We start from the raw sequence: 230,686 nt of genomic DNA on the forward strand, positions 1-230,686 counted from the left end.
TGTACATGGGAAAACGGTTCTGCCCGGAGCGGCAATCATCGAAGCGGCCAGAGAAGCGGGAGAGAGGCTGTACGGAAAATCAGTCATAAAACTGAGTCAGGTTGTATGGGCCGTTCCGATAACCGTTGAGAAAGAAAAGACGATAATGATAGATCTGCTGCCGAATCAAAAAGACGGCAGATTTGTGGTGAAAACCGATATGCAACCTGAAGCGGCAGTTCATTGCCAAGGAAACATTATCACATGCGGAGATCAAGATGCCTCTCATACAGAGCGTTTTCAATTGGACAGCTGGTTAACCGGACAGAAAAGATTAATCAGCGGCGCTGAGTGTTACAGGGATTTCCGGCAGAGCGGTTTGGACTATGGAACCAGTTTTCAGGTAATAAAACAGCTGTTTATCCATGAAAATGCTGTTCTTGCACGAATATCACTTCCTGAGAGCATTCATAAAAAATCCGGCACGCTGCTGGAACCGTGTTTATTGGATGGCATTTTTCAATCCACAACAGGGTTTACGTCCGGTCAGGAAGACGATCACACCGCATATTTGCCTTTTGAATTAGGTGAGCTGGAGATTCTTCACGCACCTTCGGCAAACGGCTATGCTTACATTACAGCTGCCGATGAAAGACAACATGATGATGTCAAAAGGTTTCATATACTATTTATGGATGAAAACGGATCTGTAAGTCTTAAAATAAAAAACTTGGCGTTGAAGGCATTAAGGGCTGCACCGCAGACTCAGGATGAGCGGCATTCAGTTAAGTATTACACAGATATGTGGAAGCGGGCCCCTATGCTTCATCAGCCTGAAGCCAGCGGTTTAAACAGCTGCCTTGTGATTTCACTCCGTCGGGATATATCAGAACCGCTGATCCGCCAGGCATATAAAGATATCGGCCTGAACATGATCTTTGTCCGCCATGGCGGCAGTTTTCAAGAAAAAGAAGCTGATTCCTTTGAATTGAACAGCGTCAAACTTGACGGCTATCAGAAATTGCTGGCGATTCTTAAAGAAAGACAAGTGACAATTGACCGCGTCATTTTAATCGGGATGAGCCCTGAAACGGGAATTGAGCATAACATTGATGAAAAGCTGGAAGAGGCTGTTTTGCCGGTTTTCAATGTAACGAAAGCTCTGTTAGCAACAATCCCAAGACATAAAATCCTGATATCACATGTATTTTTCACAAGGGAAAATCAAATCTTACCTTATCAAATGGCAATCAGCGGCTTTTTTAGGTCGCTTCATTTAGAACATCCAATGTTGTCCGGTAAAAATATTGAAATACAAAGCGACGAAATTCAGTTACAGCTGAACACCGGTCTGCCTGAATTAAAAAACCTTGTGAAAGAAACAATCATCAGCGATGATACTTCAGAAATCAGATACAGAGATGGAATCAGGCAGGTAAAGCACTCTGCAGAAATTGAAAGTGCCGAGCCCCCCAAAAAGATGGAAGTAAAAGAAGGGGGAGTTTACCTCATTACAGGAGGAGCAGGCGGTCTGGGACTGATTTTCGCCAGACATCTTGTGCGAAAAGGGAGAATAAAACTTGTCCTTATCGGCAGGTCAGAGCTTTCTGAGGAAGCTGTAAGCAATGTAAAAGAGCTCGAAAAAAACGGATCAGAGGTTTTTTATGTAAGAACCGATATTTCTGATAAGGAAAATGTCAACAACCTGATACAACTCGTCAAAAACAAATTAGGTCCTGTTAAAGGAATTATTCACAGCGCCGGTGTGATAAAAGATTCATTACTCATCAATAAGCGTGAAGAGGATCTCGATTCAGTTTTGGCCAGCAAGGTTTACGGAACAATATGGCTTGACCGGTATACAGACAGAGAACCTCTGGACTTTTTTGTTATGTTTTCATCTATCAGCGCAATAATCGGGAATGCCGGACAAACTGATTATGCTTATGCAAACCGGTTTATGGATTATTTTGCGGAAATGAGAGCGGCGGAAAATAAACCTGGAAAAACAGTCTCGATTAATTGGCCTTTATGGAAAGAAGGCGGTATGCAAATTGATATTCATTCAGAGAAGTTCCTTTATGACCGTTTCGGAATGCTGCCTCTGGGAAAACGGGAAGGCCTTGCAGCATTTGATCAAGCAATGACAGGGTGTGAACATCAAATAATGGTATTTAGCGGTAATGAATTAAAGCTGGAACGAATGATAACGATTGACAGCGGAAAAAGTGATCCGGCAATCGCCGACGAAAATCACGAACCGAAAGAGCTGTCAATAACTGAATCTTTAAAAAGCACTTTGACACGCATCATCACCGGCGTATTAAAAATTGAAGAACGGGAATTTGATTTTGAACTGCCGATAAGTGAATACGGATTTGATTCAATTATGTTTACAATGCTGGGCAACGAATTAAACGAAACTTTAGGAATATCAATGATGCCGTCAGATTTTTTCGGTCTTACTGATTTTAATGAACTTCTTGAGTTTTTAAAGAGTGAGTATTCCGAGGAACTTCATCTCTGCGGTTCTTTTTCTTCAGATGAATCTGCGGCGAAAGACCGGAGAGAAAATCTGATTGAGGGCATCGCAAAGATGATGTCAAGTATTTTGAAGATTGACAGAAAGGAAATAGAAGAAGAGACTTCATTCGGCGAGTACGGATTTGATTCTATTACGTTTACCAGACTCGGAAATGAAATCAATCAACAATATGGTACGGAATTATTGCCGTCCATTTTCTTTGAATGCAATTCACTGGCTGAAGTGACTGATTATGTAATCGAGCAATACGGAGAAATCCTTTTTGCTGAGACAGAATCTTTTTCTGCAGCTGACGAAAAAACATTGTACAGCACGCCTCCGCCGGAATCTTATGAACATTCCCCTGAGCCTGAAAACAAAACCAGGCAAGAGGAAAGACATATGAATGAGCCGGTTGCAATAGTGGGAATAAGCGGCCGTTTCCCCCAAACAGATTCGCTGGAAGACTTTTGGGAAGGAATTGAAAAAGGGCGGGATATGATTACAGACATTCCTGAAGACCGTTGGAACTGGAAAGAGTTTGACGGCGATCCGATCAGGGACGTCAATAGAACAAAAATAAAAAAAGGCGGATTTATCAAAGGCGCGGACAGTTTTGATCCGTTGTTTTTCGGGATTTCTCCCGCCGAAGCAGAATTAATGGATCCCCAGCAAAGAATTTTTATGGAGACTGTATGGAAAACAATAGAAGATGCGGGATATAAGCCGTCTGATTTGGCAGGGACGAAAACCGCGGTGTTTGCAGGGGTCGCCACAACGGATTATGCTGAACGTCTGAATGAAAATGGCGTCTCTGTTCAGGCGCAGACCGCAACCGGTTTAAATCATTGTATATTGGCAAATCGTATTTCTTACCAGCTGAACCTGACGGGTCCGAGCGAACCGATTGACACTGCCTGTTCAAGTTCGTTAGTTGCACTCCATCGTGCGGCTGAGGGGATTCAAAGAGGCGATTTTGAAATGGCGATTGCAGGCGGAGTGCATATTATGACAAGCCCTACTCTGTTTATAGCTTTTGATAAAGCAGGTATGCTTTCCAAAGACGGAAAGTGCAAAACGTTCGATAAAAGCGCTGACGGCTATGTAAGGAGTGAAGGGGCGGCTGCAGTATTGCTTAAGCCGCTCAGCAAAGCACAGGCAGACGGTGATCATATATATGGTTTGATTAAAGGGTCAGCTGTAAATCACGGCGGCCGCGCCAATTCTTTGACAGCTCCGAATCCGAACGCACAGGCGGACTTATTAACCGAAGCTTGGCGGAAGGCGGGGGTCAGCCCTGCCACTGCGGGATATATAGAAGCGCATGGCACAGGGACAAGTCTTGGCGATCCGATTGAAGTGAACAGCATCCTAAAGGCATTTAAAACGTTATATCAAGAATGGGACATTCCTTTTGCGAAACAAAAATGCTGCGGAATCGGGTCTGTGAAAACAAACATCGGCCATCTCGAAACCGCTGCCGGAATAGCCGGCGTGCTGAAAGTGTTACTGGCTTTTAAATATCGCAAACTTCCGGGACTCGCCCATTTTTCAGAACTCAATCCATACATCAAACTGGGAAATACGCCATTTTATATCACAGAAACCGCTCAAAAGTGGAATCCGATAAAAGATGAAGAGAACAACGATCTGCCGAGGAGAGCAGGTGTCAGCTCATTCGGATTCGGCGGTGTGAACGCGCATATTGTATTAGAGGAATATAGGGAACCTCAAAAAGAAGTGCCGGAAAACAACGGTAACACACATATTTTTGTTTTATCTGCGAAAACCAAAGATCAATTACTTGAGTATATCCGGCATATGGTTCAGTACTTGGATCGCGTGATTGCCGGTGACATGACCGTTAATGCCAGTGACATGGAATTTACATTGCAAAACGGCCGGGAAGCAATGAACGAAAGAATTGCCGTATGTGCAGCGAGTCTGACTGAGCTGAGAGATAAATACGTCAGCTTTCTTGATGACAGCAAGGTGCAAAAAGGCGTATTTATAAGCGAAAACACTGAAGAGCGCACAGCTGTTTCTGAATATATGATTCAGGAGGCTCTTCAAAGCGGAAAAGAGGAGCTGCTCGCACAATGGTGGGCCAATGGAGCCGAGTTTGAATGGAAGACAATCGGCAATAAGAAATTGAATAGAGTGCCGCTGCCAACTTATCCGTTTGCAAAAGAGAGTTATTGGTTTACTCCGAAAAAGAACAAAAGCGAGGTTAATAGTAAAAGTCTTCACCCATTAATCAGCGAGAATGTCTCAACATTAAAGAAACAAGCATTTAAAACTGTTATTTCCGGAACTGAATTTTTCGTCACTGATCATCTTGTTTCAGGAGACTATGTGCTGCCAGGAGCCGCTTCGCTTGAAATGGCTCTTGTTTGTGCGGAAATAAGCGGAGAAAGTAAAGTATATAAAATAAAAGATGTGATGTGGAACAGACCTATATTATATAAAGGAAAAACGCTGCACATTTATACCGACTTGGAAATGAAACAAGATAAGTTGAACGTAATGATATGTAAAGAGGGTCCGGATGGCGTGCAGCAAATCTGCACACAAAGTGAAACAGTATTCGGAGACATAAACAGCAATCCTGAGTATGTCGATATTGATCAGTTCATACGCAGCAGTGAGCCGGTCATAAGCCGGGAAGAGTGTTATCACCGCTTCAGCCGTATGGGCCTGACATATCATAGCAGTTTTCAAACATTGAAAGCCGTATATCGCGGTGATATGGAGTTAATGGCAGAATTGGAGCTTCCTGCTCATTTAGCGAACGGGTTTTCACATTTTACACTTCATCCTTCATTAATTGACGGCGGTTTTCAAGCGGCGGCATTTTTGTTAAGAGATAATGAGAAAGAGGGCTTATTTGTTCCATATTCACTTAGAGAGCTTCACATTAAGAGGGCGCTTACTGCCCGATGCCATGTCTCGGTGAAAGAAACCGGTTTTTATACGTATAACATTGATTTTATTAACGAGAGCGGCGAAATAGCCGTGAGCATGAAAGACTTTTCTGTCAGAAAAGTGACCGGGGGAGAATTAACCGCAGGACGTAAAAATGAAGATCAGGAAATTCTCTTCTTATTAGAACGATTGAAAAACGGTGAACTTTCTGCTGACCAAGTTTATCAGCTGCTGGAGGGAAAATAGTGCAGATCAAACAAATACTTTCCTTAATTGAAGAACAGCAAATGTCTCCTGATGCAGGACTGGAGCTAATTCGCACTTACAGAAAAGAACAAATGGAAAAAAAGGCGGAGCCGGAATCACAAGCTCCGTCCCCAACCATTTTTTTTAAGAACGAATGGGTAAGGACAAATAACATTGATAGGCCGAATCAGCAGGCACCGGGAAATATGCTGATTTTTGATCAGGATAACCGTCTTTTTCAGCATGCCGAGATGATGAATGGAGAACATAACCGTGTCATTCTCGTAACGCCCGATTCTGATTATAGAATTGAGCGGAATAGATGCACAATCAATCCTTCTGATGAAAATCATGTCGAAATGCTGCTGTCTGATTTGGCTGAAAACGGATTTACACCTGATGTCGTGCTTTATTTATGGAACGGAGAAATCAGAGAATTCACTGAAGAATCCGTTAACGAAACTCTTCGCAGAGGGATAAACTCGCTCTTTTTATTATCAAAAGCTTTAATGCGAAGAAACGAACCTGTTACGTTATTGCATATTTATTGGACAAGCGGTCTGAATCAGCCGTTTCATGAAGCTGTCGGAGGGTTCATGAAAACGGTAAACATGGAAAGCTCCAAGCTTAAAGCGAAAACCATACAGATTCGCCATGAGCATTCTGAGATAAATCCTCCGGTTTCCAAGGTGTGGGATGCTGCAATCAGTGAAATACAGCACTTTCAATCCGATGAATGTGAGGTTTTAATAGACTCACATACCCGTTATGTGAAAGGGCTGCAGCATATTGATAATCCGGAACACGATAACGGATCTGTAACGTATCAAAAAGGCGGCATATATATCATTACCGGAGGAGCGGGAAAACTCGGGCTGCTGTTTGCGGAACACATCGCTAAAGAAAACCAAGCCGTGATTATACTTACAGGCCGTTCTTTTTTAACAGCTGATCAAAAAGAACGGATCAGTAAGCTTAATGAGAGCGGCTCTATTGTTGAATATCAGCGGACGGACATAACAAATCGAACCGAGACAGAGCGATTCATTTTCGGCGTTAAACAGCGGTACGGCAGCATAAACGGGATCATTCATGCTGCCGGCATCCTTCGTGACTCATTTCTTGTAAATAAAAGTCTCAGTGATTTTACGGACGTACTGAACCCGAAAGTTTACGGGACAATCTGGCTGGATGAGCTGACAAAAGACGAAGATCTTGATTTTTTTGTTCTCTTTTCTTCTTTTTCCGCTTACGGAAATGCCGGCCAAAGTGACTATGCGTACGCAAATCATTTTATGGACAGTTTTGCAGTGCTTCGATCTCAGCTCTCCCGAAACGGAAAAACCCTTTCAATCAATTGGCCGTTATTGAAAGATGGCGGGATGAGTCTCGACAGCAATGGAATCATTCAAATAAAAGAAAAATACGGAATGACTCCGATGCGAACTTCCTCTGTTTTGGAAGCGTTTCTGAAAATGCTGCGGTCTTCATTTACCAGCTTAATGCCTGCAGAAGGAGAGCGGGATAAAATGATAAAAGCGCTTTCGATTCAAAGAAATACAGCTGCAGCAGATCAAGATACACTCACGGCGGAACACGATGAAGAAGAGGAATATGCTGCGAAAGAAAAAGTCAATGACTATTTAATCAAGATCATCAGCGGTGTCTTGAAAATCCAATCTCATAAAATAAATGCGAAAGACTCTTTTGAGAAATTCGGAATCAACTCACTTATGATCATGTCACTTATTTCAAAGCTTGAAGATACTTTCGGGGATCTTCCAAAAACAATCTTTTTTGAATATCAGAACATTGAAGAGCTTTCAAACTTCTTCCTAACATCTTTTAAAGAAAAAGTGCTTAAGGCCGCAGGGGCAGCTCCGGTAACAAGAGTGCAAAAGAAAAGAGAAAATCTGAGTAAAAAACAGCACCGGCAGCAGAAGGTTGCAGCTGCACCGAGCATGGTTCAGCCGGGTGAGGATATTGCCATTATCGGTGTGAGCGGAAGATATCCGAATTCCGATACTCTTGAGGAGTTCTGGGAAAACATTGCCGGAGGGAAAAACTGTATTATTGAAATCCCCGAGGAACGTTGGGATTTCAGATCGACTTACAGTCCCGACAGAATGGAGAAGGGGAAAATCAACAGTAAGTGGGGCGGTTTTATCAGCGGTGTTGATCAATTCGATCCGCTGTTTTTCCATATTTCTCATAAAGAAGCTGAGCTGATGGACCCTCAGGAGCGAATTTTTCTCGAAACCTCCTGGCATACGTTTGAAGATTCAGGATATACAAAAGAGAAGCTTGACGGTATGAAAGCCGGTGTGTTTGTCGGAGCCATGTACGGACAATACCAATTATTCGGCGCAGAAGAAACTGCGCGGGGCAATCCGATCGCGCTCAGTTCCTTCTTTTCATCTATTGCGAACAGGGTTTCATACTTTTTTAATCTCTCCGGCCCGAGCATTGCACTGGATACGATGTGTTCATCATCGCTGACGGCCATTCACTTGGCATGTGAGAGCATTAAAAGAGGGGAAAGTGAAATTGCGCTTGCGGGCGGCGTTAATGTATCCATACACCCCAGCAAATACCTTTGGCTGAGTCAAGGTAATTTTGTTTCCACCGAAGGATTGTGCAGAAGTTTCGGAGAGGGCGGAGACGGCTATGTGCCGGGAGAAGGTTCGGGAGCCGTCCTGTTGAAACCTCTGGAAAAAGCAATTGCCGATCAGGATCATATATACGGAGTGATTAAAGGAACATCTGTAAATCATGGCGGAAAAACCAATGGATTTACGGTTCCGAATCCGAATGCACAAGCTGAGCTGATTGCTGAAAATTTTAAGAAATCGGGCATCAGTCCGCGATCCGTCAGCTACTTGGAAGCACACGGAACGGGTACCTCGCTCGGAGATCCGATTGAGATCGCAGGATTGACAAAAGCGTTTGAGAAATTTACGGATGATAAACAATTTTGTGCTATAGGTTCAGTGAAGTCTAATATCGGACATTTGGAGTCTGCTGCAGGTATAGCAGCTCTTACAAAAGTTCTTTTACAATTTAAGCATCAGAAATTGGCGCCATCCATTCACTCGGAACAGCTGAACCAAAATATCCGATTTGAAAAGACGCCTTTTTACGTTCAGCGGAAAGAAGAAGAGTGGCGGAAAGAATCAGGCGCCTCCAACAGGAGAGCAGCAATCAGTTCGTTCGGAGCGGGAGGAGCAAATGCCCATGTCATTGTGGAAGAATATCAAAACCATGCGGACACACAAACAATAAGCGGGCCGTTTGCCGCAGTTCTCTCTGCCAAAAATGAAGACAGACTGAAAGAATACGCCCGGCGCCTTCTGCAATTCACAGAGCGGGAGACAAAGGCCTCGGCAGCTGATATCGCTTTTACATTGCAGACATGCAGGGAACCGATGGAAGACAGACTTGCTGTTGTAGCTTCCGATTTGCCGGAGCTTAAGGAGAAGCTGAGAACTTTCTGTACCGAAGGAACAATTGGAGAGGGCGTATACAAAGGCAATGTTACGAAAGATTTTGATAAAGTCTTTATCTTTCATGATCAAAAGATGAAAGATAAATTCCTCGAGGCGATGATGGAGACAAAGGACTTGAATCTTCTTGCAAAATTATGGTCTTTCGGGGCTGATATTCAATGGCGAGAGTTATATGAAGAATATACCCCGCAAAAGGTCAAGCTTCCTTTATATCCATTTGCTGAGGAGTCTTACTGGGTGCCTGGAAGCCAAAGTGCAGTATTTCCGGAAACATTGCCGCAGCAGTCTTCACTGCACCCGCTTCTGGATTCGAATGAATCTACTCTGGAACAGCAGTTTTTTAAAACGACATTAAGAGAAAAAGAGATTTGGTTAAAAGACCACATTGTAAAAAACAAGAGCATTCTCCCGGCAGCTGCTTTTCTTGAAATGGCATGCGCAGCGGGAACGCGGTCATATCGAAAGAAAAAGGTCACTCGTTTAAAAAACGTGATATTTGCCAGACCGGCCATGCTTTTGCAAGAGAGCCTGACCATTTACACTCACATTTCCGTAAAAGACGGCAGCATATTATTTAACATGTCACCTGACGAGGATGCTGCTGTAAGGACTGGATTTGTGACGGGGGAATTAGATTATGATCATCATTACAATGATGATGATATAGAGAACATCGACAGACAAGAGATGATAAACAGAAGTGCTTTTGTCCGTGAACAAGATGAATGTTACGAGTATTTTCGGGAAAACGGGTTCCTGTATGGGCGCGCTTTTCAGCCGATTCAACGTTTATGGGGCGGCGGAACGGAAGCGGTTGCACACTTATTGCTGCCAAAAGAAGCCGCATATGCTCTTGAACATTATACATTGCATCCGTCTTTAATTGATGGGGCTCTGCAATCTTTGTTCGGAATTACCGACGGAAGAGAAGAGGCATCTGTTTATGTTCCTTTTTCAATAGGAGAGATTACGATTCGGAAAAAAGTTTCAGCAGAATGCTGGGCTTATGCGCGTAAAACAGGCCAAAAAGGTCAATCCGAGCTTATTTACGATATTCAGCTGCTTAATGAACACGGAGAGAGACTTGCAGGTTTGAAGGATGTAACCATTCGTAAAAAAGAAACGTTTTCCGCGGAGACACAGACTCGTGCAACAGCGGATTCCAATGGAAAGAACGAGAGAGTAAAAGAGCTCCTCAGACAATTAAAAGCGGGCGAACTGACTGCGGAGGAAGCAGATTATGCGCTGGAGCGTATGCAGGATTAGTTTATCATTTTGCGGCAGTGCCATTTGTAAAGGGGATGAAGATTTTTATGAAAGAAGCCCGTCATATTAGAAAAAAAGTACTTTCTGACATAGAAAGCGGCATCATTTCTTTGGAAGAAGGAGTAAAGCGGATACAGCAGCTTGGTTCTCATTCCGCAGGGGGTAACGGACAGGCGATATATTATCAGACGGTCTGGCAGCGGACAGATCTCAGCATTCATGTAAAAGGCGGCCGACGTGAGGGCAGCCTTTTATTATTTGATAAAAATGAAATTGTGAGAAATGAACTTGCTGCATTGCATGATACAAGGATTATTTTGGTTAAGCCGGGGAAAGAGTTTCGAAAAACCGGGGACGGTGTATTTGAAATCGACCCCCGCTCTGAAAGAGATTACATAAACCTGTTAGGATGGCTTATAGAAGAAGAGAAGTCAGATATACGGGAAGCGGTGCATTTGTGGTCAGACATGCCGTTTGAAAAGACAGAGAGAGCGATTCGTGAACAATGCGACAGCGGAGTCTATTCTTTGTTTTTACTGCAACAGGCGCTCTTCAAAAATAACTGCCGCAAACCGATCAAGCTGTTATACGGATATTTTTCGCATCTTTCCGGAGAACAGCCTCTTTACGCGGCGGCAAGCGGATTTTTGCGGACATTGCAGCTGGAAAATCCGTTAATCTCAGCAAAAAGCATTGAAATGGAGCAGTCAATAGCAGCCGTTCACGCAGCTGATATCATACGCAATGAGCTGAGTGATTTCCAGCCTTCAGATGTAGAGATCCGTTATAAAGACATGCAGCGTTATGTTAAACAGCTCAAAACGTATGAACCCGAAAAAAATTCCGGAAGCGGAGATGTGCCGCTGAGAGAAAATGGAGTATATATTATCGCAGGAGGCGCGGGCGGATTAGGATTTACCTTTGCAGAATATTTGGCTTTTCAAACAAAATGCTGCCTTGTTTTAACAGGAAGATCTCCGCTTTCAGATCATATAAGAAAACAGCTGAGACGATTGGAGGATGCCGGTTCTTCAGCTGTTTATGTTCAGGCTGATATTACCAATAAGGAAGAAGCCGATTATGTAGTCAAAAAAGCCAAAACTTTTTATGGAAAAGTAAACGGGGTCATTCAGGGCGCGGGAATCATCCGTGACTCTTTCCTTCTTAACAAGTCACGAGAGGAATTCGATCAGGTAATCAAACCGAAAGTATTGGGTACGATGTGGCTGAATGATGCTGTTGAGAAAGAAAATCCTGACTTTTTCATTTGCTTCTCCTCTACTTCCGCAGTGTTGGGAAATGTCGGGCAATCTGATTACGCGTTCGGAAACAGTTATATGGATCATTTCATGAATATGCGTTCTGCCCAGGATTCTGATACGATTTCTCTCTCTCTGAACTGGCCGCTGTGGAAAGAAGTCGGCATGCAAGTGGATGAGCGCACGGTAGAGACAATGAAAAAGGCGGGTTTTTATCCTTTAGAAAAAGAAGAAGGTAAAGAAGCGTTTGCAGTCGCATTGTCCTCCGGTTTTTCGCAATTTACTGTATTTTACGGAGATGAGCAAATTGACAATCATGTTCATCAATTATATGAACGAAAAGACAATATTCCGGCAGATGAAGGAACAGGGAGAAATATCGAATCATTTGATTCAGAGAAACTGACAGCTGAAACATCTGATTTTATTATAAAAATGATTGCTGCAGAATTCAGGATGCCTGCGGACAAAATAGATGCAGAAGAGGCATTGGAAAAATACGGACTTGATTCCGTTATGATTATCAATATGACGAATGAGCTTGAAAAACATTTCGGCGCGCTCTCAAAAACGCTGTTATTCGAATATCAGACTGCGGCAGAATTGTCACAGTATTTCGTTGAGGAGCACAGGGATACTCTTCTTCATAAACTCCGGTTAGGAGAAAACGGGAGCAGCACCCCATCTCAGAAGAAAAAAGACAATAAACAGACAGCCGAAGTTAACGGGAAACAGAAAATCCAGATGAAAAATCAGGTGCAGCAGCAGGAGAAGTATCATGACAATGATATCGCGATTATCGGTATCAGCGGACGTTACCCGATGGCAAATGATCTTGATACTCTGTGGGAAAACTTATTGAACGGTAAAGACTGTATAACTGAGATACCTAAGGATCGGTGGGATTCGGGGCTGCACTATCAGCCCGCAGCGGGCGATGAAGTAAAAAACCAAAGCAAATGGGGGGGATTTATTGACGATGTGTATCATTTTGATCCGTTGTTCTTTAATATTTCTCCTGCCGAAGCTGAATTAATTGATCCGCAGGAGAGACTGTTTTTAGAGACGGTTTGGCACACCATAGAAGATGCGGGGTATGCAAAGAAAACGCTTGAAAGAAAAAACGTCGGTGTTTTTGCAGGGGTTATGTACGGCCAATATCAGCTGTACAGCGTTGGTCACGAAGCGGCCGTTTCTTCCTCATATGCATCAATCGCCAACCGGGTATCCTACTTCTTTAATTTCAGCGGGCCAAGTATTGCTTTGGACACGATGTGTTCCTCATCATTAACGGCTGTTCATTTTGCCTGTGAAAGTTTAATCAGGAATGAATGTGAAATTGCAATTGCAGGAGGCGTCAATTTATCCATTCATCCTCATAAATATGAACTCCTGACCCAAGGCGGATTTTTATCCAGTGATGGCCGGTGCAGAAGCTTCGGTTCCGGAGGAGACGGCTATGTGCCGGGAGAAGGGACAGGTGCCGTGCTGCTGAAACCTGTAAAAAAGGCTATTGCGGACGGTGATCAGATTTATTCAGTTATTAAGGCAACAGCCATCAACCACGGTGCTAAGACGAATGGATATACCGTGCCGAATCCCAAAGCTCAAAGTGAGGTCATTACGAGAGCCTTAAAAAAAGGATTTATTGATCCAAAAAGCATCAGCTATATAGAAGCTCACGGAACAGGCACCGCGTTAGGAGATCCGATTGAAATCACCGGTCTGACCAGAGCATTTTCAGGTGCCGAACGCGATAAGAAAACATGCGCGATCGGGTCGATTAAATCAAATATCGGACATCTTGAGGCTGCTGCAGGCATAGCGGGCATTACGAAAGTTATTCTTCAAATGAAATATAAAACGATTGTTCCGTCACTGACTCATTCTGCTGAATTGAATGAAAATATACCGTTTCAAAAAACACCTTTTTATGTACCGGACAGTGCCGAAAAATGGGAGTCATCCGTTCCCAGGCGTGCCGGAATCAGTTCTTTCGGGGCAGGAGGAGCTAATGCCCATGTTATTTTAGAAGAATTTGCGGATGAAGCTATCTCTCCTCTCGCGGCTGAAGAACCTGAACAGCTTTTATTTGTTTTTTCTGCAAAAAATGCCGACAGGCTGGAAGAATATGCAAAACGCGCAAAAGAACATATAGCAGCCAGAGATTATCCATTAGAAACACTTAGAAATACAGCATTTACTTTACAAACCGGCAGAGAAGAAATGCCGCACAGATTGGCTGTTATCGCCTCCACAAGAGATGAATTGCTTAAAAGACTGACAGACTATATTGTCGGAAACGCGACGGATCATATTTTTATAAGCGGCAAAGACACAACAGAAGCTCAAAGGATGAACAAAGCTGAAATTGAAGAAGCAGCCGCAAACAGGGATCTTTTGAAGATTGCTGAATACTGGGTTGGCGGTAACGGGGTAGATTGGCCGTCACTTTATAAAGATGTCACTTTGAGACGGGTATCAGCACCCGGATATCCATTTGCCAAAGAGCTGTGCAGAATAGATGCGCAAAATATGGGAAGCCGCCGGATGAACGTTAATAACGATTTGCATCCTTACATTTCATGCAATATATCTGATTTTAAAGCACAGAAGTTTCTTATCAATGTAAGCGATACCGGTTTGTATATAAAAACAAAGTATCAAGACAAGGAAATGTTTCCGTTTCTCAGCCAGATTGAAATGGCGAGAGCTGCCGGAGCGATGGCTTCAGGGAATCCGATTATTAAATTAACAGAGCTCTCCTTTAGAGAACCGATGTTACAAAGCGGAAGCAATGAGCAGATTCAGATTGTATTAACCCAGGATAATCAGGGTGCATCGTATTCTATAGAAAAACAGAGCGACTCATCCATTTATTCCTCAGGGCGGCTCGACTTAGAAGGCGGGGCGTACGAGAACGGAAATATTCATCTTGAGCCGTTTCTGTCTCAGCGCGCAGACCGCATACCGTACGAAGCGTTTTATCAGCGGCTTGCCGAATTCGGATACAGCTGCAATGACAGTCTGAAAGCGGCAGAGCACTGCGTCAGCAGGAACGGACAGGTGCTTTTAAAGATAAAAGCAAAGGCCGGGCCGAAAGGGTGCATAATCAAACCGGAAGTTATTGAGAGCGTATATCAAGCCGTCATATACCTTGCGGGGGAAAATGCCGGAGAGCTCCCGGAAAACATTAAAGAATGTACGATTTTTGATCATGAGACTGAACCCGTTTATGTATATGCAGAACAAACTGGAGAAAGCGATTCGGCTTATGATGTGTATGTATTAGACAATACCGGCGGGATTTTGATGGAACTGAGCGGGCTGGTTTTTGGCGAAAAGCCTAATAAAAATGTACGTTTTTATGAGCATAAGTGGAATCAAAAAAACCCTCTGATTGAAATCAAAGATAGGGAGCCAAAAACAATTCTGGTCTTTGCAAAAGATGAAGCACTGGCTGGAGCTCTGAAAAATCAATCAGACAGCCGTGTCATTCTCGTCACGCCGGATCAGCGGCAGATCGATCAAAATCTGCTGACATTCTATGTAAACCCGGAAGTGACGTCAGATTACATTCGTTTATTCGAAGAATTAGAGAAAAAGGGGTTTTCTCCTGATGTCATCTTGCACACGGGAGAAACATTTTATGCGGGTGACCGCCTTCTCAGCGGCCTGGAATCAATTTTTTATTTATTAAAAGCCCTGAGCGCCCGCAGTGACGCCTCTCTTTATCTTCATTCTTTGCTTCTTGTTCACTCTTTTAAAGAAGGCGTGAATGATCCGTATACGGGCGCTCTTGCAGGCTGTTTAAAAACGGCGAATATGTTGGTGCCATCCGCAGAGAATGTGAAGTCAATCGGTTTTTCAGAACGTATATCAATTGAAAAAATGGCTGAATTTTGTCTTAACGAAATGGTTTCAGGCGTGGAACGGCAGGCTGAAGAAGTTAAATATATCAATGACAAGAGGTATGTTAAGACATTAAAGGAGTATGTGTTCAATCATACAGAGCACTCTCATCAGCTGAAACAGGAAGGGATTTACCTCATAACGGGCGGTTTGGGCGGTCTGGGCCTGATTTTCGCAAAATATTTGGCCTCTCAATATCAAGCAAAATTAGTATTGACGGGAAGGTCACCGTTAACTGCTGATAAACGCCATAACATTGACCGGCTGCAGGCGCTTGGAGGAGATGCGGTATATTATCAAGCTGATGCCGCAGATCAAAAGACGATGGGACGGGTCATAGAAGAAACGAAACGGACTTGGGGCTCCATTCAAGGCGTTATTCATTCAGCTGGTCATGCCGATGATCGGTTATTTACAGAGATGAATCTGGCTGATTTTTCAGATGGCATGACTGCTAAAATTGAAGGCACGGTATGTTTAGATGAATTAACGAAAGCTGAGCCGCTTGATTTCTTTATCGTATTTTCTTCTATTTCTTCGGTCTTCGGAGATTTTGGACAGGTTAACTATGCGTTGGGCAATTATTTTCAAGATCAATATATAAATTGGAGATCCGAACAGAGCCGCCGGCAAGAGAGACAAGGCAAGAGCATTTCGATTAACTGGCCGTTGTGGCGTAAAGGCGGAATGCATTTAAACAAAGAAGCTGAAGAAGCATATCTTTCCGCATCCGGGTTTGATTATTTGGAAACGGAAGAAGGGATAGCGGCTTTTGAGACGATTTTGGCAAGTGACTGTCCGCAAATTTCGGTTGTTACCGGGGATGCCGAAACGACACCAACAAAAAAAGATCTGCCGCATCAAAAAGTAAATACGCTTCCGGTTCGTCAAGAGGAAATTTCTTATACAGCACCGGCTTATACAGACAATGTCCTGGAAGAACTGAAGCAAATGGTATCGGAATTATTGAAAATTAACATTGAACAGCTGGATACGGCAGAGAATTTCGGCAATCTCGGCTTTGATTCTATCAGTTTGAAAACATTAGCTGTCCGACTGAATAAAAAATACAAGCTTAAGCTGACACCTGCCGTTTTCTTTACTTACAGCCATATTAAGTCTCTTTCAGAATTTCTAAACAGTGAACTGCGTACTGTTGCAAAAGGGAATACAGATGCAGAAAAAAACATTTCTGAAAAAAGGAAAGTAGTGCACGCTGGGAAAACCGCCGGGAAAACCGTGAAGCCGCCGCGAAGTTTTCCGTTTGAAAAAAAGACAACAAGACAGGCTGACCATCATCCAGAGAAGCAGCCAGTTGCCATTATCGGGATGAGTTGTGTTTTTCCGGGATCAAAAAATGCAGATGAGTTTTGGATCAATTTAATCAATGAAAAAGATTTGATTCAGGAAATTCCCCCGGATCGCTGGGATTGGAAAAAATACGCCGAAGGCAAAGGAAGCAGCGAAGTACATTCGAAATGGGGCGGCTTTATCACAGATGCCGATAAATTCGATGAGGCGTTTTTCAATATTAATCCGCGGGAAGCAGAACTCATGGATCCTCAGCACAGAATTTATTTGCAGGAAACCTGGAAAGCGATAGAAGATGCGGGTTACAAAGCTTCAAAGCTGTCTGGCAAAAATATCGGGGTGTTTACGGGCATTCAATTTAATGATTACCGCCAGCTGCTGATGAGGCATTCGGACGGGGCGCATGCGTTTGCGGGAACCGGAAACAGCCAGGCGCTCATCAGCAATCGTGTATCCCACTATTTTAATTTCAGAGGTCCGAGTGAGTCCATTGATACAGCCTGCTCAAGCAGTCTTGCAGCAATCCACAGAGCTGTGCGCTCGATTCAAAATGGCGAAAGTGAGCTGGCGGTAGCAGGCGGGGTTTCGCTGCTCTTAGATCCAGTCACGCATATGTATACTGATAAACTCGGTATTTTGTCTAGGGACGGCCGGTGTAAGACGTTTGATAAACTTGCCGACGGTTATGTCCGCGGTGAAGGTGCAGCTGTTCTGTTATTGAAACCATTGCAAGCGGCAATGAATGACAGAGACAATATTTACGGAGTCCTGAGAGGAACCGGAGAAAATCACGGAGGAAGATCTGCTTCATTGACCGCTCCGAACCCGGAAGCTCAGGCTGAACTGTTAACGTCTGTTTACAAAAATGCCGATATTCCTGTTGATACGATATCTTATATTGAAGCACACGGAACCGGGACAGAACTGGGAGATCCGATTGAGATTGAAGGCTTGAAAAAAGCGTTTGGATCTTTTGAGCCGCATCCAGGAAAGAATCATGACCAATATTGCGGCATCGGTTCAGTAAAAACGAATATCGGTCATTTAGAGCCCGCCTCTGGAATGCCGGGGCTGATTAAAGTATTACTATCCATGAAGTATAAAACATTGCCTGCCACACTTCATGTCAAGGAGCTGAACCCTTACATTCAATTAAGCGGAACACCGTTTCATATTGTCAATAAAACGATGAAGTGGGCCAGATTAAAAGATCGAAAAGGAAATGAAATTCCGCGCCGTGCCGGAGTCAGTTCCTTCGGATTCGGCGGGGCAAATGCTCATGTCCTTGTGGAAGAATTTGAATACGGACAAGATAAAGCAGTAACTGCCGAGCGGGAACAAATCATTGTTCTATCGGCCAAAACAAAGGAAAGGCTGATGGTTAAAGCCAAAGAGTTAACAACATTTTTACATGAAGAACGATCAGTTCAATTCAGTCAGCAAGAGGTGCAGGAACGTGATTTACAAGAGGCGGTTCGGGAAGCGGCAGCGGGTATCCTGCGTTTAGATACCGCAGATATAGATGCAAAGACACCTTTTTCGGAATTCGGATTTGATCCGTTGGCTTATTCCGAATTAATCTCTTTTATAAACCAAATGTACGGCACAGAAATATCACTTGACATATTTCAGGAATTAAAGACACTGAGCGAGCTGTGCCGCTATATCAGCAGCATCCGGAATCGATCAGCTGATAAACCGCATAACGGCAATTTTAGAGAAAAGTCCGGATTCGGTCTTGAAGAAATAGCATATACGCTGCAAACCGGAAGGGAACCATTTGAATGCCGCCTTGCGATCACTTGCTCGAATACAGGAGATCTCCTTGAAAAATTAAACGGTTACATCCAGGGGAGCAGGCTGCAAGGTGTTTACGAAGGAAATATAACGGATTTTGATAGTCTGTACGCTCCTTTATTCGGCGGCCCCGAAGGTCATGCATATGTTCAATCACTAATTCAGCAAAACAAGCCGGCCAAACTGGCTCAGTTGTGGACGATCGGTTGTGAAATCAGCTGGGAAGACTTGTATGAGGAGGAACTCAAACCGATTAAACTGTCTCTTCCTCTCTATCCTTTCAGTAAGAACAGACATTGGATTCATTTAAATAAAGATGAAGCGCAGAAGGCTGAGGCTTTCTCGAACACTGAGCTTCACAACTCAAATAAAGATACAGCAGATGGAGAAATCATGTCGCTTCTTGAAAAAGCACAAACAGGTGAGATGAATACGAAAGAGACGTCAGAGCTGATAGAGGAGTTGCTTTTCCATGAATGAAAAAACGATGCAAATTGAGCAAATCGTGAAAAAGGTGAAAGAATGCAGCCTGACGCCTGAAGAAGGGCTGGAATTCATTAAGAGCTTGGGGAAAACCCATCTATATGAAATGGTATGGGATAGACATGAATTTAAAGGTAGTAAAAAATTCCCGCATACGAAAGAGCCAATTTTATTTTTTTGCGAAGACGACAGCATGTATACCGTAATGAAGAGACAGCTTGAAGGTTATGAGGCGCCTTTCATTTACGTGACTTCCGGCGAGCGTTTCGAAGATTGCCGGAACGGTCGTTTTACAATGAACTTTGCAAAAGGTGAGGATTATGATGCGTTATGCGGGGTTCTGCGTTCTCAAAATATAAGACCCCGCCATATTATTCATTTTTTGGCTGCCGGGCTCTTCAAAAATACAGAAGATGCAATGAGAAAGCAGCTCAATAAAAGTCTGTATTCCTTGTTTCAAATGTTTCAGGCCTTCATGGCGAACAAACTTTGTCCGAAAGCTGAGATTTTGTACCTGTATGAAAATACCGAGGGCGAGGTTCAGCCGATTTATAACGCGGTTGAAAGTTTTCTTAAGACCGTACAGGCCGAAAATCCGAATTTCACATGTAAGGCTGCAGAGCTGAAATCAATGTTTGACGAGCCGTTTACAAAGCAGCATGTTGCAGATGTCATCTCTTTTGAATGGAACAATCAATGTAAAACGGACCACTTTACCTGCTATGAGCCGAGGCATTATTATAAAAGGCAGCTTCAAAGAGTAAAAAAAGAAGATGGGGAGAAACATAGTTTCAGTGTAAAAAAGAACGGTGTGTATTTAATTACGGGAGGAGCCGGCGGTCTCGGGTATCTGTTTGCTGAATATCTGGCGAAACAGGCAGAAGTCAAGCTGGTATTAACCGGGCGTTCCCCGGCCTCCAGTGAAACGGCGCAAAAATTGAGCGCTCTTGAAAATCTTGGCGCTGAAGCCTTATATGTCCCGGCAGATATTTCAAAGGAAAAAGAGACGGACGCTTTGATTAAGCACATTAAGCAGACATTCGGAGAATTAAACGGAATTTTGCACAGTGCCGGACTTGTTAAGGATGCATTTATCATAAAAAAAACGAAAGAAAGCATAGAAGAAGTTATAGCGCCTAAAGTATTCGGAACCGTTTGGCTGGATAAAGCAGCTGAAGAAGAGCCTCTTGATTTCTTCGTTATGTTTTCATCCCTTTCGGCCGTTCTGCCTAATGCGGGTCAAAGCGACTACGCCTTCGCTAACGGATGTATGGATGGATTCACTCAGTATCGAAGCATTAAAGGACGTCCCGGGAAAACACTTTCTATTAATTGGCCGTTATGGGATGCGGGCAATATGACAGTCGGGCCGGGAGAGCTGCAAGCTTTAAGACATGCAGGGCTGGAACTTTTATCCGCCCAAGCAGGGCTTGCCGCTTTTCAGGACAGTATGAGCCGCTCTGCTTCTCAGCTGGCTGTTATCAGCGGAGACAAAGATAGAATAAGTGAATTACTCTCAACTGATCATAAAGAAATAGAGACTGTGCCTGAAAACAACAGTAATCTGCCGCAATTAAATGAAAGGGATCTGAAAAAACAAACGGTTCGTCTTTTGACAGAGATTGTCGGTGCGGAAACGGGAAGACCGGCGGACAGTATTTTACCCGAGGATACGTTTGACCGTTACGGAATTGATTCTCTAACGATTTTAGGTCTTAACTCCCGTCTGGAAAAATATTTTGGAAGAGTGTCTAAGACTCTTTTCTTTGAATACAGCAGTGTTGAAGAGCTGTCAGAGTATTTTCTTGAACACTATCATCATGAGTTGAAGAAGGCGTTTTTACCGGCAGCCGAACAGCGAATTGATCATTCGGCGCCGGCGAAACGGGAGAAGCTTTCCGTTTCCCGCATACCATCCGAACCTTCCGAGGAAGATATTGCAATTATCGGTATAGCCGGCCGCTACCCGATGGCGAAGGATGTGGAACAGTTTTGGGAAAATATTTCTTCCGGAAAAGATTGTATAACGGAAATACCGAAAGAGCGCTGGGATTTTCGGAAATATTATCACACAGGTGACAATGCCCGTCATGACAGCAAATGGGGAGGTTTTATAAAAGACGCTGATAAATTCGATCCGCTGTTCTTCTCAATTTCGCCCCATGATGCCGAGTTAATTGATCCTCAGGAACGGTTATTTTTAGAGACAGCGTGGCACACGTTTGAAGATGCGGGTTACACAAAGAAAAAGTTGAAACGGCATAAGACAGGTGTATTTGTCGGTGTCACCTACAGCCACTATCAGTTATTTGCAGCCGGTGCTTCAGATGATGAGGAACGTCAGGCGCTCTTGTCTTCTTATTCGTCTATCGCAAACCGGGTGTCATATTTCTTTGACCTGCACGGACCCAGCCTTGCAATTGATACAATGTGTTCTTCTTCACTTTCTGCTGTTCATTTTGCATGTGAAAGTATAAAAAGGGGAGAATCCACCCTCGCTATTGCCGGAGGAGTGAATTTATCCTTACACCCTGATAAATATACTTTGCTTTCACAAAATCATTTTGTTTCAAGCGATGGGCGCTGCAGAAGCTTTGGAGCGGGAGGAGACGGATATGTGCCGGGAGAAGGAGTCGGGGCCGTTCTTTTGAAATCGCTTTCTGCCGCGAAGGCTGACGGGGACAGGATTTACGGTGTGATTAAGGGAACATCTGTAAATCACGGCGGAAAAACAAACGGATACACTGTGCCAAATCCGGGCGAGCAGGCAAACGTCATCAGTGAAACTCTTGATAAGGCGGGGATTGATGCAGACAGCATAAGTTATATTGAAGCGCATGGCACCGGGACATCTTTGGGAGACCCGATTGAAATTTCAGGATTAACCAAAGCTTTGCACAGCTCGAAAAGCGATTATCGTTGTGCAATTGGTTCGGTTAAGTCAAATATCGGACACCTAGAGGCTGCGGCGGGAATTGCTTCTATTACAAAAGTGCTGATGCAAATGAAGTATAAACAGCTTGCTCCTTCCCTTCATTCCGATCACTTAAATCCTAATATTGATTTTGGGGAAACACCGTTTTACGTGCAGTCTGAACTGACCGATTGGGAGACGCCGCAAAATCAAGCCAGAAGGTCAGGCATCAGTTCTTTCGGCGCTGGAGGATCTAATGCCCACATTATCATCGAAGAGTATAAGAATGAAGAAAAGATGGAAACGGTACAGAGCAACAAGACGCAAATTATTCTGCTTTCTGCCAAAAATGAAGAACGGCTCAGACTCTTGATTGATGCATATATAAATGAACTGGGGCCAAAAACGTCACTAGCTGATGCTGCGTACACCTCGCAGACCGGGAGAAACGCTATGGAAGAGCGGCTCGCTGTTGAGGTTAGCAGCATTGACGACCTTCGCAATAAGCTTACGATGTATTTGCGGTCAGATCATAAGTTAAACGGTTTATATAGGGGAAAGGCCCGCCGAGGCTCTGGTCAAAAGGATGCCCTGTCAGCCGCTCACTTTAATAGTGCAAGAGAAATGGCCATTCACTGGGTGAACGGAGGAGACGTTCGATGGGAAGAGATGTACACTGCGGAATTGCCGAAGCTTATCTCTCTTCCCGCATATCCTTTTGAACGGAACAGATATTGGGTGCCTGCCGCAAAAGCAGCACAGAAACAGAAAAAAACAGGTGTACCGCAAAGTTTGCCACACGCACCGACTGACTTATCATTTGATGTATTTAAAAAATCGTGGAAAAAACAAAAGGCTGCGCCCTCCGCTTTTACGAAAGGACAGGTGATGATCCTGGCTAATAGTGAAAGTGAGCGGCTTGCATTCGAATTGTTTGATTCAGACCCTATGATTGAAGCCGCTGTCATTTGCGCAGATAACTGGGATCATTCGGATGGGGAAGCCAAAAAAACGGCTCTAGCGGTCATAGAAGAAAATCCGGAAATCATCGGCATGATTGACCTGTCAGATTTCCGGAGTGATCAAAACGGGGCACGCACCGGCACAATCGGGAAGCTGACACTGCTGCAGGAAATCATAAAGACACGTAAACAGCTTTTCGTTTTACATGTGACCAGAGGGCTGCAGACATTTCTGAATGACAAGCCGTCGTTAGCCGGAGCCGAAACAGCCGGACTATATAAAATGCTGAGTGCGGAGTATCAAAAGATAAAATCAAAAACAATAGATGTAGACGGGTATGTCGGGACTGCGGCGGAACTGAGACAGATAATCACAGATGAAGCTTGCGCTGACGGGCTGTATAGTGAAATCTGCTACCGGAACGGTGAACGTTATATTCCATACGTCGAGAAATTACATGCAGCGGAAATAAACCGGAAACTATCCGGTCTGCCAGTATGCCGTACGGATCAAACCCTGGTTATTACAGGGGGAACAAGAGGGATCGGAGCAGAACTTGCCAGACATTATGCCGGCAAGGGAGTCAAAAAACTTGTGTTGATGGGAGTAACCGACCTTCCGGAATCTGATAAAATAGCCGGCATGTTAAAAGACACCGATGAAAAGTCACCTCTTTATTCGAAATTACAACTGCTGCATGAGTTGGATCAAATGGGAGTTCAAGTAGAAGTGTATTCCGGGCCGCTCACGGAAAAAGAAACATTACAACGCTTCTTTTCAGAGGTGAGACTGAAGTTCGGCAAAATCGGCGGGGTGATTCATTGCGCTGGTGCAGCCAATCATTCGAATCCGGCTTTTATTCATAAATCTGATCAAGAAATAAGAGAAGTATTTGAGCCAAAGGTACAGGGGATGCAGGTACTTCATGACATTTTTATTGATGACAAACTTGATTTCTTCATTTTGTTTTCATCTGTTGCGAGCGCCTTTCCTTTATTAGGCGCCGGAACAAGTGACTATGCCGCGGCGAACGCTTTTATGGATTACTTTGCGGCGTATCAGCATGCAGCCGGCAGAACATATTATCAATCAATTAACTGGCCGAGCTGGAAGGACATTGGGATGGGCGAGGTGACAAGTCCATCATATCAGGCACTTGGTTTACTTTCACACTCAACAGAATCAGGTATTGCCATGCTGGATGAAATGATGACGATAAACGGATACCCCTGCCTTATACCGGCAAAGACACATCCGGAGAAATTCATGCTGCAGCAGCTGCTTCAGACAAGAATTCAAGCTGCTAAAAATAACCCGGATGCTGAGGAAAAAGTGATTTCTGGTCAGGGAGACAATGAATCCATTATCAGGAAGTTAATGGAGATCTTTTCCGCGGAGCTGAAAATACCTTACGAGAATTTAGATCATGATACGTCTTTTGCGGATTACGGAGTTGATTCAATCTTACTGGTTCAGCTTGTCAAAAAAGCGGAAGATGCATTTCAAATAAAAATTGAACCTTCAGCTTTTCTGGAGTATCCGAGTTTTTCACAACTGGCCGTCTATTTAAACGAATTATTTGCAAGTGAGGGGATCAGTCCTCAAATTGATTCGGAAAACATTGAGGTTCGGAAAAAAGAGCAACATATAAATCAAAATGCTTCCGAAATACGGGACAACGGATCACAAATACAACAAACCAGTCTGAACCAAATCGCTATTATCGGAATGAGCTGTGAGTTTCCGGATGCTCCGGACACAGAAACGTTCTGGACAAATTTGAAGAAAGGACAAAATAGTGTCCGCGAAGTCCCGGCGTCGCGATGGGATATTTCTTCATACTACTCTGACACCTATGAAAAGGGAAAAAGTATCAGTAAGTGGGGCGGATTTCTTCAAGATATTGAGTCTTTCGATCCCGCGTTTTTTAATATGAACAAAAGTGAGGCATCAGAGCTTGATCCGTTAATCAAAAAATGCCTTGAGGTCAGCGTCCAGACATTGAGAGACGGCGGCTATACAAAAGAAGAAGTATCAAACAAAGAAGTCGGCGTCTTCATCGGTTCGCGGACCGGGACGTTTATGTCCAAAATAGGTTCCCCTTCAAAAAATACGATCGTGGGTATAGGACAAAATTTCATAGGCGCGCATATCTCACACTTTTTTAATCTGAAAGGACCGAATCTGGTTGTAGACACGGCTTGTTCTTCTTCATTGGTCAGCGTCCATCTCGCTTGTCAAAGCCTGATGTCAAAAGAGTCAGATATGGCGATTGCGGGCGGAGTTGACATTTTGCTGGATCAAAAGCCTTACGTCATGCTGAGTGAGGCTCGGGCGCTTTCACCTGAAGGAAAATGTCATACATTTGATGAGAAGGCAGATGGCTTTGTACCGGGAGAGGGATGCGGCGCAGTCCTTTTGAAAAGACTTGATGACGCCCTTGCCGAAGGTGACAGAATTTACGCGGTAATTGACTCATCCGCGGTTAATAATGACGGACAGACAATGGGAATGACAACACCTAATCCGAAAGCGCAAAGCGCAGTGATAAAAAAAGCCCTGAAAAAAGGCGGAATTGATGAAGATACTCTCAGTTATGTCGAGACGCATGGCACCGGTACGATGATAGGAGATCCGATTGAATTAAAAGCGCTGACAGAAGTGTTCCGGGAGGTTACGGAAGAAAGGCAATTTTGCGGAGTAGGCAGCGTAAAAACGAATTTCGGACATTTAATGAGCGCAGCGGGGATAGCGAGTATTATAAAGGTTGCCTTATCCATAAAAAATCAGATGCTCCCGCCGACATTACATTGTAAAACGCCAAATCCGCGTTTTAAATTTGATCAATCGCCATTCTTTCCTAACACGTCTTTAAAAGAATGGCGTCCCAGAAAAGGGGTTTTGAGAGCTGGAATCAGTTCTTTTGGATTCGGGGGCACGAACGCACATATGATATTGAGCGACAGCCATCTCACATTAGGATATGGAGAGACAAAAAGACACCCGCTTTCTCCGGTTATATTCAATAAGGAACAATGCTGGATCGACAATGGAGAAACTCCAGAAAAGGAAGAGTCAGAATTGCTGATTCCTTTACTTGATTTCAAAGAATTATAAAGAAAAGAAAAGGAATGAGACAGGTGGCCAGTAATCAAAACTATCAGTTCACATTAACAATTAAACATACAGACTATATTGTCAGGGATCACCGGGTGCATGGCACCCGGATTATACCCGGTGTCACATTTTTAGATATGATATACCGTATGGCGCTGAGCAAAGGTTTGCCTATTGAAGAACTCGAGTGTCAGAATATTTTGTATTTGGAACCTGTAGCAACATCAGATACCTTTGACAGAGAAATCCGCATCCGTTTTCAGGGATTGGAACAGGGATGGGAAATTCATGCGAAGAGCAGAAAGGTAAAAGATGACCGCATCCTGGATGAAAGCTGGGATGAGAATATGAACTGCAGGCTCATGCCGAAAATTCCGGAAAGCATGAGTTCAATCAATATTGATGAAATTAAACATGCCTCCGCCCGTGAAGCTGATATGGAGATATGTTATGACTATTTAAAAAAGGTTGATATAGAGCATTTTGAATTTATGAAGAGTTTGGGGAAGGTTTATGCGTCTGACCATTCTGTACTTGCAGAGTTGACGCTCAGCCAAATTGCCAATCAATATACCGGCTATTTTCAATTGCATCCCACTTTTCTTGATGCGTCTACCATCATATCGATCCTTTATCAGGCATGTCCCGAATATTTTACTCAAGGATCTCCGGCAAGCCGGATGAAAACGTATATTCCCATTCATATTGAATCTTTCCGTATGACGAAGCGCCTGGAAGACAGGTGTTATGTGTACATAGAGAAGCAAGACCAAAATCATGATTCAGGGGATGTCATCCAAGTAAGTTACGGTTTGTACGATGCACACGGGGAGATGATCGCTTATTTTACGCGGCTGTCTGTGAAACATATCCGCTCAAAAGATTTAATTGAAAACCTGAAGCAGACTCGTTTGGAAACTGAAGCGGCTTCTCAGCCAAAAGACAGCCTGATCAGAAAAGATTCAATCATAAATCGAAGCGAAAGCATCGAGACACACCTTAAAGAATTAATATCCGGGGTTTCAAATATAGATCTGCGTGACATAAGGACAGACATTGGTTTTTATGAACAGGGCCTGGATTCAGCTTCTTTGCTTGCCATTGTCAAAGAACTTGAAAACAAAACAGGGGAACAGCTGTATCCTACACTCCTGTTTGAGCAGAAAACGATCCGGGAACTCGCCGCGTATATTAGAGAAAATCAAAAAATGTCCAGTTATTTCTTAACGCGAAATCAACCGGCTGAAAAGCCTGACATGAAAGAAAGTAAGAACGAAAATCTTTCCGCTCTTATAACAGAAGGAGACATTCAGCAGCTGATCGCAGATATCAAAGGGACTGCCCCTGAAACACTCTCTGTGGTAAAAGGTTTTTATGAACAAGGCCTCGATTCCGTAACACTTATGCAAGCCGTAAAGGCATTGGAAGAGAAAACAGGCAGGGAACTGTACCCTACTTTATTGTTTGAGTATCCGACGATTCAAAAACTTGCAAACTATTTTGCAGAGAGCGGCGAAAAGACTTCCGTTGAAAAAGACCGCCCTCTTCATCATGGAGAGAATCATACGGCTCTGACCTATTTAACGCCGCATTGGAGACAAAAGGCTGCCGCTTGGGACCCGAATTGCGGAAATAAAAAGAAAAGAACATGCCTGCTGTTTCAATATGACAGAGAGCTTTTTCATTTTATGCGGGAAAATGCTGAAAATGGATTCGAAAATACACAGATCATTCTCGTTTTATCAGGGAATCGTTTCTCCTATCACGGAGACGGTATTTATGAGATAGATCACAGGGAGGAAGCTCACTTTGACAGGCTTGCAGCTGATCTGAAAAAAAGGGGGCAAATGCCCGACATCGTGGTTTACGGGTGGCCGGAAGGGTCATTTGCCGGCCCGGAAAAAATAAGTGAACAGCTTTCTAAGGGGGCTTACCCGCTATTCTTTTTCAGCCGGGCATTGATGCGCAGCAAGGCGGAAAAAAAGGTTGTATCGCTTTTCCTTTATCCGGCGGATCATAAAAATGATCAGCCGCTTTATGCTTCAGTCCATGGCGCAGGGCAGTCTATTTTGCTTGAGAACCCGAAACTGGCCCTTAAGACAATCGGGATATCAGTTTCAGACAAGTCATCGTTGCCGGAACTTACAGCTGAAATCATCAGAGTCGAATCTACAGAAGCGCATCCGGGAGAAACCGATCTTTATTATGAAGGAAATGTGCGCTGGGTCCGAGCCTTACGGGAAGCGGAACCGTCTCAAAACTCAGGTTTCTCCTTTAAAGAAAACGGAGTATACATGATTACAGGAGGGGCCGGCGGCTTAGGCCTTATATTTGCAGAACATATCGCAGCCCAAACGAAAGCCAATATTATTTTAGCGGGCCGTTCTGAACTTACGGAAGACAAAAAGAACAAAATCAGCCGAATGAAAGCAGGCGGTTCTTCGGTTCAATATATAAGAGGTGACTTTTCAGATAGCCGCGATGCAGAGCGAATCATAAAAACCATTAAAAGGCAATTCGGAGAAATCAACGGTGTGATACACAGTGCCGGTGTGACGCACGACGCTTTATTGATTCAAAAATCAAAAGATGAAATTCAGGAAGTGATCGCTCCGAAAATAAATGGGACGGTCTTATTGGACAGCTTGCTGCAAACCGAACCTTTGGACTTCTTTGTGATGTTTTCATCAAGCAGCTCGATGTACGGGAATATCGGACAGACGGATTACGCATTGGCCAACCGGTTCATTGATCTTTTCGCTGAGTGGCGTGAAGGAATGAGGCGGAAAAAAGAACGCTCCGGCGTCTCAGTAGCCATCGGCTGGCCGCTATGGGAAGACGGCGGCATGAAAGTGGATAAACAAACTGAAAAATGGATGAAACAAAAAATCGGTATGGTTCCTCTTAGTAAAACCAATGGGATCAAAGCTTTTCAAGATTCACTCTCTCTGAACGCATCACAGCTGATCGTGTTTGAAGGTGACAAAGAAAAATTGAAATCTGCACTTCAAGATACCTTCATGGAGGATGAAAACCGTGAGATCCAAATAAATGAAACAGCTGATACAAGGCATGAGGACATTGCCATTATCGGATTAAGCGGAAAGTATCCGATGGCTGAAGACTTACCTGAATTTTGGGAGAATTTAAAGAGCGGAAAAGATTGTATTACAGAAATCCCGCCTGACCGCTGGAATATGGATGATTTCTTCAGCGAAGACAGAGATATGAAAGGGAAGTCTTACAGCAAGTGGGGAGGTTTTATCAGCGGAGCCGATCAATTTGATCCGCTTTTCTTTCATATTTCCCCAAGGGAAGCAGAACTTATGGATCCCCAGGAAAGGCTCTTTTTAGAAACGGCCAAAAATTGTTTTGAAGACTCAGGGTACCCGAGAAACATGCTGGAAAAGATGAAAGTCGGTGTATTTGTCGGTGCCATGTGGGGCCAATATCAACTATTTGAAGGAGAAGAAAATGGAGCGGCTTTCTCGCCGGCATCCGTCTATTCTTCAATAGCCAATCGGGTGTCTTATTATTTTCATTTAAAAGGTCCGAGTTTGGCTCTGGATACAATGTGCTCTTCATCACTGACCTCTATTCATTACGCATGCCAAAGCATACATTGCGGAGAGAGCGATATGGCATTAGCCGGCGGAGTGAATTTGTCAATACATCCGAATAAATATAAGTTCCTCAGTATGGGACAGTTTCTATCAAGTGACGGCAGATGCCGGAGTTTTGGAAAAGACGGAAGCGGTTATGTTCCCGGTGAGGGAGTCGGAGCCGTATTGTTAAAACCATTGAAAAAAGCAATAGAAGATCAAGATCAAATATATGGCGTGATTAAGGGAAGCGCCGTTAACCATGGAGGAAAGGCGAGCGGGTATTCCATACCGAATCCGGATGCGCAGGCGGAGGTCATTTCAGAAGCGCTTCGTAAAGCTGACATTGATCCGAACACCGTCAATTATATTGAAGCGCATGGAACAGGGACGTCATTAGGCGATCCGATTGAAATTCAAGGACTGAAAGATTCCTATCAATTGAACCATCCTTGCGCCATCGGTTCGGTGAAATCAAATATCGGACATTTAGAATCTGCGGCAGGAATCGCTGCGGTAACGAAAGTGCTTCTCCAAATGAAGAATAAGCAGCTTGTTCCTTCTCTGCATTCCGATATTGTTAATCCGTTTATAGATTTTGATCAGGTTCCTTTTCAAGTGCAGCGGAAAGCGGCTGAATGGAATATTCCGCAAAACAGCAATGTTGTTCATCCTTTGAGAGCCGGGGTAAGCGCTTTTGGGGCAGGAGGGACAAACGCGCATCTTATATTGGAAGCGTATGAGCCGCCAAAAGCTTTTGATCATCAAAGCGGCCGAGTGATCTTTGTTTTATCGGCCCAAGACAAACAACGGCTGATAAAATATGCAAAGGTTATGGCTGATTTTCTATCAGAAAATGAATCGAAGGATAACAATCATAAACTGCGTCTTCAGGATATTGCCTATACACTTCAGACGGGACGCGATCATATGGAAGAACGGCTGGCGATAGTGGCAGATTCCGGGCAGGTCATTGCTGAAGAGCTTTCAGCTTATATCAGGGGTGAAAAAAGCAGCTTGAGCCATACCGGTCATACATTCGAATCAGAAGTTCACAATGAAATGCCTCACGTTTGTTCAGATTACGCCGAAGCAGCATCCAAATGGGTAGATGGAAGAAAGATAGATTGGGAGACTTTTGAGGTGAATCGGAATGCTCGCAGGATTTCTATTCCGGGACAACCGCTGATCAAACAGCGGTATTGGATAGCGGAAAAAGGGGACGCACTTGTTTCAGCGGATGTGAGTAAGCCGGGTCACCCTTTCTTGGGGAGTAACACGTCCGATTTTAATCAGTTCAGTTTCACGAAAAAAATCAGCCGTAATCATCCGTTTGCACTAAGTCTGTCTGAAGGAAACGTGTCCTTTTTCCCTTATGCATCTTTGGCTGAAATGGCTATCGTCAATGCAGCGGAGGCATTTGGACAACCAGTTCATACATTGACTGATTTATTGTGGACCGAAAGCATGAACGGAATGACTGATATACGGGAACTGATGATTACGCTGACGCCTGAGCGCGGCTTTGCGCGATTTGAGATATATGCAAACACAAAAAATGAGAATAAAGTACGTCTTGCCAGGGGAAATGCGCATATTGTTAAGCCTGAAAGCGGTATGCTTCCTGAAGCGCTTGATATTGCTGAAGTCAAATCAGAAATGACTGAACATCCGGCTGAAGCGCCTTTTGTCATTGAATCAGCGAAAAACAGTGACGGAATGCTGTCGTTTCATTCATTGCCGGATGAGCTTTATGCAAAAAGAGAGAATTTTACGATCTCTCCTGAAGCGCTTGAGTCCGCGATTCAAGCCAGTGCGTTTTTTGTCAGCGGAGAAACCTTCCCGGAATTGATCGGACTGGGAGCGGCGGATGTCTATCAGCCTCTCGCTCAAAATTTTTATGTCTATACTCAAAAAGAGAACCGGCAGAACAGCCGTGATGTAACGTGTCATATGATATTTACAGATGGAAACGGAAACATTCTGGCAGAGTGCAGAGATGTGAGATTCAGATATGGTGATGAAAAAGACACTGTTCAGACGGACGATGAACTCATTCGTCTCCTGCGTCAATTGGAAACCAATGATATTGATCAGAAGGCTGTATTGAAACAATTAATGGGGGAAGAATGATGAACGGAAAACGTGAACAAATCAGCGATATTCTTGATCTGATTCAAACAGGACAAATGTCGGCTGACGAAGGCTATGCCCGTGTGACATCCATTCAGAATCAAAAATCACGGGCATCGAACCATCCGCTTTTATATTACAAGCCGGAATGGACAGAATCGTTCATTCCGAGTAAGAAGAGCGTACCCTTGACGGGATTGCTCCTGATTTTTGCAGAAAATGAACGGCAAATACAAGAATTGAGCGGTTTGTTTAAGGGCTGTACTCTCTTGTTTGTCATCCGCGGAAAAGAATTTGCTGTTTTACATGATGATACGATTTGTATGAACCACGTGAAAAAACACGATTATCTAAAGCTGTTCCGATACATTCATGATCATTATCAGCTGCCCGAAAAGATTCTTCACTTGTGGTCTGATTCTCAGGCTGACATGAGTAAAGGAGGTATACAGAAACAATTGGAAAACGGATTGTTTTCTCTTCTGTATATTACACAGGCGCTGATTGAACTAAAATGGAAAAAGATAATAAAGCTGACGCATATTTTTCAAACAGAGAATAAAGAACAACTGCCGCTGCATCATGCGCTCGGCGGATTGGTGAAAACCGTTCACCAGGAACACCCCAATTTTCACTATCAGATTATCAATATCACGCAATCAGAGGGTGCGGGAGCCGCTCTTCCAGCAATAGCGGACATATATCAGAGAGAGTGTGACGAAAAACGGGATATCCATTTTGAAGTGCGCTATGAAAACGGCAGACGTTTTACGAAAAGCTATAATAAAGCCGGCTCATTCGATTTAACTCAGCCGCTGAAACATCATGGGAATTATCTGATTACAGGAGGCCTGGGCGGTCTCGGTTATATTCTGGCAAAACATCTGTCGGAAAAATGGAAAGCGAATCTCATATTAACGGGGCGTTCTGATTTAACTGAAGAGCAGGAGAAAAAGATCGAATATTTAAGAAGTTCAGGTTCAACAGTTGAATATATCCGATCTGATGTTTCAAAACAAAGTGATGCTGAATGGATATTTGCTTTTGCAAAAGAGCAGTTCGGCACCTTACATGGAGTATTTCACAGTGCCGGCGTACTCCGTGACTCTTTTATCTTAAGAAAGACAAAAGAAGAAATTGATCAAGTCACAGGTTCGAAAGTTTATGGCACGCTGTGGCTGGCGGAAGAAATTAAAAAAATGAAAGTTGAATTACTTGTCTTGTTTTCATCCACATCGGCAGTCTTCGGCTCATCCGGCCAATGTGACTATGCTTTCGCCAATGCCTTTCTGGATCAGTATGCAGCAGTTATGACCGCGACAGAGTCTGCCGAAAGGGTAGTGTCAGTCAATTGGCCGCTATGGACTTCCGGCGGGATGAATATTGACGATGAAGGAGTATCCTACATGAAACAGGAACTCGGTCTTGACTCGTTAGATGATAGTGACGGAATACAGGCTCTGGAGAACAGCTTGTGTCAATCATCTGAACAGCTGGTTGCCCTGAAAGGCCGTAAAGAAAAGATTGAGGATGTGCTGAAGCGTGCCGGCACAATCAGCTTTCATTCAGAGCAGCAGGAAGATGCCGATTTGCAAAACGATGAATTAAGACAAAATATAATCAGTTATCTGAAAAATATAATGTCAGAGGAATTGAAATTACCGGCCTCACTCATAGATGAAAAACAATATCTGGAGAAATACGGCATTGATTCAGTGATGATCATGCGTCTGACCAAAAAGCTGGAGCAAAGTATCGGCAGATTGTCGAAAACATTATTTTTTGAATATCATTCAATATCGCAGTTAGCCGAATATTTCCTGAGTCATCACAGCGAACGAATGATGAAACTGCTGAAACCGGCCGGCAGATCTGTACTTGTTTCATATCAAAAAAAGCAAAAAAGAAAACCAGTGGAAACAAAAGCGCCGGTACGCTCTGAAGGAGAAGGTTCAAAAGAGCATATTGCGGCCGACCCCCTTTCTGCTGATATAGCGATTATCGGTGTCAGCGGCAGATACCCGGGGGCGGAAAACATCAGGGAGTTCCAGAATGTGCTGATGAATGGACGGGATTGCGTAAGCGAAATTCCTGATGACCGGAAGGAAATGCTGGAGGGAAGCTGCTATAAGTGGGGAGGTTTTCTGAAAAATCCAGACCGGTTTGATCCTTTATTTTTCCGGATATCACCGAAAGAAGCGGCTTTTCTTGATCCTCAGGAACGCCTCTTTTTAGAGACAGTGTACAATACCATAGAGGATGCGGGTTATAAACCTTCAGATCTGACCCGCAAAAAGGTCGGAGTATTTGCAGGCGTCACATATGGAAGCTATCAATTTTTCGGCGTTGAAGAATCACTTAAAGGAAATGAACTGGCCGTCGGGTCTCCATTTTCTGCAATAGCAAACAGAATATCATATTTCTTTAATTTTAAGGGGCCGAGTATGGCGGTTGATACAATGTGTTCATCCTCTCTTAACGCCATTCACTTAGCCTGTGAAAGTATACGAAGAGGAGAAAGCACCCTTGCTGTTGCGGGCGGGGTCAATCTTACGCTTCATCCGAATAAATATACATTATTAAATCAAAGCCGCTTCTTTGCAAGTGATGGCCGATGCCGTACATTCGGCGAGGGCGGTGACGGTTATGTACCGGGAGAAGGAGTGGGATCCGTACTTTTAAAGCCGGCGGCGGAAGCGGTAAGGGACGGAGATCATGTTTATGCGCTGATTAAAGCGACAGCGGTCAATCACGGAGGGAGAACAAACGGTTTTACGGTTCCTAATCCAAATGGTCAGTCTGAACTGATACAGGACGCGCTTCAGAAAGCTTGTATTGACCCTCGTACAATTAGTTATATTGAAGCTCACGGAACGGGAACTTCTCTGGGAGACCCGATTGAGATCACCGGATTAACAAAAGCGTTTCGGGAATTTACGGAGCACACTCAATATTGTTCAATCGGTTCTGTCAAATCAAATATCGGCCATCTTGAGGCCGCAGCGGGAATTGCCGGTTTGACAAAGGTTCTTTTGCAAATGAAACTGAAAAAACTGTTTCCCTCCATACATGCGGAGACGTTGAATCCAAATATTGATTTTAAAGCATCTCCCTTTTATGTACAGCGGTCATTGCAAGACTGGAAGAAACCGAAACTGCAGGAAAACGGAAAAACAGTAACTGTTCCGAGAAGAGCGGGGATCAGCTCATTCGGAGCGGGAGGAACGAATGTTCATATCATTATAGAAGAATATGAAGAAACAAACGTCTCAACAGAACATGTTGAGAACGAACCGCATATTGTCCTGTTATCTGCCAAAGACAATGAACGTCTTCTTGAGTATGCCGAAAACATGAAAGATTTTATTCAACGTTCACTAAGTACTGAAGTAAAGGATAAACAGCCTGATATGAAAGAAAAGGTGTATGAAGTACTCAAACCGTTTGTTTCGGAATTGCTTCATATCCATCCGGAAGAAATTAATATTGCTGATCACCTGAGTGAATTTGGCGTAGGGCCTTTGGAATTAAGCCGGATGGCGGATTTTATTAACGAAATGTTTCATATTGAACTCACGATGTATGAATTAACTGATTGCGCCTCCATTCAAGCGGTTACTGAATACTTATTGAAGGAATATGCCGGAGCGATAAGAAACATGTTCCCGAATGAAGTGATGGAAGCCGGCCAATCGGAAAGCGTTGTTTTACGGGATCTGGCATACACTACACAATCGGGCAGAGAAGCGATGGAGGCCAGAGCGGCGATTACCGGTACCTCTCTTAAAGAAATGAAAGATAAATTATTTGAGTTTTGCCGCGGTGACAAGCAAGTTCCAGGCGTATATGTTAATCAGCAATCAGCAGATGCATTTGCTGAAAAAATGAAGGCGTTAACGGAAGGCAGAGCAGGTGAATTGTTTGTAAAGACCATTATTGAGAACGGTGAAGCGGAAAAGCTGGCTCAATTATGGGTTTGGGGGGCGGATATCGACTGGAAATCCGTTCATCAACATTTACAGCAGCCGGGTAAACGGATCTCAATTCCGACTTATCCGTTTGCAAAAGAACGTTATTGGGTTCCGTCCAGGACTGAGAAGACAGAGATCCCTCAGCATTCTTTTCAACATCATTTGCAAAAAAAATGGAGGGAGAATCCGTTTGTAAATCCATCCGAAACAAAAGAGTACGGACTGACAGTAGCATTTGTAAATCAAGACACAGAATCAATTGCCTGCACCATTTGTTCGGATATAGATCAGGAGAATCTGATTGTCATAAAACATCACTCTTCATTTATAAAACACTCTGATCAAATGTTTGAGTGTTCTTTATTAGATGAAAACCACGCATACGACGTTATCCGTGAGGTCTTCTCGGGCGGTGAGCGGCAGGTCGAAAATATATTTGATTTCTCAGATGTCGGAAACCAGAGTGAAAATCAGAACGGCATCCCATATGGTAAATTCTTATTTATACAAGAAATAATTAAGCGGAGTAAAAAGGAAACACCATTATCCATTTTACAAATCACCAATGGCTTGCAGGTATTTAAAGCGGAAAAACCAAAGCTGACGGGGGCGGAATCAGCGGCTTTTCTGAAAGCCCTTTCTGCGGAATACGGCTTTGTTCATGTGAAAACAATAGATATAGACAGCATGAAAGAAACGCATGAGCTGAAACAAATCTTTGAGAATGAAAGGGCGCAATGTACCGGAGAGAATGAAGTATGCTACCGCAGCGGCGTCAGATATGTTCCGTATTTTGAAGAAGAAAGAATCCATACCGGCGGGCCTGTTTCATTTCCTGCGGATAAAGCCATCGTGATTACCGGCGGAACAGGGGGCATTGGCAGAGCAATAGCTGAAGATTTGGTGAAACGGGGAGTGAAAAAACTTGTGCTGACGGGGACGCGTCCATTACCTTTGCGAAGTGAATGGGATCATTTGCTGAAAGAGGGCAGACAGGACGAAAAGACAGTCAGCAATATCAAACTGTTTCAAAGTTTTGAAGAGAAAGGTGTCAACTATCTGTATTACAGCGGTTCTCTCACAAATGAAGAGAAGCTGCGTTCATTCTTTCACCAAGTAAGCCTTGAATTTAAAGATATAAGCGGTGTCATACACTGTGCCGGACTGCACAGCGGCGGAAATCCGGCCTTTATTCATAAAAGAATGAGTGAATTTAAGACGGTGTACGGGCCGAAAGTCACTGGACTTCAGAATTTGGAGCGGATTTTTAATAATAGGCCGCTGGATTTCTTTATTCTATTTTCATCAATTGCTGCACAGTCACCCAAACTGTCGAAAGGAATGACTGATTACGCGTCTGCAAACGCATATATGGACTATTTCGCGGCTTATCATTTTCAAAAGGGGAGAACGTATTTCACGTCCATCAATTGGCCGAGCTGGAAAGAAGTCGGAATGGGTACTGTGACGAGTCCTTTATATGATGAATTGGGATTGGACTCTCTTTCCACACGGGAAGGACTGGCGATTTTGTATCATGCACTGGAGAGAAAATCGGCCAATATCATTCCTATCGTGAAAAAAGGAACAGTGTTTCATGCAGACAGTCTCCTGAATATCAATAAAACCGGCAAGGCTTCATTTCCAGTGCGAAGACAGGAGACTCCCGACACTTTTGATCATTCAGAAGGGCTTGTCAGTGAACTTTCTGCCGTATTTGCCGAGGAATTGAGCATTCCCCTTGAAAAGCTTAACCCAAATACGGATTTTCAGGAATACGGTGTGGATTCTATACTTCTTGTCAGCATTATACATCGTATAGAAGCAATGATTCAGAAAAAAATTGACCCTACTGTGCTTCTTGAACACAACACGATTCATGGTCTTGCGGAATATATCGGTAAGACGGCGCCGCCGTTGAAAAAACAAATCGAACAGACTGATTCTCAAAGCAGCAATCAGCATGATATGCAGTCTGTGACGAGCCGAAATACAGAACCGCAGACGGCTTCCTCTGCAAAGATAGCTGTTATCGGAATCGGATGTAAGTTCCCTGGAGCGGCTGATAAAGAGGAATTTTGGGACAATCTGAGAAAAGGGAAGAATCATATTAAAGAAGTACCTGATTCCCGGTGGAATATAGAAGAAAATTACTCTCCGGTGCAGCAAAAGGGAAAAAGCATCAGCAAATGGGGAGGATTTATCAATGGAATCGGCAGCTTTGATCCGGAGTATTTCCGCATGGAAGAGGAGAAAGCCATCCAAACGGACCCGCTGATAAGACATTTCTTAGAAACGAGTGTACAGACTGTACGGGATGCCGGTTATGAAGAAACAGAATTATCGGGAAAAAAAGTCGGCGTATTTGTCGGTTCCAGAATGGGCGGCTACGGTCACAAACTGCCGAAAGAAAGCAGCAGCCACATCGTCGGGCTTAGTCAAAACTTTATTGCTTCACATGTGTCGCATTTCTTTAATTTTCACGGTCCAAGCATGGTTTCTGATACCGCTTGTTCTTCTTCATTAGTCAGCATTCATTTAGCCTGCCAAAGCATAAAAAACGGTGATTCAGAGATGGCTCTGGCAGGAGGGGCGGATCTGCTTTTGGATGAAATTCCTTACCTGATGTTAACAGAAGGAGGAGCTCTTTCGCCGGACGGTCAGTGTTTTACTTTTGATGAAAGGGCAAACGGCTTTGTACCCGGAGAGGGTTTTGGCGCTGTTCTGTTAAAACCGCTCGAGAAAGCGAAAGCTGACGGAGATCGGATATACGGTATCATTGAAGCATCAGCTATTAATAATGACGGTGCGACAATGGGAATTACGACCCCGAATCCTAAGCTTCAAGAGCAGGTTATTCAAGATGCATTTGAAAAAGCCGATATCACTCCCGGATCAGTCAGCTACGTCGAAACTCACGGCACAGGCACGATGATTGGAGATCCGATTGAGCTACAGGCTCTGACAAAAGTATTCCGAAGAGACACAAACAAAACGCAATTTTGCGGAGTAGGAAGTGTAAAAACCAATATCGGACACTTATTAAGCGCTGCCGGAGCGGCAAGTTTCATTAAAGTGATTTTATCAATATGGCATAAGGAAATTCCGCCTACATTGAATTGTGAAACGCCAAATCCCCGCTTTGAATTTGAAAAGTCGCCTTTTTATCCGAATACAGAGCTGAGAAGCTGGAAGGATGGAAAACGGAGGGCGGGCATCAGCGCTTTCGGTTTTGGCGGAACAAACGCCCACCTTTTGGTAAGCGGCCTGGATGATTCATATCATTCCGTCAGAACTCCGCTGCCGCCTGCCGAGTTTGTCAGAAAAGAGTACTGGCCGGATTCAAATCGGAAAAAACAAATCAAACAGAATAAAAAACGGCTTCTTGAAATTATTGATGAAACAGAGTAGCACCTGCTCTGTTTCTTTACTTTGTAAAAGAAGAAAGGTTGTCGAGTTGCATGAGGTTCAGCGTATTAGTCAAACATGACGATTATATTGTTTCAGACCATGTCCTTCATCAAGTGCGTACGATACCCGGCGTAACGTATCTGGATTTAATAACACGATTTTTAGCTGAGAAAGGGATATCCCCCCGAAGTCTTGAAATCAAACATGTTTTATTCCGTGAACCTGTTGCGACGTCAGTCCATTTTGATAAAAAAGTCACCTTCCAGTTTACGGAACAAGAAAACGGCTGGCTTGTTGAAACAACAAGCAGGAAATGGGTCGCTGAAAAGGCGGAAGGTGAAGCGTCAGTCAACTTGCAGGCGGAAATCATAAGAAAAAATGCGATAAACGAAAAGACAATTTCAATCGAAGAATTAAAGAAAGGAGCCGTCCGGATTTCGGATGCTGAATCCGCCTATCGTAATTTGCGCAGGGGCGGCCTGATTCATAAAGATTTTATGAAATTGGAAGGTACGGTATATGAAGGTGAAAATTATATTCTGGGAGAGGTAAGTTTAAGCGGACTTTCAAAAGAATATACAGATGACTTTTACATGCATCCCGCATTTTTGGATGGGTCTCTCAGCTTGTTGGGAATCCTTACATCAGACTTGCCGGATGAAGGAACAAATGCGTTTATCCCTATATATATTGAGACATTCCGGGCACTGCATAAAACAACTGGGTCTTGTTTTGTGTATATTGATAAAAACAGTATAACGCAGCCGCCTTCTAAAGACATTTTATATGCGGACATAGAAGTATACAGGCCTGATGGAGAGCTCGCTTTTTATTATGAGCGATTCGGTGTGAAAAGAGTCAGAAATGAAAAATCAATACAAAGGCTGGAGCATTCCCAAAAAGCTAAAGAAGTCGGCAGCGCAACGAACAATAAAGAAATGATCAGAAATAATTTGATCCAAGAGATAGCCGGCATGATTGAAAAACCTGCTGAAACAGTGAAGAATGATATTTCCTTTTACGAGATGGGCTTGGATTCTAAACAATTATTAGACTTATCCAAAAAATTAGAACTGATGTTAGATACAAAGCTGTACCCGACTTTATTATTTGATTACTCCACAATCGGTGAATTGACGGAATATCTGCAGGAGAAATACGGAGCTGACATTACAGACTCTATCTCTGATACAGTTTTGCACCAAGACAGTCAAAAAACATTAACAGATGAGCTGTCATCCATTATTGGAGAGGTTACAAACACACCGCCAAATAAAGCGGACAAACACCAATCTTTTTACGAACTGGGTCTTGACTCAAAACAGCTGCTGCATATATCGAAAATGCTCGAGGAAAGATTAGATACACAATTGTATCCGACATTGCTTTTTGATTATAACAATATTCATGATTTAGCGGCTTATTTAGAAGAAAAATATGATGTGCGTAATACACCGGCTGCAGCTTTTAAAGAAAAAACGCAAACGAAAGAGCCGTCTGAAAAGCCGATGCTTGAATCTTTGTATTTACAAAAAGAATGGATTGAGTCGCCATTAAAGTCCGGAGAAGTGTCTAAGGAAAATACTTTGATTTTCGATTTCGACAGTTCATTGAGTGATGAAATCCGCAACTACACTGGGAGTGAAAATGTTATTTATGCGGAAGCCGCCGCTGAATATGAAATGGTAAATGAAAAGCATTATAAATTTAACCCGGAGCAGTCTGCTCATTACACCAGACTGTTAGATGATATGAAAAAGTCCGGAGCGTTTCCGGCGTCAATCATTCATTACCTGTCAAAAAAAGCTTATACTGAAGCGGCGTTAGACCTGACTCACAGCTTTTATTCAATCCTTTATTTAAGTAAAGCTTTGATCCGTCAAAAAACAAAAGAAAACATCAACATTCTGTACGTACATGACAAGGATCAATATACAAATCCGGTTTACGCCGCGATTGGAGGCTTTTTTAAAACGCTGAATGCGGAGCAGCCGAATATAAAGTGTAAAACGGTTGAGATTTCTTCAAGACAAACCATTGAAAAAGCACCTTTGCTTCTCAATGAATTAAGTGCCGGACATCATCAGGCTGTGAAATATGACGGCGATCAAAAAAGGTGGGTGACAGCATATAGAGACGCTTCGCTGCAAACAAGACAAAAGGCCGCAAAGTTTGCAAAAAACGGGGTGTATCTCATCATCGGAGGGTTAAGCGGCATCGGCTGGATTATTTCAGCGTTTCTTTATGCAAATCACGGAGCCAGCGTTATCATTGCCGGGCGATCGAAAATGACAGCAGACATGGAAGAAAAATTAGACAGCATCCGATATGACGGGGCAAGCATTTCTTATATCCAGGCTGACATGTCAGATAAGCAGCAGGTCATCAAGTTAGCGGAAAAAATTCGTGCTGATTATTCCGAAATCAACGGGGTCATTTACAGTGCAGGCGTGTTAAAAGACTCTCTCATTATGAATAAAACAGACGCGGAAGCTCAAGCGGTGCTGCAATCAAAGGTCAATGGTGTGATTCATTTGGATGAAGCGCTCAGAGATATGCCTTTAGACTTTTTTGTTTTGTTTTCTTCCATCTCCTCAGAAATCGGAAGTCTGGGTCAAGCAGATTATGCCTACGCCAATCGTTTTCTGGAGCATTTTGCCGAGTGGAGGGAATGTATGAGAAAGGCGGGGGGAAGATCAGGAAAAACCATCGCTGTAAATTGGCCTTTCTGGAAAGACGGAGGCATGACAGTTGATCCCGGCATTCAAGATATTATGAAAAGGGAGTACGGACTTCACCCATTAGAAAATACTGCCGGAATCAAAGCTTTTGAACACTCGCTTCTCGGCCAAGGCCACCAGCTGATCGTGTTATACGGAGAAAAAGAAAAAATACAAAACGATTTCAAGCCGTTATCCGCCCGTTCAGCACCGCCTCTGGTAAGAGATTCAGCGATTGCAGCCGATTTTGATGCTTCGTCAATCGTTACGGAAGCTGAAAGTCCTTTCCGGATACTCGGCACGGCTTCCAATCGTCATCTCGACGATTATTTGCATTATTGGAGCAGACTGAAGAAAGGAGCCCTTCAGCACAATCAAAGCGATGCCGCAAAAAAACTCATCGCTTTTTACCAGACAGAAGAAACGGAAACCGTTCATTTTCTGGCAAACACAGAAAATGCCCGGCATATGGAGATATTGATGAGCGGTAAGGGCGAAACAATTTTACTGATTTGCGGTTTTGCTACCACTGCTTACATGTGGAAAGAACAAATGAAAGAGTGGGCAGATCAATTTAATGTAATTGTCATACACACACCGGGTTACGGGCTGAGTGAGGGGAGCGCCGATTTTACACTGAGCGGGCTGGCTCAGACTTTTATCGAAGTGCTGAACGAGATAGGGGTTGCGTGGCCGATCCACATTGCGGCAGCTTCTTGGGGAGGCATGATAGGGCAGAGGATAGCCTATGAATACCCTGAAAAAGTAAAAACACTCATTCTTTCCGGAAGTTACACCGAATACGAAGAAGACCCTGAAAGCAGTGTCGAGGAAAAACTGAAAAATGATTTTATAGCTATAGGAAAATCGCATGAATATGAAAGTTTATACAGTAATCAATTTTTAAATGCTTCTATTGAACGTTTTATGAAGATACATCAACAAGAAGGCTATTCTACGATCGGCTTTTTAAAAGACATTCATACAAGAACGCTTATCCTTACGGGTGAGAAGGAAAGCGTAGTTGATCAGAAAGAAACAAAAAGGCTGCAGAAACTGCTGAGCAATGCAGAATTAAAGAAAATTAAGGGAGCGGGGCATCTTCCGAACCTCACACATCCGGAAGAATTTAATAAAGCGGTGTCAGAATTCATCAAGAAATCGGTAAGTAAAGGATGAAAACGATACATACAGTACAGGGGGAGAAAACAATGAAACAAACAATAAGCAATCCGGCATTTGATATGAAACAAATTAACGCTCTTAACAGCCATTATCAGACAATGATAGACAATGGAGATCTGCAATGTGCGAGTTATATGATGTCAAGAGGAGGTGAGGTTTTTGCAGCTGAGTCGTTAGGGGAATTTACCGGCGGACAAAACGAAAAGCAAACATTTCAGCTTGATACAATCAGAGAAATCGGTTCTTTGACAAAAGTGTTTACCGCTGTAGCCGTCATGCAGCTCGTCGAAAAAGGTTTGCTCGATCTGAAAATGCCGGTCAAGCTCATTTTGCCTGCGTTTGATAAACCGGGTTTCGGAGAAATTAAAATTTTGCACCTTTTGACTCATACGGCGGGATTAAGTTTTGAGCTGGATATTCAAAAGGCTGAAGGCATTGACTTAACGAATGAGGAAGAATGGATAAACTATCTGGTCAGTACGCCTTTGGAGTACGGAGTGGATGAAGCATGGAACTATTCCAGAACCGGTTTTGTTATACTTGGCATCATTATTTCAAAAGTAACAGGCGTATCCTACGAACAGTATGTAACAAAGCATATTATTGAAGCGCTCGGATTAGAAAGAACGTATTTTTATGTGCCTGATGCTTTAAAAGAAGAAGTTTGTGTGATCAATGAACACGAGTGCGTACAGCTGGAAAAAAGTCATCACCCGTATTTTCCGAATAAAGCGACAAGCGGTCTGTACTCTTCGTTGCGGGATATTTGGAAGTTGGCTGAAATGTTTAGAAATAAAGGCAGATTGAAAGATAAGAAGCTGCTTGGAAGAAAAACAGTCGAGGCCATGCTGAGAAATCAAATAAAGCCCGGTCTTCCTTTTTACTTCTTCGGAGCGCCCAGAGAGGAAGGCGGCTTTGGTTTAGGCGTTAATTTGTGGCCGGCCGGTGACCATTATTTCATGACAGAAGGCACCTTCTCACATCTTGGAATGGGTTGGTGCGGCATGTTTTCTGATCCAGCCGAAGATTTTACGTATGTATTTTTCACTCCGATTTCCGAGTTTCATCCTCATGCCGTGCTGACGCCGCTGAATATCGTGTGGGCGGGTATTGAATAATTAGACAAAAGCATCGTCCCGTCTGTTCGGCAGGCGGGACGATTGCTAACTGCCCGTTTTTATCCCGCGGCATCTTTTCAAAGCCCGCCCCTAAGTTAAATAACTTAATTTACTCTTTGTAATTTTTTTTAATTATAGTACAGTAGAGCATTTTTATAATACAGTTTAAAGTCTTTTATAGTACAGTTTGGCGCAATATGATCTTAAGTTTTATAAGCGGTTTCAAAATGAGGTTATAAATAATTGACGGCTTTGTTTAATTACTGTAAACTATGGTTGTTGATCATATTGTACTAATAAAAAATCTTTTTTTATTAGTACAGTTTAAACGTCATTATCTTTGCTTAAGCGCTATGTGAATTTCTGAATGATTAATTTTAGAATTGCAGAGCATGATAAGACTGTTTTTAATACGGATGGCTAACGGTATCCTAACCCTGTTAAATCAAAAGAAGAGGTGGTTTAAAAAATGGCTGCAAAGACAAAAACTTCAATTGTTGATAGCAAAAAACAATTTGATGCTATTCATAAGCAGTTTGAAACGTTCCAAATTTTAAATGCTGAAGGAGAAGTCGTAAATAAAGACGCAATGCCTGATCTTTCAGATGATCAGTTAAAGGAATTAATGAGAAGAATGGTGTATATCCGCATTTTAGACCAGCGTTCAATTTCTCTTTCCCGTCAAGGACGTTTAGGTTTCTATGCACCGACAGCGGGCCAGGAAGCTTCTCAAATTGCATCACACTTCGCGCTTGAACAGGACGACTTTATCCTTCCGGGTTATCGTGACGTTCCTCAGCTGATTTGGCACGGGCTTCCTTTACATCAGGCATTCCTGTTCTCAAGAGGCCATTTTAAAGGTAATCAGATGCCTGAGGGAGTAAATGCTTTATCACCTCAAATTATTATCGGTGCTCAAATTATCCAAACCGCAGGTGTAGCTTTAGGTCTTAAAAAGCGCGGTAAAAAAGCGGTAGCTATTACTTACACTGGTGACGGCGGAGCTTCTCAAGGTGACTTCTATGAAGGAATGAACTTTGCCGGAGCATTTAAAGCGCCAGCGATCTTCGTTGTTCAGAATAACCGCTATGCGATTTCAACTCCTGTAGAAAAGCAATCATCCGCACAGACAATTGCCCAAAAAGCAGTTGCCGTCGGTATTACAGGTGTTCAAGTAGACGGAATGGATGCACTTGCCGTTTACGCTGCAACCGCAGAAGCACGCCAGCGCGCAATTAACGGTGAAGGTCCGACTCTGATCGAAACTCTTACATTCCGTTACGGACCTCATACAATGTCCGGTGACGATCCGACTAAATACCGTACGAAAGAAATAGAAAATGAATGGGAGCAAAAAGACCCGCTCGTACGTTTCCGCAAGTTCTTGGAAAACAAAGGACTATGGTCTGAAGAAGAAGAGAACAAAGTGATTGAACAGGCCAAAGAAGAAATCAAACAAGCTATCAAAAAGGCTGACGGCGAATCAAAACCGAAAGTAACAGAGCTGATTGAGAATATGTTTGAAGAGCCGACGTTCAACTTAAAAGAACAACTTGAAATTTACAAAGCGAAGGAGTCGAAGTAAGCCATGGCGCAAATGACAATGATTCAAGCGATCACTGATGCGTTACGCACAGAACTGAAAAACAATGAAAACGTTCTGCTTTTCGGGGAAGATGTAGGCGTTGCCGGAGGCGTATTCCGTGCAACTGAAGGCCTTCAAAAAGAATTCGGTGAGGACCGCGTATTTGACACGCCGCTTGCTGAATCCGGTATCGGCGGTCTCGCTCTCGGTTTAGGCCTGCAAGATTACCGTCCTGTTATGGAAATCCAATTCTTCGGATTCGTATATGAAGTAATGGATTCAATCTCAGGACAAATGGCTCGTCTCCGCTACCGTTCCGGCGGACGCTGGACTTCTCCGGTGACAATCCGTTCTCCATTCGGCGGAGGGGTTCATACACCTGAACTTCACGCTGACAGTTTGGAAGGCCTTATCGCTCAGCAGCCGGGTATTAAAGTTGTTATCCCTTCCACTCCTTACGATGCAAAAGGACTGCTGATTGCCTCTATCAGAGACAATGATCCGGTTGTTTTCTTAGAGCATATGAAACTTTACCGTTCTTTCCGTCAGGAAGTTCCTGAGGAGGAATACACAATCGAGCTTGGCAAAGCTGATGTGAAACGCGAAGGTACTGACCTTTCTATCATCACATACGGCGCGATGGTTCATGAGTCGCTTAAGGCTGCTGAAGAGCTTGAAAAAGAAGGCGTTTCTGCTGAAGTTATCGACCTTCGCACTGTAAGTCCGCTTGATATTGATACGATTATTGCTTCTGTTGAAAAAACAGGCCGCGCAATTGTCGTGCAAGAAGCTCAAAAACAAGCCGGCATCGCTGCCAACGTTGTAGCTGAAATCAATGACCGCGCGATTCTGAGCCTGGAAGCTCCGGTTCTGCGTGTTGCGGCGCCTGATACAGTATTTCCTTTCTCGCTTGCTGAGAGCGTATGGCTTCCAAACCATAAAGACGTTCTTGAAACTGCGAAAAAAGTTCTTGAATTTTAATCAGGCATCATAAAAGACGGTAAAGAGAGTCCTTTTCTCTATATGAAGGAGTCTGTTTACTAGGTTCAATGCTTGCGAATGCATAACTAAAATTTGCTTAATCAACTAGGAGGTCGAAAACTGTGGCATTTGAATTTAAACTTCCGGATATCGGGGAAGGTATCCACGAAGGCGAAATCGTAAAATGGTTTGTTAAGCCGAACGACGAGGTAGAAGAAGACGATGTTCTGGCTGAAGTGCAAAATGATAAAGCAGTGGTAGAAATTCCTTCACCTGTTAAAGGAAAAGTATTAGAATTAAAAGTTGAAGAGGGAACAGTTGCAACTGTTGGACAAACGATTATTACGTTTGACGCACCTGGTTACGAAGATCTTCAATTTAAAGGAAGCCATGATTCAGGAGATGCGAAAACTGAAGCTCAAGTTCAGTCGTCTGCTGAAGCAGGGCAGGATATCGCTAAAGAAGAGACTCCTAAAGAGCCTGCAAAAGAAACCGGCGCAGGACAGCAGGACCAAGCGGAAGCTGATCCGAACAAACGCGTGATCGCGATGCCTTCCGTACGCAAATATGCCCGTGAAAAAGGCGTGGATATCCGTAAAGTAACAGGTTCAGGCAATAACGGACGTGTTGTAAAAGAAGATATCGACAGCTTTGCAAATGGAGGAGCGGCTCAAGAAGCGGCACCGCAAGAAACAGCTGCACCTCAGGAAACAGCTAAACCTGCAGCGGCTCAGGCTCCTGAAGGCGAATTCCCTGAAACACGTGAAAAAATGAGCGGTATCCGTAAAGCGATCGCGAAAGCAATGGTGAACTCTAAGCATACTGCACCGCACGTAACTCTTATGGATGAAGTTGACGTAACAAATCTTGTTGCTCACCGCAAACAGTTCAAACAAGTTGCTGCTGATCAAGGCATCAAGCTGACTTATCTGCCTTACGTCGTCAAAGCATTAACATCCGCTTTGAAAAAATTCCCTGTTTTAAACACATCTATTGATGATAAAACAGATGAAGTGATCCAAAAACATTACTTCAACATCGGAATTGCAGCGGATACCGAAAAAGGCCTGCTTGTGCCGGTAGTGAAAAATGCCGACCGTAAAGCCGTTTTCGAAATCTCTGATGAAATCAACAGCCTTGCTACAAAAGCGCGTGAAGGCAAGCTTGCACCTGCGGAAATGAAAGGCGCTTCTTGCACGATCACAAATATCGGTTCTGCCGGAGGCCAATGGTTCACACCGGTTATCAACCACCCAGAGGTTGCGATTCTCGGTATCGGCCGTATTGCTGAAAAAGCGATCGTCCGTGACGGTGAAATTGTAGCTGCTCCTGTCTTAGCTCTTTCTCTCAGCTTTGACCACCGTATGATTGACGGAGCAACTGCACAAAATGCGTTAAACCACATCAAGCGTTTACTGAACGATCCACAACTTATTTTAATGGAGGCGTAATGTTATGGTAGTAGGAGATTTCCCTATTGAAACAGATACTCTTGTGATTGGTGCGGGACCTGGCGGCTATGTAGCTGCCATCCGCGCTGCTCAGCTTGGACAAAAAGTAACAGTCGTTGAAAAAGCAACTCTTGGAGGCGTTTGTCTGAACGTCGGCTGTATTCCTTCAAAAGCGCTCATCAATGCAGGCCATCGTTACGAGAATGCAAAACATTCAGATGACATGGGAATCACTGCTGAGAACGTAACGGTTGACTTTACAAAAGTCCAAGAATGGAAAGCTTCTGTTGTAAATAAGCTTACCGGCGGTGTTGCAGGTCTTTTAAAAGGAAATAAAGTGGACGTTATAAAAGGGGAAGCTTATTTCGTAGACAGCAACTCTGTCCGCGTAATGGATGAGAACTCTGCGCAAACATACACATTTAAAAACGCAATCATTGCTACCGGTTCTCGCCCTATCGAATTGCCAAACTTCAAATATAGCGAACGCGTTCTGAACTCTACAGGCGCACTTGCGCTTAAAGAAATTCCGAAAAAGCTCGTTGTTATCGGCGGCGGATATATCGGTACTGAGCTTGGAACAGCGTATGCGAACTTCGGAACTGAATTGGTTATTTTAGAAGGCGGAGATGAAATTCTTCCTGGCTTCGAAAAACAAATGAGTTCTCTCGTTACCCGCAGACTGAAGAAAAAAGGCAACGTTGAAATCCATACAAGCGCTATGGCTAAAGGCGTTGAAGAAAGACCTGACGGCGTAACAGTTACATTCGAAGTAAAAGGCGAAGAAAAAACGGTTGATGCTGATTACGTATTAATCACTGTCGGACGCCGTCCGAACACTGATGAGCTCGGCCTTGAGCAAGTCGGTATCGAAATGACTGACCGCGGTGTCATTAAAACAGACAAGCAGTGCCGCACAAACGTACCGAACATTTACGCAATCGGTGACATCATTGACGGACCTCCATTGGCTCACAAAGCGTCTTACGAAGGTAAAATCGCTGCGGAAGCTATTTCAGGAGAGCCGGCTGAAATCGATTACCTCGGTATTCCGGCGGTTGTATTCTCTGAGCCTGAACTGGCTTCTGTCGGTTACACTGAAGCACAGGCGAAAGAAGAAGGCATTGAAGTCGTTGCAGCTAAGTTCCCGTTTGCAGCAAACGGACGTGCGCTGTCTCTTAACGAAACTGACGGCTTCATGAAGCTGATCACCCGTAAAGAAGACGGTCTTGTAATCGGTGCGCAAATTGCCGGCGCAAGCGCTTCTGACATGATTTCTGAATTGAGCCTGGCGATCGAAGGCGGAATGACTGCTGAAGATATCGCAATGACAATTCACGCTCACCCGACATTGGGCGAAATCACTATGGAAGCTGCCGAAGTAGCAATCGGAAGCCCGATCCATATCGTAAAATAATAATGTAGCAAAGAAACAGCCCCCGTTTGTAAAAGCGGGGGCTGTTTTTATTGTGCAAGCACATGCTGCATAGGTTTGATGATATCCTCTTTTTTCTTTACGGATCCCTCAATCTTCATGACCACATGCCGCTGATTGATCACCATCAGCGCAGGGAACGTGTTGATTTCCTCTTCCCATCCCTTTCTGTTGTCATAAACCTTCATTTGATCGACATGATGGGGATATTTCTTTTCTAAATCAAGGATCGCATCGTAATAAGGCACTTCTTTATCTATATGATTTTCATCGGAAAAAAACAAGATTTGAGTGTGATGAATGCTGTCGATCCGGTTTTTTTTGAATGGACTGACAGTAGAAACCGAACAGCTTGACAGAACGAACAGCATCAAAAAAAAGGGAATCACCGTACGGTAGCGCATCTATCTTACTCCTCTGTTTTATATAATATATTGGTTCATCCATTTATAAGGACTATATCAAGTGTATCACGAGAGGTGAAAAACCTAAGGCTTGTTACTGAATTGTTATATAATTGAAACCGTTTTTAATGAAGAAATAATACGTGTGACAACTTGCGCAGCCGATGTGTAAAAAAGGCACATTGTTTTTCGTGAGAGCGCTGTTTTTTCGTTATACTGGGGGCAAAACCATATCAGGAGGGATTGTCATGTATAAAGCCGCTGCAGCCGTCGTATGTATGTGCTTACTCGCCGGCTGCCAATCAAATGAAAAAATGCAAACAAACAAACCCCATTCTCAAGCCGCGGCCAATCACGCCAAACGGGAAAACCACCATATAAAAGAGGAAAAACAGAAAAAACAGAAGGCGGAGCCCCGTTACTATATCAATCCGAAAAGCTTTTCTGTGGAAAAAATGGATGAACAGAAAGAGAAAAAACCGATCGCATTGGTAACGATCGATGACGCGCCTGATCAGCATGCCGCTGAGATTGCGGACAAACTGCATGATCTCAATGCGTCAGCGATCTTTTTTGTAAACGGACATTTTTTGAAAAAAGATGAAAATAAGAAAGCGCTTAAGCATATTCATGAGTTAGGTTTTATGATCGGAAATCATACAATGACTCATCAAAACTTAAAAGATCTTTCCGAACAAAAACAACGGGAAGAAATCATTGGCGTCAATAAAGCGGTTGAAAAGGTAATAGGAGAGAAACCCGCATTTTTCAGGGCGCCTTTCGGAAGCAATACGGACTACAGTGACAGACTTATAAAAAAAGAAGGTATGGTGAAAATGAACTGGACCTTCGGGTATGATTGGGATCAGAAATATCAATCCAAAAAAGCGCTTACCGATATCACACTGAGCAGTCCTTATCTGCGGGACGGGGCCAACATATTGATGCATGACCGCAAATGGACGGCTGAAGCCATGCCGGACATTGTAAAAGGATTGCGTCATAAAGGATATACCGTGATTGACCCTCGGGCTATAAAAAGACCGTAAAAAATAAATGTGTTATACAATTTATCAGTTGACATATTAAATGTGACATAATAATATAATAACAACAAGTAAAAATTAAGCGTTTTCAAATTCTGAGAAATGGGGAATGACAGATGGGTACAATTGTTTGCCAAGACTGTAACGAAGCGATTCATTACTTTGAGGATGAGAAGGTCACGACGTTATACGGAACATGCTGCGGACAATGCCAGTGTCATCTTGAAGAAGAGTAAAAAGCGTAAAAAGGCCCGAAACAATTTCGTTTCGGGCTTCTTTATATTTATTGGATGGCTTTTTGCTCTTTGATGACTCTGATCATTTCAAGCGTTGCATCTTCGGGACCCTGCACAGGAAGGCCGGCGTCCAAGTTTTTAAAAATGTAGCTGATATTTTCTTCAGTAATAATCTCACCCGGAATAAAGATCGGAATTCCCGGCGGGTACACCATGACAAACTCTGCGATGATCCGTCCCGCGGATTCTTTTAACGGAATGACTTCCGTATTTGCGTAAAACGCGTCTCTTGGCGTCATCGCTAACAGAGGAATTTCAGGAAGCAGAACTTCGGTTTGCTGATGAGCATAGTCATTGGCGGAAGCCTGCTTTGAAATGTCTGTAAGCGCGCTTACAAGACGGTCGGCATCTCCTGCTCTGTCTCCGGGGGTGAAAATACATAAAATATTATACAAATCGGACAGCTCGACTTCGATATTATATGATTCGCGGAGCCATTTTTCAACGTCATGCCCCGTCAGGCCGAGGTTTTTGACCGAAATGATTAATTTAGTCGGATCATAACTGAAGGCAGCTTTAGACCCTGTGATTTCTTCGCCGACACAGCGGATGCCTTCAATTTGATTGAGGCGTTCCCGTGTCTGATCCGCCAGCAGAATCGTATCTTCAAGAAGATCGCGGCCTTCTGTAGCGAGGCGTTTTCTTGCGACATCCAGTGAAGCGAGAAGCAGATAGGATGTTGACGTTGTCGTCAGCATGCTTAAAATCGACTGTACTCTTTCTTTGGAAACAAGGCCTTCTCTCACATTTAAAATGGAACTCTGCGTCAGGGAGCCTCCCAATTTGTGCACGCTTGTGGCTGCCATATCAGCGCCCGCCTGCATGGCGGACAGAGGAAGCTTATCATGAAAATGAATATGCACGCCGTGCGCTTCATCGACAAGCACAGGCACATTGAAAGAATGCGCGAGCTTTACAATGCTGCTCAAGTCAGCTGCCACACCGAAGTACGTCGGATTTATGACAAGCAGGCCTTTTGCATCAGGGTGCTCCGTCAAAGCCCGCTCGGCGGACTCAAGCGTAATGCCGTGAGAAATTCCGAGCTCATCGTCAATTTCCGGGTGTATAAAAATCGGCACCGCTCCGGAAAATACAATGGCCGACATAATGGATTTATGAACGTTTCTCGGGATGATGATTTTATCTCCGGGTCCGCATACGGCCATGACCATCGTCATAATGGCGCCGCTCGTCCCTTGTACGGAAAAGAAGGTATGGTCTGCGCCGAATGCTCGAGCGGCCAGATCCTGGGCTTCTTTAATTATGCCCTTTGGCGCATGTAAATCATCCAGAGGTTCGATATTAATTAAATCTATGCTTAACGCGTTTTCTCCGATAAATTGTCTGAATTCCGGGTCCATTCCCGCGCCTTTTTTATGGCCCGGAATGTGGAATTGGACAGACTGTCTGTCCGCGTGCTTTTTCAGTCCGCTGTACAGGGGTGTTTCATGTTGCGGCAATTGTTTTCCCACCTTTATCATAATACCTACGGATTAGTTTGTATTACATTCAGTTTTATTACCCGTTTTTTAAACGTAAAACAAATGAATTATATTATGAACTTGAAAGAAAGTAAAGAACAATTTATGATCTATGGAAGATGCTTATTTTGAGCATGATTATAAAGGAGTGAAGACATTTGGAATATCAATATCCGATGAATGAGGACTGGACGACAGAGGAGGCCGTGGATGTCATTGCTTTTTTTCAGCAGGTGGAAAACGCCTATGAAAAAGGAGCTGACCGAGACAGACTTCTGAATGCGTACCGCCGCTTTAAAGAAATCGTTCCCGGGAAAGCGGAAGAAAAGAAAATCTGCAGCCAATTTGAAGCTGACAGCACCTATTCCCCGTATCGGACTGTGAAACAGGCGAAACAATCAGATCAAGCGATTATCAAAATGTAGACAAAGCGAGCCGGCAATCGGCCCGCTTTTTATGTTATGAGACTTTCTGAGTCAGTGTGTATAAAAAGGAAAGCTTCCTAAAAGCGTCTTCAATGGTTTGCAGGAATTCATTGTTGTTCATGTTGATCACGTCTTCTTTTTGCAGCTGAATGCCGCACAAAAGCTCTGCTTTTTTCACTGTCTGCAGGCGTTCAAATAATGTTTTCAGCTGCTCCTGATCCATGTCGGACTGCTTGTACGCACCTGGCTTCGTATGATCCGGCGACCATACAAAATGACCGGGAATCTGTTTTGTGATGTCCTCCTGCTTCGCTTCCAGCAATCTGCCGTATTCCTCTTTTATCGGAGATTCATAAATGATGGCAAACCATACAAACATATGGGTGTCCCATAAACCGATCTGAAAGTGAGGGAGTTTCTTATACCCGCGTTTGCTGTTGGCAAAGGCAACCCAGCTGTCAGCCGGCGGGTTGACAGATCTTCTCGCGTGCTTGGCGACATGCGGGAACATTTCATCGCCTGTCAATGCTGACAATGTCGGTGCGAAATGCTCTCCTAACAAGGTCAGCTTCGGACGGACTTGTTCTTTTAACACCTCCATGCGCGGATTTAAACCTTCTATTGTAAATGTATCGAAGTCTTCTTTTGTAAAACGCATCTGAGTCATCTTTTTCCTCCTTATCGTAAGTATTCATATTTTACCACAGCCGCCGCCGGCCGCAAAAACATTGAGAACGTTTGAGCCGAGAGGATTGGGGTAAAAAACGAATAGGTAAACACACAATTTTAAGAATGTTGTTACAGCCGAATATAAGTTTCCATACGATATAAGAAGTATCATTAATAAATTGGAAAAATGGGATGCTTTTTTAACAAATGATCTCTGGAAGGGGCGAAAGACAATGAGGCAAGTGGTGAAGGAAGGATTCAGGGAGGAAAAAAATAACCGTGTAGCTGTCTGGAGACTAGAGGTTGATTATGAATTGGCAACCCTGTATGAGGCCATGCAAAAAGAGAATGAAGATCAAATCGATCTCAGTAAAAGAAAACTGGAACGTCTCAGAAAAGAAAGGATTCGGCTTAACGGATAAAGAATAGTAAAAACGAACCGCAGGAAATGGTTCGTTTTTACGTGAGAAGGCATTTTTTTCATTTTCCTTGCTTTTTCATCGCCTTTATCAGTATGCTATAGAATAAGCTATACATAGAAAAGAGGTACACGGTATGACAAATTGGACGGAAATTGATGATATCGCAAAAAAATGGGTAAAAGAAGCCGGAACGAGAATCAGACAATCCATGCAGGAAAGCTTGACGATTGAAACAAAATCAAATCCGAATGATTTAGTCACAAATATTGATAAAGAGACGGAGCGCTTTTTCATTGACCGTATACAAGGAACTTTTCCCGGACACCGGATTCTCGGAGAAGAAGGGCAGGGGGATAAACTCCGCTCCCTTGACGGAATCGTCTGGATCATTGATCCGATTGACGGAACGATGAATTTTGTCCATCAAAAGCGGCATTTCGCGATCTCCATCGGCATCTTTGAAGACGGAAAAGGCAAAATCGGCTTAATTTATGATGTGATGCAGGACGAACTGTATCACGCATTCAGCGGAAAAGGGGCTTATCTGAACGACACGCCGCTTGCTCCTTTAAAAGAAGCTTCCATTGAAGAAGCCATTATTGCAATCAATGCCACATGGGTGACGGAAAACAGAAGGATTGACCCGAGTATTTTGGCGCCGCTCGTAAAACGGGTCAGAGGAACGCGTTCCTACGGTTCGGCGGCACTTGAGCTGGCCAGTGTTGCGGCCGGCCGCATTGACGCATACATTACGATGAGGCTCGCGCCGTGGGATTACGCTGCCGGCTGCGTGCTGCTGAACGAAGTCGGGGGCATTTACACGACCACAGACGGCGAACCGTTTACGTTTTTAGACAACCACAGCGTGCTTGCGGGCAATCCGGCAATACATAAAATTATCTTTGACGACTATTTACATGCTGACAGGTAGAGATTTTGAAGAAGAAGATCTCGGGTTTCTGGAGCAGCTGGCGACATCACACCCGGTGTGGAAAAACGAAGAGTTCGGAACAAAAAATGCGGCGGAGTTTATGCTTGCATACTCCATGTACAATGGAACATGGCTCGTATGGGAGATTGACGGCGCTCCTGCCGCCGTCAGTTTTCATTTGGAATGGGCGCCTTCAAACGGAAAACCGTGGCTCGGAACCGTGGCCGTCGCTCCGGAAGCAAAAGAGAAAGGAATCGGACGCGCGGTCATTGAAGAGATTGCGGGCCGGCTGAGAGGGGAGCATAAAGCGATGTTTTCAGCCGTTCCCCTGGACAGGCAGGAATGGGTTTTGTTTTTAAGCCAATGCGGCTTTGAACAGCTTAAGCTTGAAAAAGACGATCGTGAAAAGACATATATGATCATGGTGAAGCCATTGTGAAATGTTTCAGATATAAAAAAGAGACCGGATTTCTCCGGTCTCTTTTCTTGTTTACAAGCCGACCGCATTCCAGGCCGCTTCTACGCTTGCAGCGTCTTGAGAGCCGTAAAGGTCCCGCGCTGATTGAATCAAAGCTGCTTTTGCATCTTTAAAGTTTGATGACGGAGTGAGATATACCGTTAGTGCGCGGTAGTAAATCTGCTCCGCTTTTTTCACGCCGATTTTTGTAATCGTGTTGTAAGCGGCTTTGTTCGGAATTCCGCTGTTTGTATGCACGCCGCCGTAGTCGCCGGCATCAGTGTTCGGAAGGTTTTGATAATTTTTGTAATGGTCGGGCTGTCCGTATTTTGTCGGAGTGGATAAACTGCGGAGAGCCGGCTGGCTGACCGTAATATCTTCACCGATATCCCAGTCCTCAGTATCATTGAAGTATCCGAATACATCAGAGAAGGATTCGTTTAAAGCGCCCGGCTGATTTTCATAGTTCAGGTTGGCTGTTTCCTGTGTAACACCGTGTGTCATTTCATGGGCCGTTACGTCCATTGAACCGGAAAGAGGCGAGAAGAATGAGCCGTCACCGTCACCGTAAATCATTTGGTCGCCGATCCAGGCCGCGTTATTGTATTTGCTGCCGTAATGAACGGAAGATACGATTTTGCCGCCTTTATTGTCGTAACTGTTGCGTTTAAACGTCTGATAGAAATAATCGTACACTTTGCCGAGATTGTAATGCGCATCAACGGCAGCGCGCTGAGAAGAAGTTGTGAACTGGTTGGTAGTGCTTGATACGAGCGTGCCCGGCAGGTTATACTGTCGGTTTTGCAGATCGTACGTAATAATTTGCGTTCCGGTAGGTTTAGAAAGATCACGCATTACATATTTGCCGCTTTCAGAAGAAATATTTAATGAGACCGTTTTTCCTTTAAGAGTCGTACCTGTTCCGGTTGCAGCGGCATGCTCCACTTTGTTTTGCTTTTTCAGGACTTTCCCTGTCTCCGCATCAACGGTTACTTCCCAGTTAGCTGGTTCCGGTTCGATGTAGCGGATGGTTACATCATAGGCGAGGCGGTATTTACCGTCTTTTGTGGCCGCTGCTTTCAGCTCGGCTTTGTTTTTGTTTGCAACGTTGCCGTTAGAGACGGCTTCAGGTGATTTGCCGATTGCTTTAAAAGCATGATCCAGCGCTTGATTTGCAGATAATTTTTTGCTGTTTGCCGTTTTGGCAGAAGCATCGTTGTTTAATTCTCCGTTAATCGCATAGACATTGTTGGATTTATCGACGTGAATAATGACTTGCGAGTCTTTCACAGGCACACCGTTAACGACAGGCACATAACGGAAGTGCTTGTAGCCGAGATCATCGGTCGTGTGGTCAATCAGCTTCAGTCTCTCAGAAGGATTGCCTTTGAAGACTTTGCCGTTTTGTTTCAAGTATTGCTTGATTGCTTTGTCACTGACTGAAGGCAATTCAGATTGCACCAAAGAATGCTTCGGCACAAAGTTCGTCAGGTTTTCTTTAAGCTGAGGATTCTCAGCGGCCTGAACACCCGGAAGACTGATGGTTAAACTCATAAAGGAAGCGGCGACAGCAACAGACAATTTCTTACCTAAACCCACAATAAATCCCCCTTTTTGAAAATAATGAAAACTTATATTGTTATAATAAACCAGCATTCTCTCATTCTGCAATATAAAACTAGACTCCGCTGATGAATTGATAGAATCGTCCCGGAAAGGCTTCCGTCGGCCAGCATCGGGGGATAAGCCGAGAGGCACGTGTTGAATCAGACATGAGTCGAATGATGCGATTTATTCTGAAAAAAATGACAAATGAAGTCGGGAAAAATGATAGGGGAAAAATGTTCCGATTTGTAAAACTTTTTTATAGCCGTTTGTCTAAACGGGTGAGGCCTTAATAAACGAAAAGGATTGTTTCAGATGTCAGAGATTTTCAGTCATTTTATTCAGCATTTCGACAGATATTTCAAGAGCTGTCTTACGAAGAGATTGCTGATGTTTTGGACTGGAGTCTTTCGAAGGTGAAGAGCACCCTGTACAGGGCGAGAATGCAGCTGAAACAGCACTTGGCGGAAAAAAGGAAGGACGGACAGATATGACTTGCTGTTTAGTGAGGGATTTACTCCCTTTATATATTGAAGGCGATTGTGAAACAGAAACGGAGCGGTTTATTTCCCGCCATCTTGAATCATGCGGTAAGTGCGGGAGTTTATATCATATGATGAAGGAGCCGCTTGACCTCGGCAGCCCTGAGATGAAGGCGCCAGCCTGTTATGCAGAAGAAGAAAGGCGGTTTAAGGAACGGTATTACGGGAAGCTGCTGATAAAAGCAGCCTGTTTGTTCGGCGCTGTTTTCTTTATCATGCTGATCCTTAAACTGCTGATTTAAAAAAACGCCCGGCTGAATGACCGGGCGTTTTAATCCGTTTACTCAGCCGGATGAAAGGCTGTATAAATGCCTTCAAGCAATTCCTGGGGCAGTGAATTAAAGAATCCGGCACACAGCTTTGCTTCTTTTTTTCCTGCTCCTGCTTTTTCAGCAAGGTTCTGATCAAACGTATACACACCGTCTTCTTCAATCAGCGCAGATTGAAGGATATGAAGACTTTGGGAAAAAGCGGTGAACAGCTGATCAACGATAAGGGCCTCTTTTTCCGTAAAGCCGAGCTCCACCGCTTTTTCTTTATTAAATGTATATTCGCCGTCCGTTTTCTCAATACATTGGGAAAGAACGGTTAAAAATTCGGTTGAACTGTCCCACAGCTTTTGAATGATCTGGGCTTGTTCTTGATCTAATCCCAATTCCACCGCTTTTTCGCTGTCAAAATAATAGACACCGTCTTTTTCGTAAATCGATTGGCTGATGATGTCAATGAGTTTTGCCGCGTCTTCCGGTGTTTTCTCTGCGGAAGCCTGCAGGATATGCGGTTCATTTGCCTGGATCGTTTTTGCGCCGGCAGAATCAAGCGGACTGAATGCAAGCAAGGCGGCTGAGGCGGTTGCGGCGGCAGTTACAGCGGTTTTCTTCAAAAAAGATGTTTTCATTTCGTTCTCTCCTTGTTATGTGTATTTGCTTACAGCCACAAGTATAAAAAGCCAGTGATGGAATTGAAATAGGAAGTTTGGTATTTTCTGCATAACGATGCCGGACTAATTCCGGCTGCCTTTTCTGACGGACTCTGCTGTTGTCACTAGGATGCATGCCGCTGTTTCCGGCTTCCTGACTAGGCGGCGGGGGAGATAAGCCTTACATCCCGCCGGTTTTGAGGATGCAAAAAAGCCTGAATTTTTCATTCAGGCTTCATACAATATTGTGCTTTTCATGTTTACGGAATTTTGCAAAGGGTCATGCTTTTAATCAAGCAGTCCCTGTTCGCGCATTTTTTTCTTTACAGTGAAACCGCTTCCCATCATGGCGATAACGAGAACAATGCTTCCGATGACACCCCATGCGCTTTTCTCAGCGATTGATACGCCGATCAGCATCATGCTGAAGACTGCTGCGAATGCAAATAATAATAAGAGCCAATTCAATTTTTTCATATTTCCATCCCCTTTAACGTCATACTTTCAGTTTACAGAAAAACGTGACGCTTTTAAAGAGGATGTGTGGTATAATATGAAAGTTATCTAATTTTTTTAGGAGATGAAAATGTGAAACTTCGAAACGATCTTCGCAATATCGCGATTATTGCCCACGTTGACCATGGGAAAACGACTTTGGTAGACCAATTGCTTCACCAAGCCGGAACATTCCGTGCCAACGAAAATATTGCCGAACGCGCAATGGATTCAAACGATCTTGAACGTGAACGCGGTATTACAATTCTCGCGAAAAATACTGCGATTAACTATAAAGATACACGCATTAATATTTTGGACACTCCGGGACACGCCGACTTCGGCGGAGAGGTTGAACGGATTATGAAAATGGTTGACGGCGTTCTGTTAGTCGTTGACGCATATGAAGGCTGCATGCCGCAAACCCGTTTCGTTCTGAAGAAAGCCCTTGAGCAGAACTTAAATCCGGTTGTCGTCGTAAACAAAATCGACCGTGATTTCGCCCGCCCGGAAGAAGTCATTGATGAAGTGCTTGATCTGTTCATCGAGCTGGATGCAAACGAAGAACAGCTTGAGTTCCCTGTCGTCTACGCTTCTGCGATTAACGGAACGGCAAGTCTTGATCCGAAAAAGCAGGACGAAAACATGGAATCACTGTATGAAACGATTCTTGAACATGTCCCTGCACCGGTTGATAACGCCGAAGAGCCTCTTCAATTCCAAGTGGCGCTTCTTGATTACAATGACTATGTCGGCCGTATCGGTATCGGACGCGTTTTCCGCGGCACGATGAAAGTCGGCCAGCAGGTTTCATTGATGAAACTTGACGGAACGGTCAAATCATTCCGTGTAACGAAAATCTTCGGTTTCCAAGGATTGAAACGCGTGGAAATTGAAGAAGCGAGAGCGGGAGACCTCGTTGCCGTTTCCGGTATGGAAGACATCAACGTCGGTGAAACGGTTTGTCCGGCTGACCACCATGAGCCGCTGCCGGTTCTGCGTATTGATGAGCCTACGCTTCAAATGACATTTGTCGTAAACAACAGCCCGTTTGCAGGCCGTGAAGGCAAATATGTCACAGCCCGTAAAATTGAAGAGCGTCTGAACGCACAGCTTCAAACAGACGTCAGTCTTCGTGTCGAACCGACGGCATCGCCTGACGCATGGGTTGTTTCAGGACGCGGTGAGCTTCACCTGTCTATTTTAATTGAAAACATGCGCCGCGAAGGCTATGAGCTTCAAGTGTCTAAACCTGAAGTTATCATTAAGGAAATTGACGGCGTAAGCTGCGAGCCTGTTGAGCGCGTGCAGATTGACGTGCCTGAAGAGCATACCGGTTCTGTTATGGAATCAATGGGTGCGAGAAAAGGCGAAATGCTCGATATGATTAATAACGGAAACGGCCAGGTCCGCCTGATCTTTACCGTACCTTCACGCGGGCTCATCGGCTATTCTACTGAGTTTCTGTCACTGACACGCGGTTTCGGTATCCTGAACCACACGTTTGACAGCTATCAGCCGATGCAAAAAGGCCAAGTCGGAGGCCGACGTCAGGGTGTGCTCGTTTCCATGGAAAATGGAAAAGCGACATCTTACGGAATTCAAGGTATTGAAGACCGCGGCGTCATCTTCGTTGAGCCGGGCACAGAAGTATATGAAGGCATGATTGTCGGCGAACATAACCGTGACAATGACCTTGTCGTCAATGTCAGCAAAATGAAACAGCAGACAAACGTCCGTTCCGCAACGAAGGATCAAACGACTACGATTAAGAAAGCGCGCATTATGTCGCTTGAAGAATCACTCGAGTACTTAAACGATGATGAATACTGTGAAGTAACACCGGAATCCATCCGTTTAAGAAAGAAAATCCTGAACAAAAACGAACGTGAAAAAGCGGCGAAAAAGAAAAAAACAGCAGGAATGTCTTAATCACTTGCAGAATTTGAAAAGATAGAACCCGAACGGAAAAGGGGAGGGGATCTTTTTGAATGAAGTAAGTGAACGGCTGTCGTTCTTTGCTGCGCTTTACCAAGTGGATGAGCATCCGCTGACGGGAATGTGGCTGTTATACGGAACGATCGTCGTGCTCTCGGTGATTGTATTTAAACTCGGCTTTGCCAAAAGGCTGCCGGTTTTAAAGGCTGCGGCAGTTTATCTCTTTCTTGTGCTCGGCTGCACCGTGCTGACTTTTTTCGGTGTGTTTCTGCCGGTCGGAGAAGGGCTTGTTGTCGCCGCCTTGATTTTGATCATTTACAAAATCCGTCTGCACCAGTCCAAAAAAAGCCAGTCAGCTAAACCGCAATAAAAAAATGACCTTGCCTTTCGGCGGGTCATTTTTTTATTGGTTTATTTTTTCACTTTATCTTTTTTCGTTTTTTGCCCTGAATGAAAGGGGAAGTGTCCGGTATTCAGCCGCGCCTCTGTTTTGACTTTGATTCGGTCATGGCATTCCTGGCACATATATGTATGAATCGGACGGTTGCGGAGGCGTTTGGCTGTCAGTGTTTCATCATCAATTTGTTCAATTTTGTCGCAAATGGAACATTTAACTCTCATTGATTTTTCACCTCTTTCACTATGACAAGCATTATATCATGGATGACCCGCCTGCCAAAGGGAAAGAAAGCAGCGCCCTTCCTTTGTAGCGGGCGCTGCTTTTTACCGGCGGTTATTCATGTGATGATCCGATTGATCATTCTGCTCTTTATGCAGCTTGTTCTGCTCTCTTTGGTTCAGCTGGTCATCATTCGATTTAGTCGGTGATTCTTTTTCATTGTCGGTCACATCATTCGGAACTTCCGGCATGACACGTCCGACGATGGCGGCGAGTTCGTCTAAAATGCCTGAAACCGGACGTCCGGCCTTAATATCGCTGCCCATGCCTCTCAGGCGGGAGACTGTATCAGGATCAGCGACGACAACGGCATTGGCGCCGTAAGGATCGTTTTTTAACGCTTGGGCAACGGTGTATTTAATGCTTTCCACTTTGCTCCGTTCTAAATTGTCATACACATCGATTCCGACGACTGAGTATCTTCCGAGTACGACCGCGGTGGCATCTGTAATGCCTGGGATTTTTTCAGTCACTTCGACTAGATGCTTTGCAATGTCTGTCCGGCCGGGATTCGCAGCTGTTTCAGGAGCTGTATCACTCACATGAATCGGTTTTGCTCCGCCCTGATCGGTTGATTCGTTTTGGATATTGCTGCGCCCGCGGCCGTCCTGTACAGCGGTGCAGCCGGTCAGAATAAATAAAGCTTGTATGATAATGAAAAGAATTCGCACGTCAGATTCCCTCCTTTAATGCTTTCATTTCTTTTATTGTTGAATTAACCTTCTATCTTTATTCACCAAATCATATATTTTAGCAGGCATCCCCGTTTTTCACGAAAAGAGAAGCACACGCTGGGCTTTGATCCTTATTTTTCAGGAGGCTGAGACTTGAGTAAAATTTATGTGTTAGATACGAATGTACTTTTGCAGGATCCTAACGCCATTTTTTCTTTTGAAGAAAATGAAGTTGTCATCCCCGCCGTCGTGCTGGAAGAGGTCGATTCAAAAAAGCGGTATATTGACGAGGTCGGGAGGAATGCGAGGCACGTATCTAAGCTGATAGACGGGCTCAGGGAGAAAGGAAGGCTGCACGAAAAGGTTCCTCTTGAAAGCGGAGGAACGCTCAGAATTGAACTGAATCACCGGTCATTTCATCAGCTTCAGGAAATTTTTATCGAAAAAACAAATGATAACCGCATTTTGGCGGTGGCAAAAAATTTAAGCCTTGAGGAGGAAACGAAAGAAAACGGCCGCCCCGTCATCCTGGTCAGCAAGGATGTGCTGGTCAGGGTAAAGGCGGATGCCAGCGGGCTTTTGGCGGAGGACTTTTTAAACGACAGAGTCGTTGACCATGATGAAATATATAGCGGGTACAAAGATATATTTATGAATAAAGAGCGGTTTGCCTCGTTTTATAAAAACAAACAAATTTCAGTCAAGGAGCTTCAGCAGCATCAGGTTTATCCGAATCAATTTGTGCTGATGAAAGATGAATTAGGAGGATCTTCGTCTGCGGTCGGCATGGCAGATAAGAAAGGCGAGACCGTAAAAAGACTCGTTTTCGATGATGAGCACGTATGGGGTATCAGGCCGAAGAACGTCCAGCAGACAATGGCGCTTGAACTCCTGCTGAGGGAAGATATCCCGCTTGTCACCCTGATCGGAAAAGCGGGAACGGGAAAAACCTTGCTTGCTCTCGCGGCAGGGCTTCTGCAGACGGAGGATCTCGGTATTTATAAAAAACTGATCGTCGCGCGTCCCATCGTCCCGGTGGGAAAGGATATCGGATATTTGCCGGGCGAAAAAGAGGAAAAGCTCAAGCCGTGGATGCAGCCGATCTTTGATAATCTTGAATTTTTATTCAATGCGAAAAAGCCGGGTGAACTTGAAGCGATTTTGGCAGGAATCGGATCGATTCAGGTGGAGGCGCTGACATACATTCGGGGAAGAAGCATTCCGGACCAATTTATTATTATTGATGAGGCTCAGAATTTGACGAGGCACGAGGTCAAAACGCTTTTGACTCGGGTGGGAGAGGGCAGCAAAATTGTCCTGATGGGCGATCCGGAGCAAATAGATCACCCATACTTAGACAGTTTAAACAACGGACTTGCTTATGTTGTAGAACGGTTTAAAGAACAAACCGTCTCCGGCAGCGTGAAGCTTGTGAAAGGTGAGAGATCCGGCCTTGCACAGCTTGCCGCCGATTTGTTATAAAACTTCGATTTCTGTGACGCCCGTTATTGGTTTTTCAAAGTCTCCGTCCACGTAAAAATGGACCGGGCCGCCGTCTTGAAGGGGTTTCCCCGCATCGCTGAAATGCGCGATTGCGTCCATCGCCTTTTCGAGCGGCACTTCGGTTCTTTCTGATTTTGAAATAAATGCGCACAGGACAGCGCTTTCTTTCGGCTCGGCATTTGCTAAAACAGCGCCGAGCTTCATGGCGAAGCTGCCGTTCATCAGTCTTTCTTTTTCATAACGTTTTTCGCTTTTTAAAGTCGGCGGCGAAATGCGCCCTTCTCTGATCACCCGTTCCGGATCAAGCGTATGCTCCTGGGTTTCTGCAGAGCCGTCCGGATGAACGGGCTGATTTTTTTCAAACGGAAACTTGCGGTCATCGAAAATCCAGACACTCGGATCAATTGTAATCGGGTATGTAACATTGCCTTTTACTTGAATAACGCTCATGGTGAAGCCCCCCTTTACTTAAAGTATAAAAGTTTTCGCATGAATTGTCACTTTGCGTTGCAAATTAGATGTATACAACGGCAGCGAAGTGAGGATGATCGACATGGTATGCCGGCATTACCAAGAGCTGGACGCATTAGTTCAGGAAGCGAAAAAAAGGACCGAAGAAGGCAAAGTGGCAGACTATATTCCGGCTCTGGCTGAATCTGAACAAGACAGCCTTTCGGTCACGATTTATCATGCGGAAAATACATGTCTGACGGCAGGTGACGCCGACCGGACATTTACGCTGCAGAGCATTTCGAAAGTGCTTTCTCTGGCGCTCGTACTGATGGATTACGGAAAGGAAAAGGTGTTCAGCTGCGTGGGTCAGGAGCCGACCGGCGACCCGTTTAATTCCATGATTAAGCTTGAAACAATGAATCCGGGCAAGCCTTTAAATCCGATGATTAATGCGGGAGCTCTCATCGTTACGGGTTTAATTAAAGGGCATTCGCCGAAAGACCGCCTGGATTACCTGCTCGGATTCATCAGAAGACTTGCGAATAATCAGGACATTACATATTGCAGCCATGTCGCGGAATCGGAATTCAAATCTTCCATGATTAATCGGGCCATGTGTTATTACATGAAGCAGTATGACATTTTTAAAGGCGATGTTGAAGAGGTCATGGATTTGTATACAAAACAGTGCGCGATTAAGATGAGCAGTCTGGACTTAGCCAAAATCGGCTGCGTATTCGCCCTTGACGGCAAGCATCCGGAAACCGGGGAGCAGGTCATTAAAAAAGATGTGGCGAGAATCTGCAAGACGTTTATGGTGACCTGCGGCATGTACAATGCGAGCGGGGAATTCGCGATTAAGGTCGGCATTCCCGCTAAAAGCGGCGTTTCGGGAGGAATCATGGGCATTTCGCCGTACAACTTCGGAATCGGTATATTCGGCCCGGCGCTTGATGAAAAAGGCAACAGCATCGCGGGTGTGAAGCTTTTGGAAATCATGTCTGAGAAATACAGGCTGAGTATTTTTTGAAACATTTTTTATCATAACATCTGCTTAAATCCTCTTGCAATTTCACCTGATACCCTTTATGATAAATAGAAGAATTAGGTACTCGCCTGGGGAACGGAGGGATACTTTTGGCTTCAGAGATTATAGTCGACCATCAGCAGAAAGCATTCGAGCTGTTGAAGTTAGATGCTGAGAAGATTTTGAAGCTGATCCGAGTACAAATGGATAACTTAACGATGCCTCAATGTCCTCTGTATGAAGAGGTCTTGGATACTCAGATGTTCGGACTGTCGAGGGAAATCGATTTTGCTGTCCGCCTGGGATTAGTTGACGAAAACGACGGCAAAGAGCTGCTGGACAGACTTGAAAGAGAACTGTCTGCTTTGCATGACGCGTTTACAGGAAAATAAATGATCAAACTCAAACTATTCAACGGTTTGGGTTTTTTTATAACCGTAAACCGTTTTTTTGCATCTTCTTTTCGTAAGACGGTCTCTTAATCTGCATTTCATCCGAAAAACTATAAAGAAACTGCGTAAATTGTTTATGAATTATAGTAAAATATAATACGCAATAGGTATTAAACGTAAGCTTTAAGCAGGAAAGAGGATGTTATGTTTAAAAGAATGTTAAAATCTTACGATTATTCATTGATATGCGCTATCATTCTGCTGTGCAGTTTCGGATTGGTAATGGTATACAGCTCAAGCATGATTACCGCCGTTATGCGTTACGGCGTGAGCAGCGACTATTTCTTTAAACGGCAGCTGTTCGCCGTCATCGCGGGGGTTGTGCTGTTTATTATCGCGGCCGTTTTTCCGTACAAAGTGTTCGCCCATCAAAAGATTCAGAAATTCATACTGCTTGCCTCAGTGGCTGCGCTTTGCGCGCTGTTTGTTTTCGGACATGTTGCCGGAAACGCGCAAAGCTGGTTTAAAATCGGCGGAATGGCCATTCAGCCGGGGGAATTTGTCAAGCTGACCCTGATACTGTACCTTGCCGCGGTATACGCAAAGAAACAAAGCTATATCGATCAGCTTTTGACGGGGGTTGCGCCGCCGGTGATCGTCACCGTAGTCATTTGTGCGCTTATCGCCATTCAGCCTGACTTCGGAACGGCGATGATTATCGGTCTGATCGCGCTTTGCGTCATTATGTGTTCGGGATTCAGCGGAAGGACCCTGCTCAAGCTGGTTCTCATGGCGGGAATCGTATTACTCCTTGTCAGCCCGATCATCTATCTGAAATGGGACGATATTTTGACACCCGGGCGTATGAGCCGGTTTGAAAGCCTTGAAAATCCCTTTAAATACGCCAGCACATCAGGCCTGCAGATTATAAATTCGTATTATGCGATCGGCTCAGGCGGTTTTTTCGGTCTCGGTCTTGGAGAAAGCATTCAAAAATACGGTTATCTGCCTGAATCGCATACAGACTTTATTATGGCGGTTATTTCAGAGGAGCTCGGCATTTTCGGCGTCCTGTTTGTCATTGTGCTGCTGGCTTTTGTCGTGTTAAAAGGTTTTTATATTGCGAGAAAATGTGAAGATCCGTTCGGAAGCCTTTTGGCAATCGGGATATCCAGCATGATTGCGATTCAGACCTTTATCAATCTCGGCGGTGTCAGCGGTTTAATTCCGATCACAGGTGTTCCGCTGCCGTTTATCAGCTACGGGGGCTCATCAATGTTTTTGTTATTAATGAGTGCCGGTATATTGGTGAATGTCAGCATGCATGTCAAGTACTCAGAAAAGAAGAAAAAGAGGGAGCCCGTTCCGTCTAAGGGGGTAAAAAGACGGCAGACGGAAAAATCTGTGTATCTCTAAAAAACAAGTGTATACACAGCACGGATATTCCTTTATTATAAACTACATATTTATTAGGCCAAGGGGGAGAAAAGTTTGTCACAACAATCCATCCAAAAAGTGTTAGTAGCAAACAGGGGAGAAATTGCGATCCGGATTTTCCGGGCGTGCACAGAATTGAACATCAGAACGGTAGCCGTTTATTCAAAAGAAGATTCAGGCTCCTATCATCGCTATAAAGCGGATGAAGCTTATCTTGTGGGAGAAGGCAAAAAACCGATTGACGCGTATCTTGATATTGAAGGGATTATTGAGATCGCAAAAAGAAACGGCGTTGATGCCATTCATCCGGGCTACGGATTTCTCTCTGAAAATATCCAATTTGCGAGGCGCTGTGAAGAAGAGGGCATCGTATTTATCGGACCGACGTCAGCGCATTTGGATATGTTCGGAGATAAGGTAAAGGCGAGGGAGCAGGCAGAAAAAGCCGGCATCCCCGTTATTCCGGGGAGTGACGGACCGGCTGAAACATTAAAAGATGTCGAACAATTCGCAAAAGTCCACGGATTTCCGTTTATTATTAAAGCATCGCTCGGAGGCGGAGGCCGCGGAATGAGAATCGTCCGAAGCGAAAGCGAATTGAAAGAATCGTTTGAGCGGGCCAAATCAGAAGCGAAAGCCGCATTCGGAAACGATGAAGTGTATGTTGAAAAACTGATCGAAAATCCTAAGCATATTGAAGTTCAGGTGATCGGAGATAAAGAAGGCAATGTCGTCCATCTGTATGAGCGGGACTGTTCCGTTCAGAGACGCCATCAAAAGGTCATTGAGGTGGCGCCGAGTGTATCTTTGCAGCCTGAATTAAGGGACGAAATCTGTGAAGCGGCTGTCGCGCTTGCGAAAAATGTCGGCTATATCAACGCGGGGACCGTGGAATTTCTCGTAGCGGGCGGTGAATTTTACTTTATTGAAGTGAACCCGCGCGTGCAAGTGGAGCATACGATTACGGAAATGATAACGGGGGTTGATATCGTTCAGACGCAAATCCTCGTCGCGCAGGGCCACGGACTGCACAGCCGTGCCGTCAATATCCCAGAGCAGAAAGACATTTTTACAAACGGGTATGCGATCCAATCACGTGTGACCACTGAAGATCCGCTGAATGACTTTATGCCTGACACGGGTAAAATTATGGCTTACCGCTCAGGCGGCGGCTTCGGCGTCCGCCTTGATACGGGAAACAGCTTCCAGGGCGCCGTCATTACGCCTTATTATGATTCATTGCTTGTCAAGCTGTCGACATGGGCGCTGACGTTTGAACAGGCATCAGCGAAAATGGTCCGCAACCTGCAGGAATTCAGGATAAGGGGCATTAAGACCAATATTCCGTTTCTTGAAAACGTGGCAAAGCATGAAAAATTCCTGACGGGCCAATATGACACATCGTTTATCGACACAACGCCTGAGCTGTTTGTTTTCCCAAAACAGAAGGACCGCGGAACAAAAATGCTTTCCTATATCGGCAATGTCACGGTGAACGGTTTTCCGGGAATCGGGAAAAAAGAAAAACCTGCATTTGATAAGCCTCAGACCGTTACGTTAGGTATCGAAGAAAAGCCGGCAAGCGGTACGAAACAGATCCTTGATGAAAGAGGCGCTGAGGGGCTTGCAGACTGGGTGAAAGAGCAAAAAGCCGTGCTACTGACCGATACAACGTTCAGGGATGCCCATCAGTCCCTGCTTGCAACCCGGATCAGATCCAATGATTTGAAAAAAATCGCGAATCCTACGGCTGCCTTGTGGCCTGAACTGTTCAGCCTTGAAATGTGGGGAGGCGCGACATTTGATGTAGCGTACCGTTTCTTAAAAGAAGATCCTTGGAAACGCCTTGAAGATCTCCGCAAGGAAGTGCCGAACACATTGTTCCAGATGCTGCTTCGTTCATCAAATGCCGTCGGTTATACAAACTATCCGGACAATGTCATCCAAAAATTTGTCCGGCAGTCAGCGGAGTCAGGTATTGACGTATTCCGGATCTTTGACAGCCTGAACTGGGTAAAAGGGATGACGCTGGCCATCGATGCCGTCCGTGAAACCGGAAAAGTGGCGGAGGCTGCGATTTGTTACACGGGAGATATTCTTGATAAGACCCGGACGAAATATGATTTGCAATATTATCTTTCTATGGCGAAAGAGCTTGAGGCGTCTGGTGCGCACATTCTCGGCATTAAAGACATGGCCGGTCTTTTGAAACCTCAAGCCGCATACGAACTTATCTCAGCGCTGAAGGAAACGATTGATATTCCCGTTCATCTTCACACGCATGATACGAGCGGCAATGGCGTCTTTCTCTATGCTAAAGCTGTTGAAGCGGGTGTGGACATCGTGGATGTCGCCGTCAGCTCAATGGCGGGTCTGACTTCACAGCCGAGCGCAAGCGGATTTTATCATGCCCTTGAAGGAAACAGCCGCCGTCCTGAAATGGATGTCCGGCAGGTGGAAAGACTGTCGCAATACTGGGAATCCGTCCGTCAGTATTACAGTGAATTTGAAAGCGGGATGAAGTCTCCGCATACTGAGATTTATAATCATGAAATGCCGGGCGGCCAGTACAGCAATCTGCAGCAGCAGGCAAAAGGAGTCGGCCTGGGTGATCGCTGGAATGAGGTGAAAGACATGTACAGCGTCGTCAACCGCATGTTCGGCGACGTCGTGAAAGTAACACCTTCTTCCAAAGTCGTCGGAGATATGGCGCTTTACATGGTGCAAAACAATTTAACAGAACAAGATGTTTATGATAAAGGCGAAACGCTTGATTTTCCGGATTCAGTCGTTGAGCTCTTTAAAGGGCAGATCGGCCAGCCGCACGGCGGATTTCCGGAAAAACTGCAAAAGCTCGTTCTGAAAGGACAGACGCCGATCACGGTAAGACCGGGTGAGCTGCTTGAACCGGTATCTTTTGAAGGTATTAAAGAAGAATGGAAAGAAACACATCAGATGGAATTGAGTGATCAGGACGCAATCGCGTATGCTCTTTATCCGAAGGTGTTTACTGAATATGTTAAAACGGCGGAACGCTTCGGTGATATTTCCGTATTGGACACACCGACTTTCTTCTACGGCATGACACTCGGTGAAGAAATCGAAGTGGAAATCGAGCGCGGAAAAACGCTGATCGTGAAGCTTGTATCTATCGGTGAACCGCAGCCAGATGCGACACGTGTCGTTTATTTCGAATTGAACGGCCAGCCGCGCGAGGTGGTCATTAAAGATGAAAGCATTAAATCGTCCGTACAGGAAAAATTAAAAGCAGATCGGACAAACCCAAGCCACATTGCGGCATCCATGCCGGGAACCGTCATTAAATTGTTAACGGAAACCGGGGCAAAGGTAAATAAAGGCGATCATCTGATGATTAATGAAGCGATGAAAATGGAGACGACGGTACAGGCGCCGTTCTCCGGGACGATACAGCAGATTCATGTGAAAAACGGTGAACCGATTCAGACAGGTGATTTACTGATCGAAATTGAAAAAGCGTAAAAAATGAACATGAAAAAACCTGATCCTCCCCCGTGTGCGATCAGGTTTTTTATATGTAAAAAGGCCGAAGCTCTAATGCTTCGGCCTTTTCATGTGCCTCAGATGTTCCGCTGTTTTGATTCATAGCGGAAGCGGGCGATTAATAATAAGAAATAGCATAAGACGCCGAACAGGCCGGCAATAAAGAGCGAATGGGCAAGTGCAAAACCGGTGGCCATTTCTGAATAAACAACCATGATTCCGGACAGCGCCTGTAATAAAACAAAGACAAGAGCCGCTATCCAGCCTCCAAGAATCTGTTTTTGATCTTTGTAGGAGCGCACCGCATGCGCAAAAGCGACAAGAATCCATACGAACAGAAGCAGTGCTGCCGTTCTGTGGCCCATCTGCACATATTCCTGAAAATGGGACGGAAGCCCGTGATTCAGCCTGCTGCAAAGCGGAACGTCAGGGCAGGCAAGGCTTGATTTCGTATGGCGCACATAAGCCCCCGTATAAACGACGATATACGTGTAAATCGAAAGGCCGATCATATGAAACTGCATTTTCCTGCCGATTCTGAGCGGCTTGACGAGCTTTTTGTCTGATTTATCAGCTTCAAATATGAGCAGCGTCAAAATCAGAACAGAAGCGAAAGAAATCAGCGATATGCCGAAATGAAGCGCCATAACGAGCGCATTTGATCCGAAAACAACCGCTAATGCGCCGAGAAGCGCCTGTAAAAACAAAAAGATAATGGACATAATGGCGAGAAAGGTTGTTTCACGGAAAACAGGCGTGACTTTTCTCCATGCCCAAAAAGCGAGACTCAGCACGAGAACGATTGAGACACCGCTTGCGAGTCTGTGGCTCCATTCAATGATAGAAGCGGCGTTAAGCTCCGGGAAAAACCGGCCGTGGCAAAGCGGCCACTGCCTTCCGCAACCGAGACCCGATCCTGTCTTTGTGACAAGAGCGCCGCCGATCAGCACGACGAGCATAACGAATGTCGTCAGTACGCCGAGCGCTTTCAAAGCTTTATTCATTTTACATTCACCTTCTTAACAAACTGGACAAAATGATATACGTACCAAGTGTAAGCGAATATGTGTTTTGTGGCAATTCTCAATTCTGTTTGTTCACAAAAATATAATAGAATCAGGACTTCTTAGATAATGGGGTTGATTATTCCAGATGGGTCTGATAGAAATAAAGTAACCGCTTTATTAAGAAACCGGCGGATTTGGTAAAATTCATAAAAAGTTCACAAATAAATTCCTGTTTCTCGTTTAATATTTAAGAGGATGTTTTTTTACAGGTCATTATCTTGTATGATAGAGTTGCAGGTCTTAAAAAACCTGCTTTAGGTTTGTAAGGGAGGTTTACGTTATGGCTAATTCCAGAATTTTAAACGATACAGCTATAGACGGACAGATTGAAGAGACGACGGCATGGAAGGATTTCCTTTCGCTTATCAAAATAGGAATCGTCAATTCGAATTTAATTACGACTTTTACCGGCATGTGGCTTGCGTTACATATATCCGGTCTGAGTTTTTTAGGCAATTTAAACACCGTGCTTCTTACATTAATAGGATCTTCTTTGATCATCGCCGGTTCTTGTGCGGTTAACAACTATTACGATCGTGATATTGATCATTTAATGGAACGCACGAAAGTAAGACCGACGGTAACCGGAAAGATTCAGCCGAATCAAGCGCTGTGGTCAGGAATTTTACTCATTGCTTTAGGACTTATCATGCTTTTGATGACCACCGTGATGGCAGCAGTCATCGGTTTTATCGGCGTGTTTACGTACGTTGTTCTTTATACAATGTGGACGAAACGCCGTTATACGATTAATACGGTTGTCGGAAGTGTATCAGGCGCCGTGCCGCCGTTAATCGGCTGGACAGCGGTTGAAGGGCACATCGGTGTTGTCGCGTGGGTTTTATTCATGATTTTATTCATCTGGCAGATTCCGCACTTTTTAGCGCTTGCGATTAAAAAGACGGAAGATTACAGAGCAGCGAATATTCCGATGCTTCCGGTAGTGCACGGCTTTGAAGTGACGAAAAGACAGATTATCGTCTGGGTCGCATGCCTGCTGCCGCTTCCGTTTTTCCTCGGCAGTCTCGGTCTTCCGATCGTCATTCTCGGCACTTTGCTGAATGTCGGATGGCTTGTTCTCGGACTGATGGGATTCCGCATGAAAAACATCATGAAGTGGGCAACTCTTATGTTTGTCTATTCGCTTAATTACATGACCATTTATTTTGTAGCGATGGTGGTCTTCACGCTGTTTTAATTGAATAATGAGCTTGTTTGATCGCCAAAACAAACAATGACAACTAGTAAACGCCGCCTTGACCTTTTGTTTAATCAGGCGGCTTTGCTTTTATACATAGATGGAATTTTAAGTAAAAAATCTCATATTTTAAGAAATGAGGAAATGAAGTATTTCGGCTGGAAGCAGATTTACTGCTTGTGCATCTCGTACTGATTCAAAAAAGGGGTTGGGTGAAATGTTAAAGCGTTGGCGTCTTTTATCATTATTAGCCTTAGTGCCGCTTTTATTGAGCGGCTGTGGAAAACCGTTTCTGTCCACACTCAAGCCTGCCGGCGAAGTGGCTGATAAACAATATGATCTGACGGTGCTCAGCACACTTATCATGGTTGTCGTCGTTGCGGTCGTAGCAGTTATTTTCTTTTACGTCATTGTGAGATTCAGACGGTCGCGTGTAGGGGAAGACACGATACCGAAACAGGTGGAGGGGAACCGTTTTTTAGAAATCACCTGGACCGTTATTCCGATCCTGCTTCTGATTATTCTTGTCATTCCGGTTGTCATCGACACATTGGCGCTGGCGGATACGTCGCCGATGGATAAGAAAAACCGTAAAGCAGAGGATGCGCTCGTGATTAATGTAAGGGCGAATTTATACTGGTGGGAATTCGAGTATCCTGATTACGGGTTTGTGACAAGTCAGGAGCTGATCGTTCCCACAGATGAACGCGTCTATTTCAAGCTGAAGTCCTCAGATGTGAAACACTCTTTCTGGATTCCGTCAGCCGGGGGGAAAATCGATACGAATACGGATAATGACAATACTTTCTTTCTGACCTTCGATTCTAAACGCAGCAAAGAAGCGGGAGAATATTTCTTCGGGAAATGCGCAGAGCTGTGCGGACCTTCACATGCGCTGATGGATTTCAAAGTGAAACCGCTGCCGTCAAAAGAATTTAAACAATGGACGAAAGCGATGAAAAATTATAAGCATACAACAGATTCCGGTTTAGCCGCGCAAGGAGAAGAGCTCTTTAAGGAAAAAAACTGCCTGAGCTGTCATGCGGTTGAGCCCAATGATAAACGGGCTGAAGCGGCAAGAACGGCTCCGAACCTCGCTACCTTCGGTGAGCGGGTCAAAGTGGCCGGCATTAAGGATGCGAATAAAGAGAATATAAAAGCCTGGCTGAAAAATCCGGACAGCATTAAACCGGGCAATAAAATGACAGGCACTTATCCGAAGCTCTCGAACGCTGAAACGGATGCGCTGTATGAATATTTAAAAGGGCTGAAAGCGGAGAACAAGTGAGGACAGGGAGATATCAGGGGGGAGGTCGTAAATGATGAATACGCTTACAGGAAAGCAAAGAAAAAGCTCTTTGCTTTGGGATTATTTGACGACGGTTGACCATAAGAAAATCGCGATTTTATATATGATCGCCGGGGGATTTTTCTTCGTCGTCGGCGGACTTGAGGCCATGCTTATCAGGATTCAGCTCTTGAGGCCGGGGAACGATTTTATGGGTGCGCAGCAGTTTAATGAAATTATGACGATGCACGGTACGACAATGATCTTCCTGGCGGCGATGCCGTTGTTATTCGGGCTGATGAACGCGGTTGTGCCGCTGCAGATCGGGGCGCGTGACGTATCGTTCCCATTTTTGAATGCGCTCGGATTTTGGCTGTTTTTCTTCGGAGGCATCTTTTTGAATCTGAGCTGGTTTTTAGGGGGCGCTCCTGATGCAGGATGGACGTCGTACGCGTCGCTTGCGCTGAATTCGAAAGGGCACGGGATAGACTTTTTCGTGCTCGGCCTGCAAATATCAGGCTTAGGTACGCTGATTGCGGGGATCAATTTTCTCGCCACGATTATTAATATGAGGGCGCCGGGTTTGACGTATATGAGATTGCCGCTGTTTACGTGGACGACATTTGTGGCGTCGGCACTCATTTTATTCGCATTTCCTCCGCTCACCGTCGGTTTGGCGCTGATGATGCTGGATCGTTTGTTCGGAACGAATTTCTTTAATCCTGAATTGGGCGGCAATACGATAATCTGGGAGCATCTGTTTTGGATTTTCGGGCATCCGGAAGTATACATTTTAATTCTTCCCGCCTTTGGGATTTTTTCAGAAATCATTCCCGTATTTGCGAGGAAACGTCTGTTCGGTTATTCGTCTATGGTCTTTGCGATCGTGCTGATCGGCTTTCTCGGGTTCATGGTTTGGGTTCACCACATGTTTACGACGGGACTCGGACCGATCGCTAATGCGATATTTGCGGTTGCGACGATGGCGATCGCGGTGCCTACGGGCATTAAAATTTTCAACTGGCTTTTGACCATCTGGGGAGGAAATGTCAAATTCACGACGCCTATGCTGTATGCCGTCGCCTTTATTCCTTCTTTCGTACTCGGAGGAGTCACGGGTGTCATGCTGGCGGCCGCAGCGGCAGATTATCAGTTCCATGATACGTATTTTGTCGTAGCGCATTTCCACTATGTCATTATCGGCGGCGTTGTGTTCGGCATCCTGGCGGGCGTGCATTTCTGGTGGCCGAAAATGTTCGGGAAGGTGCTTCATGAAACGATGGGGAAAATTTCGTTCGTCTTATTTTTTATCGGGTTTCATCTTACCTTCTTCATTCAGCATTTCCTCGGCTTGATGGGAATGCCGCGTCGCGTTTACACATATCTGCCCGGCCAGGGGCTTGATACCGGCAACCTGATCAGTTCAATCGGCGCGTTTTTCATGGCGGGCGCGGCTGTTTTACTCGTCGTCAATATTATTTATACCTCAATAAAGGGGAAATACGTCGGGAACGACCCGTGGCTGGACGGTCGTACGCTTGAATGGGCGGTCTCTTCGCCGCCGCCGGAATATAATTTTAAACAGCTTCCGTTTGTCCGGGGACTTGACCCGCTGTGGATTGAAAAGCAGGCCGGAAATGAAGGGATGGCGCCTGCAGAGCCTGTAGAGGACATTCATATGCCGAACGGCTCCATCATGCCGTTTATCATATCTTTCGGGCTGTTTGTCGCAGCGTTTGGGTTTTTATACCACTCCGATTATTCATGGGGGCTTCCGGTTATCTTCATAGGGCTCGGCATCACATTCTTTACCATGCTGCTTCGCTCTGTGGTCGATGATTACGGCTATCATATTCACAAAGAAGATCTGCCGAATGATGATAAAGGGGTGAAGGCGTAATGCAGCTGCAGGAAAAAATGACGGCTGAAACCTTTCCGGCTTCTCCTGAAAAAGCAACGCTGGAGGGGAAAAATAAGTTTTTGGGATTTTGGCTGTTTCTCGGCGGCGAAACGGTTCTGTTCGCCTCGCTATTTGCGACATTTCTTGCTTTACGGGAATCTAAAGCCGGAGGGCCGTCAACGGCTGAGATGTTTGAGCTGCCGATCGTGTTTATCGCGACGATGCTTCTTTTAACGAGCAGCTTAACGAGTGTGTATGCGATGTATCATATGAAAAATTTCTCCTTTAAAAAAATGCAGGTGTGGCTTTTGGTTACCGTTTTATTGGGAGCAGGATTTTTAGGGGTAGAAATCTATGAATTTATGCATTACACTCACGAATTCGGCTTTACCATTACAAGCTCTGCGCTCGGCTCAGCGTTTTACACGCTGGTCGGCACACACGGAGCACACGTGGCGTTCGGGCTGTTGTGGATCAGCGCGCTTATGATCCGGAATGCGAAAAGAGGGCTCAGCCTTTATAATGCGCCGAAATATTATGTGGCCAGCTTATATTGGCATTTTATCGATGTCGTGTGGGTCTTTATCTTTACCGTTGTATATTTGATGGGGATGGTGGGATAACGATGGACGATAACAAAAACAGAGGGACTGTCAGTACGGATCTCGAATATCGGAAAAAGAAAAATGCCGAGGAGATGAAATATCAGGTCATATCCTTCGGTTTGATGATCGGCCTTACGCTTGTCGCGTTTTTGACGGTGGCTGCTGACGGCATTGCCGGATGGTTTACGATGCCGTTTCTGATCCTGCTTGCGGTCATCCAGGTCATCTTTCAGCTGTTTTACTTTATGCATATGAGCCAGAAGGGGCATGAAGCGCCGTCATTATTTCTGTATTCGGGAATATTTGTCGCGTTTATCACCGTGCTTGCATTTGTCACGATTATTTGGTGGTAATCGGGGCGGCGGGGAGTGAGAGATTTGATTAATTTGGAAATGTTCGGGTTTCGCGCAATGTGGAGCCCGTATCTGTTTTGCATAACTGCCGTGATAACAGGTGTTTACTTTTACTGGTGCAGCCGGCATAAAGGACGTGTGGCCGCTAAGGAGAAGGTGCTGTTTGTGCTTTCCGCGCTGTTTTTTTACACGGCTGCGGGAAGTCCGGTTGATTTATTGGGCCATGTGATGTTCAGCGCCCATATGACGCAGATGGCGGTTCTGTTTTTAGTCGTACCGCCGCTGTTGATTTCCGGAATTCCCGGCTGGGCATGGAAAAAACTGATCTTCCGTCCTGTCGTAAAGCCGCTGTTTTCGTTCTTTTCAATGCCGCTTATCGCATTAGTGCTGTTTAACGGTATTTTTTCACTGTATCACATCCCGTTTATATTTGATTTCGTCAAAACGGATTCGCTGTATCACACGCTGATGAACGGACTCATCTTTGTAACGGCGTTTTTTATGTGGTGGCCGCTTGTGCATAAGGTGGACGGTCTGCCCCGTCTCAGCGGTTTAATGAAGCTGGGGTATATTATGGCAGACGGGATTCTGTTAACGCCGGCCTGCGCGCTCATTATGTTCAGCGGGGCGCCCATGTATGCCACGTATACAGATCCGGCGGCTTGGGCCGAAGCAATGAAGCTTTGCGTTCCTTTAGATTTGCTGGAGGAGATTCCTTTATCCGGACCGGAGATGTTTAACACGCTGCCTCCTCTGGAAGATCAGCAGCTTGGGGCAGTGCTGATGAAAATCATTCAAGAGGCGGTCTACGGAACATATTTGGCTGTCATCTTTTTTCAGTGGGTCAGAACGGAACGGGAAAAAGATACGCTGTCAGAGCCGCCGTATATCGAGCATACCGTCTCATAAAAAAAGTACAGCAGAATGGGACTGACCCCCGTTTTTGAGACAGGGATCAAAACACCTTTAAGCAGCCAGCTGTCGGTATGTGACCGGCGGCTGGTTGTTTAGTTTCGTTTGAATACGAATGTTGTTATAATAGTATATATAGGTTTCGACAGTTTGCTCTACGATGGTCGTCGTAGTGCTTTCCAACCTGTCGAGGTAGAACGTTTCAGACTTTAGTGAGGAATGAAACGATTCGATGGAGGCATTATCAGCGGGTGTCCCTTTACGGGACATGCTCATGGTAATGCCTTTTGTTTTAACAGCTTTCTGATACTCATAAGATGTATAAACAGAACCTTGGTCACTATGTAACACGCAGTTCTCTGGCAGTACGGGCAGCTGATCAAGTGTGTGTAAGACAAAATCTGTGTCCTGTCTATCGCCAATCGTAAAAGCAATCACTTCTCCATTGTATAAATCCAATATACTGGAAAGATACAATTGTTTCTGCCCATAAGGCAAATATGTGATATCCGTTACTAGCTTTTCCAGAGGGCGATCAGACTGAAAGTTTCGATCCAATATATTCTCGGCCACGGCATATGGCTGCCCATTCTTCTTGCGCCCTTTTCACCTTAACCCGGCATTGCCACTAATTTTTCTGCATAATGCGCTGAACCGTTTTATGATTCATACGCATTCCCTTTTTTAATATGGCTGTGATTTTCCGATAGCCATATCGATACTTATGTTCTCGGCACAACGTGCCGATTTGTTTTTCTAAATGGTATTTAGGGTTATCTTTCATCAGATTCTTCTTCCAACGATAATAAGATGCTCGTGAGATACCTAAATGAATACAGATATCCTGTATGGTCATTGTGCCGCGCAATGCTTCTACAAGCTCGACTGGCGTTTCGCTATCAGCTTCCTTTCCAATTCGTTGTACTTTTTTAACACTTCATTCTGTTGTCTCAGATAACGATTTTCTGCCTGCAGTTTCTCTAATTCGGAAGAATACTCTGGACCTTTTCCATAAGAATATTGCTTTCCGACAGGTTGTTCGAATCGATGTGTGTCCCCAGCTTTATACCACCTGACCCATGTCTGCACCTGCGTCTTATTCTTTATATTCAATTCCTGCATGATCTCCTTCACAGGCACGCCCGCCAATCTCATTTCTACAGCCTTCTGTTTGACTTCAACCGGATAACTCACTCTTGCCCTCATAGAAAAACACCTCCAAGTCTAATTTCGGATAACAACGATCCGTTTTCAAACTTGAAGGTGTTTTTTGTTTGTCTCATATTATGGGGTCAGTCCCGAATATGCTGTACTTTTTTATTACATTTGCACTGTTTTTAATGACTCTTCCAATTCAAGCAGTAAAGCTTTGCTTTCAGCGACGACTTGTTCCGGAAATTCTTCAGCGCTGCCGTATTCTACGCCGTGCGGATAATAATGCTTTCCTAAAAGAGGGGCCTTCAGCTGAATCACGGCCCGGCTGCCGCCGACATCGCCCTCTTTTGCCGTTCCTTGAATCCGCAGATAAAATGTCCCCTCAGGTACTGAAAACTTTTTGTCGTAAGTCACTCTTTCATAATCCCATTGTCCAGCCAGAATGAGCCCTTTACCTTCCATCAGATCATTCAAGCGGCTGAGCTCCGCTGTTACCCCTTCAAGACCGCTGTTTTCAAACTTCAAACCTTCCCCCTCCTTTTAAAAATGCCCTTTCCTGACAATCATAGTATGAAAGCGTTACACTTTCAATGATTCATACGGTGAAAGTATGCAAAAAGAAAAATTTGACGACAATAGTAGCAGAAAAAAGGAGGAATTCCGCAATGACAAAGATCAATAAGCTCATGACGTCAGACTTGCAATATTGTACAGTATTAGATAATGTATATGAAGCTGCGGTGAAGATGAAAGACGCGGATGTCGGCGCCATTCCGATAGTGGATGAAGACGGCGCCACACTTGTCGGGATCGTGACAGACAGAGATCTCGTATTACGGGGAATTGCTTCAAAAAAGCCGAACTCTCAAAAAATAACCGACGCAATGACAGAGCGGGTTATCAGTGCAGAAGAAGACGCCTCTGTGGAGGAGGTGCTCCATTTGATGGCTGAACATCAGCTCAGAAGAATTCCCGTCACAAGGGATAAAAAACTGGTCGGCATTGTTACGCTCGGCGATCTTTCGTTGGCCGAGCAATCAAATGAGCAAGCAGGCCGGGCGCTGTCTGACATTTCTGAAGACGGCGGTCCGGAGGGGTTTATCCATTAAACATAAATCACGGACGATGCAAATAGGCTGTACTGTATAAGAGTAAACAAAAACAGAACGGTTTGAACATATGGGGGTGAGAGGTTGAAAAATATCGCAAGGGCTCTCGTTATCCTTTTGCTTATTTACGGAGCGTATGTTCTGTTTATACAATATGGATCGGCTCCTCAGAAAAAGACGGATCAGGAGGAGCCTCAGGTTTCCAATGAAGAAGAGAGCGGAAAACGGCTGAAAATGCCGTCATCCGGACTTCTTTCTCTCATGGGGAAATCTGCCGCCGATGTGAAAAAGAAACTTGGGGAACCGTCTCGGAAAGATCCTTCTGCCTACGATTACGAGTGGTGGGTGTACAACCAGGGGAAAGACCAATACGTACAAGTCGGTATTTTGAATGATAAAGCCGTGACTTTATATGCTTCGGGAAGCGGCATCAACGCAAAACCGTTTAAGATCGGCGAATCGACGGGCGAAGTTTTTAAAACGACGCAGGTTTCTCCTTTTGTCAATGTGACTGACAAGGGAAACACGTATCGGTTCGAGTTTTCTGAAGAAGATATCAATACCCGTCCCACCGTTAAGATAGGCGGAATGTATGTTCAGCTGTACATGGACAAATTTGACGGGAATCTGTCAAGCATCAGGGCATTTGATGCGGAAACACTTGTGAAACAAAGGCCGTATGAGGTCATGTACAGAGGAAAGCTGACAGAACCCGAGCCTGTTTCTGATAAAAAATGGAACGACATTGAACGAGCGAGTGAACAGCAGATTCTCGATATTACAAATGTCATCCGCGTGAAACACGGACTTGCAAGGCTGAAATGGGACGAAGACGCCGCAAAAGTGGCATTCGGCCACAGCAAGGACATGAAGGATAACAAGTATTTCTCTCACGTCTCAAAGAAATACGGGACTCTGAAGGACCGCTTGGAAAAAGGCGATGTGAAATACCGGGAGGCCGGTGAAAATATTGCCTACAACTATGTGGACGGTCCTGCAGCCGTGGAGGGCTGGCTGAACAGCGAAGGCCACAGAAAGGCGCTGTTAAGCCCGGATTATACGCACCTCGGTGTCGGCGTGGACCGGAAGTATTATACGCAAAACTTCATTAAGCCTTGGCAGTAAAAAACCGCAGAGGGGCGCGTCCCCCGCGGTTTTTTTATGTTTTTTCGCGAGCGGCGCTCCTGCTGAAAAAAATATACCTGCTTTTTTTCGCAATTTAGGCGAACATTAAGGCGAATGAACCGATACATTATAGCAGGCAAAACTTTTCGGAGGGGGTGAGAATTGTGGCGAATCAGCAATCACGGCAATCAATCGATGATTTTAAACAATTCGTAAAAAAGCATCCCAAACTGATCCAAAATGTTCGCAAGGAACAAAGGAGCTGGCAGGAAGTCTATGAAAATTGGGTTCTTCTGGGCGAGGATGATCCGATATGGAACCCTTTTAAAGACGAGGCCGTTCAGCCTTCTTCCGACGCGGAAACCAAACAGGAACCAGCTGAAAAAAACGATTTCGTTTCAAAAATGGTCACTGCCGTCAAAAAGATGGATATCAACCAAATGAATGAGCAGATCAATAAAATGAGCCAATCCATTTCATCATTGCAAAGCCTTTTAAGCCAATTTTCGGGGAGCAGCACGAAGCAGCCCCGGCAAGGCTCCGGACAACATCCTTTTTCGTTCAGGAAGGATTAAAGAAGGGGATCGTGTATGCGAAAAGAGGTTCAGGAATTCATATCCGCAGATGAGGAACGGAAACGGTTTATACGGCAGCGTCCCGTCTGGTACCGCAGACTTGCGAGAAAACCGGACGATCTCAATTCCTTTCAGCTTGACATGATGAATTTTTATGAAAAGACGATACCGCATCGGGTAAGCCAATTCTCAAACGGGATTCAAATGGCGCAGATGATGATGCAGATGGTTCACGCCATGCGTTCACAGGATTAAAAAGCGTTTAAACGCCGCATTTTCCAATTGGGTGGTTTCATGGTAAACTAGCAACTGGAGGTGCGTATTTATGTATGCAACAATTGAGTCCGTCAAGCTTCAAAGTGAAGCGGAGCAGCTTGCCGGCATGATTCTGCAGTCTGAGACGGCTGAAAATTACCGCGATTGTTACAAGCGTCTCCGTGAAGATGAAGAGGCAGGGCGGATCATTCGTTCTTTTATGAGCGTTAAAGAGCAGTATGAGGATGTGCAGCGCTTTGGCAAATACCATCCTGATTATAGAGAGATTTCCCGCAAAATGAGAGAAATGAAGCGGGAACTGGATTTAAACGATAAGGTGGCCGAATTTAAAAAAGCGGAGACTGAGCTTCAGTTGCTGCTTGACGAGATCAGCATTGAACTCGGAACGGCCGTCTCGGAGCATGTAAAAGTTCCGACGGGGAATCCTTATTTTGACGGCCTGTCATCCTGCGGCGGCGGGTGCGGTTCCGGCGGCGGCTGCGGATGCAAAGTTTCCTGACGAGACGGCCGTCTCGTCTTTTACATAAAATGAACAGAAAGTCAGGCGGGTGATCATGATGGAAAATAAGCGCCAAGGCATAATCGTATATCTGCATTCTTTAAAACACAGCAAAATGCTGAGAAAATTCGGCAACGTTCATTATGTTTCCAAGCGGCTGAAATACGTTGTGCTGTATTGCGATATGGACCTAATCGAAAAAACAATGGAAAAGATTTCTTCTTATTCTTATGTGAAGAAGGTAGAGCCTTCTTATAAACCTTTTTTAAAGCTGGAATTTGAATCAAAGCTTGATAAAGCGAAAGAGTACGATTATAAAATCGGCATATAAAAAAATCCCCGCAGATACCTGCGGGGTCCTTCTATTCCTTAACAAGTTAAGGAGAAGGAAAAGGGAGAGGAGAAACCGGAGGAAGAACTTATGGGGAAACGTAAGTCTTCTCCGCGGTTGGCAACAACATCATTCATTGATGCTGTTACACTTAGTCTTGACAGGAATGTGAATATGTATACACGGTTTCACGTTCATTGTTTGAAAGAATGCTTTATGATAAGATAGGGATTGTTTTGATACATAACGGCTCAGCCGATGAGAAACATCAAAGTTTTCAGAAAAAGTGGTGTGAATAATGAGAGTAATTTCCGGTTCAAGAAAAGGACGAGCCTTAAAGGCTGTGCCGGGCACATCAACAAGGCCGACGACGGATAAAGTAAAAGAGTCTATTTTTAATATGATCGGCCCGTATTTTGACGGAGGAACGGGGCTGGATTTGTTTGCGGGGAGCGGCGGTCTCGGGATTGAAGCGCTGTCGCGCGGATTTGACCGCTGTATCTTTGTGGATCGTGATTTCAAAGCCATCCAAACGGTAAAAGCGAATATCAAAGCGCTTGATCTGCTGTCTTCAGCGGAAGTATACCGCAATGATGCAGAGCGGGCTCTCTATGCCGCGGCGAAACGGGAAAAAGGTTTTGACGGAATTTTCTTAGATCCTCCGTATAAGGAGCAAAAGCTGAAAGCGCTTATCGAAATGATTGATGAGCAGAACATGCTGAATGAAGACGGTTTTGTCGTAGCCGAGCATGATAAAGCCGTTGCGCTTCCTGAAGCCGTCGGCGCGCTTTCCGTAACAAGAAGGGAAATTTACGGGCTTACAGGAGTGACGATATACCGAAATAGGGGGTAGTGATGTGGCAAGTATAGCTGTATGTCCCGGAAGTTTTGATCCCGTTACCTACGGACATCTGGACATTATCAGACGGGGGGCAAACGTGTTTGAGCAGGTGTACGTATGCGTGCTCAATAATTCTTCTAAGCAGCCGCTGTTTACAGTTGAGGAACGATGTGAGCTGTTAAGAGAAGTGACAAAAGACATACCGAATGTTACGGTCGAGACGTCACAGGGACTGTTAATCAACTATGCGAAAAAAAAGCGGGCGAAGGCGATTATCAGGGGGCTCAGAGCCGTTTCTGACTTCGAATATGAGATGCAGGGGACTTCCGTCAACCGCGTGCTCGACGAATCAATAGAAACTTTTTTTATGATGACGAACAATCAGTACTCTTTTTTAAGTTCAAGCATCGTAAAAGAAGTCGCAAAATATAACGGGCCTGTTTCAGAGTTTGTTCCTCCGGAAGTTGAACAGGCGCTGAAGCAGAAATTTAAAGGATGAGAAGCGCTGATTGGCGTCTCATCCTTTTTTTGTCCGTGCTGACAGCCTGTAACAATAAATCAATGCGTATACGGCGAGAGCTGTCAGCGTGATGGCGGGTCCGGTTTCAACAAGTGTATTCCATCCGCTGACGACAGCAGATACCGCTTCCTGATCGCGGAAAGGGAGGAATACGGACTGGTAAGGTTCGTCCAATGCAAGGTAAAGCGGCTTCCACAGTAAGAGAATAAAGAGTGCGGCATAAATGCCCTGAAGGATACGCGCCGCGAAAAACGGTTTAAAGCGGATATCTGTTTCCGATAAAATGCCGGCTACCTGGGCCTGTACGGAAAGGCCGCTGAACCCGAGAATAAAACTCACAATCATGGCTTTCGGCAGCAAGTCGGCATCAGCTTCACTGACCAGTTTGCTCCCAAGTGTAATTTCAAACATCCCGCTGATAAGAGGGATGTCCAGATTTGCCGGAAGATGAAAAAGCGAAAGCAGCGCGTTTGTAAATACAGAAAGCACATCCATGACTTGTACGATTGATAATAACCGACTGAAAACCGAAAACAATATAATAAAACCGCCCACCATCAGCAAGGTTTGTACAGAAGAGGTGACGGCGTCGCCCAAAATTTTTCCGAGCGGCCGCTTTTCCGAAAGCCGCGCCTTGTGGAGGGCCAGAAATGCTTCCTTCAGAGAAGGGAGAGCGATCGTCTTTTTACCGGTATACGCCGCTTCTTCTTTCCGTCCGTATGAACGCATCGTCAGGCCGACGGCGATGTTTCCGAGATAGTGAGCCGATGCCAGCAGAATGCCGAGAGACGCGTTATGAAAAAAGCCGACTGCCACAGCAGCGAATATAAATAACGGATTGGATGAATTGGTAAAAGAGACGAGGCGTTCAGCCTCTACTCTGGAGATTTGTTTATCCTGGCGCAGCCGTGCAGTCAGCTTCGCGCCGGCCGGATTGCCTGAAGCCATGCCCATAGCCAGTACAAATCCGCCGACCCCCGGCACTCTGAAAATGGGACGCATAAAGGGTTCGAGTAAAAGGCCGACAAACTTGACAATGCCGAATCCGATTAAAAGCTCAGATAGAATAAAAAACGGAAGCAATGAAGGAAAAACTACCTCCCACCACATGGAAAGACCGGTTTTGGAGGCTTCGAATGAGGCCTGAGGGTGTGAAATAACCGTCGCCGTCAAAAAAATGAAAAACAATGAAATCAAAAATGTATGAAACTTAGACAAATTCATTCTTACCTCCCCGATGCTAAAATTGCACACTGACATTTATATCATGATAAAATATAGAACAGACCTTAAAGGCGGCCGGGCAAGTACCTATTTGTCATCCTGTACTAATATACGAGCATAGGGGTTCAATTTAGACCATAGAATTCATGTATAGGATGTCTATTAGGGGGTTCGTCGCGTTGGCCAAACCTACAATCGGGTTAGCGTTAGGTTCGGGAGGGGCAAGAGGCATCGCTCATCTCGGAGTGTTATCCAGTTTACATAAGCATCAGATTCCAATTGATATGATTGCCGGCAGCAGCATGGGAGCATTAGTCGGGAGCTTTTATGCGGCCGGGCATGACGTGGCCACGATGAAAAAAGTCGCTAAAGCATTTAAACGGCGGCTGTACGCGGATTATACGATGCCGAGGCTTGGTTTTTTAAAAGGAGACCGCATCAGGCAGCTCGTTCATGCCTATACGTACGGCAAGCCGATAGAAGAACTGCGGATCCCGCTCGGCATTGTGGCCTGCGACCTTCAGACCGGCGAAAAGCTTGTTTTTACGAAAGGTTCAGTATCCGAAGCCGTCCGAGCGAGCATCAGCATACCGGGCGTTTTCGTCCCGCAAAAAATGAACGGACGTATGTTAGTCGACGGCGCGGTGGTCGACAGAATACCGGTTTCCGCCGTAAAAGATATGGGTGCTGATATCGTCATCGCCTCTGACGTATCCCGGGTGAAAAAAACGGAAAAGGCGGCACATATTTTTGATGTAATCATGCAAAGTATGGATATACTGCAAAATGAATTGGTCCGTCACCAGACCATTGCCGCAGACGTCATGATCCGCCCTTCTCTTGAATCATTCAGCTCAAGTTCTTTTGCCAACATTGATCATATGATCACAGCGGGCGAAGAAGCCGCAGACCGGATGATCGGCCGGATTAAACAAGAAATAGAGAACTGGGAGGGCTAACTCATATGAAAGCAAAACATTTTCGCTGGGTGTTTATCATCCTGATCTTATTAATCGCTGTTACATTTATTAAGCTTCCGTATTACATCACACAGCCGGGAGAAGCATCAGAGCTGAGACCGCTGATTAAGGTGGACGGAGGCTATCCTGAAAAAGGAAGCCTTTCCTTGATGACTGTCAAAGTAGGCCCTGCCAATCCGTATACATATCTTTGGGCGAAAGTGCATCCTTACGATGAAATCGTCCCTGACGAAAGCATAAAAGAAGAGGGCGAATCGGACTCGGATTATATGAAGCGCCAGCTGCAAATGATGAAAAGCTCCCAAGAAAACGCGGTCATTGCCGCTTATCAAAAAGCCGGGAAACAGGTGAAATACTCATTTAACGGCATTTATGCCAGCTCAGTCGTCTCTGACATGCCGGCAAAAGGAAAAATAGAGGTCGGTGATAAAATCATCAGCGCGGACGGGAAAACATACGAATCCGCTGAAAAGCTGATTGATTATATCAGCAGCAAAAAAGCGGGGGAAAAAGTAACGTTTCACATTGAACGGGACACGAAAGAAAAGACCGTTGACATTGTGCTGAAATCATTCCCGGACGACCCGAAAAGAGCGGGAATCGGCGTCGCATTATATACGGACCGGAACGTGAAAGTGAAGCCGGATCTTCATTTCAGCATTGAAAACATCGGCGGGCCTTCTGCGGGTCTCATGATGTCTTTAGAAATTTACAACCAGCTGACAAAACCTGACGAAACAAAAGGCTATAATATAGCCGGAACGGGGACAATCGACGTGGACGGCAAAGTCGGACCGATCGGCGGAATCGATCAGAAAGTCGTCGCCGCAGACAAAGCGGGAAAAGATATTTTCTTTGCGCCGAATCAAAACGGAGCTGAAAATTCTGATTACAAAAATGCGGTAAAAACGGCGAAAGCAATCAAGTCCGATATGAAGATCGTCCCTGTCGACTCCATGCAGGACGCACTTGACTATTTGGATCAGATGAAAGTAAAAAGCACCTGATACAGTCAGGTGCTTTTTTTACGCATTCAAAAAACGCTTTTCGTCTTCATCATAGCGGATCGGGGCTTGTGAAAATTCCTGCTTCTCAAACAATGTGCGTTCAGGTTCTTTTATCGGCAGGCTGTAAACCCGTCCCGCCAGTATGTCCAGATCCAGAGCGGGATGAGAGAAAGAAGAGAGCTTGCTGACGAGAGGTGCGGTAAGCTCTTTTTTCTTTGCCGACAGGTACGCCTGTCCTTTTTTCGTCATTCCGAGAAGACGGATATAAGGAGCGCTTGAAGGCTGCAAGAGCCGATGCATGTCTTCTTTTTTCGTCCGTGTCAGAATGTGCGTGTTCATCCGCTGCAGCCTCGTCCACGTGTATCGTTTTGTTTTCAATCGTTCCATCATTTCGCGATAGGATCGGGCTTGTCTGATGGTGCGCAGAATTCTGTGCTCAAGGCCTTCTTCCACTTCATAGATTCGGCTCAATTCTTCAGCGGAAAGAGTGCTGAGGCTGTATTTTACATATGAAAAATAGTCTTCCGTGCTGTGCCATATTCCGTATGAATTTCTGTATGCCTCCAGCTCACGCGCAGACGCTTCCGGGAGAAAGCTCCTTGCGGCCGCCGTTCCTTTTTCTATCAGCGCTTTCCGGATGCTTGTTGCGCTGGCTATCCGGCTGTTATCTCCGGGAAGCTCGGCGTCATGATATTGGGAAGCGATTCTGGCTGTCGTATAAGGCTTCATAGCGGAACCGGAGGCGTGTATCGCTCTAACGTAGTGAAAACCGAGAATATTGTTCGGCTTGGACAAATCGAGCATGTCCCGCCCTTTGAATATGTGTGAAAAAGCTTTTGAGGCGGCGGCCGGATAGCTGAGACCCTTTTTCAGCTCCTCTTTCAGAATCAGGCTGCAGTCATCTTCCTTTCGGCTGAACGCTTCAGACGCTTCAAGAAAGGATTCGATCCGCCCGTTTTCGCTGCCGAAAAACAAGCTGCTGCATCCTAAATGATGAAGAAGCGAAACGCTGCCGCGCGCGAATAATTCCGCTTTTTGTACGGCATATATATAAGGGAGCTCAATGACGATATCCACGCCGTTTTCCAGCGCCATTTTTGTCCGGGCCCACTTTGAGACGGCGGCCGGTTCCCCGCGCTGCAAAAAAGGGCCGCTCATCACCGCCGCCGCGACGCTGCTGTCCGTTTTGATTTTTGCTTGTTCCGCATGATAGCGGTGTCCGTTATGAAAGGGATTATATTCAACAACCAGGCCGACTGCTTTCATATTTGTCCCGCCTTTCTTGCTATGTTTTGCTTCGTGTGGTACATTTGCAAATGAAGTGCATATTTTAGTCCGTTTCGTTTAGTGTATGCATAGCCTATCCGGCTGTCAACGATTGCATGACGGCGGCATTATGCTGTAAAGAAAAAATATTGACAAAAACATTCTGAAAAGCTATAATCATGTTTGTTGCTTTCCTGAGGTGATACAAATGAAATGGACGATTTATCAGCTTCATCAAATGGCGAAAAAGAGCTTTGAATTTGATGAAACAGTTGAGTTAAATGAGCTGACAAAATTGAATTCTGACATCCGCCGCATTTCTCCCGTCCGGGTGAAGGGCCGCGCGGAGATTGAATCCAAACAAGTTTCGTTTGATTTTACGATTTCAGGCGAAATGGTTTTGCCGTGCTCAAGAACTTTAGTTGATGTGCCGTATCCATTTACAATCGCGACAAAAGAACTGTTTAGATTTCATAAGTCGGATGATATAGAAGATGAGGACGTTCATATTGCTGAAGACGATACCGTCGACTTAACTCCGATCGTAAAAGAAGAGATTCTTTTAGAAATTCCTATGCAAGTCTTTTGTGAAACTGAACAAAAAGAAGGAGCCGCTCCCCAAGTGGGGAAGGATTGGCAAGTGATTTCTGAGGAAGACAAGAAAAATCAAATCGACCCCAGACTTGCGGATCTGAAAAAGCTCTTAACACAAGATGATGAATCTTAACTCTTTAAGGAGGTGGGAATAATGGCTGTACCTTTTAGAAGAACTTCTAAAATGAAAAAAAGATTGCGCCGTACACATTTCAAACTAAATGTACCTGGTATGACAGAATGCCCGTCATGCGGAGAGATGAAATTGTCTCACCGTGTATGTAAAGCATGCGGATCATACAACGGCAAAGACATAAATGTTAAAAGCAATTAATGTATGAAGAAAAGCGCGGGAATCTCGGTTCCTGCGCTTTTCTTTTTTTTTGCCCCTCCGGCCTGCTTCCGCCGAAAAAATTGTGAGCGCCAGTAGTCTATCTAATCTATCAGCGGCATATGTATGAGGTAAATGAGCAAATATGGAGGGAGATACGATTGACGATAACGAGACAAGACGCGTGGACGCAAGATGAAGATTTGCTGCTGGCCGAAGTGGTGCTCAGGCATATTCGGGAAGGCGGGACCCAGCTTTCCGCTTTTGAAGAAGTCGGCAGAGCGCTGACGAGAACGGCTGCCGCCTGCGGGTTCAGATGGAATTCTTATGTCAGAAAACAATATCAGTCAGGGATAGAACTGGCGAAAAAACAGCGGAAGGAATTAAGAAAGCAGATCGGGGTGCATTCCGCCAATATGCCGGGAACCGTCAAACAGCCTCCGATCCGCAGGGCGGAAGGAGAAAAAGAGCTGTCCATTGATGATGTCATTTTGTTTCTGCAGCAATTTAAAGAGTCGCCGGCCGCAGCGGATGTGCGTCATGAAAAAGAAAAACTCACAGAACAGCTGACCGCGCTGCAAAAAGAAGTCGAGGATCTGCGTGAGGAAAATGAAAGCTTGAGAAACAAGCTGGAGATGACGGAAGAAGATTATAAAGCGCTAATTGACATTATGGACAGAGCGAGAAGGATGGTCAATTCAAAAGAAGACGACAGAAAATCGGCGCAGAGCCTGTAAAATGAACCGGCCTGGGGGCGGCGGCCCCGCCGGTTTTTTATTATGCCGTTTCTCCGGATGTCATTTCACCGTCCATATCGGGATGCCAGATATAAGGATTTTCTCCTTTATCACGCGCCATATCATATTTAACGGGCTCAAAATTCATCTTATCCCAGAAATCTGCTGATTTCATGCGTGAATTTGTCCTGATCGGCATTCTGAAGGATTTTGCAAAATCAACAAGCGCTTTTCCGTATCCGTTATTTTGATAGCCCGGAAGAACCTCAAGCTTCCAAAGTTCCAAAAAGTCCTGACGCTGATCAAAATACGGATTCGCACCTCCGTTTACCTGATATAAACTCATTCTCGCCACTAGTTTATCCCCGAAGTAAATCCCGTAAAAAGGCGAGGTGCTGTCATTTTCAATGATATTATCCTGAAGATCTTCAAGCATCGACAGCTCCTGCATCCCGTATTCCTTAAACCTTTTAAATTCTTCGAGTGTCTTAAAGTTGATGAGCAGTCGCTCTATTTTCAACACAAACTCCCCCTTTGTTGTGTTCTACCATTATTGTAAACGCTTTAATTGAAAATTCCAACTATAATATGCTTGCCAGTCTTTTTGCTCAAAACGAAATTGAAGTAATTTGCGGCGGCTTCTGCTATGATAATATGGAAAAATGCAGATATAGGGTGTGACAGTGTGAAAATCGGAATTATCGGCGGCGGAGCGGTAGGCCTTTTATGTGCTTACTACTTATCGTCCCGCCATCAGGTAACGGTCATTACGCGGCGGACGGAGCAGGCTGATGCGATTAACTCAGGCGGTATACGACTTGTGAAAGACGGAATAGAATGTACGGCGGCATGCAGAGCGCAAACGGGCATCACTTCCGGATTCGACCTCTTAATCGCAGCCGTTAAACAGCACCAGCTCAGTGCTGTGCTGCGGGACCTTGAGACGATAAAAGGGACGAATGTGCTGTTTTTGCAAAACGGCATGGGACACATACACGACATGAAAGATTGGCATACGGATCATTCGCTTTATGCCGGCACTGTTGAGCACGGAGCAAAAAAGATATCAGATCATGCCGTTGAACATACGGGAGCGGGAGCCGTAAGATGGAGTGAATTCAGCGCATCCCGGCCGGAAACGCTCAAAAGCATCTTTTCCGGCATGCACCGCGATTTTCCCGTACATGATGAAAACGACTGGTATCGGCTGTTAACGGGAAAACTGATCATAAATGTATGCATCAACCCGTTAACTGCATTGCTGCGCGTGAAAAACGGAGAGCTGTTAAGAAATGACGCTTACAAAAAGTATATGAGAAACGTATTTGAAGAAGCGGAGACAATACTTGGCCTCGCCGATAGAGAAAAAGCGTGGAACAAGGTTTGCGAAGTGTGCAGACTGACGGAAAAAAATCATTCTTCCATGCTCGTCGATATCATGGCAGGCAGGCGGACAGAGGTTGATGCGATTATCGGCTACCTTGTAAAAGAAGCGGAAAGCCGCGGATTGCCGGCCGTTCATCTCACGTTTTTACACCGCAGCATAAAAGCGTTAGAAAGAAACTGAAACAAAGTCTTTTGAGGTTTTCCGGTAACATGCTATACTCATTTCGGAAACCTAACTATTTATTGGAGAAAGGAAGTTCCAGACAGATGCAGCTAACTGAACTTTCCATCAAAAGTCAAAATAAGTTTGTGCAGCACTATATAGATGGAGAAAACATGTCTTCATTTTTTGATTATGATATTCATTCAGAGGACGTATGGCAAAAGCGGCTTCATGACTTGTCTTCGCGGCCGTTTGCCAGAGAGGAATTAGCGGATTATTTATCCTCCTATCACGAAAAATTTCACTCCGCCGCCATGCAGGCCTCCATCGAAAAACTGAGAGATCCAAAAAGCGCAGCGGTAGTAGGCGGCCAGCAGGCCGGTCTTTTAACGGGGCCTCTTTACACCATACATAAAATTATCTCCATTATCGTACTTGCCAGACAGCAGGAAGAGGCGTTACAGATTCCTGTCGTTCCGATTTTCTGGGTGGCGGGTGAAGATCACGATCTGGAAGAAATCAATTTTGTGCATACGTCAACAGAGAATAAAGGTCCGGTGAAACAGAAACTGCCGCAGTCGTACTGGAAAAAAACATCGGCGGCTAAAACCGAGCTTGATCAGGAAAAATGCGCGGCTTGGATTGATGAAGTGTTCGCTGCTTTTGAGGAAACGGATCACACAAACACACTCCTTCAAAACGTGAAGCGATGTTTACGCTCATCAGAGACATTCACCGACTTTTTTGAGCTGTTGATCGCCGACTTGTTTCAAGAAGAAGGCCTTATTCTGATGAACTCGGGAGATCCGGGGATTAAAAAGCTGGAAACGGGTATGTTTCAGCAGATTTTAAAACACAATCATGAGCTTGCCAAAGCCGTTTCAGACCAGCAGTGTTTTATGCGGGAAGCCGGTTATCACCCGATTATTGAATCGGACAAAGATCAGGCCAATCTGTTTTACGAACACGAGGGAGAGCGTTTCTTAATTGAAAAAGAAAACGGCGTTTTTGTCATTAAGGAGCTTGACCTGAAGTGGACGAACGACGAGCTTCATACCCATATGGAAGAAAAACCGGAATGTTTCAGCAATAACGTTGTGACAAGGCCGCTTATGCAGGAGTTTCTCATCCCGACTCTGGCGTTTATCGCGGGACCGGGGGAGATCAATTATTGGGGTGAGCTGAAGCAGGCTTTCTCATTAATGGGCTTTCGCATGACGCCGGTAGTGCCGAGACTGAACATTACGATTCTTGAGCGCCATATTGAAAAGAAGCTTTCAGAACGGAATATCCCGCTTCAGGAAGCGATCGAACACGGCACCGGACACCTGAAAGACAATTATTTTGAAGAGCAGATTCCGGAAGAGTTTACTTCTGTAATGGAGCAGGCGAAGTCGCAGATTGAAGCTATCCATAAAAGCGCAAGGGACGAAGCGCTGAAGGTCGATTCAAGCCTTGAGCCGCTCTTACAGAAGAATGCCGCCTTCATTCAAGATCAGCTCTTGTTTTTAGAACGGACGGTAACGAAAAGAATTGAAGAAAAAGAAGGCTTTGTGCTGCGTGACTATGAAAGAATCCAAAACAGCATCAGACCGCTCGGCGCTCCGCAGGAACGGATTTGGAATGTGATGTATTATCTGAACCGCTACGGTCCAAAATTCTTCACAACCTTCAAACATCTGCCATTTTCTTTTCAAAACCAACATCAGATTGTCAAACTTTGAAATAAAGTTTTAAAGAACCCTGAATAGTTCAGGGTTTTTTTTTATGTGTAAACAGTGTAAAATGAGGTTGTGGAGAGAAGTGGCGGATAGTGGTGAGTTTAGGGGAGAAAGTGGGGGTCCTTATCATGTTTATGGGTGAATACCGGCATACAATTGATGCAAAGGGCCGCATGATCGTACCCGCAAAATTCAGAGAAGGCCTCGGTGAGCAGTTTGTGCTGACCAGAGGACTGGACCAATGCCTTTTCGGCTATCCGATGAATGAATGGAAGCTGATTGAAGAAAAGCTGAAGGCTCTGCCGCTCACCAAAAAAGACGCCCGCGCATTTACCCGATTCTTTTTTTCCGGTGCGACCGAATGCGAACTGGACAAGCAGGGAAGGGTTAATATTGCGTCATCTCTTCTGAATTACGCAAAACTGGAAAAAGAATGTGTTGTCATCGGGGTTTCCAATCGAATTGAATTGTGGAGTAAGGTAATATGGGAACAATACACAGAAGAGCAAGAAGATTCATTCGCTGAAATTGCTGAAAACATGATTGGATTTGATATATAATGGATCTTCGTGCATCACAACAACAACTGACAATTCAATTCATTCCTGATAAAGGTGGGACCGACACAAATGTTTCAGCATAAGACAGTACTTCTTCGTGAAACCGTCGACGGTTTAAATATCAAACCGGACGGAACCTATGTGGACTGCACCCTTGGCGGCGCCGGGCACAGTACATATTTATTGCAGCAATTATCGGAAAAAGGACGCTTGATCGCCTTTGACCAAGATGACACAGCACTTGAAAACGCAAAGAAAACATTGTCCGAATACAAAGGACAGCTCATTCTGGTGAAAAGCAACTTTCGTTATTTAAAAGAGTGTTTACATGAACACGGCATTACGAGTGTCGACGGAATTTTATTTGATTTAGGAGTATCCTCTCCGCAGCTTGATACACCGGAACGGGGATTCAGCTATCATCATGACGCACCGCTGGACATGAGGATGGACCAGTCGGCCGCCCTTACGGCGAAAGAAGTCGTAAATGAATGGCGGTATGAGGACCTTGTGAGGATTTTCTTTAAATACGGAGAAGAAAAATTCAGCAAGCAAATCGCCAGAAAAATTGAAGAGGCAAGAGAGAAATCGCCTATTCAAACAACCGGCCAACTGGTCGATCTAATAAAGGACGCGATACCGGCTCCGGCGAGAAGAAGCGGCGGTCATCCGGCCAAACGCGTATTTCAGGCGATTCGAATCGCCGTAAACGATGAGCTTCAAGTATTTGAAGAGGCTCTCTTGCAGGCGATAGAGATGCTGAAGCCGGGCGGAAGGGTATCTGTGATCACTTTTCACTCACTGGAAGACAGAATGTGCAAGACGACATTCAAGGAAAAATCATCACTTCCCGAACTGCCTCCGGGTCTTCCTGTGATACCGGAAGAATTTGAACCGGAATTAAAACTGATTACGAGAAAACCCATTACGGCATCAAAAGAGGAGCTTGAAGAAAATAACCGCGCCCGCTCAGCGAAGCTCCGCATTGCGGAGAAACGAAAATAACGGGCAGCAAATGACAACATAAAGGAGGTCATCAGCCTATGAGCAACTTAGCTTACCAGCAGGAAAAACAACAACGGCCAGTGATAAGTCCCGAAAAAAAGGTGATTGTCAAAAAAAGGGCTTCCATTACACTCGGGGAAAAGGTGCTGCTCGTCCTGTTTGCCATTGCCGTTCTCTCCACTTCAATGTTTATCGTATCAAAGGCATACGCGGCGTACCAATCCAATATTGAGGTGCAAAAACTGGAGGAGAAAGTATCAGAGAAGAATAAGCAGATCGGTGATCTCCAAAAAACGGCGGGTGATTTAAGCCAGCCGCAGCGATTGATGGATATCGCCAAAAAGCACGGTTTGAACCTGAAAGATAAAAAAGTGAAAAACATACAGGAATGATAACCCATGCCGAAAAAAAATAAGTTTATGAACAGAGGAGCAGCGATACTCAGTATTTGTTTCGCTCTCTTTTTCTTTGTCATTCTCGGGAGAATGGCGTACATTCAATTAACCGGTAAAGCAAACGGTGTAGAACTTGCAACAAAAGCGACCGAGCAGCACGAAAAAAAGCGGACGATAGAAGCGAGCCGCGGCTCTATTCTTGACCGGAACGGCAAAGTGCTTGCAGAGGACACGGCGACATATAAGCTCATTGCCGTGCTTGATAAAAAAATGACGACCGACAAGAAGCATCCTCAGCATGTCAAAGACAAAGAGAAAACGGCGGAAAAACTGGCGACCGTTATCAATCTTGATAAAAGCGAGATTCTGGACATCTTAAACAGGGATGGCGCGAAGCAGGTGGAATTCGGTTCAGCCGGCCGCGATATCTCTTATGCGAAAAAACAAAAGATCGAAAAAATGAATCTTCCGGGTATTTCTTTCTTAAGAGATACGAAGCGCTACTATCCGAACGGTGTATTTTTGTCAAATGTTCTCGGCTATGCCGATGTGAATGAAAAAACAAACGAGATACAGGGCTCTTTAGGGCTTGAAAAAATACTGAATAACTATCTGACGGAACGCGACGGATCCGTCACTTACGAAAGTGATAAATCCGGCTGGAAACTTCCGAACAGCAAAGAAAAAATCACCGCACCTAAAAACGGTGACAATGTATATTTAACCATTGATCAGAAAATTCAAACCTTTTTAGAAGACAGCATGACGAAAGTAGCGGAAAAATATAAACCGAAAAAAATTATGGCGGCTGTCGTAGAACCGAAAACAGGCAAAGTGCTTGCGATGGGGCAGCGTCCGAGTTTTGACCCGAATATCAGAAACGTCACCAATTATTACAACGACTTAGTGTCGTACGCGTATGAACCGGGTTCAACGATGAAGATCTTTACGCTTGCCGCGGCGATTCAGGAAAATGTGTTTTCCGCAAACGAGAAATATAAATCAGGAACATATAAAGTGGGAGGCGGACCTGTTAAAGATTGGAACGATGGCGCCGGATGGGGTATGACAAGCTTCCGTGACGGCCTCATGAGGTCATCGAATGTTGCTTTCGCCAAACTGGCCAACGAAAAACTGGGGTTTGACCGGTTTAATGAGTACCTGCACAAATTCGGGCTTTATCAAAAAACAGGGGTTGATCTGCCCGGTGAAGTATCAAGTAAAATTAACTACAAATATGATTTTGACAAAGCGTCTACGGCTTACGGCCAAGCATCGGCGATAACGCCGATCCAGCAGCTTCAGGCCGTCACGGCGATTGCCAATAACGGCAAAATGATGAAACCTTACATCATTGATCATATTGTCGACCCCGATACGAAAAAAGTCGTCAAGCAGACAAAACCAGAGCAAGTAGGCACGCCGATTTCAGCCGATACGGCGAAAAAAGTCCGGAATCTGCTCGGAGAAGTCGTGACGTCAGACATCGGAACGGGAAAACCTTATAAAATTGAAGGATTTGACGTCGCGGGTAAAACGGGAACCGCACAAATCGCCGGGACGGGCGGATATTTAAAGGGAACGAGCAACTATGTGTTTTCATTCATGGGCATGGCGCCGAAAAATGACCCTAAGCTCGTCATCTATGTAGCCGTGCAGCAGCCGCAATTAAAAGCGGGCCAAAGCAGCACTGATCCTGTCGCGGAAATCTTTAACCCGACGATGAAAAACAGCCTCCACTACCTGAATATTGAACCGACGGAAAAAACAGATTCCGGTCAGGAAGAAACGAAAAGCCAAAAGATGCCTGACCTGACAGATAAGACGGTCACGAGCGCTGAGAAGGAAGCGAAAAATGAACATCTCACACCGATTGTCATCGGCAGCGATGTTGCCGTAAAAGAGCAGTATCCGAAAGCCGGAGAAGATGTGATCACCAATCAGAAAATCTTCTTAAAAACAGACGGAAAGATGACGATGCCGGATATGTCCGGATGGTCGAGACGGGAAGTGCTTCAATTCAGCAAAGTATCAGGCATTCACATTGATGTGAGCGGTGAAGGTTACGCTTCAAGCCAAAGTGTGAAAAAGGGCAAAGAACTGAAAGAAAATACCGTGATTAAGGTGAAATTTAAAAATCCTGATTAACGGGAGAGAGAAGTCCGCGGATGCCGCGGGCTTCTTTTTTATGCGCCGCCGTTCTATGTGTCCAAGCTGAGGCATAAATTGAAACAAGCCTAAATAAGGAGTGGACGGTCCCTTGCGCGTTTCAAATGTAACGGTTCGAAAACGTTTATTACTGGTTTTGCTTTTTGGCGTAATCATTTTTTTGATCATTGACAGCAGATTAGGCTATGTCCAATTTGTGATGGGAGAAAAGCTGACTTCACTGGCTAAGGATTCCTGGAGCCGGAATTTGCCGTTTGAGCCTGAGCGGGGAGAGATTCTTGACCGAAACGGCGTGAAGCTGGCTACTAATAAAAGCGCGCCGACCGTCTTTGTCGTACCGCGCCAGATCCAAAATCCCATAAAAACGGGCAAGCTTCTCGCGTCAGTTTTAAATATGTCGGAAGAGAAGGTCTACAAACACATTACTAAGAAAACCTCCATAGAAAAAATCTCACCCGAGGGGCGGAAAATTTCCAATAAAAAAGCGAAAGAAATCAAAGCGCTCGACTTAAAGGGGGTTTATGTGGCTGAAGACAGCATCCGCCATTATCCGTACGGAAGCTTTTTGTCCCATGTTCTCGGTTTTGCCGGTATTGATAACCAGGGCCTTCTCGGATTGGAGGCTTATTATGATGATGACTTAAAAGGTGTAAAGGGATCTGTGAAATTTTATACGGATGCCAAGGGGAAGAAAATGCCTGATGAAGCGGATGATTACAACCCTCCGAAAGACGGACTTGATATGAAATTGACGATTGATGCCAAGGTTCAGACGATTATAGAAAGGGAGCTCGACAATGCAGCGGCGAAATATAACCCGGACGGAATGATTGCGGTCGCAATGAATCCGAAAAACGGGGAAGTGCTCGGCATGTCAAGCCGTCCTGATTTTGATCCGGCTGACTATCAATCGGTGGATCCGTCCGTTTACAACCGGAACCTGCCGGTATGGAGCACATATGAACCGGGTTCGACCTTTAAGATTATTACGCTTGCGGCGGCTCTCCAAGAGCAAAAAGTAAACTTGCAAAGAGACCACTTTTATGACAAAGGATTTGCCGAGGTCGACGGCGCCCGCCTCCGATGCTGGAAAAAGGGCGGCCACGGTTCGCAATCTTATCTTGAAGTCGTTCAAAATTCCTGCAACCCCGGGTTTGTACAGCTGGGGGAACGGCTCGGAAAACAAAAGCTGTTTCAATATATTAAGGACTTCGGCTTTGGAAAGAAAACAGGCATTGATCTGCAAGGGGAAGGAACGGGGATCTTATTCCCGCTTGACAGAGTCGGACCGGTGGAACAGGCGACAACCGCTTTCGGACAAGGGGTTTCCGTCACGCCGATTCAGCAGGTGGCAGCCGTTTCCGCGGCAATAAACGGCGGAACGCTTTATACTCCGTTTATCGCCAAAGAGTGGGTTGATCCCGTTACGAAAAAAACCGTTAAGAAACAATCGCCGATTGCGAAAAGGCAAGTTATTTCCCAGGAAACGTCAAAGCAGATCAGATATGCTTTAGAAAGCGTCGTCGCTCAGGGAACGGGGCGGAATGCCTTTGTGGAAGGATATCGCGTCGGCGGAAAAACAGGTACCGCACAAAAGGTTAAAGACGGCAAATATCTCGAAAACAATCATATCGTCTCCTTTATCGGTTTTGCGCCGGCTGATGACCCGAGCCTTGTCGTGTATGTCGCGGTTGATAATCCGAAAGGCACGATTCAATTCGGGGGAACCGTCGCCGCGCCGATTGTCGGAAATATGATGAGAGACAGTCTGCCTGAGCTCGGCGTGAAACCGCGAAAAAATCAAATCGAGAAAAAATATCAATGGAACGACACAAAAACAATAGAGGTTCCGAATGTTGTAGGGATGTCTGTCTCTGATCTTGAGTCGCTGCTTGTCAATTTGAATATAGACTCCTCAGGAAAAGGAAGCAAAATTGTGAAACAATCACCTGCAGCCGGAACGAAAGTAAAAGAAGGCTCAAAGATCCGTGTTTACTTGAGTGAAGAATGAGTCTTTTTGAGGCAGCCGATTGTTTTCGGCTGCCTCTTATCATAAAGAGAAAAAAAGAAGATAACTTTTAAGATTAACTGGATGTATCCTTTTATTTACGCTAAAATATGAACTGTATGTTTAAAAGCCATTCTGACTTTTATAAACGGTTATCATGATAAAAGAATGAATAGAATTTCTGAGAGGTTTGATACAATGAAACTTACAAAGCTGCTTACATATTTAATGGCCGAACCTGTTCAAAATGACTTTCATGACCCTGACATAACTTCAATTGAGATGGACTCCAGGGAAGTGAGAAAAGGGAGTCTTTTTGTATGTATAAAAGGGTATACGGTAGACGGACATGATTTCGCCCAAAAAGCCGCAGAAAACGGCGCAGCGGCCATCGTTGCCGAGAAAGAGCTTGACGTCGATGTTCCTGTCATTATCGTCCGCCGGTCACAGCGGGCGCTCAGCGTTCTTTCTGACGCGTTTTACGGGCAGCCGACAAAGCAGCTTCAGCTTATCGGCATCACCGGCACAAACGGCAAAACATCAACGACGCACATGGTTGATGAGATTTTCAAAAAAGCGGGAAGGCAGACCGGTTTAATCGGAACGATGTACATTAAAATCGGGGATGAGACATTCCCGGTCAAAAATACAACGCCCGAAAGCGTCACACTGCAAAAAACGTTCAAGAAAATGAATGATGAGCATGTTGACACAGCTATTATGGAAGTGTCTTCTCACGCTCTGTCACTCGGCAGGGTTCACGGCTGCGATTATGATATCGCCGTATTCACGAACCTGACGCAGGACCATTTAGACTATCACAAGACGATGGAAGACTACAGACAGGCTAAAAGCCTCCTGTTTTCCCAGCTGGGCGGCTCCTTTAACCACGAAAAGCCGAAGCGGGCCGTTTTAAACGCAGATGACAAAGCCAGTGCTTATTTTGAAAAAGTGACGGCGGCGCACATCCTTACATACGGAATCGAGAACGATGCCGATGTCATGGCGAAACAAATCGAGATCTCTGCGCAAGGCACAAGCTTTGAACTCGTTACGCCAAAAGGAACAAAGCAGATCACGGTTTCACTCGTCGGCCGCTTCAACGTGTATAACGTACTGGCTGCAGCGGCGACAGCGATCGCAGCGGGACTGCCGTTTGATACGATCGCAAGCGCTCTTGAAGAGCTTCAAGGTGTCAGAGGCCGGTTTGAACTGGTGAATCATAATCAGCCGTTTCCTGTGGTCGTCGATTACGCGCACACGCCTGACAGTCTGGAAAACGTTCTGAATACATGTAAAGACATGACAGAGGGCAAGCTTTTCGTCGTCGTCGGCTGCGGCGGAGACCGGGACAAAACGAAACGCCCGAAAATGGCCGAAATTGCGGTGCGGATTGCCGACGAACCGATTTTTACTTCAGATAACCCGAGAAGCGAGGACCCGCTGGCCATATTAAGAGATATGGAAAGAGGGGTAGAAGGCACCTACTATCACAGTATCGCAAACCGCGAGCAGGCTATCTTTTTTGCCATTGCCAACGCGAAAAAGGGAGATGTGGTTCTGATTGCCGGGAAAGGGCATGAAACCTATCAGCAGATCGGCAATGAAACATTCGACTTTGATGACGCCGAAGTAGCGGGAAGAGCTATTGTTGAGCTGAATAAAAAGTAAAACAGGAAAGAGTGTTAGAATGAGGGAAATGAATAGAATTACGGGGACACAATGTGAATATGATAAATACGTATGTCGTTTGAACGAAACGGGAGGAGAAAAGAGCAATGCTTGAGCAAGTGATTTTATTTACAATAATAATGGGATTTTTAATCAGTGTTCTGATATCTCCGATTCTTATCCCGTTTTTAAGACGTTTAAAATTCGGCCAAAGTATCAGGGAAGAGGGGCCGAAATCACATATGAAAAAATCAGGGACGCCGACGATGGGCGGGGTCATGATTATTGTATCCATCGCCATTACGGCGATTGTCATGACGCAGAAATTTTCGCATCTGAGCGCGGAAATGTTTCTTCTGCTGTTTGTCACGATCGGATACGGCCTGCTCGGCTTTCTGGATGACTATATTAAAGTAGTAATGAAACGGAATCTCGGATTGACGTCGAAGCAGAAATTGATCGGCCAGATCATTATTGCCATTGTATTTTACGGAGTATATCATTATTGCCATTTTTCAACCGGCATCAGGGTGCCGGGCACACATCTGTCAATCGATCTCGGCTGGGGATACTTTATCCTCGTTCTCTTTATGCTTGTCGGAGGTTCAAATGCCGTCAACCTGACAGACGGTCTGGACGGTCTCTTGTCCGGTACCGCGGCTATCGCATTCGGCGCTTTCGCCATCCTTGCGTGGAACCAGTCACAATATGACGTTGCGATTTTCTCGGTTGCCGTTGTCGGCGCCGTTCTCGGTTTTCTTGTATTCAACGCCCATCCCGCCAAGGTATTTATGGGGGATACCGGTTCGCTTGCGCTCGGAGGAGCGATCGTGACCGTTGCCATTCTGACGAAGCTTGAAATTCTGCTCGTCATTATCGGCGGAGTATTTGTTATTGAGACCTTATCTGTTATCTTACAAGTCATCAGCTTTAAAACGACAGGAAAACGAATCTTTAAGATGAGTCCGCTTCACCACCATTACGAATTGGTCGGATGGTCTGAATGGAGAGTTGTCGTCACATTCTGGACTGCGGGACTGCTGCTTGCCGTTTTAGGAATTTACATTGAGGTGTGGTTATAAGTGGAAAACGAACTTTTTTTGCAAAAACAAAACTTTCTGGTCCTCGGACTGGCGAAAAGCGGATATGCGGCTGCGTCGATTCTTCATGAAAAAGGCGTTAACGTCGTCGTGAATGATCAAAAAGCCTTTGAAGAGAACGAACCTGCCCAAAGGCTTTCAGAAAGAGGAATTGAAGTCATCTGCGGTGAGCATCCGACGTCACTTTTTGATCAGCATCACATTACCATTCTGATCAAAAATCCCGGAATCCCGTATGAAAATATCATGGTGGAGGAAGCGCAAAGAAGAGGCATCCCGGTCTGGACGGAAATCGAGCTTGCGTATTATATCACCAATGCAAAATTCATCGGCATTACAGGTTCAAACGGGAAAACAACAACGACGACCCTGATTTATGAAATGCTGAAAGCTGACTCGATAAAGGCGCTGATCGCAGGGAATATCGGCACTGTCGCCAGTGAAGTGGCTTATCATGCTGACGGTGATGAATGGATCGTCACAGAGCTTTCTTCGTTCCAGCTTATGGGGACTCATGCGTTCAGACCTGAAATCGGCCTGATTTTAAATGTATTCGACGCTCATTTGGATTACCATCACAGCCGTGAAAACTATGAAAAAGCCAAGCAGAACGTGTATCTTCATCAGCTTGAGAGTGATACGGCCATCGTGAATCAAAGCGATGAAACAGTCGTGCGGCTTGCCGAAAGCGGAAAAGCCGGCACCGTTCCGTTTTCAGTTCACCAGGAACTGTCAAGCGGCGCATTCATTAAAGACGGAATGCTGATGTTCGGCGATGAAGCGATTCTGCCTGTTGATGACATCGTACTGCCGGGCGCGCACAATTTAGAAAATATATTGGCCGCTGTAGCCGCGGCAAAAACGGCGGGCGCGTCTAATAAAGCGATTCAGAAGGTGCTGACAAGCTTTACCGGTGTCAAACACCGTCTGCAGTATGTAACTGCGATCCAGAATCGTAAATTTTATAATGACAGCAAAGCGACGAATATTTTGGCCACAAGCAAAGCGCTCTCCGCATTCAAAGCACCGGTTATTCTGCTTGCAGGCGGACTGGACCGCGGCAACGGTTTTGACGATCTGAAACCGTATATGGACAATGTCAAAGCGGTTCTGACGTTCGGACAGACAGCGCCGAAGATAGAAAAACTGGGCAATGAGCTGGGAATACAACATGTCAAACGTGTCGATAATGTTGAACAAGCAGTATCTGCGGCGTTTGCGCTCTCAAATGAAGGAGACGTCATCCTCTTGTCACCCGCGTGTGCAAGCTGGGATCAGTTCAAAACATTTGAAGAACGCGGTGACATGTTTATAGATGCCGTGCATATGCTTAAGTAAGGGCTTGTCTCTGTTCATCGGCAGCCCTAAATGACTTATGCTTGGGGTGTCGATTGCTTTGACTACTAAAAAAACAGCGCCTGATTTGTTATTAGTTATCATTACGTTATTGCTTTTAACAATAGGATTAATTATGGTCTACAGTGCAAGTGCGGTATGGGCGGATTATAAATTTGACGACTCGTTTTTCTTCGCGAAACGGCAGCTGCTGTTTGCGGGGATCGGCGTCATTGCCATGTTTTTCATTATGAATGTGGATTATTGGACATGGCGCACATGGTCGAAGCTGCTTCTGATCATTTGCTTTTTTCTGCTTGTGCTTGTGCTGATTCCGGGAGTCGGAATGGTGCGGAACGGTTCAAGAAGCTGGATCGGAGTGGGAGCGTTCAGCATTCAGCCTTCGGAGTTTATGAAACTCGCGATGATCGCGTTTCTGGCTAAATTTCTTTCTGAAAAACAGAAGAATATTACGTCATTCAGACGCGGATTCGTTCCCGCGCTCGGAATCGTGTTTTCTGCATTTATTATTATTATGTGCCAGCCAGACCTGGGAACGGGGACGGTAATGGTGGGCACGTGCATCGTGATGATTTTTGTTTCCGGTGCGCGAATCGCTCATTTTGCGTTCCTCGGACTCATCGGTTTAAGCGGATTTGCGGCACTAGTTCTGTCCGCTCCTTATCGGATTAAACGGATTACCTCTTACTTAAACCCGTGGGAGGATCCGCTTGGAAGCGGATTTCAGATCATTCAGTCGCTCTATGCCGTAGGTCCGGGCGGTCTGTTCGGGATGGGGCTCGGCCAAAGCCGGCAAAAGTTTTTTTACCTGCCGGAGCCGCAAACCGATTTCATTTTTGCTATTTTATCTGAGGAACTCGGCTTTATCGGCGGTTCGCTCATATTGCTGCTGTTCAGTATTTTATTATGGCGGGGCGTCAGAATTGCCCTCGGCGCGCCGGATTTATACGGAAGCTTTGTCGCCATCGGTATTATTTCTATGATAGCTATTCAAGTCATGATTAATATCGGCGTTGTGACGGGGCTGATCCCGGTAACAGGAATTACGCTGCCGTTTTTAAGCTACGGAGGCTCATCACTGACGCTGATGCTCGCAGCGGTCGGCGTACTTTTAAATGTCAGCCGGTACTCGAGGTATTGATCTGTATCTTGCCTCATCACTCATGATTTATTCGTTATCTATAAAAAAACAGACAACATCAATAACCCTGTCCTAAAAAACAGGGTTATCGCTATGTGATTAAGGGGGACATACGAATGCGTATTGCAGTAAGCGGAGGCGGAACCGGAGGACATATTTATCCGGCCCTGGCCTTTATTAAAGAAGTTCAGCGCCGGCATCCGGATGTGGAATTTTTGTATATCGGAACAGAGAACGGTCTTGAGAAAAAAATTGTTGAACGGGAAAATATCCCGTTCCGCGCCATTGAAATTACAGGTTTCAAACGAAAACTTTCTTTTGAAAATGTAAAAACCGTCATGCGTTTCTTAAAAGGCGTGAAGAAAAGCAAATCATATTTAAAAGAGTTTAAACCGGATGCCGTTATCGGTACAGGCGGCTATGTATGCGGTCCGGTTGTATACGCGGCGGCAAAAATGGGAATTCCGACGATCATTCATGAGCAAAACAGCCTGCCCGGCATCACAAATAAGTTTCTCTCAAAATATGTTAATAAGGTGGCAATTTGCTTTGAAGAGGCAAAATCGCATTTTCCTGCTGAAAAAGTTGTGTTTACGGGAAACCCGAGAGCCTCTGAAGTCGTCTCAATTAAGACAGGCCGCTCGTTAACTGAGTTCGGGCTGAAAGACAATCAAAAAACGGTGCTCATTTTCGGCGGAAGCAGAGGCGCGGCTCCCATTAACCGTGCCGTTATAGATATGCAGGAAGAATTGAAAACGAGACCTTACCAAGTGCTTTATATTACCGGGGAAGTACATTACGAGAAGGTAACGGCTGAGCTGAAAGGCGGAAAAGCCGCTGATAATATGGTGACAAAACCGTTTTTGCACCAAATGCCGGAGTACTTACAATCAATTGATGTCATTGTGGCCAGAGCCGGAGCGACGACGATTGCGGAAATCACCGCTCTCGGCATTCCGAGCGTGCTTATTCCGAGCCCGTATGTGACAGCCAATCACCAGGAAGTCAATGCGAAGGCGCTCAGCCAGCATGACGCTGCAATCGTACTGAAGGAAACCGAGCTCAGCGGAGAAAAACTGATCGCTGCGCTGGACAAAATCGTCATGAATGAAGAAACCTTAAAAGACATGAGTGAGCGGACAAAATCACTCGGTGTTCCGGATGCGGCAGCCAGACTGTACAGTATCATGGAAGACATAAAAAAATAGAGCAAATGGAATGCGGAGGTTTATGATGGAGAACGTAATTCAGGAATTAAGAGACCGCGAAGTCGGCAAAGTGCTGGAACAAGAACCGCTCGCGAACCATACAACGATGAAAATCGGCGGTCCGGCGGACATTTTAATCATCCCCAACCGTGTGGAAGCAGTCAAAGATATTATGGATATTGTGAAGAAACATGATCTGCCATGGACGGTTATCGGCCGCGGTTCAAATCTGCTCGTGCTTGATGAAGGCATAAGAGGAGTTGTCATCAAGCTGGGAGCGGGTCTGGATCATTTGGAGATTGACGGTGATCAGGTGACGGTCGGAGGCGGCTATTCGGTCGTCCGGCTTGCGACTTCCATGAGTAAAAAAGGAATGTCCGGTCTCGAATTTGCAGCGGGCATTCCCGGATCAATCGGCGGAGCCGTCTATATGAATGCCGGGGCGCACGGATCTGATATGAGTGAGATTCTTGTGAAAGCCCGTATCTTATTTGAAGACGGCACAATCGAATGGCTGACGAACGAAGAGATGGATTTCAGCTACAGAACGTCTGTTTTGCAGAAAAAACGCCCCGGCGTCTGTCTCGAGGCAGTTCTTCAGCTTGAGCAAAAGGAACGGGAAGCCATTACGGCGCAAATGCAGCAGAACAAAGATTACAGAAAAAACACTCAGCCGTATTCAAGCCCATGCGCCGGGAGCATATTCAGAAATCCGCTGCCGGATCATGCCGGAAACCTCGTTGAAAAAGCGGGATTAAAAGGACATCAGATCGGCGGAGCGAAAGTGTCCGAAATGCACGGGAATTTTATCGTCAATGCCGGCGGAGCGACTGCCAAGGACGTTCTTGACCTGATTGAATATGTGAAAAAGACAATCCGTGAGCAGTATGATGTTGACATGCATACAGAAGTTGAAATCATCGGAGGGAATCGTTAAAAGGTTCTCTGATTACATGAGCTCATGTGATATACTTTTAACAAATGTCAAACGGCATCACAGCATGCCGTTTGTTTTTCAATCAGACGAATGTCAAGCTGTTTCATTCTTAGTGAGGTGGACAGGCAGTGAACCCGAATCATGAAAGAGAAAAAATCGTAAATATTGAAGAGCGGATTCCGAAAATCAAAGAGCAGCGGAAGCAAAAAGCAAACCGCCGGCTGATTTCATTCATTGTGCTCTTTTTTATGATGGTGCTGATCATCGTGTACTTGCAGATGCCGATCAGCAAAGTGTCTTCTGTCACCGTTTCCGGAAACGAAAACGTGTCTGTAAAAGAGATCAACGCGCTTTCTGATATACATAACGGACAAACCGAGTTCTGGAGTCTGAACAAGAAACAAACAGAAGAAAAGATTGAGCAGAATAAGCTGGTGAAAAAGGCGGAACTTTCAAAAGTATTTCCTAACAAAGTCAGCATTCACATTGAAGAATACAAGACGATCGCGTATCTGCAGCGACATGATGTGTATTATGAAGTGCTCGAAAACGGCACTGTGCTGCCGAACGAAGTCACACCGGATGACGCGGGCCCGATTTTGGTTGACTGGACAAACGCGAAAAAGCGGGTCAAAATGGCGGAGCAGCTTGATAAGCTTTCCGGTTCGCTAAAGCAGTCGATTTCTGAAATCTATTATACACCGGTAAAAATGGATCAGGACCGGATCAAGCTGTATATGAACGACGGGTATGTAGTTACCGCTTCTATTAAAACGTTTGCCGGCCGGATGAAGACCTATCCTTCTATCGTTTCCCAGCTGGACGGCGGGAAAAAGGGGATTATCCACTTAGAAGTCGCTACGTATTTTGAAGAATTTAACAAAGGTAAATCCGGCAAGAAAAAAGAAAATGATTAATAGTTCTAAAGAACTAATTTAAAGGTGATTCAAAAGAATCTATTACAATCAGCGGGGCAGCCGATATAACCGATAGCGGAATCATTATGACTATGTTTGTTTTTGCCCGGGATATGGCTGCCGGACAAGCGGAAAATTCTCAATGCAATGGGCGTGTCTTCTGCAATGAGCATTGCATTTGGAATTTTCCTCCTGTTTCTTCTTTTTTCGGATGTTTCTGGCAATATCTATAGCTTTTCTGGAGGTTCATCTTAGTGTAGACTAATGGAAAGCGGGTATATTTGCATCTGGTTTGCACATTATGGCACCGTGACAGGAAATCTTACGGTAAGGTGGGCCGTCTCTAAAAAAAATAAAAAAAATGCGATATAAAAGAGGATATACATAGAATATAACGAATAGTTTCATTAAACATAAATTGTGAGAAATCAGATAAGAATTTGTTGATGCTGTTGTTTTTGTTACACACTTGTAAAGCCACATTCATTGTATTGTTGTTCCGCAAATAATAGAATAGAATTTGATCGAAATGTGAGGAGGTGCCATAGAATGAACAACAATGAACTTTACGTCAGTCTTGACATCGGTACGTCCAATACAAAAGTGATCGTCGGAGAAATGACAGATGATTCCCTTAACATTATCGGAGTGGGAAATGTACCGTCTGAAGGGTTGAAAAAAGGCTCAATCGTTGATATAGATGAAACCGTTCATTCTATAAGAAAAGCGTTTGACCAAGCTGAAAGAATGGTAGGTTTTCCGCTGAAAAAAGCCATTGTCGGCGTTAATGGAAATTATATTCATATTCAAGATACGAACGGCGTTGTCGCTGTTTCCAGTGAAAACAAAGAAATTCACGTTGAAGACGTCCGCAGGGTAATGGAAGCGGCACAGGTCGTGTCAGTTCCGCATGAGCAGCTGATCGTAGACGTCGTTCCGAAACAGTTTATCGTTGACGGAAGAGACGAAATTACCGATCCGAAAAAAATGCTCGGCGTGCGCCTGGAAGTAGAAGGCACGCTGATTACCGGCTCCAAAACGATCTTACATAATTTACTTCGCTGTGTGGAGAGAGCGGGCGTTGAAATTACTGATATCTGCCTGCAGCCGCTTGCGGCCGGTTCGGCGGCTTTGTCAAAAGACGAAAAAAACCTCGGAGTCGCCATGATTGATATCGGCGGCGGCTCGACGACGGTGGCGGTATTTGAACAGGGGCACCTGAAGGAGACAGCCGTCATTCCGCTCGGAGGCGAAAACATCACGAAAGATGTATCGATCGGATTGCGCACTTCCACCGAAGAGGCTGAAAGAGTAAAAAAACAATTCGGACATGCATTCTACGATGAGGCTTCAGAAGATGAAGTATTTGAAGTCACCGTCATAGGAACGAATCAAAAGCAATCTTTTACACAGCAGGAAATTGCCAATATTATTGAAGCAAGAGTGGAAGAGATTCTTGAGATTGCCGCAGCCGAAATTGAGCATATGGGAATTACAGATCTGCCCGGCGGCTTTGTGCTGACCGGCGGACAGGCCGCAATGCCCGGAGTGCTTTCATTGGCACAGGAAGTGCTGAGGCACAATGTAAGGGTCGCAAGCCCGAATTATATCGGTGTAAGAGACCCTCAGTATATGACGGGTGTCGGCTTGATACAATTTGCCTGCCGAAATGCCAGAATTCAGGGAAGAAAAATAGGCTTTCATATGCCGGAAGAAGCCGTGCAGGAAATCGCGGTCTCTCACGAAGAAGAACATCATCAGCGGCCAGAGGCGCAGCAGCGTCCAAAAGCAAAACAAAAAACACAAGCCGAACACAACAAACCGAGCAAAATGAAAAAACTATTAAGCATGTTTTGGGAATAGATTGATAGTCATTCGGCAGATTAGGAGGATTTAGCATGTTGGATTTCGAAACAAACATAGACGGCTTAGCATCAATTAAAGTAATCGGAGTAGGAGGCGGCGGTAATAACGCGGTCAACCGAATGATTGAAAATGAAGTGCAGGGTGTAGAGTACATTGCGGTGAACACGGACGCGCAAGCTCTTAACCTGTCAAAAGCGGAAGTGAAAATGCAGATCGGGGAAAAGCTGACCCGCGGTCTCGGAGCGGGAGCGAATCCGGAAGTCGGCAAAAAAGCCGCTGAAGAAAGTAAGGAACAAATCGAAGAAGCGCTGAAAGGCGCTGACATGGTGTTCGTTACAGCCGGAATGGGAGGCGGTACCGGAACGGGAGCCGCACCGGTTATCGCGCAAATCGCAAAGGACTTAGGCGCTTTGACTGTCGGTGTCGTAACAAGACCGTTTACATTTGAAGGAAGAAAACGCCAGCTGCAGGCTGCAGGCGGTATCACGGCAATGAAAGAAGCCGTTGACACACTGATCGTTATTCCGAATGACCGCATTCTTGAAATTGTCGATAAAAACACACCGATGCTTGAAGCATTCCGTGAAGCTGATAACGTGCTTCGCCAAGGGGTGCAAGGTATCTCTGACCTCATCGCGACGCCTGGTTTAATCAACTTGGACTTTGCCGATGTCAAAACCATCATGTCCAACAAAGGTTCAGCATTGATGGGTATCGGGATCGCTACGGGCGAAAGCCGTGCTGCTGAAGCCGCCAAAAAGGCGATCTCCAGTCCGTTACTGGAAGCGGCAATCGACGGAGCGCAAGGTGTTTTGATGAACATTACGGGAGGTACAAACCTTAGCCTCTACGAAGTGCAGGAAGCAGCCGACATCGTCGCTTCTGCATCTGACCCTGATGTCAACATGATTTTCGGATCAGTTATCAATGAAAATCTGAAAGATGAAATCGTCGTCACCGTTATTGCGACCGGTTTTATCGAACAGGAAAAAGATGACTCAAAACCGCAGCGTCCGACTTTAAACCAAGGATTGAAGTCTCAAAGCCAAAACGCTGCGAAACGTGAGCCGAAACGAGAAGAAACACAGCATCAAAACACGGTGAACCGCCATACATCACAGCCGGCGGATGATGCCCTCGACATTCCTACATTTTTAAGAAACCGCAACAAACGCGGCTGATGTAAAAAAGGACAAGACCACATGGTTTTGTCCTTTTTCTTTTGTGCACAGTCTTCCTTCCTATCCCCGTAATCTACACAGTGAAAAAAGCAACTTTATACCTATGACGAATTGATTGTTTTTTAGTTTCATACGGTTTTCTACAGAATGTGACAATATCTGGATGGAAGATTGTCTACATTTAACGTACAGCATCGAAAATGACAAACGATTCCAATTATGAAGGAGGGATACACATTTTATAGGGCGTTACCAAATAAGGGGGGATACGATTGAAGAAAAAAACGAGAAACAGATGGACAGGCTCCGTTTTAAGCGCGATTGTCGTCAGTTCCCTGTTGTTTCCGGGTGCAGCCGGAGCGAACAGCACACCGGGAGCAGTTTCTTTCACCAAAGATCTTTCTTCCTCTAAGAGCATTCAGCATAAGATTTCCGATTCAGTCAAGAAGCGTTTTGAAAAAAATGATAAAGTCACGTTTCTTATCAAATTTAAAGAGAAAGCCAATACGAAAAAAGCGGTCAAAGAAGCAGAAAAAAACGCCAAGTCTCAATCGCTTTCCGCAGCAAAAACCGAATATCAAAAGCGGTCAGCCGTCGTTTCTTCTTTAAAACTGGCGGCTCATGAAGCGCAGCAGAATCTGAAAACATATTTGGAAAAACAAAAAAAGAAAGGCAAGGCTGATCACATCCATTCCTATTATATTGTCAACGGAATGGCAGTCACTGCTTCGAAAGAGGTAATGGAAAAAGCCGCCTCATTTCCTGAAGTAGAAAAAGTTCTTCCGAATGAAAAACGTCAGCTTACTCAACGACAATCAAAAGCTCCTTTTCAAATGAAGAAAAAACAAAAAGAGATCAAAGCAAAGGAAGGCATCGAATGGAATATCAGCCAAATTGATGCGCCGCAGGCCTGGGCCTCAGGATACGACGGAACCGGCACGGTTGTCGCCTCCATTGATACGGGAGTTCAGTGGGATCATCCGGCGCTTAAGGAAAAATACCGGGGTTACGATCCTGAAAATCCCGCAGCGCCGAATCATGAAATGAACTGGTATGATGCCGTGTCCCATAAAGACGCTCCCTACGATGATCTTGAACACGGCACTCATGTAACAGGGACCATGACGGGTTCAGAACCTGACGGCTCAAATCAAATCGGTGTGGCTCCGGGGGCGAAATGGATCGCAGTAAAAGCATTTTCAGATGACGGAGGAACCGATGCCGATATTTTGGATGCCGGTGAATGGGTGCTCGCGCCTAAAGATAAAAACGGCACGCCGCATCCCGAGATGGCGCCGGATGTTGTCAATAATTCCTGGGCAGGCGGTTCGGGAATGGACGAGTGGTACCGAGATATGGTGAATGCGTGGAGAGCGGCAGGGATTTTTCCGGAATTCTCTGCGGGAAATGAAGACTTATTTACACCGGGAGGACCGGGTTCAATCGCAAATCCGGCCAATTATCCTGAAGCATTTGCGACAGGTGCGACTGACATCGACAAGAAACTCGCTGATTTCTCACTTCAAGGCCCCTCACCGTATCATGAAACAAAACCCGACATTTCGGCTCCGGGAGTGAATATCCGTTCTTCGATTCCTGGAGGAACATACGAAGGCGGCTGGGACGGAACTTCAATGGCCGGGCCGCATGTGGCGGCGACGGCGGCTTTGTTAAGGCAGGCGAACGCCTCTATTACGGTCGATGAAATGGAAGACGTTTTGACGCGCACCGCGGAAAAACTGACAGATTCCGTTTTTCCGGAATCACCGAATAACGGTTACGGCCACGGTCTCGTTAACGCTTTTGATGCCGTTTCTGCCGTAACGGACGGAATCGGAAGTGTAGAAGGCCAGGTATCTTCTGCGGGCGAAGATCACAATCCGCCCAGCTTTCATCATGAACCGGTCTCAGAGGCTTACAAAGGGGCAAACCTTCCGTTAACGGTTACAGCAGAAGATGATGTAAGCGTAACTGAGGTGATCCTCTCCTATCAGTTTGATGAAGGAAAGTGGAAAACGACAGCCGCCGTTCAAAAAAGCGGTGATGAAAAAAAGGGAACATACCAGGCGGAGATTCCGGATGTAACGGGAAGCAAGGTAAGTTATAAATGGACCATAAAAGATTTCGGAGGTCATTCTGTAGAATCTGATACGTACCGGGCTGACGTGAAACCGAGCATTACGGCGGGATACAAAGAGGATTTTGAATCACAGCCGGCGGGCTGGTCCAGTTACGGGACACATGACCAATGGGAATGGGGTATCCCGGGTTCAGGGCCCGGCGCCGCATTTTCCGGAGATAAAGTGTATGCGACGAATCTGTCCGGCCCTTATGCCGATTCAGCCAACATGAATTTGGTGATGCCTCCGATTCAAGTTCCGGAAACAGGACGGCTGTTTTTGCAATTTAAAAGCTGGCACAAGCTCGAAGAATTTTTTGATTACGGGTATGTGTTCGTTCTTCCGGAAGGGAAATCAAATTGGGAGCAGGCGGCCGTTTACAATGGTGACTCCGCAGGATGGAACGATGAAGAGGCAGATTTATCTGCGTATAAAGGCCAAAACATAAAGCTCATGTTTAATATGCAGTCAGACGAAGTACTGAATGAAGACGGATGGTATATCGATGATGTCCGGCTTTCAAGCAGCTCTCTCGGCAAGGCGGCTAAAAAAAGTAAACACAATAGACAAACACCTCCCGGCCACCTGAAGAAAAAAGCCGTCAGTCCGAAACAGGCCAAACCGGCAGTGAAATCACCCGGAAAAAGAGTAAAACGTGAAACAAACCTCCTGCCTCTCAGAGCGCAAATCAGTGTCGCCGAGACGGGGAAATCCGTATATTCCGACCCTGCAAGCGGAAGCTACAGCCTGTCGCATAAGGCGGGAAGCTATACGCTGAAAGCAGAGGCTTACGGATTTAAGTCCGCTTCGAAACAAGTTTCTATTCAATCAGACAAAACCGCACAGGCAGACTTTACTCTGGAGCAAATGCCGTCCGGCACGCTAAAAGGAACCATCACCAATCAGTCAACAGGCAAACCGGTAAAAGGGGCTGCGCTTTATGTGGCCGAGGATGCCGCAATTGAACCGGCGGTGACAAACGATAAAGGGGAATATTCGCTTAAGGCGTACGAAGGCTCCTACACAATCAAAGTAGCGGCAAAAGGCTTTTACAATAGCGAATTTTCTGTTGACATCAAAGGGGATGCTGAAAAAAACGTCAAGCTTAAGCCGTATATCGGTTATGAAGGGGAAATTGCCTATGATAACGGGACGGAAGAAGCCGCGCTGTCATATTTTAAAGCCGGCAGCAAATCTGCCGTTAAGATGACGCTTAAAGACGGAAAAGAACACGGTATGCTGACGGGAGGCCTTTTTAAATTTTGGGGCGCAGACTGGCCTGATCCGGGAGGTACCGAATTTCAAGCAGAAGTATATGATGCATCCGGCCCTGACGGCGCTCCGGGCAGCAAAATTGCCGGCCCGTTCCAAGCTGAAGCGCTTCGAAACGGAGAATGGACCAAAGTGGATCTCAGCTCAAAAGGAATCGCGGTCGGGAAGGATTTTTATCTTGTGTTCCGCCAGACGAAACCCGATCCTTATACACCTGCCCTGTCATCTGATGACGGCAGTCCGTACTCGAACAGAAACTGGCAATACCTTGACGGCCGCTGGTCTAAAACCGATAAATCAGACGGAAACTTTATGATCAGGGCTTTGGTCGACTACGAAGCTTCTGTGCCTGACATAACGTCGCCTGAAGACCGGTCATTTACAAACAAGAAGTCAATCACGGTGAAAGGAACGGCTTCACCAAAAACCGCTGTCCGTCTTACCAATAACGGTAAAACCGCCGCAGAAACGAAAGCAGATGCAGAAGGCAATTTCCAGGCCGGCGTCACACTCACTAAAGACGCCAATCGGCTGACGGCGGCATCTGTGACAGACAGCGGGTCAACCGATGAGTCACGCCCTGTCACGGTCATACTGGATGAGGATAAACCGGATGTGACGATTGACAGTCCGGCAAACGGTGATAAAACAAATAAAGAAACAGTGACCGTAAAAGGAAAAGTGCACGACGCCCATTTAAAATGGGTAAAGGTGAACGGAAAAAAAGCTGAAGTAAATAACGGTTCTTATCAAGCGAGAACCCTTCTGGAAAACGGCAGCAATGAGATCAAGGTCACGGCCTCAGATGAAGCGGGTAACAAAACAACGAAAAAGACGGTGATCGATGTCAATTACAATGCTCCTGTCATTTCCGGATTGGTTCCCGGAGCGGATAAGGAATTAAAAGCCGGAGAATCAGTGAAAATCGCTTTTTCAAGCGGAACGAAATTAGACGCTTCCTTCGTTATCCGTCTGCCTCTGACAAACGCCCGGGCAGGGAGCCAAAACGCAACAGAGCTTCCGCTGAGAGAAATTTCTCCGGGACGATATGAGGGTTACTGGACGGCGACTTCTTCCATCAAAGCAAGCGGAGCAAAAATTGACGTTATCGCAAGAGATGACTACGGAAATGAAACGAGACAGACGGCTAAAGGAAAACTTTATATCAATGAGTAAAACAAAGCGCTGCCAGATCACGGCAGCGCTTTTTTAGTTGAAGCGGACAATAGGAAAGCAACCCTTTCGGCCCTCGACAAATAAAACGGTTATCCCTTAAAAATTGTACTTTACCCTCAACATTAATTGACAGACTTTCCCACAGAGCTTGCTTTATACTTATGAAACAAGAGAGAGAAACAGATAAGTAAGACAAAAGAGGAAAGGGGTCAGATGTGAAAATCTATCTGGATGTCATTTGGCTGTTGAACTTTTGTTTTGATTCTCTTTTGCTTTTATTGACCGCCTTTATTTTAAAACGCCAGGTGAAAAAAAGAAGAGTGGCCGCCGGCGGTTTCATCGGGTCAGCCATTGTGCTTCTGATGTTTACGCCTGTTTCTCCCTTTGTGGAGCATCCGGCGGGAAAAATGGCGTTTTCAGTAGTCATCGTGCTTACGGCTTTTGGCTTTAAACGGTTCCGATACTTTTTTCAAAATTTGTTCGCCTTTTATTTCGCGACTTTTCTCGTCGGCGGGGGAATGATCGGCGTACATTCCCTGCTGCAGACAGAATCAATTGTGCAGCAAGGCGTAATGGTCACAAGCCAGACCGGATTCGGCGACCCGATCAGCTGGATGTTTGTAGTTATCGGATTTCCGGCCATATGGTTTTTTTCGAAAAAGAGAATTGAAGACATCGAGACGAAGTCCATTCAGTACGATGAACTTGTCATGGTGCAGGCGGAATTCAGCGGACAGACAATCCGCGCGAAAGGATTGGTGGATTCTGGGAATCAGCTGTATGATCCGCTGACGAAAACGCCGGTCATGATCCTTCACATTGACAAATTCGCTCCGATTCTCAGCGAAAAGGAAACGGACCTCATCAAATCCGCCAGTCCGCTTGAAGTGATAGAGCAGCTTGATGATTCGTTCCGCCATGCGGATAAGCTGAGGCTGATTCCATACAGGGGTGTCGGCCAGGACAATCAATTTTTACTCTGTTTAAAGCCGGATTACGTCACGATTTTAACAAAGGACGAAATGATCGCTTGTGAAAAATGCCTGATCGGCATCAGCACGAAACCATTATCCGCGGACGGTGAATTTGACGGAATCGTTCATCCGAAGATGCTGACAGGGAAGGCTGTAAAACATGTTTCCTGACGAAAAGTCTGTTATTCATCATACTCAAAACGCGTTGTATTTAGAAGGGGGAGGAAGATGAAAAAACTTAAGCTGCGTCTGACATATTTGTGGTATAAATGGCTGATGAAACTCGGACTGAAAAGCGATGAAGTGTATTACATAGGAGGAAGCGAGGCGCTGCCGCCGCCTTTGTCTAAAGAAGAGGAGCAGGTGCTCTTATTAAAGCTGCCGAGCGGGGATCAGGCGGCGCGGGCCATCCTGATTGAGAGAAACTTACGTCTTGTTGTTTACATTGCCCGCAAATTCGAAAACACCGGCATCAATATCGAGGACTTAATCAGCATCGGCACCATCGGTTTGATCAAAGCGGTAAACACTTTTAATCCGGAAAAGAAAATCAAACTCGCCACCTACGCTTCGCGATGTATCGAAAACGAAATTTTAATGTACTTGCGCCGTAACAACAAAATCCGTTCAGAGGTATCATTTGATGAACCGCTGAACATTGATTGGGACGGAAACGAACTGCTGCTTTCGGATGTGCTCGGCACAGATGATGATATTATTACAAAAGACATTGAAGCCAATGTGGATAAAAAACTTCTGAAAAAAGCGCTTGAGCAATTAAACGAAAGAGAAAAGCAGATTATGGAACTGCGTTTCGGGCTTGTCGGAGAAGAAGAAAAAACACAAAAAGATGTAGCCGACATGATGGGGATTTCACAATCTTATATCTCCCGGCTCGAAAAGCGGATTATCAAAAGACTGAGAAAAGAGTTTAACAAAATGGTGTAAATTTTTTTCCATCTGACAGCCCTTACTGCTGCAAGGATTGCCGCAGCCGGATGTTTATTTCTGTAAAATGGCGGTGCATATTTTTCCCACCCGAGGAGATACTTAACGTTGTACAGCAGCTCCTAGTGGGAGGGAAAAACGTGTCAAGAAATAAAGTCGAAATTTGCGGGGTGGATACCTCCAAATTACCGGTGCTCAAGAATGAAGAGATGAGAAAGCTGTTTAGGCAATTACAGGATGAGGGCGATGATTCAGCGAGGGAAAAGCTTGTAAACGGCAATCTGCGCCTTGTCTTAAGCGTCATTCAGAGGTTTAACAACAGAGGAGAGTATGTTGATGACTTATTTCAGGTCGGCTGCATCGGACTAATGAAATCCATTGATAATTTTGACCTAAGCCATAATGTTAAGTTTTCAACATACGCTGTACCGATGATCATCGGAGAAATCCGCAGATATTTGCGGGATAATAATCCGATCCGCGTCTCGAGGTCGCTTCGCGATATCGCATATAAAGCGCTTCAAGTAAGAGAGCGGTTAATCAGTGAGACAAGCAGGGAGCCGACAGCAGAGGAAATCGCCAAAGTTCTTGAAGTGCCCCATGAAGAAATTGTGTTTGCCCTTGACGCCATCCAGGATCCGGTTTCACTGTTTGAGCCGATTTATAATGACGGCGGCGATCCGATTTACGTGATGGACCAGATCAGCGATGAGCGCAACAAGGATACACAATGGATTGAGGAGCTGGCTCTGAAAGAAGGCATGAGAAGACTGAACGAACGGGAAAAAATGATTTTGCGAAAGCGCTTTTTCCAAGGGAAAACCCAAATGGAAGTCGCTGAAGAAATCGGCATATCCCAAGCTCAGGTCTCAAGGCTTGAAAAGGCAGCCATTAAACAAATGAATAAGAATATCCATCAATAACGGAAAAAGGGGCTGGGACAAAACCCACCTCTAAGACGAAAAAAACGGTGAAATTTTACGACGAGTAAACTTTCACCGTTTTTGATTATTTTACAATAAAAAATAAGGACAACTTCTGATAAAATTAAGTTACCATACAAAATCTAATCAGAAAGAAGTGTCCTTATGTTTAAAGATTATACCATGAATCAAATCGTTTTGCCTTTAGATTTAGAAGTAAAGTTACAAAATAATGATATTGCCTACCATGTCCATCATTTAGTGGAAAGTATCCCTCAAGAAGCGTTTGAACCATTTCTTCGAAATGAAGGTTGTCCTGCCTATCATCCACGCATGATGCTTAAAATTATTCTATGTGCCTACACTCAATCTGTCTTTTCAGGGCGTAAAATAGAGGCCCTATTAAAAGACAGTATCCGTATGATGTGGTTAGCTCAAGGGTATGAACCAAGCTACCGTACAATTAACCGATTTCGTGTTCAACCAGTAGTGAAAGATTTAATCCGTCAATGTTTCATCCAATTTCGCTGCCAATTGATTGAAGAAAAACTGATCGATCAAGAAGCGATATTTATCGATGGTACAAAGATTGAAGCGAATGCGAATAAATTTACGTTTGTCTGGAAGAAAGCGATTGAGAAATTTCATCAGCGTTTAATTGATAAGTCAAACCAGTTGTACAATGAGTTGCTTGAGAACGAAATCATACCCCAAATGGAACGGGAAAGTGATGAACAGCTATCATTTGGAGAGCTCACTCAAATGGTTCAAAAAGTAGACGAAGTAGTGACCGAATATGATAAACAAATAGAAGCATCTTCAGACGTTACGGAACGAAAAGCCTTACGAAGGGAACGAAAATACCCGAAACAAGTGCGTAAACAGTTGATTGATTTTATCCTAAGAAAACGGAAGTACCAACAGGATCTTAAAATCTTTGGACCACGTAATAGCTATTCTAAAACAGATCTAGATGCGACATTTATGCGAATGAAAGATGATTATATGAAAAACGGGCAATTGAAAGCTGGTTACAATGTACAAATCGCAACGGAAGGTCAATATGCGCTTGCTTATAGTCTATTTCCAAACCCAACAGATACACGTACGTTAATTCCATTTTTAGATGAGATCGAGCAACATTATTTCGAGTTACCGAAACATATAGTTGCAGATGCAGGTTATGGTAGTGAACAAAACTTTAGTGATATTCTCTCAAACAGAAACCGAGAAGCACTGATAACATATAACATGTTTTTGAAGGAACAAAAGAAAAAGTACAAACAAAATACATTTAATCCTGATAACTGGGTATATGATCAAGAAACCGATACATATACGTGCCCTAATCAGAAACGTTTAGAATTTCAATATCATTCTGTCCGAACGGACGCTACAGGTTTCCAAAGGAGTTTCAAAGTCTACGAGTGCGAAGACTGTTCAGGATGCCCATTCCGTTCATCATGTACCAAGGCAAAAGAAGGAAACAATCGAAAACTAATGGTGAACAAAAAATGGGAACAGCAAAAAGAATATGTGAGAGCGAAGCTTTCAGAAGAGAAAACGAGTGCCATCTATCGAAAACGTAAAACCGATGTGGAACCAGTTTTTGGATTCTTGAAGGCTAATTTGCGTTTCACTCGATTTTCTGTACGAGGAAAATCGAAGGTAGCAAACGAAATGGGTCTCGCATTAATGGCAGTGAATTTAAGAAAATTCACTGCCAACTTCTAAGGTAATAGAAGAATTTATACATAAAAATAAAGAAAGATGAATTTGAGTACCCCCAAATTCACCTTTCTCATTATTTGAAGCTAGTTTTGTCCCAGCCACTTTTTTCATGCGATGGTTTACGTTTGCAAAAAAGTGATGTATTCTAATGTGTAAAAGTTTTTAGAAAATTTAAATAAAACAAACGGGGGAAACTGCAATGATTTTACAGCTGGACAGTGTGTCATTAAAAAGAAACGGGAAATGGATTTTGAAAGATATTAACTGGCGCGTCGAGAAAAACGAAAATTGGGTGCTGTACGGATTAAACGGAGCCGGGAAAACGGCTTTGCTGAATATGTTATGCTCTTATTACTTCCCCACTTCAGGAGAGATGCAGGTGCTCGGCCATCAATTCGGCAAAACAGAGCTCGGTGACAGGTCCAGAAGGAAAATCGGCCTTGTTTCGGCAGGTCTTCAGCACAAATTATATGCCGCGGACTCCGCTTTTGAAATCGCCCTCAGCGGCGCGTACGCCTCAATCGGGCTGTACGAAACTCCGAGTGAGCAAGTAAGGGAAAAAGCGATCGGTCTTCTGAAGGATTTGGGCGCCATCGGTTACGCCGACAGACGGTATGAAACATTATCACAAGGGGAAAGACAAAGAGCGCTGATTGCGCGGGCGCTTATGGCTGATCCGGAACTGCTGATTTTGGACGAACCCGTGACGGGTCTTGATTTTATGGCAAGGGAGCAGCTGCTGGACACGATTACGTCGATCGCCGAAAAAGAAAATGCGCCGTCCATCCTTTATGTCACCCATCACGCTGAAGAAATTCTGCCGGTATTTGATCAGGCGCTTCTTTTAAAACAGGGCGAGGTGTTCGCCTCCGGGAAAATCAGGGACATGCTTTCTGACGAGCGGCTTACAGCGTTTTTCGATATGCCTGTCAATGTCTTATGGAACAATGGCCGCCCGTTTTTAACACGTGCAAAAGAGGCATCATCCGTAAAATAACATAAATTCACCCTGGGGGTGCTGCCATGCGGCTGAGAGAGACGTTGTCTCACCCCTTAACGGACCTGATCCGGATCATGCCGGCGGAGGGAAGCGGTGAAAAAAGCGGAGGAAGATCCGTTTTTTACCCGTTTCATTTCATGAATGAACGGGTGTTTTGATACAGCCAAAGGGGAGATTTCCAATGCATCAGATTGATATGCTGTTACACCAGGCGGAGAAACGGCGGCACGACTTCATACATATTGCTGAAAGACTGATAGCCTTTCCCACTCCGGCCCCGCCAGCAAGAAATACGGCAGAAGCCCAAAAGTGGGTGGCCGGCTTTTTAAAAGAAACGGGCTGCTCGGTCGATATGTGGGATGTGTATCCGGAAGACCCGAATGTAGTCGGTGTTTTAGAAGGGACAGATTCAAGCAGGCATCAAAGCCTGATTTTAAACGGACACATTGATGTGGCAGAAGCCGGGGGCGAAGACTGGCACTCTGACCCGTTTCAGCCGCTCGTAAAAGACGGCATGCTGATCGGAAGGGGCGCCGCTGATATGAAAGGGGGATTGGCGTGTGTTCTTTTCTCTCTGAAGCTGATCCATGATGCCGGCATTAAGCTTCCGGGCGACCTCATTGTACAGTCTGTAATCGGAGAAGAAGTCGGTGAGGCGGGGACGCTGGAATGCTGCAAACGCGGCTATCACGCGGATTTTGCGGTTGTCGCAGATACGAGCAGCCTGCATATTCAAGGGCAGGGCGGTGTCATCACCGGCTGGATAGAATTGAAAAGCAAACAAACATTTCATGACGGCATGAGGCGCAATATGATTCATGCAGGCGGAGGCACATTCGGAGCGAGCGCCATCGAAAAAATGGCGAAAATCATCGCTGCCTTGGGAGAGCTGGAGCGCCACTGGGCGGTAACGAAAAGCTATCCCGGCTTTGCGCCCGGCACCAATACGATCAACCCCGCCGTCATTGAAGGCGGAAGACACGCAGCGTTTGTCGCCGATGAATGCCGGTTATGGATCACCGTCCACTTTTATCCGAACGAAACGCACGAACAAGAAGCCGCAGAAATCGAAGACTATATTAATCGTGTCGCTGACAGTGATCTGTGGCTCAAAGAAAACAGGCCGGTGTTCAAATGGGGCGGATCTTCGATGATTGAAGACAGAGGAGAGGTGTTCCCGGCGCTGAAAATCGACCCGGATCATCCGGCAGTTTCTGTCTTGGCTGCATCACACTCAGCCGTCAAAAAACAGGAGCCCGTCATTGATGTTTCCCAAACCGTAACTGACGGAGGGTGGCTCTATCATGCCGGGATTCCGAGCGTCATATACGGCCCCGGCGATTTAAAAAACGCCCACTCCGTAAACGAGGAAGTGTCCGTTGATGAGCTTATGGACTATACGAAAATCATGCTGAGATTTATCCTCGGCTGGTGCAGCCGCAAAAAAGATTGCCCGATGTGACAAGGTTCAGCCCGGCCGTTCATATAATAGGAAAAAGAACGGGCAAAGGGCGTGATACGGATGATCAGCATATCTGAATTTCAAATAAAAGATGTGGTAAACGTGTCGAACGGAAAAAAACTCGGAAGCATCGGTGATATTGATATTAACGTGACAACGGGAAAAATTCAGGCGATTATTTTAGGCGGCAGCGGAAAAGTTCTCGGTTTTTTCGGAAAAGAAGAGGAAATGATCATTCCTTGGCGAAATATAGTTAAAATTGGGGAAGATGTCATCTTAGTGCGTGTAAATGAACCAAAGGGGGGAGCGTAATCCTCCCTTCACTTGTAAAAAGCCGGAAATCTCAATGTTTCCGGCACATTTATTTATCTCATTTTTCAATCAGCCGCTAAACGTATGCTTAAAATTGTGTTAAAATGAGTGGGAAATTACGCTTTTTTAATGTTTGTCGAAAGGTTGGATCTCCATGAATACATATCACCCGTTTAGTCTTACCACCCCCTCGGCACTCATGATAGAAGACTGGAACTGTGTGAATCAGCTTAACACAAAGGTCATCGCCGGATTCACGACGAAAAACGGCGGGGTCAGCAATCCTCCGTATGAGTCATTAAATACCGGATTGCACGTCCGGGACGAAGCTCATGATGTTGTGACAAACCGTGAAGTCATAGCGTCCTTATGCGGTACTGATCTGGATTCCTGGGTGTTTGCCGACCAGACACATGAAAACCGCGTCCGGCGCGTGACAGCCGGGGATAAAGGAAAAGGAGCGAGAGACTATTCTTCCGCATTCCGCGGGACGGACGGGCTCTACACGAAAGATGCGAATCTTTTTTTGGCCCTTTGTTTTGCGGACTGTGTGCCCTTGTATTTTTATGACCCGGTGAAATCCATTATCGGCGCTGCCCATGCCGGATGGAAGGGGACGGTCAAACAAATCGGACGCATCATGACGGAACGCTGGGTAAACGAAGAAGGCTCCCGTTTAACAGATATTCAGGCTGTCATCGGTCCGTCCATCAGCGCGGGAAGCTATACAGTCGACGACCGCGTCATCAATGAAGTGCGGGCGCTGCCTTTTACGGCTGAATCCGCCATATGCGAAACGGAAAAAGGCCAGTATCAGCTTGATTTAAAAGAGGTCAACCGTCTTCTTCTGATACATTGCGGCATTCCGGAAGAAAACATTTCAGTCAGCGGTTTATGCACCGAACGAGAGCGTGAACTATTCTTTTCACACCGCCGCGACAAAGGGAAAACGGGACGCATGATGTCCTTTATCGGAATGAAGGAGGCGTAAGATCTTGCGTGTTGCTGATCAATTACGACATATAAACGAAAGAATAAACGAAGCATGTAACAGATCGGGCCGAAGCCCCGAAGATGTTACCGTCATCGCGGTTACAAAATACGTATCAGCCGAAAGGGCTCAAGAGGCCGTTGATGCCGGTATTACAAGTCTGGGAGAAAACCGGGATGCCGAGCTTATCCGTAAGCAGGAAGTCATCAAAGGCAGCCCGGAGTGGCACTTTATCGGCAGTCTTCAGTCCAGAAAGGTGAAGGCCGTCGTTGACCGTGTATCTTATATTCATTCCTTAGACAGACTGTCATTGGCAAAAGAGATTGAAAAACGGGCGCAGCATACGGTTCGCTGTTTTGTGCAGGTGAATACTTCGCTTGAGCCGTCTAAGCACGGTTTGAAAACAGAGGAGGTCATCCCCTTTATCAGAGAGCTTTCTGAGTTTAGAAACATTTCTGTAGAGGGCCTGATGACGATGGCTCCCCTGACAGACGATACAGAAACGATCAGAGCCTGCTTCCGGCAATTGCGTGATCTGAGGGATCAGGTGCAAAAACTGAATCAGACAAACGCACCGTGCCGGGAACTGTCAATGGGCATGTCAAATGACTATGAAATCGCTGTTGAAGAGGGCGCAACTTTTATCAGAATCGGCTCTTCATTAGTCGGAAATGAACCGGGGGGTGTAAACAAATGAGCATGAAAAATAAACTGAAAAACTTTTTCTCAATGGATGAGGAGGAGTACGAGTACGAATACATTGAAACGGAGCAGGATCATCCGGAAGAGCATGAACAGCAGAAAGATAAACAGCCTGCTTACGCTCAGAAGCCGCAGGGCAAGCAGAACGTAGTAAGCTTGCAAAGTGTTCAGAAATCCTCTAAAGTGGTGTTGAGTGAACCGCGTGTATATGCGGAAGCGCAGGAAATCGCCGATCATTTAAAGAACAGGCGGGCGGTAGTCGTCAATCTGCAGCGCATCCAGCATGATCAGGCGAAAAGAATCGTCGACTTTTTAAGCGGTACCGTCTACGCCATCGGCGGCGACATTCAGAGAATCGGTTCAGATATTTTTCTGTGCACGCCTGATAATGTCGACGTTTCCGGCACGATTTCGGAGCTTATAAATGAAGACGAACATCAGAGGTGGTAAAGCAGGATGATTCTTTATCAAATTTTTTCCGTTCTGAGTTATTTAATTTACATCTACTCGTTTGCCTTGATCATCTATATCTTTATGTCATGGGTGCCGAGTACGAGAGAAACGGCGGTCGGACGGTTTCTCGCAGCGATTTGCGAACCGTATTTAGAGCCGTTCAGAAGGATCATTCCGCCCATTGCCATGCTGGATATATCCCCGATTGTAGCGATTATCGTGCTTCGGTTTGCCACGACGGGACTTTGGGGCCTATACCGCATGATCGCAATGTATACTTGAATGCGACAGTTTGATACGGGCTTGGCACCAGCCAAGCCTCTTTACATAGAAAGGAAAGAACATGAGCGATATTTACCAGCACTTCAGACAAGACGAGCGGCCTTTTATTGATCAGGCGCTTGAATGGAAACAGATTGTCCTGGACCAGTATCGGATGAAGCTGACTGATTTCTTAGATCCCAGAGAACAGGTGATTGTAAAAGCCGTTATCGGCGACGCCTGCGGTCTTGCGTTTTTCGGAGGATATGACAGAGCTGAGCGCAAACGCGCGATTTTATACCCTGAATATATGGAACCTGAACAGGATGATTTTGAGCTTCGGGCTTTTGACGTTCAATACGCTGAAAAATTCGTCAGCATTGACCACCGCTCTCTTCTCGGATCATTAATGGGGATCGGCTTAAAGCGGCAGAAATACGGCGATCTGATTTTCTCAGAGGAAGCCGTGCAGCTGATCGTCTCCGGTGAAATCGCCGATTTTGTCAGCACTCAGCTGACCAAGGCGGGCAAAGCGCCGGTAAAGCTTGAGAAAATCGAGCTTTCCGCTCTTCACATTCCCGCTTCAGATGTCGAAATAAGGGATGACACGGTTTCTTCATTGCGTCTCGACGCCGTCTGCGCTTCAATGAGCAGGCAATCCCGTCAGAAAGCGCAGGCGCTTGTGAAAAACGGGCTCGTTAAGGTGAATTGGAAAGCCATTGAAGATCCGTCTTATCAGGTTGCTGAAGGGGACATGCTCTCGATTCGCGGCTTCGGACGATGCAGTTTGGCAAAAGTTGACGGAAAAACGAAAAAAGACAAATGGAAAGTTACATTTGAACGGCAAAAATGAGTCGTTTTTTCAGTTTTTTTCTCCATCTGTGCCGTATTTGTTTTATAATGTGAACTAGATAACCGTACTGAAATGTAAAAATGGAGGTGGCAATATGCCATTAACGCCGAATGATATCCATAACAAAACGTTTACAAAAGGTTTTCGCGGATATGATGAAGATGAAGTAAATGAATTTTTAATGCAGGTCAGAAAAGATTACGAAATCGCACTCCGTAAAAAAACGGAGCTTGAGGCGAAAGTGAACGAGCTGGACGAAAAAATCGGCCACTTTGCCAATATCGAAGAAACGCTGAATAAATCAATTCTCGTAGCCCAGGAAGCCGCAGAAGACGTAAAGCGCAACTCGCAGAAAGAAGCGAAGCTGATCGTCCGTGAAGCAGAAAAAAATGCTGATCGCATCATCAATGAGTCGCTTTCCAAATCAAGAAAAATCGCAATGGAAATTGAAGAGCTGAAAAAACAGTCTAAAGTCTTCAGAACGCGTTTCCAAATGCTGATTGAGGCGCAGCTCGACCTGCTGAAGAACGATGATTGGGATCATCTGCTGGAATACGAAGTCGACGCGGTTTTTGAGGAAAAAGAATAATTTTCTGATTTTCTTGACATTCTCCGGCCCGTTCGAATATAATACGTTCATAAATTCAGATGAAAAGACGATTGAAAGGGACCGGCATGACTCAAAACAGGCTATAAAGCGACCCGGGGAAGGTGAAAGCCCGGGATGGCCGGAATCATGCAGATCAGCCCTTTAGTTTCCTTTCTGAACCGAGAGTAGGATAGGACGTTCCATCACGTTACGATGTTCGAGAGGAAAAGACGGATGATCCGTTTTTTCTAAAAGGGTGGTACCGCGAGATAAGCTTTCTCGTCCCTTATGGGATGAGAGGGCTTTTTTTATTTTCTGAAAAATGTTGTGGAGGAATGAAAATGGATTACAAAGATACGCTGTTAATGCCGAAAACAGATTTTCCGATGCGCGGAAATCTGCCGAATCGTGAGCCGGACATGCAAAAAGACTGGGAGGAGCAGGACATTTACCGTCTTGTTCAAGAACGGACGAAAGACCGCCCGAAATTCGTGCTGCATGACGGACCTCCTTATGCAAACGGAGACATCCACATGGGCCATGCCCTGAACAAAATCCTGAAAGACTTCATCGTCCGCTATAAATCAATGAGCGGCTACAACGCACCGTACGTGCCGGGCTGGGATACGCACGGACTGCCGATTGAAACAGCTCTGACGAAAAACAAAAAAGTAAACCGGAAAGAAATGTCAGTAGCGGAATTCCGCAAACTATGCGAAGAGTACGCTTGGAAGCAAATCGAGGGACAGCGTGAGCAATTCAAACGTCTTGGTGTCCGCGGTGACTGGGAAAACCCATACGTGACATTAAAACCGGAATACGAAGCGCAGCAAATCCGCGTATTTGGTGAAATGGCAAAACGAGGCTACATTTACAAAGGCCTTAAACCGGTTAACTGGTCACCTTCAAGTGAGTCTGCTCTGGCTGAAGCCGAGATCGAATATCAAGACAAACGTTCAGCATCTATTTACGTCGCTTTTGGTGTAAAAGACGGAAAAGGCGTTCTTGAAAACGGCGAGCGCATCATCATTTGGACAACAACGCCTTGGACAATTCCGGCGAACCTCGGAATCTCAGTGCACCCTGATCTTGAGTACAGCGTGATTGCAGTAGGTGAAGACCGCTTTGTCGTAGCAAGTGCCTTAGTCGAAAGTGTTGCATCAGCATGCGGATTTGATCAGTATGAAGTGACAAGAACGGTCAAAGGAAAAGACCTTGAGAACATTACCGCTGAACACCCGCTATATGGCAGAGACTCTCTCGTTATGCTTGGTGAACACGTAACAACTGATGCCGGAACAGGCTGTGTTCATACAGCGCCAGGACATGGGGAAGATGACTTTATCATCGGCCAAAAATACGGTTTAGATGTGCTTTGCCCGGTCGATGAAAAAGGTGTAATGACAAGCGAAGCTCCTGGGTTTGAAGGCATGTTCTATGATGATGCAAACAAAGCGATCACACAGCAGCTCGATGAAAAAGGCGCACTTGTGAAGCTTGAATTCATTACTCACTCTTATCCGCATGATTGGAGAACAAAAAAACCAACCATTTTCAGAGCGACAGCGCAATGGTTTGCGTCTATTAAAGATTTCAGATCAGACCTGCTGGATGCCATTAAAGAAACCAAATGGGTTCCTGAATGGGGTGAGCAGCGTTTGCACAACATGGTTCGGGACCGCGGAGACTGGTGTATTTCCAGACAGCGTGCGTGGGGTGTGCCGATTCCGGTATTTTACGCTGAAAACGGAGAACCGATTATTACAGATGAAACCATTGAACATGTTTCTGAATTGTTCAGACAGCACGGATCAAACATTTGGTTTGAAAAAGAAGCAAAGGATCTTCTTCCGGAAGGCTTTACGCATCCTGGCAGCCCGAACGGCACATTTACAAAAGAACAGGATATCATGGATGTTTGGTTTGATTCAGGCTCTTCACATCAAGCAGTGCTTGAAGAACGTGATGACCTCGTTCGCCCGGCTGATTTATACCTAGAGGGATCTGACCAATATCGCGGCTGGTTTAACTCTTCTCTTTCTACAGCAGTAGCCGTAACAGGAAAAGCGCCGTATAAAGGTGTGCTCAGCCATGGGTTCGCACTGGATGGAGAAGGACGCAAGATGAGTAAATCAATCGGTAACGTTGTTGTTCCGGCTAAAGTCATGAAACAGCTTGGTGCCGACATCTTAAGATTATGGGTATCGTCAGTGGATTATCAGGCGGACGTTCGCGTGTCTGACGCCATTCTGAAGCAGGTTGCGGAAGTATACCGGAAAGTCCGCAACACGTTCCGCTTCCTTCACGGCAACCTGTTCGATTTCAATCCAAGTGTCAATGCCGTTGATGTAAAAGATCTCCGCGAAGTGGATCAATATATGCTGATCAAGCTGAATAAGCTGATTGATAAGGTGAAAAAAGCGTACGATGAATATGAATTTGCGGTGGTTTATCACAGCATTCACAATTTCTGTACGATCGAGCTCAGCTCCTTCTATCTTGATTTTGCAAAAGATGTTGTGTACATCGAGCATGCGGATCATCCGGACCGCCGCAGCATGCAGACCGTCTTTTATGAAACGCTGCTGGCGTTAGTGAAGCTGACGGCGCCGATTCTCCCGCATACGGCGGATGAAATGTGGTCTCACTTATCATTTGTTGAAGAAGCAAGCGTGCAGCTGACAGATATGCCGGAAACCATTGCTGTTCCGGACAGTCAAGCGACAGAAGAAAAGTTCGACCGCTTCATGGAGCTTCGAAACGACGTGCTGAAAGCTTTGGAAACAGCCCGTAACGAAAAAATTATCGGAAGATCATTGGAAGCGAGCCTGACTTTGTATCCGAACAAAGAAAACCGCGACCTCTTGTCATCCATTAAAGAAAACATCGCGCAGCTGTTTATCGTCTCAGAACTGACAGTAAAAGACGAAAGTGAAGCGCCTGAAAACGCGCAAAGTTTCACAACAGGAAAAATGACCGTAGAAAAAGCGGAAGGCCAGATGTGTGAGCGTTCCCGCGTCATTTCTAAAGATGTCGGAGCCAATCCGAAATATCCGACATTATCACTGCGCAATGCAGAAATCGTTGAAAAATATTATCAAAAATAATAAATGGGAAAGCGCCCGGTGTCAGCCGGGCGCTTTTTTACATGCCACTAATGTCATCGATTAGAACGACAGGAAAAATCTTATGGGCTTCAAATGGCGCTCTGGGGGCAACAATAAAGCCATAACATCAAGAGCAGGAGTTGTGATGAATGAATGATCAACTGACCGCAATCCACACGGAGCTTCTCATGATGAAAGAAGAACTTCAATCAAGATTATTCGAATATTCTTGCTTTCAAATGTCAGCATCTGTTGAACCTTCAATGAACGACCAAGAAGCAACTCTGATCTATCATATAAAAGAAGAACTTCAGGACGTTCTTCTTGCCCTGTCTAAGTTTGAAAACAATACGTACGGTTATTGTGAAAAAACAGGCGCCCCCATTCCGATTGAAAAACTTGCGGTGTTGCCGACGGCCAGAACCGCTGATGATTTTTATTATCCCGCTCAATTTGAAAAGAAAACCCTTCCATATTGGGAACCCGGAGATTATGCATATGATCAGGCGCTGTATGAGTGACAGCGTCTGTTTGCATGCGCTTATGATCTGCCTTTACTCTGGCATCTTTTACTGATAAAATTCATAAAGGATAAAAGTAACTGTATACTGGAGGAACGTGTGTGCTTTATTATCTTATCGCTCTTTTTATTATTATTGCCGACCAATTGACCAAATGGCTTGTCGTCAGCCATATGGAATTGGGACAAAGCATACCTGTCATCAATCAGGTGCTTTATATCACATCTCATCGCAACACGGGAGCGGCGTGGGGGATTTTAGCCGGCCAAATGTGGTTTTTCTACGTCATTACCATCGCCGTGATTATCGGAATCGTTTATTACATACAGCGTTATGCAAAAGGGCAGATGTTACTCGGAATTTCTCTCGGCTTAATGCTGGGCGGTGCGGCCGGTAACTTTATTGACCGGGCGGCGCGCCAGGAAGTGGTGGATTTTATTCATGTCATCATCGTGGATTATCACTATCCGATTTTTAATATCGCGGACTCCTCACTGTGCGTCGGTGTAATACTTTTATTTATTCATATGCTGTTTGACAGCGGGAAAAAGAAGGAGCAATAACATGAATCAATTTGAGATAACCGTTCAGCCTGAACAAAAGAGCGAACGGATTGATAAATTTTTGGCTTCAACGGGAGAAAACTGGTCACGCACTCAAGTGCAGCAATGGGTAAAAGAGGGACTGGTATCCGTTAACGGCAAATCCGTAAAAGCGAATTATAAAATGCAGCCCGGCGATCAGGTAAACGTCACCATTCCTGAACCGGAAGAATTGGACGTGCTTGCAGAGCCGATGGATTTGGACATTTACTATGAGGATCAGGACGTCTTGGTTGTGAACAAACCGCGGGGCATGGTTGTACACCCGGCGCCCGGCCATGTGACAGGGACGCTTGTAAACGGACTGATGGCTCACTGTAACGACCTTTCCGGCATTAACGGCGTCATGCGCCCGGGAATCGTCCACCGTATTGATAAAGATACTTCCGGTCTGTTAATGGTCGCTAAAAACGATATGGCGCATGAATCACTCGTTAATCAGCTCGTCAATAAAACCGTGACCAGAAAGTACACAGCGGTTGTCCACGGGATGATTTCACATGATGACGGAACGATTGACGCTCCGATCGGAAGAGATAAAAAAGACCGTCAAAGCATGACCGTAACAAGAGAAAGCAGCAAAAACGCCGTCACGCATTTTCACGTGCTTGAGCGTTTTCAAGATTTCACGCTCGTAGAGTGCCGTCTTGAGACCGGAAGAACGCATCAGATCCGTGTTCATATGAAATATATCGGGTTTCCTTTGGCAGGCGATCCGAAATACGGACCGAGAAAAACCGTTGATTTTAACGGTCAGGCGCTTCATGCCGGAATATTAGGTTTTGACCATCCGCGGACGGGCGAATACATTGAGTTTGAAGCGCCCCTTCCTGAAGATATGAAAAAACTCATTGAAGATTTAAGAAATAGCCGTTGACAGCGAGTTTCTTTTCTGAAATAATAAAAACAAGCTGAATAGATTCTTTAACACAGTCCAGAGAGGCTGAGAAGGATAACGGATAGGACAGAAGAGATACGCATGTGTCTTCGTCCTGGAAAGGAACCCCTCTATGCTCTGGCAGGAGGGGTTTTTTCTTCTTATATACGAATGGAGAGGTGTCACGAGTGAATCAAAAAGCTGTTATTCTCGACGAACAGGCGATCAGAAGGGCGCTGACAAGGATAGCCCATGAAATGATCGAACGGAATAAAGGAATGAATGACTGCATTCTTGTAGGAATTAAAACAAGAGGCATTTATTTAGCGAAGCGGCTGGCCGAGCGAATCGAACAGATTGAAGGGAATCCGGTCACCGTCGGGGAAATCGATATCACCCTTTACCGTGACGATCTCACGAAAAAAACGAGCAATGAAGAGCCGCTTGTAAAAGGCGCGGACATTCCGGCCGATATCACAGACCAAAAGGTCATTGTGGTTGATGATGTGCTTTATACCGGCCGGACGGTGAGAGCTGCGATGGATGCCCTCGTTGATGTCGGGCGGCCGTCATCGATACAGCTTGCCGTGCTTGTCGACAGAGGGCACCGGGAACTGCCGATCAGAGCGGACTATATCGGGAAAAACATTCCGACCTCAAAAGCTGAAAAAGTGATGGTTCAGCTGAGCGAAGTTGATCAGACTGATATGGTCGCCATTTATGAAAATGAATAATCACCCTTTTTAAATGCATTCCAGAGAGTTTGCAAAGAGGATTTTAAAACACAAAGCCGGGCGGATCGACGCGGCCGGGTTTTGTATGCCTCTTTGCGCAAAAAGCAAAGAGGTTTTTTTATACCATTTGAAAGTCAACCGGGAGGAAAACGCCATGAGTAAGAAAAAAGTAAACCTGGGAGTCAGGGACGTCCCCAATCCATTGTCCTGGCTGTCATTCAGCCTGCAGCATTTATTCGCCATGTTCGGCTCAACCATACTCGTGCCGAAACTGGTCGGAATGAGCCCGGCAGTGGCGCTTGTCACAAGCGGAATCGGGACACTCGCCTATCTCTTGGTGATAAAAGGCCAGATTCCCGCTTATCTCGGCTCATCATTCGCCTTTATATCACCGATTATCTTGGTGAAGGCGACGGGAGGGCCGGGGGCTGCCATGGTCGGCGCTTTCCTGGCGGGAATTGTGTACGGCCTGATCGCACTTCTCATCAGGCAGCTTGGAACGGGGTGGCTGATGAAGCTGCTGCCCCCGGTGGTCGTCGGGCCGGTCATCATCGTCATCGGCCTCGGACTGGCAAGCACAGCCGTCAATATGGCAATGTATGCTGATCCGAATGCGAAGGAACTCGTCTACAGCTTGAAACATTTCAGTGTAGCCGGCGTCACTTTGGCAATCACCATTATTTGCGCCATCTTTTTACGAGGATTTTTAAGCCTGATTCCGGTATTGATCGGCATTATAGGCGGATATCTGTTTGCGCTGACACAGGGTATCGTCAATTTTCAGCCGGTCATTGATGCAAAGTGGTTCGCCGTTCCTGAATTTATCATCCCTTTCAAAGACTATACGCCGTCAGTGACATTGGGCATTGCGGCTGCGATGGTGCCGGTCGCTTTCGTGACGATGTCAGAACATATCGGCCACCAAATGGTGCTGAGTAAAGTCGTCGGACAGGATTTCATTAAAAAGCCGGGACTGCACCGCTCCATAATGGGGGACAGCGTAGCGACGATTATCGCTTCGTTAATCGGCGGCCCGCCGACGACAACATACGGCGAAAACATCGGCGTCCTGGCAATTACGAGAGTTTTCAGCGTTTTTGTCATCGGCGGCGCGGGAGTGATTGCGCTGTGCTTCGGATTTATCGGAAAGGTTTCAGCGCTGATCAGTTCTGTTCCGTCCGCGGTTATGGGAGGTGTTTCCTTCCTGCTCTTCGGAATTATCGCCTCCAGCGGCTTAAGAATGCTGATTGACAACAACATTGATTATGAAAACAAGCGAAATTTAATTATCACATCCGTCATCCTCGTGATCGGCGTCGGAGGGGCTTTTATTCAAGTATCAAAAGGCGGGTTCCAAATATCCGGCATGGCGCTTGCGGCAATCGTCGGAGTCATCCTGAACCTCATCCTGCCGCATGCAAATGAAGAAGACGCGATTGCATCAGAAAAACAAAATCATATGTAAAACCTTTTAAAGAAAGTCCAGAGAGGCTTGGAAGGGTTATAACGGGAAGAAGCTGTACGCTGCTTCTCTCTTTAACCGCACCCCGAGTCTATAGACCGGGGTGTTTTTTACGGCCTTCAAGCGGAAACGGAGGAGAAAAACATGAATCATTTAACGGCGATGTCTGAACTGAGCACTGCTGAAATTACAGAACTGCTGCGTGAGGCAAAAGCGATAAAAGAGGGAACAGTCCGCCCCGATCTCGCGGGAAAATTTGTTGCGAATCTGTTTTTTGAACCGAGCACGAGAACGCGGTTCAGCTTTGAAGTGGCGGAAAAGAAACTCGGAATGAACGTGCTCAGCTTAGACGATACGAGCACAAGCGTTCAAAAAGGCGAGTCCTTATATGACACGGTCAAAACACTGGAATCAATCGGAGCGGACGCCTGCGTCATCCGGCACAGCACGGATGAATATTACAAAGATCTGACCGGCAGAGTCAATATTCCGATCTTAAACGCCGGCGACGGCTGCGGCCAGCACCCGACTCAGTCATTACTCGATTTAATGACGATTCAAGAGGAATTTGAGACCTTTCAGGGCCTGACGGTTTCCATTCATGGCGATATCAAACACAGCAGGGTGGCAAGGTCGAATGCCGAGGTGCTGACAAGGCTCGGCGCACGCGTGCTGTTTTCTGGTCCGCCGCAATGGCAGGATGAGAAAAACGCCTTCGGCACCTGTGTTCAGACGGATGAAGCCATACAAGCTTCAGATGTCGTCATGCTGCTCCGCATCCAAAATGAAAGGCATCAGACAGAAGCCGACCAAAAAGGCTACCTGGAAGCATACGGGCTGACCGCAAAGCGGGCGGGGAGCATGAAGCGGCATGCCATCATCATGCATCCCGCACCGGTGAACAGAGGAGTCGAAATTGACACAACATTAGTTGAATGCGGAAAATCAAGAATCTTTAAACAAATGGAAAATGGTGTGTATATCAGAATGGCAGTCTTAAAAAGAGCACTGCAAACCAATGTGAAAAGGGGAGAAGCGGCTTATGTCTTATCTCATTAAAAACGGCTGGATGTTAAATGAACAGGGAGAAAAAGTGGCACAGGATATCCGGGTAACGGGTGAATTCATTACGGAAACCGGGCTTCTGACAGCGAAAGAAGGAGAAACGGTGATCGACGCTGAGGGACTGTTCGTTTCACCGGGGCTCGTAGACCTTCATGTCCACTTCAGAGAACCGGGCGGCGAGAAAAAAGAAACCATTGAGACGGGCTCTAAAGCCGCGGCGCGGGGCGGCTTTACCACAGTCGCAGCCATGCCGAATACAAGACCGGTGCCGGATACGAAAGAGCAGATGGAATGGCTGCAAAACCGGATCAAAGAAACCTCATCTGTCAGGGTTCTTCCTTACGCATCCATTACGATCAGACAAACCGGCCAAGAAATGACAGATTTTAAGGCGCTTCATGAAGCGGGCGCATTCGCCTTTACCGATGACGGCGTCGGCGTTCAGACGGCCGGAATGATGTATGAAGCCATGAAAAAGGCGGCTTCAATAAATAAAGCGATTGTCGCTCATTGTGAGGATAACTCACTTATTTACGGCGGAAGCGTGCATGAAGGTTCTTTTTCAAAAGCGAACGGCCTGAACGGTATACCTTCCATTTGTGAAGCGGTACATATCGCCCGTGACGTGCTTCTGGCGGAAGCGGCGGGCTGCCATTACCATGTGTGTCATATCAGCACGAAAGAATCCGTCAGAGCCGTAAGAGACGCAAAAAAAGCGGGAATCCGCGTGACAGCCGAAGTGTCGCCGCACCACCTGCTGCTTTGTGACGAAGATATCCCGGGACTTGATACCAATTTTAAAATGAATCCGCCGCTTCGCAGCAAAGAGGACAGAGCGGCGCTGATCGAAGGGCTTTTAGACGGCACGATTGATTTCATCGCCACAGACCATGCGCCGCATACAGAAGAAGAGAAAAACACGGACATGAAGCTTGCGCCTTTCGGTATCGTCGGTTTAGAAACAGCCTTTCCGCTTCTGTACACACATTTTGTGAAAAACGGGGCGTGGACGCTGAAGCAGCTGGTTGATTTCATGACAACAAAACCTTGCGAGGCGTTCGGTCTTCCGTACGGAACGCTTGCACCGGGCGCGCCGGCTGACATCACCCTGATTGATCTGGAAAAAGAAGCGGCCATTGACAAAGATACATTTTTATCTAAAGGAAAAAATACGCCATTCAACAAGATGAAGTGCTTCGGCTGGCCTGTTGCAACGATGGCTGCCGGTAAGCTTGCATATGAAGAAGGGAGACTCGTCAAATGAAAAGAAGACTAGTGCTGGAAAATGGAGCGGTATTTGAGGGTGAAGCATTCGGGAGCCTGGAGCATACCGCGGGTGAAGTCGTATTCAACACGGGAATGACCGGTTATCAGGAAATTTTATCAGACCCTTCCTACTGCGGGCAGATCGTGACGCTGACGTATCCTCTGATCGGCAACTACGGGATTAACAGAGATGACTTTGAATCCATCACTCCCTTTGTAAAAGGGCTGATCGTAAAAGAACTGTGCGAGCTGCCTTCCAACTGGAGATCTGCTTACACGCTTGACGAGTACTTAAAAATGAAAAATATCCCCGGCTTACAAGGGATCGACACGCGAAAGCTCACAAGAATGATCCGCACGGCGGGTGCATTAAAAGGAACATTTGCATCTTGCGAGGAGGATGTCGAAGCGGTTCTGACACGTCTGAAAGAAACGGAACTGCCGAGAAATCAAGTCGCTCAAGTATCGGCGAAAACGGCTTATCCGAGTCCGGGCCGCGGCAAACGCATCGTACTCGTTGATTTCGGCATGAAGCACGGCATTTTAAGAGAATTAAACAAACGAAAATGTGATGTCATCGTTGTGCCGTACAATGTAACGGCGGAAGAAGTGCTCCAGCTGAAGCCGGACGGCATCATGCTATCTAACGGACCCGGAGATCCGAAAGATGTGCCGGAAGCGATTGAGATGATAAAAGGCATTCTCGGGAAGGTGCCGTTATTCGGAATCTGTCTCGGCCATCAATTATTTGCGCTGGCATCAGGAGCGGATACGGAAAAAATGAAATTCGGACACAGGGGCTCCAACCATCCGGTTAAAGAGCTTGCGACAGGGAAAGTCGCTTTAACCGCTCAAAACCACGGATATACAGTTTCTTCTATAGATGAGACGGAGCTAGAAGTGACGCATATTGCGATCAATGACCAAACGATCGAAGGCCTCAAGCATAAAACATTGCCGGCATTTACAGTTCAGTACCACCCCGAGGCTTCACCGGGGCCGGAAGATGCCAATCATTTATTTGACAGATTCATTGATTTGATCGAAACAACTGAGAAAGAAGGGGAAGCGGTATGCCAAAACGCGTAGATATTAAAAAGATTTTAGTGATCGGATCAGGCCCGATTATTATCGGACAGGCGGCGGAATTTGATTATGCGGGCACACAGGCGTGTCTCGCTTTAAAGGAAGAAGGCTATGAAGTCATTCTCGTAAACTCAAATCCGGCAACGATTATGACGGATACGGAAATGGCCGACCGGGTATACATCGAACCGCTGACGACGGAATTTCTCACGCGTATCATCAGAAAAGAGCGGCCGGATGCCATCCTGCCGACCCTTGGAGGGCAGACCGGACTGAATCTTGCCGTCGAGCTGTCTGAACTCGGGGTTCTTGAGGAATGCGGAGTGGAAGTGCTCGGCACAAAACTGTCCGCCATCCAGCAGGCGGAAGATCGCGACTTATTCCGTACACTGATGAATGATCTGAATGAACCGGTGCCGGAAAGTGAGATTATCCGCACTTTGCAGGAAGCCGAGGAATTTGTCGGCCGGATCGGGTTTCCGGTTATCGTGCGCCCCGCTTACACATTAGGCGGAACGGGAGGAGGCATCTGCTCGAATGAAGCGGAGCTGAAAGAGATCGTCGAAAACGGATTAAAACTAAGCCCCGTCCATCAATGCCTATTGGAAAAAAGCATCGCCGGCTACAAAGAGATCGAATATGAAGTCATGAGAGACAGCAGAGATCACGCGATCGTCGTCTGCAATATGGAAAATATCGACCCGGTCGGCATCCATACGGGCGACAGCATCGTCGTTGCTCCGAGCCAGACGCTGAGCGATCGGGAATACCAGCTTTTGCGCAATGTTTCATTAAAGCTGATCCGCGCGCTCGGCATTGAAGGCGGCTGTAATGTTCAGCTCGCGCTCGATCCCGACAGCTTCCAATATTACATTATCGAAGTGAATCCGCGGGTGAGCCGCTCATCTGCCCTCGCTTCAAAAGCGACGGGTTACCCGATCGCAAAGCTTGCGGCGAAAATCGCAGTCGGGCTTTCTCTTGATGAAATGATGAATCCCGTAACGGGAAAAACATATGCGGCTTTTGAGCCCGCGCTTGACTATGTCGTTTCTAAAATCCCGCGCTGGCCGTTCGACAAATTTGAGTCGGCAAACCGCAGGCTCGGGACGCAAATGAAAGCCACCGGAGAGGTCATGGCCATCGGACGCACCCTTGAAGAATCGCTGTTAAAGGCGGTCCGCTCACTGGAAGCCGATGTCTATCACCTGGAACTGAAGGATGCGGGAGAGATTTCTGACGGACTTTTGGAAAAACGGATCAGAAAAGCCGGGGATGAACGCCTGTTTTATCTTGCTGAAGCGTTCAGAAGAGGCTATACAGTGGAGCAGCTTCATGAGTTTTCCGCAATTGACGTATTCTTTTTGCACAAGCTCTGGAAGCTGGTCGCTTTTGAAACAGAGCTGAAAGCGGAAAAAGGCAGCCTCGCCGTCCTTCAAACAGCGAAGGAACTCGGTTTCTCCGACAAATATATCAGCCGGGAATGGAATATGCCGGAACAAGAGCTGTATCAAATGCGAAAAGAAGCAGACATCAAGCCTGTATATAAAATGGTGGATACATGCGCGGCGGAATTCGAATCAGAAACCCCGTACTTCTACAGCACATATGAGGAAGAGAACGAGTCTGAGGTTACTTCAAGAAAAAGCGTCGTCGTCCTCGGTTCCGGGCCGATCCGTATCGGACAGGGCGTCGAATTTGACTATGCGACCGTTCATTCTGTCTGGGCGATCAAGCAGGCAGGCTATGAAGCGATTATTATCAACAACAATCCTGAGACGGTGTCCACTGATTTCAGCATATCAGACAAACTGTATTTTGAACCGCTGACGGTTGAAGATGTCATGCACATCATTGATTTGGAACAGCCGGAAGGCGTTGTTGTCCAATTCGGCGGGCAGACGGCGATCAATCTTGCGGAAGAATTGAGCGCCCGCGGCGTCAAAATTCTCGGCACATCACTTGAAGATTTAGACCGTGCGGAAGACCGGGATAAGTTCGAGCAGGCGCTTGAGGCGCTGAATGTGCCGCAGCCTCTTGGAAAAACCGCCGTGTCGGTGAACGAAGCTGTCAAAATCGCCGCATCCATCGGCTATCCGGTACTTGTCCGCCCTTCGTATGTGCTCGGCGGCCGGGCGATGGAAATCGTCTATCACGAAGAAGAGCTGCTTCACTATATGAAAAATGCGGTCAAAATCAACCCGCAGCATCCGGTGTTAATCGACCGTTATCTGACGGGGAAAGAAATCGAAGTCGATGCCGTATCTGACGGCGAAACAGTCGTTATTCCGGGAATTATGGAGCATATCGAGCGGGCCGGCGTCCATTCAGGGGATTCAATCGCCGTCTATCCGCCTCAGTCTTTAAGCGAAGACATAAAGAAAAAAATCGAACAATACACTGTAGCCTTGGCAAAAGGCCTTAACATCATCGGGTTGCTGAACATCCAGTTCGTACTGTCGAAAGGTGAGGTGTATGTGCTTGAGGTAAATCCGCGGTCAAGCAGAACCGTGCCGTTCTTAAGCAAAATCACAAAAATCCCAATGGCGAACCTGGCGACAAAGGTCATCCTCGGTCAAAAGCTTGCTGATTTCGGCTATCAAGAGGGGCTGCAGCCTGAACAGCAGGGGGTATTCGTGAAAGCGCCTGTCTTCTCATTCGCGAAGCTGAGAAGAGTGGATATTACGTTAGGCCCTGAAATGAAGTCGACGGGAGAGGTCATGGGCAAAGATTCAACCCTGGAAAAAGCGCTCTATAAAGCGCTGATTGCTTCTGGCATTCAAATCCCGAACTACGGCTCAGTGCTGTTGACTGTTGCCGATAAAGATAAAGAAGAAGGACTGCTGATCGCCAAGCGGTTCCACGCCATCGGCTATAAAATCTTGGCAACGGAAGGAACGGCGGCTTATTTGAAAGACGCTCAGATTCCGGCTCAGGTCGTCGGAAAAATCGGCGAAGAAGGGAAAAATCTGCTCGATGTCATCAGAAACGGCGAAGCGCAATTTGTCATCAATACGCTGACAAAGGGCAAACAGCCGGCCAGAGACGGCTTCAGAATCCGCCGCGAATCCGTTGAGAACGGAGTCGCCTGCCTGACATCTTTAGATACGGCCGAAGCCATTTTGCGGGTATTGGAAAGCATGACATTCCGGGCGGATCATATGCCTGCATCCGAAACCAATCAAAAGGCGGCAGTCACGATATGAAGAAAGCGCATTTGACTGTTCAATCCAACTTAGAGATTGCCGACGGGATTTATAAGATGGTGCTGAAAGGAGAGCTTGTCCGGCACCTTACCGAGCCGGGTCAATTTCTTCATCTGAAGGTGAGTGACGCGGTCACGCCGCTATTAAGAAGACCGCTCAGCATTGCGGACGTCAATTTCGCCGCGAATGAAGTATCCGTTATCTACAGAGCTGACGGTGAGGGAACGCGTCTTTTGTCCGAGAAAAAAGAGGGCGGCAGGATAGACGTTCTCGGCCCTCTCGGCAACGGATTCCCCGTCCGGCGGATTGAACCCGGCAAAACCGCGCTGTTAGTCGGAGGCGGAGTCGGGGTTCCGCCCTTGCAGGAACTGTCAAAGCGCCTGACGGAAAAAGGCGTAAACGTCATTCATGTGCTTGGATTTCAATCAGCAAAGGATGTTTTTTACGAACAGGAATGTCGTGCGTACGGAGACACCTATGTGGCGACGGCTGACGGAACATATGGAGAGAAAGGGTTTGTCACCGATGTCATCCGTGAAAAGCAGCTCGAATTCGATGTCCTGCTAAGCTGCGGACCGACACCGATGCTGAAAGCTCTGAAGCAGCAGTACAGCCATAAAGAGGTTTATCTTTCGATGGAAGAGCGGATGGGCTGCGGCATCGGGGCCTGCTTCGCCTGCGTGTGCCGCACGGGTGAAAGCGATACATCCTATGTAAAGGTCTGCCTTGACGGGCCGGTATTTAAAGCTGAGGAGGTGGCGCTGTAATGTTAGAAGTGAATCTGCCGGGTCTCCAATTGAAAAATCCGATCATCCCCGCTTCCGGATGTTTCGGTTTCGGGAAAGAATATGCCGGATTTTACGATTTATCATGCCTCGGAGGCATTATGATTAAAGCCACGACGAACGAAGCCCGCTTCGGAAATCCGACACCGAGAGTGGCGGAGACAAGCGCGGGAATGCTGAATGCCATCGGACTGCAAAATCCCGGCCTTGAGCATGTGCTCAATCATGAGCTGCCTTGGCTCGAACAATTTGACACGCCGATTATCGCAAATGTCGCCGGTTCTCAGGTGGACGACTATAAAGAAGTGGCCGAGCACATCAGCCAAGCTCCGAATGTGCATGCGCTTGAGCTTAACATTTCATGTCCGAATGTCAAAACGGGGGGGATTGCTTTTGGCACTGATCCCGTCATGGCGGCCGAACTGACAAAAGCGGTGAAAGAAGTTTCCGCAGTGCCTGTGTATGTGAAGCTTTCGCCTAATGTCGCAAACATAACCGAAATTGCCAAAGCGATTGAAGCGGCCGGTGCTGACGGTCTGACGATGATTAATACACTCATCGGGATGAGGCTCGAACTCAAGACGGGACGGCCGATCTTAGCAAATAAAACGGGCGGACTGTCAGGCCCGGCGATCAAACCGGTCGCCATCCGGATGGTATACGAAGTCAGCCAGGCCGTTCAAATCCCGATTATCGGGATGGGCGGCGTTCAGACCGCAGAGGATGCATTAGAATTTCTTCTTGCGGGAGCGAGTGCGGTTGCCGTCGGCACAGCAAACTTCGTCAATCCGTTCGTCTGCCCGGAAATCATAGAACAGCTGCCCCGTGTGCTGCGCCAATACGGCTTTCAATCTGTAAGTGAATGCATCGGAAGGAGCTGGAAACATGAAAAACAACCTGCCCATCATCGCGCTTGATTTTGCATCAGGGGAAGAGACTTTAACGTTTTTAGACTTGTTTGAAAAGGAAAGGCTTTTTGTCAAAACGGGGATGGAACTTTTTTATCAGGAAGGCCCCGCCATCATTCACCAATTAAAAGAACGGAACTGTGATATATTTTTAGATTTAAAGCTTCATGATATCCCGACTACGGTCAATAAAGCGATGAAGCGGCTGGCCGGCCTCGGCGTTGATCTCGTCAATGTGCATGCGGCAGGGGGCGCACGCATGATGCGCGCGGCCCTTGAGGGGCTTGAAGAAGGCACGCCGGCAGGCAGAAAACGCCCGTCTTTAATCGCGGTGACTCAGCTGACCAGCACTTCAGAGCAGGTGGCGAAGGAAGAGCTTCTGCTGCATAAGCCGCTGTTAGAAACGGTTGTGCATTACGGCAAAATGGCGGAAGAGTGCGGGCTGGACGGAGTGGTATGTTCGGTACATGAAACAAAAGGCATTTATGAAGCGGTCCGGCCTTCATTTCTGACAGTCACACCGGGCATCCGCACGGCCAGTGACGCAGCTGACGATCAAGTCCGGACGGCGACTCCGTCATTTGCGAATGAAAACGGTTCGTCAGCCATCGTTGTGGGCCGCTCAATTACAAAAGCGGAAAACCCCGTTAAAGCATATGAAGCAATTAAACTGGAATGGGAGGGCGTTCGCCGATGAAACAGGCTATCGCAAAACATCTATTACACATTGAAGCTGTCTTTTTACGCCCGAATGAGCCGTTTACGTGGGCGAGCGGTATTTTATCACCGATCTATTGTGACAACCGTCTGACATTGTCGTATCCAAAAGTGAGAAATGATGTGGCGGACGGGCTCGGCAAACTGCTGAAAGAGCATTTTCCCCAGGCGGAGATGATCGCGGGCACTGCAACGGCGGGCATTCCGCATGCTGCGCTTCTCGCAGATCGTACAGGCGCGCCGATGTGCTACGTCAGAAGCAAACCGAAAGCGCACGGCAAAGGAAATCAAATAGAAGGCGCCATTAAAAAAGGGCAAAAAACAGTCGTGATTGAAGACTTGATTTCTACCGGGGGCAGCGTGCTTGAAGCTGCGGCGGCCCTTCAAAGAGAGGGCGCGGAAGTCCTCGGCGTCATTTCCATTTTTACATACGGACTGCCGAAAGCGAAAGAAGCCTTTAAAAAAGCGGGTCTTCCTTATTACTCGTTAACGGATTATGACACGCTGATTGAAGTCGCGCTTGAAAACGGAACGATTCATTCAGATGACATTGAGAAACTGAAATCATGGAAACAGAATCCCGAGTCAAAAGATTGGTTTAAAAAATAATGACAATAAAAACAGGCCTCAGGGCCTGTTTTATTATTCCTATCAAAAAACTCGGGTTGACTTCTGTTAGAATTGTGCTAAAATTTAGTACAAATCTAAAAAGCTTATCAAGAGCGGCTGAGGGACTGGACCGATGACGCCCGGCAACCTGCGTGTCATGCAAGGTGCCGCATCCAGAAAAATGCACAGCATTTTGAAGATAAGGGCTATACCGGGTCACTGTCTTTCATTCCGCTGGATTGAAAGTTTTTTATATGAAAAAAAGATTGAGGGATAAGACAACCGGCAGAAAACAACAGCTGTTTGATTGTCTCCGGGAGGAGGAAAGGAAAAATGCTAACGTATGACACATGGGAAGAGCCGGCGATTACATTTCCGGAAGACGATTCCTATAAAGGCGCGCTGTCCGTTTTAAAATGGGCATACGGCCACTACGGAGACCAGCTTGTTTACGCGTGCAGCTTCGGGATTGAAGGGATCGTCCTGATCGATTTAATTTCTAAAGTAAAGAAAGACGCGGAAATCGTGTTTCTCGATACGGGTCTTCACTTTAAAGAAACATATGAAACGATCGAAAAAGTGAAAGAGCGTTACCCGGGACTGAACATTATCCTGAAAAAGCCCAGCCTTACTCTTGAAGAACAGGCCGAGGCTCACGGAGATAAACTGTGGGAAAGAGAACCGAACCAGTGCTGCTACATCAGAAAAATTCTGCCGTTAAGAGAAGCGCTCGCAGGGCATCCGGCATGGCTGTCCGGTCTTCGCCGGGATCAAGGGCCGAGCCGGGCGAATACGAATTTCCTGAATAAAGACGACAAGTTTCAATCGATTAAAGTATGCCCGCTGATCCATTGGACATGGAAAGACATCTGGAGATATACTTCCAAGCATGAGCTGGATTACAATATCCTCCATGATCAGGGGTATCCGAGCATCGGCTGTGAACCGTGCACTTCACCTGCGTTTACCGCGGAAGATTTGCGGAGCGGCAGATGGAACGGCATGGCGAAAACAGAATGCGGACTGCATGAATAAAGGAGCTGCCCGATGGAATTAGCCGCTATTTTATTCTGCATGTTTTTTGCCATGAATATCGGAGCCAGCGGGGCCGCGGCATCAATGGGAGTCGCTTACGGGTCCGGCGCCGTTAAAAAGAAAACGTATGCGCTGATCATCTGCGCGGCCGGAGTCCTGTCAGGGGCGGTTATCGGCGGCGGTGAAGTCGTTAAGACGATCAGCGGCGGAATTATTCCCGAACAAACCATTACGCTCACCATTGTCTGCATTATTATCGGATCGGCGGCGCTATCATTATTCACGGCGAATGTGCTCGGCATTCCGCTGTCGACGAGTGAGGTCACTGTCGGGGCGATTGTCGGTGTCGGCGTCGCGTACAAAGTATTGTTTTTACAGCATCTTTTGGTCATCGTGAGTTTTTGGGTGCTTGTACCGTTTGTCGCGTTCTGTTTCACGTTTCTCGTCTCGAAGGTATTCAGTTCTCTGAATATTCGAGTCATTTCGAATCGGAAACAGAAGATTTTAGGGATTGTGCTGCTGATTGCGGGGTTTTGGGAAGCTTTTTCCGCCGGAATGAATAATGTCGCAAATGCAGTGGGCCCTCTGGTTGCTGCGGGCGTGCTCAGCGTGTCCAAAGGAACGCTGTACGGAGGCATCTTTGTCGCTCTCGGCGCTCTGCTTTTAGGACGTAAAGTGCTTGAAACCAACGGGAAAAAGATTACGAGATTTTCAGCCGGAGAAGGCATACTGCTTTCAGGAACCGGCGCGGGGCTTGTCATTATCAGTTCCGTCTTCGGTCTGCCGGTCCCATTGGCGCAAGTCACATCATCATCAATTATCGGCATCGGAATGGCCAAAAACGGGCCGAACGTTTTTCATAAAGAAGTCGTGAAAACGATGCTCAAAGTATGGGTCGTTTCGCCGTTTTTGTCACTGTCGATTTCGTATTTGCTTGTCTCCCTGCTGTTAAAAGGAGATTACTATTCCATCTTTATGATGGCCAGCGTGCTTTTGGCAGCTGGCGGAGCCGCCAGTCTGATGAAAGCCATCCGAAAAGAGAAACGCTCTGTCCATGAACAAGGCGGAGGCATTTAACTATTAATCTGAGTTTATTTATCTGTTAACTGGGAGGAATCGTGTATTATGAGTTTAGCACCGCACGGAGGAACATTAATTAATCGGGTGAATGAGCAGTATGATCTTACATCCGTCCAAAAAGAAATTGAGCTTGATTTGATTTCGTTCGCTGATTTAGAGCTGATCGGGATCGGGGGGTACAGCCCGATTGAAGGATTTTTCACAGAAAAAGATTACGTGTCAGTCGTTGAAAATATGCGTCTGGCATCCGGGGTTGTCTGGTCCCTGCCGATCACGCTTCCGGTCGATTCAGAAAAAGCGGCTGAGCTTGCCGTCGGCGACACGGTGAAACTGACTTACGGCGGAGAAACATACGGCGTCGTCGACATCGAAGATATTTATACGCCGGATAAACAAAAAGAAGCCGTTCACGTATATAAAACCGATGATGCCGCGCATCCGGGCGTGAAAAAATTATTTTCACGCGGCGATACGTATGTCGGCGGGCCGATCACATTAGTTAAAAAAGCGTCAAAGCAGTTTCCCGAGTTTACATTTGAACCTGCCGATACAAGACGAAGCTTCGAAGAAAAGGGCTGGAAAACCATCGTCGGTTTCCAAACGAGAAATCCGGTTCACCGCGCCCACGAATATATCCAAAAAACCGCGCTTGAGACGGTTGACGGCCTGTTTTTGAATCCGCTCGTCGGTGAAACAAAATCAGATGACATTCCGGCGGATGTCAGAATGGAAAGCTACCAGGTGCTGCTCGATCATTATTATCCGAAAGACCGCGTTTTCCTCGGCGTATTTTTGGCGGCAATGCGGTATGCGGGGCCGAGAGAAGCCATTTTCCACGCGCTTGTCCGCAAAAACTACGGCTGCACGCATTTTATCGTCGGCCGCGATCATGCCGGCGTCGGTGATTACTACGGCACATATGAAGCGCAAGAGCTGTTTGATCAATTTACAGCGGATGAACTCGGGATTACACCGATGAAATTCGAGCACAGCTTCTTCTGCCGGAAATGCGGCAACATGGGAACGGCCAAAACATGCCCGCATGACAGAGAAGACCACGTCATTCTGTCAGGAACAAAGGTCAGAGAAATGCTGCGAAGCGGCGTCATGCCGCCGGCGGAATTCAGCCGTCCTGAAGTTGTCGAGGTGTTGATTAAAGGGCTGAAAACGAAAGAAGAAGCAGGCGTTTCTTAAGGAGGAAAATAGAGTGACAAATCGTGATATCGTGTGGCATGAAGCCTCAATAAAGAAAGAAGAATACCAGCAGAAAAACAAGCATAAAAGCTCTATCCTCTGGCTGACGGGCTTAAGCGGTTCAGGGAAATCCACGATTGCAAACGCCGCAGCGCGCGAGCTGTTTGAACAAGGCTATCAAGTCATCGTGCTTGATGGTGATAACATCCGCCACGGCTTAAACAAGGACTTAGGTTTTTCGGATGATGACCGCAAGGAAAATATACGCCGCATCGGGGAAGTGGCGAAGCTTTTCGTTCAGCAGGGAACCATCGTCATCACGGCGTTTATTTCTCCGTTCCGTGAGGACAGAGATCAGGTGAGAGAGCTTGTGGCAGAGGGCGAACTTAATGAAATCTACGTGAAATGCGATCTCGATATATGTGAAAAGCGCGATCCGAAAGGTTTATATAAAAAAGCAAGAAATGGTGAAATTCCGTTCTTTACGGGGATCGACTCACCGTATGAAGAGCCGAAAGCGCCTGAGCTCGTACTTGATTCAGGCAAATGTGAACGCGAAGAATGCACGGGAAGACTGGTTGACTTTGTGAAAAACAGCTTAGCATAATAGGTCCAAAAAGGCCGCGCAATCAGCCGGATATCCCCCCTAATGGCGGGATATGGTAAAATAGCTGAAGTGCGGCCTCGCGGCTGTTCAGGGAAGATTTCAAAACGGATCGGGGAGACATGCTATGGGGAAAGTATTTATCGTTGGAGCCGGTCCGGGAGATCCGGACTTATTGACGGTGAAGGCAATGAAAGCCATACAGAAAGCGGACGTTATATTATATGACAGATTGGTAAGCAAAGAGATTTTACAGTATGCCGGAGAAGAAGCGGATCTGATTTACTGCGGCAAGCTCCCGGATTTTCACATTATGAAACAGGATACGATCAACCGTTTCCTTGTGAAGTATGCGAAAAAAGGAAAAACCGTTGTAAGGCTAAAGGGGGGCGACCCGTTTGTTTTCGGCCGCGGAGGCGAAGAAGCGGAGGCTCTCGCGCAAAACGCCATTCCGTTTGAGATCGTTCCCGGCATTACATCAGGAATCGCGGCTGCTGCTTATGCCGGCATTCCCGTGACGCACAGAGAGGCGAGCTCCAATGTCGCATTCGTTACGGGGCATTATAAACAAGAAGACGACTTTGAAGAAAAATGGAAAGCGCTGGCGACGGGCATTGATACGCTGGTGATTTATATGGGAATTAAAAATATCCGGCAGATTGAAAGAATGCTGCTGGAAAACGGCAGAGACGCCGGCACCCCGGCAGCCTTTATTCATTGGGGAACGACGGACAGGCAAAAAACTGTCGTCTGCACCGTCGGCACGCTTTCAGACACAGTGATAAAAGAAGAAATCAAAAACCCGAGCTTAATTGTTATCGGCGATGTCGTCAATTATCACTGCAAACTGGACTGGTATGCATCTGAACAGAAAAATCTGGATTTGAGCGAGGCGTTGTAAATGAAGCAGGCGATTTTATACATCGGGCACGGAAGCAGGCTGAAAAAAGCGCAGACAGAGTCGGCGGCGTTTTTAAAAGGGTGCATGCCGCACGCTGACGCTCCCATTCAGGAAATTTGTTTTTTAGAACTGCAGGAACCGTCTATTGAAGCGGGATTTGAAGCATGTGTCAGACAAGGTGCCACTCATATTGCGGCCGTGCCTTTGCTGCTGTTGACCGCTGCCCACGCAAAACATGACATTCCGGCTGAAATCGCCTGTGCGGCGGCCCTGCATCCCTATATAAAAGTGACATATGGTGTTCCGATCGGAGTGGACGATGAAGTCGTAAAAGCGGTGCATCATCGCATTGAAGATACCGGAGTGCCCATTGAGCAGGCGAAAGTGGTGCTGATCGGAAGAGGAAGCACAGATCCGGCAGTTAAAAACGCAGTCAGTGAGATTGCCGGAAAACTTGAGGCGATTACACCTGTTAAAGAAGTCATCCCTTGTTTTTTAACAGCATGTGACCCGCACTATAAAGAAGTGTTTGCCGGCCTTGAAGAGGATGACGGAGCACCCGTTTTTATCGTTCCATATCTTCTGTTTACCGGACTTTTAATGACTGAGATTGAACGGGAAGTTCAAAAGCTTCAAACGATCAATCAAAATGTTCATCTCGCTTCATACTTAGGTTTTCACCCGCATATTAAGCAGGCGTTTTTGAACCGTGTGTCAGAAGCTGTTCGAAATCCCGGCGGTCAGTTTGATTTTAAGGGGGGACAGTATGCTGCCTCTGCACATTAATCTCAGCGGAAAAAGAATTGTCATCGCGGGCGGAGGCAATGTTGCCTTAAGAAGACTCAAAACAGTGCTTCCGGAAGGCGCGGATATTACTGTAATCAGTCCCGATGCCCTGCCTGAAATTAAACAGCTGGCGGATGAAGGACGTATCCGCTGGGTTTCCCGTAAAATTGAAATGAAGGATCTTGCGCCCGCTTTTTTCATCATTGCCGCGACAAATGACCGCAGCGTGAATCGGGAGATAGCCGAGGGCGCTTCTGAAACGCAGCTGGTCAATTGTGTAAGCGAGGCTGAACGGGGCGGCGTGTATATGCCGAAGATCATCCGCAAAGGGCGCATTCAAGTATCCGTATCAACAAGCGGCGCAAGCCCTGCACATACGAAAAGACTGGCTGAGGACATAAAGCCTCTCATTACTGCTGATTTGGCTGAAGAAGTGGATCGATTATTTGAGAAAAGAAGAAGACCATAAAAAACACCTTGTCAGTCCCTCCCCATGCCGCCTGGACTCCGCCCGCATACAAAGGAACGGTCAGAGACCCCGGCATGATTATATTGACTGCCCGGATGTGCTCAGGTGCGGCGAGGGAAGGTGACAGTATCCGCCGCCAAATCAGGTGTGACCGCTTTATTCAGAGACAGCCCCGGCGGATCAGGCAGACATGACGGGAAACTGATCAGATACTGTAAAGATCGGTTCTGACGGCTGGGAGAGTTTCGTCTCCGTTTATAAGTAATAAAAAACACCTCCAAGCTGAGTGCGGGTTTCAGCTTGGAGGTGCGTTTATTTTTTCAGCCGTATGACAAGGTCGGCATCAGGTGTGACAAATACGGTGTGCTGGCTGTCATAGGTGACAAATCCGGGCTTTGCGCCGTTTGGCTTTTTCACGTGTCTGATTTTTGTATAATCAACGGGAACGGAGCCGGAATCTTTCGCTTTGGAAAAATAAGCGGCGATCGCAGCCGCCTCCAGTATGGATTGTTCATCCGGATCGCTGCTTTTAATCACAACGTGGGAACCGGGAATGTCTTTCGTGTGGAACCATAAATCATCCCTTGCGGCAGCTTTTGTCGTTAAGTATTCATTTTGTTTATTGTTTTTGCCGACAAGAATCGTCAATCCCCGTGAAGATTCATATTGCTCCAAAACAGGAACGTGCTGCTTCTGCTTTTTCTGTCCTCGCTGCTGTTTCGGTCGCAGATATTTGCCTTCCACAAGCTCTTCCCTTATTTCGTGAATATCCTTTGTGGAGGCGGAGGAGAGCTGCTGGATCAGCTGATCGAAATAAGCGATTTCCTCCTCGGCCAGACGGATCTGTTCTTTTACCACCTCGACGGAATTCTTCGCCTTTTGATACTTTGTAAAATACATCTGCGCGTTTTCTGACGGTGTTTTATTCGGATTTAAAGGGATGGTCACTGTTTTACTTTCTTCATCATAATAATTGATGACTTCCGCTTCTTTGTCACCTTTTTTCAGCATATACAAATTCGCCGTCAGCAGTTCGCCGTATAGCTGGAATTCCTTCGCGTTCTCTGAGTAGTCGAGCGTCTTTTCCAGCTTTTTTATCTTATTGGCGTTCTTTTTCCGTTCATTTGCGACAAACCGCTCGAGATCCTGAGCCTGCTGTTTGACGCGGTCGCGTTCCGCCTTGCCGAAATAAAACCGGTCCAACAGCTCACTCAGTGAGTGAAAGGTGCGCTCCTCTCCGTTTACATGTGTGAGAGACAGGAGATAAAAGTATTCCTTTCCGCCGGCTGTTGTAATGTTTGGTGTAAACCTGCAATCTTTCACGGCATGGAACATTTCAATCAGCGTCTTCGGCAGCGTTATTTTGTTAGCGAGACCCGCTCTGTGAATGGCTTCTTTTGCAAACAGCGGAGAAACACCGGAGAAATGTCTGACGATCTGCTGGTCAAGCCGTCCTTCCTGAAAACTGAGATAACGCAAAACGTCTTCTTCGTCCGCGGCGAGCGGCGAAATTTTTTCCTGAGCGGGAGGAAGCTTGTAATCATAGCCCGGCAGAACGGTCCGGTAGCTGTTCATCGACGGAGATAAATGTTTCAGCCCGTCGATGATGGCTCCTTCTCCGTCAGTCAGGATAATATTGCTGTGCCGCCCCATAATTTCAACATACAGCGTTCTTACGGTTTCGTCGCCGATTTCATTTCTGCTTTTTATGCGGAATATCATAATCCGGTCTAATCCGGCCTGTTCTATTTTCTCAATAAATCCGCCTTCTATATGCTTTCTGAGCAGCGTACAAAACATCGGCGGCTCGCTCGGATTTTCATAGGCCTGATTCGTCATGTGCACCCGTGAATAGCTCGGATGCGCCGATAATAATAATTTATGGTTTTTTCCGTTAGCGCGGATATGGAATATCACATCGTGCTTAAAAGGCTGATGGACTCTCGTGATCCGGCCTCCGGCAATCCGGCTGTTTAATTCATGTGTCATTCCGTATGTAAACATGCCATCAAAAGACATATAAAACACCCTTTCCTTCTTCCTGCATTCGATAATTATAGCATGAAAAGGGACGAGTCAGAATAAGCTTGTTTACAGAGTGACATCTCTAAAGCGAGGCAGGGGAGTGGACGAGAAGAATGAAGTTTCATGAAATGGGACAAACCGATTTGCTGAAAGCAACAAATACGTCCATTAAACAGGGGTTGACCGAAAAAGAGGTGAAAAAACGCCTTGAAAAGCACGGACCGAACGAGCTTCAGGAGGGCAAGAGGACACCGGCGATCGCCGTGTTTTTCGCCCAATTTAAAGATTTTATGGTGCTCGTGCTGCTGGCGGCAACCTTAATATCCGGGTTTTTAGGCGAATATGTAGATGCCGTAGCGATTATGGCGATTGTATTTGTCAATGGGGTTCTCGGTTTTTTTCAAGAGCGGCGGGCGGAAAAGTCTTTACACGCATTAAAAGAGCTGTCAACGCCGTATGTGTCAGCGTTGCGGGACGGGAGCTGGAAGAAAATTCAGTCCAAGGAGCTCGTTCCCGGCGATATCATGAAATTTTCAAGCGGCGACCGGATTGGCGCGGATGTGCGGATCGTTGAAGCGAAAAGCCTTGAAATTGAGGAATCGGCGCTGACCGGGGAATCAATTCCGGTGGTTAAACAAGCTGATAAACTGAGAAAGCCGGATGTTTCGTTAGGCGACATCAGCAATATGGCGTTTATGGGTACGATCGTAACGCGCGGCAGCGGTATCGGCGTCGTCGTCGGTACAGGAATGAATACGGCAATGGGGAAAATCGCCGATATGCTGGAATCCGCCGGCAGCCTTTCAACACCGCTGCAGCGAAGGCTTGAAGAGCTCGGCAAAATTTTAATTATAGTCGCGCTCCTTTTAACGGTATTGGTCGTTGCAGTCGGCGTCTTACAGGGACATGAGCTTTACAGCATGTTTTTGGCCGGGGTGTCATTGGCCGTCGCCGCGATTCCGGAAGGGCTTCCCGCCATTGTTACGGTGGCATTATCAATCGGCGTCCAGCGCATGATCAAACAAAAATCAATTGTCAGAAAGCTCCCGGCGGTTGAAACATTGGGCTGCGCCTCTGTCATTTGTTCTGATAAAACCGGCACGCTGACACAAAACAAAATGACCGTCACCCATATGTGGTCAGGGGGAAAAACATTTAAAGTGTCAGGCATCGGCTATGAGCCGGAGGGCGTTTTCACCCGAGATGAGCGGGAAATCAAGCTGAAAGATGAGAAGATTCTTGAACAGATGCTGGTTTTCGGCGCGTTGTGCAACACATCTGAAATCTCACTGAAAGACGGCCGTTATGTACTCGACGGTGATCCGACAGAAGGAGCGCTGCTGACGGCTGCAAGAAAGGGCGGCTATTCAAACGATTGGCTCAGCGGGCAATACCGCGTGGTTGCCGAGTTTCCGTTTGACTCCGTCCGCAAAATGATGACCGTCATTATAGAGGATAAGGAAAAAAAGCAGTTCGTCATCACTAAAGGAGCGCCCGATGTGCTGATTGACCGCTCGTCACATCTGATGCACGGCGCAAGAAGTACGCCTTTTTCAGGAGAAAAGAAAGCAGAAACGGAAGCGGTTCTGAAAGAGCTGGCGTCGCAAGCTTTGCGTACGATCGCGATTGCTTATAAACCGCTTAAGCCCGGAGAAAAGCCGACAATGGAGCAGGCGGAAAAAAATCTGACGATGCTCGGCTTGTCAGGCATGATTGATCCGCCCCGTCCGGAGGTCAGACAGGCGATTAAAGAATGCCGTGAGGCCGGCATTAAAACGGTTATGATCACAGGAGATCACGTCGAAACGGCAAAGGCCATTGCAAAAGATTTGCGTCTTCTTCCGAAAAAGGGGCGTGTGATGGACGGCAAGACGCTGAATGAGCTTACGGAGAAAGAACTTATCGAAACGGTCGATGATGTCTACGTCTTCGCACGCGTGTCGCCTGAACATAAATTGAAAATCGTCAAAGCGTTCCAGGAAAACGGACACGTCGTCGCCATGACGGGAGACGGGGTTAATGACGCGCCGGCCATAAAGCAGGCAGATATCGGTGTTGCCATGGGCGTGACGGGAACGGATGTGGCAAAGGAAGCCTCTTCTCTCATTCTGGTGGATGATAACTTTGCTACGATTAAATCAGCCATAAAAGAGGGACGGAATATCTATGAAAATATAAGAAAATTCGTCCGATATTTGCTCGCCTCCAACGTCGGTGAAATTTTAGTGATGCTGTTTGCGATGCTTCTCGCTCTGCCGCTGCCGCTCGTTCCGATTCAGATATTGTGGGTGAACTTAGTCACTGACGGGCTGCCGGCGATGGCCCTCGGTATGGATCAGCCGGAAGGAGATCTGATGAGGCGGAAGCCGCGGCATCCGAAAGAAGGAGTGTTTGCGCGAAAACTGGGCTGGAAAGTCGTATCAAGAGGGTTTTTAATCGGAGCCGCAACCATTTTAGCGTTTATCATCGTCTATCACCGCAATCCTGAAAATCTGCCCTACGCACAGACCGTTGCATTCGCGACTCTTGTCCTGGCTCAGCTTATACACGTGTTTGACTGCCGGAGCGAAACGTCTGTTTTCTCCCGGAATCCGTTTGAAAATATCTATCTGCTCGGCGCCATCATTTCTTCTATCTTCCTGATGGTCATCGTCATCTATTATCCGCCGCTGCAGCCGATTTTCAAAACAGTGCCGATTACGCCGGGCGATTGGATGCTGATTATCGGGATGTCGGGCATACCTACTTTTTTGCTGGCGGGTTCACTTTTGACAAGAAAAAAATAATTCCATATGATATAATCTTAGGGGTAATAGCATGTCTATTGCCCTTTTATTTTGATAACGGGAAAGAATTGGGTGTTTCATATGATACGGAGTATGACAGGCTTCGGCAGCGCAAGCAGCACAAAAGGCGATCTCTCGGCAACCGTTGAATTGAAATCCGTCAATTACCGGTTCAAAGAAGTGAACGCCCGCCTGCCACGGCCTTTGCTATATGTAGAGGATAAGCTGAAACAAACGATATTGCAGCATATACAGCGCGGAAGAGTAGAGCTGTTTCTCACTGTAAACAGTGACGCGCTCATAAAAAGAAGCCTGAACATCGATTGGGAGCTCCTTGATGAATATGTGAGCGCCGCACGCGTCATGAAAGAGCGCTACAGCCTGGCCGCAGAACCCGATGCAATGGATTTCTTTAAATTTGAACATATTGCGCAGATACACGAAGAACAGATGCGTGATGACAAGCTTGAAGAAGTCATCAGGGAAGCCGCTGAGCTGGCTGTAAAGGAACTTTGTGACATGAGGGAAAAAGAAGGACGGCTTTTGGCGGAAGACTGCTTTCTGCACATTGAGCGGCTTGAGACGCTGTCCGAACAGGTGAAAGAGCGCGCTTCGGCCGTTGTTATTCAATACCGCGAGCGTCTTTACGCCCGAATGAAGGAATGGACGGAGGACGCACTCGACGAAAGCAGGCTGATCACGGAATGCGCCATTTTCGCCGACCGTTCTGATATCACGGAAGAAATTACCAGATTGAAGAGCCATTTTGTTCAATTCCGTGATATATTAAAAGAAGGCGGGGCAGTCGGCCGCAAACTTGATTTCCTTGTTCAGGAGCTTAACCGGGAAGCGAACACGATCGGCTCAAAAGCCAATGATCATCAAATCACAAAGCTTGTCGTTGAAATGAAAAGTTCTATTGAAAAATTGAAGGAACAAGTGCAAAATATAGAATAGCGACTGTGCGTATTGTTTACAGACGGTCTCTTCAGGTTACACTAGAGACGTCTATTTTACAGGGGGAACGTAGAAGATGACGATTAAACTGATTAATATCGGATTTGGCAATATCATCTCCGCCAATCGGATGATTTCGATTGTCAGCCCGGAGTCTGCGCCAATAAAGCGAATGATCCAGGATGCAAGAGACCGCGGAATGCTAATAGACGCTACATACGGACGAAGAACCCGTGCAGTTGTCGTCATGGATAGTGATCACATTATCTTATCTGCCGTCCAGCCTGAGACAGTTGCACACAGACTTTCTGTGAAAGAAGAAATTATGGATGAAGGGCAGGGGTAATTGCCGCATGAAAGAAAGAGGGTTATTAATCGTTCTCTCAGGTCCCTCCGGAGTTGGAAAAGGAACGGTTCGGCAAGCAATATTTTCACAACAGGACACAAAATTTGAATACTCAATTTCAGTCACGACGAGAAACCCGAGAGAGGGCGAGGTCGACGGCGTCGATTATTTCTTTAAATCCAGAGATGAATTCGAACGCATGATTGAAAACAACAAACTGCTTGAGTGGGCGGAATATGTCGGCAACTATTACGGAACGCCCGTTGATTATGTCGAACAGACGCTTCAAGAAGGAAAAGACGTCTTCTTAGAGATTGAAGTGCAGGGCGCGCTCCAAGTGCGGAATGCATTTCCGGAAGGCCTGTTTATCTTCTTAGCGCCGCCGAGTCTTTCTGAACTGAAAAACAGAATCGTGACAAGAGGGACTGAAACCGACGATTTAATCGAAAACAGAATGAATGCCGCAAAAGCTGAAATCGAAATGATGGACGCGTATGATTATGTCGTTGAAAACGACGATATCCAAACGGCTTGCGACAAGATTAACGCAATCGTTCTCGCCGAGCACTTAAAACGTGAACGCGTCGCTCCGAGATATAAGAAAATGCTGGAGGTAGAATAACTTATGTTAGATCCGTCAATTGACTCTTTAATGAATAAATTAGATTCTAAATATACGCTGGTGACCGTGTCTGCAAGACGCGCGCGTGAAATGCAGATCAAAAAAGACCAGCAGATTGAACATACCATTTCTCACAAATATGTAGGCAAAGCTTTAGAAGAAATTGACGCGGGCCTGCTTTCGTTTGAAAGAGAAGACAGCGAATAACAAGCACACGTAGCAACCTATCTCTACATAGGTTGTTATTTTTTTCCGTTTGGGATTTGTCCAATGCTTTCATAAAGGGGAGAAGACTTCATGAAAAACCGAAACATTTTGCTATGCGTAAGCGGAGGAATTGCCGTTTATAAAGCTTCCGCACTCACGAGCAAGCTGGTTCAGGCCGGCGCAAACGTCAAAGTGATTATGACTGAGTCCGCGCGTGAGTTTGTTTCTCCGCTGACATTTCAGGCGCTGAGCCGGAATGAAGTATATACAGATACATTTAATGAACAAAATCCGAAGGTGATTTCTCATATTGATGCCGCTGACTGGGCGGATTTAATTATTGTCGCGCCCGCTACGGCAAATATCATCGGCAAGCTTGCCAACGGAATTGCTGACGATATGCTCACAACGACGGTGCTGGCGGCTGAGGCCCCGGTCTGGGTGGCGCCTGCGATGAATGTCCATATGTATGATCATCCGGCGGTGAAACGGAACATCTCTGTGCTTTATCAGGACGGGGTCCGCTTTATCGAGCCGAGTGAAGGCTATTTGGCATGCGGATATGTCGGCAAAGGAAGGCTGGAGGAGCCGGAGCTTATTGTTGAGCGTGTCAGAGAGCATTTTAAGGAGCCTGAAGACGATGCGCCGCTGAAAGGAAAACATATTGTCATTACGGCCGGCCCGACGCGCGAAGCCGTGGACCCTGTCCGCTTCTTCACAAATAAATCCACCGGCAAAATGGGCTACGCCGCTGCTGAAGCCGCTGTCCGTCTCGGGGCGCGGGTGACGCTGATTTCAGGCCCGGTGTCAATAGAGCCGCCAGTCGGGCTGTATCAGTTTCTTCCTGTGCAATCGGCAGCCGATATGAGAGAAGCCGTGCTTTCTGTGTTTGATTCATGCGACATGGTGATTAAGACGGCGGCCGTGGCCGATTTTACGCCGGCGGCTGTTTCTGATCACAAAATGAAGAAGAAAGACGGTTCGCTCGTGATCGAATTCAACCGTACGGCAGACATACTGAAAGAACTCGGCGAACGGAAAACACACCAGCTGCTGGTCGGATTTGCGGCTGAAACGCAAGACGTCGAACGCTATGCGCGCAGAAAACTCGAACAGAAAAACCTTGATATGATCGTTGCGAATGATGTGAAAGCAGAAGGGGCCGGATTTGGCACGGATACGAATGTCGTCACCTTCTATTTCCGGGACGGAAGAAAACGGGAGCTTGCGCTTATGTCTAAACTTGACGTTTCCTTTGAAATGCTGAAGGAAATGACCGCTTTGAAAGCCGAGGACCGAAAACCCGTATGAATGTAGCAGAAGTCATTGTCGATGTCAGCTCCAAAAACATTGACAGACCCTTTGATTACAAAATTCCCGATCATTTAAAAGGGATGATCGAAGTCGGCATGCGGGTGATTGTCCCGTTTGGCCCGCGCAAGCTTCAAGGATTTGTGACCGGTTTGAAAGATTCGTCTGAATTAAACGGCGGCTCAATGAAGGAAGTCGAGAAGCTTCTTGATTTGACGCCCGTTCTGACTGAGGAACTGATGCAGCTGTCTTCATGGCTTTCTGACAAAACGCTGTCGTTTAAAATCACGGCGCTTCAGGCAATGCTGCCCGCCGCACTGAAGGCGAAATACGAGAAAGAGCTGAAAGTCGTTGACGAAGAAGCGCTGACACCGGACATCAAACAGCTTTTCAGGAATCAAAAAAGTCTTCTGTACTCGGATATTACCGATGAAAGCATTCTTTCGTCACTTCAAAAATTCGTGCGCAAAGGAAGCATTGATGTCACATATAAAGTCGCCCAAAAAACGAATAAAAAAATGATCCGCATGATCGAAGCGGGGGCGGACAAAGAAGAACTCGCCCGGCACGCAGATGCATTGACAAAGCAGGCTTCTAAACAGCTCGCCGTGCTTACTTATTTTATCGGCGGGGGAGCAAAGATTTCCGCGGCCGAGCTTTGCAAAAAGACCGATTCCAGTTCCGCGACGCTGAAAACGCTTCTTAAAAAGGGGCTTCTTACGGAAAGCTTTGAGGAGGTTTACCGCGATCCTTATCAGGACAGAATGTTCAAAAAAACAGAGCCGCTCTCTCTTACAGAAGAGCAGCGGGCCGCTTTTGAGCCGATTAAACAAGCTGTAGCCGACCATGTCCATCACGTTTTTCTGCTTCACGGCGTCACGGGAAGCGGCAAGACGGAAATTTACCTGCAATCCATTGAAAAAGTGCTGGCAAAAGGACAAGAAGCCATCGTGCTCGTTCCGGAAATCTCGTTGACACCGCAAATGGTCAACCGTTTTAAAGGCCGCTTCGGCTCACAGGTTGCGGTCATGCACAGCGGATTATCCACAGGTGAAAAATACGATGAATGGCGGAAGATTCAGCGCAAGGAAGTCCGGCTTGTCGTCGGAGCCAGATCGGCCATCTTTGCCCCGTTTGAAAATCTCGGCATGATCATTATTGATGAAGAGCACGAATCTTCCTATAAGCAGGAGGAAATGCCGCGGTATCATGCAAAGGACGTAGCCATCCGCCGGGCCGAGCATCACAGCTGTCCGGTCGTCCTCGGGAGCGCCACGCCAACATTAGAGTCATTTGCGCGGGCGAAAAAAGGCGTTTATGAGCTGCTTCCGTTAAAACATCGCGTAAATCGCCAGCTCATGCCTGACGTTTCTCTCGTTGATATGAGAGAAGAACTGAGAAACGGCAACAGATCAATGTTTTCAAGAGAGCTGATGGAACAGCTGGAAGAGAAGCTTGCAAAAAAAGAGCAGGCCGTCCTTTTTCTGAATAAACGGGGGTATTCTTCGTTTGTGATGTGCAGGGACTGCGGTTATGTGCCGCAATGTCCGCATTGCGACATTTCAATGACTTATCACCGCTACGGACAAAGGCTGAAATGCCATTACTGCGGCCATGAGGAACATGTCCCGGGAACATGCCCGGAATGCGGCAGCGAACATATCCGCTTTTTCGGCACGGGCACGCAGCGTGTGGAGGAGGAGCTTACCAAAGTGCTGCCTCAGGCGCGCGTGATCAGGATGGATGTGGACACGACTTCAAGAAAAGGCGCCCATGAAAAACTGTTGTCAGCGTTCGGTGAAGGGAAGGCGGATATCCTGCTCGGTACGCAAATGATCGCAAAAGGGCTTGATTTTCCGAACGTGACGCTCGTCGGAGTATTAAGTGCAGATACGACGCTTCACATCCCTGATTTCAGGGCCGCGGAGAAGACATTCCAGCTGCTGACGCAGGTAAGCGGACGGGCCGGGCGGCATGAAAAGCCGGGAACGGTGGTCATTCAAACGTATACACCGTCTCATTACAGCATTCAGCTGACGAAAACGCACGACTATGAAACTTTTTTTCAGCAGGAAATGGCGCACAGACGGGCCCAGTCATACCCGCCTTATTATTACGTGGCGCTGGTGACCGTTTCTCATGAAGAAGCGGCAAAAGCCGCGGTCACCGCAGAAAAGATTACAAACTATTTAAGAGCGGGATGCGGGCCTGATACGAAAATTCTCGGGCCGGCGGCTTCCCCGATCGCCAGGATCAAAGATAGATATCGCTATCAATGCGTGATAAAATACAGACAGGAAAACGAGTTGCAGATTCAGTTGAAAAAGATACTGGAGCACTATAAACGCGACATTGCGCAAAAGCATGTAATGATTTCAATCGATATGAATCCGTACATGCTGATGTAACATTAGTTTTTGGAGGGCAAAATTTTGGCTGTGAAAAAAATCGTCACACACCCGGCGGAGGTTCTGGAAACACCTGCCGAAGAAGTGACAGTGTTTGATAAAAAATTAAAAAAACTGCTTGATGATATGTACGATACGATGCTCGAAATGGATGGCGTCGGCCTCGCCGCGCCGCAAATCGGCATTTTAAAAAGAGCGGCCGTCGTGGACATCGGTGAAGAAAGCGGCCGGATCGACCTTGTAAATCCGGTTATTCTTGAAAAGAGCGGTGAACAGACCGGAGTCGAGGGCTGCTTAAGCTTTCCCGGGGTTTACGGCGATGTCACCCGCCCGGATTACGTAAAGGTAAAAGCCTATGACCGTAAAGGAAAACCGTTTATTTTAGAAGCGGAGGGTTTTTTGGCCAGAGCCGTTCAGCATGAAATGGATCATTTAGACGGCATTTTATTCACATCAAAAATTACGGCTTACTACACTGAAGAAGAACTGGCAGAAATGGAAGGATGATTGGATGACAAGGATCGTTTTTATGGGAACGCCCGACTTTTCAGTTCCCGTCCTGCGCACGCTTATTGAAGACGGATATGAAGTGGTTGGTGTCGTTACGCAGCCTGACCGCCCGAAAGGCAGAAAAAAAATCATGACGCCCCCTCCTGTAAAGGCTGAAGCTGAACGTCACGGCATTCCCGTGCTTCAGCCCGAAAAAGTAAGGCTCGAAGAAGAAATAGAAAAAGTGCTCAGCCTGAAGCCGGACCTGATTGTTACGGCGGCATTCGGACAGATCCTCCCCAAGCAGCTGTTGGACGGCCCGAAATACGGCTGTATCAACGTACACGCGTCACTATTGCCTGAATTAAGAGGCGGAGCGCCGATACATTATTCGATTCTCCAAGGCAAGAAGAAAACGGGCGTGACGATCATGTATATGGTTGAAAAGCTTGATGCGGGCGATATGATTTCTAAAATCGAAGTGGAAATTGATGAAACGGATAACGTCGGCACGCTTCACGACAAATTAAGCATAGCGGGGGCAAAGCTTTTGTCAGAGACCGTTCCGAACGTCATTTCCGGGAATATTAAACCGATCAAACAGGACGAATCAAAAGCGACTTACGCGCCTAACATTAAGCGTGAGCAGGAGCTGATTGATTGGGCAAAGCCCGGAGAAGAGATTTACAACCAGATCAGAGGTTTAAACCCTTGGCCTGTCGCCTATACAACTTTGAACGGTCAAAATATTAAAGTATGGGCTTCTGAAAAAGTTGCGGCAAAAACTGAAGCTGCGCCCGGAACAGTCATCCGCACGGAGCAAAACGGCATTGTCGTCGCATCAGGAAACAGCACAGCCCTTTTAATCACTGAGCTGCAGCCGGCGGGAAAAAAACGGATGAAGGGCGAAGATTTTGTAAGAGGCAAAAATGTGCAGCCCGGTGACGTGTTAGGAGAAGCAAATGAAGAAAATTAATGTCCGGGAGCTCGCCCTTGAAGCGCTTGAGAAGCTTGAGCAAAATCAGGCATACAGCAACCTGCTTCTTACATCGGTTATCAAAACGAACACGCTCAGCGATCAGGACAGAGGGCTGCTGACAGAGCTTGTCTACGGAACGCTGCAAAATAAAATCGCCTTAGACTTTATGCTGAAGCCTTTTATCCGCAAGCCGAATAAGGTGAAGCCGTGGGTGATTCAGCTGCTTCGTCTGTCCGCGTATCAAATGGAGTATTTAGAAAAAATTCCGGATCGCGCCGCCATCCATGAAGCGGTTGAAATCGCCAAAAAACGCGGGCATAAGGGCATTGCGTCCTTTGTCAACGGCATCCTCCGCTCCCTGCAGCGTGAGGGGGCGCCGTCATTCGCTGAAATTGAAGACCCGGTTCTCCGTCTTTCTACAGAGACAAGCCATCCCGAATGGCTCGTAAAAGAGTGGGTCGAGGCGTACGGCTTTGAGGCGGCTGAAAAGATCTGCCGGATTCATCTCATTCCGCCGAAGCAGACGCTCCGTGTCAATCACATAAAGAGCGACAGGGAAACGGTGCTGAATGAGATGGAGAATGCCGGTCTGGAAGCAGAAGCCGGAGACCTTTCTCCTGATGCGATTAAGCTTTTAAAAGGAAGCATCGCGAACACGGCATTTTTCCAAAACGGCCGGGTATCCATACAGGATGAAAGCTCAATGCTTGTCGCGCGGGCGCTGGACCCGAAGCCGGGCGAAACCGTTTTAGACGCATGCGCCGCACCGGGCGGAAAGTCGGCTCACATTGCGGAACTGATGGAGAACGAGGGGAGCCTCACATCGCTTGATCTTCACCGCCATAAAGTGAAGCTGATTAAAGAGGGCGCAGAACGGCTCGGACTTACGATCATCGACGCACAAACGATGGATGCGCGAAAAGCGGGAGAGGCCTTTGGCGCAGAACGGTTTGACCGTATTCTCGTTGATGCCCCTTGCTCAGGTTTCGGCGTCATCAGAAGAAAACCCGATATGAAATATACGAAGACGCCGGAGGACAGCAGACGGCTGTCAGAAATCCAGCTCGGCATTTTAAGGGAAATCGCCCCATTAGTAAAAAAAGGTGCCACACTCGTATACAGTACGTGTACAATGGACCGGACAGAAAATGAAGAAGTTATGCATGCGTTTATACAAGAACACCCTGAGTTTGAACCCGATTTGTCTCTTGAAAAGCGGCTGCCTGAAAAGGCGAGACCCTTTGTTCAGGATGGAAGCCTTCAAATTCTTCCGCATTATTTCGGAACAGACGGTTTCTTTATTAGCAGCATGAGAAAGAAGGGATAAAAAATGACACAATTAAAAAAGACAAGCGTACGGAAAGAGCTGCGGACTGAGCAGCCGTCCATTTACTCTTTTGAATTAGATGAAATCAAACAATGGCTGACTGAGAATGGCGAAAAGCCGTTCCGCGCGGCACAGATTTTTGAATGGCTCTATGAAAAGCGGGTTTCTTCATTTGATGAAATGACAAACCTCTCAAAAAGCCTGCGTGAAAAACTCGAGAGCCATTTTGTGCTGACAACGCTGAAAACGGCTGTAAAACAGACATCTCAAGACGGCACGATGAAATTTTTATTTGAGCTTCATGACGGTTATACGATCGAAACGGTTTTAATGAGACACGAGTATGGTAATTCTGTATGTGTAACGACACAGGTCGGCTGCCGGATCGGCTGCACATTTTGCGCGTCAACGCTCGGCGGACTGAAACGGAATCTTGAAGCGGGAGAAATCGTCGCTCAAGTCGTGAAAGTGCAAAAGGCGCTTGATGAAACGGATGAACGCGTCAGCTCAGTCGTGATCATGGGAATCGGAGAGCCGTTTGATAATTTCAATGAAATGCTCGCTTTCTTGAAAATCATTAACCACGATAAAGGGCTGAACATCGGAGCGCGTCATATCACAGTTTCCACCAGCGGAATCATTCCGAAGATTTACGATTTCGCCGATCAAAAAATGCAGATCAATTTCGCGATTTCTCTGCATGCTCCGAATACGGAAATCAGAAGCCGTCTGATGCCGATTAACAAAGCCTATAAGCTTCCTGACCTTATGGAGGCCGTCAAATATTACATCGAGAAAACAGGCAGACGGATCAGCTTTGAATACGGGTTGTTCGGCGGCGTAAATGATCAGGTCGAACATGCAGAAGAGCTTGCAGAACTGTTAAAAGACGTGAAATGCCATGTCAATTTAATTCCGGTAAACTATGTGCCTGAACGGGATTACGTCCGCACACCGAGAGATCAGATTTTCGCATTCGAAAAAACGTTAAAATCCCGCGGTGTAAATGTCACGATCAGAAGAGAGCAAGGCCATGACATTGACGCGGCCTGCGGTCAGCTTCGCGCGAAGGAGCGTCAAGACGAGACGAGGTGAAGAGGTTGATTACAGCCTTGAAAACAGATACAGGTAAAGTCCGCCGGCATAATGAAGATGCGGCGGGCATTTTCACAAAAGAAGACGCGGTGCTTGCGGTTGTCGCCGACGGCATGGGCGGTCATCTTGCCGGAGATGTAGCGAGCAGGATGGCGGTTGCGGCGATGGAGGAGCAGTGGAACCGGACCGAAACGGTTCCTTCTCTGCCGTCTGCTTGCGAGGATTGGCTGAAAGACCGGATTCATGAGGCGAATGTCAAAGTACATGACCACGCTAAAGCGAATGAAGAATGCCGGGGAATGGGCACCACCGTTGTTTGCGCCTTATTTACCGGGAAGTTTGTCACTGTGGCTCATATCGGTGACAGCCGATGCTACCTGCTTCAAGAGGGGGAATTCACTCAGCTGACTGAAGACCATTCGCTTGTGAATGAGCTGGTCAAGACGGGGGAAATTTCGAAAGAGGACGCCGAGCACCATCCGCGGAAAAATGTATTGACGAGAGCGCTGGGGACAGATGAAACCATCAGTTCCGACGCCCGTTCTTTTGAACTGTCTGACGGCGATCAGCTGCTTTTATGCTCTGACGGACTGTCAAATAAAATAGAAGATCACGAGATCAAACAAATGCTTCAAGCCGAATCTGATCCTCAGGAAAAAGTAGACCTTCTCATCAGCAAAGCGAATCAAAACGGCGGCGAAGATAACATCACGGCTGTGTTGATTGAGTTTTCCGCAGATGCAAAAGAGGGTGAAGACAAGTGCTAACCGGCAAGCGGATCAGCGGGCGTTATCATATCCTCCGGCCCATTGGCGGCGGCGGAATGGCAAACGTTTTTTTAGCTGAGGACATCATTCTCGAACGTGAAGTCGCAATTAAAATTCTGCGGTTTGACTTTGTGAATGACATTGATTTTATCAGGCGTTTCAGAAGAGAAGCACAGTCGGCATCAAGCCTCGATCATCCGAATATCGTCAGTATTTACGATATCGGGGAGGAAGGCGATATTTATTACATTGTCATGGAATATGTGGAAGGCATGACATTAAAGGAATACATAACCGCACACGGGCCGCTTCATCCGAAAGAAGCGCTGTCCGTTATGGAGCAGATCGTCTCGGCCATCGCCCATGCCCATCAAAACCATATCGTGCACCGGGATATTAAACCGCACAATATATTGATAGATCATTTAGGGCATATCAAGGTGACGGATTTCGGCATCGCCACAGCGCTTACGTCTACGACAATCACACATACGAATTCTATGCTGGGCTCGGTTCATTATTTGTCTCCGGAGCAGGCGAGAGGCGGTCTTGCAACGAAAAAATCAGATATTTACGCGCTCGGCATCGTGCTGTTTGAGCTTTTAACAGGTAAAATTCCTTTTGACGGAGAATCAGCCGTCAGCATAGCGCTAAAGCATCTGCAAACAGAAACGCCTTCCGCCAGAAAGTGGAACCCTTCCATTCCGCAGAGCGTCGAAAACATTATTTTAAAGGCAACCGCCAAAGACCCGTTTCACCGCTATGAAAGCGCCGAGGACATGGAAGCGGACATCAGAACGGCTTTTGACGCCGGCAGGCTGAATGAACAAAAATTTTCCGTTCAGGATGATGAGGAAATGACAAAAGCCATTCCCGTTATTACTGACGGCGCAAAAGCCGCGCCTCAGGCGGAAACGCCGGGGGAGACGGACGATAAGGAACAGCAGCCCGCCAAAAAGAAAAAACGGAAATGGCCGTGGGTTTTGCTGTCCGTCTGTTTCATTTTCATTATGGCGGCTGTTCTTGCGGTCACCGTGTTCCCGTCTTTGTTTATGCCTAAAGATGTAAGCGTCCCCGACGTACGGGGCATGAAGTACGAAAAAGCGGAAGCACTGCTTGAAAAGAACGGGCTCCGGGCGGATCCTGATATAACGGACATTGAAGATGACAAAATAGAAGAGGAATTAATGGTCAAAACGGACCCAAAAGCGGGGTCTACCGTTAAAGAAGGCTCTTCTGTAAAACTGTACAAAAGCATCGGAAAACCGAAAACCCAGCTGATCGACGTGAAAGGGCGGCAGATCGGCGACGCAAAAAAAGCGCTGAAGGAAAAAGGCTTCAAACATGTCAATGTCAAAGAAGAGAACGATGACAGCGAGGCCGGCACCGTAATTGATCAGGACCCGTCAGCCGGCACCGACATGGTCGCAAGCGACGATGAAGTCAATCTAACGGTCAGCCTCGGCCCGGCGGACGTTACGCTGAGGGACTTAAAGACTTACAGCAAGGAAGCGGCTTCAGGGTATCTTGAAGATAACGGCCTGCAGCTTGTTGAAAAACAAGCCCATTCAGATGACGTGCCAAAAGGACAAGTCATGAAACAAGAGCCGTCAGCCGGCACTGCGGTTAAGCCGGGAAGTAATGTTGAAGTGACGTTCTCGCTCGGACCTGAAGAAAAACCGGCGAAAACGGTAAAAGAAAAAATCAGCATTCCTTACGAACCTGAACATGAAGGGGACGAGCTTGAAGTGCAAATCGCCATCGATGATAAGGACCACAGCATCTCTGATACGTATGACTCATTTAAAATAAAAGAGCCGACTGAAAAAACAATTGAACTGAAGATTGATCAGGGACAGAAGGGGTATTATCAAGTGATGGTCGATCATAAAGTCGTCAGCTACAAAACGATTGAATACCCGAAAGATAATGACTGACAAGGAGGGACCCTATGCCTGAGGGCAAAATTATAAAAGCGTTAAGCGGATTCTATTACATCTTGGATGAATCACAGGATAAGATCATTCAATGCAGGGGCCGGGGCATTTTCAGAAAAAATAAAATAACGCCCCTGGTCGGCGATTATGCCGTTTATCAGGCTGAAAATGATAAAGAAGGCTACCTGCTGGAAATCAAAGAACGAACAAATGAGCTGATCAGGCCGCCGATTTCAAATGTCGATCAGGCCGTTCTCGTCTTTTCTGCCGTTCAGCCGGCGTTCAGCACGTCTTTATTGGACCGTTTTCTCGTCCTTGTGGAAGCCAACGGCATTCACCCGATCATCTGCATAACCAAAATGGACTTAGCTGCAGACGGGGAATCGAAAGAGGCGATACTTTCTTACGTGAAAGACTATCAGGCGATCGGTTATGACGTATATGTGACGTCATCAAAAGAAAACAGCGGCTTAACAGGCATTGTGAAACACTTCGAGAACAAAACGACGGTGTTTGCCGGTCAGTCCGGAGTCGGAAAATCTTCGCTTTTAAATGCGATCAGCCCGGAGCTTGAGCTGAAAACAAACGAGATTTCCGCGCATTTGGGACGCGGAAAACATACGACGCGCCATGTGGAGCTCATTCATACATCAGGCGGTCTGGTTGCGGATACTCCGGGGTTCAGTTCGCTTGAATTTACCGGCATTGAGGAAGAAGAGCTGGGCAGCACGTTCCCTGAGATCAGAGAAATAAGCGCCTCCTGCAAATTCAGAGGCTGTCTGCATCTTAAGGAGCCAAAATGCGCGGTAAAGCAAGCGGTGGAAGAAGGAGAGATTCAGCCGTACCGCTATGAGCATTACAAAGAATTTATGCAGGAAATAAAAGAGAGAAAGCCGAGGTATTAATATGATTAAGGTTGCGCCGTCAATTCTTTCCGCCGATTTTGCTTCACTGGGCGAGGAAATTAAAGACGTGGAAAAAGGAGGGGCGGACTATATCCATATTGATGTCATGGATGGCCATTTCGTCCCTAACATTACAATCGGGCCGCTTATCGTTGAAGCCGTCCGTCCGGTGACTGATCTGCCGCTGGATGTCCATCTTATGATTGAAAACCCGGACCGCTACATCCCGGCATTCGCAAAAGCCGGTGCGGACATCCTTTCCGTTCACGCTGAAGCGTGTCCGCATCTTCACCGGACCATTCAATTGATAAAAGAGCAAGGGGTAAAAGCGGGAGTTGTGCTTAATCCGCATACGCCCGTCCACATGATTGAACATGTGATCGAGGAGCTTGATCTTGTGCTGTTAATGACGGTTAACCCCGGTTTTGGCGGACAGCGCTTCATTCATTCGGTTCTGCCGAAAATCCGTCAGGTCAAACAGCTGGCTGAGGAGAAAGGCCTGTCTGATCTTTTAATCGAGGTGGACGGAGGCGTTAATAAAGAAACAGCCCCTTTATGCGCTGAAGCGGGCGCCAATCTGCTTGTTGCCGGGTCTGCCGTATATAATCAGCCGGATCGGAAAAAAGCCATCGCTGACATCCGAAACGCGTAATAAACATGCTGAAAAAGAGCCCGGTGAAAGCCGCCGGCTCTTTTCGCGTCTAAGAGAGAGGATAGCATATGAAGACAATCAATATCGTTGCGGGCGGCCCGCGGGAGCTTATTCCCGATCTATCCGAATACACAGACGGAGATACGACGTGGGTCGGAGTTGATAAAGGGACGGTTGCTCTTTTGGAGGCCGGAATCATTCCGCAGGAAGCTTTCGGTGATTTTGACAGCATTACGGAAGAGGAGCTCATGCAGATTCAAAAAGCGGCGCCGGCCCTCCATGTGTATCAGGCGGAAAAAGATTATACCGATCTTGAACTCGCCCTTGACTGGGCTTTACAAAAAGAACCGGAAAATATTCGGGTATTCGGTGTGACGGGCGGAAGAGCTGATCACTTTTTAGGGAACATCCAGCTGCTGTATAAAGCCTTACATAAGCATACCGATGTCAAGCTGATCGACCGGCAGAATGACATTCAGATGTTCGGGCCCGGCCGTTATACAATTGAAGAAAAAGCGCGCAGACGCTATATTTCTTTCATTCCGTTTACGGAAGCGGCAGACGGCCTGACACTCGACGGTTTTAAATATCCCCTTGATAATTGTCATATTCCTCTGGGTTCCACACTATGTATTAGTAACGAACTCATTCATTCACGAGGTACTTTTTCGTTTGCAAAAGGCATATTAATAATGGTAAGGAGCGCGGATTAGAAAAGCGGCTTCTGCCATATGCGGAAAAAACCATGAATCCTAAAGTGATGAACGCAGCGGATACGGGACTTATAGGAGGGGACAAAATGAAATTTTATACCATTAAATTGCCGAAGTTTTTAGGAGGAATTGTCCGGGCGATGCTGGGCTCATTTAGAAAAGAGTAAGCCCAAGAAGCTGAAATTGCCCTCTTTGAACGCATAAAAAACGCCTGCCGCATAAAAGGGCAGGCGTTCATTTTTGCTTATACACGCTCAACTTTACCGGATTTTAAAGCCCGGGCAGATACATACACTTTTTTAGGTTTGCCGTCAACGAGGATGCGGACCTTTTGAAGGTTGGCGCCCCAAGTACGCTTAGAAGCGTTCATTGCGTGAGAACGGTTGTTTCCGGCTTTTGTTTTTTTACCTGTAATAAAACATTTACGTGCCATTTGTTTCCCTCCTAACTGCGCGAAACATCTTTTTAAACATAGTGTCTCAGATGCTTTCGTTATACAATACTTTAAATAATTTACCACAGCTAAAAACCGTTTGCAACTATTGTTTCCCTTACTTTCAAGAAAAATCACTTGACATGTAAAACCAATCACATTTCCGCGCTGAAGGCCGCTGTCTGTATCTTTTCTTTTCATAATGGGATACATATAGTAGAATAATGATAACTCTATGCACCTGAAGGAGGAACCTGTGTGTCCATTGAAATGAAGACAAAATACGGACAGATTGATATATCCAACGAAGTCATCGCAATGGTTGCCGGAGGCGCTGCCATTGACTGTTACGGAATAGTGGGGATGGCCTCAAAAAACCAGATTAAAGACGGTTTGTCTGAAATCCTCCGGAGAGAGAACTTCGCAAAAGGCGTACATGTCCGTCAGGAAGCCGAACAAATACATATCGACATGTACATTATTGTCAGCTACGGCACTAAAATATCCGAAGTAGCCCACAATGTTCAGACGAAGGTAAAATACACAGTAAATCAAACAATCGGACTTGCAGTTGATTCTGTAAATATTTATGTCCAAGGCGTACGAGTAACGAACCCGTAGTGAGGAGGATGAGTATTGTCTAGACGAAACTTAGATGGGAGAGCTTTTGCGGCAATGATTCTGGCGGGGGCTGAGACATTGTCTCAAAATGCATCCGCGGTGGATGCGCTGAACGTGTTTCCCGTGCCTGACGGCGATACCGGAACAAATATGAATTTATCGATGTCATCCGGTGCAAGAGAGGTAGAGCACATTGACTCACCCGACATCGGCAAAGTCGGCATCGCCCTGTCAAAAGGCCTGCTTATGGGGGCGAGAGGAAACTCAGGGGTGATCTTGTCCCAATTGTTCAGAGGTTTCACAAAGAGCATTGAAAACAAAAACCAAATAGACGCCCAAGAATTTGCCGCAGCACTCCAAGCGGGAGTGGATATGGCATATAAGGCAGTCATGAAACCGGTTGAAGGAACGATTTTAACCGTGGCCAAGGATGCGGCTAAAAAAGCGGTCGCCTCGGCTAAAGAAGAAACCGATATCATTGCTCTCATGGAGGCCGTTATTGAAGAAGCGGAAGCGTCGCTCAACCGCACGCCGGATCTGCTTCCTGTTTTAAAGGACGTCGGTGTCGTTGACAGCGGCGGAAAAGGTCTGCTTTGTGTATATGAAGGCTTTTTGGCTGCTTTAAAAGGAGAGGCCGTACCGAAAAAAGCGGTTCTTCCGGCACTCGATGATATGGTGAATGCCGAGCATCATAAAAGCGCGCAGAGCATGCTGAGTACAGAAGACATTGAATTCGGATTTTGTACGGAAGTGATGGTGAGGCTGGATCAAGATAAACGGACGTTCAAGGAAGAGGCGTTCAGAAACGAACTGAGCCGTTTCGGCGATTCATTGCTGGTCGTGGCTGATGATACGCTGGCGAAAGTTCATATTCATGCCGAAGAACCAGGGAACGTACTCAATCTCGCACAGCGTTACGGCGATTTGATTAAAATTAAAATTGAAAACATGAGGGAACAGCATACTTCAATCATCAGCCAAGAACATGATGAAAAAAAGCCGGCCGGCGTTATGAAAGAAGCCCGTAAGCCTTTTGGCATCGTGACTGTGGCAATGGGAGAGGGCATTTCTGAATTGTTTACGAGCATCGGCGCTTCACACGTAATCGAAGGCGGCCAGACAATGAATCCGAGCACGGAAGATATTGTTGAAGCCGTTCAATCTGTCAATGCGGAGACGGTTTTCATTCTTCCGAACAATTCCAATATTGTGATGGCTGCCAATCAGGCGGCGAGCGTGGCTGAAGAAAATGTCATTGTCATTCCGGCAAAAACGGTCCCTCAAGGCATGACCGCTCTGCTTGCGTTTAACCCTGACCAGCCGGCTGATGTAAATGAAGCCAATATGCTTGAGGCCATCCGGAATGTGAAAAGCGGACAGGTGACATATTCAGTCAGAGACACCCATATTGACGGCAAAGATATTAAAAAAGGTGATTTTATCGGTATTTTAAACAGTTCAATTATCGGCAGCGCCGAAGATCGGATAAGTGCGGCGAAATTGCTGCTGGATGAAATGATCGGGGAAGAAGATGAAATCGTCACCATCCTGTACGGAGAGGACGCGCCGGAAGAAGAAGCTGAGAAACTCGCTGAGTATATTGCTAGCGTCTGTGAAGATATCGAGGTTGAAATCCATAACGGCAGACAGCCTCTGTATCCATATATATTTGCGGCAGAATAGAAGGGCTTATCAGGCCCTTCTATTCTTATGCCTTTATTTACCTGCGGCAGTGCGGCAGTGTGCCTGCTTGCCAATTGAGAAATGTTCAATTAGTCTAAAGAAAAGCGCTGAATGAAGTGATGTTAAGGAGGAGCAAACCAGCATGAAGTATAGAAGCGTTTTTGATATTATCGGCCCGGTCATGATCGGTCCGTCCAGTTCACATACCGCAGGCGCCGCCCGGATCGGCAGAGTGGCCAGAAGCTTATTCAGGCGGGAGCCCCGCCGGATCGTTGTGTCTTTTTACGGATCATTTGCAGAAACGTATAAGGGTCACTGCACTGATGTCGCGATTATCGGCGGCCTGCTTGATTTTGATACATTTGATGAACGGATTAAAACAGCGATTCAAATTGCGGAAGAGAAGGGCATATATGTAGAGTTCCGTACAGAGGATGCCGTGCCCGTTCATCCGAATACGGCGCGTATCGTCATTTCTGATGATGAGGGAGAGCTTGCCCTTACCGGTATTTCCATCGGCGGCGGAAAAATAGAAATCACGGAGCTTAACGGCTTTGAGCTGCGACTTTCCGGAAACCACCCGGCTATTTTAGTCGTTCATAATGATAAATTCGGCACGATTGCAGGCGTTGCCAATGTGCTTGCGAAATTCTCCATCAACGTCGGACATATGGAAGTGGCGCGTAAGGACGTCGGCCAGCTTGCGCTGATGACGATTGAGGTCGATCAGAATATTGAAGAAGAAGTGCTTGACGAACTTTCAACACTTCCTAATATTATACAGGTTACTAAGATAGCTGACTAAAAAGTCAGGAGGAAAATGACATGTTTCGTAATGTAAAAGAATTAATAGAAATCACTCAAGAAAAACAAATTCCGATTTCGGAAGTGATGATCACCCAAGAGATGGAAGTGACGCAAAAAACACGGGAAGAAATCTTTCAAGGAATGGAGCGCAATCTCTCCGTCATGGAAGCAGCTGTTGAAAAAGGGCTGAAGGGCGTCACGAGTCAGACCGGTTTAACAGGCGGAGATGCCGTGAAACTTCAGGCATACATCCAATCGGGAAGAAGCCTGTCGGGCAATCTGATTTTAGACGCCGTTTCTAAAGCTGTGGCGACAAATGAAGTCAATGCGGCGATGGGAACGATCTGCGCTACACCGACCGCCGGCTCTGCCGGGGTTGTGCCGGGAACGTTATTCGCCGTAAAGCATAAGCTGAACCCTACGACAGAACAAATGATCCGTTTTCTGTTTACAGCCGGCGCGTTCGGTTTTGTCGTAGCAAATAATGCGAGTATTTCAGGAGCGGCAGGAGGCTGTCAGGCGGAAGTCGGGTCAGCATCAGGCATGGCAGCGGCCGCGATTGTGGAAATGGCGGGCGGAACGCCTCAGCAATCAGCGGAAGCAATGGCGATTACACTGAAAAATATGCTCGGTCTCGTATGTGACCCGGTCGCCGGATTGGTAGAAGTGCCGTGTGTCAAACGAAACGCAATGGGAGCATCCAACGCGATGATCGCGGCGGATATGGCGCTGGCCGGGATTACAAGCCGCATTCCTTGCGATGAGGTGATTGACGCGATGTACAAAATCGGCCAGACGATGCCGACAGCACTGCGTGAAACGGGACAAGGCGGTTTAGCTGCGACACCGACGGGAAGAGAATTAGAGAAAAAAATTTTCGGAGGAGCGCTGAAATCAAGTGACACACCATCAGCAAACTAGTATAGCGGAAATTAAGGGCATTGGGCCGGAAACAGAAAAAACATTGCACGAACTTGGTATCTATGACATTTCTGATCTTCTGAATTATTTCCCTTACCGTTATGACGACTATGAGCTGAGGGATTTAGAAGAAGTAAAACATGAAGAAAGAGTGACGGTAGAAGGGAAGGTTCATTCAGAACCTTCTCTTACCTATTACGGCAAAAAACGAAACAGGCTGACATTCAGGGTGCTTGTCGGCAATTATTTAATTACCGCGGTCTGCTTTAACCGTCCCTACTTAAAAAAGAAACTGACGTTAGGTTCTGTCGTCACGATATCCGGGAAATGGGATAAACACAGACAGACCGTTTCCGTGCAGGAATTAAAAAACGGTCCTCATCAAGAAGATAAAAGCATTGAGCCTGTTTATTCCGTTAAAGAAAACGTCACCGTAAAAATGATGAGACGGTTTATTAAGGAAGCGCTGCAGCATCATTTGGACAGTGCGGCCGATCCGCTTCCTGAAAAATTGAGAATCCGCTATAAGCTGCCTGATTACAAACATGCCCTGCAGACGATGCATCAGCCTGAAACGAGGGAATCGTTACAGCAGGCAAGACGCCGGTTTGTTTATGAGGAATTCTTATTATTTCAGCTGAAAATGCAGGCGTTCCGTAAAGCGGAAAGGGAACAGTCAAAAGGCATCAGCCATGTGTTTCCTGCTGAAAAGCTCACCGCTTTCACAGACAGCCTGCCGTTTTCACTCACGACCGCACAGACGCGCGTGCTTCGGGAAATTACCGCTGATATGACATCCCCTTACCGAATGAACCGTCTGCTGCAAGGTGATGTCGGTTCAGGAAAAACAGCCGTCGCCGCCATCGCTTTGTACGCTGCGATTCTGTCGGGGTATCAGGGGGCATTAATGGTGCCGACTGAAATTCTGGCCGAACAGCATGCCGACTCTCTCGTGTCGTTGTTTGCAAATGAAGATGTAAATATCGCGCTTTTGACGAGTTCTGTAAAAGGAAAGCGGCGCAGGGAGCTGTTGGAGAGGCTTGCTCTCGGAGAGATTGATATTTTAGTAGGGACCCATGCTTTAATCCAGGATGAAGTGGAATTCAAAGCGCTGAGTCTTGTTATTACGGACGAGCAGCACCGGTTCGGGGTCGAACAGCGCAAAAAACTCAAGAATAAAGGTCAGGATCCGGATGTGCTGTTTATGACAGCCACCCCGATACCGAGAACGTTGGCCATTACCGTCTTCGGAGAAATGGATGTTTCCGTGATAGATGAAATGCCCGCGGGGCGAAAACAAATCGAAACGTATTGGGTGAAACACGACATGCTGGAGCGGATTTTGGCTTTTATAGAAAAAGAGCTGAAGCAGGGAAGGCAAGCCTATATTATCTGCCCGCTCATTGAAGAGTCGGATAAACTGGATGTACAGAATGCGATTGACGTATATAACATGCTGTCTGACGTTTACCGCGGTAAATGGAATGTCGGCCTGATGCACGGGAAGCTCCATTCTGATGAAAAAGATCAGGTGATGAGAGAATTCAGCGCCAATCAATGTCAGGTACTTGTGTCAACAACCGTCGTAGAAGTCGGGGTGAACGTGCCGAATGCGACGATTATGGTCATCTATGACGCCGACCGTTTCGGATTATCTCAGCTCCATCAGCTCCGCGGCCGGGTCGGGCGGGGAGACCACCAATCTTTCTGCATCTTGATGGCCGATCCGAAATCCGAAACCGGGAAGGAACGGATGAGAATCATGTCAGAGACAAACGACGGCTTCGAGCTGTCTGAAAAGGACCTTGAACTGCGTGGCCCCGGTGATTTCTTCGGAAAAAAACAGAGCGGTATGCCCGAGTTCAAGGTAGCGGATATGGTTCATGACTACAGAGCTTTGGAAACGGCCCGCCAGGATGCGGCCAACCTGGTGTCTTCAGAGGCTTTTTGGAAAGATGACGAATACCGCATGCTGCGCGGTCAATTACTTTCAAGCGGCGTCTTAGAAGGGGAGAAATTAAGCTGATTCTGTAAAATTCGGCGGCTTTCAAAAAACAATCATTGCATTCCAATCTATGAGATTATATACTACTATTAGTACCTAGTCTTAATTGTCCGGATGGTGTTTACAGATGAGAAGAAGCAAGAAAGAACGCCAAAAATTATTGCAGCAGACGATCAAATCGACACCCTTCATCACAGATGAAGAATTAGCGGGGAAATTCGGCGTCAGCATTCAGACGATCCGTTTAGACCGCTTAGAGCTCTCAATACCGGAGCTGAGGGAAAGAATTAAAAACGTGGCAGAACAAACGCTTGATGATGAAGTGAAATCATTGTCTTTAGACGAAGTGATCGGTGAAATCATTGATCTGGAGCTTGACGGCCAGGCCATTTCCATATTAGAAGTAAGACGCGAACATGTCTTCAGCCGCAATCAAATTGCGCGGGGGCATCATTTGTTTGCGCAGGCGAACTCACTCGCCGTTGCCGTCATTGATGATGAGCTGGCGCTGACCGCAAGCGCAAATATCCGCTTTACAAGACAGGTGAAAGAAGGCGAGCGCGTCGTTGCGAAAGCCAAAGTGACGGCAGTCGAAAAAGAAAAAGGCAGAACGGTAGTTGAAGTCAACAGCTATGTGGGAGAAGAAGTCGTGTTCTCCGGCAGCTTTGACATGTACCGTTCAAAACAATCATAAAGGTGGAGCATGCATGAGAATAGCTGTAGATGCAATGGGAGGCGACAACGCACCCAAAGCTGTTATTGACGGAGTAATGAAGAGTATTGAGGCATTTGACGATCTTCATATTACGCTGGTCGGTGACAAGACAACGATAGAATCACACTTGCCAACAACATCAGACCGCATCACTGTGTTGCACGCCGATGAAGTGATTGAACCGACGGATGAACCGGTCCGCGCCGTACGCAGAAAGAAAAACTCTTCTATGGTGCTGATGGCGCAGGAAGTGGCTGAAAACAGAGCGGACGCCTGTATCTCAGCGGGGAATACGGGCGCACTCATGACAGCGGGACTGTTTATCGTCGGCAGAATTAAAGGAATCGACCGGCCTGCGCTTGCGCCGACGCTTCCGACCGTTTCAGGCGACGGTTTCCTTCTTTTGGACGTGGGAGCCAATGTCGATGCTAAACCGGAGCATCTCGTCCAGTACGGAATTATGGGATCTGTATATGCCCGGCAGGTTCTCGGAATCAGCTCGCCCCGCGTCGGATTGTTAAATGTCGGCACGGAAGAAAAGAAAGGAAACGACCTGACAAAAAAGACGTTTGAATTATTAAAAGAAACAAACGTGAATTTTGTCGGAAACGTTGAGGCGAGAGACTTGCTCGAAGGCGCTGCTGACGTCATCGTCACAGACGGCTTTACGGGCAACGTCACGTTGAAAACATTGGAAGGTTCAGCGTTATCGATTTTCAAAATGCTGAAAGATACACTGACTTCAAGTTTTGTTTCTAAGCTCGCAGCGGGAGTGCTGAAGCCGAAGCTGATGGAAATGAAACTGAAAATGGACTATTCTGAGTACGGCGGGGCGAGTCTTTTCGGTTTGAAAGCGCCCGTCATTAAAGCGCACGGCTCTTCTGACGCACGCGCTGTTTACCATGCGCTGCGCCAGGCGAGAGAAATGGTCAGCCAAAACGTGGCCGCATTTATAGAAGAAGAAGTAAAAGAAGAAAAAACAGATGAGTAGTCTGGAGGTTACCGCATCATGAGTAAGATTGCATTTTTATTTCCCGGACAGGGATCACAATATATCGGTATGGGAAAAGACCTGTACGAACGCGAAGAAGCGTCAAAACGTATTTTTGATGAAGCGGACGAAACGCTTGAAACAAAGCTGAGCTCGCTCATTTTTGAAGGCGACGCCGAAGAATTGACCCTTACATACAATGCGCAGCCCGCGCTGTTGACAACGAGCATCGCCGTATTGGAAAAGTTTAAAGAATCCGGCATCACCCCTGATTTCACCGCCGGCCACAGCCTCGGAGAATATTCGGCGCTTGTTGCGGCGGGAGCGATGACGTTTAAAGATGCTGTTTACACGGTAAGAAAACGGGGAGAATTCATGAATGAAGCCGTGCCGGCCGGAGAAGGCGCCATGGCAGCGATTCTCGGAATGGATGCGGAGTCCTTGAAAAAGGTAACGGATCAAGTGACGGAAAACGGGCATCTCGTACAGCTTGCAAACCTGAACTGCCCCGGTCAGATCGTAATTTCCGGAACGGCAAAAGGCGTGGAGCTGGCTTCAGAAGAAGCGAAAAACAACGGAGCAAAACGGGCAATCCCATTAGAAGTAAGCGGACCGTTCCATTCTGAATTAATGAAGCCGGCAGCGCAAAAACTCGAGGAGGTGCTCAGCGCCTGTGAGTTAAAAAATGCGGCTGTTCCCGTGATTTCAAACGTTTCGGCTGACGTTATGACAGAAAAAGACGATATCAAGAAAAAATTGATCGAACAGCTGTACTCACCTGTACGCTTTGAAGAAACCATTAACAAACTGATTGACGAAGGTGTCACGACGTTTGTTGAAATCGGGCCCGGAAAAGTGCTTTCAGGCCTTGTGAAAAAAGTGAACCGCCGCCTTAAAACAATCGCGGTTTCTGACCATGAAACCATCGAACTGGCGATTCAAACGCTGAAGGAGGAGAATCAGGATGCTTAATGAAAAAACAGCAGTGGTAACGGGAGCGTCCCGCGGAATCGGGCGGGCGATCGCGCTTGATCTTGCGAAAAACGGCTGTAACGTAGTAGTCAACTACTCCGGGAATGAAGCGAAAGCGAACGAAGTCGTAGATGAAATCAAATCTTTGGGCCGAAACGCGATCGCGGTAAAAGCCGATGTATCAAATTCCGAAGAAGTACAAAACATGATGAAAGAGGCTGTCGCTGCATTTTCTTCAATCGACATTCTCGTGAACAATGCGGGGATCACAAAAGACAATCTTCTGATGAGAATGAAAGAAAATGAATGGGATGATGTCATTAACATTAACCTGAAAGGTGTATTCAACTGCACGAAAGCCGTGACAAGACAGATGATGAAACAGCGCTCCGGCCGGATTATCAACGTATCATCAATCGTCGGCGTCAGCGGAAACCCCGGCCAGGCGAACTATGTGGCGGCAAAAGCCGGTGTAATCGGCTTAACGAAGTCATCAGCCAAAGAGCTTGCGAGCCGCAATATTACGGTCAATGCCATTGCTCCGGGCTTTATTTCTACAGATATGACGGACAAGCTTTCTAAAGAAGTCCAAGATGAAATGCTGAAGCAGATTCCGCTCGCGCGTTTCGGTGATCCTTCCGATATCAGCAGCGTTGTTACGTTCCTTGCTTCTGAAGGATCGCGTTATATGACGGGCCAAACCCTTCATATTGACGGCGGAATGGTGATGTAAAGATTTGTTTTTAAAATTTCATCCTAGTTTCTCTAGTTTTTTAAAAACGAATCCTCTATAATACTTGAGGGGAGGTGAATTGCTATGGCAGATACATTAGAGCGTGTAACGAAAATCATCGTAGACCGCCTTGGCGTTGATGAAGCTGACGTCAAACTTGAAGCTTCTTTCAAGGAAGACTTAGGTGCTGATTCCCTAGATGTAGTTGAGCTTGTTATGGAACTTGAAGACGAGTTTGATATGGAGATTTCTGACGAAGATGCTGAAAAGATTGCAACAGTCGGCGACGCTGTGAACTACATACAAAACCAGCAATAAGCTGATGCTAAAAGTCCCGCCTGACAGCGGGGCTTTAGCCCTTTAATCGTTCGGTTACCGGCGTCTGACGCTGTACGCGCTGCCGATTCCGTTTACGGCGGGGAGCGCGGTGAACCTGATGTGCCTATGGAGGTTACTATGTCAAAACACTCACATTTTAAAGATAAAAAAAAGTTCTATAAAAAAATAGAGCAATTTAAAGAGTTCCAAGAACGGATTTCGGTTCATTTTCAAAACGAGAAACTTTTGTATCAAGCATTTACACATTCATCTTATGTGAATGAGCATCGGAAAAAGCCGTATGAAGACAATGAAAGGCTTGAATTTTTAGGTGACGCTGTTTTGGAACTGACGATCTCCCAATTCTTATTTGCCAAATATCCGGCCATGAGTGAAGGAGATTTGACGAAGCTGAGAGCCGCTATCGTATGCGAGCCGTCACTCGTCTCACTTGCCCATGAATTGTCATTCGGCGATCTTGTTCTCTTGGGAAAAGGAGAAGAAATGACGGGCGGCAGAAAGCGTCCTGCGCTTTTAGCGGATGTGTTTGAAGCGTTTATCGGCGCACTGTATCTGGATCAGGGCCTTGAGCCGGTTCAGCAATTCCTGAAAGTGTACGTGTTCCCTAAAATAAACGATGGTGCTTTTTCTCATGTGATGGATTTCAAAAGCCAGCTTCAAGAATTTGTACAGCGGGACGGAAAAGGATCGCTTGAGTACAAAATTCTCAATGAAAAAGGGCCTGCCCACAACCGGGAATTCGAGGCGCTTGTCTCTCTTAAAGGTGAGGCGCTCGGTATCGGGAACGGACGTTCCAAAAAAGAAGCCGAGCAGCATGCGGCACAGGAAGCTCTTGCAAAAATGCAAAAATATCATACGAAACAATAAAATCCCCCTGTTTCCCTAGGGGGATTTCAGTATGTCTGCGCCTGATATAAGCGGGTGATTATGATAATATTGAGATACTTATACGATAAGGAGGATCTGGGATGTTCCTCAAACGTTTAGACGTTATAGGATTTAAATCATTTGCAGAACGGATATCCGTTGACTTTGTAAAAGGCGTCACGGCCGTTGTCGGTCCGAACGGCAGCGGAAAGAGCAACATTACCGAAGCCATCCGCTGGGTGCTCGGCGAACAATCAGCCCGCTCGCTTCGGGGCGGAAAAATGGAAGATATCATTTTTGCGGGAAGTGATTCGCGCAAGCGGCTGAACCTTGCCGAAGTCACGTTAACGCTTGATAATGAAGATCATTTTCTCCCGATCGATTACCACGAAGTCAGCGTGACGAGACGGGTGTACCGTTCCGGAGAAAGTGAATTTCTCATCAACAATCAGCAGTGCCGCCTGAAAGATATCATTGACTTATTTATGGACTCCGGGCTCGGGAAAGAAGCATTCTCTATTATCAGCCAGGGGAAAGTCGAAGAGATTCTCAGCAGCAAAGCGGAAGACCGCCGCAGTATTTTTGAAGAAGCGGCCGGCGTGCTGAAATATAAAACAAGAAAGAAAAAAGCGGAAAACAAACTGTTTGAGACGCAGGATAACTTAAACAGGGTGGAAGATATTCTCCACGAGCTTGAAGATCAGGTCGAACCGCTGAAAATCCAGGCTTCAATCGCCAAAGACTACTTAGAAAAAAAGAAAGAGCTTGAACATGTCGAAATCGCCCTTACCGCCTTTGACATCGAAGAACTGCATGGCAGATGGTCGGGTTTAAAAGAAAAGGTGCAGGCGGCAAAAGAAGAAGAATTGGCGGAATCATCGGCTCTGTCCGCAAAAGAAGCGATGATAGAAGAGACGAGAGATAAAATCCACGCGCTTGATGAATCCGTCAACGAACTGCAGCAGGTTCTGCTCGTGACAAGTGAAGAGCTGGAAAAGCTGGAAGGCCGGAAAGAAGTGCTGAAAGAGCGCAAAAAAAACGCCGCGCAAAACCGGGAACAGCTTGAGGAATCCGTTACACATTACACGAACAAAGAAGCCGAACTGAAAGCGGACATTGAAAAACAGTCTGCCGTCTATGATAAACTTCGTGCGGAAGTGAAGCGGTTAAACGCCCAGGTGAAAGAAAAGCAGCAGGCTCTCAGTCTGCATAATGAAAATGTAGATGAGAAAATCGAACAATTAAAAAGCGATTACTTTGAATTGTTAAACAGCCAGGCGTCGATTCGCAACGAGCTGCAGCTTTTAGATGACCAGATGTCCCAATCTGCGGTCCAGCAGGCGAGACTGACCGCAAACAATGAAAAATATCTTGAAGAACGTAACGATATTGCAGTCCGCAAAGCGGCGTGCGAAGAAGAATTGGCCGCCGTTAAAGAGGATATTCACAATCAGGTCGTCCGCTTTCGCGAAGTCCAGACAGCATATGAACAGAAAAAACGCCAATATGAAAAGAAAGAATCTGCGCTGTATCAGGCATATCAATTCGTCCAGCAGGCCAGATCCAAAAAAGATATGCTTGAAACGATGCAAGGCGATTTTTCAGGATTTTACCAAGGCGTAAAAGAAGTGCTGAAGCAGAAAGAGAAGCTCGGCGGCATCCGCGGCGCCGTTCTCGAACTGATTGCCACCGAACAAAAGTATGAAACGGCGATCGAGATTGCACTCGGCGCAGCGGCGCAGCACGTTGTCACAGACGACGAGCAGGCGGCGCGGAAAGCGATTCAATATTTAAAACAGAATTCATTCGGCCGCGCGACGTTCCTGCCGCTTACGGTTATGAAACCGCGCCAGCTCCAAACCCGTGATGAACAGACGGCTCAGAAGCATCCGTCTTTTCTCGGCACAGCGAGCGGGCTTGTCACATATGATGCCGCGTATCGGAATGTCATTCAAAACCTTCTCGGCACAGTGCTGATCACTGAAGATTTAAAAGGTGCGAATGAACTGGCCAAGCTTCTCGGGCACCGCTACCGCATCGTGACGCTTGAGGGCGATGTCGTCAATCCAGGCGGATCAATGACAGGCGGCGCGGTCAAAAAGAAAAACAATTCTCTGCTCGGCAGAAGCCGTGAGCTTGAGACGGTGACTGCGCGGCTTGCCGAAATGGAAGAAAAAACAGCTCTGCTCGAAAAAGAGGTCAAAACGCTGAAGCAGGCCATTCAAGAGCTTGAACATACGCTGAGCGGTCTCCGTGAAGACGGTGAAGCTTTCAGAACAAAGCAGCAGGATGTAAAAGGCAGGCTGTATGAACTCGAAGTCGCTGAAAAGAACATCAATACCCATCTGGAGCTTTACGATCAGGAGAAAGCATCACTGACGGAAAGCAGCCGGGAAAAAGAGACGCGCAAATCAGCTCTGGAAGAACAGCTGAGTGAGGCATCCGGCCAGCTGAAAGAGCTTGAGGAAGAGATGGAAAGGCTGACAAAACAAAAGCAGACCCTATCCTCAACAAAAGAAACGCTCTCTCATGAACTGACGGAATGTAAAGTGGCCGCTGCGAAAAAAGAACAGGCGTGCTCGAGTGAGGAAGACAACCTCAAAAGGCTGAAAAAAGAGCTTGAAGAAACACAGCTCGCTCTGAAAGAAACACGGGAAGATTTAAGCCTCCTGACCTCAGAGATGACGTCCAGCACAAGCGGTGAGGAGCAGCTTGAAGAAGCAGCCCATCACAAGCTTCACGATAAAACGAGAACGATCGAATTGATCGCCAGCCGGCGCGACCAGCGTGTGAAGCTCCAGCGGGCTCTTGATACGAACGAGCTTGAACTGAAAGAGATGAAGCGTCTCTACAAGCAAAAAACAGAAATTCTGAAAGATGAAGAGGTAAAACTCGGCCGGATGGAAGTTGAGCTTGATAATCTCTTGCAGTATTTACGCGAGGAATACAGCTTATCCTTTGAAGGAGCAAAAGAACAATATCAGCTCGAACTCGAGCCTGAAGAGGCGAGAAAACGGGTCAAACTGATCAAGCTTTCAATTGAAGAGCTCGGAACGGTCAATCTCGGCAGCATCGATGAATTTGAAAGAGTAAACGAACGGTATCAGTTTTTAACAGAGCAGAAAAATGACCTGACGGAAGCGAAAAATACACTGTTTCAAGTCATTGAAGAAATGGATTCTGAAATGACGAAGCGATTCCATGAAACGTTTATCCAGATCCGTTCTCAATTCAACGACGTGTTCCGTTCTTTATTCGGAGGAGGACGGGCTGAACTGAAGCTGACTGATCCGAATGATCTTCTTAATTCCGGGGTGGACATTATCGCGCAGCCTCCGGGCAAAAAACTGCAAAACTTAAATCTTTTGTCAGGGGGAGAACGGGCGCTGACTGCCATTGCCCTTTTATTCTCCATTCTGAAAGTAAGGCCCGTGCCGTTCTGCGTCCTTGATGAAGTGGAAGCTGCGCTTGATGAAGCCAATGTATTCAGGTTTGCGCAATATTTAAAAAAATACAGCGGCGACAGCCAGTTTATCGTCATCACCCACAGAAAAGGCACCATGGAAGAAGCGGATGTCCTCTACGGTGTTACGATGCAGGAATCCGGCGTTTCCCGAATGGTTTCGGTCAAACTGGAAGAAACAAAAGAATTCGTTCAGTAACGAGGAAAGAGGTTGAAAGATGAGCTTTTTTAAAAAATTAAAAGAGAAAATCACGAAACAGACAGACTCCGTCTCTGAAAAATTTAAAGATGGTCTTGAAAAAACAAGAAATTCCTTCTCAAATAAAGTGAACGAACTCGTCTCCCGCTACCGGAAAGTCGACGAGGATTTCTTCGAGGAGCTTGAGGAAGTGCTGATTGGCGCTGACGTAGGTTTTACAACCGTTATGGAGCTGATTGATGAGCTCAAAAAAGAAGTGAAGCTGAAAAACATCCAGGATCCTCAGGAAGTGCAGTCCGTCATTTCTGAAAAGCTTGTCGACATTTATAACAGCGGCGACGAACAGATTTCTGAATTAAATATTCAGGACGGGCGCCTGAACGTTATTCTGCTTGTCGGGGTAAACGGCGTCGGAAAAACGACAACGATCGGAAAACTTGCCCATAAGCTGAAGAATGAAGGCAAATCCGTTGTGCTCGCTGCCGGAGACACTTTCAGAGCCGGGGCGATTGAACAGCTTGAAGTATGGGGGGAGCGTACAGGCGTGCCTGTCATTAAGCAGGCTGCCGGAAGCGACCCTGCGGCGGTTATTTATGATGCCGTACACGCGGCTAAAGCAAGAGGAGCGGATGTGCTGATTTGTGATACGGCCGGCCGTCTTCAGAATAAAGTAAACTTAATGAAAGAGCTTGAAAAAGTCAAACGCGTCATCGAACGCGAAGTGCCTGAGGCTCCGCATGAGGTTCTCCTTGCGCTTGACGCGACGACAGGCCAGAATGCGATGGCGCAGGCGAAAGAATTCTCCAAAGCGACGAATGTGACGGGTATCGCGTTAACGAAGCTTGACGGCACCGCAAAAGGCGGTATCGTCCTGGCAATCCGCAATGAGCTTCACATCCCCGTGAAACTGGTCGGCCTCGGAGAAAAGGTTGACGACCTCCAGCGGTTTGATGCAGAATCTTACGTATACGGTCTCTTTTCTGATTTAGTTGAAAAAGCCGAGGATTAATGAATAAAAAACGAGTATAAAATGGACGGTTTTATACTCGTTTTTTTATACGCATTGATAGATCGGAATGGAGGGGGAAATTGTTGGACAAATGGCTGAAAGCTGAATTGGAAAGTAAGATCGGCGCAATAAACCATATGTCGCTGTTGGATGAACAGGGAGGCACTTCAACCGTTCGAAAAATAGTGACCGGCCAAGACGCATTTCTGCTGAAAAGTTCTTTTCAACAGAAGTATCGGGAATGGTTAATGAGAGAAGCCTTCGTTTTACAAAAACTGACGGAAACTCGTCGTCTGCCTGTTCCTGTTTATTATGGGATGATACAGGAACAGCATGCCAGCCATATCATCATGTCATTTGAGGATGGAATCACCCTGACTTCGGCTTTAAGAAAAGCAAAAGGGGATACTGAAAAGAAAAAGCTGATCAAAAGTTTCGGCCGGTTTCTGCAACGGCTGCATGAAACCGACATGGTCTCTGGTTTACAGCCGGAAACAGACTGGCTCGATCTGCAAATCAAACGAGCCGGGGAATATGTCAAAAAAGGGCAGGCTGAAGGAAGTGCAGAGCTTTTGAAGGAATTGGACAGGTACAGGCCTGTTCCTGTTCAGCAGACAATGATTCACGGTGACTGCACGACTGATAATGTGCTGGTGAAAGACGGAGAGGTCTATCTGTTTATCGATGCTGCGGGAATATCGGCGGGAGATCCGCGATATGATGAATCATTAGCGATCAGTCATTTTGTCACAAATGAAGCATGCCTCAATGCTTTTTACGAAGGCTATTGCCGCTACCGTGTATCAAAACAAGAATTCGAGTATTTTAACGACGGTCTATATGAATTTTTTTGAAAAAACTTATGATGTAAAAAGAGCATCATGCTTTGACAAGATAAAAACTTGACACACGCTCTGAAACCATGTAAACTAAGTTTTTGTAAAGGGATTTGACTTAACAAAGGGGAGAGCTCAAATGTCGCTCGAAAAAACGACGAGAATGAACTATTTATTTGACTTCTATCAGTCGTTGCTGACGTCAAAACAAAAGAGCTATATGTCGCTTTATTATCTGGACGATTTCTCCCTTGGTGAAATAGCCGAAGAGTATGACGTTTCAAGGCAAGCCGTTTACGATAACATCAAACGGACTGAAGCGATGCTTGAACAATATGAAGAAAAACTGCTCCTTTTTAAAAAGTTTCAGGAGCGTAAAGAAATGTTTACAAAGCTGAAAGAGCTTGCTTCCGGGTTGCAGGAAGAGGAAAAAATGACGGCTCTGATTGAAGCGCTTGAGAAATTAGATTAGGAGGCGGCAAACAATGGCATTTGAAGGATTAGCCGACCGACTGCAAAAGACGATTTCAAAAATCCGCGGAAAAGGAAAAGTCAGCGAACAAGACGTAAAAGAGATGATGCGTGAAGTTCGTCTTGCGCTTCTTGAGGCTGACGTTAACTTTAAAGTAGTAAAGGATTTTGTGAAAAAAGTAAGTGAACGGGCTGTCGGACAGGACGTTATGCAGAGTCTGACACCCGGTCAGCAGGTTATTAAAGTCGTAAAAGAAGAGCTTACCGAGCTGATGGGCGGCGAAGAAAGCAAAATTGCCGTCGCCAAACGCCCGCCGACCGTTATTATGATGGTCGGGCTCCAAGGTGCCGGTAAAACGACAACCACGGGGAAGCTTGCCAACCTGCTGCGCAAAAAACATAATCGCAAACCGCTGCTCGTGGCTGCGGATATTTACCGCCCCGCCGCGATTAAACAGCTGGAAACCCTGGGGAAACAGCTTGATATGCCGGTCTTTTCGCTTGGCGATCAGGTCAGCCCGGTGGAAATTGCCAGACAGGCGATTGAAAAAGCGAAGGAAGAGCATCATGATTATGTGATTTTAGATACCGCCGGACGGCTGCACATCGATCATGAACTGATGGATGAGCTCTCCGGCGTAAAGGAAGTCGCAAATCCTGAGGAAATTTTCCTTGTCGTCGACTCAATGACCGGTCAGGATGCGGTAAACGTCGCCAAAAGCTTTAATGACCAGCTCGGTTTAACGGGTGTCATTTTAACAAAGCTTGACGGGGATACCCGCGGAGGTGCGGCGCTTTCTATCCGCGCGGTCACCGAAACGCCGATTAAATTCGCCGGAATGGGAGAAAAGCTCGATGCTCTTGAAGCGTTCCATCCTGAACGGATGGCATCCCGGATTCTCGGAATGGGTGACGTGCTGACGCTGATTGAAAAAGCTCAGGCGACCGTTGATGAAGACAAAGCCAAAGAGCTTGAGCAGAAAATGAGAACGATGAGCTTCACATTGGATGATTTTCTGGAGCAGCTCGGCCAGGTCCGAAACATGGGGCCTCTTGACGAACTGCTGCAAATGATGCCCGGCGCAGGCAAAATGAAAGGCTTAAAAAACATCCAAGTCGATGAAAAACAGCTGAATCATGTGGAAGCGATCATTAAATCAATGACTGTTCTTGAAAAAGAACAGCCGGATATCATTAACGCCAGCCGGCGGAAGCGGATTGCCAAAGGAAGCGGAACATCCGTTCAGGAAGTCAACCGTCTTTTAAAGCAGTTTGAGGAAATGAAAAAAATGATGAAGCAGATGACCAACATGACAAAAGGGAAGAAAAAAGGCTTTAAATTACCTTTTATGTAATCGGTTATACATGATAAAACCGTTGTTAAGAAAAAACACTTTACAAACACTTTTATCATTGTTAATATACTATCTTGTTGAAATATTTTCGGAGGTGCTAGTAAAATGGCAGTAAAAATTCGTTTAAAACGTATGGGAGCAAAAAAATCTCCTTTCTATCGTATTGTTGTAGCAGATTCTCGTTCACCGCGTGACGGCCGTTTCATCGAAACAGTCGGCACATACAACCCGGTTGCAAAGCCGGCTGAAGTGAAAATCAACGAAGAGCTTGCTCTTAAATGGCTTCAAACAGGAGCTAAACCTTCTGACACAGTCCGCAACTTGTTCTCAAGCCAAGGAATTATGGAAAAATTCCACAACGCTAAACAAGGCAAGTAATGACTGATCAGAACTTGGAAGATTTGATTGTCAGCATTGTGGCTCCGCTTGTCGACCATCCGGAAGACATAACGGTCACAAAGGAAGAGACTGATCAAAAGATTGCGCTGCGCTTATCTGTCAATAAGTCAGATACTGGTAAGATTATCGGAAAGCAAGGCCGGACTGCAAGAGCGATTCGAACCGTCGTTTTTGCAGCTGGCGCACAGTCTTCTAAGAAAGTTCAATTTGAAATATTTGACTGAAAAAGGGAGAGGGCCGGCACCTCCCCTTTTTTTACACGTAAAAAAGGCAAATGAACAGAAATATGTTGGAAGAGTGGGGAGTCTGGTCCTATGCAGATTATTCACAGGGTAACCGTTATGCAGGTTCTGACCGAGCAAAGCAAGGAAAAGCTTTTGGCCTCTTTTGCAGAAAAAAAGCAAACGCTTGAACGAGAATGCAGCCAGCTCTATTTTCAGCTTAGAAAACATGAAAAAGATCAGCAGAATCCCGATGTAGCGGAATCTTTTAAAAAAGCCATTGAAAAAAGACAAGACAAAATCAAAATGATCGATTTCCAAATAAGCCAGACAGAGTCGCTCCCGCTTGGAAGCGAAGTGAAGGAAAAGGAGATCGATGCGCTGCTTTCAATCAACGTCGGTGATAACTGGCATGAAAAAACAGCGGCAAATACCATCGTCATAAAAGACGGGGTAGTAATTGAAATCCGCCCGAGGTGATAATATGACAAACAGATGGTTTAATGTAGGCAAAATTGTAAATACCCACGGCATTAAAGGCGAAGTGCGGGTCATTTCTAAAACGGACTTTGCCGAAGAACGGTACAAGCCCGGCAATACGCTTTATTTGTTTGCGGAAGGGGCTGCGGAGCCAATCAAAGTAACGGTCAGCGCCCACAGGCTTCACAAGCAGTTTCACCTGCTGCAATTCAAAGAAATGCCGAGTCTCAATGAAGTCGAACACCTAAGAAACATGGTGATCAAAGTCCCTGAAGAAGACTTGGGAGAGCTTGAAGAAGATGAATTTTATTTTCATGAAATCATCGGCTGCGAGGTTGTGTCAGAAGACGGAGAACTGATCGGCACAGTGAAGGAAATTTTGACGCCCGGGGCTAATGACGTATGGGTGGTTCAAAGAAAAGGCAAAAAAGATGCGCTCATTCCGTATATTGCTTCTGTGATAAAGGATATTAATATAAATGAGAAAAAAATTAAGATTCATGTAATGGAAGGGTTAATAGACGAATGAAAATCGACTTTTTAACACTGTTTCCCGAAATGTTTCAAGGGGTGCTCGGCTCATCCATTCTGCAAAAAGCACAGGAAAAAGAGGCTGTCCGTTTTGACGTCATCAATTTCCGGGCTTTTTCGGATAATAAACACCAAACGGTTGATGATTACCCGTACGGCGGGGGAGCCGGGATGGTGTTAAAGCCGCAGCCCGTATTTGATGCGGTTGAAAAGCTGACAGCCGGTACGGACGCCAAGCCGCGCATTATTCTCGTCTGCCCGCAAGGTGAGCGTTATACGCAGAAGAAAGCCGAGGAGCTGGCGGAAGAGGAACATCTCATGTTTATTTGCGGACATTATGAAGGGTATGATGAACGGATCCGGGAACATCTTGTCACTGATGAAATCTCCATCGGGGATTTTGTGCTGACCGGGGGAGAGCTCCCTGCCATGATGATCGCCGACAGCGTTGTCAGGCTTTTGCCGGGCGTTCTCGGAAAAGAAGCATCCCACGTGGAGGATTCCTTCAGCACGGGGCTTTTAGAGCATCCGCACTATACGAGGCCTGCAGATTATAGAGGCTTAAAAGTGCCTGAGACCCTTCTGTCGGGCAACCATGCCAAAATACAAGAATGGCGCAATAAAGAATCAATCAGAAGAACCTTTTTAAGACGTCCGGATCTTCTTGAAAACTATCCTCTCACTGATGAGCAAAGAAAATGGATTTCCGAGTGGGAAAACGAATAGATTCTATTGCGCAGGCGATGAAGATATGATAAGATACTACTTGTGGCTTAAGGAGGCTTATCCTTCAGAAGCTTGAAAACGATGTTCCGCTGTGCCTTGCAGTTGTGGCCAAGAGCATCTGTTGGAAGGAGTTGAAAACGATGCAAAAACTAATTCAAGATATCACAAAAGAACAGCTTCGCACTGATCTTCCTGCGTTCCGTCCTGGTGACACTTTACGTGTACACGTAAAAGTTGTTGAGGGTAACCGTGAGCGTATCCAGATCTTCGAAGGTGTTGTGATCAAGCGTCGTGGTGGTGGAATCAGCGAAACGTTCACAGTTCGTAAGATTTCTTACGGTGTTGGCGTTGAACGTACATTCCCTGTACACACACCAAAAATCGCGAAAATCGAAGTTGTACGTTACGGTAAAGTACGTCGCGCTAAGCTTTACTACCTGCGTGAACTTCGCGGAAAAGCGGCTCGTATTAAAGAAATCAGACGATAATGATAACGAACGAAAAGAGCTTGTTACCCGTAACAGGCTCTTTTTTTATATGAAATTTGTAAAAGCAGAACAAGCAACGTAAAATACATAAGAGATCATCGGAACATCCGGTTCCGGTAAATAAGGCAGGTGTCGAAGTCACATGACCATTCAATGGTTCCCGGGCCATATGGCTAAAGCGAGACGGGAAGTAACAGAAAAACTGAAATTAATTGATATCGTATACGAATTGGTGGATGCGAGAATCCCGATGTCATCGAGAAATCCGATGATTGAGGAGATTTTGAAAAATAAGCCGCGCATTATGCTTTTAAATAAAGCCGATAAGGCGGATGCGGCTGTGACTGCCCAGTGGAAGGACCACTTTCAGGAACAGGGCATTCCCTCTCTTTCAATAAACTCCGTTAACGGGCAGGGACTGCATCAAATCGTGCCGTCCTCGAAAGAGCTGCTGAAAGATAAGTTCGATAAAATGAAAGCAAAAGGCATTAGGCCAAGAGCAATCCGCGCATTAATCATCGGCATTCCGAATGTCGGCAAATCTACGCTCATTAACCGGCTGGCCAAGAAAAACATTGCCAAGACGGGAGACAGGCCCGGCATTACCACTTCACAGCAGTGGGTAAAGGTAGGCAAGGAATTAGAGCTGCTCGATACACCGGGAATTTTATGGCCTAAATTTGAAGATGAGCTTGTCGGCTTGCGCCTGGCGATCACCGGGGCGATTAAAGATACGATTATCAACCTGCAGGATGTGGCCGTCTTCGGGCTGCGCTTTCTGGAAGAGCATTATCCCGACCGCTTGAAGGAGCGCTACGGACTTCAGGAAATCCCTGAGGATATCGCCGCTCTTTTCGACGCGATCGGTGAAAAACGCGGCTGTTTGATGGGCGGCGGAATGGTTGACTATGATAAAACAACGGAAGTCATCATTCGGGACATCCGGACGGAAAAATTCGGCAGGCTTTCATTTGAAACGCCATCAGAATAAAGACGCGCAGCGATGCGGGTCTTTATTTTTTCCGCAGAACACCGATATACATAATGTAAGGGAGAAGAGAACGTGAATACATTAACCGTAAAAAGCGTAAAAGAACGCCTGCAAGAGGTCAGGGACGAAAGCGACCCCTTCCTTGCCCAATGTGAGAAAGACCCGAGAAAAAGCGTACAGACGCTTTTAGAGCAATGGCTGAAAAAGCACGCGAAGGAAAAAGCTCTTAAAGAGCAATGGCTGAACATGATGGCATACGAAAGACTGTCATCCAAAAAGGGTTTCCGCCTGATTGCGGGTGTTGACGAAGCCGGAAGAGGGCCGCTTGCCGGACCGGTTGTCGCCGGCGCCGTCATTTTGCCGGCAGAATGCGAGATTCTCGGTCTCACGGACTCGAAGAAATTGTCGGAAAAGAAGCTCGAGGAGTATTACAGCCGGATCACGGAAGAAGCGGCGGCTGTAGGAGTCGGCATTGTCCATGCGGACGTCATTGACCGGATCAACATTTATGAGGCCGCGAGACTGGCGATGGTAAAAGCCGTCAATGCTTTAACGGAAACACCTGATTATCTGCTTGTTGATGCCATGACCCTTCCGCTTGACATTCCGCAGTCATCAGTCATAAAAGGGGATGCCAAAAGCGTGTCAATTGCCGCCGGAGCCTGTATCGCAAAAGTAACGCGGGACCGTCTCATGGCTGAGTACGCCAAAACCTACCCCATGTATGGCTTTGAAAAAAATAAAGGCTACGGAACGAAAGAACATCTTGAAGCTCTTCAGGCATACGGACCGACAACTATTCACCGAAAAACGTTCGCTCCCGTTCAATCTTATTGTTAGAAAAGAGGCTTAAGACATGAACATAAGCGGCGAAATCCAAGCGGCTTTCAGACAGCTGACGGCGGAAATCCCTCCGGATCGGCAAGACGGCGGTAAAGACAGCGGCGCTCAAAGGCTGCTGTTAGGGAAGGTTCTCCGTTTGCTGGACGATCAAAGCGCCCTTATCCAAATCGGCGGCCGGACGATGCAGGGAAAACTTGAAACCGCCCTTCGTCCGCAGGCGTATTACTGGTTTTCTTATGACAAACAGCCGGCGGAAAAAACGGGCCGGCTTCATGTCATTGACCAATTCGAAGGAAGCCCGAAAACCGTTCAGGAAGCGGCGGGAAGACTGTTAAACGCTCTTTCTGTCAAACCAGGCCCTGTGTCTCTGCAGATTGCCGAAACGTTTATGCAGCAGAAGCTGCCGATGACGGAAAACAGCCTCAAAGCTTGCATCCGCTGGGCTGAATCTCTTCCGACTGCCGAATTGAAAAAAGCGGCGGAAACAATCGTATTTGCGCTGAAACGGGAACTGCCCGCACATCCGGAAGTCTTGTCAGCCATTCATGCCGTTAAATATCCGGTTCCGACCCGTCGCCTCCTCTCAGGACTGCTTCAGGCAATCAATCAGGCTCCGCAATCGGCAAAAGAGCTGTCTGTGCTCAAAGAGGCGGTTTCTGACGTGTTAAACGCGGAAACGGATCTACATGCAGAACGTCTCTTGAAGAAGCTTGCCGAGGCTGCACGCATGCCGACCTCAGAAACCGGGCTGATGGATGAAGGAGAACGGACGGAATCAAAACAATCACCATTTGTCCGAGAGACTTGTGAAAACGGAAAGGCAGTCTCAAGCCAATCTTCTCCTCCGAGTGCACGGACAGATACGGAACTGCCTGAAAAAACGGCAAAACAGATTATAGAGAAATTAATGACCTCGGCAGAAAAAACTGAAAACCGTCCCGTAAAAGTAACGGCGGAGATCATTAAGGCTTTCATTTCTCAAGAAAAAACATTTAAAACAGCACCTGTTCTTCAAAACGCACATTTGACAGAACAGGAGGCGGCTGTTTTCGAAAAAGCCGTTCAGCTCACCGAATTGAAATATGCGGAAAAACATGATGTATTAAGCCTTTTGCAGAAAATCAAAAAAGGACTGGGCACGCGTGATGAATTATCATTCATTACAGCGCTTGAAAAAGGCGTGTCTCCGCAGCCGGAGAAACAAGCGCTGAAAACAGCCCTCCAAGCCGTCCGGACGCTTCAAGAAGCGCCCCAATCCGTTAAACAAGAGGCGGAACCGCTTATTCATAAATTAAACGGCCAGCTGTTTATTGAGCAGCATAACCCTTCTTTTACGCAGATGGTGCTGTCATTTCCGCTGGGAGCGTCCGCGTATGAGAATGACATCACAGTTCTCTTTAAAGGACGGAAGAAGCCGGACGGAAAACTCGATCCGTCACATTGCAGGCTCCTGTTTTTGCTGCATCTTGAAACACTGCAAGAAACCGTCGTGGACTGCATCATTCAGCAAAATGTAATGACCATTACGGTTGAGACTGATTTTGAGCTTCAGGCGGCCATCGACCCTCTCGTACCGGCTTTAAAAGAAGCCGTAAAAGAAACGGGCTTCAGCCTGTCAGGCGTCACGGCTAAAAAACGGCGCCCGAAAGACCAGAGCGCTCTTGTGGAAGAGTTTATAGAAAAAGACGGCGGAAGAAAAGTGGATGTGAAAATATGAAAGAGCAAACGCCGTTAAGAAGAGCTGTCGCCCTGCATTACGACCGGCAGAAAGACCAAGTCCCGAAGGTTGTCGCAACAGGCAGGGGGCACGTGGCGGAAAATATTATAAAAGAAGCTGAGAAGGCTGGGGTCCCCATTCAGGAAGACAGGACCCTTGTCGAATTAATGCGCCATTTGACGGTTGACGATCAGGTACCGGAGGCGCTTTATGAAACCGTTGCCGAAATTTTTTCATTTGTTTACAGACTGGACGAAACCCTGAAAAACGAAAAATAAGGACCATTCATTTCCCGGACTCCGTTTAAATTTATATTTTCAATAAAATAAAAGTTAGAATGTTTGGAAGGATATAAAGATTTTGTTTTGAACCCTAGACAATTCTTCCAGTATTATATAGAATGAAAGCGCAGTCTATTTTTAGTTTTGCTACATAAGTTAGGAGGATGGGAAATGAATATCCATGAGTACCAGGGAAAAGAAGTCCTCAGAAAATACGGGGTGTCTGTTCCTGAAGGTAAAGTGGCTTTTACAGCAGAGGAAGCAGTTGAAAAAGCAGAGAGCCTGTCAAGCTCGGTTTATGTCGTAAAGGCGCAAATCCATGCTGGCGGCCGCGGCAAAGCTGGTGGGGTAAAGATTGCAAAAACAAAAGATGAAGTGAAAGAGTATGCCGAAGAACTGTTAGGCAAGACGCTCGTCACACATCAAACGGGTCCGGACGGACAAGTAATAAAACGCTTACTTATTGAAGAAGGCTGCGATATTAAAAAGGAATACTATGTCGGGCTTGTACTTGACCGCGCTACTTCAAGAATCGTTTTAATGGCGTCTGAAGAAGGCGGAACGGAGATTGAAGAAGTAGCGGAAAAAACACCTGAAAAAATTAAAAAAGCGGTAATTGATCCGGCTGTCGGCCTTCAGGGCTATCAGGCAAGGGAAATTGCATTCGCAATTAACATCCCGAAAGAGCTTGTCGGCAAAGCCGCTAAATTTATGCTCGGTTTATACAAAGCATTTGTTGAGAAGGACTGCTCCATCGCCGAGATCAACCCTCTCGTCGTTACGGGGGACGGAAACGTCATGGCGCTGGATGCTAAGCTGAACTTCGACAGCAATGCGTTATACAGACAAAAAGACATTATGGAATACAGAGATTTAGATGAAGAAGATCCGAAAGAAATCGAAGCGTCAAAATACGATTTAAGCTACATTTCCCTTGATGGAAATATCGGCTGCATGGTAAACGGCGCGGGTCTTGCAATGTCTACAATGGATATCATTAAACACTACGGCGGAGAACCTGCAAACTTCCTTGATGTCGGGGGCGGCGCAACCGCAGAAAAAGTTACGGAAGCTTTTAAAATCATTCTTTCCGATCAAAACGTAAAAGGAATTTTCGTTAATATTTTCGGAGGCATCATGAAGTGTGATGTCATCGCCGAGGGCGTTGTTGAAGCGACGAGACAAGTCGGATTGACATTGCCGCTGGTCGTGCGCCTTGAAGGGACAAACGTAGATTTAGGAAAGAAAATCCTGAATGAATCAGGCTTAAACATCACATCTGCGGAATCAATGGCAGACGGCGCACAGAAAATCGTATCCTTAGTTTAGGAAAGAATGAAAGGCAGGGGACCAGATAATGAGTGTTTTTATCAATAAAGATACAAGAGTTATTGTACAGGGGATTACAGGTTCTACCGCTTTATTTCATACAAAGCAGATGCTGGAATACGGCACGAATATCGTTGGCGGTGTAACACCTGGAAAAGGCGGAACAGAAGCGGAAGGCGTACCGGTATTCAATACGGTCGCAGAAGCGGTTCATACAACGGGCGCAGATGCGTCAGTTATTTACGTGCCGGCTCCGTTTGCGGCGGACGCAATTATGGAAGCGGTTGACGCGGAAATTGATCTTGTCATTTGTATCACTGAGCACATTCCGGTTTTGGACATGGTGAAAGTGAAGCGCTTTATGGAAGGCAAGAAAACGAGATTAATAGGGCCGAACTGCCCGGGTGTTATTACACCTGAAGAATGCAAGATCGGCATTATGCCGGGATACATTCATAAAAAGGGTCATGTAGGCGTTGTGTCCCGTTCAGGAACATTGACATACGAGGCCGTCCATCAGCTTTCAGAAGCCGGCGTAGGCCAATCTACCGCTGTAGGGATCGGCGGCGATCCGGTCAACGGCACGAACTTTATTGACGTGTTAAAAGCGTTCAACGAAGACCCTGAAACACATGCCGTCATCATGATCGGAGAAATCGGCGGCACAGCTGAAGAAGAAGCGGCTGAGTGGGTGAAAGCGAACATGACGAAGCCTGTTGTCGGCTTTATCGGCGGTAAAACCGCGCCTCCGGGAAAACGCATGGGCCATGCGGGCGCCATCATCTCCGGAGGAAAAGGCACGGCAGAAGAAAAAGTCAAAACGATGAACGCCTGCGGAATTGAAGTCGCGGAAACCCCTTCTGTAATGGGTGAAACGCTGATTAAGGTGTTAAAAGAAAAAGGCTTATTTGAAACGTGCAAAACGCACTGATCGAAGCAGGGGCAGCCGTAACGGCTGTTCCTGTTTTTGCTGAAAAAAAGAGGAGGTTTCCAGATTTGGATCAAGCATCGCGCTGTTTAATGGTCTGCAGTATTAATCAAATCATTTCCCCGTCTCTTCTATTAAAATGGTGGAAAGCTGATCATTCTCTGTCTTTTTTACCGGATCCGCATTCATTAACTGTTTTATCAGAAGGGAAAACAGCCCCGGAAGCAATTTTTCGGGAAATAGAGCGCAAGGATCCGGAACTTGATGAAGTTCTGTCCGATTACCGCCGCGAAGGCATCACTGTCATTCCGATTTCATCAAGCCGCTATCCAACATGGCTTAAAGCGATTTATGATCCGCCGGCTGTCTTGTATGCAAAAGGGAACACGCTGCTTCTTGAAAAAGGCAGAAAAATCGGGATTGTAGGAACGCGGAAACCGACGGAAGACGGAATAAAAGCGGTTGGGCATCTTTCCGCCGAACTCTCAAAAAAAGGCTGGGTCATTGTAAGCGGGCTTGCATCCGGTATAGACGGATTGTCTCATAAGGCGAGCATCAGGGCAAAAGGGCTTACGATCGGCGTGATAGCCGGCGGATTCCATCATATCTATCCCCGGGAAAATCTCCTGTTAGCAGAATACATGGCTGAACACCATCTCCTACTCTCAGAACATCCTCCTGAAACAAAGCCGAAAAAATGGCACTTTCCGATGAGAAACCGCATAATCAGCGGACTAAGTGAAGGAATTGTGGTCGTGCAGGGAAAAGAAAAAAGCGGTTCATTAATCACAGCTTACCAGGCTCTCGATCAAGGCAGAGAGGTATTTGCCGTTCCGGGTTCCATATTTAATCCATATTCCGGAGGACCTATAAAACTCATTCAAGAAGGGGCGAAAGCTGTATTATGCGCAGAGGATATTGACGGAGAGCTGACCGCCCGATGCGTTCAGTATACGGAACCCTTTTGAAATATCGTTTGACAAACGGTATTGTAATATTTAATAATAGTGAGGATTTAAAGTTGCACATTATTTTCATGTATAAAATGACGTTCATCATAAAGAATGAAATGTTGAAAGCCATAAAAAGGCAGCTCTAAAATGAATTGATACTTGAAAAGAGAGAGAACACCTCTTGAGGGGGATGAAAATGTCTGATTATCTAGTCATCGTGGAATCGCCGGCAAAGGCGAAAACGATTGAACGTTATTTAGGGAAGAAATATAAAGTCAAAGCTTCAATGGGACATGTCCGGGATCTTCCGAAAAGTCAAATGGGAGTTGACATCGAACAGAACTTTGAACCGAAATATATTACGATCCGCGGAAAAGGCCCTGTTTTAAAAGAATTAAAAACAGCGGCAAAGAAAGCAAAAAAAGTCTATCTCGCGGCCGACCCCGATAGAGAAGGGGAAGCGATTGCATGGCATCTCGCACACAGCCTTGATCTGGATCTCAGCTCGGACTGCCGGGTCGTCTTTAATGAAATAACGAAAGACGCCATTAAAGAATCATTTAAACATCCGCGCATGATTAATATGGATCTTGTCGATGCGCAGCAGGCGCGCCGCATACTAGACAGACTCGTCGGATACAAAATCAGCCCGATTCTTTGGAAAAAAGTAAAAAAAGGCCTCAGTGCGGGCCGTGTGCAATCCGTTGCGCTCCGGCTGATCATCGACCGGGAAAAGGAAATCAACGACTTTAAACCTGAAGAGTACTGGACGATTACCGGCTCATTTTTAAAGGGAAAAGAGACGTTTGAAGCCGGATTTTTCGGGAAAAGCGGCAAAAAGCTTCCTTTAAAAAGCGAAGAAGACGTAAAAGCCGTCCTTGCTCAGCTGAAAGGCAATAAGTATACAGTTGACAAGGTTACGAAAAAAGAGCGCAAACGAAATCCCGCTCTGCCGTTTACAACGTCCACTCTGCAGCAGGAGGCTGCAAGAAAGCTGAATTTCAGAGCGAAGAAAACGATGATGATCGCTCAGCAATTATATGAAGGAATTGATCTCGGCAAAGAAGGGACAGTCGGGCTCATCACGTATATGAGAACGGACTCAACGCGGATTTCCAATACAGCCGTTGAAGAAGCGTCAGCTTTTATTGATCAGGCGTACGGAAAAGAGTACTTAGCGGGAAAACGGAAACCGGCAAAGAAAAATGAAAACGCTCAAGATGCCCACGAAGCGATCCGCCCGACTTCGGTGCTCAGAAAACCTGCCGACTTAAAAGCGGTGCTTGGAAGAGACCAGCTCAGATTATACAAGCTGATTTGGGAGCGCTTTGTTGCAAGCCAGATGGCGCCTGCAGTCCTAGATACGATGAGCGTCGATCTCAGCAATAACGGATTGACATTCCGGGCAAACGGAAGTAAAGTCAAATTCGCCGGCTTCATGAAAGTCTATGTAGAGGGTAAAGACGATCAGCTGGAAGAAAAAGACCGCATGCTTCCGGACCTTAAAGAGGGAGACACGGTTTTATCGAAAGATATTGAGCCTGAGCAGCACTTTACTCAGCCGCCTCCGCGTTATACAGAGGCGCGCCTGGTTAAAACACTTGAAGAACTGGGGATCGGCCGTCCTTCGACATATGCGCCGACTCTTGACACCATCCAGCGCCGCGGTTACGTGGGATTAGACAATAAACGGTTTGTGCCGACTGAGCTTGGGCAGATCGTGCTGGATCTTATCATGGAGTTTTTTCCGGAAATCATCAACGTTGAATTCACGGCTAAAATGGAAAGAGACCTTGACCATGTTGAAGATGGCCAGACAGAATGGGTTCAAATCATTGACAGCTTCTACACCGACTTCGAAAAACGCGTGAAAAAAGCGGAAGCCGAAATGAAAGAAGTGGAAATCGAACCTGAATACGCCGATGAAGATTGTGAGTTATGCGGCTCCCGGATGGTTTATAAAATGGGCCGATACGGCAAATTTATGGCGTGCTCCAACTTTCCTGACTGCCGGAATACAAAACCGATTGTCAAACAAATCGGCGTAAAATGTCCTAAGTGCCATGAAGGAAACATTGTCGAACGAAAATCAAAAAAGAAACGCGTCTTTTACGGCTGTGACCGTTATCCTGAATGCGACTTCGTATCTTGGGACAAACCGATTGAACGAAAATGCCCGAAATGTGAAAATATGCTCGTAGAGAAAAAGCTTAAAAAAGGCATACAAGTCCAATGCGTCGAATGCGATTATAAGGAAGAACCACAGAAGTAGCGGTGAGCAGAGCCTTGCTCACCTTCTTTGTGTGGAAGGGACAAACAACAGGAGATGAAAAGAAATGAACCAGCAAACAGTTAATGTAATCGGAGCAGGCCTTGCCGGAAGTGAAGCGGCATGGCAGCTTGCAAAAAGAGGAATTCAAGTGAAACTATATGAAATGCGGCCCGTCAGGCAGACGGCAGCCCATCATACTGATAAATTCGCCGAACTGGTATGCAGCAACTCCCTCCGTTCAAATACACTCGCCAATGCGGTAGGCGTATTAAAAGAAGAAATGCGGGCCCTTGACTCGGCAATCATTCAATCTGCTGATAAATGCTCGGTTCCGGCAGGGGGAGCGCTTGCCGTTGACCGTCATGAATTTGCGCAAAGCGTGACGGATCTCGTGAAAAACCATCCGAATGTAACAGTTCTTACTGAGGAAGTAACAGAGATTCCGGAAGGCCCGACGGTTATCGCGACCGGACCGCTTACGTCAGAATCGCTTTCACAGCAGCTGAAAGAGCTCACGGGAGAAGAGTATCTGTATTTTTATGACGCGGCGGCGCCGATTGTCGAAAAAGACAGCCTTGATATGGAGAAAGTGTACTTAAAATCCCGTTATGACAAGGGAGAAGCGGCGTACTTAAACTGCCCGATGACAGAGGAAGAGTTCGACCGTTTCTATGAAGCATTGACGACGGCTGAAACGGTACCTTTAAAAGAATTCGAGAAAGAAATCTTCTTTGAAGGCTGCATGCCGATTGAAGTCATGGCGAAAAGAGGCAAGAAAACGATGCTGTTCGGACCGATGAAACCGGTCGGACTGGAAGATCCGAAAACAGGCAAGCGCCCTTATGCAGTCGTTCAGCTCAGACAGGATGATGCGGCGGGTACGCTTTATAATATTGTAGGTTTTCAGACACATTTAAAATGGGGAGACCAAAAAGAAGTGCTTAAACTGATCCCCGGCCTTGAAAATGTTGATATCGTCAGATACGGCGTCATGCACAGAAACACATTTATCAACTCGCCGAGCCTTTTGAACCCGACATATCAATTTAAACAGCGTAACGATCTGTTTTTCGCGGGCCAAATGACCGGCGTAGAGGGTTATGTTGAATCTGCCGCTTCAGGTCTTGTAGCGGGAATCAATGCCGCCAAACTTGTGCTCGGTCAGGATCTTGTGACATTCCCGCAGGAGACGGCGATCGGAAGCATGGCTCACTACATTACGACGACAAATCAGAAGAACTTCCAGCCGATGAATGCAAACTTCGGCCTCTTAAAAGAATTGCCTGTAAAAATTAAAAACAAAAAAGAACGAAATGAAGAATACGCTAAACGCGCAATTGAGACTATTCAAACTATTTCGAAAACGATATAGCTTTTCATTGCAACTTCGATGCATTATATGATACCATTTAAAAGCCCTTCGCCTTGGAGAGGGAGGTCTTCATAATGACTGAGAATGTTAACTTTTTTTTAAAGTTATTCGTTGAATATTTACAAATTGAAAAAAATTATTCACAATATACTATTGTGAATTATGTTAATTCGATTGAAGAATTTGGGATGTTTCTGCATGCTCAAAATATAAATGGAATGAAAGAAGCTGCATATCATGATGTGAGAATATTTTTGACAGAGGCTTATGAAAAAGGCCTGTCAAGAAAAACAATCAGCAAGAAAATTTCAGCTTTGAGAAGCTTCTATAAATTTTTAATGAGGGAAAAGCTTGTTGAAGAGAATCCGTTTCAGCTTGTTCATCTGCCGAAACAAGAGAAACGGATTCCGAAGTTTCTTTATGAAAAAGAACTTGAGGAACTATTCGCTGTTTCAGACAGAAGTCAGCCGTCAGGGATGCGCGATCAGGCCCTGCTTGAGCTTCTTTATGCGACCGGAATGAGGGTCAGTGAGTGCTGTACGCTTACTGTCGGCGATCTTGACCTGTTCATGGATACGGTGCTCGTTCACGGGAAAGGCAAGAAGCAGCGCTATATCCCGTTCGGCTCATATGCCCGTGATGCGCTGGAGCTGTATATCAACAGCGGAAGGCAGTGCCTGCTTGAAAAAGCAAAAGAGCCTCATGATGTGCTGTTTGTCAATCAAAGAGGCGGCCCGCTGACCGCCAGAGGAATCCGGTATATTTTAAGCGGGCTTGTAAAAAAAGCATCCGGCACTTTACATATACACCCGCATATGCTTCGGCACACGTTTGCGACTCATCTGCTGAATGAAGGGGCTGATTTAAGAAGCGTCCAGGAGCTTTTGGGCCATTCCAATCTGTCTTCTACGCAGATATACACGCATGTATCGAAGGAAATGCTGAGAAACACATATATGTCCCACCACCCGAGAGCTTTTAAAGAAAATTAAAAGGAGGCCCTTCTCATGTCATCTTTTCATGCGACAACGATTTTTGCCGTCCGGCATAACGGGAAAAGCGCTATGTCAGGAGACGGCCAGGTCACATTCGGTCAGGCTGTAGTCATGAAACATACCGCGAGAAAAGTGAGAAAGCTGTTTAACGGAAAGGTTCTGGCCGGATTTGCGGGATCTGTTGCAGACGCTTTCACACTTTTTGAATTGTTTGAGGCGAAGCTTGAAGAATACAACGGCAATTTAAAACGTGCGTCGGTTGAGCTTGCGAAAGAATGGCGCAGCGATAAAGTGCTGCGCAAGCTGGAAGCCATGCTGATTGTCATGAACCAGGATACCTTGCTTCTCGTATCGGGAACAGGTGAAGTGATTGAGCCGGATGACGGCATTTTGGCAATCGGCTCCGGCGGAAACTACGCCCTGTCAGCAGGAAGAGCGCTGAAAACCTATGCCGGAGAGAATCTGTCCGCCAAAGATATTGCAAAAGCCGCTTTGAAAATCGCGGGCGAGATTTGTGTGTACACAAACGATCAGATCATTTTGGAAGAACTTGAATAGAAAGGACTTGAGGCGCATGGAAAACAAACCGTTAACACCGAGACAAATCGTAGATCGGTTGGATCAATACATTGTAGGACAGCAGGATGCGAAAAAAGCTGTCGCCGTGGCATTAAGAAACCGCTATCGCAGAAGTCTTCTTGATGAAAAACTGAGAGACGAGATCGTTCCCAAAAACATCCTGATGATGGGCCCGACCGGGGTGGGGAAAACAGAGATCGCCAGACGGATCGCCAAGCTTACCGGTGCGCCATTTATAAAAATTGAAGCGACAAAATTTACAGAAGTCGGCTATGTAGGCAGAGATGTCGAATCAATGGTCAGAGACCTCGTTGAGACATCCGTGCGGCTCATTAAAGAAGAAAAAATCAGCGAAGTGAAAGAACAGGCTGAAGAAAATGCAAACAAACGTATAGTGCGGCTTCTCGTTCCGGGAAAGAAAAAACAAGCGGGTGTGAAAAATCCGTTTGAAATGCTTTTCGGAGGAAGCCAGGCGGCAAATGATGATGAAGCCGACCAGCAGGAAGAAGCAAGCCTTGAAGAAAAAAGAAAACGCATGGCGCATCAGCTCGCATTGGGAGAGCTCGAAGACCATTACGTCTCCGTAGAGGTGGAAGAGCAGCAGCCGTCGATGTTTGACATGCTGCAAGGCTCCGGGATGGAGCAGATGGGCATGAATATGCAGGATGCGCTGAGCAATCTGGTGCCAAAAAAGAAAAAACGCCGCAAAATGACGGTCAGAGAAGCAAGGAAGGTTCTGACCAATGAAGAGGCAGGCAAATTAATCGATATGGATGAAGTCGGCCAAGAGGCCGTGTTAAGAGCTGAAGAGGGCGGCATTATCTTTATTGACGAAATAGATAAAATCGCAAAAAACGGAGGGGCTTCTTCCTCAGCAGATGTATCGAGAGAAGGCGTTCAAAGAGATATCCTTCCGATTGTCGAAGGCTCTACCGTCGTCACGAAATACGGCTCCGTCAAAACAGATCACGTGCTGTTTATCGCAGCCGGGGCATTCCATATGGCCAAACCGTCTGATCTGATTCCGGAGCTGCAGGGCCGCTTTCCGATTCGTGTAGAATTGAGCAAACTGACGGTAGATGATTTTGTGAAGATTCTCGTCGAACCCGATAACGCGCTGTTAAAACAATATCAGGCTTTATTGCAGACAGAAGGTATATCTCTTGAATTTTCTGACGAAGCTATTCGTAAGATCGCCGAAGTGGCTTATCATGTGAATCAGGATACGGACAACATCGGAGCGAGAAGGCTTCACACGATATTGGAACGTCTCTTGGAAGACCTGTCGTTTGAAGCGCCGGACGTAACGATGGAAAAAGTAGCCATCACGCCGCAATACGTTGAAGAAAAGCTCGGAACGATTGCAAACAACAAAGATCTAAGTCAATTTATATTGTGAAAATTTAATAAGAGGAATTCTAGGAGGATTATTTATCATGGCTTTACTACAAAAAACACGAATTATTAACAGCATGCTGCAGGCTGCGGCAGGCAAACCCGTAAACTTTAAAGAAATGGCTGAAACGCTTCGTGACGTCATTGATTCTAATATTTTCGTCGTCAGCCGCAGAGGAAAGCTTTTGGGCTACTCTATTAATCAGCAGATTGAAAATGACCGCATGAAAAAAATGCTTGAAGACCGCCAGTTCCCGGAAGAGTACACGAGAAATCTGTTCAATGTTCCGGAGACGTCTTCAAACCTTGATATCAACAGCGAATACACGGCGTTTCCTGTGGAAAACAGAGACCTGTTCCAAGCGGGCTTAACAACGATCGTGCCGATCATCGGCGGAGGAGAGAGACTGGGCACGCTGATTCTGTCCCGTCTGCAGGATCAATTTGAAGATGATGATCTCATTCTTGCTGAATACGGAGCAACCGTTGTAGGAATGGAGATTTTAAGAGAAAAAGCGGAAGAAATCGAAGAAGAGGCGCGAAGCAAAGCAGTTGTTCAAATGGCGATCAGTTCTCTGTCTTACAGTGAACTTGAAGCGATTGAGCATATCTTTGAAGAGCTTGACGGAAACGAAGGCTTGCTTGTGGCAAGTAAGATTGCGGACCGTGTCGGCATTACGCGTTCAGTCATCGTTAACGCGCTGAGAAAGCTGGAAAGCGCAGGCGTCATTGAATCCAGATCACTGGGAATGAAGGGGACGTACATTAAAGTTCTGAACAACAAATTCCTTATTGAATTGGAAAACCTTAAATCTCATTAAGACAAAAGCAGGATCCCTGAAAATGGGGGTCCTGCTTTTTTTATGGACAATAGGTGAAAAGTTGCAGTTTAAAGTTGCTTATTGGAATCTGATCTGAGATAATCCATCTTGCTGTGTGAAAAAAGGAGGAAGATACAGAAATTCTGCTATTTTCAGTCTTATATTAAACAAATCCTTGTAGTACAAATATTCTAGGACTTAATACCCACATGCAAAATAGATATAATTGAGCACTTTTTTTTAGTCTAACTTCATAGACTTTAAGCCTGTTATTTCTTACAATAAGCATATGGTTTTACAATTCTCGACAAGGATTTTTAGGAGAAAAATATCTGAAATGGAGGTAAGTGGATTTGGACTTATTTTCTGGAACTATACAAAATCTTGAGAATGCCTTGGGGAGAGCGGACATTAAGCAAAAAGTCTTAACTAATAATATCGCCAATATAGATACACCGAACTATAAGGCAAAAAAAGTCTCTTTCCGAAATTTGTTAGATCAGGAAACATCCAATCTTGAGGCTGTAAAAACCGACTATCGGCACGTTGACTTTACGGGTTCGGGGGACGATTATTCTATCGTGTCCAGCAGTGATACATCGTACCAGCAAAACGGAAACAATGTCGATATCGACAAAGAAATGACAGATTTAGCCGAAAACCAAATTAATTATCAGGCTTTGGTTGAAAGAATGAGCGGCAAATTCAATTCTCTGAAAACCGTCTTGACAGGAGGAAAATAATGAGTGGCTTTCAAAGCATAAATATTTCGGGTTCCGCTTTAACTGCACAGCGTGTCCGGATGGACGTCGTATCGTCCAACCTGGCCAATATGGATACAACGAGAGCGAAGCAGGTAAATGGCGAATGGGTGCCTTACAGAAGAAAGCTGGTATCTCTCCAATCCGGAGGCGAATCATTTTCGTCCCTTTTACATTCCAAGATGAACGGAACAGGAAGCGCGGGAAATGGCGTAAAGGTATCTGGTGTTACGGAAGACCCGTCCGCTTTTAATCTCGTTTATGATCCGGAGAATCCTGATGCGAATAAAGACGGATATGTACAAAAACCAAATGTAGACCCATTAAAGGAAATGGTGGATCTTGTCAGCAGCACGAGATCATATGAAGCAAACGTAACTGCATTAAACGCCTCCAAAGGCATGCTTTTGAAGGCCTTAGAAATCGGAAAGTAAGGTGATGTAAGTGGTTAACGCTATTACTCCTTTTCAGCTTCAACAAACCCAAAACACTCAAAACGTAACGAATCAATTAAACCAAACTCAAAAAACTGATTCTTCAAACCAAACAAGCTTTTCGGAGCTTTTAAAAAACTCTATTGATTCGTTAAATGAGTCACAAGTGAAATCTGACCAAATAACGAACGAACTGGCTGCAGGAAAGGATGTAAACCTTGACGAGGTCATGATCGCTGCCCAAAAAGCAAATATTTCTCTGACGGCCGCTACCGAATTCCGCAATAAAGCCGTGGAAGCCTATCAGGAGATCATGAGAATGCAGATGTAGTGGTCAGATTGAAGAGAATGACTGGAATGACCGGGGGTTAACATGAATCGTACTCTAATGCAAATAAAAACCAAAACGGCAGCGTTTTGGAACAACAGATCAAAAACACAGAAGATACTCATGGTAAGCGGCTTGGCCGCATTCATTATTTTACTCATCGTCGTTATTATTTTTACTTCGTCTGAAAAGATGGTGCCTCTTTATAAAGATTTGTCCGCGGAAGAAGCGGGGAAGATTAAAGAAGAGCTCGATACGAAAAAGGTGTCTTCTGAACTTGCTGACGGCGGCACGGTCATTAAGGTTCCTGAGAGCCAAGTGGATTCGCTTAAAGTCCAGCTTGCCGCGGAAGGCCTGCCGAAAACGGGTTCAATTGATTATTCGTTTTTCGGACAGAATGCGGGCTTCGGCCTGACAGATAATGAGTTTGACGTTTTAAAGGTTGAGGCGACTCAGACTGAATTGTCAAACCTGATAAATGAAATGGACGGTATTAAAAGCTCGAAGGTCATGATCAATATGCCGAAAGAAGCCGTGTTTGTCGGTGAAGATCAGCCGGAAGCATCCGCATCGATCGTTTTGCAGATTAAACCGGGCTACTCGCTTGATCAAAGCCAGATCAACGGGCTGTACCATCTCGTTTCTAAAAGTGTCCCGAACTTAAAAGAAGATAATATCGTCATAATGGATCAAAATTCTACATATTATGACAAAAGTGACAGCGGTGCAGGGTCCGTTTCTGACAGTTATGCTTCTCAGCAAGGGATTAAGTCGCAGGTCGAAAAGGATATTCAAAAACATGTCCAATCACTGCTCGGCACAATGATGGGGCAGGATAAAGTCGTGGTTTCGGTTACGGCAGATATTGACTTCACGAAAGAAAAACGCACTGAAGACATGGTCGAGCCTGTCGATAAAGATAACATGGAAGGCATAGCGGTAAGCGCCGAAAAAGTTGCGGAAACGTATAAAGGCGACGGCGCGGCCAACGGCGGAACAGCCGGAACGGGCAGCAATGACACCGCGAACTATAAACAGGCGAATGACGGTTCAAACAGTGGAGACTACGAAAAAAGCAGCAATAAAATCAACTATGAAGTCAACCGCATTCATAAAGAAATCGCAGAAAGCCCGTATAAAGTGCGTGATTTAGGCATTCAGGTCATGGTGGAACCGCCGAATCCGAAAAATGCCGCCTCATTATCAGCGCAGAGACAGGCTGATATACAGAAGATTTTAGGAACGGTTGTCAGAACGTCCCTTGATAAAAATGAAACGCAAAATCAAAACCTGACAGCCAATGATATCAACAATAAAATCGTTGTATCCGTACAGCCGTTTGACGGGAAAACAAGCCTGAACACAAATTCGGCACAATCTTCAGGTCTCCCGATCTGGGTATACATTACAGGCGGGGTGCTGCTTGCAGCCATTATTCTGCTTATTATTCTCCTCATCAGAAAGAAACGCTCTCAAGAGGATGAGTATGAAGAATACGAATATGAAACGGCGCCGGAGCCGGTTCGATTGCCTGATATCAATGAAGAGAAAAATGAAACGGAAGAAACAGTCAGACGAAAACAGCTTGAAAAAATGGCTAAAGAAAAACCGGAAGACTTTGCAAAATTGCTTCGAAGCTGGCTGGACGAGGATTAGGGGGAATGGAAAATGGCGAAACGTGATCAGAACAAGCTTACAGGAAAACAAAAAGCAGCCATCCTCATGATTTCCTTAGGTCTTGATGTATCAGCCTCTGTGTACAAGCATTTGTCTGAAGAAGAAATTGAAAGATTGACTCTCGAGATTTCGGGAGTCAGAAGCGTCGATCATCAGAGAAAAGATGAAATCATTGAAGAATTTCATAATATCGCAATCGCTCAGGATTATATTTCTCAAGGCGGTTTAAATTACGCCCGCCAAGTGCTTGAAAAAGCGCTCGGAGAAGACAAAGCGGTAAGCATTTTAAACAGGCTGACCTCTTCATTGCAGGTAAAGCCGTTTGACTTCGCAAGAAAAGCGGAGCCCGAACAGATTTTGAATTTCATTCAGCAAGAACATCCGCAAACGATGGCACTGATTTTATCCTACCTTGACCCGGTGCAGGCCGGACAGATTTTGTCTGAGCTGAACCCGGACGTTCAAGCTGAGGTGGCGAGAAGGATTGCGGTTATGGACAGGACGTCTCCTGAAATCATAAATGAGGTGGAGCGGGTTCTTGAACAAAAGCTGTCCTCCTCCTTTACGCAGGATTATACGCAGACAGGCGGCATAGAAGCCGTTGTTGAAGTGTTAAACGGCGTAGACAGAGGAACGGAAAAAACGATCCTTGATTCATTAGAAATACAAGATCCTGAATTGGCGGATGAAATCAAAAAACGGATGTTTGTCTTTGAAGATATTGTCACCCTTGATAACCGTGCGATTCAGCGCGTGATCAGAGACGTTGAAAATGACGACCTCCTGCTGTCATTGAAGGTTGCGAGCGAGGAAGTCAAAGAGATCGTCTTCAGCAATATGTCACAGCGTATGGTTGAAACGTTTAAAGAAGAAATGGAAATTATGGGGCCTGTGCGTTTGCGTGATGTGGAAGAGGCGCAATCAAGAATCGTGGGCGTCGTCCGCAAGCTTGAAGAAGCCGGTGAAATTGTAATCGCGCGAGGCGGAGGAGACGATATTATTGTCTAATATCATTAAACAGCAATCATCATTTTCTCCTGAACAAAAACGGCGCAAGCTTTCCTTGCAGGAAGTCAGGAAAACACATTCCCAGCCAGACCGGGAGGAACCCGAAAATCCAGAGGCTCTCATGGCTTTTGCCAAAGCAGAAGCCGACAGGGTGTCTGAAGAAGCGAAAAATCAATTTGAGCACACTCTTCGTCAGATTGAAGAAGAGAAACACCGCTGGGCGGAAGAAAAACAAAGATTGATAGAAGAAGCAAAGGCAGAAGGATATGAAGAAGGCATGGCATTGGGAAAAGCCGAGGCTCAAGCTGAATACGCCAATCTCATCAGCCGGGCCAATGCCGTTATGGAAATGGCGAGACAGTCAGTCGAGGAAAAACTGGAAAGCGCTGAGGAAGAAATCATTGAGCTTTCCGTTGCGCTCGCTAAAAAAGTATGGCGGCAAAAAAGTGAGGATAAAGAGGCTTTCCTTCTGCTGGTCAAACAGGTAGTAGCCGAAGTAAAAGATTATGATGACATCTCCATCTATGTGGACCCTGAATATTATGAGACGGTTCATCAGCATATGGACGAAATTCAGCAGCTGTTATACAAAGAATGCAGATTAAGCTTATATGCCGATGAAAAAGCCGCGAAGGGAACGTGCTCGATAGAAACTCCGTTCGGACGTGTCGATGCAGGCATAGATACCCAGCTGATGCAATTAAAGCAAAAACTTTTAACGGCGCTTGAGGCGGGAGCGGAGCAATGAAGACACAGTATTTAATAGACTCAATTGAAACAGCGGATCCGTACAAGCGCTACGGCAAGGTTAAACGGGTCATCGGGCTGATGATTGAATCAAAAGGGCCCGAAAGCTCAATCGGAGATGTTTGTCTCATTTATCCGAAAGGCCATGCGAAAAAAGCGATTAAAGCTGAGGTTGTAGGCTTCCAGGATGAAAACATTCTGTTAATGCCTTATCTGGAAGCGGCCAGCATCGCGCCGGGCAGCATTGTGGAGGCCACTGGGGAGTCGCTCCGCATCAAAGTAGGCGCGGGTTTAATCGGACAAGTTGTCGACGCGTTCGGCGAACCTCTTGACGGCCGGGCGCTTCCGAAAGGTTTGTCCCCCGTTTCGACGGAACAGCCGCCGCCAAACCCGATGAAACGCCCGCCGATACGGGAAAAGATGGGTGTCGGCGTCAGATCGATTGACAGTCTGCTGACGGTAGGAAAAGGGCAGAGAATCGGGATTTTTGCCGGAAGCGGAGTCGGAAAAAGCACCCTGATGGGAATGATCGCGAAGCAGACTGAAGCTGATTTAAACATTATCGTACTCGTCGGTGAACGGGGGCGCGAGGTGCGTGAATTCATCGAGAAGGATTTAGGTGAAGAAGGCCTGAAACGCTCGATCGTCGTAGTCGCGACCTCTGATCAGCCTGCCTTAATGCGTTTGAAAGCGGCATATACGGCCACCGCCATTGCAGAGTACTTCCGCGATAAAGGCCGGAATGTGATGTTCATGATGGACTCCGTCACGAGGGTCGCGATGGCTCAGCGGGAAATCGGCCTGGCAGCGGGGGAACCGCCGACAACAAAAGGATATACACCTTCTGTGTTCGCTATTTTGCCCCGTTTGTTGGAAAGAACGGGCGCGAATGAACAAGGAACGATAACCGCTTTTTATACGGTTCTCGTTGACGGAGATGATATGAACGAACCGATTGCCGATACGGTGCGCGGAATATTAGACGGGCATATCGTTCTCGATCGGGCGCTTGCCAACAAAGGGCAGTTCCCGGCCGTGAATATCCTGAAAAGCATCAGCAGGGTCATGTCTAATATTTCAGACACATCGCATATAGAGGCGGCCAACAAATTCCGCGATCTTCTGTCAACTTATCAAAACTCTGAAGATCTCATTAATATCGGAGCTTACAAAAGAGGGTCATCAAGAGAAATTGATGAAGCGATTCAGTTTTATCCGCAGCTTATTCAATTTTTAAAACAAGGAACGGAAGAACCTGCTCAATTGGAAGACAGCATTGCGGCATTGACGAGTCTGACAGGAAAAGAGGAATAAACATCGTGGCATACCAATTCAGATTTCAAAAGCTGCTGGAATTAAAAGAAAATGAAAAAGACCAAACATTGACTGAATACAGACAATCGGTTTCTGAATTTGAGACAGTGGCTGAAAAACTATATGAAAATATGAGCAAAAAAGAATTGCTCGAAAAAGACAAAGAATCAAAGCTGAAATGCGGGATGAGCGTTCAGGAAATGAGACATTATCAGCAATTCGTTTCCAATCTTGAGAACACCATCTATCATTATCAAAAGCTTGTCATCATGAAACGAAATGAAATGAATGAGAAGCAGGAACAGCTCACCGAAAAAAACATTGAAGTAAAGAAATTTGAAAAAATGCGGGAAAAACAATTTAATATGTTCGCACTTGAAGACAAAGCTGCAGAGATGAGGGAAATGGACGACATTTCAATCAAGCAGTTTATGATTCAGGGGCATTAGGAGCGAATGAAATGGCCGATAAAGAAAAGAGATCTGGAAAGTTCGGTTCAATCCTGCTTTTTATCATGATCCCGCTGATTTTTCTGATCATCGTCGCAAGCATCATCCTTTGGGCTGCCGGCGTTGATGTGATGAAGCCGATTCAGGAAACAGCCGCTAAAACGCCTGTTTTAAAAGAATTGGTTCCCGAAACGAAAGAAATGAAAAGCGCGGCGGAAAAGCAGAAGGAAGACAGAACGGCTTCTCTTGAAAAGACCATAAAGGAACAAAAAAGTGAAATTAACATTTTGAATAAAGATTTAGACACAAGCAAGTCCGAAATCGATAATCTGAATCAGAAAATCCGTTCACTGAAACAGGAAGCTGAACAGCAGCAGAAAACAAAGACGGATGAAACGAAAAAAGACGCTTCGGATTCAGCCGGAAAAGATAAAATGATCAACATCTATAAAAGTATGGACAGCGGTAAAGCGGCAAGCATTATCGTAAAGCTGAAAGAAAAAGAAGCCCTCGATATTTTAAACGGATTAAGTAAAAAGCAGCTTGCTGAAATCTTGACGAAAATGACTCCTGAACAAGCGGCTAAATATACAGAAAAACTATCCGCTGACGGAAATAAGGAGTGATGTAAGTTGAAGCTGCTTGAATTAACGGGTAATCGTACGCAGACTGCGCAAAACAGCAATGTGAAGATGAATGTAAACAGCTTAGGTCTATTTCAGAACTGGCTCCTGTCGGAAATCACTTCTCCCCGGCAGCCCGGAGATGAAACAAAAACAAGTGACGCAGAGCTGAATGATGCCCTATCTAAAATCGGTGATTGGCTGAAAGCCGGCCCGGAAGATAAAGAATTGCAGCTGAAACAGCTGCTTGAAGCGGTAAAAGCTCTTGAAGGAAAGCAGACGGCTGAAACAGCTCTTCCTTTATTGAAACAGCTTGCCGAATCTGTTGAAGACATGTTAGCGGGAAAACAACATGGGGGGAAGCCTGAAACGGATGAGCCGGATTCTTCCGCAAAAGACGGGGATTCCGTCAAGGATGCGCTTGAGAAGGGGCTGCTGTTCATTCAAGAAGCCGTATCCCAGCTCTTCACATCTCAGCAGGAACTGCCTGACAGCGCGCAGGCAAAGGCGGTTTACCAGGAAGGCGCCCGTTTATTAGAGGCATTGAAAAAACAAGGCGTTCCGGACCGCGTGATTCAAGACCTGCGGCAGACATTTTTTCCGAAAAACGAATCGGCATCTAAACTTTACTCCATGACAGCCGCTGAGCTGAAGAGCTTTCAAAGCGTCGCGGAGCAGCTTGCGGGCCTTTCTCAAAAGGGAACAAAGGATTGGGATATGGCTGAAACTGAGCTGAAAGCTTTTGTGTTATCTCAATCATCTGAATCATCCCAAGAGTCAGCCGGGAAAACAGAACAGCAAAACGGCGGCACGGTTTCTCACGCAAAGGCGCCTGACAGCAAATTGTCTGCACATATACTGTTTTCGGGAACGAGAAGCCTTGCCGGCATTCAGCAAACGTCCGCAGGAGCTGAACAGCAGCCGGCAGAAAATAAACCGTTAACGGATCAGGTCATCAGCGGCTGGAAACAGATGAAATACACGCCTTTCGGGAAAACAACCGGAAGCTTTACGATTCGTCTTAATCCCGAGAACCTCGGATTTGTCACAATTAAGGTGACAAACGAAAACGGGATGTTTCAAAGCAAAATAATCGCATCCAGCCAGTCTGCGAAAGAGCTGCTGGAACAGCATCTTCCTCAGCTGAAACAGTCGCTTCCGAATATGTCGGTCCAAGTCGACCGTTTTACAGTCCCGCTTCAAAGCGGGGATCAGCAGCCTGTTTACGGACAGACGGCCGATCACAATAAACAGCAGCATCAGGGACAGAGAGAGCAGAAGAACCAGCAGCAGTCAGGCGATTTCGGAGATATGCTGGAGGAGCTTTCTCTCAATGAAATGGAGGAAGAATAGTTGACATCAGTAAACTCGGATTATGCCGCGGCGGGCGCTTCAGCCACTTCAAGCGCGAAGAGCACCTCCGCAGTAAACAGCAGCACGAATTTAGGGAAAGACGAATTCCTGAAGATCTTAATGACACAGGTTCAAAACCAGGACCCGCTCAATCCGGTTGATGACAAAGAATTCATCAGCCAGATGGCGACATTTTCTTCATTGGAGCAAATGATGAATATGAATACGACGATGACTAAATTTGTAGAAAATCAAGATCCGTTTACGATGTATGTGAACTGGATCGGCAAAAATGTTACATTCAGCGACAGCGACGGGAAGGATCAGACAAGCCCGGTCAATTCAGTCAAGCATTCAAACGGCAATTACGTGCTCGTGCTTGAAAATGGCAAAGAGGTCAGTCCGTGGAATGTCACGGCCGTCAGCGAAACATCTAAATAAAAAGAAACCCAGGGGGAATTTAACATGTTACGTTCATTATATTCCGGTATCAGCGGCATGAAAAACTTTCAGACAAAACTAGATGTAATCGGCAATAACATCGCCAACGTCAACACAGTGGGATTTAAGAAAAGCCGCGTTACATTTAAAGATATGATCAGCCAGACAGTCGCCGGCGGTTCAAACGTGACCAATTCAAAACAAATCGGCTTGGGTGCCGCGACTTCTTCCATTGATGTCGTTCATTCAACCGGCGCCCCGCAGGCTACACAGAATAAAACCGACCTAGCCATTGACGGAGACGGCTACTTTCAGATTAATACAGGTGCGGGAATTGTTTACACACGTGCGGGGAATTTCGGAAAGGACAATCAAGGGAACCTTGTTACGACTGACGGGTACTACCTTGAAAAAATCGGCGGCGGCAAAATCAATATTCCGACTGATGCGAAAGATTACAGCATCGGTGCAGACGGAACCGTTACATACACTGATGCAGGGGATGAGGTTCATGATGCCGGACAAATCGGTCTGGTCACGTTCCCTAACAGCGCCGGTCTGGAAAAAATCGGAGGCAACCTTTACAGAGAATCATTAAGTTCAGGAGCTGCGAGCGCAGTCACCACGCCGGGCGAAAACGGAACGGGTAAGCTTTTGGCAGGCTATCTTGAAATGTCAAACGTAGATCTGACAGATGAATTTACCGAAATGATCGTTGCTCAGCGGGGTTTCCAATCAAACTCAAAAATCATTACGACTTCAGATGAAATCCTTCAGGAGCTGGTTAATCTGAAACGGTAAGGAGGGAGGAGAGGCGGTTAAGCCGCTTCTCCGGATTGCATGATTCAAGTCACCCGTTTAAACGGCCAGCCTTTTACGCTGAACGCGCTGTTTATCGAACAGATTGAGTGCTTCCCCGACACGACGATTACACTGTCCAACGGCAAAAAGTTCGTAGTGAAAGAACCGGAAGAAGCAGTTCTCAAAAAAGTCATATCGTTTTACCATAGCATACAAATATTTTCACTGGATCAGGGAATAGAGGAAGAAGAATGAAGAAAAAATTAGTCATCATTTTGCTGATTATTTTAATTGTCATCGCCGGCCTCGGAACGGCAGCATATTTTGTCGTCAGCGGAAATTCCGTCAAAGATAAAAAGCCGACAATTGACGAAGTCGTTGCAGCCACTGTGTCTGTCGACGATATTACGACAAACTTAAAGTCTGACAGCATCATCCGTATCGGCATCAAGCTTGAAACCGACTCGGCTAAAGCGAAGGAAGAACTTGAAAAACGCGATTTTCAGGTGAAAGACAACATCATTTCCATTTTAGCCGACACAAGCGCCGGAGAGATTGAGGGAGATAAAGGAAGAGAAGCGTTTAAACAATCATTAAAAGAGAAAGTAAACAGCTATCTCCAAGAAGGAAAAGTTCAGAAAGTGTACATTACCTCCTTTAATCTGCAATAAAAACAAATTTGACAGAATACGGAGGTGAAGAAAATGTCAGGAGAAGTTCTCTCCCAAAATGAAATAGACGCACTGCTTTCCGCCATTTCCACGGGTGAGGCGGATGCGGAAGAGCTTAAAAAGGAAGTAAAAGAGAAAAAAGTAAAGGTATATGATTTTAAACGGGCTCTCAGATTCTCGAAAGATCAGATACGCAGTTTAACCCGGATACATGATAACTTTGCGAGGCTTCTCACAACACACTTTTCCGCCAAGCTCAGAACGTATATTCATATATCCGTCAGCTCAGTTGATCAGGTGCCATATGAAGAATTTATCCGTTCCATACCGAACATGACGATTTTAAATTTATTCGATGTCCATCCGATGGAAGGCAGAATCATGATGGAGGTTAATCCCACCATCGCATACGCAATGCTTGACCGCGTCATGGGAGGCATCGGCATCACTCATAACAAAGCTGACAGCCTTACGGAAATTGAAACGAATATTATTTCTAATTTATTTGAAAATGCACTGGGCAACTACAAAGAAGCGTGGCAATCGATTGCTGATATTGACCCTGAAATGACTGAATTTGAAGTGAATCCTCAGTTTGTACAGATGGTTTCCCCAAATGAAACAGTCGTTGTCATTTCTCTCAATACGCAGATAGGTGAAATCAGCGGTGTCATTAATCTTTGTATTCCCCATGTCGTACTTGAGCCGATTATCCCTAAGCTTTCCGTACATTATTGGATGCAATCAGACCGGAATGAAGCGAAGCCCGAAGAAACGAAGTTGCTTGAAAAGCGCATCATGACGGCTCAAATTCCCGTTGTGGCTCTCTTGGGCGCTTCTGAACTGACAATAGAAGAATTTTTAAGTTTGGAAGTCGGGGACTGTATAACTCTGGACAAATCAGTGACTGATCCTCTTACTGTATTGGTCGGAAACAAACCGAAGTTTTTAGGGCAGGCCGGCCGGGTGAATCGAAGACAGGCAGTGCAAATTTTAGATCACGACATAAGAGGTGAACAAGATGAACAATAGATTATCTCAAGATGAAATCGATGCTCTTCTTAACGGCACAAGCAGTCAATCAGAGGATACAGAACAGCCTCAAGAGGCGAACTTGTCTGAACTTGAGCGCGATGCGATCGGAGAAATCGGGAATATTTCGTTCGGCAGCTCGGCTACGGCGCTGTCCACTCTTTTAAATCAAAAAGTGGACATTACGACGCCGAGTGTGACCGTCATTTCAAAAAGCAAAATCAGTGATGAATTTCCTCATCCGTATGTTGCCATTGAAGTGAACTACACAGAAGGCTTTGACGGCAGCAATTTGCTCGTCGTCGAACAAAGCGACGCGGCCATCATCGCGGATTTGATGATCGGCGGGGACGGCCTGGGCGCCGATCCGTCACTCGGTGAAATCCACCTGAGCGCCGTTCAGGAAGCAATGAATCAAATGATGGGCTCGGCTGCGACGTCAATGTCGACCGTGTTCAGTAAAAAGATTGACATTTCTCCGCCAAGGGTTGAACTTCTGGATGTGACGGAAGAAAAAGGGACCGACAGAATACCTGAGGATGACCTGCTCGTAAAAGTGTCATTCCGTCTGAAAGTCGGTGAATTAATCGATTCGAGCATCATGCAGCTTTATCCGATTACGTTTGCGAAAGATCTGATCGCAGAACTAATGACTGCGGACCAGCATGAGTCCGAGGCCGCAGAAACCGTATCAGAACCACAGGAAACATACGAAACGCCGCAGCCGGAACCTGCCATGCAGCCGGAGCCGCAGGCAAAACCCGAGCTTCCGAAGAGACAGGGAACCGCCAAAAAAGCTGCTCCTGTTCAAGTCGCTCCGGTGGAATTCCAGGCGTTTGATCAAAACGAAGCGGCGCAAGGATCAAGGAATAACCTTGATATGCTGATGGATATTCCGCTTTCCGTTACGGTTGAGCTCGGCAGAACGAAGAGAAGCGTCAAAGAAATCCTTGAACTTTCTGCGGGAAGCATTATTGAGCTTGACAAGCTGGCTGGTGAACCTGTTGACATCCTGGTCAACCAGCGGATCGTGGCAAAAGGCGAGGTCGTCGTCATAGAAGAAAACTTCGGCGTGAGAGTCACTGATATTTTAAGTCAGGCAGACCGCCTTAACAATTTAAAATAAGCGAACATAGAGGAGAGAAACAGATTATGGCACACAGAATTTTAATTGTAGACGATGCAGCATTTATGAGAATGATGATCAAAGATATTTTAGTGAAGAACGGTTTTGACGTTGTAGCTGAAGCTTCAGACGGAGCGCAGGCGGTCGAAAAATTCAAAGAGCATTCCCCCGACCTTGTGACAATGGATATTACAATGCCTGAAATGGACGGGATTACAGCTTTAAAGGAAATTAAACAAATCGATCCGCAGGCGAAAATCATCATGTGTTCGGCTATGGGCCAGCAGTCAATGGTTATTGACGCGATTCAAGCCGGCGCAAAAGACTTTATCGTGAAACCGTTCCAAGCGGACCGCGTGCTTGAAGCCATTAATAAAACATTAAGCTAAAGGGTGTACGACTGTTGAAAAAGAGTCATGGTTTACTAGCTTTGATTTGTTGTTTCGTTTTACTCAATGTACATCCGTTCCCTGCTTTTGCGGCGGAGTCTGACAATTCCACCGTCAACGAATGGTTTGACAAACAATCAACAAACAAAACAGAGAAAAAAAGCGATACATCGAAACAAACGGCTGATCAAGAGATAGGGGATGCTTCTGCATCTTCTGTCTCCGCTTTTGATTTTGTAAAGATGATTGGGGCGTTATTATTCGTCATTCTGCTGATCTATGGATTTGTCAAACTGATGAATAGAAGAAACCGTCTGCTGAAGCCGTTTCAATATGTAGAAAATATCGGCGGAACGTCAGTCGGCCAAAACCGTTCCGTGCAGCTGATTAAAGTGGGAAACAGCGTTCTCGTAGTCGGTGTGGGCGAAACGATACAGCTTTTAAAAGAAATTGAAGATGAAAAAGAGCGCGAGGCGATTCTGAGCCAATACGAAGAGTCGATGTCTTCAAAAGTGGAATGGATCAAGCTCGTAAATCCGCGTAAGGATGGAGAAAAAAAGCCGCAAACGATGCTTCCGTCGTTTTCAAAAGCGCTGAAAGAACAGCTGAACGAGCTGAAACAAAGCCGTTCTGAAGGAAAGAAGAAAGGCCCTTATCATCATGAATGAATTCATTAATCTTTTTAATTCAAGCAGTCCGACCGAAGTCAGCTCCACTGTTAAATTACTGCTGCTTTTGACTGTCTTTTCAGTAGCGCCGGGGATTCTGATTTTGATGACCTGCTTTACGAGAATCGTCATCGTTCTGTCTTTTGTGAGAACCTCACTGGCGACGCAGAACATGCCTCCGAACCAGGTTTTAATCGGCCTTGCGCTGTTCTTGACGTTTTTTATTATGGCGCCGACTTTTTCAGAGATTAATAAGGAAGCCTTAACGCCGCTGATGGACAACAAAATCAGTCTCGATGAAGCATATACAAAAGCCGAGAAGCCGATTAAAGAGTATATGAGCAAGCATACAAGGCAGAAGGATCTGGCGCTGTTTATGAACTATGCCAAGATGAAAAAACCTGAATCGATTCAGGATATTCCTTTGACGACGATGGTGCCCGCTTATGCGATATCAGAACTCAAAACCGCTTTTCAAATGGGCTTTATGATTTTTATTCCGTTTTTAATTATCGATATGGTCGTGGCGAGCGTCTTAATGTCAATGGGAATGATGATGCTTCCGCCGGTTATGATCTCTCTGCCCTTTAAAATATTGCTTTTCGTTTTGGTCGATGGATGGTATTTAATCGTGAAATCTTTGCTTGACAGCTTTTAGGGTAGGTGCTAATTGTGAGTTCAGAATTTGTAATTTCCATGGCGGAAAAAGCCGTATATGTAACACTAATGATCAGTGGGCCGCTGCTTGCGATCGCGCTGATCGTCGGTTTGCTCGTCAGTATCTTTCAAGCGACAACTCAAATACAGGAACAGACGCTTGCGTTCATTCCGAAAATCGTGGCGGTGATGCTTGGACTGATCTTTTTCGGTCCTTGGATGCTGTCGACGATTCTTTCGTTCACAACTGATCTGTTTTCTCATCTGAACCGATTTGCAGGGTAGAATCAAATGAATTCCATCATTGATTTATTTCCCGCTTTTTTATTGGTCTTTATCAGAATCTCTGCTTTTTTTGTAACGGTGCCGGTGTTCGGACATCGGAATCTGCCGGCGGTTCACCGAATCGGCTTTGCTTTTTTTCTTTCGGTGATCTGCTTCAGCACGCTGAAACATGCGCCGGAAATAGAAATAGGGGAACAGTATATGCTGCTTGTCATAAAAGAGGCCGTTGTGGGCTTGAGCCTCGGGCTGATCGCTTTCATGATGATGACAGCCATTCAGATAGCAGGTTCCTTTATTGATTTTCAGATGGGCTTTTCCATCGCCAATGTCATTGATCCGCAATCAGGAACGCAAAGCCCGCTGATCGGACAATTCGTTTATACGCTTGCGCTGTTATTTATGCTCAGCGTAAACGCCCATTATCTTTTATTGGACGGGATTTATTACAGCTTTCAGTATATCCCGCTTGACCAGGCATTTCCGTCGTTTGGAAATGATCAGTTTGGACTTTTTATCGCAAAAAGCTTCAATGCCATGTTTATTATCGCTTTTCAAATGTCTGCGCCGGTTGTGGCCAGTCTGTTTTTAGTTGATTTGGCGCTCGGTATTGTAGCGAGAACGGTGCCGCAGCTGAATGTTTTCGTTGTCGGGCTTCCTCTGAAAATAGCCGTGAGCTTTATTATGCTGATCGTTTGTATGTCGGTGATGTTTGTCGTCGTCCGCAACATCTTCAGCCTTACCGTTGAAACCATGCGGAATCTATTGGCATTGGTCGGTGTGACATGATGAGACTCAGACTGAATCTGCAATTCTTTGCCGGTGAAAAAACGGAGAAAGCCACTCCGAAAAAACGGAAGGATACAAGAAAGAAAGGACAGGTCGCGAAAAGTACGGATGTGAATACAGCCGTTTCTTTACTGATTATCTTTCTTTCGCTGATCGCGCTCGGTCCTTATATGCGGGACAGGCTGCTGTCCTTTATTAAAACGTTTTATACGAAATCGATAACATTACACCTGTCAGCATCTGCCGTGCATGAACTGTTCGTGGATACGGTGAAAGATATCAGCCTCATCCTCGCGCCGATTATGCTGGTCGCGCTTGTGGCAGGTGTCGTGAGCAATTACATGCAGGTGGGTTTTCTGTTTTCTGCGGAAGTCCTCAAGCCTGACTTGAATAAGCTCAGCCCGCTGAAAGGATTTAAGCGGATTTACAGCATGAGGGCGATTGTTGAACTGGTCAAATCCATTTTGAAGATTACTGTGGTCGGTTTTGCCGCCTTTATGGTGCTCTGGCTTCATTATGGCGATATTCTTCGCCTTCCGCTTTTAACGCCTGCGGAAGTGCTCACTTTCGTTTCTAAGCTCACGCTTTGGATGGGGCTTGCGGGATCAGGGGCTTTAATGCTGCTGGCCGGGCTTGATTATTTATATCAGCGTTTTGACTATGAGAAAAATATCAGAATGTCAAAGCAGGATATAAAAGATGAATACAAAAAATCGGAGGGTGATCCGATAATCAAGTCCAAAATTAAGCAGAAGCAGCGGGAAATGGCGATGAGGCGGATGATGCAGGAAGTGCCGAAAGCGGATGTCATCATTACCAACCCGACCCATTATGCGATAGCTTTAAAATATGATGAAAAGAAAATGGACGCCCCTTACATTGTTGCCAAAGGGGTCGACCATCTCGCATTAAAAATCAGGCAGATCGCCAAAGAACACGATGTCATGACGATTGAAAACAGGCCGCTCGCGCGTGCGTTATATGATCAGGTTGACATTGACCAGGCTGTGCCGGAAGAGTTTTTCAAAGTCATTGCGGAAATTTTGGCTTATGTATATAAAACGAAACAAAAAGTATAGTGAATTTCAGATTCAAAAGGAGAGAAAAACAGCATGTCAACAAGAGATTTATCGGTTTTAATAAGTGTTGTCCTCATTGTGGCAATGCTGGTGATTCCATTCCCTCCATGGTTGTTAAGTATTTTGATCATCATTAATATCTCTCTTGCGTTGATCGTGCTTCTCACCACAATGAATATGCAAGAACCGCTGCAATTCTCGATATTCCCGTCATTGCTGCTGTTATTGACGCTGTTTCGGCTTGCGCTCAATGTGTCGACGACACGTTCGATTCTTTCTCACGGAGAAGGGGGAAAGGTTGTTGAGACATTCGGGAATTTCGTTGTCGGCGGAAATGTGCTGGTAGGGCTTGTTGTCTTCATTATCTTGATTATTATTCAGTTTATTGTCATTACAAAAGGCGCCGAGCGGGTATCGGAAGTGGCGGCGAGATTTACGCTCGATGCGATGCCCGGAAAGCAAATGAGTATTGACGCGGATTTAAATGCCGGCATGATTACGGAGCAGGATGCAAAGCACAGACGTGAAAAAGTCGCCCGGGAAGCCGATTTTTACGGCGCCATGGACGGTGCGAGCAAATTCGTCAAAGGGGATGCCATCGCGGGTATCATCATCGTGATGATCAATATTATTTTCGGAATTGTAATCGGCATGCTGCAGCAGGGGATGAGCATACAAGAAGCTGCGTCTCACTTTACAATGCTGACGGTCGGTGACGGTATCGTTTCTCAAATGCCGGCCTTGCTCATTTCAACGGCTACGGGGATTGTCGTGACGAGAGCGGCATCTGAAGGAAACCTCGGTCATGATATTACAGGCCAGCTGTTTGCTTATCCGAAGCTCTTGTATGTAGCCGCGGGAACTGTACTTTTGCTCGGTCTTCTTACACCGATCGGCATTCTGCTGACGGGACCGATCGCCGGTCTGCTTGCATTCGGCGCTTACATGCTGTCCAAAACGGATAAGCCGAGCGAAGAAGAGGAAGAAATTCTTGAAGAAGAGGCTCAGGCGGATGAACTGAAAAGCCCGGAAAGCGTCGTGCAGCTTTTACATATTGATCCGATTGAATTTGAGTTCGGATACGGACTCGTGCCGCTTGCAGACGCGGGGCAGGGCGGTGATCTTCTTGACCGCATCGTCATGATCAGACGTCAGCTTGCGCTTGAATTGGGACTTGTCATTCCGGTTGTGCGCATCAGGGATAACATCGCGCTCCAGCCGAATGAATACAGATTGAAAATTAAAGGCAATGAAGTCGCTAAAGGAGAGCTCCTGCTGGATCATTACTTAGCGATGTCACCGACGCCTGAAGATGACGTCATTGAAGGCATTGAAACGATAGAGCCGTCGTTCGGACTTCCCGCAAAATGGATCAGCGAAGCTGCAAAAGATGAAGCGGACATGCTGGGATATACAGTTGTTGATCCGGCATCAGTCGTATCTACGCATATTACAGAAAAAATTAAGCAGCATGCCCATGAACTGGTCGGCAGACAGGAAACGAAGCAGCTGATCGATCATCTGAAGGAAAATTATCCTGTGCTTGTTGAGGAAGTCACGCCAAACCCTCTTTCTGTCGGCGATATTCAAAAAGTGCTTGCCAAATTGCTGAGAGAAAAAGTTTCAATCAGAAACTTGGTGACCATTTTTGAAACTCTTGCCGATTACGGAAGATTAACGACAGATTCAGACCTTTTGACAGAATACGCGAGACAGTCGCTTGCCAAACAAATCACGGCACAATATGCGAGAGAGCATGAAACGCTGAAGGTCATCACATGCTCAGGCCGGGTGGAAAAAGCGATTGCAGACGGGGTACAGCAGACTGAACAGGGCAATTACCTGTCACTCGACCCTGAGGTTTCAGACAGCATCATCCGTTCTGTCGCTAAAGAGGCCGAGCAGCTTTCCATCCGCCAGGAGTCGGCGATTCTTCTTTGCTCGCCTGCTGTCAGAATGTATGTAAAACAGCTGTTAGAACGGTATTTCCCTGATCTTCCGGTTCTTTCTTATAATGAGCTGGAAGCAAATGTTGAAGTACAAAGCATTGGAGTGGTGGATATTTAATGAAAATAAAAAAATTTACAGCCGCTTCAATGCAGGATGCCGCGAAGCAAATCAAAAAGGAACTCGGCAATGATGCCGTTATTTTACATTCCAAACAAGTAAAGAAACGAAAATGGCTGGGGCTGCGGTCGCAGCAGGCCGTCGAAGTGATAGCGGTTTTAGATCGTGACGTCAGGGAAGCGAGAAAAACGCCGCCGGCTGCCGCTGAAGAAATGAAAAAGACGAAAACGGCGGAGAAAGCTGAGCCTGTTCAGCCGCCGCGTCTTCCGGATCAAAGTATTTCCGGCGAACTGGCGCATTTTAAAGAAGTGCTCCCTGAACCATTAAAAAAAGCCGAGAGACTATTGAAGCAAGCCGGGCTTCCTGATCATACGCAAAACGCCGTACTCAGTGAACTGCTCCGTTCTTCAATTGTTTCCGGAGATTTAACTGAAGATAATGTCAGCTCAAAACTGCAGGATTTGTTAGTGAAAAAACTTCCTTCGGCAGACAGATGGCAGGAAGGGATTCAATCAAAATACGTCGTGCTTTTCGGTTCAACCGGGGCCGGCAAAACGACTACACTTGCGAAACTCGCGGCCTCATCAATGCTGACAGAGCATAAAAAAATTGCCTTTATGACGACGGATACTTACCGGATTGCCGCGGTCGAGCAGCTGAAGACATATGCGGAGCTGCTTCAGGCTCCTCTTGAAGTATGCTATTCAAAGGAAGAATGTCTGAAGGCACTGGAAAAATTCGCTGAATATGACCATGTTTTCATTGATACAGCCGGTAGAAACTTTAAAGAAGAGCAGTATATTACGGAATTACAAGAGATGATTCCGTTTGAATCAGGCTTACAATCCTTTCTCGTATTATCCGCATCTGCAAAATATGAAGATATGAAACAGGTGCTGAAACAGTTTTCAGGTGTGCCGGTCAATCAATTCATTTTCACGAAAACGGATGAAACCGCCTCACTCGGCTCCGTGTTTCAAGTGCTGTCGGAATCAAGAATCGGCGCCGCCTATTTGACAAATGGACAGGATGTGCCTGAAGACATCCTATCGGCTTCACCAAAAGAGTTTGTAAGGATGCTTTTGACATGAAACCCGATCAGGCAGAGTCATTAAGAAGGAAAATGAGAGAGCGGCAAATGATCAAGCCGGAGCTTTATGAGAAAAAAGCAAGGACATTAGCCGTCATCAGCGGTAAAGGCGGCGTCGGAAAATCTAATTTAACATTAAACATGGCAGTTGCCCTGCAGGAAAAAGGAAAAAAAGCACTCATCATTGATCTTGACATCGGAATGGGCAACATTGATGTGCTGATCGGCGCTGCTTCTTCCCGCACCATTATTGATGTGATGGAGAATCGGCACGCGTTGGCTCAATCACTTTCCTCCGGTCCGAAAGGCCTTCGCTACATATCCGGCGGAACGGGGCTTGAGGCGATCTATCAAGCAGACGGAGAGAAGTGGTCGGCTTTTATGAATGGTCTTTCCGCTGTATTAGGCGATTTTGATTACGTTCTGTTTGATATGGGAGCGGGACTTTCAAAAGAACAGCTGCCGTTTATTTTATCGGCGGAAGACATTCTCGCTGTGACAACGCCTGAGCCGACGGCCATTATGGATGCCTACAGCGCGATCAAACATCTCTTGCTCGCGGATGAACGGCTGACCGTAAACATTGCCGTCAATCGCGCCCGCGCCCAAAAACAGGCGCTGGACACGTACAACCGCCTTTCTCATGCAATTCACACGTTTTTAGGCGCGGAGGTGCGTTTCGCCGGCTCCATACCCGATGACCCGCTAGTAAGTCAAGCCGTCATTGACCAGGTGCCTTTTTTAATAAAAAGTCCTCAAGCAAAAGCCAGCAGGTCCGTCCGTCTTCTGACGGATGTCTTGTTTCAAACGGAAGAAAACAAACCAAGAGAAGAGAAACCGGCATTTATTGAGAGATTATCTTCTTTTTTATTGAGGAGGACTTTACAGTGATTCGTGTGCTTGTCGTTGATGACTCAGCTTTTATGAGAAAGATGATTACCGATTTTCTGGCTGCGGAAGTGCAGATAGAAGTCATCGGGACAGCCAGAAACGGGGAAGAGGCGCTGAAGAAAATAGAGCTTCTCAAACCGGATGTTGTCACGCTTGATATTGAAATGCCGGTCATGAACGGAACGGATACATTGCGGAAGATCATCAGCATATATAAACTTCCCGTAATCATGGTATCGAGCCAGACACAGCAAGGGAAGGACCGAACGATCAACTGCCTGGAAATGGGCGCTTTTGATTTTATCACCAAGCCTTCCGGAGCGATTTCACTTGATCTTTATAAAATTAAAGAGCAGCTGATTGAGAGGGTGATTGCAGCCGGGCTGTCCCGCGCACAAAAACCTGAGGCGGCAGTGAAAGAGTCTTCTATCCCGGAACGTCCGGCTTTAGCGGGATTTGAAAGACCGAAAGCAAAATCCGCCAAGCAGGCCGTATTCATCGCGACCTCTACAGGCGGACCGCGGGCTCTGCAAAAGGTGATTCCGAAACTGCCGAAGGATTTAAAGGCGCCTGTATTTGTCGTTCAGCACATGCCTGAAGGCTTCACCGCTTCACTTGCAGACAGACTCAACCATTTGTCAGATATTCAGGTCAAAGAAGCGGAAAACGGTGAAGAAGCGAAAGACGGATGGGTGTACATCGCGCCCGGCGGAAAAAATATGACGGTTGCAGAGGAAGGCGGAAGGCTCCGCATCATTCTTGACGTTCATGATACGGAAAGCCGGCATAAACCGTCAGCCGATTATTTGTTTCGGTCGGCAAGCCGCTTATCCGATTACGAAAAGGTAGCCGTCATTATGACCGGCATGGGCAGCGACGGAACCGAAGGCGTAAAAGAAATGCTCAGAACAGGCGGCGTTAAAACGATTGCGGAATCGGACGAATCCTGTGTTGTGTTCGGAATGCCGAAGTCAGCGATAAAGGCGGGCCTCATTCATGAGATTAAACATGTGGAAGATATCGCGGCATCCATCACCGGATGTGTGAAAAAAGAGAGGGTGTGAATCAATTGGATATGAATCAATATTTAGATGTCTTTATTGATGAAAGTAAAGAGCACTTACAGACATGTAACGAAAAGCTGCTGCTGTTGGAAAAAGATCCGGCAGACCTTCAGCTTGTGCATGACATCTTCAGAGCTGCCCATACGCTGAAAGGCATGAGCGCAACGATGGGATATACAGATCTGGCGCATTTAACCCACCTGATGGAAAATGTGCTGGACGCCATCCGCAACGGAGAAATGCCCGTTACATCAGATTGGCTGGATGTGCTGTTTGAAGCGCTTGATCATCTTGAAGAGATGGTGCAGTCCATTATTGACGGAGGAGACGGCAAACGTGATATTTCTGAAGTGAGTGCGAAGCTCGACGTAAATGCGGTGCATGAGACTGCGGCTTCAGCCGAAACAGCAGAACCGCCGGCTTCAAAACAACAGGCTTCAACTGAATGGAATTATGATGAGTTCGAACGGACTGTTATTGAAGAGGCGGAAGAGCAAGGATTCAGCCGCTATGAAATAACGGTTTCCCTGAATGAAAGCTGCATGCTCAAAGCCGTGCGGGTGTACATGATTTTCGAAAAGCTGAATGAAGCCGGAGAAGTCGCAAAAACGATACCTGCCGCGGAAGTGCTTGAGACGGAAGATTTCGGAACGGATTTTCAGGTGTGTTTCTTGACAAAGCAGCCTGCTGAAGAAATTAAAGAACTCATCAGCGGCATTTCAGAAGTGGAGAATGTCAAAATTTCTGCCGGTGCGCCGTTAAAAACAGCCGAAAAACCGCAAGCGGCTGAACCGGTGAAGGAAGCTCCGGTTAAAAAGGCTGAGAAACAGCCAAAGCCGCAAGCGAAAACGGAAGAACAGCCGAAGCATCACAGCGGCTCGAAAACGATTCGCGTCAACATTGAAAGACTGGATTCTTCAATGAACCTTTTTGAAGAACTTGTCATTGACCGCGGACGTCTTGAGCAGATCGCCAAGGAGCTTGACCACAATGAGCTGACTGAAACCGTTGAACGCCTGACGAGAATCTCGGGCGACCTTCAGTCTATTATTCTTAATATGCGGATGGTGCCGGTAGAAACCGTCTTTAACCGTTTCCCGAGAATGATCCGCCAGCTTCAAAAGGAATTAAACAAGAAAATCGAATTGTCCATCATCGGAGCTGAAACGGAGCTGGACCGTACGGTGATTGATGAAATCGGCGATCCGCTTGTCCATTTAATCAGAAACAGCATCGATCACGGCATTGAATCGCCTGAAGTGCGGGTGAATAAAGGAAAATCGGAATCAGGTCATGTGGTGCTTAAGGCATATCACAGCGGCAATCACGTCTTTATTGAGGTTGAAGATGACGGGGCCGGCTTGAACAGAAAGAAAATTCTTGAAAAAGCGCTCGAACGGAGTGTAATCACCGAACGTGATGCTGAAACGCTTGAAGATAATGAGATTTACGAGCTTATTTTTGCTCCGGGCTTCTCGACTGCCGATCAAATTTCTGACATTTCAGGGCGGGGCGTCGGCCTGGATGTTGTGAAAAATAAACTCGAATCACTCGGGGGCTCTGTCAGTGTCAAATCCGCGGAAGGCCAAGGTTCTCTTTTCAGTATCCAGCTTCCGCTGACACTTTCAATTATATCTGTTCTTCTCATTAAACTGGAAGAAGAGACGTTTGCGATACCGATTTCTTCTATTATAGAGACGGCTGTTATTGATAAGAAAGATATCCTGCAGACGCATGACAGAGAAGTGATTGATTTCAGAGGCCAAATCGTTCCGATCGTCTATCTGAAAAAAGAATTCGGCATTACGGATTCAAAACAGGATGCCGATCAGTTCCATGTAATCGTCGTGAAAAAGGGCGATAAATCCACTGCTTTTGTCGTGGACTCTTTTATCGGACAGCAGGAAGTCGTACTGAAATCACTCGGCGACTATTTGACGAACGTCTTTGCGATTTCCGGCGCTACGATTCTCGGAAACGGAGAAGTGGCGCTGATTATTGATTGTAATGCGCTGATCTACTAAACGACACGAGGAGGTGCCCGAATGACTGCTGAAATCAAAACAGGTGAAAAAATGATTGTGTTTATGATAAACGGGAAAGAATACGCTATCTCAGTTTCCCAGGTGAAATCAATTGAAAAGTGGCAAAAACCGACGAGGGTCCCGGGTGTGGAATCTTATATCCGCGGCGTTATTAATCTGCGCGGAGTGATTACCCCGGTTCTTGATTTAAGAAAACGTCTGAACCAGCCTGAACAGGACATCACAGAAGAGACTCGGATTATCATCATTTCTTATCGTGACGCCGATGTCGGATGGGTCGTGGATGAGGCCAATGACGTCATCACCGTGCATGAAAATGAAATCGAATCCGCGCCTGAAAGCCAGACAAAGGAAACGGATGTGTGGATTAAACAGATCGTTAAGCAAGATAACAGGCTCCTCAATATTATCGATGCGCATGCGGTGCTGGATAAAGGTGCTTCGGCATCTGCGTCCGGAGAGCCTAATGCTTAAAGGGGAAAAGACAACATGAGTAAGTTTGAAGCGATCAAAGAAGAGCAGATGGATATTTTGCGGGAAGTCGGAAATATCGGGGCGGGTCACTCGGCTTCTGCAATGGCTCAGCTGCTGAACAGAAAGATAGACATGGAAGTGCCGTTTGCGACTTTATTGACATTTGATGAGCTCGCTGATTTTTTCGGCGGGGCTGAAACGCCGGTCGCCAGTATCTTTTTAAGAATGGAAGGCGACATGACCGGCTCTATCTTTCTCATCATGCCTTTTGATCAGGCGGAACAGTTTATCAGAGAGCTGATCGGAAATCCGGATTTTGATATTGACCAGCTGGGCGAAGATCATTTGAGTTCTTCTGCTTTACATGAGTTCGGCAATATTTTAGCAGGTTCCTATTTAACGGCATTGGCTGATTTGACAAAGCTTGAGATTTACCCGAGCGTGCCGGAAATCTCACTTGATATGTTCGGCGCGGTTATCAGTGAAGGGCTGATGGAGCTCAGCCAAGTCGGAGAGCATGCCATTGTCGTGGATACTTCTATTTTTGACCAGGGCAGCCGGCAGGAGCTCAAAGCCCACATGTTTATGCTCCC

193 protein-coding genes, 2 pseudogenes and 2 riboswitches (2 of these 197 cut by a window edge) are annotated in these 230,686 nt (G+C 46.1%); of the genes and pseudogenes, 178 read left to right on the forward strand and 17 right to left on the reverse strand.

Annotation, left to right across the window (positions count from 1 at the left end; genetic code table 11):
- The 12 genes from NYE50_RS08185 to lpdA form a co-directional block, all read left to right on the forward strand.
- Positions 1-5,674 carry the 3' end of an SDR family NAD(P)-dependent oxidoreductase gene (locus NYE50_RS08185; protein ID WP_340764009.1) on the forward strand. Its footprint begins 6,584 nt before the window's first position, so only the last 5,674 of its 12,258 coding nucleotides appear in the window; its start codon lies beyond the left edge, outside the window; the stop codon is at positions 5,672-5,674.
- The gene (locus NYE50_RS08190) at positions 5,674-10,446 is read left to right on the forward strand and encodes a type I polyketide synthase (RefSeq protein WP_159354112.1); all 4,773 of its coding nucleotides are present in this window, start codon (positions 5,674-5,676) and stop codon (positions 10,444-10,446) included. Before NYE50_RS08185 ends, NYE50_RS08190 begins: the two co-directional genes overlap by 1 nt.
- Positions 10,447-10,493: 47 nt before the next feature.
- Positions 10,494-19,205 (forward strand): type I polyketide synthase, encoded by an 8,712-nt coding sequence (locus tag NYE50_RS08195; RefSeq protein ID WP_159354113.1) that lies wholly within the window; start codon positions 10,494-10,496, stop codon positions 19,203-19,205.
- Positions 19,198-26,202: an SDR family NAD(P)-dependent oxidoreductase gene (locus NYE50_RS08200; RefSeq protein ID WP_159354114.1), complete on the forward strand. Its 7,005-nt coding sequence runs from the start codon at positions 19,198-19,200 to the stop codon at positions 26,200-26,202. The genes NYE50_RS08195 and NYE50_RS08200 overlap by 8 nt, the downstream gene beginning before the upstream one ends.
- Positions 26,203-26,225: 23 nt before the next feature.
- Complete coding sequence (locus NYE50_RS08205; protein WP_318248546.1) at positions 26,226-31,937, forward strand: type I polyketide synthase; 5,712 nt, start codon at positions 26,226-26,228, stop codon at positions 31,935-31,937.
- A complete protein-coding gene (locus tag NYE50_RS08210) occupies positions 31,937-39,319 on the forward strand; it encodes an SDR family NAD(P)-dependent oxidoreductase (protein ID WP_224988525.1) in 7,383 nt (2,460 codons plus the stop codon). The genes NYE50_RS08205 and NYE50_RS08210 overlap by 1 nt, the downstream gene beginning before the upstream one ends.
- Positions 39,320-39,369: 50 nt before the next feature.
- On the forward strand, positions 39,370-43,218 hold the full coding sequence (locus tag NYE50_RS08215; RefSeq protein ID WP_224988527.1) for an alpha/beta fold hydrolase: 3,849 nt from the start codon (positions 39,370-39,372) through the stop codon (positions 43,216-43,218).
- A gap of 32 nt (positions 43,219-43,250) precedes the next feature.
- Positions 43,251-44,342, forward strand: a complete 1,092-nt coding sequence (locus tag NYE50_RS08220; protein WP_014417648.1) for a serine hydrolase domain-containing protein — start codon at positions 43,251-43,253, stop codon at positions 44,340-44,342.
- A gap of 469 nt (positions 44,343-44,811) precedes the next feature.
- Entirely contained in the window at positions 44,812-45,927 is a 1,116-nt protein-coding gene (gene pdhA / locus NYE50_RS08225; protein WP_007611171.1) for a pyruvate dehydrogenase (acetyl-transferring) E1 component subunit alpha, read from the forward strand.
- Between the two features lie 3 nt (positions 45,928-45,930).
- Positions 45,931-46,908, forward strand: a complete 978-nt coding sequence (gene pdhB / locus NYE50_RS08230) for a pyruvate dehydrogenase complex E1 component subunit beta (RefSeq protein WP_003154528.1) — start codon at positions 45,931-45,933, stop codon at positions 46,906-46,908.
- Positions 46,909-47,030: 122 nt separating this feature from the next.
- Entirely contained in the window at positions 47,031-48,359 is a 1,329-nt protein-coding gene (pdhC, locus tag NYE50_RS08235) for a pyruvate dehydrogenase complex dihydrolipoyllysine-residue acetyltransferase (RefSeq protein WP_014417649.1), read from the forward strand.
- A gap of 4 nt (positions 48,360-48,363) precedes the next feature.
- Positions 48,364-49,776, forward strand: coding sequence for a dihydrolipoyl dehydrogenase (gene lpdA, locus NYE50_RS08240; RefSeq protein ID WP_007409663.1), 1,413 nt, complete (start codon positions 48,364-48,366; stop codon positions 49,774-49,776).
- 47 nt (positions 49,777-49,823) lie between these two features.
- On the opposite strand, the gene NYE50_RS08245 is transcribed toward lpdA, so the two are convergent.
- A complete protein-coding gene (locus NYE50_RS08245) occupies positions 49,824-50,198 on the reverse strand; it encodes a hypothetical protein (protein WP_159354118.1) in 375 nt (124 codons plus the stop codon).
- 248 nt (positions 50,199-50,446) lie between these two features.
- Between NYE50_RS08245 and NYE50_RS08250 the strand changes: the two genes are divergently transcribed.
- Both NYE50_RS08250 and NYE50_RS08255 read left to right on the forward strand, forming a co-directional pair.
- Positions 50,447-51,247, forward strand: a complete 801-nt coding sequence (locus tag NYE50_RS08250; RefSeq protein WP_104843323.1) for a polysaccharide deacetylase family protein — start codon at positions 50,447-50,449, stop codon at positions 51,245-51,247.
- 113 nt (positions 51,248-51,360) lie between these two features.
- Positions 51,361-51,480: a GapA-binding peptide SR1P gene (locus NYE50_RS08255; protein WP_003154518.1), complete on the forward strand. Its 120-nt coding sequence runs from the start codon at positions 51,361-51,363 to the stop codon at positions 51,478-51,480.
- 47 nt (positions 51,481-51,527) lie between these two features.
- Here the strand turns inward: NYE50_RS08255 and NYE50_RS08260 are convergent, their stop codons facing one another.
- On the reverse strand, positions 51,528-53,000 hold the full coding sequence (locus tag NYE50_RS08260; RefSeq protein ID WP_159354119.1) for an aminotransferase class I/II-fold pyridoxal phosphate-dependent enzyme: 1,473 nt from the start codon (positions 52,998-53,000) through the stop codon (positions 51,528-51,530).
- Positions 53,001-53,179: 179 nt separating this feature from the next.
- On the opposite strand from NYE50_RS08260, the gene NYE50_RS08265 reads away from it, so the two are divergent.
- Positions 53,180-53,446 carry a UPF0223 family protein gene (locus NYE50_RS08265; protein ID WP_007409667.1) on the forward strand — a complete coding sequence of 89 codons (267 nt, stop codon included), beginning with the start codon at positions 53,180-53,182 and terminating at the stop codon, positions 53,444-53,446.
- A 34-nt stretch (positions 53,447-53,480) separates the two neighbouring features.
- Here NYE50_RS08265 and NYE50_RS08270 read toward each other — a convergent pair whose 3' ends face one another.
- Positions 53,481-54,113 carry a DUF1054 domain-containing protein gene (locus NYE50_RS08270; RefSeq protein ID WP_159354120.1) on the reverse strand — a complete coding sequence of 211 codons (633 nt, stop codon included), beginning with the start codon at positions 54,111-54,113 and terminating at the stop codon, positions 53,481-53,483.
- A gap of 235 nt (positions 54,114-54,348) precedes the next feature.
- Here NYE50_RS08270 and NYE50_RS08275 point away from each other — a divergent pair, with 235 nt between their 5' ends.
- From NYE50_RS08275 to NYE50_RS08285, 3 genes are all read left to right on the forward strand, one after another.
- Entirely contained in the window at positions 54,349-54,537 is a 189-nt protein-coding gene (locus tag NYE50_RS08275; protein ID WP_159354706.1) for a hypothetical protein, read from the forward strand.
- Between the two features lie 133 nt (positions 54,538-54,670).
- Entirely contained in the window at positions 54,671-55,468 is a 798-nt protein-coding gene (suhB, locus tag NYE50_RS08280) for an inositol-1-monophosphatase (RefSeq protein WP_007611181.1), read from the forward strand.
- Positions 55,455-55,907, forward strand: coding sequence for a GNAT family N-acetyltransferase (locus NYE50_RS08285; RefSeq protein WP_060561733.1), 453 nt, complete (start codon positions 55,455-55,457; stop codon positions 55,905-55,907). The genes suhB and NYE50_RS08285 overlap by 14 nt, the downstream gene beginning before the upstream one ends.
- Positions 55,908-55,958: 51 nt before the next feature.
- On the opposite strand, the gene NYE50_RS08290 is transcribed toward NYE50_RS08285, so the two are convergent.
- On the reverse strand, positions 55,959-57,524 hold the full coding sequence (locus NYE50_RS08290; RefSeq protein WP_007409672.1) for a M4 family metallopeptidase: 1,566 nt from the start codon (positions 57,522-57,524) through the stop codon (positions 55,959-55,961).
- Between the two features lie 365 nt (positions 57,525-57,889).
- On the opposite strand from NYE50_RS08290, the pseudogene NYE50_RS08295 reads away from it, so the two are divergent.
- Positions 57,890-58,024 (forward strand): annotated as a pseudogene (locus tag NYE50_RS08295) (RNA polymerase sigma factor); the annotation flags it as partial.
- On the forward strand, positions 58,021-58,314 hold the full coding sequence (locus NYE50_RS08300; RefSeq protein ID WP_007409673.1) for an anti-sigma factor family protein: 294 nt from the start codon (positions 58,021-58,023) through the stop codon (positions 58,312-58,314). The pseudogene NYE50_RS08295 and the gene NYE50_RS08300, both read left to right, overlap by 4 nt.
- Before the next feature lie 38 nt (positions 58,315-58,352).
- Here the strand turns inward: NYE50_RS08300 and NYE50_RS08305 are convergent, their stop codons facing one another.
- Together NYE50_RS08305 and NYE50_RS08310 are read right to left on the reverse strand one after the other, a co-directional pair.
- Entirely contained in the window at positions 58,353-58,970 is a 618-nt protein-coding gene (locus tag NYE50_RS08305) for a hypothetical protein (protein WP_021493730.1), read from the reverse strand.
- A 309-nt stretch (positions 58,971-59,279) separates the two neighbouring features.
- Complete coding sequence (locus NYE50_RS08310) at positions 59,280-59,468, reverse strand: YlaF family protein (protein ID WP_016936245.1); 189 nt, start codon at positions 59,466-59,468, stop codon at positions 59,280-59,282.
- Between the two features lie 111 nt (positions 59,469-59,579).
- On the opposite strand from NYE50_RS08310, the gene typA reads away from it, so the two are divergent.
- Together typA and NYE50_RS08320 are read left to right on the forward strand one after the other, a co-directional pair.
- Positions 59,580-61,418, forward strand: a complete 1,839-nt coding sequence (gene typA, locus NYE50_RS08315) for a translational GTPase TypA (RefSeq protein ID WP_016936244.1) — start codon at positions 59,580-59,582, stop codon at positions 61,416-61,418.
- Between the two features lie 55 nt (positions 61,419-61,473).
- Entirely contained in the window at positions 61,474-61,794 is a 321-nt protein-coding gene (locus NYE50_RS08320; protein WP_015239793.1) for a YlaH-like family protein, read from the forward strand.
- 41 nt (positions 61,795-61,835) lie between these two features.
- Here the strand turns inward: NYE50_RS08320 and NYE50_RS08325 are convergent, their stop codons facing one another.
- Together NYE50_RS08325 and NYE50_RS08330 are read right to left on the reverse strand one after the other, a co-directional pair.
- Entirely contained in the window at positions 61,836-62,045 is a 210-nt protein-coding gene (locus NYE50_RS08325; RefSeq protein WP_159354121.1) for a YlaI family protein, read from the reverse strand.
- 102 nt (positions 62,046-62,147) lie between these two features.
- Complete coding sequence (locus NYE50_RS08330; RefSeq protein WP_159354122.1) at positions 62,148-62,774, reverse strand: YhcN/YlaJ family sporulation lipoprotein; 627 nt, start codon at positions 62,772-62,774, stop codon at positions 62,148-62,150.
- A gap of 156 nt (positions 62,775-62,930) precedes the next feature.
- Here NYE50_RS08330 and NYE50_RS08335 point away from each other — a divergent pair, with 156 nt between their 5' ends.
- A complete protein-coding gene (locus tag NYE50_RS08335) occupies positions 62,931-64,259 on the forward strand; it encodes a PhoH family protein (RefSeq protein WP_159354123.1) in 1,329 nt (442 codons plus the stop codon).
- Here NYE50_RS08335 and NYE50_RS08340 read toward each other — a convergent pair.
- Positions 64,254-64,730 carry a hypothetical protein gene (locus tag NYE50_RS08340; RefSeq protein WP_007409680.1) on the reverse strand — a complete coding sequence of 159 codons (477 nt, stop codon included), beginning with the start codon at positions 64,728-64,730 and terminating at the stop codon, positions 64,254-64,256. The two genes, NYE50_RS08335 and NYE50_RS08340, sit on opposite strands and share 6 nt — an antisense overlap.
- A gap of 103 nt (positions 64,731-64,833) precedes the next feature.
- Between NYE50_RS08340 and glsA the strand changes: the two genes are divergently transcribed.
- From glsA to pyc, 4 genes are all read left to right on the forward strand, one after another.
- Positions 64,834-65,763, forward strand: coding sequence for a glutaminase A (gene glsA / locus NYE50_RS08345; RefSeq protein WP_021493728.1), 930 nt, complete (start codon positions 64,834-64,836; stop codon positions 65,761-65,763).
- Between the two features lie 107 nt (positions 65,764-65,870).
- Complete coding sequence (locus NYE50_RS08350) at positions 65,871-66,152, forward strand: YlaN family protein (RefSeq protein WP_003154494.1); 282 nt, start codon at positions 65,871-65,873, stop codon at positions 66,150-66,152.
- Between the two features lie 204 nt (positions 66,153-66,356).
- Complete coding sequence (locus NYE50_RS08355; RefSeq protein WP_159354124.1) at positions 66,357-67,568, forward strand: FtsW/RodA/SpoVE family cell cycle protein; 1,212 nt, start codon at positions 66,357-66,359, stop codon at positions 67,566-67,568.
- A 75-nt stretch (positions 67,569-67,643) separates the two neighbouring features.
- Positions 67,644-71,090 (forward strand): pyruvate carboxylase, encoded by a 3,447-nt coding sequence (gene pyc / locus NYE50_RS08360; protein WP_159354125.1) that lies wholly within the window; start codon positions 67,644-67,646, stop codon positions 71,088-71,090.
- Between the two features lie 98 nt (positions 71,091-71,188).
- Here pyc and ctaA read toward each other — a convergent pair whose 3' ends face one another.
- On the reverse strand, positions 71,189-72,115 hold the full coding sequence (gene ctaA, locus NYE50_RS08365) for a heme A synthase CtaA (RefSeq protein WP_017417720.1): 927 nt from the start codon (positions 72,113-72,115) through the stop codon (positions 71,189-71,191).
- A gap of 343 nt (positions 72,116-72,458) precedes the next feature.
- On the opposite strand from ctaA, the gene cyoE reads away from it, so the two are divergent.
- From cyoE to ctaG, 6 genes are all read left to right on the forward strand, one after another.
- Positions 72,459-73,376 carry a heme o synthase gene (gene cyoE / locus NYE50_RS08370; protein WP_003154486.1) on the forward strand — a complete coding sequence of 306 codons (918 nt, stop codon included), beginning with the start codon at positions 72,459-72,461 and terminating at the stop codon, positions 73,374-73,376.
- 217 nt (positions 73,377-73,593) lie between these two features.
- On the forward strand, positions 73,594-74,664 hold the full coding sequence (gene coxB, locus NYE50_RS08375) for a cytochrome c oxidase subunit II (protein ID WP_172869239.1): 1,071 nt from the start codon (positions 73,594-73,596) through the stop codon (positions 74,662-74,664).
- 31 nt (positions 74,665-74,695) lie between these two features.
- Positions 74,696-76,564: a cytochrome c oxidase subunit I gene (gene ctaD, locus NYE50_RS08380; protein WP_172869242.1), complete on the forward strand. Its 1,869-nt coding sequence runs from the start codon at positions 74,696-74,698 to the stop codon at positions 76,562-76,564.
- On the forward strand, positions 76,564-77,187 hold the full coding sequence (gene ctaE / locus NYE50_RS08385; RefSeq protein ID WP_003154482.1) for a cytochrome c oxidase subunit III: 624 nt from the start codon (positions 76,564-76,566) through the stop codon (positions 77,185-77,187). The genes ctaD and ctaE overlap by 1 nt, the downstream gene beginning before the upstream one ends.
- A 2-nt stretch (positions 77,188-77,189) precedes the next feature.
- On the forward strand, positions 77,190-77,522 hold the full coding sequence (gene ctaF / locus NYE50_RS08390; protein WP_007409686.1) for a cytochrome c oxidase subunit IVB: 333 nt from the start codon (positions 77,190-77,192) through the stop codon (positions 77,520-77,522).
- Between the two features lie 24 nt (positions 77,523-77,546).
- Complete coding sequence (ctaG, locus tag NYE50_RS08395; RefSeq protein ID WP_025649488.1) at positions 77,547-78,431, forward strand: cytochrome c oxidase assembly factor CtaG; 885 nt, start codon at positions 77,547-77,549, stop codon at positions 78,429-78,431.
- Positions 78,432-78,488: 57 nt separating this feature from the next.
- Here the strand turns inward: ctaG and NYE50_RS08400 are convergent.
- Positions 78,489-79,640, reverse strand: a pseudogene (locus NYE50_RS08400) (IS3 family transposase).
- Between the two features lie 114 nt (positions 79,641-79,754).
- On the reverse strand, positions 79,755-80,114 hold the full coding sequence (locus tag NYE50_RS08405; protein ID WP_060675442.1) for a YugN family protein: 360 nt from the start codon (positions 80,112-80,114) through the stop codon (positions 79,755-79,757).
- A gap of 140 nt (positions 80,115-80,254) precedes the next feature.
- Here NYE50_RS08405 and NYE50_RS08410 point away from each other — a divergent pair, with 140 nt between their 5' ends.
- The 8 genes from NYE50_RS08410 (at position 80,255) to coaD (ending at position 84,844) form a co-directional block, all read left to right on the forward strand.
- Positions 80,255-80,698, forward strand: coding sequence for a CBS domain-containing protein (locus NYE50_RS08410; protein ID WP_003154478.1), 444 nt, complete (start codon positions 80,255-80,257; stop codon positions 80,696-80,698).
- An 84-nt stretch (positions 80,699-80,782) separates the two neighbouring features.
- Positions 80,783-81,823, forward strand: a complete 1,041-nt coding sequence (locus NYE50_RS08415; protein WP_159354127.1) for a CAP domain-containing protein — start codon at positions 80,783-80,785, stop codon at positions 81,821-81,823.
- Positions 81,824-81,987: 164 nt separating this feature from the next.
- A complete protein-coding gene (locus NYE50_RS08420; protein ID WP_025284691.1) occupies positions 81,988-82,398 on the forward strand; it encodes a YlbD family protein in 411 nt (136 codons plus the stop codon).
- A gap of 15 nt (positions 82,399-82,413) precedes the next feature.
- A complete protein-coding gene (locus NYE50_RS08425) occupies positions 82,414-82,653 on the forward strand; it encodes a YlbE-like family protein (protein ID WP_003154475.1) in 240 nt (79 codons plus the stop codon).
- 70 nt (positions 82,654-82,723) lie between these two features.
- Positions 82,724-83,173 (forward strand): YlbF family regulator, encoded by a 450-nt coding sequence (locus NYE50_RS08430; RefSeq protein ID WP_159354128.1) that lies wholly within the window; start codon positions 82,724-82,726, stop codon positions 83,171-83,173.
- Positions 83,174-83,231: 58 nt separating this feature from the next.
- Positions 83,232-83,504: a YlbG family protein gene (locus NYE50_RS08435; protein WP_014417705.1), complete on the forward strand. Its 273-nt coding sequence runs from the start codon at positions 83,232-83,234 to the stop codon at positions 83,502-83,504.
- Between the two features lie 298 nt (positions 83,505-83,802).
- Entirely contained in the window at positions 83,803-84,357 is a 555-nt protein-coding gene (gene rsmD / locus NYE50_RS08440; protein ID WP_007409693.1) for a 16S rRNA (guanine(966)-N(2))-methyltransferase RsmD, read from the forward strand.
- A gap of 4 nt (positions 84,358-84,361) precedes the next feature.
- The gene (coaD, locus tag NYE50_RS08445; protein ID WP_025649487.1) at positions 84,362-84,844 is read left to right on the forward strand and encodes a pantetheine-phosphate adenylyltransferase; all 483 of its coding nucleotides are present in this window, start codon (positions 84,362-84,364) and stop codon (positions 84,842-84,844) included.
- An 18-nt stretch (positions 84,845-84,862) separates the two neighbouring features.
- Here coaD and ylbJ read toward each other — a convergent pair whose 3' ends face one another.
- Positions 84,863-86,089 carry a sporulation integral membrane protein YlbJ gene (ylbJ, locus tag NYE50_RS08450; RefSeq protein ID WP_053573413.1) on the reverse strand — a complete coding sequence of 409 codons (1,227 nt, stop codon included), beginning with the start codon at positions 86,087-86,089 and terminating at the stop codon, positions 84,863-84,865.
- A 179-nt stretch (positions 86,090-86,268) separates the two neighbouring features.
- Between ylbJ and NYE50_RS08455 the strand changes: the two genes are divergently transcribed.
- Together NYE50_RS08455 and NYE50_RS08460 are read left to right on the forward strand one after the other, a co-directional pair.
- The gene (locus tag NYE50_RS08455; protein ID WP_014304961.1) at positions 86,269-87,048 is read left to right on the forward strand and encodes a patatin family protein; all 780 of its coding nucleotides are present in this window, start codon (positions 86,269-86,271) and stop codon (positions 87,046-87,048) included.
- A gap of 5 nt (positions 87,049-87,053) precedes the next feature.
- Positions 87,054-88,076, forward strand: a complete 1,023-nt coding sequence (locus tag NYE50_RS08460) for a SepM family pheromone-processing serine protease (protein WP_172869506.1) — start codon at positions 87,054-87,056, stop codon at positions 88,074-88,076.
- 18 nt (positions 88,077-88,094) lie between these two features.
- Here the strand turns inward: NYE50_RS08460 and NYE50_RS08465 are convergent, their stop codons facing one another.
- The gene (locus tag NYE50_RS08465) at positions 88,095-89,342 is read right to left on the reverse strand and encodes a nucleotidyltransferase (RefSeq protein ID WP_172869505.1); all 1,248 of its coding nucleotides are present in this window, start codon (positions 89,340-89,342) and stop codon (positions 88,095-88,097) included.
- A 208-nt stretch (positions 89,343-89,550) separates the two neighbouring features.
- Between NYE50_RS08465 and NYE50_RS08470 the strand changes: the two genes are divergently transcribed.
- The 3 genes from NYE50_RS08470 (at position 89,551) to gerR (ending at position 91,004) form a co-directional block, all read left to right on the forward strand.
- A complete protein-coding gene (locus tag NYE50_RS08470) occupies positions 89,551-90,069 on the forward strand; it encodes a YceD family protein (RefSeq protein WP_014417711.1) in 519 nt (172 codons plus the stop codon).
- Between the two features lie 21 nt (positions 90,070-90,090).
- On the forward strand, positions 90,091-90,270 hold the full coding sequence (rpmF, locus tag NYE50_RS08475) for a 50S ribosomal protein L32 (protein WP_003154457.1): 180 nt from the start codon (positions 90,091-90,093) through the stop codon (positions 90,268-90,270).
- 158 nt (positions 90,271-90,428) lie between these two features.
- A complete protein-coding gene (gene gerR, locus NYE50_RS08480; protein WP_014417712.1) occupies positions 90,429-91,004 on the forward strand; it encodes a sporulation-specific transcriptional regulator GerR in 576 nt (191 codons plus the stop codon).
- A gap of 40 nt (positions 91,005-91,044) precedes the next feature.
- Here the strand turns inward: gerR and NYE50_RS08485 are convergent, their stop codons facing one another.
- Positions 91,045-91,527 carry an N-acetyltransferase gene (locus NYE50_RS08485; protein WP_007611262.1) on the reverse strand — a complete coding sequence of 161 codons (483 nt, stop codon included), beginning with the start codon at positions 91,525-91,527 and terminating at the stop codon, positions 91,045-91,047.
- Positions 91,528-91,689: 162 nt separating this feature from the next.
- On the opposite strand from NYE50_RS08485, the gene NYE50_RS08490 reads away from it, so the two are divergent.
- The 51 genes from NYE50_RS08490 (at position 91,690) to NYE50_RS08740 (ending at position 150,566) form a co-directional block, all read left to right on the forward strand.
- Positions 91,690-92,571, forward strand: coding sequence for a 2-dehydropantoate 2-reductase (locus NYE50_RS08490; protein ID WP_224988529.1), 882 nt, complete (start codon positions 91,690-91,692; stop codon positions 92,569-92,571).
- A gap of 86 nt (positions 92,572-92,657) precedes the next feature.
- Positions 92,658-94,277 carry a bacillithiol biosynthesis cysteine-adding enzyme BshC gene (gene bshC / locus NYE50_RS08495; RefSeq protein WP_094295735.1) on the forward strand — a complete coding sequence of 540 codons (1,620 nt, stop codon included), beginning with the start codon at positions 92,658-92,660 and terminating at the stop codon, positions 94,275-94,277.
- Positions 94,278-94,402: 125 nt separating this feature from the next.
- Entirely contained in the window at positions 94,403-94,834 is a 432-nt protein-coding gene (gene mraZ, locus NYE50_RS08500) for a division/cell wall cluster transcriptional repressor MraZ (RefSeq protein ID WP_003154445.1), read from the forward strand.
- A gap of 69 nt (positions 94,835-94,903) precedes the next feature.
- Positions 94,904-95,839 carry a 16S rRNA (cytosine(1402)-N(4))-methyltransferase RsmH gene (gene rsmH / locus NYE50_RS08505; RefSeq protein ID WP_159354132.1) on the forward strand — a complete coding sequence of 312 codons (936 nt, stop codon included), beginning with the start codon at positions 94,904-94,906 and terminating at the stop codon, positions 95,837-95,839.
- 38 nt (positions 95,840-95,877) lie between these two features.
- On the forward strand, positions 95,878-96,231 hold the full coding sequence (ftsL, locus tag NYE50_RS08510; protein WP_016936212.1) for a cell division protein FtsL: 354 nt from the start codon (positions 95,878-95,880) through the stop codon (positions 96,229-96,231).
- A 6-nt stretch (positions 96,232-96,237) separates the two neighbouring features.
- Positions 96,238-98,382, forward strand: a complete 2,145-nt coding sequence (gene pbpB, locus NYE50_RS08515; protein WP_172869503.1) for a penicillin-binding protein 2B — start codon at positions 96,238-96,240, stop codon at positions 98,380-98,382.
- Positions 98,383-98,494: 112 nt separating this feature from the next.
- Positions 98,495-100,414 (forward strand): stage V sporulation protein D, encoded by a 1,920-nt coding sequence (locus NYE50_RS08520; protein WP_014417716.1) that lies wholly within the window; start codon positions 98,495-98,497, stop codon positions 100,412-100,414.
- Between the two features lie 195 nt (positions 100,415-100,609).
- Entirely contained in the window at positions 100,610-102,082 is a 1,473-nt protein-coding gene (locus tag NYE50_RS08525) for a UDP-N-acetylmuramoyl-L-alanyl-D-glutamate--2,6-diaminopimelate ligase (protein ID WP_017417733.1), read from the forward strand.
- A 107-nt stretch (positions 102,083-102,189) separates the two neighbouring features.
- The gene (mraY, locus tag NYE50_RS08530; RefSeq protein ID WP_007409707.1) at positions 102,190-103,164 is read left to right on the forward strand and encodes a phospho-N-acetylmuramoyl-pentapeptide-transferase; all 975 of its coding nucleotides are present in this window, start codon (positions 102,190-102,192) and stop codon (positions 103,162-103,164) included.
- Entirely contained in the window at positions 103,165-104,520 is a 1,356-nt protein-coding gene (gene murD / locus NYE50_RS08535; protein WP_022553378.1) for a UDP-N-acetylmuramoyl-L-alanine--D-glutamate ligase, read from the forward strand.
- 58 nt (positions 104,521-104,578) lie between these two features.
- Positions 104,579-105,679: a stage V sporulation protein E gene (gene spoVE, locus NYE50_RS08540; RefSeq protein WP_003154430.1), complete on the forward strand. Its 1,101-nt coding sequence runs from the start codon at positions 104,579-104,581 to the stop codon at positions 105,677-105,679.
- Between the two features lie 116 nt (positions 105,680-105,795).
- Positions 105,796-106,887: an undecaprenyldiphospho-muramoylpentapeptide beta-N-acetylglucosaminyltransferase gene (murG, locus tag NYE50_RS08545; protein WP_003154428.1), complete on the forward strand. Its 1,092-nt coding sequence runs from the start codon at positions 105,796-105,798 to the stop codon at positions 106,885-106,887.
- 25 nt (positions 106,888-106,912) lie between these two features.
- The gene (murB, locus tag NYE50_RS08550) at positions 106,913-107,824 is read left to right on the forward strand and encodes a UDP-N-acetylmuramate dehydrogenase (protein ID WP_007409709.1); all 912 of its coding nucleotides are present in this window, start codon (positions 106,913-106,915) and stop codon (positions 107,822-107,824) included.
- Positions 107,825-107,952: 128 nt separating this feature from the next.
- A complete protein-coding gene (locus NYE50_RS08555; protein ID WP_007409710.1) occupies positions 107,953-108,741 on the forward strand; it encodes a cell division protein FtsQ/DivIB in 789 nt (262 codons plus the stop codon).
- Positions 108,742-109,290: 549 nt separating this feature from the next.
- On the forward strand, positions 109,291-110,604 hold the full coding sequence (gene ftsA / locus NYE50_RS08560; RefSeq protein WP_003154425.1) for a cell division protein FtsA: 1,314 nt from the start codon (positions 109,291-109,293) through the stop codon (positions 110,602-110,604).
- A 35-nt stretch (positions 110,605-110,639) separates the two neighbouring features.
- Positions 110,640-111,788, forward strand: coding sequence for a cell division protein FtsZ (gene ftsZ, locus NYE50_RS08565; RefSeq protein ID WP_003154424.1), 1,149 nt, complete (start codon positions 110,640-110,642; stop codon positions 111,786-111,788).
- Between the two features lie 272 nt (positions 111,789-112,060).
- Entirely contained in the window at positions 112,061-116,356 is a 4,296-nt protein-coding gene (locus NYE50_RS08570; protein WP_224988532.1) for a S8 family peptidase, read from the forward strand.
- Between the two features lie 215 nt (positions 116,357-116,571).
- Entirely contained in the window at positions 116,572-117,501 is a 930-nt protein-coding gene (gene spoIIGA / locus NYE50_RS08575; RefSeq protein WP_003154422.1) for a sigma-E processing peptidase SpoIIGA, read from the forward strand.
- Positions 117,502-117,558: 57 nt separating this feature from the next.
- Positions 117,559-118,278 (forward strand): RNA polymerase sporulation sigma factor SigE, encoded by a 720-nt coding sequence (sigE, locus tag NYE50_RS08580; RefSeq protein ID WP_007409714.1) that lies wholly within the window; start codon positions 117,559-117,561, stop codon positions 118,276-118,278.
- 140 nt (positions 118,279-118,418) lie between these two features.
- Positions 118,419-119,201: an RNA polymerase sporulation sigma factor SigG gene (sigG, locus tag NYE50_RS08585; RefSeq protein ID WP_003154420.1), complete on the forward strand. Its 783-nt coding sequence runs from the start codon at positions 118,419-118,421 to the stop codon at positions 119,199-119,201.
- A 165-nt stretch (positions 119,202-119,366) separates the two neighbouring features.
- A complete protein-coding gene (locus NYE50_RS08590) occupies positions 119,367-120,935 on the forward strand; it encodes an IS1182 family transposase (protein WP_340762868.1) in 1,569 nt (522 codons plus the stop codon).
- 196 nt (positions 120,936-121,131) lie between these two features.
- The gene (locus NYE50_RS08595; RefSeq protein WP_224988028.1) at positions 121,132-121,929 is read left to right on the forward strand and encodes an ABC transporter ATP-binding protein; all 798 of its coding nucleotides are present in this window, start codon (positions 121,132-121,134) and stop codon (positions 121,927-121,929) included.
- Between the two features lie 4 nt (positions 121,930-121,933).
- Positions 121,934-122,038: riboswitch (TPP riboswitch) on the forward strand.
- Positions 122,039-122,113: 75 nt separating this feature from the next.
- On the forward strand, positions 122,114-123,394 hold the full coding sequence (locus tag NYE50_RS08600) for an acetylornithine deacetylase (protein ID WP_159354135.1): 1,281 nt from the start codon (positions 122,114-122,116) through the stop codon (positions 123,392-123,394).
- A 60-nt stretch (positions 123,395-123,454) separates the two neighbouring features.
- Positions 123,455-123,706: a YlmC/YmxH family sporulation protein gene (locus tag NYE50_RS08605; protein ID WP_003154415.1), complete on the forward strand. Its 252-nt coding sequence runs from the start codon at positions 123,455-123,457 to the stop codon at positions 123,704-123,706.
- Positions 123,707-123,860: 154 nt separating this feature from the next.
- On the forward strand, positions 123,861-124,697 hold the full coding sequence (pgeF, locus tag NYE50_RS08610) for a peptidoglycan editing factor PgeF (RefSeq protein ID WP_014304972.1): 837 nt from the start codon (positions 123,861-123,863) through the stop codon (positions 124,695-124,697).
- 4 nt (positions 124,698-124,701) lie between these two features.
- A complete protein-coding gene (locus NYE50_RS08615; protein WP_021493712.1) occupies positions 124,702-125,394 on the forward strand; it encodes a YggS family pyridoxal phosphate-dependent enzyme in 693 nt (230 codons plus the stop codon).
- On the forward strand, positions 125,391-125,849 hold the full coding sequence (gene sepF, locus NYE50_RS08620; protein ID WP_007409719.1) for a cell division protein SepF: 459 nt from the start codon (positions 125,391-125,393) through the stop codon (positions 125,847-125,849). The genes NYE50_RS08615 and sepF overlap by 4 nt, the downstream gene beginning before the upstream one ends.
- A 6-nt stretch (positions 125,850-125,855) precedes the next feature.
- On the forward strand, positions 125,856-126,134 hold the full coding sequence (locus NYE50_RS08625; protein ID WP_003154408.1) for a YggT family protein: 279 nt from the start codon (positions 125,856-125,858) through the stop codon (positions 126,132-126,134).
- Between the two features lie 61 nt (positions 126,135-126,195).
- Positions 126,196-126,966: a YlmH family RNA-binding protein gene (locus NYE50_RS08630; RefSeq protein ID WP_007409722.1), complete on the forward strand. Its 771-nt coding sequence runs from the start codon at positions 126,196-126,198 to the stop codon at positions 126,964-126,966.
- A 94-nt stretch (positions 126,967-127,060) separates the two neighbouring features.
- Positions 127,061-127,555 carry a septum site-determining protein DivIVA gene (divIVA, locus tag NYE50_RS08635; protein ID WP_003154406.1) on the forward strand — a complete coding sequence of 165 codons (495 nt, stop codon included), beginning with the start codon at positions 127,061-127,063 and terminating at the stop codon, positions 127,553-127,555.
- 341 nt (positions 127,556-127,896) lie between these two features.
- Positions 127,897-130,662 (forward strand): isoleucine--tRNA ligase, encoded by a 2,766-nt coding sequence (ileS, locus tag NYE50_RS08640; RefSeq protein WP_095060020.1) that lies wholly within the window; start codon positions 127,897-127,899, stop codon positions 130,660-130,662.
- Positions 130,663-130,811: 149 nt separating this feature from the next.
- Positions 130,812-131,183 (forward strand): TraR/DksA family transcriptional regulator, encoded by a 372-nt coding sequence (locus NYE50_RS08645; protein ID WP_003154399.1) that lies wholly within the window; start codon positions 130,812-130,814, stop codon positions 131,181-131,183.
- A gap of 101 nt (positions 131,184-131,284) precedes the next feature.
- Positions 131,285-131,746, forward strand: coding sequence for a signal peptidase II (gene lspA, locus NYE50_RS08650; protein ID WP_014417726.1), 462 nt, complete (start codon positions 131,285-131,287; stop codon positions 131,744-131,746).
- A 1-nt stretch (position 131,747) separates the two neighbouring features.
- Positions 131,748-132,662 (forward strand): RluA family pseudouridine synthase, encoded by a 915-nt coding sequence (locus NYE50_RS08655; RefSeq protein ID WP_063636627.1) that lies wholly within the window; start codon positions 131,748-131,750, stop codon positions 132,660-132,662.
- Positions 132,663-132,850: 188 nt separating this feature from the next.
- Positions 132,851-133,396: a bifunctional pyrimidine operon transcriptional regulator/uracil phosphoribosyltransferase gene (gene pyrR / locus NYE50_RS08660; RefSeq protein WP_003154392.1), complete on the forward strand. Its 546-nt coding sequence runs from the start codon at positions 132,851-132,853 to the stop codon at positions 133,394-133,396.
- Between the two features lie 154 nt (positions 133,397-133,550).
- Positions 133,551-134,861 (forward strand): uracil permease PyrP, encoded by a 1,311-nt coding sequence (gene pyrP, locus NYE50_RS08665; protein WP_159354137.1) that lies wholly within the window; start codon positions 133,551-133,553, stop codon positions 134,859-134,861.
- A gap of 141 nt (positions 134,862-135,002) precedes the next feature.
- Positions 135,003-135,917, forward strand: coding sequence for an aspartate carbamoyltransferase catalytic subunit (locus NYE50_RS08670; RefSeq protein ID WP_072176985.1), 915 nt, complete (start codon positions 135,003-135,005; stop codon positions 135,915-135,917).
- Positions 135,901-137,187: a dihydroorotase gene (locus NYE50_RS08675; RefSeq protein WP_159354138.1), complete on the forward strand. Its 1,287-nt coding sequence runs from the start codon at positions 135,901-135,903 to the stop codon at positions 137,185-137,187. The genes NYE50_RS08670 and NYE50_RS08675 overlap by 17 nt, the downstream gene beginning before the upstream one ends.
- A complete protein-coding gene (locus NYE50_RS08680) occupies positions 137,184-138,278 on the forward strand; it encodes a carbamoyl phosphate synthase small subunit (RefSeq protein WP_049628440.1) in 1,095 nt (364 codons plus the stop codon). The genes NYE50_RS08675 and NYE50_RS08680 overlap by 4 nt, the downstream gene beginning before the upstream one ends.
- Positions 138,263-141,478 (forward strand): carbamoyl-phosphate synthase (glutamine-hydrolyzing) large subunit, encoded by a 3,216-nt coding sequence (gene carB / locus NYE50_RS08685; protein WP_159354139.1) that lies wholly within the window; start codon positions 138,263-138,265, stop codon positions 141,476-141,478. Before NYE50_RS08680 ends, carB begins: the two co-directional genes overlap by 16 nt.
- Positions 141,475-142,245: a dihydroorotate dehydrogenase electron transfer subunit gene (locus tag NYE50_RS08690; protein ID WP_159354140.1), complete on the forward strand. Its 771-nt coding sequence runs from the start codon at positions 141,475-141,477 to the stop codon at positions 142,243-142,245. Before carB ends, NYE50_RS08690 begins: the two co-directional genes overlap by 4 nt.
- Positions 142,245-143,180: a dihydroorotate dehydrogenase gene (locus NYE50_RS08695; protein ID WP_159354141.1), complete on the forward strand. Its 936-nt coding sequence runs from the start codon at positions 142,245-142,247 to the stop codon at positions 143,178-143,180. Before NYE50_RS08690 ends, NYE50_RS08695 begins: the two co-directional genes overlap by 1 nt.
- Positions 143,149-143,868, forward strand: a complete 720-nt coding sequence (gene pyrF / locus NYE50_RS08700) for an orotidine-5'-phosphate decarboxylase (protein WP_224988030.1) — start codon at positions 143,149-143,151, stop codon at positions 143,866-143,868. Before NYE50_RS08695 ends, pyrF begins: the two co-directional genes overlap by 32 nt.
- Positions 143,865-144,497 carry an orotate phosphoribosyltransferase gene (gene pyrE, locus NYE50_RS08705; RefSeq protein WP_285001875.1) on the forward strand — a complete coding sequence of 211 codons (633 nt, stop codon included), beginning with the start codon at positions 143,865-143,867 and terminating at the stop codon, positions 144,495-144,497. Before pyrF ends, pyrE begins: the two co-directional genes overlap by 4 nt.
- A 101-nt stretch (positions 144,498-144,598) precedes the next feature.
- Positions 144,599-144,703, forward strand: a riboswitch (SAM riboswitch).
- Between the two features lie 127 nt (positions 144,704-144,830).
- Positions 144,831-145,532 carry a phosphoadenylyl-sulfate reductase gene (locus NYE50_RS08710; protein WP_003154369.1) on the forward strand — a complete coding sequence of 234 codons (702 nt, stop codon included), beginning with the start codon at positions 144,831-144,833 and terminating at the stop codon, positions 145,530-145,532.
- Between the two features lie 12 nt (positions 145,533-145,544).
- Complete coding sequence (locus NYE50_RS08715) at positions 145,545-146,609, forward strand: inorganic phosphate transporter (protein ID WP_127069731.1); 1,065 nt, start codon at positions 145,545-145,547, stop codon at positions 146,607-146,609.
- Between the two features lie 48 nt (positions 146,610-146,657).
- Positions 146,658-147,806, forward strand: coding sequence for a sulfate adenylyltransferase (gene sat / locus NYE50_RS08720; protein WP_039063057.1), 1,149 nt, complete (start codon positions 146,658-146,660; stop codon positions 147,804-147,806).
- 13 nt (positions 147,807-147,819) lie between these two features.
- Positions 147,820-148,413, forward strand: coding sequence for an adenylyl-sulfate kinase (cysC, locus tag NYE50_RS08725; RefSeq protein ID WP_159354144.1), 594 nt, complete (start codon positions 147,820-147,822; stop codon positions 148,411-148,413).
- Positions 148,414-148,537: 124 nt separating this feature from the next.
- Positions 148,538-149,311, forward strand: a complete 774-nt coding sequence (gene cobA / locus NYE50_RS08730; protein WP_007409740.1) for a uroporphyrinogen-III C-methyltransferase — start codon at positions 148,538-148,540, stop codon at positions 149,309-149,311.
- The gene (locus tag NYE50_RS08735) at positions 149,312-150,097 is read left to right on the forward strand and encodes a sirohydrochlorin chelatase (RefSeq protein WP_159354145.1); all 786 of its coding nucleotides are present in this window, start codon (positions 149,312-149,314) and stop codon (positions 150,095-150,097) included.
- Positions 150,078-150,566, forward strand: a complete 489-nt coding sequence (locus NYE50_RS08740; protein ID WP_159354146.1) for a precorrin-2 dehydrogenase/sirohydrochlorin ferrochelatase family protein — start codon at positions 150,078-150,080, stop codon at positions 150,564-150,566. The genes NYE50_RS08735 and NYE50_RS08740 overlap by 20 nt, the downstream gene beginning before the upstream one ends.
- Positions 150,567-150,878: 312 nt before the next feature.
- On the opposite strand, the gene NYE50_RS08745 is transcribed toward NYE50_RS08740, so the two are convergent.
- Positions 150,879-152,585, reverse strand: coding sequence for an Rqc2 family fibronectin-binding protein (locus NYE50_RS08745; RefSeq protein ID WP_224988032.1), 1,707 nt, complete (start codon positions 152,583-152,585; stop codon positions 150,879-150,881).
- Positions 152,586-152,704: 119 nt separating this feature from the next.
- Between NYE50_RS08745 and NYE50_RS08750 the strand changes: the two genes are divergently transcribed.
- From NYE50_RS08750 to spoVM, 17 genes are all read left to right on the forward strand, one after another.
- Complete coding sequence (locus tag NYE50_RS08750; protein ID WP_159354148.1) at positions 152,705-155,377, forward strand: calcium-translocating P-type ATPase, SERCA-type; 2,673 nt, start codon at positions 152,705-152,707, stop codon at positions 155,375-155,377.
- An 81-nt stretch (positions 155,378-155,458) separates the two neighbouring features.
- Positions 155,459-156,334 (forward strand): YicC/YloC family endoribonuclease, encoded by an 876-nt coding sequence (locus NYE50_RS08755; RefSeq protein ID WP_014417740.1) that lies wholly within the window; start codon positions 155,459-155,461, stop codon positions 156,332-156,334.
- Positions 156,335-156,410: 76 nt separating this feature from the next.
- Positions 156,411-156,680: an extracellular matrix/biofilm regulator RemA gene (gene remA, locus NYE50_RS08760; RefSeq protein ID WP_003154355.1), complete on the forward strand. Its 270-nt coding sequence runs from the start codon at positions 156,411-156,413 to the stop codon at positions 156,678-156,680.
- A 7-nt stretch (positions 156,681-156,687) separates the two neighbouring features.
- The gene (gene gmk, locus NYE50_RS08765; protein WP_003154347.1) at positions 156,688-157,302 is read left to right on the forward strand and encodes a guanylate kinase; all 615 of its coding nucleotides are present in this window, start codon (positions 156,688-156,690) and stop codon (positions 157,300-157,302) included.
- 3 nt (positions 157,303-157,305) lie between these two features.
- Positions 157,306-157,509, forward strand: coding sequence for a DNA-directed RNA polymerase subunit omega (gene rpoZ, locus NYE50_RS08770; protein ID WP_003154346.1), 204 nt, complete (start codon positions 157,306-157,308; stop codon positions 157,507-157,509).
- Positions 157,510-157,599: 90 nt separating this feature from the next.
- Positions 157,600-158,820 carry a bifunctional phosphopantothenoylcysteine decarboxylase/phosphopantothenate--cysteine ligase CoaBC gene (gene coaBC, locus NYE50_RS08775; protein WP_003154345.1) on the forward strand — a complete coding sequence of 407 codons (1,221 nt, stop codon included), beginning with the start codon at positions 157,600-157,602 and terminating at the stop codon, positions 158,818-158,820.
- Positions 158,817-161,228, forward strand: coding sequence for a primosomal protein N' (gene priA, locus NYE50_RS08780; protein ID WP_159354149.1), 2,412 nt, complete (start codon positions 158,817-158,819; stop codon positions 161,226-161,228). Before coaBC ends, priA begins: the two co-directional genes overlap by 4 nt.
- Positions 161,229-161,252: 24 nt before the next feature.
- Positions 161,253-161,735 carry a peptide deformylase gene (gene def / locus NYE50_RS08785; protein WP_014417743.1) on the forward strand — a complete coding sequence of 161 codons (483 nt, stop codon included), beginning with the start codon at positions 161,253-161,255 and terminating at the stop codon, positions 161,733-161,735.
- Between the two features lie 4 nt (positions 161,736-161,739).
- Entirely contained in the window at positions 161,740-162,693 is a 954-nt protein-coding gene (gene fmt, locus NYE50_RS08790; protein WP_106067968.1) for a methionyl-tRNA formyltransferase, read from the forward strand.
- Positions 162,680-164,023 (forward strand): 16S rRNA (cytosine(967)-C(5))-methyltransferase RsmB, encoded by a 1,344-nt coding sequence (gene rsmB, locus NYE50_RS08795; protein ID WP_159354150.1) that lies wholly within the window; start codon positions 162,680-162,682, stop codon positions 164,021-164,023. Before fmt ends, rsmB begins: the two co-directional genes overlap by 14 nt.
- 3 nt (positions 164,024-164,026) lie before the next feature.
- Positions 164,027-165,118: a 23S rRNA (adenine(2503)-C(2))-methyltransferase RlmN gene (rlmN, locus tag NYE50_RS08800; protein WP_014417746.1), complete on the forward strand. Its 1,092-nt coding sequence runs from the start codon at positions 164,027-164,029 to the stop codon at positions 165,116-165,118.
- 5 nt (positions 165,119-165,123) lie between these two features.
- Positions 165,124-165,885, forward strand: a complete 762-nt coding sequence (locus NYE50_RS08805) for a Stp1/IreP family PP2C-type Ser/Thr phosphatase (RefSeq protein WP_115940794.1) — start codon at positions 165,124-165,126, stop codon at positions 165,883-165,885.
- Complete coding sequence (pknB, locus tag NYE50_RS08810; protein ID WP_159354151.1) at positions 165,879-167,822, forward strand: Stk1 family PASTA domain-containing Ser/Thr kinase; 1,944 nt, start codon at positions 165,879-165,881, stop codon at positions 167,820-167,822. The genes NYE50_RS08805 and pknB overlap by 7 nt, the downstream gene beginning before the upstream one ends.
- Positions 167,823-167,836: 14 nt before the next feature.
- A complete protein-coding gene (gene rsgA / locus NYE50_RS08815) occupies positions 167,837-168,727 on the forward strand; it encodes a ribosome small subunit-dependent GTPase A (RefSeq protein WP_159354152.1) in 891 nt (296 codons plus the stop codon).
- Between the two features lies 1 nt (position 168,728).
- Positions 168,729-169,379: a ribulose-phosphate 3-epimerase gene (gene rpe, locus NYE50_RS08820; RefSeq protein WP_159354153.1), complete on the forward strand. Its 651-nt coding sequence runs from the start codon at positions 168,729-168,731 to the stop codon at positions 169,377-169,379.
- Between the two features lie 68 nt (positions 169,380-169,447).
- Positions 169,448-170,092: a thiamine diphosphokinase gene (locus tag NYE50_RS08825; RefSeq protein WP_003154330.1), complete on the forward strand. Its 645-nt coding sequence runs from the start codon at positions 169,448-169,450 to the stop codon at positions 170,090-170,092.
- 86 nt (positions 170,093-170,178) lie between these two features.
- Positions 170,179-170,259, forward strand: a complete 81-nt coding sequence (gene spoVM, locus NYE50_RS08830) for a stage V sporulation protein SpoVM (protein WP_003154329.1) — start codon at positions 170,179-170,181, stop codon at positions 170,257-170,259.
- A gap of 77 nt (positions 170,260-170,336) precedes the next feature.
- Here spoVM and rpmB read toward each other — a convergent pair whose 3' ends face one another.
- Entirely contained in the window at positions 170,337-170,525 is a 189-nt protein-coding gene (gene rpmB, locus NYE50_RS08835; RefSeq protein ID WP_003154328.1) for a 50S ribosomal protein L28, read from the reverse strand.
- 258 nt (positions 170,526-170,783) lie between these two features.
- On the opposite strand from rpmB, the gene NYE50_RS08840 reads away from it, so the two are divergent.
- From NYE50_RS08840 to cheC, 64 genes are all read left to right on the forward strand, one after another.
- Positions 170,784-171,146 carry an Asp23/Gls24 family envelope stress response protein gene (locus NYE50_RS08840; protein WP_003154327.1) on the forward strand — a complete coding sequence of 121 codons (363 nt, stop codon included), beginning with the start codon at positions 170,784-170,786 and terminating at the stop codon, positions 171,144-171,146.
- Positions 171,147-171,161: 15 nt separating this feature from the next.
- The gene (locus NYE50_RS08845; RefSeq protein WP_156735057.1) at positions 171,162-172,829 is read left to right on the forward strand and encodes a DAK2 domain-containing protein; all 1,668 of its coding nucleotides are present in this window, start codon (positions 171,162-171,164) and stop codon (positions 172,827-172,829) included.
- A 142-nt stretch (positions 172,830-172,971) separates the two neighbouring features.
- Positions 172,972-173,634, forward strand: coding sequence for an L-serine ammonia-lyase, iron-sulfur-dependent subunit beta (gene sdaAB, locus NYE50_RS08850; protein WP_159354154.1), 663 nt, complete (start codon positions 172,972-172,974; stop codon positions 173,632-173,634).
- A gap of 20 nt (positions 173,635-173,654) precedes the next feature.
- A complete protein-coding gene (gene sdaAA / locus NYE50_RS08855; RefSeq protein WP_003154324.1) occupies positions 173,655-174,557 on the forward strand; it encodes an L-serine ammonia-lyase, iron-sulfur-dependent, subunit alpha in 903 nt (300 codons plus the stop codon).
- A complete protein-coding gene (gene recG / locus NYE50_RS08860) occupies positions 174,535-176,583 on the forward strand; it encodes an ATP-dependent DNA helicase RecG (RefSeq protein ID WP_031378747.1) in 2,049 nt (682 codons plus the stop codon). Before sdaAA ends, recG begins: the two co-directional genes overlap by 23 nt.
- A gap of 106 nt (positions 176,584-176,689) precedes the next feature.
- Positions 176,690-177,256: a transcription factor FapR gene (gene fapR, locus NYE50_RS08865; RefSeq protein ID WP_003154320.1), complete on the forward strand. Its 567-nt coding sequence runs from the start codon at positions 176,690-176,692 to the stop codon at positions 177,254-177,256.
- A gap of 13 nt (positions 177,257-177,269) precedes the next feature.
- On the forward strand, positions 177,270-178,268 hold the full coding sequence (gene plsX / locus NYE50_RS08870) for a phosphate acyltransferase PlsX (RefSeq protein WP_003154319.1): 999 nt from the start codon (positions 177,270-177,272) through the stop codon (positions 178,266-178,268).
- Between the two features lie 18 nt (positions 178,269-178,286).
- Positions 178,287-179,240: an ACP S-malonyltransferase gene (gene fabD, locus NYE50_RS08875; RefSeq protein WP_007409759.1), complete on the forward strand. Its 954-nt coding sequence runs from the start codon at positions 178,287-178,289 to the stop codon at positions 179,238-179,240.
- A complete protein-coding gene (fabG, locus tag NYE50_RS08880) occupies positions 179,233-179,973 on the forward strand; it encodes a 3-oxoacyl-[acyl-carrier-protein] reductase (RefSeq protein ID WP_003154312.1) in 741 nt (246 codons plus the stop codon). Before fabD ends, fabG begins: the two co-directional genes overlap by 8 nt.
- An 84-nt stretch (positions 179,974-180,057) precedes the next feature.
- The gene (gene acpP / locus NYE50_RS08885) at positions 180,058-180,291 is read left to right on the forward strand and encodes an acyl carrier protein (protein ID WP_003154310.1); all 234 of its coding nucleotides are present in this window, start codon (positions 180,058-180,060) and stop codon (positions 180,289-180,291) included.
- 138 nt (positions 180,292-180,429) lie between these two features.
- Entirely contained in the window at positions 180,430-181,179 is a 750-nt protein-coding gene (gene rncS / locus NYE50_RS08890) for a ribonuclease III (protein ID WP_159354155.1), read from the forward strand.
- 101 nt (positions 181,180-181,280) lie between these two features.
- On the forward strand, positions 181,281-184,841 hold the full coding sequence (gene smc / locus NYE50_RS08895; protein WP_159354156.1) for a chromosome segregation protein SMC: 3,561 nt from the start codon (positions 181,281-181,283) through the stop codon (positions 184,839-184,841).
- Positions 184,842-184,860: 19 nt separating this feature from the next.
- Complete coding sequence (ftsY, locus tag NYE50_RS08900) at positions 184,861-185,850, forward strand: signal recognition particle-docking protein FtsY (RefSeq protein WP_003154301.1); 990 nt, start codon at positions 184,861-184,863, stop codon at positions 185,848-185,850.
- Between the two features lie 83 nt (positions 185,851-185,933).
- Positions 185,934-186,704 (forward strand): phosphotransferase family protein, encoded by a 771-nt coding sequence (locus tag NYE50_RS08905; RefSeq protein WP_072176998.1) that lies wholly within the window; start codon positions 185,934-185,936, stop codon positions 186,702-186,704.
- Between the two features lie 121 nt (positions 186,705-186,825).
- The gene (locus NYE50_RS08910; RefSeq protein ID WP_003154299.1) at positions 186,826-187,158 is read left to right on the forward strand and encodes a putative DNA-binding protein; all 333 of its coding nucleotides are present in this window, start codon (positions 186,826-186,828) and stop codon (positions 187,156-187,158) included.
- A gap of 13 nt (positions 187,159-187,171) precedes the next feature.
- On the forward strand, positions 187,172-188,512 hold the full coding sequence (gene ffh / locus NYE50_RS08915; RefSeq protein ID WP_007409763.1) for a signal recognition particle protein: 1,341 nt from the start codon (positions 187,172-187,174) through the stop codon (positions 188,510-188,512).
- A 105-nt stretch (positions 188,513-188,617) separates the two neighbouring features.
- Positions 188,618-188,890, forward strand: a complete 273-nt coding sequence (rpsP, locus tag NYE50_RS08920; protein ID WP_003154296.1) for a 30S ribosomal protein S16 — start codon at positions 188,618-188,620, stop codon at positions 188,888-188,890.
- A complete protein-coding gene (locus NYE50_RS08925; RefSeq protein WP_007611392.1) occupies positions 188,890-189,135 on the forward strand; it encodes a KH domain-containing protein in 246 nt (81 codons plus the stop codon). Before rpsP ends, NYE50_RS08925 begins: the two co-directional genes overlap by 1 nt.
- A 90-nt stretch (positions 189,136-189,225) precedes the next feature.
- On the forward strand, positions 189,226-189,612 hold the full coding sequence (locus tag NYE50_RS08930) for a YlqD family protein (protein WP_003154291.1): 387 nt from the start codon (positions 189,226-189,228) through the stop codon (positions 189,610-189,612).
- 4 nt (positions 189,613-189,616) lie between these two features.
- The gene (gene rimM / locus NYE50_RS08935; protein ID WP_159354157.1) at positions 189,617-190,141 is read left to right on the forward strand and encodes a ribosome maturation factor RimM; all 525 of its coding nucleotides are present in this window, start codon (positions 189,617-189,619) and stop codon (positions 190,139-190,141) included.
- The gene (trmD, locus tag NYE50_RS08940) at positions 190,138-190,869 is read left to right on the forward strand and encodes a tRNA (guanosine(37)-N1)-methyltransferase TrmD (RefSeq protein ID WP_022553353.1); all 732 of its coding nucleotides are present in this window, start codon (positions 190,138-190,140) and stop codon (positions 190,867-190,869) included. The genes rimM and trmD overlap by 4 nt, the downstream gene beginning before the upstream one ends.
- Positions 190,870-191,009: 140 nt before the next feature.
- Positions 191,010-191,357 (forward strand): 50S ribosomal protein L19, encoded by a 348-nt coding sequence (rplS, locus tag NYE50_RS08945; RefSeq protein ID WP_003154288.1) that lies wholly within the window; start codon positions 191,010-191,012, stop codon positions 191,355-191,357.
- Between the two features lie 142 nt (positions 191,358-191,499).
- The gene (gene ylqF / locus NYE50_RS08950) at positions 191,500-192,348 is read left to right on the forward strand and encodes a ribosome biogenesis GTPase YlqF (RefSeq protein ID WP_007611396.1); all 849 of its coding nucleotides are present in this window, start codon (positions 191,500-191,502) and stop codon (positions 192,346-192,348) included.
- A 72-nt stretch (positions 192,349-192,420) separates the two neighbouring features.
- Positions 192,421-193,188 carry a ribonuclease HII gene (locus NYE50_RS08955; protein WP_224988034.1) on the forward strand — a complete coding sequence of 256 codons (768 nt, stop codon included), beginning with the start codon at positions 192,421-192,423 and terminating at the stop codon, positions 193,186-193,188.
- A gap of 16 nt (positions 193,189-193,204) precedes the next feature.
- The gene (locus NYE50_RS08960; protein ID WP_340764123.1) at positions 193,205-194,908 is read left to right on the forward strand and encodes a glycosyl transferase; all 1,704 of its coding nucleotides are present in this window, start codon (positions 193,205-193,207) and stop codon (positions 194,906-194,908) included.
- Complete coding sequence (locus NYE50_RS08965) at positions 194,905-195,186, forward strand: FlhB-like flagellar biosynthesis protein (RefSeq protein WP_061861456.1); 282 nt, start codon at positions 194,905-194,907, stop codon at positions 195,184-195,186. The genes NYE50_RS08960 and NYE50_RS08965 overlap by 4 nt, the downstream gene beginning before the upstream one ends.
- 174 nt (positions 195,187-195,360) lie before the next feature.
- On the forward strand, positions 195,361-196,518 hold the full coding sequence (gene sucC, locus NYE50_RS08970; RefSeq protein ID WP_003154283.1) for an ADP-forming succinate--CoA ligase subunit beta: 1,158 nt from the start codon (positions 195,361-195,363) through the stop codon (positions 196,516-196,518).
- Positions 196,519-196,546: 28 nt separating this feature from the next.
- The gene (sucD, locus tag NYE50_RS08975) at positions 196,547-197,449 is read left to right on the forward strand and encodes a succinate--CoA ligase subunit alpha (RefSeq protein WP_003154281.1); all 903 of its coding nucleotides are present in this window, start codon (positions 196,547-196,549) and stop codon (positions 197,447-197,449) included.
- A gap of 65 nt (positions 197,450-197,514) precedes the next feature.
- Complete coding sequence (dprA, locus tag NYE50_RS08980; RefSeq protein ID WP_060561696.1) at positions 197,515-198,414, forward strand: DNA-processing protein DprA; 900 nt, start codon at positions 197,515-197,517, stop codon at positions 198,412-198,414.
- A 181-nt stretch (positions 198,415-198,595) separates the two neighbouring features.
- Entirely contained in the window at positions 198,596-200,671 is a 2,076-nt protein-coding gene (gene topA / locus NYE50_RS08985; protein ID WP_014417765.1) for a type I DNA topoisomerase, read from the forward strand.
- Positions 200,672-200,735: 64 nt separating this feature from the next.
- Entirely contained in the window at positions 200,736-202,043 is a 1,308-nt protein-coding gene (gene trmFO / locus NYE50_RS08990) for an FADH(2)-oxidizing methylenetetrahydrofolate--tRNA-(uracil(54)-C(5))-methyltransferase TrmFO (protein WP_012117550.1), read from the forward strand.
- 74 nt (positions 202,044-202,117) lie between these two features.
- The gene (xerC, locus tag NYE50_RS08995; RefSeq protein ID WP_007409774.1) at positions 202,118-203,035 is read left to right on the forward strand and encodes a tyrosine recombinase XerC; all 918 of its coding nucleotides are present in this window, start codon (positions 202,118-202,120) and stop codon (positions 203,033-203,035) included.
- 15 nt (positions 203,036-203,050) lie between these two features.
- Positions 203,051-203,596 carry an ATP-dependent protease subunit HslV gene (gene hslV / locus NYE50_RS09000; protein ID WP_022553348.1) on the forward strand — a complete coding sequence of 182 codons (546 nt, stop codon included), beginning with the start codon at positions 203,051-203,053 and terminating at the stop codon, positions 203,594-203,596.
- 16 nt (positions 203,597-203,612) lie between these two features.
- Positions 203,613-205,016 (forward strand): HslU--HslV peptidase ATPase subunit, encoded by a 1,404-nt coding sequence (gene hslU / locus NYE50_RS09005; protein ID WP_007611413.1) that lies wholly within the window; start codon positions 203,613-203,615, stop codon positions 205,014-205,016.
- Positions 205,017-205,053: 37 nt separating this feature from the next.
- Entirely contained in the window at positions 205,054-205,833 is a 780-nt protein-coding gene (gene codY / locus NYE50_RS09010) for a GTP-sensing pleiotropic transcriptional regulator CodY (protein WP_003154263.1), read from the forward strand.
- Positions 205,834-206,186: 353 nt separating this feature from the next.
- Positions 206,187-206,576, forward strand: a complete 390-nt coding sequence (gene flgB / locus NYE50_RS09015; RefSeq protein ID WP_003154260.1) for a flagellar basal body rod protein FlgB — start codon at positions 206,187-206,189, stop codon at positions 206,574-206,576.
- Entirely contained in the window at positions 206,576-207,028 is a 453-nt protein-coding gene (gene flgC / locus NYE50_RS09020; RefSeq protein WP_159354159.1) for a flagellar basal body rod protein FlgC, read from the forward strand. The genes flgB and flgC overlap by 1 nt, the downstream gene beginning before the upstream one ends.
- A gap of 10 nt (positions 207,029-207,038) precedes the next feature.
- Positions 207,039-207,359 carry a flagellar hook-basal body complex protein FliE gene (fliE, locus tag NYE50_RS09025; protein WP_007409777.1) on the forward strand — a complete coding sequence of 107 codons (321 nt, stop codon included), beginning with the start codon at positions 207,039-207,041 and terminating at the stop codon, positions 207,357-207,359.
- A gap of 42 nt (positions 207,360-207,401) precedes the next feature.
- Positions 207,402-209,012: a flagellar basal-body MS-ring/collar protein FliF gene (gene fliF / locus NYE50_RS09030; protein WP_159354160.1), complete on the forward strand. Its 1,611-nt coding sequence runs from the start codon at positions 207,402-207,404 to the stop codon at positions 209,010-209,012.
- A 12-nt stretch (positions 209,013-209,024) separates the two neighbouring features.
- On the forward strand, positions 209,025-210,041 hold the full coding sequence (fliG, locus tag NYE50_RS09035) for a flagellar motor switch protein FliG (protein ID WP_003154256.1): 1,017 nt from the start codon (positions 209,025-209,027) through the stop codon (positions 210,039-210,041).
- Positions 210,034-210,789, forward strand: coding sequence for a flagellar assembly protein FliH (fliH, locus tag NYE50_RS09040; RefSeq protein ID WP_224988038.1), 756 nt, complete (start codon positions 210,034-210,036; stop codon positions 210,787-210,789). The genes fliG and fliH overlap by 8 nt, the downstream gene beginning before the upstream one ends.
- On the forward strand, positions 210,786-212,102 hold the full coding sequence (gene fliI, locus NYE50_RS09045; RefSeq protein WP_159354162.1) for a flagellar protein export ATPase FliI: 1,317 nt from the start codon (positions 210,786-210,788) through the stop codon (positions 212,100-212,102). Before fliH ends, fliI begins: the two co-directional genes overlap by 4 nt.
- A 5-nt stretch (positions 212,103-212,107) precedes the next feature.
- Positions 212,108-212,551 (forward strand): flagellar export protein FliJ, encoded by a 444-nt coding sequence (gene fliJ, locus NYE50_RS09050; protein WP_003154253.1) that lies wholly within the window; start codon positions 212,108-212,110, stop codon positions 212,549-212,551.
- A gap of 11 nt (positions 212,552-212,562) precedes the next feature.
- Complete coding sequence (locus NYE50_RS09055; RefSeq protein WP_015388236.1) at positions 212,563-213,177, forward strand: MotE family protein; 615 nt, start codon at positions 212,563-212,565, stop codon at positions 213,175-213,177.
- 6 nt (positions 213,178-213,183) lie between these two features.
- Complete coding sequence (locus NYE50_RS09060) at positions 213,184-214,527, forward strand: flagellar hook-length control protein FliK (protein ID WP_072177004.1); 1,344 nt, start codon at positions 213,184-213,186, stop codon at positions 214,525-214,527.
- Positions 214,528-214,968, forward strand: a complete 441-nt coding sequence (gene flgD / locus NYE50_RS09065; protein ID WP_029973465.1) for a flagellar hook assembly protein FlgD — start codon at positions 214,528-214,530, stop codon at positions 214,966-214,968.
- Between the two features lie 24 nt (positions 214,969-214,992).
- Positions 214,993-215,769, forward strand: a complete 777-nt coding sequence (gene flgG, locus NYE50_RS09070) for a flagellar basal body rod protein FlgG (protein ID WP_007409783.1) — start codon at positions 214,993-214,995, stop codon at positions 215,767-215,769.
- A gap of 39 nt (positions 215,770-215,808) precedes the next feature.
- A complete protein-coding gene (locus NYE50_RS09075) occupies positions 215,809-216,024 on the forward strand; it encodes a flagellar FlbD family protein (RefSeq protein WP_003154243.1) in 216 nt (71 codons plus the stop codon).
- On the forward strand, positions 216,021-216,440 hold the full coding sequence (gene fliL, locus NYE50_RS09080) for a flagellar basal body-associated protein FliL (RefSeq protein ID WP_021493686.1): 420 nt from the start codon (positions 216,021-216,023) through the stop codon (positions 216,438-216,440). Before NYE50_RS09075 ends, fliL begins: the two co-directional genes overlap by 4 nt.
- A 33-nt stretch (positions 216,441-216,473) precedes the next feature.
- Positions 216,474-217,472, forward strand: a complete 999-nt coding sequence (gene fliM, locus NYE50_RS09085; RefSeq protein ID WP_003154240.1) for a flagellar motor switch protein FliM — start codon at positions 216,474-216,476, stop codon at positions 217,470-217,472.
- On the forward strand, positions 217,462-218,598 hold the full coding sequence (fliY, locus tag NYE50_RS09090; protein ID WP_159354163.1) for a flagellar motor switch phosphatase FliY: 1,137 nt from the start codon (positions 217,462-217,464) through the stop codon (positions 218,596-218,598). The genes fliM and fliY overlap by 11 nt, the downstream gene beginning before the upstream one ends.
- A 26-nt stretch (positions 218,599-218,624) precedes the next feature.
- The gene (cheY, locus tag NYE50_RS09095) at positions 218,625-218,987 is read left to right on the forward strand and encodes a chemotaxis protein CheY (protein ID WP_003154238.1); all 363 of its coding nucleotides are present in this window, start codon (positions 218,625-218,627) and stop codon (positions 218,985-218,987) included.
- A 14-nt stretch (positions 218,988-219,001) separates the two neighbouring features.
- On the forward strand, positions 219,002-219,655 hold the full coding sequence (fliZ, locus tag NYE50_RS09100) for a flagella biosynthesis regulatory protein FliZ (RefSeq protein WP_022553343.1): 654 nt from the start codon (positions 219,002-219,004) through the stop codon (positions 219,653-219,655).
- The gene (gene fliP / locus NYE50_RS09105) at positions 219,648-220,313 is read left to right on the forward strand and encodes a flagellar type III secretion system pore protein FliP (protein ID WP_007409786.1); all 666 of its coding nucleotides are present in this window, start codon (positions 219,648-219,650) and stop codon (positions 220,311-220,313) included. Before fliZ ends, fliP begins: the two co-directional genes overlap by 8 nt.
- Before the next feature lie 14 nt (positions 220,314-220,327).
- Positions 220,328-220,597, forward strand: coding sequence for a flagellar biosynthesis protein FliQ (gene fliQ / locus NYE50_RS09110; RefSeq protein ID WP_003154234.1), 270 nt, complete (start codon positions 220,328-220,330; stop codon positions 220,595-220,597).
- 6 nt (positions 220,598-220,603) lie between these two features.
- Entirely contained in the window at positions 220,604-221,383 is a 780-nt protein-coding gene (gene fliR, locus NYE50_RS09115) for a flagellar biosynthetic protein FliR (RefSeq protein WP_014417775.1), read from the forward strand.
- The gene (gene flhB / locus NYE50_RS09120; RefSeq protein WP_014417776.1) at positions 221,383-222,462 is read left to right on the forward strand and encodes a flagellar biosynthesis protein FlhB; all 1,080 of its coding nucleotides are present in this window, start codon (positions 221,383-221,385) and stop codon (positions 222,460-222,462) included. The genes fliR and flhB overlap by 1 nt, the downstream gene beginning before the upstream one ends.
- A gap of 33 nt (positions 222,463-222,495) precedes the next feature.
- Positions 222,496-224,529 carry a flagellar biosynthesis protein FlhA gene (gene flhA / locus NYE50_RS09125; protein ID WP_029973463.1) on the forward strand — a complete coding sequence of 678 codons (2,034 nt, stop codon included), beginning with the start codon at positions 222,496-222,498 and terminating at the stop codon, positions 224,527-224,529.
- Positions 224,529-225,620 (forward strand): flagellar biosynthesis protein FlhF, encoded by a 1,092-nt coding sequence (gene flhF, locus NYE50_RS09130; protein ID WP_015417475.1) that lies wholly within the window; start codon positions 224,529-224,531, stop codon positions 225,618-225,620. Before flhA ends, flhF begins: the two co-directional genes overlap by 1 nt.
- Complete coding sequence (locus tag NYE50_RS09135) at positions 225,617-226,510, forward strand: MinD/ParA family protein (protein WP_085341993.1); 894 nt, start codon at positions 225,617-225,619, stop codon at positions 226,508-226,510. Before flhF ends, NYE50_RS09135 begins: the two co-directional genes overlap by 4 nt.
- Complete coding sequence (locus NYE50_RS09140) at positions 226,507-227,574, forward strand: protein-glutamate methylesterase/protein-glutamine glutaminase (RefSeq protein WP_007409791.1); 1,068 nt, start codon at positions 226,507-226,509, stop codon at positions 227,572-227,574. The genes NYE50_RS09135 and NYE50_RS09140 overlap by 4 nt, the downstream gene beginning before the upstream one ends.
- Positions 227,575-227,579: 5 nt before the next feature.
- Positions 227,580-229,598: a chemotaxis protein CheA gene (gene cheA, locus NYE50_RS09145; protein WP_021493681.1), complete on the forward strand. Its 2,019-nt coding sequence runs from the start codon at positions 227,580-227,582 to the stop codon at positions 229,596-229,598.
- A gap of 21 nt (positions 229,599-229,619) precedes the next feature.
- Positions 229,620-230,093 carry a chemotaxis protein CheW gene (cheW, locus tag NYE50_RS09150; RefSeq protein WP_003154225.1) on the forward strand — a complete coding sequence of 158 codons (474 nt, stop codon included), beginning with the start codon at positions 229,620-229,622 and terminating at the stop codon, positions 230,091-230,093.
- 15 nt (positions 230,094-230,108) lie between these two features.
- Positions 230,109-230,686 carry the 5' portion of a CheY-P phosphatase CheC gene (gene cheC, locus NYE50_RS09155; protein WP_014417781.1) on the forward strand. It continues 52 nt past the right edge of the window, so the window shows 578 of its 630 coding nt (coding positions 1-578); the start codon lies at positions 230,109-230,111; its stop codon lies off the right edge, out of view.

Origin of the sequence: Bacillus sp. EU55 (assembly GCF_038005925.1) — a bacterium.
GTDB lineage: Bacteria > Bacillota > Bacilli > Bacillales > Bacillaceae > Bacillus > Bacillus velezensis.

Excerpts from the sequence above, each read along its gene's own strand:
- bshC (WP_094295735.1), top strand. The coding sequence starts at position 92,658 with ATGCAGCTAACTGAACTTTCCATCAAAAGTCAAAATAAGTTTGTGCAG.
- fliP (WP_007409786.1), top strand. The coding sequence starts at position 219,648 with ATGAATGAATTCATTAATCTTTTTAATTCAAGCAGTCCGACCGAAGTC.
- NYE50_RS08525 (WP_017417733.1), top strand. The coding sequence starts at position 100,610 with ATGAAACTTACAAAGCTGCTTACATATTTAATGGCCGAACCTGTTCAA.
- pbpB (WP_172869503.1), top strand. The coding sequence starts at position 96,238 with ATGCCGAAAAAAAATAAGTTTATGAACAGAGGAGCAGCGATACTCAGT.
- fapR (WP_003154320.1), top strand. The coding sequence starts at position 176,690 with ATGAGAAGAAGCAAGAAAGAACGCCAAAAATTATTGCAGCAGACGATC.
- sdaAB (WP_159354154.1), top strand. The coding sequence starts at position 172,972 with ATGAAGTATAGAAGCGTTTTTGATATTATCGGCCCGGTCATGATCGGT.
- NYE50_RS08625 (WP_003154408.1), top strand. The coding sequence starts at position 125,856 with ATGATTCTTTATCAAATTTTTTCCGTTCTGAGTTATTTAATTTACATC.
- pyrF (WP_224988030.1), top strand. The coding sequence starts at position 143,149 with ATGAAAAACAACCTGCCCATCATCGCGCTTGATTTTGCATCAGGGGAA.
- fliY (WP_159354163.1), top strand. The coding sequence starts at position 217,462 with ATGAACAATAGATTATCTCAAGATGAAATCGATGCTCTTCTTAACGGC.
- NYE50_RS08930 (WP_003154291.1), top strand. The coding sequence starts at position 189,226 with ATGCAGATTATTCACAGGGTAACCGTTATGCAGGTTCTGACCGAGCAA.
- acpP (WP_003154310.1), top strand. The coding sequence starts at position 180,058 with ATGGCAGATACATTAGAGCGTGTAACGAAAATCATCGTAGACCGCCTT.
- pyrE (WP_285001875.1), top strand. The coding sequence starts at position 143,865 with ATGAAACAGGCTATCGCAAAACATCTATTACACATTGAAGCTGTCTTT.
- NYE50_RS08715 (WP_127069731.1), top strand. The coding sequence starts at position 145,545 with ATGGAATTAGCCGCTATTTTATTCTGCATGTTTTTTGCCATGAATATC.
- pgeF (WP_014304972.1), top strand. The coding sequence starts at position 123,861 with ATGAATACATATCACCCGTTTAGTCTTACCACCCCCTCGGCACTCATG.
- fliL (WP_021493686.1), top strand. The coding sequence starts at position 216,021 with ATGAAGAAAAAATTAGTCATCATTTTGCTGATTATTTTAATTGTCATC.
- divIVA (WP_003154406.1), top strand. The coding sequence starts at position 127,061 with ATGCCATTAACGCCGAATGATATCCATAACAAAACGTTTACAAAAGGT.
- NYE50_RS08675 (WP_159354138.1), top strand. The coding sequence starts at position 135,901 with ATGTCTTATCTCATTAAAAACGGCTGGATGTTAAATGAACAGGGAGAA.
- NYE50_RS08220 (WP_014417648.1), top strand. The coding sequence starts at position 43,251 with ATGAAACAAACAATAAGCAATCCGGCATTTGATATGAAACAAATTAAC.
- hslV (WP_022553348.1), top strand. The coding sequence starts at position 203,051 with ATGTCATCTTTTCATGCGACAACGATTTTTGCCGTCCGGCATAACGGG.
- NYE50_RS08325 (WP_159354121.1), bottom strand. The coding sequence starts at position 62,045 with ATGAGAGTTAAATGTTCCATTTGCGACAAAATTGAACAAATTGATGAT.
- ftsA (WP_003154425.1), top strand. The coding sequence starts at position 109,291 with ATGAACAACAATGAACTTTACGTCAGTCTTGACATCGGTACGTCCAAT.
- rpe (WP_159354153.1), top strand. The coding sequence starts at position 168,729 with ATGATTAAGGTTGCGCCGTCAATTCTTTCCGCCGATTTTGCTTCACTG.
- sigE (WP_007409714.1), top strand. The coding sequence starts at position 117,559 with ATGAAAAAACTTAAGCTGCGTCTGACATATTTGTGGTATAAATGGCTG.
- NYE50_RS08460 (WP_172869506.1), top strand. The coding sequence starts at position 87,054 with ATGAAAGCAAAACATTTTCGCTGGGTGTTTATCATCCTGATCTTATTA.
- trmD (WP_022553353.1), top strand. The coding sequence starts at position 190,138 with ATGAAAATCGACTTTTTAACACTGTTTCCCGAAATGTTTCAAGGGGTG.
- rsmH (WP_159354132.1), top strand. The coding sequence starts at position 94,904 with ATGTTTCAGCATAAGACAGTACTTCTTCGTGAAACCGTCGACGGTTTA.
- coaBC (WP_003154345.1), top strand. The coding sequence starts at position 157,600 with ATGAAAAACCGAAACATTTTGCTATGCGTAAGCGGAGGAATTGCCGTT.
- NYE50_RS08410 (WP_003154478.1), top strand. The coding sequence starts at position 80,255 with ATGACAAAGATCAATAAGCTCATGACGTCAGACTTGCAATATTGTACA.
- NYE50_RS08745 (WP_224988032.1), bottom strand. The coding sequence starts at position 152,585 with ATGTCTTTTGATGGCATGTTTACATACGGAATGACACATGAATTAAAC.
- pdhA (WP_007611171.1), top strand. The coding sequence starts at position 44,812 with ATGGCTGCAAAGACAAAAACTTCAATTGTTGATAGCAAAAAACAATTT.
- lpdA (WP_007409663.1), top strand. The coding sequence starts at position 48,364 with ATGGTAGTAGGAGATTTCCCTATTGAAACAGATACTCTTGTGATTGGT.
- NYE50_RS08310 (WP_016936245.1), bottom strand. The coding sequence starts at position 59,468 with ATGAAAAAATTGAATTGGCTCTTATTATTATTTGCATTCGCAGCAGTC.
- gmk (WP_003154347.1), top strand. The coding sequence starts at position 156,688 with ATGAAAGAAAGAGGGTTATTAATCGTTCTCTCAGGTCCCTCCGGAGTT.
- NYE50_RS08275 (WP_159354706.1), top strand. The coding sequence starts at position 54,349 with ATGAGGCAAGTGGTGAAGGAAGGATTCAGGGAGGAAAAAAATAACCGT.
- ileS (WP_095060020.1), top strand. The coding sequence starts at position 127,897 with ATGGATTACAAAGATACGCTGTTAATGCCGAAAACAGATTTTCCGATG.
- murG (WP_003154428.1), top strand. The coding sequence starts at position 105,796 with ATGCGTATTGCAGTAAGCGGAGGCGGAACCGGAGGACATATTTATCCG.
- rplS (WP_003154288.1), top strand. The coding sequence starts at position 191,010 with ATGCAAAAACTAATTCAAGATATCACAAAAGAACAGCTTCGCACTGAT.
- flhB (WP_014417776.1), top strand. The coding sequence starts at position 221,383 with ATGAGACTCAGACTGAATCTGCAATTCTTTGCCGGTGAAAAAACGGAG.
- NYE50_RS08740 (WP_159354146.1), top strand. The coding sequence starts at position 150,078 with ATGCTGCCTCTGCACATTAATCTCAGCGGAAAAAGAATTGTCATCGCG.
- NYE50_RS08910 (WP_003154299.1), top strand. The coding sequence starts at position 186,826 with ATGTCGCTCGAAAAAACGACGAGAATGAACTATTTATTTGACTTCTAT.
- fliG (WP_003154256.1), top strand. The coding sequence starts at position 209,025 with ATGGCGAAACGTGATCAGAACAAGCTTACAGGAAAACAAAAAGCAGCC.
- NYE50_RS08690 (WP_159354140.1), top strand. The coding sequence starts at position 141,475 with ATGAAGAAAGCGCATTTGACTGTTCAATCCAACTTAGAGATTGCCGAC.
- rsgA (WP_159354152.1), top strand. The coding sequence starts at position 167,837 with ATGCCTGAGGGCAAAATTATAAAAGCGTTAAGCGGATTCTATTACATC.
- cheW (WP_003154225.1), top strand. The coding sequence starts at position 229,620 with ATGACTGCTGAAATCAAAACAGGTGAAAAAATGATTGTGTTTATGATA.
- NYE50_RS08590 (WP_340762868.1), top strand. The coding sequence starts at position 119,367 with ATGTTTAAAGATTATACCATGAATCAAATCGTTTTGCCTTTAGATTTA.
- NYE50_RS08250 (WP_104843323.1), top strand. The coding sequence starts at position 50,447 with ATGTATAAAGCCGCTGCAGCCGTCGTATGTATGTGCTTACTCGCCGGC.
- mraZ (WP_003154445.1), top strand. The coding sequence starts at position 94,403 with ATGTTTATGGGTGAATACCGGCATACAATTGATGCAAAGGGCCGCATG.
- sdaAA (WP_003154324.1), top strand. The coding sequence starts at position 173,655 with ATGTTTCGTAATGTAAAAGAATTAATAGAAATCACTCAAGAAAAACAA.
- ylbJ (WP_053573413.1), bottom strand. The coding sequence starts at position 86,089 with ATGAATTTGTCTAAGTTTCATACATTTTTGATTTCATTGTTTTTCATT.
- NYE50_RS08210 (WP_224988525.1), top strand. The coding sequence starts at position 31,937 with ATGAACGGAAAACGTGAACAAATCAGCGATATTCTTGATCTGATTCAA.
- priA (WP_159354149.1), top strand. The coding sequence starts at position 158,817 with ATGAATGTAGCAGAAGTCATTGTCGATGTCAGCTCCAAAAACATTGAC.
- NYE50_RS08255 (WP_003154518.1), top strand. The coding sequence starts at position 51,361 with ATGGGTACAATTGTTTGCCAAGACTGTAACGAAGCGATTCATTACTTT.
- ylqF (WP_007611396.1), top strand. The coding sequence starts at position 191,500 with ATGACCATTCAATGGTTCCCGGGCCATATGGCTAAAGCGAGACGGGAA.
- rpsP (WP_003154296.1), top strand. The coding sequence starts at position 188,618 with ATGGCAGTAAAAATTCGTTTAAAACGTATGGGAGCAAAAAAATCTCCT.
- murB (WP_007409709.1), top strand. The coding sequence starts at position 106,913 with ATGGAGAACGTAATTCAGGAATTAAGAGACCGCGAAGTCGGCAAAGTG.
- sucD (WP_003154281.1), top strand. The coding sequence starts at position 196,547 with ATGAGTGTTTTTATCAATAAAGATACAAGAGTTATTGTACAGGGGATT.
- rsmD (WP_007409693.1), top strand. The coding sequence starts at position 83,803 with ATGAGAGTAATTTCCGGTTCAAGAAAAGGACGAGCCTTAAAGGCTGTG.
- xerC (WP_007409774.1), top strand. The coding sequence starts at position 202,118 with ATGACTGAGAATGTTAACTTTTTTTTAAAGTTATTCGTTGAATATTTA.
- NYE50_RS08925 (WP_007611392.1), top strand. The coding sequence starts at position 188,890 with ATGACTGATCAGAACTTGGAAGATTTGATTGTCAGCATTGTGGCTCCG.
- plsX (WP_003154319.1), top strand. The coding sequence starts at position 177,270 with ATGAGAATAGCTGTAGATGCAATGGGAGGCGACAACGCACCCAAAGCT.
- NYE50_RS08200 (WP_159354114.1), top strand. The coding sequence starts at position 19,198 with ATGAATGAAAAAACGATGCAAATTGAGCAAATCGTGAAAAAGGTGAAA.
- rncS (WP_159354155.1), top strand. The coding sequence starts at position 180,430 with ATGTCAAAACACTCACATTTTAAAGATAAAAAAAAGTTCTATAAAAAA.
- ffh (WP_007409763.1), top strand. The coding sequence starts at position 187,172 with ATGGCATTTGAAGGATTAGCCGACCGACTGCAAAAGACGATTTCAAAA.
- NYE50_RS08710 (WP_003154369.1), top strand. The coding sequence starts at position 144,831 with ATGCTAACGTATGACACATGGGAAGAGCCGGCGATTACATTTCCGGAA.
- NYE50_RS08965 (WP_061861456.1), top strand. The coding sequence starts at position 194,905 with ATGAAAGAGCAAACGCCGTTAAGAAGAGCTGTCGCCCTGCATTACGAC.
- rpmF (WP_003154457.1), top strand. The coding sequence starts at position 90,091 with ATGGCTGTACCTTTTAGAAGAACTTCTAAAATGAAAAAAAGATTGCGC.
- remA (WP_003154355.1), top strand. The coding sequence starts at position 156,411 with ATGACGATTAAACTGATTAATATCGGATTTGGCAATATCATCTCCGCC.
- fabG (WP_003154312.1), top strand. The coding sequence starts at position 179,233 with ATGCTTAATGAAAAAACAGCAGTGGTAACGGGAGCGTCCCGCGGAATC.
- NYE50_RS08630 (WP_007409722.1), top strand. The coding sequence starts at position 126,196 with ATGAGCGATATTTACCAGCACTTCAGACAAGACGAGCGGCCTTTTATT.
- NYE50_RS08355 (WP_159354124.1), top strand. The coding sequence starts at position 66,357 with ATGTTTAAAAGAATGTTAAAATCTTACGATTATTCATTGATATGCGCT.
- NYE50_RS08195 (WP_159354113.1), top strand. The coding sequence starts at position 10,494 with ATGAAAGAAGCCCGTCATATTAGAAAAAAAGTACTTTCTGACATAGAA.
- NYE50_RS09135 (WP_085341993.1), top strand. The coding sequence starts at position 225,617 with ATGAAACCCGATCAGGCAGAGTCATTAAGAAGGAAAATGAGAGAGCGG.
- flhF (WP_015417475.1), top strand. The coding sequence starts at position 224,529 with ATGAAAATAAAAAAATTTACAGCCGCTTCAATGCAGGATGCCGCGAAG.
- pyrP (WP_159354137.1), top strand. The coding sequence starts at position 133,551 with ATGAGTAAGAAAAAAGTAAACCTGGGAGTCAGGGACGTCCCCAATCCA.
- cheY (WP_003154238.1), top strand. The coding sequence starts at position 218,625 with ATGGCACACAGAATTTTAATTGTAGACGATGCAGCATTTATGAGAATG.
- NYE50_RS08435 (WP_014417705.1), top strand. The coding sequence starts at position 83,232 with ATGGAAAATAAGCGCCAAGGCATAATCGTATATCTGCATTCTTTAAAA.
- NYE50_RS08430 (WP_159354128.1), top strand. The coding sequence starts at position 82,724 with ATGTATGCAACAATTGAGTCCGTCAAGCTTCAAAGTGAAGCGGAGCAG.
- ftsL (WP_016936212.1), top strand. The coding sequence starts at position 95,878 with ATGAGCAACTTAGCTTACCAGCAGGAAAAACAACAACGGCCAGTGATA.
- NYE50_RS08595 (WP_224988028.1), top strand. The coding sequence starts at position 121,132 with ATGATTTTACAGCTGGACAGTGTGTCATTAAAAAGAAACGGGAAATGG.
- mraY (WP_007409707.1), top strand. The coding sequence starts at position 102,190 with ATGCTTGAGCAAGTGATTTTATTTACAATAATAATGGGATTTTTAATC.
- NYE50_RS08600 (WP_159354135.1), top strand. The coding sequence starts at position 122,114 with ATGCATCAGATTGATATGCTGTTACACCAGGCGGAGAAACGGCGGCAC.
- rpoZ (WP_003154346.1), top strand. The coding sequence starts at position 157,306 with ATGTTAGATCCGTCAATTGACTCTTTAATGAATAAATTAGATTCTAAA.
- NYE50_RS08245 (WP_159354118.1), bottom strand. The coding sequence starts at position 50,198 with ATGCGCTACCGTACGGTGATTCCCTTTTTTTTGATGCTGTTCGTTCTG.
- NYE50_RS08470 (WP_014417711.1), top strand. The coding sequence starts at position 89,551 with ATGAAATGGACGATTTATCAGCTTCATCAAATGGCGAAAAAGAGCTTT.
- NYE50_RS08340 (WP_007409680.1), bottom strand. The coding sequence starts at position 64,730 with ATGAGCGTTATTCAAGTAAAAGGCAATGTTACATACCCGATTACAATT.
- trmFO (WP_012117550.1), top strand. The coding sequence starts at position 200,736 with ATGAACCAGCAAACAGTTAATGTAATCGGAGCAGGCCTTGCCGGAAGT.
- suhB (WP_007611181.1), top strand. The coding sequence starts at position 54,671 with ATGACAAATTGGACGGAAATTGATGATATCGCAAAAAAATGGGTAAAA.
- sucC (WP_003154283.1), top strand. The coding sequence starts at position 195,361 with ATGAATATCCATGAGTACCAGGGAAAAGAAGTCCTCAGAAAATACGGG.
- NYE50_RS08270 (WP_159354120.1), bottom strand. The coding sequence starts at position 54,113 with ATGACTCAGATGCGTTTTACAAAAGAAGACTTCGATACATTTACAATA.
- cyoE (WP_003154486.1), top strand. The coding sequence starts at position 72,459 with ATGGCTAATTCCAGAATTTTAAACGATACAGCTATAGACGGACAGATT.
- ftsZ (WP_003154424.1), top strand. The coding sequence starts at position 110,640 with ATGTTGGATTTCGAAACAAACATAGACGGCTTAGCATCAATTAAAGTA.
- sepF (WP_007409719.1), top strand. The coding sequence starts at position 125,391 with ATGAGCATGAAAAATAAACTGAAAAACTTTTTCTCAATGGATGAGGAG.
- NYE50_RS08605 (WP_003154415.1), top strand. The coding sequence starts at position 123,455 with ATGATCAGCATATCTGAATTTCAAATAAAAGATGTGGTAAACGTGTCG.
- fliI (WP_159354162.1), top strand. The coding sequence starts at position 210,786 with ATGAAGACACAGTATTTAATAGACTCAATTGAAACAGCGGATCCGTAC.
- fliF (WP_159354160.1), top strand. The coding sequence starts at position 207,402 with ATGAATCGTACTCTAATGCAAATAAAAACCAAAACGGCAGCGTTTTGG.
- sat (WP_039063057.1), top strand. The coding sequence starts at position 146,658 with ATGAGTTTAGCACCGCACGGAGGAACATTAATTAATCGGGTGAATGAG.
- NYE50_RS08960 (WP_340764123.1), top strand. The coding sequence starts at position 193,205 with ATGAACATAAGCGGCGAAATCCAAGCGGCTTTCAGACAGCTGACGGCG.
- smc (WP_159354156.1), top strand. The coding sequence starts at position 181,281 with ATGTTCCTCAAACGTTTAGACGTTATAGGATTTAAATCATTTGCAGAA.
- NYE50_RS09075 (WP_003154243.1), top strand. The coding sequence starts at position 215,809 with ATGATTCAAGTCACCCGTTTAAACGGCCAGCCTTTTACGCTGAACGCG.
- ftsY (WP_003154301.1), top strand. The coding sequence starts at position 184,861 with ATGAGCTTTTTTAAAAAATTAAAAGAGAAAATCACGAAACAGACAGAC.
- NYE50_RS08215 (WP_224988527.1), top strand. The coding sequence starts at position 39,370 with ATGAGGTTCAGCGTATTAGTCAAACATGACGATTATATTGTTTCAGAC.
- flgC (WP_159354159.1), top strand. The coding sequence starts at position 206,576 with ATGAGTGGCTTTCAAAGCATAAATATTTCGGGTTCCGCTTTAACTGCA.
- spoVM (WP_003154329.1), top strand. The coding sequence starts at position 170,179 with ATGAAATTTTATACCATTAAATTGCCGAAGTTTTTAGGAGGAATTGTC.
- NYE50_RS08425 (WP_003154475.1), top strand. The coding sequence starts at position 82,414 with ATGCGAAAAGAGGTTCAGGAATTCATATCCGCAGATGAGGAACGGAAA.
- NYE50_RS08300 (WP_007409673.1), top strand. The coding sequence starts at position 58,021 with ATGACTTGCTGTTTAGTGAGGGATTTACTCCCTTTATATATTGAAGGC.
- NYE50_RS08285 (WP_060561733.1), top strand. The coding sequence starts at position 55,455 with ATGCTGACAGGTAGAGATTTTGAAGAAGAAGATCTCGGGTTTCTGGAG.
- rpmB (WP_003154328.1), bottom strand. The coding sequence starts at position 170,525 with ATGGCACGTAAATGTTTTATTACAGGTAAAAAAACAAAAGCCGGAAAC.
- flgG (WP_007409783.1), top strand. The coding sequence starts at position 214,993 with ATGTTACGTTCATTATATTCCGGTATCAGCGGCATGAAAAACTTTCAG.
- NYE50_RS09055 (WP_015388236.1), top strand. The coding sequence starts at position 212,563 with ATGGCCGATAAAGAAAAGAGATCTGGAAAGTTCGGTTCAATCCTGCTT.
- NYE50_RS08465 (WP_172869505.1), bottom strand. The coding sequence starts at position 89,342 with ATGAAAGCAGTCGGCCTGGTTGTTGAATATAATCCCTTTCATAACGGA.
- hslU (WP_007611413.1), top strand. The coding sequence starts at position 203,613 with ATGGAAAACAAACCGTTAACACCGAGACAAATCGTAGATCGGTTGGAT.
- rimM (WP_159354157.1), top strand. The coding sequence starts at position 189,617 with ATGACAAACAGATGGTTTAATGTAGGCAAAATTGTAAATACCCACGGC.
- rlmN (WP_014417746.1), top strand. The coding sequence starts at position 164,027 with ATGACACAATTAAAAAAGACAAGCGTACGGAAAGAGCTGCGGACTGAG.
- ctaF (WP_007409686.1), top strand. The coding sequence starts at position 77,190 with ATGGACGATAACAAAAACAGAGGGACTGTCAGTACGGATCTCGAATAT.
- cobA (WP_007409740.1), top strand. The coding sequence starts at position 148,538 with ATGGGGAAAGTATTTATCGTTGGAGCCGGTCCGGGAGATCCGGACTTA.
- ctaD (WP_172869242.1), top strand. The coding sequence starts at position 74,696 with ATGATGAATACGCTTACAGGAAAGCAAAGAAAAAGCTCTTTGCTTTGG.
- pdhB (WP_003154528.1), top strand. The coding sequence starts at position 45,931 with ATGGCGCAAATGACAATGATTCAAGCGATCACTGATGCGTTACGCACA.
- NYE50_RS08680 (WP_049628440.1), top strand. The coding sequence starts at position 137,184 with ATGAAAAGAAGACTAGTGCTGGAAAATGGAGCGGTATTTGAGGGTGAA.
- fliR (WP_014417775.1), top strand. The coding sequence starts at position 220,604 with ATGAATTCCATCATTGATTTATTTCCCGCTTTTTTATTGGTCTTTATC.
- NYE50_RS08755 (WP_014417740.1), top strand. The coding sequence starts at position 155,459 with ATGATACGGAGTATGACAGGCTTCGGCAGCGCAAGCAGCACAAAAGGC.
- NYE50_RS08825 (WP_003154330.1), top strand. The coding sequence starts at position 169,448 with ATGAAGACAATCAATATCGTTGCGGGCGGCCCGCGGGAGCTTATTCCC.
- NYE50_RS08695 (WP_159354141.1), top strand. The coding sequence starts at position 142,245 with ATGTTAGAAGTGAATCTGCCGGGTCTCCAATTGAAAAATCCGATCATC.
- NYE50_RS08735 (WP_159354145.1), top strand. The coding sequence starts at position 149,312 with ATGAAGCAGGCGATTTTATACATCGGGCACGGAAGCAGGCTGAAAAAA.
- carB (WP_159354139.1), top strand. The coding sequence starts at position 138,263 with ATGCCAAAACGCGTAGATATTAAAAAGATTTTAGTGATCGGATCAGGC.
- ctaE (WP_003154482.1), top strand. The coding sequence starts at position 76,564 with ATGCAGCTGCAGGAAAAAATGACGGCTGAAACCTTTCCGGCTTCTCCT.
- topA (WP_014417765.1), top strand. The coding sequence starts at position 198,596 with ATGTCTGATTATCTAGTCATCGTGGAATCGCCGGCAAAGGCGAAAACG.
- glsA (WP_021493728.1), top strand. The coding sequence starts at position 64,834 with ATGGTATGCCGGCATTACCAAGAGCTGGACGCATTAGTTCAGGAAGCG.
- fabD (WP_007409759.1), top strand. The coding sequence starts at position 178,287 with ATGAGTAAGATTGCATTTTTATTTCCCGGACAGGGATCACAATATATC.
- NYE50_RS08750 (WP_159354148.1), top strand. The coding sequence starts at position 152,705 with ATGAAGTTTCATGAAATGGGACAAACCGATTTGCTGAAAGCAACAAAT.
- codY (WP_003154263.1), top strand. The coding sequence starts at position 205,054 with ATGGCTTTACTACAAAAAACACGAATTATTAACAGCATGCTGCAGGCT.
- NYE50_RS08655 (WP_063636627.1), top strand. The coding sequence starts at position 131,748 with ATGAATCAATTTGAGATAACCGTTCAGCCTGAACAAAAGAGCGAACGG.
- NYE50_RS08645 (WP_003154399.1), top strand. The coding sequence starts at position 130,812 with ATGAATGATCAACTGACCGCAATCCACACGGAGCTTCTCATGATGAAA.
- NYE50_RS08670 (WP_072176985.1), top strand. The coding sequence starts at position 135,003 with ATGAATCATTTAACGGCGATGTCTGAACTGAGCACTGCTGAAATTACA.
- ctaA (WP_017417720.1), bottom strand. The coding sequence starts at position 72,115 with ATGAATAAAGCTTTGAAAGCGCTCGGCGTACTGACGACATTCGTTATG.
- NYE50_RS08305 (WP_021493730.1), bottom strand. The coding sequence starts at position 58,970 with ATGAAAACATCTTTTTTGAAGAAAACCGCTGTAACTGCCGCCGCAACC.
- fmt (WP_106067968.1), top strand. The coding sequence starts at position 161,740 with ATGACAAGGATCGTTTTTATGGGAACGCCCGACTTTTCAGTTCCCGTC.
- flhA (WP_029973463.1), top strand. The coding sequence starts at position 222,496 with ATGTCAACAAGAGATTTATCGGTTTTAATAAGTGTTGTCCTCATTGTG.
- rsmB (WP_159354150.1), top strand. The coding sequence starts at position 162,680 with ATGAAGAAAATTAATGTCCGGGAGCTCGCCCTTGAAGCGCTTGAGAAG.
- fliM (WP_003154240.1), top strand. The coding sequence starts at position 216,474 with ATGTCAGGAGAAGTTCTCTCCCAAAATGAAATAGACGCACTGCTTTCC.
- coxB (WP_172869239.1), top strand. The coding sequence starts at position 73,594 with ATGTTAAAGCGTTGGCGTCTTTTATCATTATTAGCCTTAGTGCCGCTT.